Source organism: Thalassobaculum litoreum DSM 18839 (assembly GCF_900102465.1).
In the GTDB taxonomy this organism is placed as follows: domain Bacteria; phylum Pseudomonadota; class Alphaproteobacteria; order Thalassobaculales; family Thalassobaculaceae; genus Thalassobaculum; species Thalassobaculum litoreum.
Genome location: NZ_FNBW01000005.1, coordinates 1 through 226261 on the forward strand (window position 1 = coordinate 1; position 226261 = coordinate 226261).

The 226261-nt window shown below is 67.2% G+C and carries 204 protein-coding genes, 2 tRNA genes and 2 pseudogenes (1 of these 208 cut by a window edge); 131 read left to right on the plus strand and 77 right to left on the minus strand.

Annotated elements, in window-relative coordinates:
* Positions 1-555 precede the first annotated feature (555 nt).
* Entirely contained in the window at positions 556-1227 is a 672-nt protein-coding gene (locus BLS34_RS25325) for a hypothetical protein (RefSeq protein ID WP_139189178.1), read from the minus strand.
* 212 nt (positions 1228-1439) lie between these two features.
* Between BLS34_RS25325 and BLS34_RS08850 the strand changes: the two genes are divergently transcribed.
* Complete coding sequence (locus tag BLS34_RS08850; protein WP_093150102.1) at positions 1440-1988, plus strand: recombinase family protein; 549 nt, start codon at positions 1440-1442, stop codon at positions 1986-1988.
* Positions 1989-2051: 63 nt separating this feature from the next.
* Here the strand turns inward: BLS34_RS08850 and BLS34_RS08855 are convergent, their stop codons facing one another.
* Positions 2052-2603 (minus strand): hypothetical protein, encoded by a 552-nt coding sequence (locus tag BLS34_RS08855; protein ID WP_093149705.1) that lies wholly within the window; start codon positions 2601-2603, stop codon positions 2052-2054.
* Positions 2604-2867: 264 nt separating this feature from the next.
* On the opposite strand from BLS34_RS08855, the gene BLS34_RS08860 reads away from it, so the two are divergent.
* The 8 genes and pseudogenes from BLS34_RS08860 to BLS34_RS26445 form a co-directional block, all read left to right on the plus strand.
* Complete coding sequence (locus BLS34_RS08860) at positions 2868-4229, plus strand: hypothetical protein (protein ID WP_093149706.1); 1362 nt, start codon at positions 2868-2870, stop codon at positions 4227-4229.
* Positions 4226-5122, plus strand: a complete 897-nt coding sequence (locus BLS34_RS08865) for a hypothetical protein (RefSeq protein WP_139189180.1) — start codon at positions 4226-4228, stop codon at positions 5120-5122. The genes BLS34_RS08860 and BLS34_RS08865 overlap by 4 nt, the downstream gene beginning before the upstream one ends.
* Positions 5123-5147: 25 nt before the next feature.
* On the plus strand, positions 5148-5465 hold the full coding sequence (locus tag BLS34_RS25330; protein WP_139189182.1) for a hypothetical protein: 318 nt from the start codon (positions 5148-5150) through the stop codon (positions 5463-5465).
* Positions 5462-7054, plus strand: a complete 1593-nt coding sequence (locus BLS34_RS08870; protein ID WP_175474166.1) for a type IV secretory system conjugative DNA transfer family protein — start codon at positions 5462-5464, stop codon at positions 7052-7054. The genes BLS34_RS25330 and BLS34_RS08870 overlap by 4 nt, the downstream gene beginning before the upstream one ends.
* A gap of 3 nt (positions 7055-7057) precedes the next feature.
* Complete coding sequence (locus BLS34_RS08875) at positions 7058-7468, plus strand: hypothetical protein (RefSeq protein ID WP_093149710.1); 411 nt, start codon at positions 7058-7060, stop codon at positions 7466-7468.
* A gap of 21 nt (positions 7469-7489) precedes the next feature.
* Positions 7490-7822, plus strand: a complete 333-nt coding sequence (locus BLS34_RS08880; protein ID WP_215906074.1) for a hypothetical protein — start codon at positions 7490-7492, stop codon at positions 7820-7822.
* Between the two features lie 120 nt (positions 7823-7942).
* Positions 7943-8344, plus strand: coding sequence for a hypothetical protein (locus BLS34_RS08885; RefSeq protein WP_093149712.1), 402 nt, complete (start codon positions 7943-7945; stop codon positions 8342-8344).
* A pseudogene (locus BLS34_RS26445) lies at positions 8341-8817 on the plus strand (recombinase family protein); the annotation flags it as partial. The gene BLS34_RS08885 and the pseudogene BLS34_RS26445, both read left to right, overlap by 4 nt.
* A 147-nt stretch (positions 8818-8964) precedes the next feature.
* Here BLS34_RS26445 and BLS34_RS26450 read toward each other — a convergent pair.
* Entirely contained in the window at positions 8965-9264 is a 300-nt protein-coding gene (locus BLS34_RS26450; RefSeq protein WP_245701946.1) for a hypothetical protein, read from the minus strand.
* A gap of 3 nt (positions 9265-9267) precedes the next feature.
* On the opposite strand from BLS34_RS26450, the pseudogene BLS34_RS26455 reads away from it, so the two are divergent.
* A pseudogene (locus BLS34_RS26455) lies at positions 9268-9327 on the plus strand (hypothetical protein); the annotation flags it as partial.
* Between the two features lie 93 nt (positions 9328-9420).
* Here the strand turns inward: BLS34_RS26455 and BLS34_RS26460 are convergent.
* From BLS34_RS26460 to gph, 3 genes are all read right to left on the minus strand, one after another.
* Positions 9421-9651 (minus strand): hypothetical protein, encoded by a 231-nt coding sequence (locus BLS34_RS26460; RefSeq protein ID WP_245701947.1) that lies wholly within the window; start codon positions 9649-9651, stop codon positions 9421-9423.
* A gap of 226 nt (positions 9652-9877) precedes the next feature.
* A tRNA-Val gene (locus BLS34_RS08895) sits at positions 9878-9952 on the minus strand.
* Positions 9953-10053: 101 nt separating this feature from the next.
* A complete protein-coding gene (gph, locus tag BLS34_RS08900) occupies positions 10054-10737 on the minus strand; it encodes a phosphoglycolate phosphatase (RefSeq protein ID WP_093149713.1) in 684 nt (227 codons plus the stop codon).
* 224 nt (positions 10738-10961) lie between these two features.
* Here gph and glmU point away from each other — a divergent pair, with 224 nt between their 5' ends.
* From glmU to BLS34_RS08925, 5 genes are all read left to right on the plus strand, one after another.
* A complete protein-coding gene (gene glmU, locus BLS34_RS08905) occupies positions 10962-12323 on the plus strand; it encodes a bifunctional UDP-N-acetylglucosamine diphosphorylase/glucosamine-1-phosphate N-acetyltransferase GlmU (RefSeq protein WP_093149714.1) in 1362 nt (453 codons plus the stop codon).
* 3 nt (positions 12324-12326) lie between these two features.
* Positions 12327-14150, plus strand: coding sequence for a glutamine--fructose-6-phosphate transaminase (isomerizing) (glmS, locus tag BLS34_RS08910; protein WP_093149716.1), 1824 nt, complete (start codon positions 12327-12329; stop codon positions 14148-14150).
* Positions 14147-15004, plus strand: a complete 858-nt coding sequence (locus tag BLS34_RS08915) for an alpha/beta hydrolase (RefSeq protein ID WP_093149717.1) — start codon at positions 14147-14149, stop codon at positions 15002-15004. Before glmS ends, BLS34_RS08915 begins: the two co-directional genes overlap by 4 nt.
* 60 nt (positions 15005-15064) lie before the next feature.
* Positions 15065-15397, plus strand: a complete 333-nt coding sequence (locus BLS34_RS08920; RefSeq protein ID WP_093149719.1) for a hypothetical protein — start codon at positions 15065-15067, stop codon at positions 15395-15397.
* Positions 15398-15562: 165 nt separating this feature from the next.
* On the plus strand, positions 15563-17041 hold the full coding sequence (locus BLS34_RS08925) for an NAD-dependent succinate-semialdehyde dehydrogenase (protein ID WP_028792839.1): 1479 nt from the start codon (positions 15563-15565) through the stop codon (positions 17039-17041).
* 41 nt (positions 17042-17082) lie between these two features.
* On the opposite strand, the gene BLS34_RS08930 is transcribed toward BLS34_RS08925, so the two are convergent.
* Positions 17083-18111, minus strand: a complete 1029-nt coding sequence (locus BLS34_RS08930) for a hypothetical protein (protein WP_139189184.1) — start codon at positions 18109-18111, stop codon at positions 17083-17085.
* A gap of 229 nt (positions 18112-18340) precedes the next feature.
* Between BLS34_RS08930 and gor the strand changes: the two genes are divergently transcribed.
* Positions 18341-19720: a glutathione-disulfide reductase gene (gor, locus tag BLS34_RS08935; protein ID WP_028792837.1), complete on the plus strand. Its 1380-nt coding sequence runs from the start codon at positions 18341-18343 to the stop codon at positions 19718-19720.
* Between the two features lie 11 nt (positions 19721-19731).
* Here gor and BLS34_RS08940 read toward each other — a convergent pair whose 3' ends face one another.
* From BLS34_RS08940 to BLS34_RS08950, 3 genes are read right to left on the minus strand one after another with little or no spacing between them, the layout of a single operon-like run.
* Positions 19732-22998 carry a chemotaxis protein CheA gene (locus BLS34_RS08940; protein WP_093149723.1) on the minus strand — a complete coding sequence of 1089 codons (3267 nt, stop codon included), beginning with the start codon at positions 22996-22998 and terminating at the stop codon, positions 19732-19734.
* Positions 22995-23936, minus strand: coding sequence for a chemotaxis protein CheW (locus tag BLS34_RS08945; RefSeq protein WP_028792836.1), 942 nt, complete (start codon positions 23934-23936; stop codon positions 22995-22997). The genes BLS34_RS08940 and BLS34_RS08945 overlap by 4 nt, the downstream gene beginning before the upstream one ends.
* The gene (locus BLS34_RS08950) at positions 23933-24352 is read right to left on the minus strand and encodes a response regulator (protein ID WP_028792835.1); all 420 of its coding nucleotides are present in this window, start codon (positions 24350-24352) and stop codon (positions 23933-23935) included. Before BLS34_RS08950 ends, BLS34_RS08945 begins: the two co-directional genes overlap by 4 nt.
* Positions 24353-24542: 190 nt before the next feature.
* On the opposite strand from BLS34_RS08950, the gene BLS34_RS08955 reads away from it, so the two are divergent.
* A complete protein-coding gene (locus BLS34_RS08955; protein WP_139189186.1) occupies positions 24543-25208 on the plus strand; it encodes a DUF7666 domain-containing protein in 666 nt (221 codons plus the stop codon).
* A gap of 103 nt (positions 25209-25311) precedes the next feature.
* Here the strand turns inward: BLS34_RS08955 and BLS34_RS08960 are convergent, their stop codons facing one another.
* Complete coding sequence (locus tag BLS34_RS08960) at positions 25312-27054, minus strand: hypothetical protein (RefSeq protein ID WP_093149727.1); 1743 nt, start codon at positions 27052-27054, stop codon at positions 25312-25314.
* Positions 27055-27254: 200 nt separating this feature from the next.
* On the opposite strand from BLS34_RS08960, the gene BLS34_RS08965 reads away from it, so the two are divergent.
* Complete coding sequence (locus BLS34_RS08965; protein ID WP_028792832.1) at positions 27255-28025, plus strand: SDR family oxidoreductase; 771 nt, start codon at positions 27255-27257, stop codon at positions 28023-28025.
* A 70-nt stretch (positions 28026-28095) separates the two neighbouring features.
* Complete coding sequence (locus BLS34_RS08970) at positions 28096-29058, plus strand: NAD(P)-dependent oxidoreductase (RefSeq protein ID WP_281241206.1); 963 nt, start codon at positions 28096-28098, stop codon at positions 29056-29058.
* A gap of 77 nt (positions 29059-29135) precedes the next feature.
* Here the strand turns inward: BLS34_RS08970 and BLS34_RS08975 are convergent, their stop codons facing one another.
* Both BLS34_RS08975 and BLS34_RS08980 read right to left on the minus strand, forming a co-directional pair.
* Entirely contained in the window at positions 29136-29327 is a 192-nt protein-coding gene (locus BLS34_RS08975) for a hypothetical protein (protein ID WP_028792830.1), read from the minus strand.
* A 45-nt stretch (positions 29328-29372) separates the two neighbouring features.
* Positions 29373-30320: a DMT family transporter gene (locus BLS34_RS08980; RefSeq protein ID WP_093149732.1), complete on the minus strand. Its 948-nt coding sequence runs from the start codon at positions 30318-30320 to the stop codon at positions 29373-29375.
* 185 nt (positions 30321-30505) lie between these two features.
* Here BLS34_RS08980 and ald point away from each other — a divergent pair, with 185 nt between their 5' ends.
* The gene (gene ald, locus BLS34_RS08985) at positions 30506-31624 is read left to right on the plus strand and encodes an alanine dehydrogenase (RefSeq protein ID WP_028792828.1); all 1119 of its coding nucleotides are present in this window, start codon (positions 30506-30508) and stop codon (positions 31622-31624) included.
* Between the two features lie 46 nt (positions 31625-31670).
* On the opposite strand, the gene BLS34_RS08990 is transcribed toward ald, so the two are convergent.
* Together BLS34_RS08990 and BLS34_RS08995 are read right to left on the minus strand one after the other, a co-directional pair.
* Positions 31671-32930, minus strand: coding sequence for an NAD(P)/FAD-dependent oxidoreductase (locus tag BLS34_RS08990; protein ID WP_093149735.1), 1260 nt, complete (start codon positions 32928-32930; stop codon positions 31671-31673).
* A 16-nt stretch (positions 32931-32946) separates the two neighbouring features.
* Entirely contained in the window at positions 32947-34314 is a 1368-nt protein-coding gene (locus tag BLS34_RS08995; RefSeq protein WP_245701948.1) for a glutamine synthetase family protein, read from the minus strand.
* 149 nt (positions 34315-34463) lie between these two features.
* Between BLS34_RS08995 and BLS34_RS09000 the strand changes: the two genes are divergently transcribed.
* From BLS34_RS09000 to BLS34_RS09010, 3 genes are all read left to right on the plus strand, one after another.
* Positions 34464-35339, plus strand: a complete 876-nt coding sequence (locus BLS34_RS09000) for an MBL fold metallo-hydrolase (protein ID WP_093149739.1) — start codon at positions 34464-34466, stop codon at positions 35337-35339.
* A 172-nt stretch (positions 35340-35511) separates the two neighbouring features.
* Positions 35512-36669, plus strand: a complete 1158-nt coding sequence (locus tag BLS34_RS25840; protein WP_175474167.1) for a hypothetical protein — start codon at positions 35512-35514, stop codon at positions 36667-36669.
* Between the two features lie 68 nt (positions 36670-36737).
* Positions 36738-38081 (plus strand): glutamine synthetase family protein, encoded by a 1344-nt coding sequence (locus tag BLS34_RS09010; protein WP_028792823.1) that lies wholly within the window; start codon positions 36738-36740, stop codon positions 38079-38081.
* Positions 38082-38147: 66 nt separating this feature from the next.
* Here the strand turns inward: BLS34_RS09010 and BLS34_RS09015 are convergent, their stop codons facing one another.
* The gene (locus BLS34_RS09015; protein ID WP_028792822.1) at positions 38148-38342 is read right to left on the minus strand and encodes a hypothetical protein; all 195 of its coding nucleotides are present in this window, start codon (positions 38340-38342) and stop codon (positions 38148-38150) included.
* A gap of 156 nt (positions 38343-38498) precedes the next feature.
* Between BLS34_RS09015 and BLS34_RS09020 the strand changes: the two genes are divergently transcribed.
* Complete coding sequence (locus BLS34_RS09020; protein WP_051243620.1) at positions 38499-39869, plus strand: aspartate aminotransferase family protein; 1371 nt, start codon at positions 38499-38501, stop codon at positions 39867-39869.
* 119 nt (positions 39870-39988) lie between these two features.
* Complete coding sequence (locus BLS34_RS09025; protein WP_093149742.1) at positions 39989-40390, plus strand: hypothetical protein; 402 nt, start codon at positions 39989-39991, stop codon at positions 40388-40390.
* A gap of 33 nt (positions 40391-40423) precedes the next feature.
* On the opposite strand, the gene BLS34_RS09030 is transcribed toward BLS34_RS09025, so the two are convergent.
* Both BLS34_RS09030 and BLS34_RS09035 read right to left on the minus strand, forming a co-directional pair.
* Entirely contained in the window at positions 40424-40909 is a 486-nt protein-coding gene (locus BLS34_RS09030) for a response regulator (protein WP_028792819.1), read from the minus strand.
* 5 nt (positions 40910-40914) lie between these two features.
* Positions 40915-43059, minus strand: coding sequence for a response regulator (locus BLS34_RS09035; RefSeq protein WP_093149744.1), 2145 nt, complete (start codon positions 43057-43059; stop codon positions 40915-40917).
* A gap of 201 nt (positions 43060-43260) precedes the next feature.
* On the opposite strand from BLS34_RS09035, the gene BLS34_RS09040 reads away from it, so the two are divergent.
* From BLS34_RS09040 to BLS34_RS09060, 5 genes are all read left to right on the plus strand, one after another.
* Positions 43261-44349 (plus strand): ABC transporter substrate-binding protein, encoded by a 1089-nt coding sequence (locus BLS34_RS09040; RefSeq protein ID WP_038013044.1) that lies wholly within the window; start codon positions 43261-43263, stop codon positions 44347-44349.
* 29 nt (positions 44350-44378) lie between these two features.
* Entirely contained in the window at positions 44379-45290 is a 912-nt protein-coding gene (locus tag BLS34_RS09045) for an ABC transporter permease (protein WP_093149747.1), read from the plus strand.
* 2 nt (positions 45291-45292) lie between these two features.
* Positions 45293-46123, plus strand: a complete 831-nt coding sequence (locus BLS34_RS09050; protein WP_093149749.1) for an ABC transporter permease — start codon at positions 45293-45295, stop codon at positions 46121-46123.
* Positions 46120-47250: an ABC transporter ATP-binding protein gene (locus BLS34_RS09055; RefSeq protein WP_093149751.1), complete on the plus strand. Its 1131-nt coding sequence runs from the start codon at positions 46120-46122 to the stop codon at positions 47248-47250. The genes BLS34_RS09050 and BLS34_RS09055 overlap by 4 nt, the downstream gene beginning before the upstream one ends.
* Before the next feature lie 62 nt (positions 47251-47312).
* Positions 47313-48203, plus strand: a complete 891-nt coding sequence (locus BLS34_RS09060) for an alpha/beta fold hydrolase (RefSeq protein ID WP_051243614.1) — start codon at positions 47313-47315, stop codon at positions 48201-48203.
* A gap of 8 nt (positions 48204-48211) precedes the next feature.
* On the opposite strand, the gene BLS34_RS09065 is transcribed toward BLS34_RS09060, so the two are convergent.
* A complete protein-coding gene (locus BLS34_RS09065; protein WP_093149754.1) occupies positions 48212-48700 on the minus strand; it encodes a GNAT family N-acetyltransferase in 489 nt (162 codons plus the stop codon).
* A gap of 92 nt (positions 48701-48792) precedes the next feature.
* On the opposite strand from BLS34_RS09065, the gene BLS34_RS09070 reads away from it, so the two are divergent.
* The 3 genes from BLS34_RS09070 to BLS34_RS09080 all read left to right on the plus strand — a co-directional run bounded on the left by BLS34_RS09070 (position 48793) and on the right by BLS34_RS09080 (position 50878).
* On the plus strand, positions 48793-48972 hold the full coding sequence (locus BLS34_RS09070) for a hypothetical protein (RefSeq protein WP_028792813.1): 180 nt from the start codon (positions 48793-48795) through the stop codon (positions 48970-48972).
* Between the two features lies 1 nt (position 48973).
* A complete protein-coding gene (gene aguB, locus BLS34_RS09075; RefSeq protein WP_093149756.1) occupies positions 48974-49849 on the plus strand; it encodes an N-carbamoylputrescine amidase in 876 nt (291 codons plus the stop codon).
* A gap of 69 nt (positions 49850-49918) precedes the next feature.
* Positions 49919-50878: a phosphoribosylaminoimidazolesuccinocarboxamide synthase gene (locus BLS34_RS09080; RefSeq protein ID WP_093149759.1), complete on the plus strand. Its 960-nt coding sequence runs from the start codon at positions 49919-49921 to the stop codon at positions 50876-50878.
* On the opposite strand, the gene phnX is transcribed toward BLS34_RS09080, so the two are convergent.
* From phnX to BLS34_RS09110, 6 genes are all read right to left on the minus strand, one after another.
* Positions 50863-51654, minus strand: a complete 792-nt coding sequence (phnX, locus tag BLS34_RS09085; RefSeq protein WP_093149761.1) for a phosphonoacetaldehyde hydrolase — start codon at positions 51652-51654, stop codon at positions 50863-50865. The two genes, BLS34_RS09080 and phnX, sit on opposite strands and share 16 nt — an antisense overlap.
* Positions 51651-52781 carry a TIGR03364 family FAD-dependent oxidoreductase gene (locus BLS34_RS09090; protein WP_093149764.1) on the minus strand — a complete coding sequence of 377 codons (1131 nt, stop codon included), beginning with the start codon at positions 52779-52781 and terminating at the stop codon, positions 51651-51653. Before BLS34_RS09090 ends, phnX begins: the two co-directional genes overlap by 4 nt.
* Positions 52782-52870: 89 nt before the next feature.
* Positions 52871-54040: an NAD(P)/FAD-dependent oxidoreductase gene (locus tag BLS34_RS09095; RefSeq protein ID WP_093149766.1), complete on the minus strand. Its 1170-nt coding sequence runs from the start codon at positions 54038-54040 to the stop codon at positions 52871-52873.
* 11 nt (positions 54041-54051) lie between these two features.
* Positions 54052-54888, minus strand: coding sequence for a GNAT family N-acetyltransferase (locus tag BLS34_RS09100; RefSeq protein WP_051243605.1), 837 nt, complete (start codon positions 54886-54888; stop codon positions 54052-54054).
* Positions 54885-55604: a GntR family transcriptional regulator gene (locus tag BLS34_RS09105; RefSeq protein WP_093149768.1), complete on the minus strand. Its 720-nt coding sequence runs from the start codon at positions 55602-55604 to the stop codon at positions 54885-54887. The genes BLS34_RS09100 and BLS34_RS09105 overlap by 4 nt, the downstream gene beginning before the upstream one ends.
* Positions 55605-55608: 4 nt before the next feature.
* A complete protein-coding gene (locus tag BLS34_RS09110) occupies positions 55609-56277 on the minus strand; it encodes a haloacid dehalogenase type II (protein WP_093149770.1) in 669 nt (222 codons plus the stop codon).
* 181 nt (positions 56278-56458) lie between these two features.
* Here BLS34_RS09110 and BLS34_RS09115 point away from each other — a divergent pair, with 181 nt between their 5' ends.
* The 9 genes from BLS34_RS09115 (at position 56459) to BLS34_RS09155 (ending at position 64260) form a co-directional block, all read left to right on the plus strand.
* Positions 56459-57856 (plus strand): L-serine ammonia-lyase, encoded by a 1398-nt coding sequence (locus tag BLS34_RS09115; RefSeq protein WP_093149772.1) that lies wholly within the window; start codon positions 56459-56461, stop codon positions 57854-57856.
* A gap of 218 nt (positions 57857-58074) precedes the next feature.
* Positions 58075-58356: a DUF3185 family protein gene (locus BLS34_RS09120; protein ID WP_093149774.1), complete on the plus strand. Its 282-nt coding sequence runs from the start codon at positions 58075-58077 to the stop codon at positions 58354-58356.
* A 60-nt stretch (positions 58357-58416) separates the two neighbouring features.
* Positions 58417-59361, plus strand: coding sequence for an OmpA family protein (locus BLS34_RS09125; protein WP_038013034.1), 945 nt, complete (start codon positions 58417-58419; stop codon positions 59359-59361).
* Positions 59362-59541: 180 nt separating this feature from the next.
* Positions 59542-59790, plus strand: a complete 249-nt coding sequence (locus BLS34_RS09130) for a hypothetical protein (protein ID WP_093149776.1) — start codon at positions 59542-59544, stop codon at positions 59788-59790.
* A 129-nt stretch (positions 59791-59919) separates the two neighbouring features.
* Positions 59920-60459, plus strand: a complete 540-nt coding sequence (locus BLS34_RS09135) for a hypothetical protein (RefSeq protein WP_093149778.1) — start codon at positions 59920-59922, stop codon at positions 60457-60459.
* Positions 60420-61214, plus strand: coding sequence for a response regulator transcription factor (locus BLS34_RS09140; protein WP_245701949.1), 795 nt, complete (start codon positions 60420-60422; stop codon positions 61212-61214). The genes BLS34_RS09135 and BLS34_RS09140 overlap by 40 nt, the downstream gene beginning before the upstream one ends.
* A gap of 7 nt (positions 61215-61221) precedes the next feature.
* Positions 61222-62736, plus strand: a complete 1515-nt coding sequence (locus BLS34_RS09145) for a sensor histidine kinase (protein ID WP_051243595.1) — start codon at positions 61222-61224, stop codon at positions 62734-62736.
* A gap of 427 nt (positions 62737-63163) precedes the next feature.
* Entirely contained in the window at positions 63164-63676 is a 513-nt protein-coding gene (locus BLS34_RS09150; RefSeq protein WP_028792800.1) for an RNA polymerase sigma factor, read from the plus strand.
* 206 nt (positions 63677-63882) lie between these two features.
* On the plus strand, positions 63883-64260 hold the full coding sequence (locus tag BLS34_RS09155; protein ID WP_038013027.1) for a PRC-barrel domain-containing protein: 378 nt from the start codon (positions 63883-63885) through the stop codon (positions 64258-64260).
* Positions 64261-64376: 116 nt separating this feature from the next.
* Here the strand turns inward: BLS34_RS09155 and BLS34_RS09160 are convergent, their stop codons facing one another.
* Entirely contained in the window at positions 64377-67952 is a 3576-nt protein-coding gene (locus BLS34_RS09160; protein ID WP_093149784.1) for an ABC transporter ATP-binding protein, read from the minus strand.
* 177 nt (positions 67953-68129) lie between these two features.
* Between BLS34_RS09160 and BLS34_RS09165 the strand changes: the two genes are divergently transcribed.
* The gene (locus tag BLS34_RS09165) at positions 68130-69062 is read left to right on the plus strand and encodes a LysR family transcriptional regulator (RefSeq protein ID WP_093149786.1); all 933 of its coding nucleotides are present in this window, start codon (positions 68130-68132) and stop codon (positions 69060-69062) included.
* On the opposite strand, the gene BLS34_RS09170 is transcribed toward BLS34_RS09165, so the two are convergent.
* Positions 69059-69814 (minus strand): aspartate/glutamate racemase family protein, encoded by a 756-nt coding sequence (locus BLS34_RS09170; protein WP_093149787.1) that lies wholly within the window; start codon positions 69812-69814, stop codon positions 69059-69061. The genes BLS34_RS09165 and BLS34_RS09170 overlap by 4 nt on opposite strands.
* A 74-nt stretch (positions 69815-69888) precedes the next feature.
* Here BLS34_RS09170 and BLS34_RS09175 point away from each other — a divergent pair, with 74 nt between their 5' ends.
* Complete coding sequence (locus BLS34_RS09175; RefSeq protein ID WP_093149790.1) at positions 69889-70458, plus strand: helix-turn-helix domain-containing protein; 570 nt, start codon at positions 69889-69891, stop codon at positions 70456-70458.
* Between the two features lie 15 nt (positions 70459-70473).
* On the opposite strand, the gene BLS34_RS09180 is transcribed toward BLS34_RS09175, so the two are convergent.
* Both BLS34_RS09180 and BLS34_RS09185 read right to left on the minus strand, forming a co-directional pair.
* On the minus strand, positions 70474-70902 hold the full coding sequence (locus tag BLS34_RS09180; protein WP_028792796.1) for a PAS domain-containing protein: 429 nt from the start codon (positions 70900-70902) through the stop codon (positions 70474-70476).
* Positions 70903-71314: 412 nt separating this feature from the next.
* Positions 71315-73957 carry a cation-translocating P-type ATPase gene (locus BLS34_RS09185; RefSeq protein WP_093149793.1) on the minus strand — a complete coding sequence of 881 codons (2643 nt, stop codon included), beginning with the start codon at positions 73955-73957 and terminating at the stop codon, positions 71315-71317.
* A 210-nt stretch (positions 73958-74167) separates the two neighbouring features.
* Between BLS34_RS09185 and BLS34_RS09190 the strand changes: the two genes are divergently transcribed.
* Positions 74168-74662, plus strand: coding sequence for a hemerythrin domain-containing protein (locus BLS34_RS09190; RefSeq protein WP_175474169.1), 495 nt, complete (start codon positions 74168-74170; stop codon positions 74660-74662).
* 97 nt (positions 74663-74759) lie between these two features.
* Here BLS34_RS09190 and BLS34_RS09195 read toward each other — a convergent pair whose 3' ends face one another.
* Positions 74760-76178 carry an amidase gene (locus BLS34_RS09195; RefSeq protein WP_093149797.1) on the minus strand — a complete coding sequence of 473 codons (1419 nt, stop codon included), beginning with the start codon at positions 76176-76178 and terminating at the stop codon, positions 74760-74762.
* Positions 76175-76393 (minus strand): hypothetical protein, encoded by a 219-nt coding sequence (locus BLS34_RS09200; protein WP_028792792.1) that lies wholly within the window; start codon positions 76391-76393, stop codon positions 76175-76177. Before BLS34_RS09200 ends, BLS34_RS09195 begins: the two co-directional genes overlap by 4 nt.
* A gap of 604 nt (positions 76394-76997) precedes the next feature.
* Here BLS34_RS09200 and BLS34_RS09205 point away from each other — a divergent pair.
* From BLS34_RS09205 to BLS34_RS09240, 8 genes are all read left to right on the plus strand, one after another.
* Positions 76998-78584 carry an ABC transporter substrate-binding protein gene (locus BLS34_RS09205; protein ID WP_028792791.1) on the plus strand — a complete coding sequence of 529 codons (1587 nt, stop codon included), beginning with the start codon at positions 76998-77000 and terminating at the stop codon, positions 78582-78584.
* A gap of 92 nt (positions 78585-78676) precedes the next feature.
* On the plus strand, positions 78677-79633 hold the full coding sequence (locus tag BLS34_RS09210; RefSeq protein WP_028792790.1) for an ABC transporter permease: 957 nt from the start codon (positions 78677-78679) through the stop codon (positions 79631-79633).
* A gap of 20 nt (positions 79634-79653) precedes the next feature.
* Positions 79654-80556, plus strand: a complete 903-nt coding sequence (locus BLS34_RS09215; RefSeq protein ID WP_028792789.1) for an ABC transporter permease — start codon at positions 79654-79656, stop codon at positions 80554-80556.
* A gap of 11 nt (positions 80557-80567) precedes the next feature.
* The gene (locus BLS34_RS09220; protein WP_051243580.1) at positions 80568-81704 is read left to right on the plus strand and encodes an ABC transporter ATP-binding protein; all 1137 of its coding nucleotides are present in this window, start codon (positions 80568-80570) and stop codon (positions 81702-81704) included.
* A gap of 16 nt (positions 81705-81720) precedes the next feature.
* Positions 81721-82737, plus strand: a complete 1017-nt coding sequence (locus tag BLS34_RS09225) for an ABC transporter ATP-binding protein (RefSeq protein WP_028792788.1) — start codon at positions 81721-81723, stop codon at positions 82735-82737.
* Between the two features lie 36 nt (positions 82738-82773).
* On the plus strand, positions 82774-83487 hold the full coding sequence (locus tag BLS34_RS09230) for an isochorismatase family protein (protein ID WP_093149799.1): 714 nt from the start codon (positions 82774-82776) through the stop codon (positions 83485-83487).
* On the plus strand, positions 83484-84482 hold the full coding sequence (locus BLS34_RS09235; protein WP_093149801.1) for an asparaginase: 999 nt from the start codon (positions 83484-83486) through the stop codon (positions 84480-84482). The genes BLS34_RS09230 and BLS34_RS09235 overlap by 4 nt, the downstream gene beginning before the upstream one ends.
* 13 nt (positions 84483-84495) lie before the next feature.
* Positions 84496-85419 (plus strand): DMT family transporter, encoded by a 924-nt coding sequence (locus tag BLS34_RS09240; protein WP_051243575.1) that lies wholly within the window; start codon positions 84496-84498, stop codon positions 85417-85419.
* Between the two features lie 4 nt (positions 85420-85423).
* Here BLS34_RS09240 and BLS34_RS09245 read toward each other — a convergent pair whose 3' ends face one another.
* The 3 genes from BLS34_RS09245 to BLS34_RS09255 all read right to left on the minus strand — a co-directional run bounded on the left by BLS34_RS09245 (position 85424) and on the right by BLS34_RS09255 (position 88274).
* Entirely contained in the window at positions 85424-86845 is a 1422-nt protein-coding gene (locus BLS34_RS09245) for an amidase (protein ID WP_093149803.1), read from the minus strand.
* Positions 86842-87066: a hypothetical protein gene (locus tag BLS34_RS09250; RefSeq protein WP_028792784.1), complete on the minus strand. Its 225-nt coding sequence runs from the start codon at positions 87064-87066 to the stop codon at positions 86842-86844. Before BLS34_RS09250 ends, BLS34_RS09245 begins: the two co-directional genes overlap by 4 nt.
* Before the next feature lie 143 nt (positions 87067-87209).
* Positions 87210-88274 carry a DMT family transporter gene (locus BLS34_RS09255; RefSeq protein ID WP_093149805.1) on the minus strand — a complete coding sequence of 355 codons (1065 nt, stop codon included), beginning with the start codon at positions 88272-88274 and terminating at the stop codon, positions 87210-87212.
* 209 nt (positions 88275-88483) lie between these two features.
* Between BLS34_RS09255 and BLS34_RS09260 the strand changes: the two genes are divergently transcribed.
* Entirely contained in the window at positions 88484-89194 is a 711-nt protein-coding gene (locus BLS34_RS09260; RefSeq protein WP_051243570.1) for a GntR family transcriptional regulator, read from the plus strand.
* Positions 89195-89197: 3 nt separating this feature from the next.
* Here the strand turns inward: BLS34_RS09260 and BLS34_RS09265 are convergent, their stop codons facing one another.
* The gene (locus BLS34_RS09265) at positions 89198-89686 is read right to left on the minus strand and encodes a winged helix-turn-helix transcriptional regulator (RefSeq protein WP_093149807.1); all 489 of its coding nucleotides are present in this window, start codon (positions 89684-89686) and stop codon (positions 89198-89200) included.
* A 92-nt stretch (positions 89687-89778) separates the two neighbouring features.
* On the opposite strand from BLS34_RS09265, the gene BLS34_RS09270 reads away from it, so the two are divergent.
* Positions 89779-90438, plus strand: coding sequence for a glutathione S-transferase family protein (locus tag BLS34_RS09270; protein WP_093149809.1), 660 nt, complete (start codon positions 89779-89781; stop codon positions 90436-90438).
* A 3-nt stretch (positions 90439-90441) separates the two neighbouring features.
* Here BLS34_RS09270 and BLS34_RS09275 read toward each other — a convergent pair whose 3' ends face one another.
* Positions 90442-91407, minus strand: coding sequence for an N-carbamoyl-D-amino-acid hydrolase (locus BLS34_RS09275; RefSeq protein ID WP_093149810.1), 966 nt, complete (start codon positions 91405-91407; stop codon positions 90442-90444).
* An 82-nt stretch (positions 91408-91489) separates the two neighbouring features.
* Positions 91490-92338 carry an amidohydrolase family protein gene (locus BLS34_RS09280; RefSeq protein WP_093149812.1) on the minus strand — a complete coding sequence of 283 codons (849 nt, stop codon included), beginning with the start codon at positions 92336-92338 and terminating at the stop codon, positions 91490-91492.
* Between the two features lie 246 nt (positions 92339-92584).
* Between BLS34_RS09280 and BLS34_RS09285 the strand changes: the two genes are divergently transcribed.
* Positions 92585-93502: a polysaccharide deacetylase family protein gene (locus BLS34_RS09285; protein ID WP_093149814.1), complete on the plus strand. Its 918-nt coding sequence runs from the start codon at positions 92585-92587 to the stop codon at positions 93500-93502.
* A gap of 18 nt (positions 93503-93520) precedes the next feature.
* Here the strand turns inward: BLS34_RS09285 and BLS34_RS09290 are convergent, their stop codons facing one another.
* The 7 genes from BLS34_RS09290 to BLS34_RS09320 all read right to left on the minus strand — a co-directional run bounded on the left by BLS34_RS09290 (position 93521) and on the right by BLS34_RS09320 (position 100856).
* The gene (locus tag BLS34_RS09290; protein ID WP_093149816.1) at positions 93521-94285 is read right to left on the minus strand and encodes an SDR family NAD(P)-dependent oxidoreductase; all 765 of its coding nucleotides are present in this window, start codon (positions 94283-94285) and stop codon (positions 93521-93523) included.
* Complete coding sequence (locus BLS34_RS09295; protein WP_093149818.1) at positions 94282-95292, minus strand: ABC transporter ATP-binding protein; 1011 nt, start codon at positions 95290-95292, stop codon at positions 94282-94284. The genes BLS34_RS09290 and BLS34_RS09295 overlap by 4 nt, the downstream gene beginning before the upstream one ends.
* Positions 95289-96335 carry an ABC transporter ATP-binding protein gene (locus BLS34_RS09300; RefSeq protein WP_093149820.1) on the minus strand — a complete coding sequence of 349 codons (1047 nt, stop codon included), beginning with the start codon at positions 96333-96335 and terminating at the stop codon, positions 95289-95291. The genes BLS34_RS09295 and BLS34_RS09300 overlap by 4 nt, the downstream gene beginning before the upstream one ends.
* Positions 96325-97188, minus strand: a complete 864-nt coding sequence (locus BLS34_RS09305; protein WP_028792781.1) for an ABC transporter permease — start codon at positions 97186-97188, stop codon at positions 96325-96327. Before BLS34_RS09305 ends, BLS34_RS09300 begins: the two co-directional genes overlap by 11 nt.
* Positions 97189-97195: 7 nt before the next feature.
* A complete protein-coding gene (locus BLS34_RS09310; protein WP_028792780.1) occupies positions 97196-98200 on the minus strand; it encodes an ABC transporter permease in 1005 nt (334 codons plus the stop codon).
* Between the two features lie 87 nt (positions 98201-98287).
* Complete coding sequence (locus tag BLS34_RS09315; protein ID WP_093149821.1) at positions 98288-99886, minus strand: ABC transporter substrate-binding protein; 1599 nt, start codon at positions 99884-99886, stop codon at positions 98288-98290.
* Positions 99887-100091: 205 nt separating this feature from the next.
* Positions 100092-100856, minus strand: a complete 765-nt coding sequence (locus BLS34_RS09320; protein ID WP_093149823.1) for an SDR family NAD(P)-dependent oxidoreductase — start codon at positions 100854-100856, stop codon at positions 100092-100094.
* Positions 100857-100986: 130 nt separating this feature from the next.
* On the opposite strand from BLS34_RS09320, the gene BLS34_RS09325 reads away from it, so the two are divergent.
* The 8 genes from BLS34_RS09325 (at position 100987) to BLS34_RS09360 (ending at position 111005) form a co-directional block, all read left to right on the plus strand.
* Positions 100987-101757: an IclR family transcriptional regulator gene (locus BLS34_RS09325; RefSeq protein ID WP_028792777.1), complete on the plus strand. Its 771-nt coding sequence runs from the start codon at positions 100987-100989 to the stop codon at positions 101755-101757.
* A gap of 20 nt (positions 101758-101777) precedes the next feature.
* The gene (locus BLS34_RS09330) at positions 101778-103820 is read left to right on the plus strand and encodes a hydantoinase/oxoprolinase family protein (RefSeq protein ID WP_093149826.1); all 2043 of its coding nucleotides are present in this window, start codon (positions 101778-101780) and stop codon (positions 103818-103820) included.
* Between the two features lie 3 nt (positions 103821-103823).
* A complete protein-coding gene (locus tag BLS34_RS09335) occupies positions 103824-105827 on the plus strand; it encodes a hydantoinase B/oxoprolinase family protein (RefSeq protein WP_093149829.1) in 2004 nt (667 codons plus the stop codon).
* A gap of 3 nt (positions 105828-105830) precedes the next feature.
* Positions 105831-106607, plus strand: coding sequence for an SDR family NAD(P)-dependent oxidoreductase (locus tag BLS34_RS09340; protein WP_028792774.1), 777 nt, complete (start codon positions 105831-105833; stop codon positions 106605-106607).
* A gap of 74 nt (positions 106608-106681) precedes the next feature.
* Positions 106682-107275, plus strand: a complete 594-nt coding sequence (locus tag BLS34_RS09345) for a LysE family translocator (protein WP_093149830.1) — start codon at positions 106682-106684, stop codon at positions 107273-107275.
* A gap of 148 nt (positions 107276-107423) precedes the next feature.
* Complete coding sequence (locus tag BLS34_RS09350) at positions 107424-109127, plus strand: methyl-accepting chemotaxis protein (protein ID WP_093149832.1); 1704 nt, start codon at positions 107424-107426, stop codon at positions 109125-109127.
* Positions 109128-109137: 10 nt separating this feature from the next.
* A complete protein-coding gene (locus tag BLS34_RS09355; RefSeq protein WP_028792772.1) occupies positions 109138-109953 on the plus strand; it encodes a CheR family methyltransferase in 816 nt (271 codons plus the stop codon).
* Entirely contained in the window at positions 109950-111005 is a 1056-nt protein-coding gene (locus BLS34_RS09360; protein ID WP_139189188.1) for a CheB methylesterase domain-containing protein, read from the plus strand. The genes BLS34_RS09355 and BLS34_RS09360 overlap by 4 nt, the downstream gene beginning before the upstream one ends.
* Positions 111006-111040: 35 nt before the next feature.
* Here BLS34_RS09360 and BLS34_RS09365 read toward each other — a convergent pair whose 3' ends face one another.
* The 3 genes from BLS34_RS09365 to BLS34_RS09370 are packed head-to-tail and all read right to left on the minus strand — an operon-like array spanning position 111041 to position 114771.
* Positions 111041-113146, minus strand: a complete 2106-nt coding sequence (locus BLS34_RS09365; protein ID WP_139189190.1) for a tetratricopeptide repeat protein — start codon at positions 113144-113146, stop codon at positions 111041-111043.
* Positions 113115-114449 (minus strand): glycosyltransferase family protein, encoded by a 1335-nt coding sequence (locus BLS34_RS25335; RefSeq protein WP_139189192.1) that lies wholly within the window; start codon positions 114447-114449, stop codon positions 113115-113117. The genes BLS34_RS09365 and BLS34_RS25335 overlap by 32 nt, the downstream gene beginning before the upstream one ends.
* 16 nt (positions 114450-114465) lie before the next feature.
* Complete coding sequence (locus BLS34_RS09370) at positions 114466-114771, minus strand: cupin domain-containing protein (RefSeq protein ID WP_028792769.1); 306 nt, start codon at positions 114769-114771, stop codon at positions 114466-114468.
* A 182-nt stretch (positions 114772-114953) separates the two neighbouring features.
* On the opposite strand from BLS34_RS09370, the gene BLS34_RS09375 reads away from it, so the two are divergent.
* The 5 genes from BLS34_RS09375 (at position 114954) to BLS34_RS09395 (ending at position 119779) form a co-directional block, all read left to right on the plus strand.
* Positions 114954-116345 (plus strand): class II 3-deoxy-7-phosphoheptulonate synthase, encoded by a 1392-nt coding sequence (locus BLS34_RS09375; RefSeq protein WP_093149839.1) that lies wholly within the window; start codon positions 114954-114956, stop codon positions 116343-116345.
* Positions 116346-116445: 100 nt separating this feature from the next.
* Positions 116446-117642, plus strand: a complete 1197-nt coding sequence (locus BLS34_RS09380; protein ID WP_038013016.1) for a beta/alpha barrel domain-containing protein — start codon at positions 116446-116448, stop codon at positions 117640-117642.
* A complete protein-coding gene (locus BLS34_RS09385) occupies positions 117639-118373 on the plus strand; it encodes a glutamine amidotransferase-related protein (protein ID WP_093149842.1) in 735 nt (244 codons plus the stop codon). The genes BLS34_RS09380 and BLS34_RS09385 overlap by 4 nt, the downstream gene beginning before the upstream one ends.
* Positions 118374-118423: 50 nt before the next feature.
* The gene (locus tag BLS34_RS09390) at positions 118424-119380 is read left to right on the plus strand and encodes a glycosyltransferase family 9 protein (RefSeq protein ID WP_093149843.1); all 957 of its coding nucleotides are present in this window, start codon (positions 118424-118426) and stop codon (positions 119378-119380) included.
* Positions 119381-119404: 24 nt separating this feature from the next.
* Positions 119405-119779, plus strand: coding sequence for a RidA family protein (locus BLS34_RS09395; protein WP_215906075.1), 375 nt, complete (start codon positions 119405-119407; stop codon positions 119777-119779).
* A 260-nt stretch (positions 119780-120039) separates the two neighbouring features.
* Here the strand turns inward: BLS34_RS09395 and BLS34_RS09400 are convergent, their stop codons facing one another.
* Complete coding sequence (locus BLS34_RS09400) at positions 120040-120993, minus strand: glycosyltransferase family 9 protein (RefSeq protein WP_139189194.1); 954 nt, start codon at positions 120991-120993, stop codon at positions 120040-120042.
* A gap of 95 nt (positions 120994-121088) precedes the next feature.
* Here BLS34_RS09400 and BLS34_RS09405 point away from each other — a divergent pair, with 95 nt between their 5' ends.
* From BLS34_RS09405 to BLS34_RS09510, 22 genes are all read left to right on the plus strand, one after another.
* Positions 121089-121610, plus strand: a complete 522-nt coding sequence (locus BLS34_RS09405) for a dihydrofolate reductase family protein (RefSeq protein ID WP_093149847.1) — start codon at positions 121089-121091, stop codon at positions 121608-121610.
* A 49-nt stretch (positions 121611-121659) separates the two neighbouring features.
* A complete protein-coding gene (gene aptA, locus BLS34_RS09410; RefSeq protein WP_028792763.1) occupies positions 121660-122991 on the plus strand; it encodes an omega-aminotransferase AptA in 1332 nt (443 codons plus the stop codon).
* Between the two features lie 118 nt (positions 122992-123109).
* The gene (locus tag BLS34_RS09415) at positions 123110-123409 is read left to right on the plus strand and encodes a hypothetical protein (RefSeq protein WP_139189196.1); all 300 of its coding nucleotides are present in this window, start codon (positions 123110-123112) and stop codon (positions 123407-123409) included.
* A gap of 40 nt (positions 123410-123449) precedes the next feature.
* On the plus strand, positions 123450-124208 hold the full coding sequence (locus tag BLS34_RS09420) for a tetratricopeptide repeat protein (RefSeq protein WP_051243551.1): 759 nt from the start codon (positions 123450-123452) through the stop codon (positions 124206-124208).
* Between the two features lie 137 nt (positions 124209-124345).
* The gene (locus BLS34_RS09425; protein ID WP_093149851.1) at positions 124346-125770 is read left to right on the plus strand and encodes a UbiA family prenyltransferase; all 1425 of its coding nucleotides are present in this window, start codon (positions 124346-124348) and stop codon (positions 125768-125770) included.
* On the plus strand, positions 125767-127095 hold the full coding sequence (locus BLS34_RS09430) for an FAD-binding oxidoreductase (RefSeq protein WP_093149853.1): 1329 nt from the start codon (positions 125767-125769) through the stop codon (positions 127093-127095). The genes BLS34_RS09425 and BLS34_RS09430 overlap by 4 nt, the downstream gene beginning before the upstream one ends.
* Positions 127096-127101: 6 nt before the next feature.
* Positions 127102-127854 (plus strand): SDR family oxidoreductase, encoded by a 753-nt coding sequence (locus BLS34_RS09435; RefSeq protein WP_093149855.1) that lies wholly within the window; start codon positions 127102-127104, stop codon positions 127852-127854.
* 4 nt (positions 127855-127858) lie between these two features.
* On the plus strand, positions 127859-128788 hold the full coding sequence (locus BLS34_RS09440) for an NAD-dependent epimerase/dehydratase family protein (protein WP_093149856.1): 930 nt from the start codon (positions 127859-127861) through the stop codon (positions 128786-128788).
* A gap of 10 nt (positions 128789-128798) precedes the next feature.
* Positions 128799-130094 (plus strand): NAD(P)/FAD-dependent oxidoreductase, encoded by a 1296-nt coding sequence (locus BLS34_RS09445; protein ID WP_093149859.1) that lies wholly within the window; start codon positions 128799-128801, stop codon positions 130092-130094.
* A gap of 10 nt (positions 130095-130104) precedes the next feature.
* The gene (locus tag BLS34_RS09450; RefSeq protein WP_245701950.1) at positions 130105-130554 is read left to right on the plus strand and encodes a GtrA family protein; all 450 of its coding nucleotides are present in this window, start codon (positions 130105-130107) and stop codon (positions 130552-130554) included.
* Positions 130551-132674 carry a hypothetical protein gene (locus BLS34_RS09455; protein WP_093149862.1) on the plus strand — a complete coding sequence of 708 codons (2124 nt, stop codon included), beginning with the start codon at positions 130551-130553 and terminating at the stop codon, positions 132672-132674. The genes BLS34_RS09450 and BLS34_RS09455 overlap by 4 nt, the downstream gene beginning before the upstream one ends.
* Positions 132671-133588, plus strand: coding sequence for a heme-dependent oxidative N-demethylase family protein (locus tag BLS34_RS09460; protein WP_093149863.1), 918 nt, complete (start codon positions 132671-132673; stop codon positions 133586-133588). Before BLS34_RS09455 ends, BLS34_RS09460 begins: the two co-directional genes overlap by 4 nt.
* 353 nt (positions 133589-133941) lie before the next feature.
* Positions 133942-135552, plus strand: coding sequence for an ABC transporter substrate-binding protein (locus BLS34_RS09465; protein ID WP_028792755.1), 1611 nt, complete (start codon positions 133942-133944; stop codon positions 135550-135552).
* A 217-nt stretch (positions 135553-135769) separates the two neighbouring features.
* Positions 135770-136729, plus strand: coding sequence for an ABC transporter permease (locus tag BLS34_RS09470; protein WP_028792754.1), 960 nt, complete (start codon positions 135770-135772; stop codon positions 136727-136729).
* 10 nt (positions 136730-136739) lie between these two features.
* Positions 136740-137801 (plus strand): ABC transporter permease, encoded by a 1062-nt coding sequence (locus BLS34_RS09475; protein ID WP_093149866.1) that lies wholly within the window; start codon positions 136740-136742, stop codon positions 137799-137801.
* Between the two features lie 4 nt (positions 137802-137805).
* Positions 137806-139458, plus strand: a complete 1653-nt coding sequence (locus BLS34_RS09480; RefSeq protein ID WP_028792752.1) for an ABC transporter ATP-binding protein — start codon at positions 137806-137808, stop codon at positions 139456-139458.
* Between the two features lie 76 nt (positions 139459-139534).
* Positions 139535-140545 (plus strand): hydroxyectoine utilization dehydratase EutB, encoded by a 1011-nt coding sequence (gene eutB / locus BLS34_RS09485; RefSeq protein ID WP_093149869.1) that lies wholly within the window; start codon positions 139535-139537, stop codon positions 140543-140545.
* Complete coding sequence (locus tag BLS34_RS09490; protein ID WP_211228831.1) at positions 140538-141527, plus strand: cyclodeaminase; 990 nt, start codon at positions 140538-140540, stop codon at positions 141525-141527. Before eutB ends, BLS34_RS09490 begins: the two co-directional genes overlap by 8 nt.
* A gap of 95 nt (positions 141528-141622) precedes the next feature.
* A complete protein-coding gene (locus BLS34_RS09495) occupies positions 141623-142999 on the plus strand; it encodes an aspartate aminotransferase family protein (protein WP_093149872.1) in 1377 nt (458 codons plus the stop codon).
* A 116-nt stretch (positions 143000-143115) separates the two neighbouring features.
* Complete coding sequence (locus BLS34_RS09500; protein ID WP_139189198.1) at positions 143116-146244, plus strand: hybrid sensor histidine kinase/response regulator; 3129 nt, start codon at positions 143116-143118, stop codon at positions 146242-146244.
* Between the two features lie 70 nt (positions 146245-146314).
* A complete protein-coding gene (locus BLS34_RS09505) occupies positions 146315-146731 on the plus strand; it encodes a response regulator (RefSeq protein WP_051243541.1) in 417 nt (138 codons plus the stop codon).
* Positions 146732-146815: 84 nt separating this feature from the next.
* A complete protein-coding gene (locus tag BLS34_RS09510) occupies positions 146816-147226 on the plus strand; it encodes a cupin domain-containing protein (protein WP_028792748.1) in 411 nt (136 codons plus the stop codon).
* 55 nt (positions 147227-147281) lie between these two features.
* On the opposite strand, the gene BLS34_RS09515 is transcribed toward BLS34_RS09510, so the two are convergent.
* From BLS34_RS09515 to BLS34_RS09530, 4 genes are all read right to left on the minus strand, one after another.
* Positions 147282-148316: a TRAP transporter substrate-binding protein gene (locus BLS34_RS09515; protein WP_028792747.1), complete on the minus strand. Its 1035-nt coding sequence runs from the start codon at positions 148314-148316 to the stop codon at positions 147282-147284.
* A gap of 63 nt (positions 148317-148379) precedes the next feature.
* Positions 148380-149705, minus strand: a complete 1326-nt coding sequence (locus tag BLS34_RS09520) for a TRAP transporter large permease (RefSeq protein ID WP_093149878.1) — start codon at positions 149703-149705, stop codon at positions 148380-148382.
* Positions 149705-150319 (minus strand): TRAP transporter small permease subunit, encoded by a 615-nt coding sequence (locus BLS34_RS09525; RefSeq protein WP_093149880.1) that lies wholly within the window; start codon positions 150317-150319, stop codon positions 149705-149707. The genes BLS34_RS09520 and BLS34_RS09525 overlap by 1 nt, the downstream gene beginning before the upstream one ends.
* 150 nt (positions 150320-150469) lie before the next feature.
* On the minus strand, positions 150470-150970 hold the full coding sequence (locus BLS34_RS09530) for a GNAT family N-acetyltransferase (protein ID WP_093149883.1): 501 nt from the start codon (positions 150968-150970) through the stop codon (positions 150470-150472).
* Positions 150971-151037: 67 nt separating this feature from the next.
* Here BLS34_RS09530 and BLS34_RS09535 point away from each other — a divergent pair, with 67 nt between their 5' ends.
* Positions 151038-151478, plus strand: coding sequence for a cupin domain-containing protein (locus tag BLS34_RS09535; RefSeq protein ID WP_093149884.1), 441 nt, complete (start codon positions 151038-151040; stop codon positions 151476-151478).
* 23 nt (positions 151479-151501) lie between these two features.
* On the opposite strand, the gene BLS34_RS09540 is transcribed toward BLS34_RS09535, so the two are convergent.
* Positions 151502-151960, minus strand: coding sequence for a PAS domain-containing protein (locus BLS34_RS09540; protein WP_139189200.1), 459 nt, complete (start codon positions 151958-151960; stop codon positions 151502-151504).
* A gap of 331 nt (positions 151961-152291) precedes the next feature.
* On the opposite strand from BLS34_RS09540, the gene BLS34_RS09545 reads away from it, so the two are divergent.
* On the plus strand, positions 152292-152807 hold the full coding sequence (locus BLS34_RS09545; RefSeq protein ID WP_093149889.1) for a PAS domain-containing protein: 516 nt from the start codon (positions 152292-152294) through the stop codon (positions 152805-152807).
* 14 nt (positions 152808-152821) lie between these two features.
* Here the strand turns inward: BLS34_RS09545 and BLS34_RS09550 are convergent, their stop codons facing one another.
* Positions 152822-154078: a flavin-dependent oxidoreductase gene (locus BLS34_RS09550; RefSeq protein WP_093149891.1), complete on the minus strand. Its 1257-nt coding sequence runs from the start codon at positions 154076-154078 to the stop codon at positions 152822-152824.
* A gap of 322 nt (positions 154079-154400) precedes the next feature.
* Between BLS34_RS09550 and BLS34_RS09555 the strand changes: the two genes are divergently transcribed.
* The 3 genes from BLS34_RS09555 (at position 154401) to BLS34_RS09565 (ending at position 156622) form a co-directional block, all read left to right on the plus strand.
* On the plus strand, positions 154401-155012 hold the full coding sequence (locus BLS34_RS09555) for an RNA polymerase sigma factor (protein ID WP_175474171.1): 612 nt from the start codon (positions 154401-154403) through the stop codon (positions 155010-155012).
* The gene (locus BLS34_RS09560) at positions 155009-155335 is read left to right on the plus strand and encodes an anti-sigma factor family protein (protein WP_093149895.1); all 327 of its coding nucleotides are present in this window, start codon (positions 155009-155011) and stop codon (positions 155333-155335) included. Before BLS34_RS09555 ends, BLS34_RS09560 begins: the two co-directional genes overlap by 4 nt.
* A 117-nt stretch (positions 155336-155452) precedes the next feature.
* A complete protein-coding gene (locus BLS34_RS09565; protein ID WP_028792738.1) occupies positions 155453-156622 on the plus strand; it encodes an MFS transporter in 1170 nt (389 codons plus the stop codon).
* A 28-nt stretch (positions 156623-156650) separates the two neighbouring features.
* On the opposite strand, the gene BLS34_RS09570 is transcribed toward BLS34_RS09565, so the two are convergent.
* Positions 156651-156959, minus strand: a complete 309-nt coding sequence (locus tag BLS34_RS09570; RefSeq protein ID WP_028792737.1) for a hypothetical protein — start codon at positions 156957-156959, stop codon at positions 156651-156653.
* Between the two features lie 333 nt (positions 156960-157292).
* On the opposite strand from BLS34_RS09570, the gene BLS34_RS09575 reads away from it, so the two are divergent.
* The gene (locus BLS34_RS09575; protein WP_139189202.1) at positions 157293-157631 is read left to right on the plus strand and encodes a hypothetical protein; all 339 of its coding nucleotides are present in this window, start codon (positions 157293-157295) and stop codon (positions 157629-157631) included.
* A gap of 1 nt (position 157632) precedes the next feature.
* Here the strand turns inward: BLS34_RS09575 and gcvA are convergent, their stop codons facing one another.
* Entirely contained in the window at positions 157633-158535 is a 903-nt protein-coding gene (gene gcvA / locus BLS34_RS09580; protein ID WP_093149896.1) for a transcriptional regulator GcvA, read from the minus strand.
* 133 nt (positions 158536-158668) lie between these two features.
* On the opposite strand from gcvA, the gene BLS34_RS09585 reads away from it, so the two are divergent.
* The 5 genes from BLS34_RS09585 to BLS34_RS09600 all read left to right on the plus strand — a co-directional run bounded on the left by BLS34_RS09585 (position 158669) and on the right by BLS34_RS09600 (position 161245).
* Positions 158669-159511 carry a phytanoyl-CoA dioxygenase family protein gene (locus tag BLS34_RS09585; RefSeq protein ID WP_093149899.1) on the plus strand — a complete coding sequence of 281 codons (843 nt, stop codon included), beginning with the start codon at positions 158669-158671 and terminating at the stop codon, positions 159509-159511.
* A gap of 136 nt (positions 159512-159647) precedes the next feature.
* A complete protein-coding gene (locus BLS34_RS09590; RefSeq protein WP_028792733.1) occupies positions 159648-160190 on the plus strand; it encodes a cupin domain-containing protein in 543 nt (180 codons plus the stop codon).
* 46 nt (positions 160191-160236) lie between these two features.
* Positions 160237-160659 (plus strand): Fur family transcriptional regulator, encoded by a 423-nt coding sequence (locus tag BLS34_RS09595; protein WP_028792732.1) that lies wholly within the window; start codon positions 160237-160239, stop codon positions 160657-160659.
* Between the two features lie 13 nt (positions 160660-160672).
* The gene (locus BLS34_RS25340) at positions 160673-160873 is read left to right on the plus strand and encodes a hypothetical protein (protein ID WP_139189204.1); all 201 of its coding nucleotides are present in this window, start codon (positions 160673-160675) and stop codon (positions 160871-160873) included.
* Positions 160874-161056: 183 nt separating this feature from the next.
* On the plus strand, positions 161057-161245 hold the full coding sequence (locus BLS34_RS09600) for a hypothetical protein (protein WP_051243535.1): 189 nt from the start codon (positions 161057-161059) through the stop codon (positions 161243-161245).
* 87 nt (positions 161246-161332) lie between these two features.
* Here the strand turns inward: BLS34_RS09600 and BLS34_RS09605 are convergent, their stop codons facing one another.
* The 3 genes from BLS34_RS09605 to BLS34_RS09615 form a co-directional block, all read right to left on the minus strand.
* A complete protein-coding gene (locus BLS34_RS09605; protein ID WP_093149900.1) occupies positions 161333-162121 on the minus strand; it encodes an SDR family NAD(P)-dependent oxidoreductase in 789 nt (262 codons plus the stop codon).
* A complete protein-coding gene (gene hisD, locus BLS34_RS09610; protein WP_028792729.1) occupies positions 162114-163400 on the minus strand; it encodes a histidinol dehydrogenase in 1287 nt (428 codons plus the stop codon). Before hisD ends, BLS34_RS09605 begins: the two co-directional genes overlap by 8 nt.
* Before the next feature lie 173 nt (positions 163401-163573).
* Positions 163574-164491, minus strand: a complete 918-nt coding sequence (locus BLS34_RS09615) for a LysR family transcriptional regulator (protein ID WP_245565535.1) — start codon at positions 164489-164491, stop codon at positions 163574-163576.
* Between the two features lie 171 nt (positions 164492-164662).
* On the opposite strand from BLS34_RS09615, the gene BLS34_RS09620 reads away from it, so the two are divergent.
* Positions 164663-164935 carry a hypothetical protein gene (locus BLS34_RS09620; RefSeq protein ID WP_093149901.1) on the plus strand — a complete coding sequence of 91 codons (273 nt, stop codon included), beginning with the start codon at positions 164663-164665 and terminating at the stop codon, positions 164933-164935.
* Between the two features lie 140 nt (positions 164936-165075).
* On the opposite strand, the gene BLS34_RS09625 is transcribed toward BLS34_RS09620, so the two are convergent.
* Positions 165076-165654, minus strand: a complete 579-nt coding sequence (locus tag BLS34_RS09625; protein WP_093149904.1) for a helix-turn-helix domain-containing protein — start codon at positions 165652-165654, stop codon at positions 165076-165078.
* A gap of 52 nt (positions 165655-165706) precedes the next feature.
* Between BLS34_RS09625 and BLS34_RS09630 the strand changes: the two genes are divergently transcribed.
* From BLS34_RS09630 to BLS34_RS09650, 5 genes are all read left to right on the plus strand, one after another.
* Entirely contained in the window at positions 165707-166399 is a 693-nt protein-coding gene (locus BLS34_RS09630) for a hypothetical protein (RefSeq protein WP_093149907.1), read from the plus strand.
* A gap of 10 nt (positions 166400-166409) precedes the next feature.
* A complete protein-coding gene (locus BLS34_RS09635; protein WP_093149909.1) occupies positions 166410-167555 on the plus strand; it encodes a trans-sulfuration enzyme family protein in 1146 nt (381 codons plus the stop codon).
* A gap of 151 nt (positions 167556-167706) precedes the next feature.
* A tRNA-Ser gene (locus tag BLS34_RS09640) sits at positions 167707-167799 on the plus strand.
* A gap of 211 nt (positions 167800-168010) precedes the next feature.
* Entirely contained in the window at positions 168011-168994 is a 984-nt protein-coding gene (locus BLS34_RS09645; protein ID WP_245701951.1) for a calcium/sodium antiporter, read from the plus strand.
* Between the two features lie 302 nt (positions 168995-169296).
* A complete protein-coding gene (locus BLS34_RS09650) occupies positions 169297-170619 on the plus strand; it encodes an NAD(P)/FAD-dependent oxidoreductase (protein WP_093149915.1) in 1323 nt (440 codons plus the stop codon).
* 21 nt (positions 170620-170640) lie between these two features.
* Here BLS34_RS09650 and BLS34_RS09655 read toward each other — a convergent pair whose 3' ends face one another.
* Complete coding sequence (locus tag BLS34_RS09655; RefSeq protein WP_093149916.1) at positions 170641-171291, minus strand: polysaccharide deacetylase family protein; 651 nt, start codon at positions 171289-171291, stop codon at positions 170641-170643.
* A gap of 268 nt (positions 171292-171559) precedes the next feature.
* On the opposite strand from BLS34_RS09655, the gene BLS34_RS09660 reads away from it, so the two are divergent.
* Positions 171560-173428, plus strand: a complete 1869-nt coding sequence (locus BLS34_RS09660; protein ID WP_215906076.1) for a dihydroxy-acid dehydratase domain-containing protein — start codon at positions 171560-171562, stop codon at positions 173426-173428.
* Between the two features lie 77 nt (positions 173429-173505).
* Here the strand turns inward: BLS34_RS09660 and BLS34_RS09665 are convergent, their stop codons facing one another.
* The 3 genes from BLS34_RS09665 to BLS34_RS09675 all read right to left on the minus strand — a co-directional run bounded on the left by BLS34_RS09665 (position 173506) and on the right by BLS34_RS09675 (position 178930).
* Positions 173506-174375, minus strand: coding sequence for a dioxygenase family protein (locus tag BLS34_RS09665; protein ID WP_093149920.1), 870 nt, complete (start codon positions 174373-174375; stop codon positions 173506-173508).
* A gap of 124 nt (positions 174376-174499) precedes the next feature.
* On the minus strand, positions 174500-177841 hold the full coding sequence (locus BLS34_RS09670) for an ATP-binding protein (RefSeq protein WP_139189206.1): 3342 nt from the start codon (positions 177839-177841) through the stop codon (positions 174500-174502).
* A gap of 156 nt (positions 177842-177997) precedes the next feature.
* Positions 177998-178930, minus strand: coding sequence for an aminotransferase class IV (locus BLS34_RS09675; protein ID WP_093149923.1), 933 nt, complete (start codon positions 178928-178930; stop codon positions 177998-178000).
* An 86-nt stretch (positions 178931-179016) separates the two neighbouring features.
* Here BLS34_RS09675 and BLS34_RS09680 point away from each other — a divergent pair, with 86 nt between their 5' ends.
* Positions 179017-179541: a nuclear transport factor 2 family protein gene (locus BLS34_RS09680; RefSeq protein WP_215906077.1), complete on the plus strand. Its 525-nt coding sequence runs from the start codon at positions 179017-179019 to the stop codon at positions 179539-179541.
* Positions 179542-179556: 15 nt separating this feature from the next.
* Here BLS34_RS09680 and BLS34_RS09685 read toward each other — a convergent pair whose 3' ends face one another.
* From BLS34_RS09685 to BLS34_RS09710, 6 genes are all read right to left on the minus strand, one after another.
* Positions 179557-181155: a sensor histidine kinase gene (locus BLS34_RS09685; RefSeq protein WP_139189208.1), complete on the minus strand. Its 1599-nt coding sequence runs from the start codon at positions 181153-181155 to the stop codon at positions 179557-179559.
* A 2-nt stretch (positions 181156-181157) separates the two neighbouring features.
* A complete protein-coding gene (locus tag BLS34_RS09690; RefSeq protein ID WP_028792714.1) occupies positions 181158-181556 on the minus strand; it encodes a hypothetical protein in 399 nt (132 codons plus the stop codon).
* Between the two features lie 104 nt (positions 181557-181660).
* Positions 181661-183013, minus strand: coding sequence for a histidine--tRNA ligase (hisS, locus tag BLS34_RS09695; protein WP_093149927.1), 1353 nt, complete (start codon positions 183011-183013; stop codon positions 181661-181663).
* Between the two features lie 395 nt (positions 183014-183408).
* Complete coding sequence (locus BLS34_RS09700; protein ID WP_093149929.1) at positions 183409-185175, minus strand: hydantoinase B/oxoprolinase family protein; 1767 nt, start codon at positions 185173-185175, stop codon at positions 183409-183411.
* A complete protein-coding gene (locus BLS34_RS09705) occupies positions 185175-187250 on the minus strand; it encodes a hydantoinase/oxoprolinase family protein (protein WP_093149930.1) in 2076 nt (691 codons plus the stop codon). Before BLS34_RS09705 ends, BLS34_RS09700 begins: the two co-directional genes overlap by 1 nt.
* 47 nt (positions 187251-187297) lie before the next feature.
* Positions 187298-188053, minus strand: coding sequence for an aspartate/glutamate racemase family protein (locus BLS34_RS09710; protein ID WP_093149933.1), 756 nt, complete (start codon positions 188051-188053; stop codon positions 187298-187300).
* 459 nt (positions 188054-188512) lie between these two features.
* Between BLS34_RS09710 and BLS34_RS09715 the strand changes: the two genes are divergently transcribed.
* The 5 genes from BLS34_RS09715 to BLS34_RS09735 all read left to right on the plus strand — a co-directional run bounded on the left by BLS34_RS09715 (position 188513) and on the right by BLS34_RS09735 (position 193461).
* On the plus strand, positions 188513-189334 hold the full coding sequence (locus BLS34_RS09715; RefSeq protein WP_028792711.1) for an NAD-dependent epimerase/dehydratase family protein: 822 nt from the start codon (positions 188513-188515) through the stop codon (positions 189332-189334).
* 51 nt (positions 189335-189385) lie between these two features.
* Positions 189386-190315 (plus strand): 5-dehydro-4-deoxyglucarate dehydratase, encoded by a 930-nt coding sequence (gene kdgD, locus BLS34_RS09720; protein WP_342664888.1) that lies wholly within the window; start codon positions 189386-189388, stop codon positions 190313-190315.
* 167 nt (positions 190316-190482) lie between these two features.
* Positions 190483-191469, plus strand: coding sequence for a TRAP transporter substrate-binding protein (locus BLS34_RS09725; protein WP_028792709.1), 987 nt, complete (start codon positions 190483-190485; stop codon positions 191467-191469).
* A 108-nt stretch (positions 191470-191577) separates the two neighbouring features.
* The gene (locus BLS34_RS09730; protein WP_093149934.1) at positions 191578-192165 is read left to right on the plus strand and encodes a TRAP transporter small permease; all 588 of its coding nucleotides are present in this window, start codon (positions 191578-191580) and stop codon (positions 192163-192165) included.
* 12 nt (positions 192166-192177) lie between these two features.
* Entirely contained in the window at positions 192178-193461 is a 1284-nt protein-coding gene (locus BLS34_RS09735; protein WP_028792708.1) for a TRAP transporter large permease, read from the plus strand.
* A 1-nt stretch (position 193462) separates the two neighbouring features.
* Here BLS34_RS09735 and BLS34_RS09740 read toward each other — a convergent pair whose 3' ends face one another.
* Both BLS34_RS09740 and BLS34_RS09745 read right to left on the minus strand, forming a co-directional pair.
* Positions 193463-194368 carry an SMP-30/gluconolactonase/LRE family protein gene (locus tag BLS34_RS09740; RefSeq protein WP_093149936.1) on the minus strand — a complete coding sequence of 302 codons (906 nt, stop codon included), beginning with the start codon at positions 194366-194368 and terminating at the stop codon, positions 193463-193465.
* A 15-nt stretch (positions 194369-194383) separates the two neighbouring features.
* The gene (locus tag BLS34_RS09745) at positions 194384-195079 is read right to left on the minus strand and encodes a FadR/GntR family transcriptional regulator (protein ID WP_028792706.1); all 696 of its coding nucleotides are present in this window, start codon (positions 195077-195079) and stop codon (positions 194384-194386) included.
* Positions 195080-195343: 264 nt separating this feature from the next.
* Between BLS34_RS09745 and BLS34_RS09750 the strand changes: the two genes are divergently transcribed.
* From BLS34_RS09750 to BLS34_RS09780, 7 genes are all read left to right on the plus strand, one after another.
* Entirely contained in the window at positions 195344-199252 is a 3909-nt protein-coding gene (locus BLS34_RS09750; protein WP_139189210.1) for a response regulator, read from the plus strand.
* A 13-nt stretch (positions 199253-199265) separates the two neighbouring features.
* A complete protein-coding gene (locus BLS34_RS26655; RefSeq protein ID WP_028792705.1) occupies positions 199266-200195 on the plus strand; it encodes a GGDEF domain-containing response regulator in 930 nt (309 codons plus the stop codon).
* A gap of 169 nt (positions 200196-200364) precedes the next feature.
* Entirely contained in the window at positions 200365-201396 is a 1032-nt protein-coding gene (locus BLS34_RS09760) for a BMP family protein (protein WP_093149941.1), read from the plus strand.
* Complete coding sequence (locus BLS34_RS09765; protein ID WP_093149944.1) at positions 201396-202940, plus strand: ABC transporter ATP-binding protein; 1545 nt, start codon at positions 201396-201398, stop codon at positions 202938-202940. Before BLS34_RS09760 ends, BLS34_RS09765 begins: the two co-directional genes overlap by 1 nt.
* The gene (locus BLS34_RS09770) at positions 202930-203979 is read left to right on the plus strand and encodes an ABC transporter permease (RefSeq protein WP_093149948.1); all 1050 of its coding nucleotides are present in this window, start codon (positions 202930-202932) and stop codon (positions 203977-203979) included. Before BLS34_RS09765 ends, BLS34_RS09770 begins: the two co-directional genes overlap by 11 nt.
* A gap of 3 nt (positions 203980-203982) precedes the next feature.
* Positions 203983-204927 carry an ABC transporter permease gene (locus tag BLS34_RS09775; RefSeq protein ID WP_093149950.1) on the plus strand — a complete coding sequence of 315 codons (945 nt, stop codon included), beginning with the start codon at positions 203983-203985 and terminating at the stop codon, positions 204925-204927.
* 1 nt (position 204928) lies between these two features.
* Positions 204929-206218 carry an amidohydrolase family protein gene (locus BLS34_RS09780; protein WP_093149952.1) on the plus strand — a complete coding sequence of 430 codons (1290 nt, stop codon included), beginning with the start codon at positions 204929-204931 and terminating at the stop codon, positions 206216-206218.
* Positions 206219-206342: 124 nt separating this feature from the next.
* Here the strand turns inward: BLS34_RS09780 and BLS34_RS09785 are convergent, their stop codons facing one another.
* The 4 genes from BLS34_RS09785 to BLS34_RS09800 are packed head-to-tail and all read right to left on the minus strand — an operon-like array spanning position 206343 to position 213626.
* The gene (locus BLS34_RS09785; RefSeq protein WP_093149954.1) at positions 206343-206960 is read right to left on the minus strand and encodes a glutathione S-transferase family protein; all 618 of its coding nucleotides are present in this window, start codon (positions 206958-206960) and stop codon (positions 206343-206345) included.
* Between the two features lie 20 nt (positions 206961-206980).
* Positions 206981-207862 (minus strand): transglutaminase family protein, encoded by an 882-nt coding sequence (locus BLS34_RS09790; protein WP_093149956.1) that lies wholly within the window; start codon positions 207860-207862, stop codon positions 206981-206983.
* Between the two features lie 8 nt (positions 207863-207870).
* Positions 207871-210273 (minus strand): circularly permuted type 2 ATP-grasp protein, encoded by a 2403-nt coding sequence (locus BLS34_RS09795; RefSeq protein ID WP_093149958.1) that lies wholly within the window; start codon positions 210271-210273, stop codon positions 207871-207873.
* A 2-nt stretch (positions 210274-210275) separates the two neighbouring features.
* Entirely contained in the window at positions 210276-213626 is a 3351-nt protein-coding gene (locus BLS34_RS09800) for a transglutaminase family protein (RefSeq protein WP_093149960.1), read from the minus strand.
* Between the two features lie 188 nt (positions 213627-213814).
* Here BLS34_RS09800 and BLS34_RS09805 point away from each other — a divergent pair, with 188 nt between their 5' ends.
* The 5 genes from BLS34_RS09805 to BLS34_RS09825 all read left to right on the plus strand — a co-directional run bounded on the left by BLS34_RS09805 (position 213815) and on the right by BLS34_RS09825 (position 218866).
* Positions 213815-214999 (plus strand): ABC transporter substrate-binding protein, encoded by a 1185-nt coding sequence (locus tag BLS34_RS09805; protein WP_093149962.1) that lies wholly within the window; start codon positions 213815-213817, stop codon positions 214997-214999.
* A 74-nt stretch (positions 215000-215073) separates the two neighbouring features.
* Positions 215074-215856, plus strand: coding sequence for an ABC transporter ATP-binding protein (locus BLS34_RS09810; RefSeq protein ID WP_093149965.1), 783 nt, complete (start codon positions 215074-215076; stop codon positions 215854-215856).
* Entirely contained in the window at positions 215853-216557 is a 705-nt protein-coding gene (locus tag BLS34_RS09815; RefSeq protein ID WP_028792694.1) for an ABC transporter ATP-binding protein, read from the plus strand. Before BLS34_RS09810 ends, BLS34_RS09815 begins: the two co-directional genes overlap by 4 nt.
* Positions 216558-216560: 3 nt before the next feature.
* Entirely contained in the window at positions 216561-217571 is a 1011-nt protein-coding gene (locus BLS34_RS09820; RefSeq protein WP_093149968.1) for a branched-chain amino acid ABC transporter permease, read from the plus strand.
* The gene (locus BLS34_RS09825; protein ID WP_093149971.1) at positions 217568-218866 is read left to right on the plus strand and encodes a branched-chain amino acid ABC transporter permease; all 1299 of its coding nucleotides are present in this window, start codon (positions 217568-217570) and stop codon (positions 218864-218866) included. Before BLS34_RS09820 ends, BLS34_RS09825 begins: the two co-directional genes overlap by 4 nt.
* Here the strand turns inward: BLS34_RS09825 and BLS34_RS09830 are convergent.
* Positions 218850-219506, minus strand: a complete 657-nt coding sequence (locus BLS34_RS09830; RefSeq protein WP_175474172.1) for a TetR/AcrR family transcriptional regulator — start codon at positions 219504-219506, stop codon at positions 218850-218852. The two genes, BLS34_RS09825 and BLS34_RS09830, sit on opposite strands and share 17 nt — an antisense overlap.
* Positions 219507-219660: 154 nt before the next feature.
* Here BLS34_RS09830 and BLS34_RS09835 point away from each other — a divergent pair, with 154 nt between their 5' ends.
* The 4 genes from BLS34_RS09835 to BLS34_RS09850 form a co-directional block, all read left to right on the plus strand.
* Positions 219661-220842 carry an efflux RND transporter periplasmic adaptor subunit gene (locus BLS34_RS09835; protein ID WP_245565534.1) on the plus strand — a complete coding sequence of 394 codons (1182 nt, stop codon included), beginning with the start codon at positions 219661-219663 and terminating at the stop codon, positions 220840-220842.
* 22 nt (positions 220843-220864) lie between these two features.
* Positions 220865-224032, plus strand: a complete 3168-nt coding sequence (locus tag BLS34_RS09840) for an efflux RND transporter permease subunit (RefSeq protein ID WP_093149974.1) — start codon at positions 220865-220867, stop codon at positions 224030-224032.
* A 137-nt stretch (positions 224033-224169) separates the two neighbouring features.
* Positions 224170-225213 (plus strand): siderophore-interacting protein, encoded by a 1044-nt coding sequence (locus BLS34_RS09845; protein ID WP_093149976.1) that lies wholly within the window; start codon positions 224170-224172, stop codon positions 225211-225213.
* Between the two features lie 84 nt (positions 225214-225297).
* Positions 225298-226261, plus strand: partial view of a methyl-accepting chemotaxis protein gene (locus BLS34_RS09850; protein WP_093149977.1) — the 5' portion only. Its footprint extends 365 nt past the window's final position; only the first 964 of its 1329 coding nucleotides appear in the window; its start codon is at positions 225298-225300; the stop codon falls past the right edge of the window.

Here is a 226261-nt window from a genome sequence, read left to right on the forward strand (position 1 = left end):
GTGAAGCCTCCAGCAGCACTATCCGCTATAATTCTATAAAAACATAGAACTGTCAGAAATAAATAAAATACAAAATGACCTAAAACTACCACGGAATCGAGCAATTTCCCCATTGCACGCCGCCACCCGGTTGACTTCTATCCTTACAAATTACGCTTCCCGTCTGGGTGTCCATTCTAAGACATGTAATATTATTGTAATACACTCCATAGTTTGTGCACATCAATTGATAGCGCCCGTTGACGCCCCCCGCTGCGACGGCGGTGTCGACGTAGTCTTTGGAGGCAAGGCTATCGCCAGTGATGCTGCCCTTCATGCTCCACCATTTGCTCCCGTCACAGAACTGCATGGTTTTGTAGGTGGTGTTGTAGGTTATCTCGCCTTCATTTCCCTCCGGGTCCGCACAGGCGGCGTGCGCGTCCTGCGAAGTCACCATCCCCAAAAAGAATAGAAGAGCAGCGCTTAATATTCTTAGATGTAAAAACATTCTCATATTTCCTTTTATCCAATGTTTTATTTTTATTCAGATTAATAATAAAAATACAATACAACTAATTACTTAACGCAAAAACTAGGAAGCGAACTATTACAGCTTTCACTATTCACGCTGACTTGGTCGCTTCTTAGTATGCCGCCATAAACGCCGTTTGTTGCGGACGTCCATCCAAAACAATTCTTTGTATAATTATTGCCTCCCGCCATGCTCACAAATCCATTCGATCCTGCATAAATTGTTGAATATACTTGGCTCGTTGTGCCTGTCGCCAATGGAATTTCCGGTTGCGGGATAACAGTCATCCAAACATGTGCGCTGGCCGGCGCTGGAAATACACCGTTGAGATGAAAGAAGTACAGATCGCGAGAGCTTCCGATCCGCCATCCACCACCATCGGCGGTCTCGTTGTCACAATTATCATTCGCGGTGTTGCCCCTTCCGATTGTGGAAGTGAACATGAACTGTGTCGGCGGGGTATAACCGCTTCCGCCTGCTGCGACGGCGGCATCGACATAGTCCTTTGAGGCGACATCCTCACCGGAGGCGGCTCCGCCTTTCATCGAGTGCCAATCTGTACCATCGCAGAATTTATAAACGCCATCGGAGGTGAAATAATCCATGGTTCCCGCCTTTCCCGCCGGATCGGAGCAATCGGCATAGGCGGCGGGTGAGGCGATAAAAGTCAAAACTAAAAACGAGAAAATAAATAAAAATCGGTTAGATACGGTCATTGAAAACGGGTCCTTTTTGCAATACAATATTGTAACATTGTATCAACTTTAATTGTCTCAGTGAATACTTAATTTACGCTTAATTTTTCGAAGACGATCCCTTACGCGCTCCGCATTGCAAAAGGGACCGCTTTTGCCGGAACCGGACGCGTGAATCCAAGTCACTGATCTATCGAAATTTTATGCCTACAGAGCACGCGGGGGTGTCTTGCATGAATATTGGATATGCTCGTGTCAGCACGGAGGAGCAAAATCTCGACCTCCAGCTTCACGCTCTCAAAGGTGCTGGGTGCGGCGTTATCCATGAGGATTTCGGTGTCTCCGGCGCGTCGGTGAAACGGCCCGGATTGCGCAAGGCCCTGAGACGGGTTCAGGCGGGGGACGTGCTGGTGGTGTGGAAGCTCGACCGGCTGGGCCGTTCGCTCCCGCATCTGGTGGAAACCATCAATGCCTTGCGCGAACGCGGTGTGGGGTTTCGCTCGTTGCAGGAACAGATCGACACAACCTGCGCCGGGGGACGGTTCTATTTCCACATGCTGGCGGCGCTGGCGGAGTTTGAACGGGAATTGATATCGGAGCGCACGCGCGCCGGAATGGCCTCGGCGAAACGGCGCGGCGTCCATGTCGGGCGGCCCGGCAAGATTACGCCGGAGATGCTTCAGCAGGCCCGGCGGATGATCGCCACGCGCCAGAGAACGCACGGAGAAATCGCGGCGCTTCTCGGCGTTCATGCCTCCACCCTCTACCGCGCGCTGAAGTGATGGGTTGGCCTGACACGATTCAATGCGTCCGGATGACGATCACTGCGACGATTTCTACGACAGCTACCGGGATGCAACGCCGCGTTCGATCCGTTTGCTTGCCGAGCGGTAGGCACGCCAAAGGTCGGCCTTTTGCTGTTCGGCGCGTTCAATCCTGCCGGTCAACGCTTCGTCGGGCGTAGGGACGGCGCGCAACCGACTGAGAATAAGCTCCGTTCGGGCGTACCGAACATAGATGCCGAGGCGGGATGCCTGATCGTCATTCAGCTCAGGCTCGGCATGGAGCGGTCCGGTCAACTCGACGATCTTGCGGATATGTCTGGAGACGAGCTTCGGCGGCCATTCCTCGGCCCATTCGATGAGTTCGGCGGCATGCGGAAAGATTTCTTCCGTGCGGACGCCCCGGCGGGATCGCAATTCCTCCTGGATTTGGGGTGACAGGCCTTCTTCATCGAGAGACAAAGCGCCGTCCTGATAATAACCGGCGAAGACCAGGCGGTCCCGGAAGCGTCCGTAATGCGCGTAGACCGTATTCAGGCTGACGCCGGAGCGCTTTGCAGCCTCTTGTGGCAGCAACCGCCGGGCATAGCAGTCGAGGAGCTTGCCATTGACCATGCGGAGATCCTTGACCTGCGGTGCCTCTCGCTCTCTCTGCCCGCCTGGGGACGGCCCCATGACTGCGACAGAATATATCTATCATTCACAATAAGATAAGTGTGATTTCGGCGTCTCCGGCCTTGTTATATCAGGGGCCTGAAGGCTGCCACGGCGCTTGCCCGGCGTTGACGCTGCCGCCACCCTCTTAAGCATCCTCCCAAAACAAAACCTTCTGAGCGCGATTTTGAAAGGCGCAGTGCGCCCGCGATCAGGAGGAATGCGATGTCGTTTTGGGACCGGGTCAAATCCCTCATCGGCGGCTTTGGGCGGCGCAAACGCGCCGCGCCGGTCATTGACGGGGAGATCGTCTCCCGCGCGCGTGATGGGGAGCCGATAGACAATATTGCGGGGGCCGTGCGCGACACTGCGATAGCCGACCTTGCCGATAGCCGCGCCGCCCTCCGGGAAGACCAGATCGACATCGAGACCCGCGATGCGGAAGCCTGCGCATTCTCAATCGAGGGCGTTAAGGCCACCGCATCGTCGGCTGCTGATCAGATCATCGCCATTGCCATCGGCGCATCGGATGAAATGAAAGCGATCAATGCGGAGCTGGCCGAAGGAAAGGTCGGGCTCAAGGCCTTTGTGCATGAGCACGGGCTCGCGCCGGGGCATCTGCTGCCGGTCCGCCCGCTGCCGATGATCCTGATCTTCGTCTTCATGGTGTGTGAGGGACTGCTCACCGGCTCGGTCTTCTTCCAGTCCGGTGTCGTACCAACCATCGCCGCCGGGGTAACGCTGGGGGTGATGGCGAGTGGCGCGGCGGTCCTGCTCGCGGCGTTTCTCGGCGGCCACCTCATCGGACGGCACTTCAATCTGGGTGTCGGCGCGCCGGTCTCGAACGGACCCGTCCTGCAAAAACGCTGGGCGGCGCGCCTATGCTCAGTGCCACTTATCGCGGCAATCATCCTGCTGCACGGCAGCCTCGCAACGGCGCGGGCCGAAGGCACGCTGGACGACGCGCTGCTGTCCTTCACCAGCAACCCGATTGCAGCGTTCGGAACACTAAGCAGTGCCTTGCTGCTGATCTTCGGCCTCGGCGGCTCGGTGCTGGCCTGGGTGGAAGGCATGAGCGCCTTCGGTGATCCCGATCCGGGGCGTGACCGCGCGCATGCGCGCAGCGTCACGGCGAGCGAAGCCGCGCGTAAGGGTGCTCATGACCGAGCCCTCGATGAGATCAATGACGTTGCCGAGGACCATCTCGGCCTGATCGATGATGAAGCGGAGACGGTGCTTTCGGCCATGGAAGGCCGGGCGGAGCGGATCGCGCAGTTCGAAGCCGACAAGGCCGCGCTCGCCGATGATGTCGAAGACGCCATCACGTCCATCGATGCCGCGCACGATCACCTCATCGCTCTCTACCGGTCAATCGCGGGCAAAAACCCGCCCGCGATCCGGCGCATCGATGCGGACGCCGTCCGCGCCCGGTTCCGGGTGGAGTGGAGCCCGCCGGAAGACCCGGCGCGCGATATCCGCGCGGATATCGAGGCCTGCCGCACGGTGATCGTCACGGCGGCTGCGGAGGCCCGTGCGCTCGTCACATCCAGCCTGCACGACAAACCCAATACGGAGGATCTGTCATGAATCGCCGCGCAAAATCCCGTTCATCCCGTCCGCGCCGCCGCACCCCTGCCACGGGAAGCAAGTGGGCCGTACCCATGGCCGTGGGCGCGATTGCCCTGACCGCGCTTGGCGGCGTGGGCTACGCCGTCGTCTCGGGCGCGGACACTGTCCGTCCCGATGATCTGGGTTGCTACGAGAGCGCCGCGCCGCAGGGCAGCACGACCATCTGGTGGGACGCCTCGATGAGCTGGTCGCCATCCCAAGAGCGCGATATCCGCGCGGCGGTGGCGCAGGCCTGGGAGACGCTGCCCTTCAATGATCGCTTCTCGGTCATCACGACCGAAGCCGATACGGTCGGCGATCTGGCCCCGCGCCGGGTAGAGCTTTGCGGCCCGGCCCGCTCTGAAAGCGACTATGCCCGCCACGGCATCGAGAAGACAGCATCCTCCGGCTTCCTCAGCAATGAGGCGGACAAGCGCTTCCACGAGGCTGTCCAGCCTGTGGTCGACAGCGTGTTTTCCGAGACCAAGGCGCAGCAAAAGGTGCTGGCGATCGACAGCCCTCTGCTGGAGCAATTCCAGGCGATCTCGCGTGGTTCCGGCTTCCGGGATGCAGGCGGGCGCAAGCGGCTGCTGGTGATTAGCGACGGCATCCAGAACACGGAAATCGCCCGGTTCTGCGATGTGAAGGGCGATCTGCCGCCCTTCGAGCGCTTCAAGGACAAGCCGGAATACGCCCGCGTGGCACCCGCCGCGATGAGCGGCGTGGAGGTCTCCTTCTACCTGGTGCTGCACGCCGACTACGGCCCGCACTGCACCGAAGACGAACTAGCCGCGTTCTGGAGCGCCTACTTCGAGGAAGCGGGCGCGAGCCGCGTCGCTGTCTACCGCCTTCGCCCGTCCGGCAAGGACTGAACCCCGACCCCGAAAGGAGTGTGTGATGACTCAGTCCAATGCGCCGCAGGGCGGCAATCGTGGCGGTGAAAGCCAGGGCGTTCGCGTGCTGGCGACCGTAGGCTCGGGAGTGACCGCGTTCTTCGGGACGGGGCCGCTGCAAGGGTCCACCATCGCCTTCGTCCAGGCCTTCGCCCGCGATCACTACGGCTACGGCTTCGACGATATCGTGAACGTGGCGTGGTGGGGCGTATGCGCCGTCGGCGTCTATGGCGCGGCGCGGATGGTGTCCGGCGTGATCCTGCGCATCCTGGAGGGGCGCGGGCTCCTCAGCGGCTTCCGGATCGGCGGGGGCTTCCGGTGAGTAACGCCGAAAGCCCGTTCGGCTCTGCCCGGTTCAGCAATCTCGATGAGATCAAGCGGGCGGGGATGATCCGGCAGAAGCCGGACTCCCTGTTCCTTGGCTTTTATGACGGTCACCCCCTCTTCAGCGATGCGGAGGGCGGCTGGCTGCAAGCCGCCGGGGCGCGGGGCGGCAAGCTCCGCGATGTGCTCGGCTATAATATCTGCTCCGGCATCTATGCGGGCTCGATGCTCATCCTCGACATGAAGGGTGAGCTGGCGATGGTCAGCCTGGATCAGACGCCGGACGGCAAGTTCTGTTTCTACTGGAACCCGGACGGCCTGCACGGGGTGATCTCGCACCGGGTCAATCCGGTGGACCCGATCCGCAAGGACAGCCGCTCGCTGGTCTCCGACGTCAAGGTGCTGGCCGAGAACATGATCCCGCTCTCGGGCAGTCCGGCGGGGGAGTATTTCGAGCGGCGGGGACGGGAGTATTTCGAGGCGCTGGCGCTTGCCGTCACCGAGCGCGACGGCGTTCTGACACTTCCCGCGCTCTACACCGTCATCAATCTTGTGGTGGCGGCGGGGGAGGCCTGGCTCAACTTCGCCTTCGAGATGCACGAATCCGGGCATGAGAATGTCCGCCGGATCGAAAAGGAAATCGCCGAAGGGCGGGACAACCCGACAGGCGGGTTCCAGGGCATCTTGGGCGAGCTGATGAAGTCGGTCGCCTGCCTCTCCGATCCGCAGTTGATGGCGTCGGTCTCGCCGCCGTTCGATTTCTCGCTCGAAGATCTGATCCGCAGCGATCAGGCCTACCAAATCTACCTCATGGTGCCGCCGCAATATGTGGAAGCCTGGGCACCGGTCCTGAGGGCCCTGTTCACATCGGGGCTCATCTATAAATCCCGCAGCCCCGCAGCGCCGCGTCAGACCTGGGTGATTGATGAGTGCGCGCAGCTGGGCGCGTTCCCGCTCGTCCCGAAGCTGTTCACCTATGGCGCGGGCATCGGCATTCGGCCCTGGGCGGTCTTCCAGAGCATCAAGCAGATGAAGGCTCTGGGCCCGGACGCCGACACCATCATCCTGTCGTCGGCGGCGGTGCAGCAATACTTCGCCGTGCGGGACCTGGAGACCGGGGCCACCCTGTCTCGCATGCTCGGCATGGAAACGCTGTCCTACGAAGACGAGCGGCAGTCCGAAGAGGCGCGGCACGCGCGTGAGAAGGCCATGCGCGCCATCATGGACGGCGGCGATCCGCTGGACGCTGCCCTCAGCTACGAGCATGCGGCGCGGCGCGAAGCACTGCCCGCCAAGCGGGCTCGTTCGCTCATGACCCCCGATGAGATTCTGAACATGCCCGGCGATAAGCAAATCCTGTTCGCCGATGGTTTGGCGCACCCGATCTACGCCGATCGCAGGCCGTATTACGAGCAGCGCTTCATGGCCGGGCGATACCACCCGAACCCGTATCACCCGCCCGCCGACCGGGTCCGCGTCAAAACCCTGTTTGGGCATGGTTGGAAGAAGGTGGTGCGCGAACCCGTGCCGGACGAGTTCGCCCACTATCCGCAGTACCGCGACGGCACCTGGTCGAAGGTGAGGTGAGCGATGAGCGATCCCAAGAGCCGGGGCTCGTTTGCCCGCCTGCACGCAAGCAACCTGCCGGGCCAGCCAACCAAGCTGGAGCGCACGCCATCGGTGCGCGGGGCTTTTGACCCTGCGAGCGACGAGTTGCGGGCCAAGGAACGGGCCGCGCAAAGCCAGAGCGAAGCACAGCGCCGCGAGTCCTTCATGGTGAGGCGCAGCAAGCCGGAGCCGACGCTCAAGCCCACCCGCGCGCTGTCGCTCGGCCCTGACCGGGCAGCGTTCCAGGAACGATGGGCGCAGGAACAGCGCGCGGCGGCTCCTGCCGCCACGCCCTCCCGAGAAGACCGCAAAGCCGCGTTCATGAAGGCGCGGGGGCAACCCGCGCCGGACCGCATACGGGAGCGAACAAAAGACCGCTCCCGTGACCGCTAACCCAAGAGAGGAGATCAGAAAATGACCGACCGTAAGAACGACCGCCAGGAAGACCGCACCACCGATCAGAGCCGCCAGCCCGCCGATGTAATCCGCGATGGTTCCCTCAAGGCCACCATCTGGCGCAATGAGGGCGAAGACGGGCCGTTCTACTCCACCAGCCTCGCCCGCACGTTTGAGGACCGCGAGGGCAATCTGCGTGATGCGCACAGCTTCTCCGGCTCCGACCTGCTGAAGGTCTCGGAGCTCGCCCGTAAGGCCTATGACCGAACGAACGATCTGCGCCGTGAAGAGTTCAAGCAGGAGCGGCAGGAAAGCCGGGAGGTCTCGAAGACGCGAGAGCGCACACGATAGAAACCAGCGCCCAAAATACTTGCGTATTCAAAACGTATGTTCTAGTTTTGTTCTCTTTTATCCGATGGCGCGGGAGGAACATCGGACAGAGCGGAACAAAAACAAGAAAGGAGAACCGCCATGACCCAATACAAGCCGCCCTCCGATGCGAAGAACTTCCTGCCGCGCCTGGATACCAGCGGCAGCGGCCCGCCGTCTGTCAGCGTCGATCTGGAGGAGTTCGCGCACTTCCTGGATGACACCGGATGGAGTGACGACCAGAAGGCCGACTATCTCCAGACCCTCTGGGGTGTGATGGTCGAGTTCGCGATGCTGGGCTTCGGGTTCCATCCGGTCCAGCAGGCCGGGAACGCCCGCAACGCCGGGAGCGGGAATCGAGATGCCTGTGGAAAACTCCCGGAAAGTGCGGCTCCGCGCCCCGATACGGGCGCGGATGCGGTAAAATATGAACAGTCCGAATTGAACAAACCATTTGAGAAGGCCGCCGCGCATCGCGCGGTGGCGGGAAGGATTCTAAAATGACACTGCCTTTGCCAAACCCCGAGCCCGATGGCCGGAAGGCCCTGATCTATTGCCGTGTGTCCAGCAAACGGCAAAGCCTTGAAGGCTCTGGCCTGGATAGTCAGGAGCATCGTTGCCGCCAATATGCCGCCGCCAAGGGCTACACCGTCGAGGCGGTGTTTCCCGATGACGTGTCGGGCGGCGGGGATTTCATAAACCGCCCCGGCATGGTGGCGCTGCTGGCCTATATGGACGCCAAGCCGAACGAACAATTCGTCGTCATCTTCGACGATCTGAAGCGCTATGCCCGCGACACGGAATTCCACTTGCGTCTGCGCCGGATCATGGCGGAGCGGGGCGCGACCCGCGAATGCCTGAACTTCAATTTTGAGGACAGCCCGGAAGGGCGTTTCTTCGAGACCATCGCCGCCGCGCAAGGCGAGCTGGAGCGGGAACAGAACGGGCGGCAAGTCACTCAGAAAATGCGCGCCCGCGTCGAGAACGGGTTCTGGTGCTTTGGCAAGATCATCGGCTACCGCTACGACAAACACTCAAGCGGCGGGAAGGTCATGGTCCCTGAAGAGCCGCAGGCGTCCGTGATACGGGAAGCCTTCGAAGGGCTGGCGTCTGGCCGGTTCCAGTCAGCGGCGGAAGTGACCCGCTTCTTCGACACCTATCAGGAGTTCCGTACCAAGCAGCTGGGCCGCGCCAACTGGCAGCGGACCTTCAATCTGCTGCGTAATCCGCTCTATGCCGGGCTCATTCACGCGCCGCGTCTCGGCATTCACATGAAGCGCGGACAGCATGAATCGCTCGTCAGCGTCGCGATCTGGCAAAAGGCGCAGGACCGGCTGGATGGCCGCGCGCTTACCCCGGCCCGCGAGGATATCCGCGACGATTTCGTGCTGCGCGGCTTCGTGTGTTGCGATGCTTGCGGCCATCCGATGACTGCCGCTTGGTCGAAAGGCCGTAGCGCGCTTTACGGCTACTACAAATGCTTCAAGAAAGGCTGCGACCTGTGGGGAAAGTCGATCCGCAAGGAGCAGATCGAAGATGACTTCGACAAGCTCCTGAAGGCGATGAAGCCCGGACCGGCTTTAGTCGATCTCTTCAAGGCCATGTTCGCTAAGGCCTGGGATCAGCAAGGGCAGGCTGCCGGTCAACGCGCAGCGGACGCCAAGCGGTCTCTGCGTGCGATTGAGGACAAAACGGCCAAGCTCGTCGAGCGGATCATGCAGACCGATCAACCGGCAATCATCGCGGCCTACGAGCGCGAGGTCGAAAAGCTGGAGCTTCAGAAGGCGGGGCTTGCCGAAATGGCCGCTCAAAAGGGCCGTCCCGTCGTCAGCTTCGACGAAGGATTTCGAACCGCCCTGGCGTTCCTCTCAAACCCTTGGAAACTCTGGGCTTCCGAGCGGGCAGACTACCGCCGCCTCGTGCTCCGCATGGCGTTTTTGGAGCCTGTCCGATACTGCCGAAAAGAGGGGTTTCGAACCGCCGCTATCGCAGAGCCACTGCGGGTTTTAGGGATGATTGCGGGGGGTAAGTCTAGAATGGTGGGCGCGGCTGGGATTGAACCAGCGACCCCTGCCGTGTGAAGGCAGTGCTCTCCCGCTGAGCTACGCGCCCGGTCCGTGTCGGGACGCCGGTATCTACGGGGAGCGGCCGGGCTTGTCAATCACTCAACGCCCCATCTGGCGCAATCTGCAGTCCGACATCGCCGGCGACCCTCACAGCCCGAGCAGACCGGGCAAGTCGGTCAGGCTGTCGATGCGGGCGTCGGCCTCGATTTCCTCCAGCGGCAGGCGGGCATAGCCGTAGCTGACCAGAACCGCGCCGGTCCCGGCGCCATGGGCCACGGCCATGTCGTGCTCGTTGTCGCCGACCATGACCGCTGCCTCGGATGACGTCCCCAGTAGCGCCAGCGTGTCCAGCAGATGGCGCGGATCGGGCTTGCGATGGGCGAAGCGGTCGCCGCCGGCCACCGCGTCCACATAGGGCGCGAAGCCGAGCGCCTCCAGCACCAGTTCGGCCGGGCGCTGCGGCTTGTTGGTGCAGACCGCCACGGCGATACCCCCCGCCTTGAGCGCCGCGACGGTGTCGACCGCGCCCGCATAGGCGCGGGTGTGGCCAGCCACGTCGCTCTGGTACTCGGCGATGAAGCGGGCGACAAGGGCGTCGAGACCCTGGCTCCCGCCCGAGCCGTCCGCCGGCGTGCCGGTGGCTGCCCAGGCCCGGTCGACGAAGACCCGGCTGCCGTCGCCGATGAAGCGCCGGACCTCGTGCGGTGTCAGCGGCCGGCGCCCTTCGCTGGCGAGCAGGCGGTTGGCGGCGGCGCCGAGATCGTCGGCACTGTCGATCAGGGTACCGTCGAGATCGAAGACGACCGCGGCGGCTTTCGTCGGGAGGGGCATGGGGACCGTCGATGGAATGTATCTGAAAGGCTTGAGGTTGTTACACTCCGTTGCAAAACGTGTGTTCGTCAATGGTCCCGGCCGATGGCATTTATAGCCCGCCGACATTCCGCGCCCGACCGTGTCGCCGGAGTCGGGCCGGACTGGGAGCGAGCCAGACTGGAACCGGGCCGGATTGGGGCCGGGCCAGACCGGAACAGAGCAAGATAAGGAGCCTGCCGCCGATGAGCGAACGAGTCGCCGCCGTCATCCTGTCCGCCGGCATGGGGACGCGCATGAAGTCGGCCCTGCCCAAGGTGCTGCACCCGGTGGCCGGTAAACCGATGATCGGCTGGGTGCTGGATGCGGTCGCCGGCAGCGGCGCCGATCCGGTGGTTGTCGTCACCGCGCCCGCCCATGACACGGTGCGCGAGGCGGTCAGCGGTCGGGCCGCGGTGGCGGTGCAGGACCCGCCGCTCGGTACCGGCCACGCGGTGCTGGCCTCCGCCGAGGCGCTGGAGACGTGGTGCCGCGGCGGCGGTACGGTTCTCGTCTGCTTCGGCGACACGCCGATGATCACCCCGCAGACCCTGTCCCGTCTGGTGGCGGCCAGACAGGCGGCGGACGATCCCGCCGTCGTCGTCCTGGGGTTCGAGCCGGAGGATCCTGGCCAGTACGGCCGTCTCGTGCTGGGGCCGGACATGGTCCTGGAGCGGATCATCGAGGCCCGCGACGCCACGCCCGAGGTGCTGTCGATCAGGCTGTGCAACGGCGGGGTGATGGCGATCGACGCGTCGATCCTGTTCGACATGCTGCGGCGGATCGGCAACGACAACGCCAAGGGCGAATTCTACCTGACGGATCTAGTGGGGATCGCCCATCGCGACGGCCGGCGCTGCCATGTGGTGACCTGCGATCCGCTGGAGACCCAGGGGGTGGATTCCCGGGCCGGCCTCGCCCGGGCGGAAGCGGCGATGCAGGACCGGCTGCGCGCGGCGGCCCTGGAGGGCGGGGTGACGATGACCGCGCCGGAAACGGTGTTCCTGACCCATGACACGCGCCTCGCCCAGGACGTGACGGTCGGCCCGCACGTGGTGTTCGGCCCCAAGGTCGCGGTCGAGGAGGGAGCGGAGATCCGCGCCTTCAGCCATCTGGAGGGCGCGCATGTCGGACCCGGCGCGCTGGTCGGACCCTATGCCCGCCTGCGTCCTGGCGCCCGGATCGGCGCGCAGGCCCATATCGGCAATTTCGTGGAAGTGAAGAACGCCGAGATCGAGGCCGGCGCCAAGGCCAACCACCTGAGCTATATCGGCGACGCCCGGATCGGCAGCGGCGCCAATATCGGGGCCGGGACCATCACCTGCAACTACGACGGCACCAACAAGCACCACACCGATATCGGCGCGCGGTCCTTCATCGGCTCGAACACAGCCCTGGTGGCGCCGGTCAAGGTCGGCGACGGCGCGATCATCGGCGCGGGCTCGACCGTGACCCGGGACGTGGCCGGCGACGACCTGGTGGTGGTGCGCGGCGAGACCAAGACCATTCCCGGCGGGGGCGAGCGCCTGCGCCAGCGCAATCTTGCGAAGAAGAAGACGAAAGGCTGAACCATGTGCGGGATCGTAGGCGTGCTGTCGGGCCAACCGGCGGCTCCGTTGATGATGGATGCGTTGCGGCGCCTGGAATACAGGGGCTACGACTCCGCCGGCCTTGCGACTGTGTCGGAGGGGGGGCTCACTCGGCGGCGCGCGGCGGGCAAGCTGTCGGCCCTGCAGGAGGTGCTTGAGCGCGAGCCGCTGAAGGGAGTGTCCGGGATCGGCCACACCCGCTGGGCGACCCACGGTCCGCCCACCCTGGAGAACGCCCACCCGCACGTGGCCGGCCGGGTCGCCGTGGTCCATAACGGCATAATCGAGAACCACGCCGCCCTGCGTGCCGAACTGTCGGCTGCCGGCTCGACCTTCGAAAGCGCCACCGACACCGAGGTGGTCGCCCATCTGCTGGAGCGCGAGCTCGCCGACGGCGCCTCCCCGCAGGAGGCCATGGCCCGGGTCATGCCCCGGCTGACCGGCGCCTTCGCCTTCGTCGTGCTGATCGCTGGCGAGGAGGACCTGCTGCTCGCCGCCCGCCGGGCCTCGCCGCTGGCGATCGGCATCGGCGACGGGGCGGCCTATGTCGGCTCCGACGCGGTGGCGTTGGCGCCGCTGACCCGCCGCATCATCTATCTCGACGACGGCGACTGGGCGGTGCTGCGCCGGTCCGGCGTGTCCGTGTTCACCGGCGACGGCACGCCCGTCCAGCGCCCGGAGCACGTCTCCACCGTCTCCGCCGCGATGATCGGCAAGGGCAACTTCCGCCACTTCATGGAGAAGGAGATCTACGACCAGCCGGAGGCCATCGCCCATACCCTGCACACGGTGATCGACCCCGGCACCGGGGTCGCGACCCTGCCGTATCCGCTGGAAGACGCGGAGTCGGTGTCGAAGATCACCATCCTGGCGGCGGGCACCAGCTTCTATTCAGGGCTGACCGCGCGCTACTGGCTGGAGAGCATCGGCGGCGTGGCCTGCGAGGTCGATCTCGCCTCCGAGTTCCGCGACCGCAAGGCGGTGCTGCCGAAGGGCGGGGTGGTCATCGCCGTCTCCCAGTCGGGCGAGAGCCTGGACACGCTGATGGCGCTGCGCCACGGCAAGAGCCTGGGGCAGAAAGTGCTGGCCCTGGTCAACGTGCCGGAGAGCACCATCGCCCGGGAGTCCGACGGCGTGCTGCTGACCCGCGCCGGGCCGGAATTCGGCGTCGCCTCGACCAAGGCCTTTACCGCCCAGCTCACCGCCTTCCTCGGCCTCGCCATCGCGCTCGGCCAGGCGCGCGGCCATATCGACAAGGATGAGGTGCTGCGCCTTGTCACCGCCCTGGAGGGCGTGCCGGGCCGTGTCGCCGAGGCGCTGAAGGACACCAGCGCCTATCACGCCATCGCCCATGAGCTGTCGCGGGCCAAGGACGTGCTCTATCTCGGGCGCGGCCTGTCCTATCCGATCGCCCTGGAAGGCGCGTTGAAGCTCAAGGAGATCACCTACGTGCACGCCGAGGGCTATGCCGCCGGCGAGATGAAGCACGGCCCGATCGCCCTGATCGACGAGCATGTCCCGGTGGTCATCGTCGCCCCCAGCGACGGCTGGTTCGACAAGACCGCCTCCAACATGGCCGAGGTGCGGGCGCGCGGCGGCCGGGTGATTCTGCTGACCGATGCCCATGGCGCGAAGGAACTCGGCGGGTCGGCGGACCATCTGGTCGTGCTGCCCGACGTGGCGCCGGAGGTGGCGCCGATCCTATACTCGATCCCGGTGCAGCTCCTGGCCTATCTGGCGGCGGTGGAGAAGGGAACCGACGCCGACCAGCCCCGCAACCTGGCGAAGAGCGTGACGGTCGAGTGACCCAGCCGGACGCAGAGGCGCTGTTCGAGCGCTGGTGCACCCCGGGCGCGCCGGACACCCGGCCGGGGGATACGGCACTCGGCGATAAGGCCACCCGCGGCTCGCTGGTCATCTCCGGCGTGCAGGACGGAATGGTCGACGATATCCGCACCTATCTCTGGGAGCCGGCCGAACCTGCGGCCGGCAACCCCTGCGTGGTGCTTGTCCATGGCTGGGGCTCGCGCTCGACCCATTTCGCAGCAATCATCCGCGCCCTGACCCAGGCCGGGGTCCGCTGTGCCGCCTTCGACGCGCCCGGCCATGGGGAGAGCGGCGGAACGACGGCAAGCCTGCCACGCATCGCCACCGGGCTCCGTCTGCTCTGCGCCGACCTGGCCCAGGCGGGGACACCCGTGACGGCGGTGGTCGGCTATTCCTTCGGTGGTCTGGCGGCTGGGCTTGCCTGCGTGCGCGATGTGATCGCAGGTAGGCCGCTGGCGGTGCCCTCGCTCGCTCTGATCTCCACGCCAGTGCATCTCGCCTCGGCGACGCGGCGCTGGCTGGAGATGGCGGGCGAGCCGCAGTCGCGCAGCGTCGATCTGATGGCCGAGCTGACCCGTCGTGGCTTCGACGGAGCGCGGTTCGACCTGCTGAAAGTGGCAAACCACCTGCCGGAGCGGCTTCTGCTGCTGCACGACCGGAGCGACGACGAGGTGCCGGCGAGCGACGCGGAGGCTCTGGCGGCCCTGCGACCGGACGCGAAACTGCTGCTGACCGAGCGGTTCGGCCATGCCCGAATGCTGCTGGCCCGCCCGGTGGTCCAGGAGATCACGGATTTCGCGCGCGCCCGGCACGACGATCTCCCGCCTTCGTGACTTAATCCGACCGCACCGGCCGCCCATCTCTTGCCGAGCGTGTCAGCGACGGAGATGGAAATGCTCAAGCGTCTGGTTGGTTCTTCGGCGGCGGTTCTGATGCTGACCGCGGTCTTGGCCGGTCCGGCGGAGGCCCGGCGGATCGACGAGGTTCGGGCCAAGGTTCAGGCGGTGATCGACGAGATCGGCATCGACCGGTCCCGGATCCGCGAGGTCTTCGTGGCGCCGGACGATCAGGGCGGCGAGGCGCCGGGCTCCCTGTCCTACAGCGCCTGGATCGCGTTCTCGGACTGTACCGGCAATCTGGCGATGCATCTGTCCGGCACGACCGCCGTGCGGACGATCTACACCACTGGCGACTGCGCCGTTCCGGGGGTGTCCAAGAGCGGCTGATCGGCCGGGGGATTTCGGTCGCCGCGTGTTTCGCTCCCTTCAAATCGCGGCGGCGCTGCCTATAGTACGGACAACGCGATAAACGTCATCCGCCATAACGGCATGGGCCTCTGGGCCCGTGCCAGCGGACCGACGCCACCAAGGCACATGAGGGAGCACACCAAAATGGATCTCGCCAGCCGTCTGAAGGATCCGGAGCTTTTCAAGCAGCAGGGCTATATCAACGGCCAGTGGGTCGGCGCCGATGGCGGCGGTACCGTGGATGTCGATGACCCGGCGACCGGGAAGAAGATCGGCACGATCCCCGACATGGGCGAGGCCGAGACCCGCCGCGCGATCGAGGCCGCCAACGCCGCCTGGAAAGGCTGGCGCGAGAAGACCGGCAAGGAGCGCGCCCAGATCCTGCGCAAGTGGTTCGAGCTGATGATGGCCGCCCAGGACGACCTGGGCGCGATCATGACCGCCGAGCAGGGCAAGCCGCTGGCCGAGGCCAAGGGCGAGATCGCCTACGGGGCGTCCTTCGTGGAGTGGTTCTCCGAGGAGGCCAAACGCAACTACGGCGACGTGATCCCGAACCACGCGCCGGGCAAGCGCATCGTGGTCATCAAGCAGCCGGTCGGTGTCGTCGGCGCCATCACGCCGTGGAATTTCCCCAACTCGATGATCACCCGCAAATGCGCGCCGGCCCTGGCGGTCGGCTGTCCGGTGGTGATCAAGCCGGCGAAGATGACGCCGTACTCGGCCCTCGCCCTGGCCGTGCTGGCCGAACGGGCGGGCATGCCGGCGGGCGTCTTCAACATCGTCGTCGGCAAGAGCGCGTCGGCCATCGGCAACGAGCTCGCCACCAACCCGATCGTACGCAAGATCGGCTTCACCGGCTCCACGCCGATCGGCAAGCAGATCATGGCCATGGCCGCCGGCACGGTGAAGAAGGTCAGCCTGGAGCTCGGCGGCAACGCGCCGATGATCATCTTCGACGACGCCGATATCGACGCGGCGGTGGAAGGCACGATCCTGTCCAAGTTCCGCAACACCGGCCAGACCTGCGTCTGCGCCAACCGGATCTTCGTGCAGGACGGCATCTACGACAAATTCTCCGAAGCGCTGGCCGCAGCGGTGAACAAGATGAAGCAGGGCAACGGCTTCGACGACGGCGTCGTGCTCGGCCCGCTGATCGAGGGCTCGGCCGTCGACAAGGTCGAAGAGCATGTGATGGACGCGGTCGGCAAGGGGGCCAAGGTCGCCACCGGCGGTTCGCGGATGAAGGACATGGGCGCCAACTTCTTCGCGCCCACGGTGCTGACCGGGGCGACCCCGGACATGCAGATCTTCCGCGAGGAGACCTTCGGCCCGGTGGCACCGCTGTTCCGATTCAAGACCGAGGAAGAGGTCATCCGACAGGCCAACGACACCGAGTACGGCCTGGCGAGCTACTTCTACGCCCGCGACCTGGGCCGCGTGTGGCGGGTCGCCGAGGCGCTGGAATACGGCATGGTCGGTGTCAACGAAGGTGGCATCTCCACCGAGGTGGCACCGTTCGGCGGCATGAAGGAAAGCGGTCTCGGCCGCGAGGGCTCCAAGTACGGCACCGACGAGTTCACCGAGATCAAGTACATCCTGATGGGCGGCCTCGGCGCGCCGTAAGCCGCACCGTCAGATGGGGACGACCGCGGGCCGGGCAGGGATTACTGTCCGGCCCGTGCCTTGTTGTATTCGTCCATGCTGATCTCGCCGGAGAGGAAGCGGCGCTGGAGTTCTGACTTGGGCAAGGCGCTCAGGCGGTTCCTGTCGAGCCCCGGTTCGGCGGCCACGGGTTCGGCGGTCCCCGGTTCAGCTGCCATGGGGAAGGGAGGGGGTACCTGGCCGCTCGGCTGCGGATTCATGGAGGGCGCGCGGGCCAGCTTCCGCCGGTTCTGATCCGCCGACGAGAAATCCTTCACCAGGAACCGGGCGTCATCGAAGGCCGCCAGGCGTTGACCGACGACCTGACCTGCTCCGAGCCCGCGGCGGCCCGCGTACCAAGCGATCCCCTCGGGATGAAACTGATAATCGAGGATCACGCGCATATCGGACACGGTGCGGGTCTCGTTGAGCTCGGGGTCATTGAAGCTGCGCGACGTGGTCACCTGGGTGACCTGCTCTTCGCCCTGGAACGAGAAGTCGCCGATATAGGTCGCCTGACCTCCCGTCACAGTGAATCGGGGCGCGTCGGGAGTGAGGTAGCCCTCGTTCGAAAAGGCGATCTGCTCGTGCGTGATTTCCGCGGCTGCGGCACTGGCGGCGGCGACGACCAGGGTGGCCGCCAGACCGATAATCGGATTGCCGCCGATGAACTGGACACTGTTGTAGGTCTTCGTGATCTCCACGCTTTCGATGGCGTAGTGCCCGGGCGGAACGACATAGGTCCAGTATCGATCGTTCCGGCCGAGCTGTGCCTGCGTCGCGTATTTGATCTCGATGACATTCGGGTCGTCCCCGTCGTCATCGCCCCCTGGCGACGCTTCCAGGAAAGCATTCGTCGCGGGGTCGTAGCGTCGGATCGTCATCGTCAGAGGCGTCTGCAACAGGAGCGGGTCCCGTTGCAGGACGAACAGGACCGCACCCTGGTTCCGGCCCAGGGTCAACGGCCCGTTCTCGACAATGGGAGCCGATTTGTTCGCGCATCCTGCCAGCGCGACGGCAGCAACGAGACCGGCAAATATGGTGGTGTGCATCGGGCGGTTCCCCTCGGTCTTTGCCTGGAATGTGCAGCCACGCCAGCCAGCCGACATGTTGTCGGCTGCTATGGATGATAGAAATTTTGGATATACGATTCTGGTAATCCTGCCAACCTGCCCATTCCAAGCTGGAAAATCTCCGTGCCGGAACGGCGGGGGTAACCTTCCGCGCTGCGGCGCACTATGTTGCGGTGAAGCGATTTCGGACTGAGGCGGGAGAACGGCGATGGCCGGCTACGATTACGACCTGATCACCATCGGCGGCGGCTCCGGCGGGGTGCGCGCCTCGCGCATGGCCGGGCGCTACGGCGCCAAGGTCGCCGTCGTCGAGGAACTGCGCGTCGGCGGTACCTGCGTGCTGCGCGGCTGCGTGCCCAAGAAGCTGCTGGTCTACGGCTCGCACCTGCCGCATGAGATCGAGGACATGCGCGGCTACGGCTGGTCCGTGGAGGGCGTGAGCCATGACTGGTCGGCGCTGATCGCCACCAAGGAGAAGGAGCTCGACCGGCTCCACGGCATCTACCTGAAGCTGCTCAGCGGTGCGGGCAACGACGTGCTCGACGGCAAGGGCAAGATCGTCGATCCCCACACGGTGGAGGTCGCCGGCAAGCGCTACACCGCCGAACGCATTCTCATCGCCACCGGCGGCTGGCCGAGCCTGCCGGACGTGCCGGGCATCGAGCACGCCATCACCTCCAACGAGGCGCTGGAACTGCCGCAGCGGCCGGAGCGGATCGCCATCGTCGGCAGCGGTTTCATCGCCGTCGAGTTCGCCGGCATCTTCCACGGCTACGGCAGCGACACCCATCTGATCTACCGCGCGCCCAAGGTGCTGCGCGGCTTCGACGAGGATGTCCGCACCGCCCTGGACGAGGAGATGGCGAAGAAGGGCATCCACCTGCATTGCGAGACCCTGCCGTCGCGGATCGAGAAGGCCGGGGACAGCTATCTCGTTCATCTGACCGATGGCGAGACCCTGGAGGTCGACGCGGTGATGTACGCCACCGGCCGCCATCCGAACACCAAGGGCATCGGCCTGGAGGAGGTCGGTGTCGAGATGGACAGGAACGGCGCGGTGAAGGTGGACGAATACTCCCGCACCAACATCCCCTCCATCTGGGCGATCGGCGACGTGACCGACCGGATCAACCTGACCCCGGTGGCGCTGGCCGAGGGGACCTGTTTCGCGGAGACCGAGTTCAACGACAACCCGATGTCGCCGGACCACGAGAACGTGGCCAGCGCGGTGTTCAGCCAGCCGCCGATCGGCACCGTCGGTCTGACCGAGGAGGCGGCGCGCGAGAAGTACGGCGCGCTGGACATCTACGTGTCCGGTTTCCGGCCGATGAAATACACGCTGACCGAGAACACCGAACGCGGCCTGATGAAGCTGGTGGTCGACCGGGCCAGCCAGAAGGTGGTCGGCGCCCACATGGTCGGGCTCGACAGTCCGGAGATCATCCAGGGCGTGGCGATCGCGGTGAAGATGGGCGCGACCAAGAAGGACTTCGACCGCACCATCGGCATCCACCCGACCGCGGCCGAGGAATTCGTCACCATGCGCGAAAAGCGCCCGGACCCCGAGGAGCGTCAGGCGGCGGAGTAAGACGCCGCCTCCTACCCCCCGGCGATGGCGATCAGCGTCTCCGGGTCGAGCACCAGCAGCGGCTGGCCTTCGCCCATCACCGTCGCCCCGGCCAGCACGTCGACCGAGTTCAGGGCCGGGTGCAGCTCCTTCATGAACACTTCCTGGCGCCGCTTCACCCGGTGCACCGCCACGCCGATGCGGCGCTGGGGCGTGCCGATGATGACGACCGGGAAGGCCTGCTGGTCGACCGCCACCTCCGGCGTTTCCCAGCCCAGCATGGTCTCGATCGCCCGCACGGTGAGGAAGCCGTCGCGGTGCTGGATGCCGGCGCGCTCGCCCACGGTCTGGATCTGCTTCCGGTCGACCTCGATGACCTCGATGATGGCGCGTTCCGGCAGGCCGAGGTCGCGGGTGCCGTCGCTGACCACGACGATGCGCTGCAGGGCGGCGGAGACCGGGAAGCTGAGATAGAAGCGGGTGCCTTCGCCGTCCTCGCTGTCGATGTCGATGGCGCCGCCGAGCCGCCGCAGGGTGGTCAGCACCACGTCCATGCCCACACCCCGACCCGAGGTCTCGGTCACCGCTGCGGCCGTGGAGAAGCCTGGAGCAAAAATCTGCCGGTGGATCTCCCGCTCGGTCATCCGGGCGGCGTCCTGCTCGGTGATCAGGCCTTTTTCCAGCGCCTTGTTGCGGATGCGGTTGGTGTTCAGGCCGCGCCCGTCCTCGGCGATCATGATCTGGGCGACATTGCCGTGCTGAGTGGCCCGCAGGGTGAGCGTCGCCTTCTCCGGCTTGCCGGCGTCCAGCCGCTCCTGCGGGCCCTCGATCCCATGATCCATGGCGTTGCGGATCATGTGGACCATGGGCTCCATCAGGGCATCGACCATGGACTTGTCGATCTGGATGTCGCCGTCGTCGATCTCCAGCGTCACCTGCTTGCCGAGCGAACGGGCGAGGTCGCGCACCAGGCGCGGCATGCGGCCGAACACGATGCTGATCGGCACCACCCGCAGGTCGAGGGTGACCGAATGCAGCATGCGCAGGGTGACTTCGGCCCGGGCGATCTGGTTGGCGAAGACCTTGCCGGCATCGTCGATCCGGGCGGCGGCGGCGTAGAGCCGCTCGGCCTTGCGGTCGTCGATCTGGCCCGCCAGCGAACGCAGCTCGGCCGCCGTGGCGCCGAACCCGGCCTCCGACGCGCCCTGGTCCAGCCGGGACAGGCTGAGCCGCAACTCGGCCACCGTGTCGAGGTAGCTGTCGATCAGCGCGGAGGAGACCCGCAGGGAGCTGCCCCCGGCACTGCCGGGAACGCCGGCGCCCGTGCTGCGGGACGGTGAAGCCTCGCCGCGTTCGGCCGGGACGCTGCCATCGGCGGCAGTGGCCGGCGGTTCGGCGGGTCTTTCGGCGGGTCTCGCCGGTGGCGCTGCGGGGGCGGTGTCGGGGGCCCGAGACGAAGCGGATGGCGGCGGATCGGATTGTGGCGGGGTCGCGGCGTGGGGCTGCGCCGGGGCGGGCTTCGGGGCCGGCTGTGGCGGGGAGGCCGGGCTGTCGCCGAACGGCGCTGCGAAACCCTCCTGCTGCTCCGGCGACCAGCCGGACTGCAGGGCCGAGTCCCAGGAGCTGTCGTCGACGAACAGCACATGGCCGTCGGTCTCGGCGGCCGGCGGTGTCGGCGCTTCGGCGGCGGGCGGCGGTGCCGCAGGAGCCGCCGGCGCGGAGGCGGTGGCCGCCTTGTCGCCGATCACCAGCACCGTCCAGGCGCGCAGCACGTCGCCGCTGGTGTCGAGGGTGCGCACCGAGGCTTCCACCGGCGCGTCGTCGCCGGTCACGCCGATCAGGAACTGGTAGAGGTCCGGGTCGATATCGACCAGCACGCGGTTGGAGATCACCTGCTGGCGATAGAGCAGACCGAGAATCTCGCCGCTGGCCGGGGCGCCGTCCGGGACCATGACCTGGACCTGCACGAGACGGGCGCCCGGCTGCTCCAGGAACTCCACCGCCTCGTTGCGGGCGGCGGGGGACATGCTGTCGAACAGGTCGTCGCCCAACACCTTGCGCAGCTCGGCGACGGCGGCACCCGCGCCGGTGAGCAGCAGGGCCAGCTCGTCGCGCAGCCGGTCATAGGTCTCGCGCGGCATGTCGAGGGAGGAGACGGTCAGTCCCTCGATGCCGATCACCTCGCTCTCGCGGCGGATCTCGTCGGCCACCTCCAGGGCGCCGGAACGCTCGGTCCAGGCCTCCATCAGTGTCAGTTCGCTGGCCAGGCGGGCCAGGGCCGAGATCCGGAACACGCCGAGCGCGCGGGCGAGGATACCGACCAGTTCCCAGTCGGCAGACGCGCCTCCGCGGATCGACAGCCTGTCGACCACCGCGCGGGCCTCGCGCGAGATGTGCGGCGCCATGGAATCGTCCACGTCGTCCATGGCGATGCCGGCATCCGCCAGTTCCGACAGCACCCGCAGACGGTGGATGAAGATGCACAGGGCGCGGATCAGGGCGGTGCGGTCGCCCGACTGGTCGCCCTCCAGAACGCCGAGGATGTCGCCCAGCACGCCGGCGATGCCGAGATACCCGACATCGTTCGCCGCCTCGCGGATCGCCAGCATGGAAGACACGATGGCCTGGCTGTCCAGGGAGTCCATCGCCGGGTTTTCCAGCGCCTCGGCCAACTGGCCGAGCTCGGCGGTGACCACCGCGTTGAACGGCTGCACGGTGCCGGGCTGGAACTCCGCCTCGTCGTCGTTCGCCGGCTTCTGCGAGACCTGGATCGCCATGCGGCTCTGCGTAGCGGCGGCGGTCTCTTCCTCCGGTTCCGGTTCGGGCTCCGGCGGGTCGTAGGCGGGCGGGGCTTCGGCGACGGCCGGATCCGGCTGGGCCGCGGCGGTCACCTCGCCCCCGCTCTTCAGTTGCGCCTTGGCCTGTTTCAGCGCGGCGATCAGGCCGGCATCCCCGGCGACGTCGCTGCGGCTCTCCAGGCAGGCCTCGCGCAGATCGACCAGGGCGTCGGCCGACTGCAGCAGCAGCTCGCGCGACGCCTCGTTCGGCCGGGCCTCGCCGTTGCGGAACATGTCGAGCAGGTCTTCGGCCGCGTGGGCGACCGTCTCCATCCCGGTCAGGCCGAGCGACGCCGACACCCCCTTCAGAGAATGGATGGCGCGGAACAGCGCGCCCATGATGTCCGGGTTCTCCAGATCGGCGGTCGAGCCGGACAGGTTGGCCTCGAGCTGGGCGAGGTAGTCCTCGCTCTCCTGCTCGAACAGCTCCCACATCTCCGAATTGTCGTCGAACCCGCTCATGTGAGGGCCACGCTGCGGTCGCCGCCCCGGTGGAACTCCGGCACATGGGAGGCGATCAGTCCGGTCAGGTCGACCACCTCGTGGAAGGTGCCCTTATGGGTGATCACCCGGGCCTGTCCTTCCTCGTCGGCCGGGCCGGGCGGGCTCTCGTCGTCGACGATGCCGAGCACGCCCTCGGTGGCGATCGCCCATTTCTGGTCGAAATGGCTGACGATGATGTGGATCGACTGGTTCTCGAACCCGTCCTCGGTCAGGCGCAGCACCGGCAGGATGTTGCCGCTGACCTCGATGACGGAGTCGATCTTCACGCCCGGCCGCCGGGGCAGAGGGGCGGTGTCGATATCGTCGATGGCCCGCTCCACGATGCTGCTGTCGATGGCGAAGAGCTGGCCGCCGACCGTGATCGCCATGTATTTCGGCCGCTGGCGGACCCGGATCTCGTCCGGATCGGCGCGCTCGGCGACGGCGCGCTGGTCGGCGAGCAGGGGCAGGGCGCTCTGGGCGTTGAACCAGCGATCCGCATCGACCGCCTGCACCAGCTCGCCCTTCTCGTCGAGGAAGGCGTGCTGCACCTCGTTGCCGGCGACCAGCCCGTGCATCGGCTTGGCCGGGCCGAAATCGCGGATGCCCAGGATGCGCTCGACCGCCAGCCCGATCACCGCGCTGCCGCGCTGCAGGACGATGCACATGGCGAGGTCGAGTTCCTCCTCGCGCGGATGCAGCCGCATCACCACCAGGGGAATCGGCTCGTCGCGCAGAACCATGACGCCGATGTAATCCTCGGAGTCGCCTTCGATCGGCTCCATCCGCTCGATCTCGACGACCTCGCGCACCCGGGCCAGCGGGATGCCGAAGCGACGGCCGTCGGACATGAAGAGCAGGACCGGGATGCGTTCTTGGCTGCCGCCCGGCTTGCCGCCGCCCACCACCGCGTTCATGGCGCCGCTCCCGCTGGGACGGGGGTCAGCAGCCGGTTGATGGTGTCGACCAGCAGGCCGCCGCCGGACGCGTCCACGTCCTTGCTGACCGAGCCGGACGGCTTGCCGATCACCGCGTCGGCGCCGACCAGCCGGGCCTCCACCGCTTTCGGCGAGGCCGGATGGGTGAGGGAGGACAGCACGATGACCTTGGCCGGCGACAGGATCTTCAGCCGCCGCAGGCACTCGATCCCGTCCATGACGGGCATCTCGATATCCAGGGTGACCACGTCCGGCGACAGCTCGCGGGCCATGTCCACGCCCTCGCGGCCGTTCTCCGCCTCGCCGACGACCTCGAACCCCTCGGCACGCGCCAGGATGTTCTTGATCGTGAGCCGAACAAGCTTCGAGTCATCGACGATCAGTACTTTGGGCATCCGCCGGCCGTCTTCCCGAGTTCAACCAAGGCCTTGAAATCTAAGTGCTCAATCGTTCCATATCGGCGATGGTTTGCCTACCCGTTTGTGGTCCGGTTTCGGACTCGCCCTGCGGAATCGGCTTCTGCGGAGGGCGTGGGCCATTGTACCATCGCGGGAACAGTCACTGGAGACCACGACGGGGGCCCGCGTGTTGGCTTGGCATTTTGTCGACGAGACCCTGAAGGACGGCCGTCCGGTGCCGGCCGACGGCGAGCGGCTGACCCATGACGGGCCGGTCAGCCTGTGCGAGGGCGGGCTGCATGCGTCGGAACGGGTGCTAGACGCGCTGAAATTCGCGCCGGGCAACACCATCTGCCGGGTCGAGTGCGACGAGGTCGGCGAGCGGCAGTCGGACAAGTTCGTCTGCGGCGCGCGGACCATCGTGTGGCGCCTCGACGGCGATGAGGTGCTGCGCGCCTTCGCCCGCAAGGTGGCGCTCGACGTGGCCGGGTTCTGGGACATGCCCGACGAGGTCCGCCGTTTCCTGGAGACCGGCAACGACAACCTGCGGGTGGCCGCCCGCGGCGCCGCGCGGCAGGCGTCGCGCGAGGCGGTTCTCTCGGACGAGCCGCAGGCGGCGGCGGCCGGCGAGGCGGCGCGCGCGGCGGCGGCCCGGACCCATGCGGCCCGATCCACCGGCCTCGCCGCCGCCTGGGCCGCGTCCAAGGCGACCCGCCGGGCGGAGGCCTGGGACGAGTTCGACCGGCTGCTGGAGGCGATGATCGAGGAAGCGCGTGCGACGGCCCCGACCCAGGTGACCGACGAGGACGAATGGGGCGACTTCGCCGACGAGATCGAGGCGGAGTTCACGTAAGCCACGCGCACCGGGGTATCACGCACCACCCCCGTCATCCTGAATAGCGCGCCAGCGCTATTCAGGATGACGGGAGTTTGGCGACGACCGCCTCAGCCGACCCTCACCCGAAGAACCCGCAGCGGTGCAGCTGCTCGTGGAACTTCCGCAGGGTCTTGGCCTTCTCGCTCGGATCGGGGATGCCGGCGACCAGTTCGTCCTCGAAATTCGGCCGGCGCAGGTGCCCCACGATGATGTTGCGCGCCAGGTTCGACGCCTTGCCCTTCGGCAGCATCTCCGGCTGCACCATGCTGACCAGCATGAAGGCGCGCACATGCAGCGGCTTTTCCGGATTGTCGAGCTTGTCGAGGATCTTGCCCTCGGTAATGTAGGACACCAGCAGCTCGTCCAGCCGGTCGGTCAGCGCCGCCTTGCGCTGCTCCGGCAGGTTGGATTTCTGGATGTGGTGATAGATCGAGGTGACCTTCGCCATCTTCTTGTTCGGCGGCAGCTTGTCGCGGATCAGATGGTTGATGGTCTGGGAATGGACCAGCAGCTTGTCGAGCAGGGTCTCCAGGTCGTTGCGCAGCACGGTCTGGCCGATCTCGCTGTCCATCATCGCCAGCAGATAGCCGGTCGCCCGTCCCGGGTCGCCCAGCGCCGGCAGCATGGTCTCCGCCGCCTCGCGCATGCCCTTGTTGCCGCCCTTGTTGATGATGGTCGACTGGCGCGTGGTCATGGCCTGGGCCATGGAGGGGCCGCCGATGATGTCGATATCGGGGATCAGCTTGTCCAACAGGCCGACGAACACCTCGCGCTCCTCCTCGCGGTCGCCGCGGGTCAGCGGGCTGAGACCCTCGAGCTGGCGGCGCACCCGGTCGACGAGCACCTGCTTGCTCTCCGGCAGCTTGCCGGCGGCGATCAGGCGGATGAAGGTGCTGTTCGAGAAGTCCTGATGCTCCGGCGTCAGCTCGACCGGCTCCTCGTCCTCCTCCTCCTCGACCAGCGGACGCCCTTCGGCGACGCAGAGCAGGGTGACCAGCGCGGTGCCGAGCTCGCGCGGATTGCCGATCATGTCGCGCAGCACGTCCGTATTATAGAGCGTGTCTGACACGAATATGTCGATGGCCTCCATCGCCTGGGGCGTCTGCGCCTTCCAGCCCCATTCCATGAGCTGGCCGAACTTGCCGAGGAAGCTGCGGTTCTCGATCAGTTCCACCGACATGACGTATCGGATCAGGTAGGAGACATGCTCCTTCGGGGCGTTGGCGATGATGCCGTCCAGCACCTCGTTGAACCCGTCCACCCGGATGCGCGGCAGGCGCTGCTCGGCGGCGTTGTTTGCCCGGGCCTGGATCTTGCTGATGAAATCGAACAACACGTCCCGCCGCTGGTTGACGGTCGCGTCCTCCATCTTGCGGACCTGGAAGGTGGAGACCTTGCCGACCGCCGAGAACAGCAGCGTGCCCTCGTCGAGCAGACGCTTCAACTCGCGGGGTGCGTGCATCACCTCAGTGGCGGTGAGGTTGTTCTTGTCGAGGTAATTGCGGAACAGCCGGTTGATGGTCGCCCGGGCCTCGCCGACGAACAGGTCGCTCGGCGCGTGGCAGAGCGGGGCGTCGTCCACGTCCTGAATGAAGACCTTTTCCTCGGTCTTCGGCTTCATCTTTTCAAACAGGATGTCTTCCGGCTTAAGCCGGTCGATCGAGCCCTTGGCTTCCTTGATGACCCGGACACCCAGGATTCCGGCGCGGCTCAGTATCTTAGCCGCCTCCGCCTGAGCCACCTCCTGGTGCTTGGCCGTGGCCTCAATTATCCAACGGCCCTCGCGTAGTGCGAGGATCTCGAAGGTTGTTCCGCCGAACATTTCTATGCTCGCATCTGATGTTTCGGCGGAGCGATTCTTGCTCCCCCAACTCCCGAAGACGGATAGTAAACAAATCTTAGCCTTAAATCATGTCATGAATTGCATATGCCTGCATGAGATGACAGGAATTGCCCGCACCCGGAGAAAATTTTGCATTCAATAGTACCCTCGATCCGTTCGGGGGCGAGGGAGGACGGAGCATGGATCTCAAGCTGGCGGGCAAGGTTGCCCTCGTCACCGGAGCGAGTGCCGGTATCGGTGCCGGTATCGCGCGGGTGTTGGCGGCGGAAGGGGCGACCCTGGCCCTGACCGCCCGGCGGCGGGACCGGCTGGAGGACCTCGCGGCCGAACTCGCCGCTGTCGGCGCCGCATCTGGTGCGCCGGCGCCGACCGTGATCGAGGCCGACCTCATGGCGGATGACGGGCCGGCGGCGGTGCGCGCGGCGGTGCTGAAGGCGCATGGGCGCCTGGACATTCTGATCAACAACGCCGGCTCCTCGCGCACCGTGCCGGTGGACGCGCCGGACAGCGCCTGGGACGAGGCGATGATGCTCAAGTTCACCATGGGCCGGCGCCTGACCACCGCGTTCCTGCCCGAGCTGCGGGCCCATGGCTGGGGACGGATCATCCACGTCACCGGCATTCTGGAGCCGACCACCACCAATGCCGGGCTCGCCGGTTGTGCCGCGACCCATGCCTGGGCCAAGGGCATGTCGCGCGACCTCGCACCGGAGGGCATCACCGTGAACTGCCTGCCGCCGGGGCGGATCGTGAGCGAGCAGATCATGAACCGGCTGCACCCGACCGAGGAAAGCCGCAAGGCCTTCATCGACGCCAACATCCCGGCCGGCCGGTTCGGCGAGCCGGAGGAGTTCGGCAATCTGGTCGCCTTCCTGTGCTCGCCGCTGGCCGACTACATCACCGGCTGCGTCATTCCCGTCGATGGCGGCATGCACCGTTTCATCCAGTGAGGCAATGAGCGCACTCCGCGGCTCCCGCCCGGCTCCGCGCTGCTCTACGCTCCCCGTCGGCCAATAAAAAATCGAATCCCGAGGGAGCGAGGAAACAGAGATGAAAGTCGGATTTATCGGTCTCGGCCTGATGGGCGGACATTTCGCCACCAACCTGATCAAGGCGCAGTTCAAGGTGGTGGTCTGCGACATGCGGCGCGAGGCGGCGGAGAGCCAACTGGCGGCCGGCGCCGAATGGGCCGACACGCCCAAGGCGGTGGCCGAGGCGGCGGATGTGATCCTGACCTCGCTGCCGGGCCCGCCCGAGGTGGAGGCGGTGGCGCTCGATCCGGAGACGGGGATCGCGGCGGGCATGAAGCCAGGCGGCGTGGTCTTCGACCTGTCGACCAATGCGCCGACATCGGTGCGCAAGGTGCACGCCGCCCTGGCGGAGAAGGGGATCAGCTTCCTCGACGCCCCGGTCAGCGGCGGGCCCAAGGGGGCGGCCTCCGGCAAGCTGGCGATCTGGGTCGGCGGCGAGAAGGCGACGTTCGACGCCCACCGCCGGGTGCTCGACGCGCTGGGCGACCAGGTGGCCTATATCGGCGAGGTCGGTGCGGGGTCGACGGCGAAGCTGGTGCATAACAGCGTCGGCTATGCGGTCCAGGTGGCCCTGGTGGAGGCCTTCACCGCCGGGGTGAAGGCCGGCGTCGAGCCGCTGGCCCTGTGGAGCGCGATCCGTCAGGGTGCGCGGGGCCGTCAGCGGACCTTCGACAGTCTGGGCGAGCAGTTCCTGCTGAACACCTACGACCCGCCGTCCTTCGCCTTGAAGCTGGCGCATAAGGACGTGTCCCTGGCCTGTCAGATGGGCCGGGACAACGCGGTGCCGATGCGGCTGATCAATCTGGTGCTGGAGGAGATGACCGAGGCCCGCAACCGCGGCTGGGACGCGTTGGATTCCCGCGCGGTGCTGCAGCTTCAGACCGAGCGGGCCGGCGTGCATATCGAGGAGAGCCGCGAGGGCGTGCAGGCGATTCTCGACGGCAAGCGTTGACGCCGCCGCGGCTATGTCAACCGAAGAACCCGGGAGCCCCAGTCAGGCTCCCGGGCAGAGGGACAGTCTGGCGGCCGTCAGACCCGCTCAGGCTGGGCGACCGCGCCCTGGCGAACCGTATCTTCGCCGTTCAACTGGGCGAGACGCCGTTTGAGGTTCTCCGACCCCTTCACGACGGATATGAGCGCGCCGGTCCGGGTGTCGCTGATGCGCCACGTGTCCGCATCTCCAAACGGTGCGGCCTTGTAGCGGTCATGTAACTGGGCCATGGCGTCCTCCTTCTTTTGGTTGGTGGTCGCTGTTGCCAGTCCCTTTCACCTGGGCATGATCGGCCGGTCATCAACCCCGGACCGCCTGCCTGTCCGGCAGAATGCGAGCAGCCGTCCGTCGATGACCGCAAGGCCGAGGGCGATCATCGCCATGCCGCCGATCTGCCGCGCCTCAACGGTCTCGCCCAGCACCACCGCCCCCAGGGCGATGGCGCTGACCGGGATGAGCAGGGTGACCAGGGCGACATTGGTCGCCCCGGCGCTGGCGAGCACACGGAAGTACAGGATATAGGCTAGGGCCGTGCTGATCAGGGCGATGCCCAGTACCGCGCCCAGCGCCGCCGGGCTCGGGGTCGGCAGCAGCCACGGCGCGTCGACGATCAGGGCCAGGGGCAGGACCAGCAGCGTGCTTGCCGAAAGCTGGCCGGTGGCCGTCACCAGCGGCGCCTGGCCGGCGAAGCGCCGACCGAAGACGCTGGCCGCTCCGTAGGAGATCGTCGCCCCGACCACGGCGATCTGGGCGATCAGCGGCGCGTCCAACCCGTCCAGCGCGGCAGGACCGACGGTGACGGCCAGTCCGGCGAAACCCAGGATCACGCCGACCGTCTTGCGCAGCGCCAGCCGCTCCACGCCCGACGCTCGAGCGATCAACGCCGACCAGAACGGGGTCATGCCGTTGATCACGGCGGCGAGACCGGCGCCGATCTCGAGCTGGCCGAAGAAGATCAGACCGAACGGCACCAGATTGTTCAGCAGACCCATCACCGCGTAGTCGCGCCAGCGCCCGGCCTCCGGCGCGAAGCGGATGCCGATGACGCGCAAAACAAGATGCAGCGCGATGGAGGCGACCCCGACACGGGCGAGGACCAGGGTGAGCGGCGGCACCTCCGCCACGGCGACCCGGCCGAACAGGAACGAGCAGCCCCAGAGCAGGGACAGGGCGATCAGCAGCAGCCAGTCGAGGCTGGTCATGCGGGTATCGGCGGGGGGCATACGGGGTCTCCGAAGGTCAGGCGGAGCGCACCCTAGGTCGGCACCGGCCGCAAGGCTTCCCGGTTCTTGCCGTCAGGATCGGGCGCCGGCGCGGCCAGCGGCCGCACGCACACACAGGGACGCCGACATTGAAGCGCCGGCGGTAGAGGCATACCGTCGCTGTCTCGCCAGTTCAGGAGGCACCCATGCGCATCGGCGTTCCGAAAGAAATCAAGAATCACGAATACCGGGTGGGCCTCGTGCCTTCCAGCGTCCGCGAACTCGTCGCCCATGGTCACGAGGTGGTCGTCGAGACCCATGCCGGTTACGGCATCGGCCTGGACGACGACCGTTACGAGGCGGCCGGCGCCACCATCCTGTCGACGCCGGAGGAGGTGTTCGCCACCGCCGACATGATCGTGAAGGTCAAGGAACCCCAGCCGGTGGAGATCGCCCGGCTGCGCCCGGGTCAGATCCTGTTCACTTATCTTCACCTTGCCCCGGATCTGGAGCAGACCAAGGGGCTGATCGACAGCGGTTGCATCGCCATCGCCTACGAGACGGTGACCGATGCCCATGGCCGCCTGCCGCTGCTGGCGCCGATGAGCGAGGTGGCAGGCCGGATGTCGATCCAGGCCGGCGCCCATTGCCTGGAGAAGGCGCAGGGCGGCAACGGCATGCTGCTCGGCGGGGTGCCGGGCGTGGCGGCCGCCAACGTGGTCATCCTCGGCGGCGGCGTGGTCGGCACCAACGCGGCGCGCATGGCCATGGGGCTTGAGGCCAAGGTCACGATCTTCGACATGTCGCTGCATCGGCTCTACGAACTCGACATGCAGTTCGGCGCCACCCTGAACACCATCTTTTCGACCCGCGACGCGGTGGAAGAGTATGTGATGCAGGCCGATCTGGTGATCGGCGCGGTGCTGGTGCCGGGTGCGGCCGCGCCGAAGCTGATCTCCCGCGACATGGTCTCGCGGATGAAGCGCGGCTCGGTCCTCGTCGATGTGGCGATCGACCAGGGCGGCTGTTTCGAGACCTCGAAGCCGACCACCCATGCGGAGCCGACCTATATCGTCGACGAGGTGGTGCATTACTGCGTCGCCAACATGCCCGGCGGCGTGGCGCGCACCTCCACCTTCGCGCTGAACAACGCGACCCTGCCGTTCACCCTGTCGCTTGCCGACAAGGGCTGGCGCCAGGCGCTGTACGACAACGCGTATCTGAAGGAGGGGCTGAACGTCCACGAGGGCCGCGTGACCTACAAGGCGGTCGCCGACGCCCACGGCCTGCCGTTCACCCCGGCCGAAGAGGCACTGCGGCTGTAGCAGCTCCCGGGCTTGATCCGGCGGCGTGTCGAAGGGCCGCGATCTGTTAGACCCCGATCCAATCCCGCAGCTTCGCCCATGTCATCCCGGCCACCAGGGCCGGCGTCTTCAGCGGGCCGCCGGGGAAGGGCAGGTGACGGATCTTCTCGAACAGCTTAAGACGGCTGTCGTCGCCGGTGATCGCCTCGGCGATGATCTTGCCGGCGAGGCCAGTGAGCACCACGCCTTGTCCGGAAAAGCCCTGGGCATGGAATACGTCTGGAGCCGTCCGCCCGATATCGGGGACCCGGTTGAGGGTGATGCCGATCAACCCGCCCCACAGATGGTCGATCCGCACATCGGACAGGTCGGGAAACACGCGGCCGATCTTGCCCCGCATCCAGCGCTCCAACCCCGGTGGGGTGATCGCGGAATAGCTAGCCCCGGCGCCGAACAGCAGACGGCGATCGTCGGTCAGGCGGAAGTAGTCGAGCGCCACGTTGCAGTCGGCCACCGCCACGTCCTGCGGGAAGAGCTTGGCCGCCAGATCCTCGCTCAGCGGCTCGGTCACGGCGATGAAGGAGGCGACCGGCATGATCTTGGAGCGCAGCTTGGGCTGCAGCGGCCCGAGATAGGCATTCCCGCAATAGACGACATGCTTGGCGGTGACGGCACCGCCGGCCGTGCGGACCACCGTTCCTTCGACATCGCGCACGAGGCTGTGCTCGAACAGCGTGGCCCCGGCCGTCTCCGCCGCGCGGGCGAGGCCGTACAGGTAGCGCAGCGGATGGATCTGCCCGCTCTCCGGGTCGACCATCGCACCCGTGTAGCGGTCGCTACCGATCCATTCCCGAACGTCGGAGCCCTGGATGATCTTCGGACCGGTATAACCCCAGGCGTGCCACGCCTCGCAGACCCCGCGCATCTCCTCCAACTGCCGCTCGTTAAGGGTGGCGTGCAGGTAGCCGAAGCGCAGATCCGCGTCGGGCGCGTGGCGAGCGACCCGGTCCTTCATGTCGTCGACCGCTTCGCGCGCCATGTTGAAGAAGGTGCGGGCCCCGTCCTTGCCGACCTGGCGCTCGACCACCGAGACATCGGCGCTGAGGCTCTGGAGCACCTGTCCGCCGTTGCGGCCCGACGCGCCATAGCCGATGGTCTCGGCCTCCAGCAGCATCGTATCGAGGCCGCGCTCGGTGCAGTGCAGGGCTGTGGAGACACCGGCGAGACCGCCGCCGATGACGCAGACATCGCAGGTCCTGTCACCGATCAGACGCGGCCGTTCCGGGGCTGTGGCGGTCGCGTGATACCAGGTGAGGGGCTCGGTCATCGCCACATAGCCAGCATCACACGGTCTTCAGGTACCAGGCCCATTCCAGCGGCGTGACCTCGGATTCGAAATCCCGGCGCTCACTCTCCTTCACCGCGTGGAAGACCCGCTGGAAGCCCTCGCCCAGCCACTCGGCGATGAAGTCGCTCTTCTCGAACAGTTCGAGCGATTCCGCCCAGGTCTTGGGCACCGACGGCTCCTGGGATTCGTAGGCGTTGCCATCGACCGGCGGCGGCGCTTCGGCCTCGGTCTCTATGCCGTGCAGGATGGCGGCCAGGATGGCGGCGCCGGCGAGGTAGGGGTTGGCGTCGGCCCCGGCCACCCGATGCTCGATCCGCACCCCGTCGGGCGAGGAGGCGGGCACCCGGAAGGCGCAGGTCCGGTTGTTGTAGCCCCAGCAGGCCGACAGCGGCACATAGGCGTTCGGCCGGATCCGGCGGTAGGCGTTGGCGGTCGGCGCGAACAGGGCCATGCAGTCGTTCATCGTCTGGCACAGCCCGCCGACCGCGTGCCGCAGCAGGGGAGAGCCGTGTTCCGGATCGTCCTCGCTGGCGAAGATGTTGTTGCCGTCCTTGTCCAGCACGCTGACATGCATGTGCAGGCCGTTGCCGGTCTCGTCGCCGAACGGCTTGGCCATGAAGGTCGCGTTCATGCCGTGGGCGCGGGCCACACCCTTGACCACCCGCTTCAGCATCACGGCGTGGTCGGCCGCCTGCACCGGGTCGTCCACATGGGTCAGGTTGATCTCGAACTGGCCCGGCGCGTATTCGGCCGAGGCCGCCATCGCCGGAATGCCCTGGAGCTGGCAGGCATTGGCCACGTCGTCCAGCACCGCCTCGAAATCGTCGAGTTCGTCCAGCCCGTAGACCTGGGTGGTGGACTGGCGCGAGCCGGTCACCGGGCTGATCGCCGGGCTCGGCGGCAGGTGCGCCTCGCGGGTCTTGTCGATCAGGTAGAATTCCAGCTCCAGAGCCACGACCGGCCGCCAGCCCTTGTCGGCATAACGCTGGGCGACCCGCTGCAGCACGACGCGCGGATCGGCGTAGAACGGCGTGCCGTCCGGCTCCGCCATGGTGAGCATGACCTGGGCCGAGGGGCGCGCGGTCCAGGGGACCTGAACCAGCGACCCCGCCACCGGCCAGCACGGATAGTCGGCGTCGCCGAGCTCCCAGACCAGGCCGCTGGAATCCACGCTGTCGCCGGTAACGTCGGTGCCGAAAACCGAAGCAGGGAAGGCCGCGCCCTCTTTGAACGTGCCCTCGAGCTGATCGCGGCCGATGCGCTTGCCGCGCACAACCCCGGACAGGTCGGGCAGCAGGACGTCGATTGTGGCCACTTCGGGATGGGCCTCGAGGAATTCGGTCGCGATCTTGGGCGAAGGCACGGAGGTCGGTCGGGAAGAGGACATGATTATTAGACACTCAAAAGGTTTACCGCTCATACCATGGCGCGAAGGTCCTGTGGAATGCGATCTTGCGCCATCCGCTCCGCCCGGCCGACACTGCCGCTGACCAACCGATGCGGGAGGACCCCATGACGCTCAGCTTCGCCGTCGGCGACCTTCGGGTCGACCGGATCCTCGAACAGGAACTGCCGGGCTTCGATCCCTTCACCTTCCTGCCGACCCTGACGCCCGAGATCCTGGAGGCCAACCGGTCGTGGCTTGAGCCGGTGAGCCTGGATCCGGCCACCGGTCTGTTCATCTTCCCGATGCAGTCCTACGTGATCCGCACCGGCAAGCACACTATTCTGGTCGATACCTGCGTCGGCAATCACAAGGACCGGCCGACCCGGCCGAACTGGCACCAGAAGACCGACACGACGTATGTCGACGCGTTGGCCAAAGCCGGGCTGAGCGTGGAGGATATCGACTACGTCATGTGCACCCACCTGCACCCCGATCACGTAGGCTGGAACACCCGGCTTCTCGACGGCCGCTGGGTTCCGACCTTCCCGAACGCGAAGTACGTGTTCTCGGCCAAGGAGCTGGCGCACTGGACCGCGCGCAACGCCGAGACCCCGCTGCCGCATATCGTCGACAGCGTCCTGCCGGTGGTGGAAGCCGGGCGCGTGGTCGAGGTGACCAGCGACCATGCCTTCGACGACTTTCTGCACCTGGAGCCGACGCCCGGGCATTCGCCGGACCATTTCGCGGTCCATCTGACCTCCAACGGGGCCGACGCGCTGCTGATCGGCGACATGATCCATTCGCCGCTGCAATGCCGTCATCCCGATCTCGTGGCGGCTCCGGACTTCGACCGCGAGCAGGCCAAGGCCACGCGGGTGGCCACCATGGACAAGTATTGCGAGACCGACACGCTGATCTGTTCCGCGCATTTCCGCTCGCCCTCGATCGGCCATTTCGTGCGCCACGGCGACGCCTTCGACTTCTCATTTCGGGGCGCCTGAAAACCCGCTCTCCCGACGGCCGTTTGTGAGGAAACTCGCATTTCCACGGTGGGGAGGGAGCTACCATCATGGCGCTAGCGGAGTGCGGGGGAGGGCGCGCCATGAGGGTTTTCAGAAGTCTTGGCCGGTCTGACGGTCCCATGGGTCTGCCCCGTTGCGGAGGGAGCCGGATATGACCTCCGCAGCCGTTGACGGCACCGTTCCGGCCGGACGCCCGCGCCATCTGGTCGGCGCCAGCCTGATTTCTGCCGCGGGGTCGCTGCCCACCCACCTGCTGCCGGTGACCATCACCGCGGTGGTCGCCGGTACCTCGGCCTCGCCGGAGACGGCGGGTCTGATCGCCTCGGCCATGCTGATCGGCCAGTTGGCGTCCTCCATCGGCCTTCCGCTGCTGAAGGTAACCGCCATATCGCGTCTGTGGGCCGGCGCGATCTCCCTGGCCCTGCTGGCGGGGCTCGTCCTGTCGGGCTCGGACGGGTTCTTCGCGCTTCTCGGCGGCTGGTTCGCCGTCGGCCTGTGCTGCGGCACGCTGCTGTTTCTGGGAACCGTTTCCGCCGCCCATTTCGCCACACCGTCGCTCGCCTTTACCCTGCGGCTCGGCGTGGTCCTGGTCCTCGCCGGCGCCAGTACCGGGCTGATCCAGATCAGCGGCGCGGCCGGATCCTACGACACCTATCTCGTCTGGTTCGGCATCTCCATCGCCGCCGTCCTGGCCGTCGGCAACCTCCTCTACGCCCCGATTCCGCCGGTCGAGCACACAACCGACGCCGCCGCCGCCGGCGGCTTCACCGCGAAGATGGCGGCCGGGCTGGTCGCCGCCTATGTGCTGTTCGTCGGCCAGACCGGACTGGTCGCCTATGTCCTGTTCTCGGCGGTCGAGCGGGGGATGGATCTGTCCTCGGCCGCCTGGGCCTTCGCGGCCTGCAAGGTCGGCTCCGGTCTCTGGCTGGTCTCCGCCTCGCGGATCGCCCGGCCGGGCTCCTCGGTGTTCCGGATGTCGGTGCTCGGCGTGCTGGTCGCGGTCGGCGGCTTCGGCATGTCGAAGGCGGCGGAGATCCAGTACCTGTTCGGCTTCCTGATCCTGTTCCAGATCGCGTTCAACTCCCTGTCGGCGCAGATGCAGGGCAGCATCGCCGCGACCGGGGCGAAGGTCACCGGCCGCTGGATCGCCGGCACGCTGCTGCTCGGTGCCGCCTCCGGCCCGCCGCTGCATGGCTGGGCGATCGGGGCAGGGCTGGAGGCCGAATTCGTGATCTTCGCGGTGGCGACGGCGCTGCTGCCGGTGGTCTGGCGCGTGCTCTGCCGCATCGACCGGCCCGGCAAAGGGTAGACGGGCCGGCGTTGCCGCCGGTCGGACAGTGTTGTATTCACTGGGAAGTCCAATCCGCGAGGCTCCCCATGACAGTCGATCTCGAAGCCTGGATCCGCGAGCGTCGGATCACGGAGGTGGAGTGTCTCGTCTCCGACCTCTCCGGCATCGCCCGCGGCAAGATCCTGCCGGCCCAGAAGTTCCTGCGCGCCACCCGGGATCAGGGTCTGCGCCTGCCGGAATCGATCTTCGGCCAGACGGTGACCGGCGAGTATATCGACGAGATCGACCTCGACCCGCGGGCCAGCGACGTGTTCCTGCGCCCGGTCGCCGAGACCATCCGCATGGTGCCCTGGTACGCGGAGCCGACCGCCCAGGTGATCCATGACGCGTTCTACTTCGACGGCACCCCGGTGGATATCGCCGCCCGCCACGTCCTGCGCCGGGTACTGGACCTGTATGCCGAGAAGGGCTGGACGCCGATCGTCGCGCCGGAGCTGGAATTCTTCCTGGTCAAGGTGAACGAGGATCCCGACTACCCGCTGGAGCCGCCGGTCGGCCGCTCTGGGCGGCCGGAGACCGCGCGCCAGGCCTACGGCATCGACGCGGTGAACGAGTTCGACCCGCTGTTCGAGGATATCTACGACTATTGCGAGGCGCAGGAGATCGACGTCGATACGCTGATCCATGAGAGCGGCGCGGCGCAGATGGAGATCAACTTCAACCACGGCGAGGCGATGTCGCTCGCCGACCAGACCTTCCTGTTCAAGCGCACGGTGCGCCAGGCGGCCCTGGACCATAAGATCTACGCGACCTTCATGGCCAAGCCGATGCAGTACGAGCCCGGCAGCTCCATGCACATGCACATCTCGGTGGTGGACAGCGAGACGGGCGAGAACCTGTTCGCCGGCAAGGACGGGAAGAACTCGGACTTCTTCCTGAACTTCATCGGCGGCCTGCAGAAATACGTGCCGCCCTCGATGGCGCTGTTCGCGCCGTATGTGAACTCGTATCGCCGTCTGGTGCCGGATTCCGACGCGCCGGTGAACGTGCATTGGGGGGTCGACAACCGCACCACCGGGTTCCGGGTGCCCGTATCGCGGCCGGAAAGCCGGCGGGTGGAGAACCGGGTGCCGGGGGCCGACGCCAATCCGTATCTGGCCTTCGCCGCGTCGCTCGCCTGCGGCTATCTGGGCCTGGTGGAGCAGTTGGACCCGTCCAAGCCTGTGGAGGGCAGCGCCTATAATCTGGCGGCCAACCTGCCGCGGCATCTCGAGGACGCGCTGTTGCGCCTGAACCGCTCGAAGCCCCTGCGCGACATCCTCGGCCAGCGCTTCATCAACGTGCTGACCCAGGTCAAGGAGCAGGAATCGAAGGCTTATCTCCAGGTCATCAGCGCCTGGGAGCGGCAATATCTGCTGCTGAACGTGTAGGCAGAAAAAGAAAAGGGCACGACCGGTTCATTCTAAACCGATCGTGCCCCAGGAATATCTTCCGGATCAGGCGGCGTCGCGGATCTGCTCGGCTTCGATCTCGGCGACCATGCGGGCGGTTTCCGCCGCAACCTCGCGGACCATGGCGAGCGCCTCGCCGTACATCTGAGTCCGGCCGGAATCCAGAGCCGCGGCCCGCAGGGCCTCGATCGCCCGCGCGTTGGTCGTGTCCATCTGCTCCTGCCCGTCCTCATACGTCATCGCTGATCCCCTGCGCCCCACGTCATGCCCGGAACGCACCATGACGGGGGAACGTGAACAAACCGTTAAGCGCCTCATTTTCTTTTCAGAATGCTGCCGTTTTCCGCCGCGCGCCGGTATAGTCGTGGGATCGTTCTCCATGCCGGACCGCACAAGATGAGCACCGCCGCCCCTGCTATTGACACCGATCGCATCCGCAGCCTCGACGCCGCCCACCACTGGCACCCGTTCACCGACACCAAGGCGCTGAACGCCGAGGGGACCCGGGTGATCGTGAAGGCCGAAGGCAGCCTGCTCTGGGACTCCAAGGGCAACGAGATCCTGGACGGGATGGCCGGCCTGTGGTGCGTGAATGTCGGCTACGGCCGCAAGGAGTTGGCCGAGGCGGCGTCGCGGCAAATGATGGCGCTGCCGTATTACAACACCTTCTTCAAGACCACGAACGTGCCGGCGACCGAGCTGGCGGCCAAGCTGGCGGAGCTGACGCCCGACGGGCTGAACTATGCCTTCTTCGCCAATTCCGGCTCCGAGGCGAACGACACGATCGTGCGCATGGTCCGGCATTTCTGGCAGCTCCGCGGCAAGCCGAACAAGAAGACCCTCATCAGCCGGGAATTCGCCTATCACGGCTCGACCATGATCGCGACCAGCCTGGGCGGCATGACCGCGATGCATGCCCAGGTCGACATGCCGCTTCCCGGGTTCTCCCACATCCGCCCGCCCTATTTCGTGCGCGACGGCGGCAACATGACCGAGGAGGAGTTCGGCATCGCCGCCGCCCAGGCGCTGGAGGACCGCATCCAGGAGCTGGGGGCCGACACCATCGCCGCGTTCATCGCCGAGCCGATCCAGGGGGCGGGCGGCGTGATCATCCCGCCGGCGAGCTATTTCCCGGAAATCCAGCGGATCTGCCGCAACCACGACATCCTGTTCATCGTCGACGAGGTCATCACCGGCTTCGGGCGCACCGGCAACTGGTTCGCCAGCCAGACCTTCGACCTGCAGCCCGACATGATGACCCTGGCCAAGGGCCTGTCCTCCGGCTACGCGCCGATCTCGGCCGTCATGGTCGGCGAGCGGGTGGCCAAGACCCTGATCGAGGAGGGCGGCGAGTTCTATCACGGCTTCACCTATTCGGGGCACCCGGTGGCCTGTGCGGTAGCGCTGGAGAACCTGCGGATCATCGAGGCGGAGGGCCTTGTCGAGCGCGCCCGCAGCGACACCGGACCGTATCTTCAGGACGGTTTGCGGTCGCTGGCCGATCATCCGCTGGTCGGCGAGGTGCGCGGCGTCGGCATGATCGGCGCCCTGGAACTGGTGAAGGACAAGGACGGGCCGGTCTTCTTCGACCCGATCGGCCGGGTCGGCACCATCTGCCGCGATCACTGTTTCGCCAACAATCTGGTGATGCGGGCGGTGCGCGACGCCATGGTCTGTTCGCCGCCGCTGGTGATCACCCGACCCGAGATCGACCGGCTGGTGTCGACGCTGAAGCTCTGTCTGGACAGAACGTACGCCGATATCTGATTTCCGGCGCCGGTATCTGAATTCTAGCGACGAAAAGTTGAATAGAATGCAGTTAAAACTGGCTTGATTAACGTTTCCTTAACCATCATCCTAAGGGTGGGAGAGGGAGTACGTTAATCATGATCCAATCTACATTTGCGTCGTTGACCCCGGTCGGGGCGGCGACACCGCAAAGGGCCGAGGGGCTTCCCTTCGGCGCGCGCGGATCGATTGCGCTCGGCAGTGGGTTGCGCTCCGGCGTTGCGCTGGTCGATGTCGCCGGTCGGGCGACGGAGGAGCTTCACGAGGTCCGCAAGGCCCTGTCCGAGGCCCGGCGGGAAGAGATTCGCACCGAGGCTAGACGCCAGTTCGCCGACGAGGTCCGTGCCCGCTCCGAGCCGGAGCCCGAGCAAGCGGTGGGCGGCACGTCCGATGGCGGGGCGGTCGAGGACGAGGCGTCGCAGGCAATCGTTGCGGCACAGATCGCGGCGGTCACCGGCGATACCACCGGGCGCGGATCCTTCGTCAACCTGGCGGTGTGAGGTCGGGCGCGGTCGGCCGGTGACTCTCGCGGGTCATTCCGGCAGGTCGAGCTTGTTCTTCTGGGCATTCTCCAGGAACTTGAGGATTCGCGCGCGCTTTGCGTCGAGCTGGTGCTCCTGGATCGGCAGTTCGCTGATCCAAATCCGGATCCGATCTATCACCTTGTTGAGGCCTTCGTCCTTGAGGACGTAATCGTCCGCACCGGCGCGGAAGCTGGCGATCAGGCTCTCCGGCTTGCGGCCGCTGGTGGCGACGATGATCGGTGTGGTCCTGCTCACGTCTCTTCGCACCTGGGTTATGAACCGGTTGCCGCCTTCCTCATGAAACACGCCCGGATGGGTGAAGATCCCGAGATCGACCACGCAGAGGTCGATCCGGGATCGCTGCATGATCGTGAAGGCATCCGACACATCGGTGAAGTTCATCACGGCTCCCAGAACGCCGTCGACCGCCGCGCGGAACAGCATCGTCTGGATCAAGTCGTCTTCCAGAAGCAGGATCTGTCGTTCGATAGGCATGCGGATCAGACTGACTCCGGACCCTTTGACTGGAGTTCGGCGAGCTTCGCCAAGGACGGTTCGATGACCGTCGCGACCTCCCTGGCATTCTCCTCTACGAAGGGCGTCCCCGCGCGGATGGTTTCCTGGTACCGCCGGCTCAAACCGCTGAGGCGGAGCAGGCCGATATTGCCGGCGATCGAGACCAGCTTGTGCAGCGCCTGGCGTTTTTCCTCCTGGTCGGCGGACGGCTCGCCCACCTTCGCACCCAGAACGGTGATTTCTGACGCCGCCTGCTGCAGCACCATCGCCAGGGTTTCCCCGGGGATCAACTTCGTCAGGGAGTCAAAGCGTTCCTGGCTGAAGATCGGCTCGCCGCTCGGGCGGTTGTCCGCCGCCGGCGTTGCATCCTGTGCCGCCTGGACCTGCAGGACACCCACTCGGGCGAGGGCATCGTAGAGCGCCTCCTTATCGACCGGCTTGGCCAGATAGCCGTTCATGCCGGCATCCAGGCAGGCGCTCATATCGTCCCGCGACACATAGGCGGTCAGCGCGATGATCGGAATCGAGCGTGCGGGCTCGGGGGTGTCCGGAGCGCGCAGGCGCCGCGTCGCCTCGAGGCCGTCCATCACCGGCATCTCGATATCCATGAGCACGGCGTCGAAGCCGCCGGCGCGGACGGCCGCCATTGCGTCGGCCCCGTTGGCCGCCGTGGCCGTCTCGCAGCCGATCGTCTCCAGAAGCGCGCAGGCGACGTCGCTGTTGATCTCGATATCGTCGACAACAAGGATCCGCGGCGCTGTCTTTCTGAGCGTGTAGTCCTTCGGCGTCCCGACCGGGAGGGCGGGGCTCTCCGCGGGGCCGTGGGTCGTGGTCGGGATCTCCAGCGTCACGGTGGTGCCGGCACCCGGCGCGGATGTGATGTGCACCGTCCCGCCCATGACCTCCACGCCCGCATGGACGATCGCCATGCCCAAGCCATTGCCCGATATGGACGTGGTGCCGATCCGCTCGAAAGGCTCGAAGATCACGGCGAGGCGATCCTCGTCCATGCCGGTGCCGGTATCGGTCACCGTGAGCCGCAGCACCTCGCCCTGGGCGGCGGCGTCGATCACGGCCGCGACCGTCACATGTCCCTGCTCGGTGAACTTCACCGAGTTCGACAGGATATTGACCAGACATCGCTGCAGGCGCGGTCCGTCGACCGTGACGATCAAATTGGCAATGCCGTCGCCGGCAACCTTCAGATCGATACCCTTCAGCGCGGCCTCGGTCCGGAACTCGCCCATGGCGTCGTCGATGAGCTTGGGCAGAGAGCATGGCGCGACGACCGCTTCCTCCTTTACGCCCTGGATCTGGGAAGCGTGGAGAATGTCGTCGATCATGCGCAGCAGGGTCTTGGCGGCCACACTGAGCCGGTCCACCTGTTCGGCTCGGCTCTGGACGGATGCGTCGCTGCGCAGGAGCTGGGCGAAGCCGAGAATGGCATTCAGCGGGGTGCGCACTTCATGGCTCATCATCGCGATGAAGCGGTTGCGCACTTGCAGGGCTTCCTGCGCGGCGGTCTCGCTCTCCTTCAGCGACGCGACGATCTCGCGACGGCGGTTTTCGACGGAGATCAGCAGGCCGAAGATGGCGACGCCCGCGGCATTCGCGAAGAGCAGGACCGGACCGAACGTGGTCATGATCGTCAGCGCCAGATCCAGGCTGGGGAGCAGCAGCATGGTCGGCAGACAGACCAGCGTGCTCACCACCGCGTAGGCCAGCAGCGCCAGCATTGGACGGTCGAACCGCCGGCGCTGCATCACATACCAGGCGATCGTGCTGCACAGGGCATAGACCACCATGGCGATGACCCCCGTGGGGGCGCCGACACCGCCGATCCAGGCGCGCAGCGCCATGGGCGGGATCGCCGCGATCAAAGCGGTCACGGGGCCGCCCAGAATGCCGGAAAGAAGGATGGGGCTGGCGCGCGCGTCGAAGATCATGCCCGGCGCGAATTCGATCGGGAACAGCATCACAAGGGCCGAGGCGGCGCCAAGGGCGATCCCGAGGATCAGCGAGCGGGTGAGGGGATTGATGCCGTCGCTCAGTCCCCGTGTGGCGGAGTAGACCAGGGCCGCAAGGGCCAGCAGCCCGATATTGGTAATCAGCGGCTGAAGAAGTTCCATGTAGACGACCCTGGCTCATCCCCAATTCGGCGCTCACTATTCAGACGATTGGTAAAAAGGAAACCGAAAATCGAGATTTTCCGCTGGTACGCAATCTCCAGCTTCGGCGTTCAGCGCCATTGACACTCCCCGGCAGGCGCCGTTGAATCTGATCTAATGTTGTGCACCGCACAAGGTGCCATATCAAAACAGGGGGCTTTGATGACCAAGCGCAACCTAACCCGGCAGATCCCGTCCGGCGTCTCCCGCCGCTCGTTTCTCGCGGGAACCGGCGCGGTGGCGGCCGGTCTGACATTCTCCGGCAAGGGCTTCGCCGCCGAGGAGAAGGTCCTCAACTTCTACAACTGGGACACCTATATCGGCGAGACGACGCTCGACGATTTCAGCGACGCGACGGGCGTGTCGGTGAACATGGATCTGTTCGCCGACAATGACGAGCTGTTCGCCAAGCTGAAGGCCGGCAATCCGGGCTACGACGTCATCGTGCCGACCAACGACTATGTCGAGCGCATGATCTCTGCCGACATGCTGGTCAAGCTGGACCATTCCAAGATCCCGAACATCAAGAACGTCGATCCGGCCTTCCTGAACCCGGCCTTCGATCCGGGCCGGACCTATTCGCTGCCCTACATGTGGGGCTCGATCGGCATCGGCTACCGCAAGAGCCGCGTGGACGCGGTGCCGGATAGCTGGAAGGTGCTGTACGACAGCGACAAATACGCCGGCAAGATCGCTCTGCTGGCGGCGCCGAGCACGGTGCTTCAGGTCGGCTGCAAGTATCTCGGCTACCCACTGAACGAGAGCGATCCGGCGGTGCTCGAGAAGGTCGCCGACATGCTCATCAAGCAGAAGCCGAACATCAAGGTCTTCGCCGAGGATAACGGGCAGGACCTGCTGCTGTCGGGCGAGGTCGACCTGACCATGGAGTGGAACGGCGACATCCTGCAGGTGATGGCCGAGGACGACGACATCTCCTACGTCGTGCCGAAGGAAGGCGGGCTGCTGTGGGAGGACACGCTGTGCATCCCCACCGGCGCGCCGCATCCGGAGAACGCTCACGCCTTCATCAACTTCCTGCTCGACGCCAAGGCGGGGGCGGCGATCGCCGACTTCATCCAGTACGCCACGCCGAACGCGGCGGCCAAGGCGCTGATGTCGGACGAGTACAGGAACAATCCGGCGATCTTCCCGACCGACGAGGTCATCCGCAATTCGGAGACCGCGATCTACCAGGGGACGGACTACACCCAGCTCGTCGACCGTCTCTGGACCAAGATCGGCGCGGCCTGAGTCGACAGTAGGCAGGCGCGGGGGACGCGGTGGAGAACTGGCGGCGGGGCCGATCCGCATTCTGGCTGATCGGCCTCGGGCCGACCGTCTGGCTTGTTCTCTTCTTCCTAGTGCCTCTGGCGATCGTCTGGCTGTACAGCTTCGCCGAGCTGCGCGGCCTGGTCGACATGGAGGTGACGGGCACTCTCGACAACTATGCCCGCGCCCTCGACCCGCTCTATCTAGGGGTCTTCGGCAAGTCGGTGGTGTTCGCCGGATTGACGATGGTGGTGTCGCTCATCGTCGGCTTTCCGGTGGCGCTGGCGATCGTCTTCGCCCCGCCGCGCTGGCGGCCGGTTCTGCTGCTGCTGGTGATCCTGCCGTTCTGGACCAACCTGCTGATCCGCACCTACGCCCTGATCGCCGTGCTGCGAGTGCGGGGCTTCGCCAACTTCACCCTGGAATGGTTCTGGGACCAGTCGAACACCCTGCTGTCGCTGCTCGGGCTCGGGTCGTACCAGCTCCTGGGCGAGCGGTTCGAGCCGCTGGAGCTGCTGTACAACAACACCGCCGTGATCATCGGGCTGGTCTATGTCCACCTGCCCTTCATGGTGCTGCCGCTCTACGCCGCCCTTGAGAAACTCGACCGGTCGCTGATCGAGGCGGCGCTCGACCTGGGCGCCTCCCAGTGGCGGGCGTTCCTGACGGTGGTCGTGCCGCTGTCGATGCCGGGCATCGTCTCCGGCGCGATCCTGGTGTTCATTCCGGCGCTGGGCTCGTTCCTGACCCCGGACCTGCTGGGCGGCACCGACAGCCAGATGATCGCCAACGTGATCGAGCGCCAGTTCAAGAGTGCCAATGACTGGCCGTTCGGCGCGGCGCTGTCGTTCCTGCTGATGTACCTGACCTTCGCCGCCCTGGCCCTGAGGGCGGTGGTGTCGCGCGGCCGGGGAGGGATCTGACCATGGCGCGCACACCGGTCGGCCCGCTGGAATACACGCGACGCACCTGGATGCGTCTGACCCTGCTGGCGACCTTCATCTTCCTCTACGCGCCGATCGTCACCCTGGTGGCGTTCAGCTTCAACGACAGCCGCCGCAACATCGTGTGGCGCGGCTTCACCCTGAAATACTATGAGAAGGCCCTGGGCAATTCGGAGCTGATCGAGGCTTTCGTCAACTCGCTGGCGATCGCCCTGCTGTCGACGGTGATCGCGACGGTCCTGGGCGCGCTGACCGCGCTGCTGCTCTGGCGGTTCCGCTTCCCGTTCAAGGCGGGGTACGAGGGGGCGATGGCCCTGCCGATCGTCATCCCGGAGATCTGCATGGGCGTGGCGATGCTGGCGTTCTTCGCCAAGGTCGGCTGGCCGAGCGGGCTGCCCTGGCCGTTCTCCCTGTCGGCCATCATCATCGCCCATGTGTCGTTCAGCTTCCCCTTCGTCGCCGTGGTGGTGCGCGCCCGACTGGCCGGCTTCAACCAGGAGCTGGCCGAGGCGGCCCAGGATCTGGGGGCCAGTGAGTGGCGGGTGTTCTGGGACGTGATGGTGCCGTTCATGCGCCCGGGCCTGGTGGCCGGCGCGCTGCTGGCCTTCACCCTGTCGCTGGACGATTTCGTCATCACCTTCTTCACCTCCGGCCCGGACACGGTAACCTTCCCGGTCAAGGTCTACTCGATGGTGCGGTTCTCGGTGACGCCGGAGGTGAATGCCGCCTCGACCGTTCTGATCTTACTGACCGTGGTGTTGACGGGCATCGCCCTGTGGATGCAGTTCCGACAGGAGAAGGACAAGTCATGAGCACCAGCGGAGCCGCCCCTATCGCGGGGAACGATGCGCCGATCATCGAGATCTCCGGCCTGTGCAAGCGGTTCGGATCCTTCTCCGCCGTCGAGGATGTCGACCTGAAGATCGGCCGGGGCGAGTTCTTCGCGCTCCTGGGACCGTCCGGCTGCGGCAAGACCACGCTGCTGCGCATGCTGGCCGGGTTGGAACTGCCGAGCGAAGGCACGATCCGGATCGACGGCCAGGACATGTCCCTGGTCCCGGCCAACAAGCGCCCGGTCAACATGGTGTTCCAGTCCTATGCCGTGTTCCCGCACATGTCGGTGCTGGACAATGTGGGCTACGGGCTGCGGATCGACGGCGTGCCCCGCGACGAGATCCGGCGGCGGGCCGAGGAGGCCCTGGCGCTGGTCAAGCTCGACGGCTTCGCCGCGCGCCGGCCGGACCAGCTTTCCGGCGGCCAGCGCCAGCGCGTGGCCCTGGCCCGGGCGCTGGTGAAGCGGCCGAAGGTGCTGCTGCTGGACGAGCCGCTCTCCGCACTGGACGCCAAGCTGCGCGAGGCGATGCGCCTGGAGCTGGTCAACCTGCAGGAGACCGTCGGAATCACCTTCGTCATCGTTACCCACGACCAGTCCGAGGCACTGTCCATGGCCGGCCGGATCGCGGTGATGAACCAGGGCCAGGTGCAGCAGATCGCCCCGCCGGCGGAGCTCTACGAATTTCCCTCCAGCCGCTTCGTCGCCGATTTCATCGGCTCGGTGAACATGATCGAGGGCCGGATCGAGAGCGCGTCGAACGGCCGGGTGCGGCTGGCCTGCCCCGGCATTGCCACGCCGATCGAGATGGAGCACGAAGCCGCACCGCCGGTCGGCAGCACCGCATGGGTCGCGCTGCGGCCGGAAAAGATCGACATCACCAAGGAACCGACCGGCGAGGCAGACGCTAATACCGTGTCTGGAATGGTCGAAGAAGTTACCTATCTAGGCGAGACCTCGGTCTATCATGTCCGGATTTCCCCGGACCTGCCGCTGATGAAGGTTTCCAGCGCGAACCTGGACCGGGTCACGCGACGCGCCTTTACCTGGGAGGATCCTGTATACCTCTCCTGGACGGCAACATGTGGAGTGGTTCTGGAAAGGTGAGCATACCGGATACGATCGAAGAGGCAGGCGGCGAGACCAGATGGCTGGATAGACCCGACGGAATGCACCTCAGATACGCCGTGTTCGGCCCGGCCGGGCCGGCCGGCTGGTGCGTGTTCCTGCCCGGCTATACCGAATTCATCGAGAAGCACCTGGAAACGGCGGCCGACCTGCGGGCGCGCGGCTTCGGCGTGCTGTGCCTGGACTGGCGCGGCCAGGGCCTGTCGGCACGCTACCTGCCCGACCGCTCCAAGGGACATGTGGACAGTTTCGACACCCATCTGGCCGATCTCGACGCGGTGATCGCCGATGCAGGCCTCGACGATGTCGGTCCGCTGACGGTCGTCGGGCATTCCATGGGTGGCCATCTGGCCATCTGGTACTGCCGGCGTCATCCCGAGCGGGTGAAGCGGGGCGTGGCGATCGCACCGATGATCGGGGTGGCTGCGCTGAAGCCGTCCATCGGCAGCCTCCTGGCGGTGTTCTGCACGGTGGGCATGTCCGGACGCTACGTTTTCGGCGGCAGTCCCTACGGTCCCCGCCGCCGCCAGTTCGAAGGCAACAAGCTGACCACCGACCCGGTTCGCTTCGACCGGGCCCACCGGCTGATCGCGGAGAATCCGGATCTGGCGGTGGCCGATCCGACCTTCGGCTGGGCCCGGGCGGCGTGGCGATCGATTCAGCTCACCCACCGGCCCGGCTGGTTCGAGTCGATCCGCGCGCCGATCCTCGTCGTCCTGGCCGGCCGCGACCGGATCGTCGACAACGTGGCGACCAAGCGGGCGATCCAACGCCTGCCGCATGGAGTCGGACTCCGAATCCCCGAGGCCGAGCATGAGATCCTGGGCGAGATCGACCCGATCCGCGACCAGCTCTGGGAGGCGTTCGACCGGTTCTGCGGGCTGAAGGAGACGCGCGCGAAAGTGAAGGAGCCGGAGACGGCCGAGCTCTGAGCGAAGTGTTACGGCGTCCAGAAATACTGGATGTCGATCGGGTCGCGTTCGGTCTCCACGAAGCCGAGGCGCTGATAGAACCGGTTGGCCGGGCTGCCGTTCAGCACGGTGAGCCGGATCGGCTTGCCCAATGCGCGGGCCTCGTCCATCAGCACGCCCATGATCCGGCTGCCGAGCCCGCTGCCGTGGCACGCCGGCGTCAGGTACAGGTGCTCGATCTCCACATGCGCGCCGTGGTCGGTGACGGTCACGCAGCCGGCGAAGCGACCGTCCAGGTCGATCAGCCGCGTGCGTTCGGGGCTGAACCGCGCGACGAACTTCTCGCGCGCCCGCTCCGGCGTGTAGCGGCCCAGACGCTCCAGCTCGCCGCGCATCACCGCCACCTTGAGGTCGACCAGACGGTCGATATCCTCGGCGCCGGCGGGAATGAAAACGATCGGAGGAAGGTCTGTGGATGGTAGGCCTGCGGGTTTGGACCGAACGGTTTCGAGCGTCATGGGACCAGAAATGTACAGGGGTTCAGCTTGGCGTTGTGCGGCGCACAGCTTACCATGTTGGCCGTTGCTGTCACTGGCCCAGGGAGGGTCGCGTGCTCCTTATCGAGAAGATCATGGCGGCCTTCGCCAGCCTCATCGCAATCGACTTGATGAAGCTCGACAGCGAGGATGTGGCCCGCGCGCGCCGCGCGCATCTCGGCCAGAAACCGGTTGTGAACGGCCCGGTCCCGCGTGGCGGCGACCGCCAGGTTGTCGTGCGCTACGGACGCTGAGATGACCCGGTCCGTTACCGTCGCGGCGACGCAGATGTCCTGTGGCGCCGATGCCGCGAGCAACCTCGACCGGGCCGAGGCGCTGGTGCGCCGCGCCGCCGGCGAGGGGGCGCAGGTCATCCTGCTGCAGGAACTGTTCGAGACCCCGTATTTCTGCAAGGACCAGGACGCGGCCTTCTTCGGCCTCGCCCGTCCGGTGGAGGGCAATCCGGTGATCGCCCGCTTCGCCGATCTGGCCCGTGAGCTGTCGGTGGTGCTGCCCTTCAGTTTCTTCGAGGCGGCGCACAACGCCCACTTCAACAGCCTGGTGATGATCGATGCCGACGGCGGGGTGCTGGACCTGTACCGCAAGGCGCATATCCCCGACGGGCCGGGCTATCAGGAGAAGTTCTACTTCACGCCCGGCGATACCGGCTTCCGGGTCTGGGACACCGCCTATGGCAGGCTCGGTTGCGCGATCTGCTGGGATCAGTGGTTCCCGGAATCCGCCCGGGCCATGGCGCTGCAGGGCGCCGAGCTCCTGTTCTATCCGACCGCCATCGGCAGCGAGCCGCCACCGGCCCCGCCGCTCGACAGCTCGGCCCATTGGCGCCGGGTGATGCAGGGCCATGCCGGGGCCAACCTGACGCCGCTGATCGCCAGCAACCGGGTCGGCCGCGAGATCGGTCAGACCTCGGAGATCACCTTCTACGGCACCTCCTTCATCGCCGACGAGACCGGGGCGGTGGTTGCCGATGCGCAAGGGGCCGACGATGCGGTGATCACCGCCAGTTTCGACCTGGACGCGGTGCGCGCCCGCCGGCTCGGCTGGGGCGTGTTCCGCGACCGAAGGCCGGAGCTTTACGGGGCGATCGCCACGGCGGACGGCAAGCGGTAGCGCGACATCCGGCTCCGACTGTGTTAGCCGGTCTGGCAAACACGTGCGTTCACCCTGGGACCTCCGTCGATGACCCTTCCCGATCGCGTGCTCGACCACGCCCGCATTCCCGAGCTCAGCAATCCGTATTTCGGCAAGGTGCGAGACTGCTACGACCTGCCCGACGGCCGGCGTATCCTCATCGCCTCGGACCGGATCTCCGCCTTCGACAGGATCCTCGCCGCGATTCCGTTCAAGGGGCAGGTGCTGACCCAGATGGCGCGCTACTGGTTCGAGCACACGGCGGATATCTGCCGCAACCACGTGCTTGAATACCCCGACCCCAATGTGGTGATCGCCCAGAAGGTTCGGATCCTTCCGGTCGAGATCGTGGTGCGCGGGTATCTGGCCGGCACGACCAGCACGTCCATCCTGACCCGCTACAAGAAGGGCGAGCGGGCGATCTACGGGCACAGCTTCCCCGACGGCCTGCGCGACAACGCCAGGCTGCCGACCCCGATCATCACCCCGACGACCAAGGCGTTCGACGGGGGCCACGACGCCCCGCTGACGGCCGAGGAGATCCTCTCCCAGGGCCTGCTGACCGAAGCCCAGTGGGAAAGCGTGTCGTCCATCGCCCTGGCCCTGTTCGCGCGAGGACAGGAAATGGCCGCAGCCCGCGGGCTGATTCTGGCGGATACGAAGTACGAGTTCGGCACCGACGCGGACGGGGCGATCGTGCTGGCGGACGAGATCCACACGCCGGACAGCTCCCGCTTCTGGCTGGCCGAGGGATACGAGACGGCGTTCGCGGAAGGGAGCCGGCCGCCGTCCTTCGACAAGGATGTCATCCGCGCCTGGGTCGACGCCCGCTGCGATCCCTACAACGATGACATTCCGGAGATCCCGAAGGAGCTGGTCGACCGCACGGCCAACGTCTATGTGGAGGCCTTCGAGGCGATCACCGGGCAGAGCTTCGTGCCGGACGTTTCCGGCGTCACGCCGCTGGACCGCATCCGCGCCAACCTCGCGGGCTATTTCTCCGCCTGAGCCTCCAGCCGCTCGATCAGGGCGGGGAGGTCGGCGATGGTGTCGATGACATGGTCGGCGCCGGCCGCGGCGAGCAGCTCGGTCGCCTTGGCGCGTAACGGGGCGGTCTCCGCCTCAGACATCGCGGCCAGGTCCTCCGGCGTCTTGCCCACCGCGTTTCCGGACAGGGTCACGCCGACGGTCACGCAGCCGGCGGCGACGCCCTCGGCGATGCCCGGTTCGGTGTCGTCCACCTTGATGACCGCGCTGGGCGGGTAGACCACCAGGTCGACGAAGCATTTGTACATCATGAGAGGCCCCGGCCGGCCCTCCGGCAGGTCGTCGGCGCAGACCAGGTTGTCCGGCGCATAGCCCTGCTCGGCGGCGAGCGGCAGGACCCGTTCCATGATCGAGCGGGTATAGCCGGTGGTCGAACCGATCTTCATGCCCCGGTCGCGCAGCCAGTCCACGACATCTTTGGTGCCCGGCACCAGCGTGGCGTAGTCGGCCACCACCTCCTCGTTCATCGGCACGAAGACAGCGTAGACCTCGTCCACGTCGGTCTTCTGCGGCGCGCGACCGTATTTGGCGGTCCATTGGTCGACCACGGCGGGCAGCTTCATCATGGCGTCGATATGGTGCCATTTCGGCGCGCCCATGGGGCCGCGGGCGTCCTCGATGCTGGTCTCGATGCCGAACCGCTCGAACGCCGCCACGAAGACGCCCATCGGCGCGAAGGAGCCGAAATCGATCGTCGTTCCGGCCCAGTCGAAGACCACCGCCTTGAACTTGCTCATTCCGTCACGCTCCCGAACAGGGTGTCGATGGTTTCCTCGCCGATGCCGAGGGCGGTGGACGCGCCGCAGCCGGCCGTGACCACCACCACCCGGGTGGCGTCGTCCGGCGCGTCGGTGAAGCGCCAGCGATCGCCGGCGCTGGCATAGGTGCCGATCCAGGTCTCGCTCACCCGCCGCGCGCCGAGGTCGAGCACGCTGTCCAACTCGTCCAGGACAAGGGCGTTGAGCTCGTCGGAGATGAAGGGGTCGAGCGTCTCGCCGTATTCGTGGGTGTCGCCGACGACCAGCGAGCCGTCCTCAGACTGCACGACGATCAGGTGGACGCCGTGTTGCCGCTTGGCCGGCTGCTCGCGGTCCAGCCGCGCCTTCAGGGGCCCGGCGGCGGGCAGATCGGCGTAGCCATGGTAGCGGGCGAGGCCGTGGTCCGACATCACCGCCGATCCCAGCGCCACCGGTCGTTCCGGCACCACCCGCATCATCTGCAGCTTGCACCGGGTCGGGGCATAGGCGGCGATGCGGTCGGCGAACAGGCCCTGGAAGTTGTCGCCCGGGCAGACGACCACGGTCTCCGCCTCGACCCGGCCCCGGCTGGTATCGAGCACGGGCGTCTCGACCGAATGGACCAGGGTCGACCACAGGAAATCCACCCCATGCGCCTCGGCCAGCCAGCCGGCCAGGGCGGCGATGGCGGTGCGGGATTCGACCCGCAGCTCGTGCGGTGAGTACAGCGCGGCGGTGACCCCGTCGGGGCGCAGGGCGGGGCAGCGGGCGCGGGCCTCCTCTCGGGACAGGCGCCGGCACTCGGCCCCCATATCCGTTTCCAGAAAGGCGTCGATCACCGCCTCGGCCTCGGGATGGCGGGCGGTGACGATCAGGCCCTCGTGCAGCACCGGGATCCTGGCCGCCGCCGCGACCTCGGCCCAGACGTCGCGGGAGCGGCGGGCCAATGTCCAGCAGTCGCCGGCTTCCTGGCCGGTCACGGTGACGAAGCCGAAATTGCGGATGGAGGCGCCGGTGGCGAAGGCATCGCGCTCGATCACCACCACGCGCTTGCCGCGGCGGGCGGCGGCCAGCGCATGGGCGAGGCCGAGGATGCCGGCACCGACAATGGCGATATCATAACTCATTCCGCGGCCCCGCAGTCGCATAAGCCGCGCATGTAATCGCCTCGCGGGCGACGCGGCAAGGCCGGTTTCGTGAAGCTTCTGTGTCGCTCTCAGCCTTTGGCGGGCAGGCGGAGTTTGTCGCGGGAGACCGGGTGATCCCAATTCTCGCCGGCGACCAGCCGGGCGGCGAGCCAGCCCCAGTCGTCGGCGGATTTCGCGCCCTTGCCGTTGCCGCCCACGGCGACCGCGACGCGGCCGTCCTCGACCCAGTCGATATGCGGATAGCCGGTGGCGGTCCAGGCGACGGCGCAGGTATCCGTGTGCCAGTGGCTGGCGCGGGCGAGACCGGGGATCAGGGTGGTGAGAAAGTCTTGGAAGTCCCGACGGTTGTCGGCCGACCCGCTGCTCTTGAACCAGCGGGCGAAGTCGTCGCGGTTGCGCAGGTCGGCGTCGTCGGTGCTGCCGATGCCGATCTTCAGGTACAGGTGCCCGTCGGGATAGCGGATCGGCGGCAGGATATAGGCGCCGCTCTCCGCGTGTCCCATGGTCGGCATGTCGGCGAGCTCCCCGACGAGATCACCCTCGATCCGGGCCAGGGTGACGGTGCGGCCGAAGACCCGGAGCTTCAGGTCGACCGGGCTCAGGCCCCAGGCACCGGTGAAGGCGCCGGCGGCGACCAGCACCCGCTCGGCCCTGTGGACCGCGCCGGCAGCCGTCTCGACCTCGACCCCGCCGGGCACCGGCCGGATGGCGGCGGCCTCGTCTGCGATGATCGTGGCGCCGCGCTTCTGGGCGGCGGTGCATTGCGCGGCGACCATGGCGCGCGGGCTCAGATGACCGGCCTTGCCGCCCTCATGCAGGCCGCGCGTGTCATCGGCGACGCTGAGGAACGGGAAGCGCCGGCGGATCGCGTCGGCGTCGAGCCATCCGGTCTGCGCGCCCAACGGCCGGCCGGCGGCCTCCGAGCGGTCGAGATAGTCGGAACCGGGACCGCTGATCCCGAGATAGCCCGACGGGGTGAAGAAGCGGATGCCGCTTTCCGCCTCGATCTCCTCGTAACGGTCGATGGAACGTTTGGCGGTCACCGCCCAGACCGGGTCCGGATCGACGGTCCGGGTCATCCGCCCCTCGTCGTAGTGGCTGGCGAAGACGCCGGTATGGGTGGCGCGGTCCTTGGGCTCGTCCGGGCCGAGCAGGGCGGCGCCGTCGGTCAGACCGGCCAGATGCCGCCCCGCGGCGCTGCCGATCAATCCGCGGCCGACAACGATGACCTTATGCATGGGCGGGCTCCTCAACCGAGCGCGTGACTGGACAGGGCGAAGAGCCGGGCCTGGCCCGCCGGCTCGGGCCAGGAGCCGCGGACCATGACCGGCGAGTCGGCGCCGACGGCCGCGAGGCCCTGGTCTTCGATGAACCGGGCGAACCCGTCGCATCCGACGGGCGCATCGACCCGCACGAAGCCGGGCAGGGCGAGGGCGCGGAACAGCCGGATCGCGTCCGTCTCCGATCCGGCGACGATCGGGCCGACCACGGTGCCGCGCCCGAAGTTGCGTTCGATCGCATAACCGGCGATGCCCGAGCCTGGGTCGATCACCGCGACGCGCCCGATCTCGCTCAGCGCCTGCAGGGCGTCGGCGCGTCCGGCACCGAAGGCGGTCCGGTCGAGGGACAGGATGGCCGGCATGTCGTCCGGCGTCGCCGGGCGGATCTGCGGATCGGGGGCAGGACGTCCTTCGCAGGTCCCCTGATACTGACGACAGGCGCCGACCGTCTCGAAGCCCAGCTTGTCGTAGAGCGGCTTCCCCGCCTCGGTGGCGAGCAGCATCATCGAGCGGTCGGCCGCATCGTCCAGCACCTGCTGTACCAGCCGGCGGCCGATACCGCGACCCTGGCTGTCGGGATTGACCATCACCAGTCCCAATCGGGCGGCGGCGGGCTCGAACGCCCACCACAGGGCCACGCCCTGCAGGCTGCCGGCCTCGTCCTTGGCGGCATGCCCGGCGCCCAGGCGCATGAACAGGTCTATATCCTCGCGTCGATGCGGCCACCGCAGCAGCTTCACAAGCTCGGTGACGGCATCGAGGTCGTCCGGTTGAACGGTGCCGTAGTGAAGCGGGGAGGCGGTCATCGATCCTGTCTCTGCTCGGCGTCGGGGGCTGCGTCGGGGGCGTCCTGGCGCAGGCGACGCAGGATCGCGGCGGGGTCGCCGAAATGGCGATGAAGTTCCGGCAGGATGACCTCCACCGGCGCGGAGCCGATAAGCTCCGCCAGGCGGAAATGCTCCACGGCGAGATCGTCGCGGCTGCGATAGCCCCCCATCAGCCGGTGCAGGCACAGCCGGGTCTCGGCCTGCACCGTGGCGTAGGTGCGCGACAGCCGCAGGCTGCCGGCGGCATCAACCAGGGTGCGGTGATATTCCAGGTCGAGATCGCCGCCGCGGGCGTGGTCGCCGCCGCGCATCGCCCGGTCCATGCGCTCGGAAATGACGGTCAGCCGCCGGGCGGTGGCGGCCCGGTCGCCGCCGCCCCCGTCGTCGCCGCCGACCAGGCGCCGGATCGCGGCCTCCTCCAGGCTGGCGCGCACGAAGAAGACGTCGAGCATGTCGTCCTCGCTCAGGTCGACCACGAAGACGCCGCGATGGGGAATGCTCTTCAGCAGCCCCTCCTGCACCAGCCGCTGCATCGCCTCGCGCAGGGGGCCGCGGCTGATCCCGAGGCTCAGGGCCAGTTCCACCTCGTGGAGTTGCTCGCCCGGGCCATGGGTGCCGGCAAGGATGTCGCCGCGCAGACGTTCCGCCACCTGGACGGAGAGGGTGAGCTTCTCGATCGGTCTGGGTGCGCCCATGGACTCAGAGCCCCAGGAGGCCGGGCAGGCCGCCGATATCGCGGATCGCCTGGTAGCCATAGGCCGGATTGCCCGGCCCATGGCCGCGCTCCACGAACACCCGCCGGGCGATGTGCAGGTCATGGGCGGTCATCAGGTCGTAGCGCAGGCTGGAGGAGACATGCATCACATGCTCCGGCCCGCAGCCGAGCGTGTCGAACATATACTCGAAGGCCCGGAAGCGCGGCTTGTAGGCCTGCGCCTGTTCGGCGGTCAGGACTGCGTGGAACGGGGCGCCGAGCTTGTCCACGTTCGACTGGATCTGACTGTCGGAGGCGTTCGACAGCGCCACCAGCGGCAGCTTCTCCGCCGCGCGGGCGAGGCCGGCCGGAACATCCGCATGCGGTCCCCAGCTCGGGATCGCCTCGACGATGGCCTGGGCGTCCTCGGCCCGGAAGGCTACGCTCCAGCGTTTGCAGGTGCGCTCCAGCGAGCGGTGCAGCACCTCCGGATACGGCTTCCACGCCCCCAGCACCTCGTCGAACCGGTAGGCGCTGAAATCGGCCAGGAAGGCCTCTATGGCGCCGGCATCGATCCGGTCGGCGAGCCGTTCCCGGGTAACGTCGCCGACCCGGAAGTTTGTCAGCGTGCCGTAGCAGTCGAAGGTGATGTAGCGGATCTGGGACAGGGACATGGCGCCGCCTCGATGTTGATCGGGGCCACCTTCCATTCAGATTGTAAGATTGTCAACAATCAGTCTCACGGCGAAAGCCGCGATGACGGAAACAGGCGGCGATCCGACGAAAACGCCCCAACGCGTCGGGCAAGTCGGCCTATGCTTGAGGGGCGCAACGGGCGGTGCGGGCGGAGGGGTGATGTTCCTGTCGGTTTTCGACATCTTCAAGATCGGCGTCGGCCCGTCCTCCTCCCACACCATGGGGCCGATGCTGGCCGCCGCCCGGTTTCTCTCCGTCCTGAGGCAGGCCGGCGGATGCGCCCCGACTGGCCTGCGGGTGACCCTGTACGGTTCGCTGGCCTTCACCGGCAAGGGGCACGCGACCGACCGGGCGGTGATCCTGGGTTTGATCGGCATGCGGCCCGAGACCCTGAATCCCGACCTGGCCGACGCCCTGGTCGCCGAGGTGCACGCGCGTGGACGGCTCGAGGTCGAGGGGATCGGACCGCTCGCCTTCGCGCCCGAGACCGATCTCGTCTTCGACTACGGCGACCCGTTGCCCGGTCACGCCAACGGACTGGTGATCGATGCCCTGAACGCGGCCGGCGAGCGCGTTCTGTCGGAGACGTACTATTCCGTCGGCGGCGGCTTCGTGGTGACCGCCGCGGAGTTGTCCGAACAGCAGGCCGGCGACCCGGAGGGTCTCGGGGCGGAGAAGGAGAACCTGGGTTATCCCTATCCCTTCGGCTCGGCGGCGGAGATGCTGGCCATGGGTGCGCGGGCGGGGCTCAGCATCGCCGAGATGAAGCGCGCCAACGAGACCGTCGCCTATGGGATCGGGCTGGACGCGGCGCTCGACCGCGTGCTGGACGCGATGGACGACTGCATCGATCGCGGCCTGTCCGGTACCGGCATCCTGCCCGGCGGACTGAAGGTCCGGCGTCGGGCCAAGGCGATCCACGACGCGCTGCTGGCCGAGCGCGGCCTGAACCAGGTTCAGCCGCATGCGGTGAACGACTGGATGAGCGTCTACGCCATGGCGGTGAACGAGGAGAACGCCGCCGGCGGTCGGGTCGTCACCTCGCCCACCAACGGCGCGGCCGGCGTGGTCCCGGCGGTGCTGCGCTACTACCGCGACCATTGCATCGGAGCGAGCCGGGACGGGCAGCGCGACATTCTGCTGGTGGCGGCGGCCATCGGCGGGTTGATCAAGCACAACGCCTCGATTTCCGGCGCCGAGGTCGGCTGCCAGGGGGAGGTGGGGTCGGCCTCCGCCATGGCGGCGGGCGGCCTGTGCGCGGCGCTCGGCGGCACCAACGCCCAGGTGGAGAACGCCGCCGAGATCGCTCTCGAGCATCATCTCGGCATGACCTGCGATCCGGCCGGCGGCCTGGTCCAGGTCCCCTGCATCGAGCGCAATGCCCTGGGCGCGATCAAGGCGGTGTCGTCCGCCAGCCTGGCGCTGCGCGGGGACGGTCAGCACTTCATGCCGCTCGACAACTGCGTCCGGGTGATGCTGGAGACCGGCCGCGACATGAGCCTGAAGTACAAGGAAACCTCCACCGGCGGCATCGCGGTGAACCTGCCGGAGTGCTGACCGACCCGCCGACGCGGACGTCGCCGGTCGGACAGTCGGCGGGGAAATCGCCGCGACCCGTTGGATTTCCGCCGATTTCGATCGGCGTCGAAGGTTTCCGCCGCGTACTACGCAAAAAATTGGAACCGTTCGCCTTGTCTTGCGTTTCATTGACGCGGCGGGGATCTGAATAACGCGATCCGACAGAACTCGAAAAACGTTCACGGAATAATCGGATCATGTTTTCCGTCCTGCCTATGTCGAAACCAAGTGGCGAGGGGTTGTCCGGTCGCCAGATCGATTGGGAGAAGTGGATGTTTTCGACACGTGTTGGTGGACTTGCCGTTGCCGTGGTCGGTGGCGTGTTTCTGGCTCTCGGCGTGAGCGCGGCTGATGCCCCGCTTGCCGAGCTGAGGCACGGGCTCACGGGGCAGTATTCGGACCGGACGATGCTGCAGATCGTCGGTGGCTCCGCCGCACTGGTCATTGGGTCCCTGGTGGCGCTTCGGGCGCGCTCGTGACCTGAGTACCCGCAATCGAAACTTCTACCCGTGATTCAGAAAGAACGAAGGAGAACCATAATGCGTAAATCCGTGATGTATGCCGTGCCGATCGCTCTGGTGACGCTGATGTCCGTCGGCTCCACTGCTGCCCAGGCCAATGACGGTGTTCTGTTCCCGAACGTCCATGCCATGCGCATGGCGCAGCCGACCGGCGGCAACTTCAACCAGGAGCTGGTCAAGGAGTACAAGGAGATCGCCCTCTTCGAGGCCGACGAGATGTACGACTGGTTCGATGCCGAGAACCACGCGACCAAGGGCGTGATGGCCCAGGGCGGCAAGACTCCGATGCCGTACGACCCGGAGAACTGGGGTATCGAGAACGGCGCGAAGATGGCCGAGCTGAAGTCGGCCCGCACCGAGCTGGTCGGCCTGCTGGATGCCGGCGGCCGCGAGATGGCTCCGTCCGAGGCCGCCATCGCCCAGGCAAAGTACGACTGCTGGGTCGAGCAGCAGGAAGAGGGTCACCAGCCGACCCACATCGCGGCGTGCCGTGACACCTTCCTCGCCGCTCTGCAGAACCTGAAGTCCGCGATGGAGCCGAAGGTCGCGACCACCGATGTGACCCAGACCTACGCCGAGGTTGCCCGCGAGATCGTCTACTTCGATTTCGACAAGGACAACATCAACCCGGACGCGCAGGCCAAGATCGACGCCTTCGTGATGGAGATGCGGAAGCTGAAGGGCATCACGCTGTTCATCACCGGTCACACCGACACCTCCGGCTCGAATGCCTACAACAAGGACCTGTCCGCCCGCCGCGCCGCGAACGTGCGTGCCGAGCTGGACCGCCAGGGCATGGCCACCGGTGATATCGACGACCTTGAGATCGCCGCCGACGGTGAGGAGAACCTGGCCGTGCAGACCGGCGACGGTGTCCGCGAGCAGCTGAACCGCCGCGTCGAGATCATCGCCCAGGGCGCGGTGACCGAGACCTCCAGGGTCACGACCGTCACCACCAACTAAGACAGTCTTTCCAGACTATCGACTTGGGACCCCAGCCTCGCGGCTGGGGTCCTTTTTTGCGTTCCAACAATCGTTCTTCGTGTCCTTTCTGTGGCAACCTGTGACAACGCTGTGCATCGCTTGAAAGCGCCTGTTTTCTGAAATAGATCAGCTACATCGTCGAAATTCGGAGTAGCTGAAATGTCCCCGAAGAACGTTGTCAAATCTATATCCGCATTCCTCGTCGCCGGTGTTCTTCTTGGCGGCTGTTCCAATCTCAATAATCGCGAACAGAGAACTCTTTCCGGCGGCGCGCTCGGCGCCGGCGTCGGTGTCGCCGCGGGCGCTCTGACCGGCGGCAGCTGGTTCGCCGGCGGCCTGATCGGCGGGGCCGCCGGTGCGGCGATCGGCGCCTTTACCAGCGAGGACGAGGTCAAGGTCAATCCGTGACCCTCACCCACCCCGGTCCGGGACCGTCGGTCCCCGACACCGGCCGGGTCCTCCCGCGAATCTCCGGATGATTGAGAGTGACATGCTGAGAGGATTGACAGAAACGGGCGGTGAGGCGATGTCTCATCGATGCGCCTGTTCATCGCTACCGCTTGTGTCCTATCGCTGGCTGCCTGCGCCGGAACGTCCGGCCGTCAGGAAGCGGCGATCGGCGTTCAGCCGAATGCCAAGCCGGCCGAGGGAACCGGCGTGCGGGCGCCCGTGCCCGAACCGCGCCCCCCTGTGCCCCGGCGATCGCCCGACTCCGGCAAAAGCCCCGGCTCCGGCAAGAACAGCGCCGCCGCGCCGAGCGGCCAGGACCAGTCCGGTTCCGGCATCCCGGCCGCATCGGTCACAACTCGTCCGCCCGTCGATATGGACACGCTCGCCGGCGCGGACCGGCCGCGGCTCCAGTCCGTTCTCGGGCCGGCCGACGAGGTCCGCGACCAGCCTCCGGGCGAGGTCTGGATCTACCGCGAAGGCGGATGCTCGGTTGAGCTCTATCTCTTCCCGCAGATCTCCGCGTCGCAATACGCCGTCCTCGGGCATAAGTTCCTGCCCTCTTCCCTCGGCGAAGAGGAGCGCACGGCATGCTTAACGAAGTTAGCTTCGAGGACACGTGCTTCGTAATGCCACCCGGTCCCCCCGCACGCGTCCTTATCGTCGATGACGACGCTCTTATTCTCGAGACCCTGGCGATCAATCTCGAGGATAACGGCATCGAGACCGAGACGGCGGAGTCCGGCGAGGCGGCCATGCGCCGGCTGTCGGAGGACGCGAATTTCGACCTGGTGATCCTGGACTGGAAGATGCCGGGCATGTCCGGGCTGGATACGCTGAAGGCTATGAACGCGGCCGGACTCGACCTGCCGGCGATCATCCTGACCAGTTTGACCGACCAGATCTTCGAGGAGTCGGCACTGGCGACCGGGGCGGTGGACTTCGTGGACAAGTCCCGCAGCTTCTCCATCGTGCTGCGCCGGGTGCAGATCATCCTGTCCGGCGTGCGCGGCCGGAACAGTTCGGGCGAGGACGAGGGATCCGGGGGCGTCGGCGAGGCGGGCCGCATCGTCGTCGGCGCGCTCACCCTGGACCGCAAGGCCGGACGGGCGTTCTGGAACGACGCGCAGGTGCCGCTCACCCTGACCGAGTACCAGCTTGTCGACGAACTGGCCTCCAAGCCGGGACGCGATATCAAGTATCGCGACCTGTACAACCTGGTGCATGGCGAGAACTTTTTCGTCGGCACCGGCGGCGACGGCTACCGCGCGAATGTCCGCAGCTTCGTGAAGCGAATACGACAGAAGTTCAAGGACATGGACGAGAGCTTCGAGCAGATAGAGAACTATCCGGGTTTCGGCTATCGCTGGCGCGAGCCGGAATAGGCGATCGGTGAACCAGGGGCCCCCCGCATCGGTATTCTCACGATATAGCCGCTCGATCGCCGCCAAGCTGCTGATCGTCCTGATCCTGTTCCTTGTGGTGCCGGCGGTGCTCTACGGCCGGTTCCAGATGGCCGATCAGGAGCGTCGGGCCTTCATGCTGGAGAGCGTGCGCAGCCATGGTGCCGCCATCGCCCAGGCCTTGGCCGACGACGTGGGACGGCCCGAGGCCGACGTCTTCGCCGACGTGCCCGAGCGGCTGCACCTGTTCGAGACGCCGGGCATGCGCCTGCGCCTGCTGTTCAGCCCCGCCGGTGACGATAACGTCGCCGACTTCTTCTACGTCGCCACCACCCCGCCCTCCAGCGCCGAGCAGCTCGAGGTGGAGCGCCGGCTGTTCCGCGAGACCGGGCTGCTGAGCGATGTCTGGTCGTCCTGCTCCGGCATGCTGGAACTCAGTCGCGTCACCCCGGTACCCGATGGCGGACGCGAACTGTTGGTGTCCATCACCCCGATCCGCACCGCCCAGGGGTGCTGGGCGCTGATCGCCTCGCTGGCCCTGGAGGACGAGGTCGCCGCCTCGCTGATCGAACCGTACTGGCAGCGCCCGGAGGTGATCGCCGCCGTGGTGATCTATATGGCGATGGCCTCCATTCTCATCGTCGTCCTGCTGGACGTGCGCGGGGCCCTGCGACGATTCGAGCGGCACGCGCAGCGCATCGCCAGCGCGGGCGGTGCCGGGCGGTCGTTCCGCCGGCTGAACCGGGTGCCGGAGCTCGACGGTGTGGCCGGCGAGTTCGACGCCATGGTCCAGCGCCTGCACGACGTGGCGGTCGATATCCGCGCCTCGGCGGAGGAGCAGGTGCATGCCCTGAAGACCCCGATCGGCACCATCGCCCAGTCCATCGAGGCCCTGCGCCGCGCCGTGCCATCGGACAATGCGCGTGCCCATCGCATGCTCGGCATCATCGACCAGTCGCGCCAGCGGCTCAGCAGCCTGATCGTCGCCGGTCAGCGTACCACCGAGGCGGCGGCTCTGCTGGCCTCGCCGCCGCGCGACCCGGTTCGCATCGACGTTCTCCTGCGCGGCCTCTGCGCCGATTTCGAGGGACCGTGCGAGGCGCGGGGCATTCATCTCCATGCCGAGATCGCCGCCGAGGCGGTCGTCCTCGGCAGCGACGAGATGCTGGAGGCGGTCTTCGAGAACGTCATCGAGAACGCGGTCGGCTTCTCGCCGAAGGGGGCGACCGTTTCCGTCCGGCTCGGTCGGGTCGCGGGAGACGTGCGCATCGTGGTGCGCGATGTCGGACCCGGCGCCTCGAACGAGGTTCTTGGCCAGCTCTTCGACAAGGGCTTCACCAAGCGCCCGGCCGCGGCCGTGGACGAGGGGGGCGGCGGGCATTTCGGTCTCGGGATGTGGATCGTCAGCCGCAACGTCGAAGCCCTGAACGGATCGGTCTCCGCCCGCAACGCCGAGCCCGGCCTGGAAGTGACCATCTCCCTGCCCATCGCGGAAAAACCCTGACCCGCGGAATAACATCGCTCCGGCTAGGGTCATGATGTCAGCGGCCAACAAAATTGCCGCGTCATTGCCCCACTCCCCTGCAGGGCTCGCTTCGGCGGGCCCTGCACCTGGGGGCCCGATCCTCCGCCGCACGGCGGGTCGCCAAGCCGGCGCCGTCACGACGTAACACCGAGAAGTCCCGGTTTTCCTAGGGTCTCGGCACCCGCCATGACGAGGGGCGGAAGATTGCTTCCCGTGGGATGGCAATAAAACGTAAGCGTGCCGCGTTCTTGCCGGAACCTCCCCGATCCCGCGACGTTCACAGCTTGGGGCCGGCATGGCACACACTTGTCACAGCTCTGGCCCAGCAACATCACAGCGGCCCCGCTAAGTCTTATTCAGACGACGGCGAACAGCCGAACACTTTGAAGGTTGTGGGAGCAGAGCAATGACCATCACCGAAATGCAGGCCAAAGAGCATTACAGCAGCGTGCAGCGCACGGCCCGGCGGCTTGTCGGCAACCGTGCCGACGCCGACGACATAGCTCAGGAGGCGCTGCTGCGGGCCATCGTCTATGTGCGCGACGGTCGCAAGGTGGAGAACTGGCGCGGCTATCTGAACCGCATCGTGCGCAACGTCATCGCCGACGACTATGCACGCAAAAAGCGTCAGGGTCCGGTCGTCGATCTCGACGACGTACAGGGCAGCCTCGGTGTGCTGCCGAACCAGTATCAGCGTCATCGGATTCACGAAATGCAGGACGCCATCAATGCGCTGCCGGAGCAGCAGCACGACGTCGTCCAGATGATCGCGGTGGACGGCATGTCCTACCGCGCCGCCGCCGAGCGCCTGGGGGTGCCGGTGGGGACCGTGATGTCCCGCCTGTTTCGCGGTCGCGAGACCCTGAAGGTTCGGATGGACGAGGGGCAGGCGCCCGAGGCCGCGGCCGTCGCCGCCTGATCAAGGGTCACACGGAATTCGGATCGGCCGGGGGCTCTCCCCATCGTCCCCGCCGATCCGCCTTGGGCCCGCCGGCGCCGTTTCCCCCACCCCCACCCGCGGCGCCGGCGGGATCCCATGCAGACGGACCGGGTCCGTTTCAGTCGCGACCGAGGGAGGTAGCATTGAGAGCGAGGCTGATTACTACCGTCTTGAGTGCCGCATTCATGGCGGGAGCCGCCCAGATCGTCGCCGTTGCGGAGCCCGCGAATTCGCAGGTCACGGTGCCCGAGACCTCGAGGGTGCCCGCCGTGGAGGTGAACCCGGTGGGCCGGCCGCAGGTCGACGAGGCGACCTCCATCCGTGAAAAGCGGCTGGTCGGAGCCACGGTGATCTCGATCGACGAGAAGGAGGCCGGCGAGGTCCGGAAGATCGTTGACGACGGCGGGTCGCCCAAGGCGGTCGTCGAATACGAAGGGATCCTCGGCGTCGGCGACAAACGGGTCGCCATCCCGATCGCCGATTTCACCCTGATCTCCGAGGGTCGTGCCCGGGTCAGCCTCCGCGCGGCCGAGATCAAGGACCTGCCGAACTACGAGGGCTGATCGCCCGAACCGAACGCGTCGGGGCCTGGCGTTATTCCCCCGAGCTCCCCCCGAAGCGCCACAGCGCTCCGACGTCGGACCCCGCGGCTCAGGCCGCGGGGTCTTCTCTTACATGCCTATTGCGCCGCCCAGGCCGAGGCGAGCTGGCGCGAGACAAGCTGGGCATACAGCCCGCCCTTGGCCAGCAGCACCTCGTGGCTGCCTTCCTCGACCAGCCGTCCTTCCTCCAGCACCACGATCTTGTCGGCGTCGCGGATCGTGGACAGGCGATGGGCGATCACGATGGTGGTGCGGTCGGCCTTCAGCTTGTCGAGCGCCCCGCGCACCGCCTGTTCGTTGACCGCGTCCAGGTGGGAGGTCGCCTCGTCCAGGATCAGGATCGGCGCGTCCTTCAGGAAGGCGCGGGCGATCGCCACCCGCTGCCGCTGGCCGCCGGAGAGCGACGTGCCGCGCTCGCCGACCGGCGTGTCGATGCCTTCGGGGAGGGTGTCCACCAGTTCCTGCAACGAGGCGTGGCGCACCGCCGCCTGAAGATCCTCCTCGGAGGCGTCGGGCCGGGCGACCAGGATGTTGGCCCGCAGGGTGTCGTTGAACAGGTAGGTGTCCTGGGCCACCAGGGCGATCCGGCCGCGCAGGTCGTCCAGCCCGTACTCCTTCAGGTCCACCCCGTTCATGGTGACCCGTCCGGCATCGGGGTCCCAGAACCGCATGAGCAGCTGCGCGGTCGTGGTCTTGCCGGCGCCCGAGGTGCCGACCATGGCGACCGTGGACCCCGCCGGGATCTCCAGGCTGACCGCGTTCAGGGCGTAGCGGTGCTGGCCGGGATAGGTGAAGGAGACGCCGTCCAACGCCATGGAGGCCGGACCCTCGGCGGCCGGTACACCGGGGCCGTCGGTCACCGGCACCGGCTCGTTCTCCAGCCCGTAATAGCGCCGGGTCGCCCCCAGGGTGTCGGCGAGCTGCCGGCCGATCTGGGCGATCTCGGACACCGGCAGGAACGCCGCCATCGCCAGCAACGTGAGCAGCGGCAAGAGGCCCGGATCGATCACGCCGTTGGACGCCATCACCGCCCCGGTCACCACCACCGCCAGGCCGCCGAGACCGGTGAAGATCTCCATCAGGCTCTGCTGCAGGGTCAGTTCCTCGAAGAACGGCAGGCGCAGGTCGATGTGACGCTGGGTCAGCTTCTCGATGAGCTGACCGCGCCGGTCCTCCTGCTGGAAGGCGACGATCTCGCCGAGGCCCTGGACCGAGTCCACGGCGACGGCGCCGAGCTCGCCTGCCGCCTCCCGCGCTTCGGAGCCGAGCTGGTCGACCTTGCCGCGCATCAGGAACGGCGCCAGCGCCACCGCCGCCAGGAACGGCACCAGGGCCACCGCCACCCAGACGCTCTGGCTCGCCAGCACCGCCACCACGGCGGCCGGTACCAGGACGGCGACGAAGGCCGGGGCGACAGTATGGGCGAAGAAATACTCGATCAGCTCGATGTCATGGGTGGCGAGCGACATCAGGTCGCCGGTGCGCCGGCGCACCAGATAGGCCGGCGACAGGGCGTCGAGCTTGCGGAAGGCGGCGATCCGCATTTCGGCCAGCAGGCGGAACGCCATGTCGTGGGCGAGCCAGGATTCCAGCCAGTGCAGCAGGCCCGACAGCGGCGCGATCACGGCCAGCGCGATCAGCCACTGGTCGTAGGAGGTTCCGTTCTTCAGCGCCAGGATCGTCAGCGCGCTGAACACGCCGACACCGATGAAGGCGAGCACCCGTAGGACGCCGAAGGCGAAGGTCAGGGTCAGCCGGCCCCACCAGGGCAGGGCGGTGGCCATCAGCGCCTTCACCACCTGGAACCAGCCCAGGCCCTCGGCCTTGATGATGCCTTCGGTCGGTGCCTGCTTGGCCCCGCCCGGCACCGACGACAGGGTCTCCGCCGCCGGCTTGGGGTCGATCACGGCATCGCCCTCGGCACGCTGGGATTCCCGCGCCTGCTCGGCCATCAGCCGGGCGTAGACGCCGCCCTTGGCCATCAGCGCATCGTGGGCGCCTTCCTCAACCACCTGGCCCTTGTCGAGCACCAGGATACGGTCGCAGTCGATGACGCTGGACAGACGGTGGGCGAGCACAAGGGTGGTGCGGCCCTTCATCAGCCGGTTCAGGGCGTCCTGGATCACCGCCTCGTTCTCGGCATCGACCGCGCTCAACGCCTCGTCCAGCACCAGGATCGGGGTGTCGCGCAGCAAAGCGCGGGCGATCGCCACGCGCTGGCGCTGGCCGCCGGACAGCTTGATGCCCTTCTCGCCCACCACCGTCTGATAGCCTTCGGGCAAACCGGCGATGAAGCCGTGGATATTGGCGGCCTGGGCGGCGGCGATGACATCCTCGTCCGATGCCTCGGGCCAGCCCATGCGGATGTTGTCGCCGATGGTGCCGTGGAACAGGAACGTGTCCTGATTGACGACGGAGATGCGCGAGCGGATCTGCTCGAAGGACATCTCGCGCAGGTCGACGCCGCCGATGCTCACGCGGCCCTGCTCCGGATCGAAGAAGCGCAGCAGCAGGCGCACCACCGAGGATTTGCCGCAGCCGCTGGGTCCGACCAGGCCGACCCGCTCGCCGGCGGCGACATGGAAGTCGAGCCCGTCATGGACCATGCGGCGGGCACCCGGATAGCGGAAACCGACGCCCTCGAACGAGACCGACGGGGTCAGGCTCTCTGCCGCCGGGTTGTGCGCACCGTCGACCACCGCCGGAACGCCGTCCAGCAGGTGATAGACGCCCTTGGCCGCCGACATGCCGACCATGCCCTGGTGCAGCACGTTGCGCAGTTCGCGCATGGGCCGGAAGATCTCCACGCCGAGCATCATGATGATCAGCAGCTCGGTCAGCTCCATCGCGCCGGAATCCACCCGCCAGGCGCCGACGGCCAGCGCCGCCGCCGCCCCGCAGGCGATGGCGGTGTCGGTGATGCCGCGGGCCAGCGAGTTGGTCGCCAGCACCCACATGGTGCGCTTGAACAGGTCCCGCGCCTTGGCGGCCAGCGTGTCGGCCCGCTGGGTGCCCTGGCCGAAGGCCTTCAGGGTCGGCAGGCCCTGGATGCTGTCCAGGAACTCGGCGGCGAAGGCGGAATAGGCCTTCTGCCGGCGCAGGGAATTGCGCTGGTCGAGGCTGTGCCAGATCGCCGGCGCGAACAGCGAGATCAGCGCGAAGACCAGCAGCACGCCCGCCACCGGCAGGTCGAGGAAGGCGGCGAAGGCGAAGATCAGGACCGGCGTCAGGAGCGAGACCAGCCCCTGGGGCAGATACTGGCCGAAATAGGTTTCCAACTGCTCCACCCCGTCGACCAGGGTGAGGGTGATCCCGCCGGAGCGCTCGCGCCCGACATAGGCCGGGCCGAGTTCGGCCAGCTTGTCGAACAGCTTGCGCCGCAGCTTCTTCTGCACGATGGCGGCGGTGCGGTGCGCGACCGTGTTGCGCCAGTGCTCGAAGGCGCCGCGCAGAACCATGACGGCGGCGATCGCCGCGATCGGCCACATGAGCTGCTCCACCGTGTCGCCGGCGAAGATGCGGCCGATCAGCCAGCCGAGCAGGGCGAGCCGGGCCACGCCCAGCGCCACCGCCGCCAGTCCGACCACGACCGCCAGCGCGATACGCCAGCGAACGCCCTGCGTGAATGCCCAAAGCCGCGTCTCGAAATGCATGGGGGTCATCCCTCAGAATCGATGTCATGTTCATCCTAGTTGAGAATGACTCCGAACTAGATGGACGATTGCGAAGACCGCGTGTACGAATTTGAACATTGATGCGGCGCGGCATGAACGCACAGTATCGAACGAAGAGATCAGGCTGGGCGGCTTCTGCCGTGATCGGAGGATGCGATGATCAGCGACTGGGACAATCTCCGGGTGTTTCTCGCCCTGGCCGAGGAAGGCAGCCTGACGGCCGCCGCCCGCAAGCTGAAGGTCAGCCATCCGACCGTCGCGCGCCGGGTTAAGGCGCTGGAGGACGAACTCGGCTCGCGGCTGTTCGAACGGCTGCCCGACCGCTTCGTGCCGACCCTGGCGGCGACCCATCTGCTGGACGAGGTCCGGGCGATGGAGCAGGCGGCCCAGGCGCTGGCCCGGCGCAGCGCCGGCCTGACCGATACCCATCTCGGCACCGTGCGGATCTCGGTCGACGAGACCATGGCGGAGTTCATCTCCCGCCACCTGATGCGCCTGCGCGAGAACCACCGCTGCATCGAGTTCGAGATCGCCGTCGCCCATACCTCGGCCAACCTGTCGCGGCGCGAGGCCGACCTGCTGATCCGCAACACCTTCCCCGACAGCGCCCATCTGGTGGGCCGCAAGCTCGGCCGCTTCGCCTATGCGGTCTATGGCGTCCGCGAGTTCGCGGCCGGGTCCGACGGCAGTCCGGCCGCCCTGCGCGCGCTGCCGTGGATCGGCTTCGACGACGACCATGTCTACATGCCGGGCCAGCAATGGCAGGTGGATCTGCTCCAGGGAACCGCGCCGGAGGTGCGCACCAATAACGGGGTGGTGCTGTACCACGCGATCCATAACGGCCACGGGGTGGGCGTGCTGCCCTGTTTCCTCGGCGACAAGGATCCGGCCCTTGTCCGGCTGACTCCGATCCTTAGCGAGGTGGTGGTCGACGAATGGATGCTGGTGCACCGCGACATGCGGTCGCTGCCGCGCATCCGCGTGGTCATGGACGCTCTGGTTCGGCTGTTCCAAGACACCCGGGCGGAAATGGAAGGGCGGGTCGCCGTCCCCACTCCGGTCAACGATCTCGCGGCGGTGGGCAGCTAAGACTTCGTTGCCCCGCCGATCGCGTGCCGAAGGGCCGCATCGGCGAGCAGGCGGGTGGAATCCAGGGTCGGCAGGGCCGAGTTCCCGTCCGACAGGACCAGCGGCAGTTCGGTGCAGCCCAGGATGACGGCGTCGCAGCCGCGGTCCCGCATCCGCGCGATCAGCCCCTGCAGATAGGCGGTCGAGCTCTCGGCCTGAATGTCGTTCACCAACTCGTCCATGATGATGCGGGCGACGGCGTCCTTCTCGTCCTCCTCCGGCCTCAGGAATCCGATGCCCTGGTCGGCCAGCGCGTCGGGATAGACCGAGCTGTCGACCAGCCAGCGGGTGCCGAGCAGGGCCGCCCGCCGCACGCCGCGGCGTCGGGCCTCGTCGGTCACGGCCTCGGCGATATGCAGCCATGGCAGGGGCGAGCGCGGTCGCACATGGTCCATGGCGGCGTGGATCGTGTTGTCCGGACAGATCAGGAACTCCGCTCCCGCTGCCGCCAGCTTCTGCGCCGACCTCAGCATGATCGCCCCAACTTCCGCCAGGTCGCCGGCATCGAGGGCCGCGACATACGCGGCCAGCGAGGTGCCGTGTAGCGCGATCTCCGGGTGGGCGTGCGGCCCCAGCAGGGCGGGTGCCCGGGCGCACAGCGTCCGGTAACACAGGGCGGCACCCTCCGACGAGCAGGCGACGATGCCGATGGTCTTCGGCGTCCGCGCGGCGGGTTTCTGGGTGACGGTGGGGTCGGGATCGGGATAAGTCATGGCGGTCTCTCATTCGATCGTTCGTTCAATATATGGAACGAACGTCGCTACCGTCAAACTCGGAGTGCCGCGCCATGACCAATGAGGACCGGGACGATGCCGCCCGCCGCCGCGCCTTCGCCCAGATGCTGCAGGCCAGACGCAAACAGACAGGCATGTCCCTCAGCGAGGTGGCAAGGGCAGCGGGGATCGCCAAGTCGAACCTGTCGCGGCTGGAGTCCGGTGAGGGGAACCCGAGCCTGGAGACCCTCTGGGCCCTGAGCGGCGCCCTGAACGTCAGCGTGAGCGACCTGATCGACCAGCCGGGCGGCCAGGCCCGGCTGGTCCGGCGGGGCGAGGCGAGCGACCTGCGCGCGGATGCGGCGGATTACGGGGTGACGCTTCTGTCGCGCTGCCCCGCGGGTGCGACGCGCGATCTCTACCGGGTGGCCTTCCAGCCGGGCGCGCGCAAGGTGTCGGCCCCGCATGCCACGGCGCGAGTCGAGCATATCGTGCTGCTGTCGGGGCGGGCGCGGGTCGGGCCTGTCGGCGCCGAGGAGGATCTGCTGCCCGGCGACTACCTCACCTTCCCGGCGGCCCGGGAGCATGTCTACGAGGCGCTGGAACCGGATACCGAAGCGCTGGTCGTGATCGAGAGCGGCTGAACCGGCCCGCAACTTTCAGCGACGCGAGTCCACCAGGTCGATGGTCACCAGCAGGTGCGAGACCTCGCCGTTCTCGCCGGTCAGCGGCATGATCAGGTGATCGCGCAGGGTGACTTCCTTGAAGGGCCCCGCATAGGGCACCGGCGCATGCACCGGCGCGCGGGTCGCCACCGCCTTGCGCAGGGCGGTCATCAGTGGCCCGTCGTCGGTGATATGGGGCAGTGAGCCCACCAACTGGCCGGTATAGTTGCCGCGGGAGGCCGAGCGTACGGCGTCACCGATCACCCGGAAGCGGAAGTCGCCGCCGCGGTCCAGGACGTCGAGAAACACCACATTAGGCAGCAATCCCGGGATGTCCGCGGGATCGAAGTCGATCCGCTGCGGAGTCGGCCGATCGCCTCGGATCGACTGCCAGTAGTCCAGACTTTGCTCAATCTTCGACATTCTTGACCTGTCACGTCTTCGAGTTCGAGGGGCGCCTGACCGGAGACTGCGGAAACGAGATGACCTACCTCAAGCGGCCATGCCGCAAGAGCTGGTACGGGTATCCGGCGAACCCTCGAGCGGATGTCCACCATCTGTCACGTGTCATGATAGGCAGGAGGCGTTAAGCATTCGTATAATCAGATGCTTAATAAAACCTCCAGAGAGTGCCTCTCACAGATTGGTGAAAGGCGGCCCGTGGCGATCAGCCCGCGCTTGCGCAGCGCGTCCTGGCCGACGGCGACGGGCTACGCCGGGTCTACCGCGAGCGGGCCGACGGCACCGAGGCGGCGCTGCCTGGCAAGACCAACCTGCGCATCGCCTGGGGCGACCGGGTCATCGCCGACTCCTCCGGCGGCGGATACGGGGTGGCTTAGCCCGTCCGCCGGTGCCAGGCCTTGTGCGCTTCCTCCAGGGCCAGCAGCACCAGGGCCACCGCCAGCATCGAGGCCCATTCGTGCCAGCCGATCGGCTGGATCGCCAGCACGTCGCTGAGTCCCGGCACGTACATCGAGCCGATATGGACGAGCTGTGCGATCGGGACCGCCAGCATCAGGAACGGGTTGGCCAGCAGCGGGATGCGGAAGATCGAGCGGGTCTCCGACCGGCTGCACAGGGCGTGGATATTGCCGAACAACACCATCAGCATCAGCGTCAGGTTGCGCGCCATGTCGAGGTCGTAGCCCATCGCCAGCAGGGCCTCGAACGTGGCGTAGGCCAGCACGCCCATCGCGCCGCCGATGATCAGCACATGCTCGACGATGCGCCGCTCGAAGATCGGCTCGCCCGGCCGGCGCGGTCGCTTCGACAGCTCGCCGCCCTCCTTCGGCTCGAAAGCCAGGGCGACATCCTGCAGCCCGTTGGCGACCAGGTTGAGCCAGAGCAGTTGGACCGCGGTCAGCGGCATCGGCAGGCCGGTCAGCACGCACAGGAAGAACAGCAGGATGGCGGAGAAGCCGGTGGCGATCAGCAGGCCGACCACCTTGCGGATGTTGTTGTAGACCACCCGGCCCTGCTCGACTCCATCGACGATGGAGGAGAATTTGTCGTCGGTGATGATCAGGTCGGCCGCCTCCTTGGCGACATCGGTGCCGCGTTTGCCCATGGCGATGCCGACATTGGCCCGGTGCATGGCCGGGGCGTCGTTCACCCCGTCGCCGGTGACCGCCACGAAATGCCCGGCCCGCATCAGGGATTCCACGATCTGCTGTTTCTGCAGCGGCTCGATCCGGGCAAAGACCCGGGCATCGCGGACCAGGGCGTCGATATGCTCCAGGCCCTTCGCCTCGGCCGCCTTCAGGTCGCTGCCGGTGACCACCGGATCGTCAGGTCCGGCGATGTCCAGATCCCGGGCGATGGCATGGGCGGTGGCCGGGTGGTCGCCGGTGATCATCGCGACCTCGATCCCGCCGGCGCGACAGCGGTCGACGGCCTCGCGCGCCTCCGGGCGGATCGGGTCGATCATCGCGACCATGCCCAGCAGGGTCATCTCCTCCATCGCCCGCAGCGCCGGCCCGCGCTCCGGCAGCTCGCGGCGGGCCAATGCGATCACCCGATAACCGTCGCTGGCCAGACCTTCGAACTGAGCGGTGACGGCGGCATGGTCGATCGGCACCCGACCGGCGGCGGTCTGCATATGCGTGGACATCGCCAGCAGCTTTTCCGGGCTGCCCTTCACATGCAGGAAATGCCGCTCCGACCAGCGGGTGAGACTGCCCGACAGCGCCCGTTCGGACTCGTAGGGCACCAGTTCCACCCGGTCCTGCTCGGCATGCAGACCGCTGATCGACAGGCCTAGCTTCTTGGCCAGCACCAGGAACGCCACGTCGACGATGTCGCCGTCGAAGTCCCAGGTCTCGCGGCCGGCATAGTCCAGGTGGCTCTCGTTCGCCAGGGTGCCGGTGGTGCACAGCGCCCGCAGGCGGTCCAGATGCGGGCCGACCGGCACGGAGGCGCCATTGCCGGTGTCGTGCTCCTCGACCGTGCCGGGACCGATGCCGGCGCCGGTGACCGCGAAGCTGATTCCGTCGGGCAGGACGATCCGGCTGGCCGTCATCTCGTTGACCGTCAGGGTGCCGGTCTTGTCGGAGCAAATGAAGGTGCAGGAACCCAGCGCCTCCACGGCGATCAGCTTGCGGATGATGACGTTGTGCCTGGCCATGCGGTCCATGCCGATGGCGAGCGCCACGGTCAGGGCGGCGGGAAGGCCCTCGGGGATGGTCGACACCGCGAGACCGATCGCCATCAGCGCCATTTCCGAGGTGCTGTAGCCGCCGACCGCCAGCATCAGGGCGACCAGGGCGGCGATGGCGACCGCGATGCCGGCGGCGACCTGATAGGTGAAGCGGCGCACCCGGATCATCAGCGGCGGCTCGGACACCCGACGGGCGGAGACCTCCCCGGCGATGGAGCCCAGCTCGGTGGCAAGGCCGGTGGCGATGACCTCGCCCTCCGCCCGACCATGGGTGACGACAGTGCCGGCGAAGCAGGTGTCCCGGCGCTCGGCGAGGGGGGCGTCGGCCGGAACGGCCACCGCCACGCTCTTGCTGACGGCAACGGACTCCCCGGTCAGCATGGACTCGTCGACCGCCAGATTCTGGGCGTCGCGCAGTTTCACATCTGACGGAACCTTGTCGCCCGAGGCGAGCAGCAGCAGGTCGCCGGGCACGACCGCCTCGCTGTCGATCGTGTGGGGCCGGCCGTCGCGGATCACCCGGGCGGAGCCGCGTACCATCTTGCGCAGGGCCGAGGCCGATTTCTGGGCGGCATGCTCCTGCACCGTGCCGATCAGCGCGTTGATCAGCAGCACGGCGACGATGAAGGCGCCGCTCGGCACCTGGCCGATGGCGAAGGAGACCGCCGCCGCGATCATCAGGATGTAGATGAACGGGCTGAGGAACTGGCGGATAAAAAGGACGGCGAGCCCGGGCGCCTTCGGTTCCGGCAGCCGGTTGGGGCCGTATTGCCGCAGGCGGTTCTCCGCTTCTTCCTGTGTCAGGCCGGTCGGGAAAGCCATGGGGTCGCATCCGCAGCGTATCTATGTCGCCCCGGTATGAAGCATTCGATGTTGCGGTGCAATGCGACCAGTCGCCGATGCCGCGGGACCGCAGGTCGACGGTTTGGAACCGTTCGACTTGTAGGTCGTTCCCTTCATCACATCAGCATCATGACGAGCGGACACGCCGACCGGCGGAACGTACGCTCACCACCATGTCAGGAGAGTGAAATGGCGACGAACACCATGGAGCGCCAATCCGCCAGCGGGAAGAAGTCGGACACCATCGTCGACGTGATCGCTGCCGAGCATAACCGGCTGCGCGCGCTGTTCGATCGCCTCCACGCCGAGAAGGACGCCGACAAGAAGGCCCGAAACGACCTGTGGGCCAAGGCCAAGCAGGAACTCCTGGCCCATCACGAGGCGGAGGAAGAGAGCCTGTTCAACGCTCTGGTCCAGACCTCCAAGGACGCCCGCCACGAGAGCCTGCATGCCATCTCCGAGCATGGCGAGCACAAGAAGGTGATCGAGCAGATGGAGGCCATGTCCCCGGACGACGAGGACTGGGACGAGAAATTCGAGGAACTCCGCCACGACGTCTTCCATCACCTGGAGGAGGAAGAGGAGGACGTGCTGCCGCTGGTCTCCGACGTGCTGTCCGACGACAAGGCGCGCGAGCTCGGCGCCAAGTACCGCGAGATCCACAAGGAAGAGACGGGCGACTGATCGCCTATCTTTAGTGTAGAAGTCCGGCTCTATTGTAGAAGACCGGCCGGCCGCGCTTCCGATAGGAGGCGCGGCCGGTTGCCGTTCGGCCTGACGGTCAGGCGGCTTCCACCAGGGCCGGCTCCGGCCATTTCAGGTGCCATTGGGTCGCAGCCTCGTAGGCTTGGCCGACCCGGAACACCGTCGCCTCGTCGAAATAGCCGCCGACGATCTGCATCGACAGCGGCAGGCCGCTGTCGCTGAAGCCGATCGGGATCGACATCGCCGGGTTGCCGGTGACATTGAACGGCATGGTCTGCATCGGCCAGGCGAGGGGGAATCCCTTCTGCGGCGCATCGATCCGCGGGGCCGGGGTCATCGAAGACGGGGCCAGCAGGACGTCGTACTGCTTCAGGAAGATGCTGTTCACCTCCTGGCTCAGCTCGCGGCGCAGGCGCTGGGCCTGGACCAGATCGGCGGCCGAGATATAGGCGCCCAGCATGATCCGCTCCATGGTGAGCTGGCCGAAGTCGAGCGGCCGGGTCTTCAGATCCTCCTCATGAATCGCATAGGCCTCGGCCAGCAGGATCACCCGGCCGCAGGAATTGTACTGGGTGAAGGGCGAGGCGCCCTGGACGTCCTCGACCTCGGCGCCGAGGCTGCGCAGGGTCTCCGCCGCTGCGTCGATGGCCGCACTGCTCTCCGGCGCCATGCCCTCGGCGTCGGCGTAGAACGACCGTAGTAGGCCGATCTTCATGCCCTTCACGCCGGCATTCAGCGACGCGCGGAAATCCGGCACCGGCATGTCGGCGCAGGCCGGGTCGATGGCGTCGTAGCCCGCCACCGCCTGCAAGGTGATCGCCGCGTCCTCCACCGTCTTCGACAGCGGGCCGCAATGGTCCATGGTGTAGGACAGCGGGAACACGCCGCGCCGGCTGACCAAGCCGTAGGTCGGCTTGATGCCGATGACGCCGCAATAGGCTGCCGGACCGCGGATCGAGCCGCCGGTGTCGGAGCCCATGGCCGTGCGCATCATGCCCATGGCGACCGCCGCCCCCGAGCCGCTGGACGAGCCGCCCGGGCCGTGGTCGCGATTCCAAGGATTGCGCGCCGGCGGGAAGGGCAGGTCGAAGGACGGGCCGCCGAAGGCGAACTCATGGGTCGACAGCTTGCCGAGCAGCACGCCGCCGGCCTGCGCCAGCTTCTCGGCGCAGACACTGTCGGTCGCCGGGATCACGTCCTCGCGCAGTTTGGAATGGCACGTCGTGCGGATGCCGGCGGTGTCGTAGATGTCCTTCAGGCCATAGGGGATGCCATGCATCGGGCCGCGGTCGGTGCCGTCGGCCAGTTCCCTGTCGGCCTTGGCGGCGTCCTGCATGGCGCGGTCGCCGGTCACCGTGATGAAGGCGTTCAGCGCCGGATCCAGCTCGGCGATGCGGCTGAGGCAGTGTTCGGTGATCTTGGCCGACGTGAGGGACCCGTTGCGCAGCCCGGTGCCGAGGTCGGCGATGGAGAGGGTTTCCAAAGGTTCGGTCATGGTGCGGCACTCCGGATGATGGTGTCAGGAACGAAGATGCCGGCCGGCTCGGCGGCCGCCGTGCGCGGACGGCGCAGATCGGCGGTCATCGCCTGCAGGCCGACGAAGCCCTCGTAGATCGTCTCCACCCGCTCGGGCGGGAGGGTGAGACCGTTGAGGGCGGTCATGGCCTCGAAGGCATGGCGCATGGACGCGGTTCGATCGTCGGTGGACATCGCGGAACTCCTCGGGAAATGGCCGGTCGACACGCGGATGGCATCACGCGCGCAGGTAAATTGTATCCAAAATTAGCCCCGCTTCGTCGAGTCCTTTTGCGCTGCACAATTAAGCGGCGGGATCAGATTCGCATATATCAGTGATTTCAGTTATTTATGTCGGATATACAGATTCTGTATTTCCGAAAGTTACAACTGTGGTCATCAAACGCGCATAAACTGGATTCTAATTGTGCACAATATTGCGATGCAGCATGATGTTGAGGTGGGTTTTATGAACCCGGAAAGCCGGAATTCGATCCTTCCTGCGGCCGCTTAAATTCAACGAGGCTCTGCTATAGCTTTGAATGCGTTCGATTATACGACGCAGGGTCCGGTCCAAAATCGATGCGTCAAAGTGTATTGGATACAATTTGGCCTATTTCGGCACGCCGATTGCAAAACCTTGAAGCCATGTCGCGGAACGTGCGCCCGGCCCCGCTCTCTTCGGAGTGCTGGGACGGGCAGCGCCGAAGGAAGTCCGGCGGATCTCCCAAACGGGGCGGTCCAAGCGGGTTCGGGGCGTTGCGAACAGTGCGGCGGGTACACGCAAGGAGGCTTCACAATGCGTAACTTCAAGACACTGGCATCGGCGATCGCCGTGTCTGCCGGACTGGCGATGGCGGCGCTTCCGGCGTCGGCCGAGTCCGTGCTTCGCGTCGCCATGACGGCAGGCGACATTCCGGTCACGATCGGTCAGCCCGACCAGGGGTTCGAGGGCTACCGGTTCGTCGGCTACAATCTGTACGACACCCTGACGCTCTGGGACCTGTCCCAGGGCGAAACCGCCGCCGACATCAAGCCGGGTCTGGCGACCTCTTGGGACATCGATCCCAACGACCACACCCGTTGGATCGTCAAGCTGCGCGAGGGCGTGAAGTGGCATGACGGCTGCGATTTCGTCGCCGAGGACGTGGCCTGGAACTTCGCCCGCGTCTCGGACGACAAGGCCCCGCAGTTCAACGCCAAGCAGTTCGCCGACATCCGGAACCGCACCGGCATCATCGACAAGGTCGAGGTGATCGACGACCACACGGTCGCCTTCATCACCAAGCAGCCGGACGCGCTGTTCCCCTACCAGCTCTCGTACTGGTTCATGATCAGCCGCTGCAAGCTCACCGAGCTCGGCAACGACTATGAGAAGTATGCCGTCGATCCGTCCGGCACCGGTCCGTACAAGTTCGCCAGCATGGTGGCGCAGGAGCGCCTGGAGCTGGTCAAGAACGCCGACTACTGGGACGAGAAGCGGATCCCGAAGCACGACCGGCTGGTGCTGATCCCGATGCCGGAGGCGACGACCCGGGCCGCCGCCCTGCTGTCGGGCCAGGTCGACTTCATCGAGGCGCCGTCGCCGGATACCATTCCGCGGCTCGAATCCTCGGGCATGACCATCGTGACGGCCCCGTACCCGCACAACTGGTCCTACCAGCTCAACTTCGTCGACGGCGCCTTCAAGGACGTGAAGGTCCGCCGCGCCGCGAACTACGCGCTCAACCGGTCTGAGTTCAAGGCCCTGCTCGGCGGCTACATGATCGAGGGCTACGGCATCGTGCCGCCATCGACGCCGTATTACGGCAAGCCGGAATACGTCTACGAGTACGACCCGGAGAAGGCGACCGCGCTGCTGAAGGAGGCCGGCTGCCACCCGTGCAAGATCACCCTGGCGATCTCCACCTCGGGGTCCGGTCAGATGCAGCCGCTGCCGATGAACGAACTGGTGAAGAGCCAGCTCGATGCGGTCGGCTTCGACACCACCCTGGACGTCATGGACTGGAACGCGCTGCTCGATGTCGGTCGCCCGGGCCGTGAGAAGAACCCGCAGATCGACGGCATCAACATCAGCCGCGCCCTGCAGGATCCGTTCAGCGCCCTGATCCGCCACGTTTATACCCTGCAACATGCGCCGAAGGGGTCGAACTGGGGGCACTACACCAACCCCGAGGTCGATACCGTGATCGACGAGATCTACGCCGCCTTCGACCCGCAGGTGCGCATGGAGAAGCTGACCAAGCTGCACGAGATGATGGTCGATGACGCGACGATGCTCATGGTCGCCCACGACGTAAACCCACGGGCCATCGCGCCGAACGTGAAGGGTTTCGTTCAGGCCCAGAGCTGGTTCCAGGACCTGACCCCCATCGTGGTCGAGTAAGCCCCGACCCACGACGGTCCGGCCGGCCCGCCCACCCGGGGTCGGCCGGACCTCCCTCGCCAGAGCCCTCTCCGAGCCGAAGGGACCTTTCGATGATCGCCTATATTCTGCGCCGCTTGCTGTTCGTGATTCCCATTGCCCTAGGCGTGAGCATCGTCTGCTTCGCTCTGGTGTATATCGCGCCGGGCGATCCGCTGAACACGCTGCTTCCCGAGGATGCCAGCGCCGAGACCATCGCCATGGTCAAGAAGGCCTACGGCTTCGACAAGCCAATCCCGGTTCAGTACTTCATCTGGCTCGGCAAGGTTCTGACCGGCGACTTCGGAAATTCCATCGCCTCCGGCCGCGCCGTCACCGACGATCTCTTCAAGGCGCTCGGCAACACGATCCTGCTCGCCGGGGGCGCCGTCGTCGTCGCCTTCTCTCTGGCCTTCGTCATGGGCCTCGTCGCCGGCTACCACTCCGGTGGTCCGGTAGACCGCGCGGTGACCGGTATCGCGGTGATCGGCGTCAGTATCCCGAACTACTGGCTCGGGATCGTTCTGGTCATCATTTTCGCCGTCGAGCTGAACGTGCTGCCGGCCACCGGTATGGGACCGCGCGGATCCGACACCTTCAATTTCTGGGAGTGGGATCACTTCCGCCATCTGCTGATGCCGATGCTCACCCTGTCGATGATCCCGATCGGCATCATCACCCGCACCACCCGCGCCGCGGTGGCCGAGGTTCTGAACCAGGACTTCGTCGAGACGCTGCGGGCAAAGGGGCTGGGCGAGCGGGAGATTCTGGTTCACGTCATCAAGAATGCCCTGCCGCAGGTGCTGGCCGTGATGGGGCTGCAGTTCGGCTATCTGATGGGCGGGTCGATCCTGGTGGAGACGATCTTCACCTGGCCCGGCACCGGCTTCCTGCTGAACAAGGCGATCCTGACCCGCGACCTTCCGGTCCTGCAGGGCACGATCCTCGTGCTGGCGATGATCTTCGTCGCCACCAACCTGGTCATCGATCTGCTGCAGACGATGGTCGATCCGCGGCTGAAGCGCAGCTGAGGCAGAGGAGGGTATCCCCCATGGCGAACATCACCATGTCCCCGGCCGATGCGGTGGCCGTCCAAGGCGCCCCGGCCGTCCGGGTTCGCAGCTACTGGCAGAATGTCGGTTATCGGCTGCGCTACGACTACCTGACGCTGTTCTTCGGCGCGATGGTGATGCTGATCCTGCTGTCGGCGGTCTTCGCGCCGCTTCTGGCGCCGATGGATCCTTACGAGAGCAGCCTGATCAACCGGCTGAAGCCGATCGGCTATAAGGACTTCATTCTCGGCACCGACGAGCTCGGCCGCGATATCCTGTCGCGCATGCTCTATGGCGGACGGATCTCGCTCACCATGGGCATCATGCCGGTGCTGGTGGCGACCCTGGTCGGCGGCACGCTCGGCATCGTCGCCGGCTTCGTCGGCGGCCGGACCAATATGCTGATCATGCGCGTGGTCGACGTGTTCTACGCCTTCCCCTCGATCCTGCTGGCGGTCGCCATCTCCGGCGCCATGGGGGGCGGCGTCGTCAACGGTATGCTGTCCCTGACCCTGGTGTTCATTCCGCCGCTCTGTCGGGTGGCGGAGACCGCGACATCCCAGGTCCGCAATCTCGACTTCGTCGAGGCGGCCCGGGCCACGGGTGCGAAGACGTTCAGCATCATCCGGGTCCATATCCTCGGCAATGTGCTGGGCCCGATCCTCGTCTACTCCTCGAGCATGGTGAGCGTCAGCATCCTGCTGGCCTCCGGTCTGTCCTTTCTCGGTCTCGGCGTGACCCCGCCGGAGCCGGATTGGGGGCTGATGCTGAACACCCTGCGCCAGGCCATCTACATCAACCCGGTGGTCTGCGCGATCCCGGGGGTGGCCATCCTGATCACCTCGATCTGCTTCAACCTGGTCAGCGACGGACTGCGCTCGGCCATGGATGTCCGATTGTAAGGAGCGAGCCGATGACCGTGACCGAGGATACCCGTAAGGCGCCGGCGTTGAGTGCCGTCGATCGCAAGGACCTCCGCGACCGAGGCGGCGAGCGCCAGCCGATGCTGATCGCCCGCGAGCTGAAGAAGCATTTCCCGATCACCGGCGGCGTGTTCAACCGGGCGGTCGGCCATGTCCGCGCGGTGGACGGCGTGAGCTTCACGGTGATGAAGGGCGAGACCCTGGGCGTGGTCGGCGAGTCCGGCTGCGGCAAGTCCACGCTCGCCCGGCTGCTGATGCATTTGATCGAGCCGGACAGCGGCGAGCTGATCTTCGACGGCGACGCGGTCGGCGAGAAGGACGGGCTGCTGGTGCGCGACATGCGCCGGCTGATGCAGATGGTGTTCCAGGACAGCTACTCGTCCCTGAACCCGCGCATGCCGGTCGAGGACTCGATCGCCTACGGCAAGAAGGTGCACGGGGCGAGCGAGGCGGAGGCCAAGGCGGCGGCGCGCGAGCTGCTGACCAAGGTCGGGCTCGATCCGAACCTGTTCGGCCCGCGCTATCCGCACGAGCTGTCCGGCGGCCAGAAGCAGCGGGTGAACATCGCCCGTGCTCTGGTGTTGGAGCCGCGCGTGGTGATCCTGGACGAGGCGGTCTCCGCCCTGGACAAGTCGGTCGAGGCCCAGGTGCTGAACCTGCTGCGCTACCTCAAGCAACATTTCAACCTGACCTATGTCTTCATCTCCCACGACCTGAACGTGGTCCAATACGTCAGCGACCGCGTGCTGGTGATGTATCTGGGCGAGGTGGTCGAGATCGGTCCGGTGGACGAGATCTACGAGAACCCCAAGCACCCCTATACCCAGGCCCTGCTGGCCTCGCGCCTGTCCATGGACCCGGACGACCGGATCGAGGAGCCGCCGCTGGTCGGCGATCCGCCGAACCCGATCAATCCGCCCTCTGGCTGCCGCTTCCGCACCCGCTGCAAGCACGCGGAGAAGATCTGCGAGATCGATCGGCCGATCCTCGGCGAGTGGCTGTCGGCGGAGGCCCATGTCACCGCCTGCCATATGTTCGTGCCGAATTCCGGCCACTCGGTCGCCGCCGGTGCGCCGGTACCGCCGACCCCGAAACGTACCGAGGCCGCCATGGCCGGCGGCGATTGAGAAGGAGGGCAGCGCGATGACTGATACCGGCACCCCCCCGCTGGTCCGCCTCCAGGACCTCAACGTCAAGTTCGTCACCCGCGAGAGCACGGTCAGCGCGGTGAACGACGTGAACCTCACCCTCAAGGCCGGCGAGGTGCTCTGCATCATCGGCGAGTCCGGCTCCGGCAAGAGCGTGAGCATGCGCGCCCTGATGCGCCTGCTGCCGGAGCGCCGGGCCCGGATCACCGGCACCGTCGAGGTCGATGGCAAGGACGTGCTGTCGCTCAAGGGGAAGGAGCTGTCCGACCTGCGCGGCGGCCTGGTCTCCATGATTTTCCAGGAGCCGATGACGGCCCTGGACCCGGTCTACACCGTCGGTCACCAGATCGCCGAAACCGTGCGCCGGCACGAGGGCTGCACCTACGATCAGGGCATGGAGCGGGCGCTGGAGCTGCTGGAACTGGTCAAGGTCCCGTCGGCCGAACGGCGGCTGAGGGCGTTCCCGCACGAACTGTCCGGCGGCCTGCGCCAGCGCGCGATGATCGCCATGGCGCTGTCCTGCCGACCGAAGCTGCTGCTGGCCGACGAGCCGACCACGGCGCTGGACGCCACGGTGCAGATCCAGGTGCTGATCCTGCTGCGCAAGATCCAGGCGGAGATGGGCATGGGGGTGATCTTCGTCACCCACGATCTGGGCGTGGCGGCGGAGATCGCCGACCGGGTCGCGGTCATGTATGCCGGCCGGATCGTCGAAACCGGGACTGTGCAGGAGGTGCTCGGCAACCCCAAGCACCCCTACACCCAGGGCATGCTGTCCTCCACCGTGCACGGCAACATGCGCGGCAAGGATATCGAGGCGATCCCCGGCAGCCCGCCCGACCTGCGCGCCATGCCGCCGGGCTGTGCCTTCGCCCCGCGCTGCAAGTATGCCGAGGCCGCCTGCACCACGGCCCTGCCGCCGGAGGTGATCTTCGATGCCGGGCGCATGGCCCGCTGCATCAAGGTGGCGCCGGATTCCGTGCGTCAGAAGGAACTCGTTCCCGCCGAATGATCCCCAACAGGAAACGCTGTCGCCAGGGAGGCTGACATGATGAACAAGACCGACATTTCCCAGCGCGTGATCGACTTCGTGACCGCCCGACTGGGCACGCCCCATCCCCATGCCGGCCTCGATCCCTCGAAGACCGCACTGATCGTCATCGACCTGCAGAACGGCTTCATGATGGACGACGTGGCCCACGCGCTCTGTGTCCAGGCCCGAGACATCGTTCCCAATGTGAACCGGCTGGCGGAGGCGGTGCGCGCCACCGGCGGGCAGGTCTACTGGATCCAGAACACCCACGACGAGAACTGTCTGGAGAGCTGGTCGAACCTGCACGCCATGACCCCGCCCGCCAAGGTCGCCAAGCGCATCGAGTCCATGTCGCCGGGCGGCCTCGGCCACCAGCTCTGGGCCGAGCTCGACGTGAAGGACGGCGACCGCAAGGTCCTGAAGAACCGCTACTCGGCGTTCGTCGAGGGCTCCTCCGACCTGCACGAGATCCTGAAGGCCGAGGGCATCGACACGCTGCTGATCACCGGTACGCTGACCAATGTGTGCTGCGAGTCCTCGGCGCGCGACGCGATGATGCTGAACTACAAGGTCGTGATGGTGACCGACGGCAACGCCGCGATCACCGATATCGAGCACAACTCGGCCCTGACCAACTTCTACCTGACCTTCGGTGACATCTACAGCACCGACGAACTGGTCGAGATCCTGCACAAGAACGCCGATAGCGCTCAGGTGGCCGCCGAATGAGCAAGCCCAAGGTCGCAGTGATCGGCACCGGTGGCACCATCGCCTCGATCGGCAAGGGACCCCTCGACATCCTCGACTACGGGGCCAACAATTCCATGCTCGAAGTCGACAAGATCGTCGAGCTGTTCCCCGAAGTGCACGAGGTGGCCGACGTCCTCGTCGTGCCGTTCCGCGCCATCCCCAGCCCGTCCATGGGCTTCGCCGAATGGAAGGAGCTGGTGCTCAAGATCGACGAGGTGGCGGCGGCCAATCCGGACCTCGCCGGCTTCGTGGTCACCCACGGCACCGCCTCGCTGGAGGAGACCGCCTATGTCCTCCACCTGACGGTCAAGACCGAGCTTCCGGTGGTGGTCATCGGCTCCCAGCGGCCGTCCAGCGCGCTGTCGACCGATGCCGGGTTCAACCTGGTCAACGGCATCCGCACGGCGGCGAGCCCGCAGGCCCGGGGAATGGGGGTGATGACCCTGCTCAACGACGAGATCCAGTCGGCTCGCGAGGTCACCAAGACCTCCACCTACCGGATGCAGACCTTCCGCAGCCCGGATTTCGGCTGCCTCGGCCATGCCGACGGCGACGCGGTGGCGTTCTACCGCAAGCCGCTGCGCCGCCACGCCCCGGATACCGAGTTCGACATCCGCACCATGGACAGCCTGCCCCGGGTCGACATCGTCTATGCCTATTGCGGTTCCGACGGCACGGCCGCCCGCGCCTTCATCGAGGCCGGGGCCAAGGGCATCGTGTCGGCCGGCTTCGCGCCGGGCTTCTGCGGCCCGGGCGACGAGGGGCCGCTGAAGGAGGCGGTGGAGACGGGGATCACCGTCGTCCAGTCCAGCCGGGCCGGCAGCGGGCGGACCTTCAAGAGCACCAAGCTCAAGGAGAACGGCTTCCTCATCGCCGACAACCTCAACCCGCAGAAGGCCCGCATCCTGCTGGCCTTCGCCCTGTCGGTGACCAGCGACCCGGCGGAGATCGAGCGGATCTTCGCCACCTACTGACGGAGATCACTCCATGGCGACCGCCGATCCCGCCAATGCGGCGGATCCGGTCCTGCCGGCTCCCACGCAGCCGGACGGCCGGCGCGGCATTCTCCTGATGCTGGTCGGCCTTCTGCTGTTCTCGATCCTGAACGGCGTGGTCAAGGCGCAGACCGAGCTGTTCCCGGTCGTACAGATCATGTTCTTCCGCAACGCCTTCGCCATGATCCCACTGGCGATGGTGATCATGTGGTTCGGCGGCTGGCGGCGGCTGCGGACGCGTATGCCGGCGTGGCATCTGCTGCATGCCGCGCTCATGTCCGCCGCGATCGGGCTGATCTTCGCCGGCTACGAGCGCCTCCCGCTGGCCGATGCGACGGCGATCAATTTCGCGGCACCGCTGATCGTGACCGCCCTGTCGGCGCCGCTGCTGCGGGAGGCCGTGGGGTGGGTGAAATGGGTGGCTGTCGGCGTCGGCTTCGCCGGGGTGATGTTCATGGTCCAGCCGGGCGGGGACGTGATCCGTCCGGGGGCGCTCTACAGCCTCGCCGGCACGGTGCTGTCGGCCGGTGCGGTGCTGATCACCCGCCATCTCAGCAAGCACGATTCCACCATGACCATCGTGTTCGCGTTCATGGGGCTGTCCTCTGCCATGGTCATCCCGCTGCTGCCGGCGGTGTGGGTGACCCCGACGCCGTGGCAGCTCGCCGGGCTGATCGCCATGGGGCTGGCCTCGGGCGGGGCGCAGTACATGACCACGCGGGCGCTGTTCCACGCGCCTGCGGCGACCATCGCGCCGATGAACTACACCAAGATGATCTGGGCGCTGCTGATCGGCTTTTTCGCCTTCGGCGACTGGCCGGGGCCGGTGGTGCTGGCGGGCTCCGCGCTGGTGCTCGCCAGCACCTGGGTCGTCTACCGCAGCGAGGGGCGCGCGCGGCGGGCCCCCAGGCTGTGACCGGTCACTCCGCGGCGGCGGCCTGGGCGGCGAGCTTCGAGGGGCGGTGCTTGCGCCATTCCGTGGCGGCCTCGTAGGCGGCGCCGACCTGGAACACCGCCGCCTCGTCGAACGCCTTGCCGACGATCTGCATCGACAGCGGCAGGCCGTTGCTGTGGTAGCCGGCGCAGACCGACATGGCCGGGTTGCCGGTGACGTTGAACGGCTGGGTCATCATGCCGGACAGCTTCATCGGGTCGTCGCCCAGGGCGTCGAACCGGCCGGCGGTCACCACCGAGCACGGCGCGATCAGGGCGTCGTATTGGCCCAGGATCACGTTGTTCACCTCGATCGCCAGCTCGCGCCGAACCCGCAGGGCCTCCACATAGTCGGAGCCGCGCACGAAGGCGCCGGCCATCAGCCGCTCCCGGGTCGGCCGGCCGTAGAGTTCCGGCCGCTCGATCAGGTCGTGCTCGTGGATCGCGTAGCATTCCGGCAGCACCAGCAGGCGGGCGCAGGCCTGATAGAGGTCGTAGGGCGAGAGCTGCACGGTCTCCACCGTCGCCCCTTCGGAGCGCAGCATGTCGAGGGCGGTGTGGATCGCCTTGACCGCTTCCGGGTCGGCGGTGCCTTCCTCCTCGATCCAGTGCTCGACAAAGGCGATCTTCATGCCGGCCACGCCCCTGCCGAGGGCGGCGGTGTAGTCCGGCACCGGGACATCGGCGCAGGCCGGGTCGAGCGGATCGAAGCCGGCCATCACCGACAGCGAGATCGCCGCGTCCTCAACGCTCCAGCTCAGCGGGCCGCAATGGTCCATGGTGTAGGACAGCGGAAACACGCCGCGCCGGCTCACCCGTCCGTAGGTCGGCTTCATGCCCACCGTGCCGCACAGGGCGGCCGGGCCGCGGATCGAGCCGCCGGTGTCGGAGCCGAGCGCCATGCGCGTGATGCCCACGGCGACCGCCGCTCCGGAGCCGGAGGAGGAGCCGCCCGGGATGTGGTCGAGGTTCCACGGATTGCGCGCCGGCGGGAAGAAGGTTTCATCGTTCGGCGCGCCGGTGGCGAACTCGATGGTCGCGCACTTGCCGAGCATCACCGCGCCGCCGTCGAGCAGGAGCTGCACCGAATGGGCATTGGCGTCGGGCACGAACTCGGAGCGCAGGTGCGACTGGCAGGAGGTGAGCACGCCTTCGGTGTTGTAGATGTCCTTCACCCCGAACGGCACGCCATGCATTGGGCCGAGGTCGGTGCCGCTCGCCAGTTCCTTTTCGGCCGCCGCCGCGCGGGCCAGCGCCAGATCGGCCGTCACGGTGTTGAAGCTGTGCAGCGTGTCGTTGGTGGCCTCGATCCGCTCCAGCGCGGCTTCGGTGACGGCGACCGGGGAGACCGAGCCGTCGCGGTAGCCGCGGCCGAGCTCGGCGATGGAGAGATCCAGCAGCTCGCTCATGGCGCACCTCCCTTGCCGCCCTCGGCGAGCCGGCTGACGGTCTCGTAGGCGAACACGTTGGCGGGCTCCAGCGCAGCCGATTTGCGGCTGCGCACCACGTCGGTCCAGGCCTGGACCTGCTTGAAGGCGTTGAACATGGTCTGCTCGCGGTCCTGCGGGATGCGCAGGCCCGCACGCTCGATCAGGCCGTCGTACTGACGGCGGAGGGCGTCGTCGTCCATGGTATGTCTCCCTGAAGGCCGACGCGGGCGTGTCCCGGGCCGGTGGTCCCTGTCAGAGGAAACCGTAGACTCGGCTCCAATTGGATACAATTCGGAAAATTAGCAGAATTTTGTGTCCCGCATCCCGCTTTTTGTGGGAGAGGCTACTCCTTGTCGGCCGCCGCCCGCCGGATCCGCGCGGCCCGCTGTTCGGCCCGCACGGTGTAGAACGAGGTGGCGCAGATCAGGGCCGCGCCCACCAGCGTCGTAACATCGGGAAGTTCCAGGAAGATGACAAAGCCGATGATCGTGGCGAAGACCAGCCGGGAATAGTCCATTGGCGCCACGGCGGAGGCTTCGCCCTCCTTGAAGCCCTGGATGTTGCAGAGCTGGCCGACCACCGACAGCAGGCCGATGGCGAACATGATCCCCCATTCCTTCAGGGTCGGCGTTACCCAGTAATACGCCGTCGGCACGATCATGATGATGCCGACCATGATCGCCTGGTAGCTCAGGATCGTGACCGGCCTGTCGTACTGCGACACCTTGCGGATGATGACCATGACCGTGGCGGCGGCCGCCGCACCGGCCACGGCGAGCAGGGAATACATGTTGAAGCCGTTGGCGTCCGGCTTGACCATCACCAGCACGCCGACGAAGCCGAGCAGGACCGCAAACCAGCGTCGCGGGCCGGCGACCTCATGCAGGAAGACCAGGGCGAGCAGGGTGACGAACAGGCTCTTGGCGAAGCTGAGCGCCGTCGCCTCCGCCAGCGGCAGGTGGACGAAGGCGGTGAAGCCGCAGGTCATGGCGATCACCGCCATGCACACCCGCGCGAGATGCAGCGTCACATGGTTGGTCTTCAGAATGCCCGGATATCCGGAGATCAACACCGGCAGGACGGTGCAGGTCATGGTGATCTGACGGAACATCAGGATCTGCACCACGGGGATTGTATCACCGATCTCCTTGATCAGCGCCGTCATGAGCGTGAAGAAGAACCCGGCGACGATCACCCAGACCGCGCCGCGCGCATTGGGGGTCAGGGCAGCGAATGCGGTTCTTCCGGGGGCGGAAATACGCTCGATACTGGTTCTGAAGACATTGAAAAAATGAAAGAAACGGGAGGACGAACTGGGGTCCAGCGGCGTGTTCGCCTGGGGGTCGCTTGACACGTAATCGGGCTTTCTGGCGAGTGGGCCGGACCTGCGGCCAAGTTCCCTATCCATGCACCCGATGGATATTGGATGCAATACGCCTTGACGGAATGAGTGTGAACGCTACCTAACGCGGATCGGGAGTGATATAAAGTTGGGTACCGGCACAAGAACCGGTGCGTGGGGCATGGACGGGTTTCCACCGGAACCGCCGCCACGGGTAAGTAGGAAAAATGGGGCCGCCGGTAGCGGACGGCCCATGGTTGGGGATGAGACAGTCAATGGCAACACGCGGACAATCCGTCGCCCGCACCCTGCGGGACGGCGTGCTCGACGGGACCTACAAGCCCGGCGCGCGGATGAACGAGGTCGACATCTCCAATGCGCTCGGCGTGTCGCGGACGCCGGTGCGCGGCGCCCTGGGCGTGCTGGCGGCCGAGGGCCTGCTGGATTACGTACCCAACAGCGGCTACGTGGTGCGGCGGTATACAGTTCAGGATGTGGAGGACGTCTACGCCGCCCGCTCGGTTCTGGAGGGGCTTGCGGCCCGGACCGTGGCCGAGCGCGGGCTGTCCGACCATCATCGCGGCATGTTGCACAAGGTACTGTCGGAGACCCAGGCGTTGTGCGACGCCCAGGAATGGAGCGAGGAGGTCCGCGACGCCTGGTCCCGGCTGAACGAGGCGTTTCACGAGGCGATCTTCGAGGCCGCGGAGAACCGTCACCTGCGCGAGCTGATCGGCAAGTCGCGTTCGATCCCGCAGCTTCAGGCGGTGAAGTTCCGCTGGCACGACCTGGACACCCTGGCGGAGTCGTATTCGGACCATCTCGAGATCTTCGAGGCGATCGCCGACCGGCAGGGTGCGCGGGCCGAGTATCTGGCGCGCGAGCATGTCTATCGCTCGGGTCGGCGCCTGATCGCCAACTGGCGCCGCTTCGAGACGCCGGCCCCGGTGAGGCGTCCCACCCGTCGGGTGCCGCGCGCGGCCTGATCCTCAGGAGACCTTGGCCGCCGCGGCATACGCAGCCCGAACCTCCTCGAACACCGAGCGTTCCGGCCTCGGCGCGCCGAGATGCAGGTACCGCAATTCCTGCATGAGCGCCTCCCACATGTCCGGCCCTCCCGCGACCAGCAGCGTCGCGCGCACCGACAGCAGCGGGCTTGGGTGGGTATGGGCCAGGCCCCAGGCGCACATCTGGGCGAGAAGGGGAACAAGCTGGATGCCGGCCTCGGTCAGACTGTAGATGCTCTTCTGCCGGTGGCTCGGATCGGGGCTGCGGGTCATCAGCCCCGATGCCACCAACCGCTTCAGGCGATCTGCCAGAATATTGGAGGCGATGCCCTCCTCGTTGTTCGCGAGCAGGTCGCCATAGCTGCGCCGGTTCCCGAACATCACGTCACGGATGACGATCAGGCTCCAACGGTCGCCGAGCTGTTCGAGCGTGAGATTGATCGGGCATCCTGATCGCCTCTCCTGGGCCACGTGCTCTCCTTCTCGAACCGCTTGCAGAGTGCAATTGGTATTGTTACGGTCATCCAGTTGCAAAATACAAGCGGTTCAAGGGAAGGCAAGTCATGCCCCTCGTCGTCTACGGTCACCGGTTCTCGTCCTACACGCAGAAGGTCCTCCTCGCGCTGTACGAGAACGACACGCCCTTCGAGTTCCGCGGCGTCGGCCCGGACCAGCCGGAGAACACCACCGACTGGCTGGACCTCTGGCCGATCCGGAAGTTTCCGGTGCTGGTCGACGGCGATCGCACGGTGGCCGAAACCAGCATCATCATCGAGTATCTGGACCGGCATCACCCGGGGCCGGTGCGCTTCCTGCCGGATGATCCGACATCGGCGCTGGAGGTGCGGTTCCTCGACCGGTTCTTCGACCTGCATGTGATGGATGCGGCCCAGCACGCGGTGAACGGGGCGCTTACCGGCATGGAGGACCGGGCCCGCGACGGCCAGGCGCTGGCGGAGGAGAAGCTGGAGCGCTCGTATGCCTGGCTGGAGAACGAACTGGCTGGGCGCGTTTGGGCGGCCGGTGACACTTTCACCCTGGCGGATTGTGCCGCCTCGCCGTCGCTGTTCTACGCCGACTGGATCCACCGGATTTCAGAGAACTATCCGGTGCTGCGGGCCTATCGCGCGAAACTGCTGGCCCGTCCGGCGTATGCCCGGGCGGTGGAGGAGGCGAGGCCGTATCGGAACCTGTTCCCGCTGGGGGCTCCGGACCGGGACTGACCGTCAGTCGTCGGGGCGGGCGAGGGCCGGGTCGATCCGTCTGGCTTCGTCCGGGGCGACCGGTCCCTTGGTGCCGATGATCAGGGCATAGGCCCCGGGCTCCCGGTGTCGTTCGAAGGCGAAGACGCTGTCCCGGTAGGATCTGCACAGGTCGAGGTCGCAGGTGGCGACGACCAGCTCGTCCGCCTCGGTCACCGCCTGGGCGACGGTCTCGCCGGTGGGGGCGACGATCAGGCTGCCGCCCATCTGGTGCACGCCTTCCTCCACCCCGGCCTTGGCGACGCCGACCACGAAGGTGGCGTTCTGATACGCGCCGGCCTGCATCACCAGCTCGTTGTGGTGCCAGGACAGCCGGTCGTGCTCGGGGGCGGGCGGGTTGTGGATCGGCGTGTTGTAGCCGATCAGCACCATCTCCGCGCCCTGCAGGCCGAGCACCCGGTAGGTCTCCGACCAGCGGCGGTCGTTGCAGATCGCCATGCCGATGCGCCCGCCGAAGGCGTCGAACACACGGAACCCCAGATTGCCCGCCGCGAAATAGCGCTTCTCCAGATGCTGGAACGCCCGCCAGGGCTCGTGCTCGCCATGGCCGGGCAGGTGGATCTTGCGGTACTTGCCGACGATGGACCCGGACCGGTCCACCAGGATGGCGGTGTTGAACCGGGTGCCGTCGGCCGTCAGTTCCGCATAGCCGAGATGGAAGCCGATCCCGAGATCGCGGGCGGCATCGAACAGGGGCCTGGTCTCCGGCCCGGGCATCTCGCGCTCGTAGAACCGGTCGAGCTCGGCCTCGTCCTCGAAATACCAGCGCGGGAAGAAGGTGGTCAGCGCCAACTCGGGATAGACGATCAGGTCCGCCCCCCGGGCCTTGGCCGCCTCCATCAGGCCGACGAGCCTGCTCACGGTCGCGCTGCGCGACGTCTCCAGGGCGATGGGACCGAGCTGGGCGGCGGCGACGGTGAGGGGGCGCATGGGCGGTCATCCCGGGTCAGGAGCGGCGATCCGGAATGATGGAATGTTGCAGGTGCGAAGGGAAGATGCGAACCGCGTCCCATCAAGTCGACCAGCCGTAGAGCCGGGCGGGGTTGTCCTGCAGGATCTGCTGGCGGACGTCCGCGTCGGGGAACCAATCGGCCACCGCGTGATAGAGCCCGGCGGTGTCGAGCGACTGGTATTGCAGCACCGTGTCGCGGTTCGTCGTGGCGCCGGAATGCTTGGGCGTGTGCGGCCAGTCGCTCGCCCAGACCATATGGTCCGGTGCCATGTCGCGGATCGTGCGGGCGAGGTCGGCCACGCCCGCGCCGTCGGGGCCGGTGGAGATCCGGTAGGAGCCCGACAGTTTCACCCAGGCCCCGCCCTCCACCAGCCGGCGCATGTCGGCCACGTGCCGGTCGGGGCCGAGCGGGTCGATCGCGCCGAAATGGTCGAGCACCAGCGGCACGCGGAGTTTCGGCTGGATCGCGACGAGATCGGCCAGAACGCCGGGATCGCAGAACACCTGAATGTGCCAGTCGCTGCCGCAGAGCAGCCGGTCGAGCTTGGGCAGGACGGCGTCGACCGGGGCCGCCGCCGCCCGCACCGAGCGCAGGTTCACCCGAACCCCGCGCACCCGACGGGCATGCAGGGCGGCGAGTTCCGTATCGCCGATGCTGTCCGGATCGAGCACCGCCACGCCGCGCGCCGCGTCCCCGAAAGCGTCGAGCGCATCCAGGGTGCAGCGGTTGTCGGTGGCGTAGGCGCTGGGCTGAACCACCACCACCCGAGCTATGTCGGTACCGGCCACCGCCTTCCAGTAGGCATCGACTCCGGCGGGCGGCACCGTGTAGCTGCGCGGCTCCGCGAACGGATACGCCGTCTGATCGCCGAAAATATGCATGTGGCAGTCGACCGCCCGGAGCGTCATCGCATCGCCTCCCTCGTGGTTCTTGTCGGCGCCTTGGCGCCTGTTGGCGGCATCAACCGTAGGACGACGCAGGCCGGAAGTGAAATGCAGGCGCCAGTCGGGTTTAAGGCGCTGATCGCAGGAGTAAAATTCCGCACCGCACTGGCCCCCGCGCTGGACAAGTCGTCACGATCCTCCCGATACTGCTGGGATAGCCGGGCGGGTGATTTTCGCCCGCGTGATTCCGCTTCAATAGGGGAGACAGCGATGTCGCCGACGGCTAAGCCCGACACCAAGGAACTCGAGCCCTGGCAGTGGCCGGACGAACGCTGGCAGGCGATCGTCGACAAGGTCCGCGCCGGGCGCAGCCTGAAGCCGGAGAGCTGGAAGGGCGGGGCGAAATGCGCCGTCGCCATCTCCTTCGACAGCGACCACGAGACCAGCACCCTGCGCTGGGGTCATACCTCGCCGGGCAAGCTTTCCCAGGGTCAATACGGCGGCCGGGTGGCGATCCCGCGCATCCGCAAGCTGTTGGCCAAGTACGACGTGAAGGCCTCGTTCTTCGTGCCCGCCGTGGTCGCCAAGATCCACCCGGACGAACAGCGCGGTCTGGTGGACGAAGGTCACGAGATCGGCATCCACGGCTGGATCCACGAACTGAACAGCCAGCTGCCGCCGGCCGACGAGCGCGACCTGATGATGCGCGCCGCCGACGTGCTGGAGAAGATCAGCGGCAAGCGGCCGGTCGGCGTGCGCACCGCCTCCTGGGATTTCTCCGACCACACCCTGGCGATCGCCCGCGAGATGGGCCTGCTCTACGACAGTTCCCTGATGGCCGATGACGAGCCCTACGAGCTGCTGGAGGAGGGCAAGCCGACCGGCATGGTCGAGTTGCCGGTGGAGTGGATCCGCGACGACGCGGTCTATTTCAACATGGACCGGTTCTCCGCCCTGCGGCCCTACACCCCGCCATCCGGCGTGCTGGAGGTCTTCAAGGCCGAGTTCGACGGCGCCTATGCCGAGGGCGGGCTGTTCCTGCTGACCATGCACCCGCACATGATCGGCCACCGCTCGCGCATCGCCCTGCTCGAAAGGCTGATCGAATATATCCAGGGCCATGACGGGGTGTGGATCGCCACCCATGCCGAGGTGGCGCAGTACTGCAAGGACAGCGCCGGGCTTTAGGTTGTTCCGACGGCGGTCTCAGTAGCTGGGAATGCCCAGGGTGAGGCCGCCGTCGACGAACAGAATGCTGCCGGTCACGTAGCTCGCCCGCTCGGACAGCAGATAGGCGACGAGGTCGACCAGCTCCTCCGGCCGGCCCTCGCGGCCGAGCGGAATGCGCGCGACCTTGGCCGCGTGTTCGGCCCGCCCGACGCCCTGGGCATGCTCCATCACCCTGTCGGTGCCGATCAGGCCGGGGGCGACCGCGTTGACCCGGATGCCATGCGGCGCCAGTTCGATCGCCAGATTGCGGGTGAGCTGGGAGAAGCCGGCCTTGGACGACCCGTAATGGGCGATACCGGGGCGCGCCAGGGTCGAGGCGCTGGAGCCGATATTGACCACCGCTCCGCCGATTCCGGCCGCCGCCATGCGTCGGCCCAGGGCCTGCACCATCAGGAACGGGGCCCGCAGGTTCAGGTTCAGCACAGCGTCCCATTCCGCCACGGCCATGTCGAACAGCGGGGTGACGGGGTAGATCCCGGCGGCGTTCACCAGCCCCGCGACCGGGCCGACCGCGTCCCAGGCAGCCCCAACCAGCCGCTCGGGGATCTCCGGATCGCACAGATCGCCGGCGAAGGGGTGAAAGCGATCGCCCAATGCTTCCCGCGTTTCGGAGAGTCCGTCGGCATCGATGTCGATGCCGGCGACGGTCACGCCCTGGGCGAGCAGGTGACGGGCGATGGCGTGGCCGATGCCGGAGGCCGCACCGGTAACGATCACCGTGTCCGGCAGATCGCTGCTCATTGCGCGAAGTGGCAGGCGGCTTCCTGGCCGGGCCAGTCGGCGCGCAGTTCCGGCTCGACCTCCGCGCAGGTCTGCTGGGCCATGGGGCAGCGGTTGCGGAACCGGCAGCCGGACGGCAGGTTGCCCGGGTTCGGCGGCTCGCCCTCCAGCGAGAAGGTGTCGATCACCCGCGCGCCGCCGATGGTCGGGATCGCCGACAGCAGCGAGCGGGTATAGGGGTGGCACGGCGTCTCGAACACCGCTTCGGTCTCGCCGAACTCGACCACCTTGCCGAGATACATCACCGCGATCCGATTGCAGATCATCCGCACCACCGACAGGTCGTGGGAGATGAACAGGTAGGTCAGGTCGAACTGTTTGCGCAGATCCATCAGCAGGTTGAGGATCGTCGCCTGCACCGACACGTCGAGGCCGGAGGTCGGCTCGTCCAGCACCACCAGGCTCGGCTGCAGGGTCAGGATGCGGGCCAGGCCGACGCGCCGCTGCTGGCCGCCGCTGATCTCGTGCGGATACAAATCCAGATGGCCGACAGGCAGACCGACCGCCTGGAGGATGGCACGCACCCGCTCCTCGCGTTCGTCGTAGTTCAAGCCGCTGTGATGGATCACCAGGGGCTCGTGCAGGGAGCGGCGGATCTTCCAGCGCGGATCGAGCGAGGCGCCCGGGTCCTGATAGGAATACTGCAGGTGCCGGCGCCGCTCGCGCGCGGCACTCGGTGCTGCGCCGGCGATGTCGTTGCCCTCGAAGATCAGGCTGCCGTCGGTGGGTTGGTGGATGCCCATGATGGTCTTGCCGAGTGTGGACTTGCCGCAGCCGCTCTCGCCGACGATGCCGAGGATCTCGCCCTTGTCGACGGTGAAGGACACGTCGTCCAGCGCACGCAGCACGCCGGTCTGCCAACCGAAGGCGTTGCGGATCGGGAAATGCTTCGTCAGGCCGCGGGCGTCGAGGATCGTGCGCTCGTTGACCTGGGTGCGCCGGGTCGGGGCGGGTGCGTCCACGTTCATGCCAGTGCGTGCCTCTTTTCCTCGGCGACCGGATGGTAGCAGCGCACGTCGTGTCCGGGTCCGGCCGACGTGACCTCGGGCCGGGTCTGCCGGCAGATATCGGTGGCGAACTCGCAGCGCGGGTTGAAGCGGCAACCGGTCGGCGGATCGACCAGCGCCGGGATGCTGCCGGGGATGCCGCTGAGACTCCCCCCTCGGCTGGGCAGGCTCTTCAGCAGGCGGTTGGTGTAGGGATGGCTCGGTCGCTTGAAGAAGCCCTCGCTGGAGGCGGCCTCCATCTCCTGGCCGGCATACATCACGGTGATGCTGTCGCAGATCTCCCACGCCGTGCCCAGGTCGTGGGTGGTGAACAGCACCGAGATGCCGTGGTCGGTCGCCAGATCGCGCAGCAGCTTCAGGATCTGCGCCTGGATGGTCACGTCGAGCGCGGTGGTCGGCTCGTCGGCGATGATCAGCTTCGGCTCCGGCAGCAGCGCCATGGCGATCATCAGCCGCTGGCGCTGGCCGCCGCTCACCTCGTGCGGGTACTTTTTCAGAACGCCCTCGGGGTCGGGAAGCTGCACCTGGCGCAGCAGGTCGAGCACCCGCTCCCGGTCCGCCTTGTAGCGCCGCGATCCGTGCAGGCGCGGCAGCCAACCGGAACGGCCGGCATCGGCGTCGTCCAGCTCCGGGGACTTCCATTTCATCAGGTCCATGATCTGGGCGCCGATGGTGAAGACCGGATTGAACGAGCTGAACGGATCCTGCGGGATGAACGAGATCCGCCGGCCGCGCACGGTGGCGGCCAGCCGGTTCGGGTCGACCCTCAGCAGGTCGACGCCGTCGAACTCGATGGTGCCGGCCTCCAGCCGGGCCGAGTTCTTCGGCAGCACGCCGAGGATCGAGCGGGCGAGCGTGGTCTTTCCACAACCGCTTTCGCCGACCAGCCCGACGATCTGGCCGCGGCCGATGGTCAGGTTCACATGGTCGAGCACCTGGGCCGTCCCGCCGTCGGTGGCGAAGCTGACCTTCAGGTCGCGCACCCGCAGCAGGTCACTTGTCATGGCGGCTGCTCCGTCGGATACGGGGGTCGAGGATGTCGCGCAGCCCGTCGCCGAGCAGGTTGAACCCCATCACCACGAGGAAGATCGCGATGCCCGGCGCGGTGGCGTACCACCAGGCATCCGGCAGGAACTCGCGGGATTCCGAGATCATCCGGCCCCATTCCGGCGACGGGGCCGGGGCGCCGAGGCCGAGGAAGCCCAGGGCGGCGGCGGTCAGGATCGTGCCGCCCATGCCGATGGTCGTGCGCACGATGATCGAGGACATGATGTTCGGCAGGATGTGCAGCACCATCACCCGGAACGGCGACGCGCCCAGCGCGATGCTGGCCTCGATGAACACTTCCTTCTGTACCGAGCGGGTCTCGGCATAGACCAGCCGCGCCCAGAACGGCCAATAGGTCACCGACAGCGCCAGGATCACGTTCTCGATCGACGGCCCCAGGGTCTGGGCGATGGCGATTGCCAGCACGATCTGCGGCACCGCAAGGAAGATGTCGGAGACCCGCATCAACGCGTCGCTGACCCAGGAGTGGTAATAGCCGGCCAACAGGCCGATCGGCACCCCGATCAGCACCGAGGCACCGATGGCGATGACCGCGATGGAGATGGTGATCCGGGCGCCGAACAGGATGCGGCTGTAGATGTCGCTCCCCATCCGGTCGGTGCCGAAGAAGTGGTCGGCGCCCGGTCCCTGCAGGCGCTCCGAGGGATGGAACTCGAAGACGTCCTCGGGATGGGTGGCGAGGATCGGCGCGAAGACCGCCGTCAGGATCAGCAGCAGGATGATCACCGCGCCGATCAGGGCGACGCGGTCCTCCACCAGCTTGCGGAACACGAAGGAGAGGGTTTCCATCGGGCGCCTACCGGCTTTCGCGGGGATCGATGAAGCCGTGGACGACATCCACGGTCAGGTTCACGACGATGAAGATCACGCCGGAGACGACGGTGAAGCCCATGATCGCGTTGTAGTCGGACTGCAGGATCGACTGCACCGCATAGGAGCCGAGGCCGGGCCAGTCGAACACCGCCTCCACCACCACCGCGCCGGCGATCAGGATGCCGAAGATCAGACCGATCTGGGTCACCGTGCCGATCAGCGCGTTGCGCAGCACGTATTTCCACACGATGACGCGGCGCGGCATGCCCATGGCCTCCTCGTACATCACGTAGTTCGAGTTGATCGCCTCCAGCACGCCGGCGCGGGTGAAGCGCACGATGGTGGCCAGTGCCGGGAAGGCCAGGGTCATGACCGGCAGGATCATGTGGCTGACCACGTCCCAGAAGGTCTCCAGGTCCCCCATGATGAGCGAGTCGATCAGGAAGAAACCGGTGATCACGTCCGGCCCCCAGCCGGCGACGCGGCCCTGCAACGGCGTCCAGCCGAGCTCCATGGCGAACAGGAGCTGAAACAGGATGGCGAGCCAGAAGCTGGCGATGGCGAGGCCGGAGACGGTGATGATCCGCAGCACATGATCGAGCAGGGAGTTCCGCTTCAGGGCGGAGACCACACCGAGCGGAATGCCGATCAGGGCGGAGACGAAGACCGACACGAAGGTCAGCTCAAGGGTGGCGGGCAGGCGGGAGGCCAGGTCTTCGGAGATCGGGCGCAGGGTGTAGAGGCTGACGCCGAAATCGCCCTCCAGAACGGCGACGATGTACCGCCAGAGCTGGATGTGCATCGGCTGGTCGAGGCCGAGTTGCCGGCGCAGTTCCTCGATCTGTTCGGCGGTCGCGTTGTCGCCGGCGACGAAGGCGACCGGGTCGGCGGGGATGATATGGCTGATGGTGAAGGTGATCACGATCAGCCCGAGCACCGTCGGCACGAACCAGAACAGTCGGTTCAGGATGAGGACGAGAAGTTTCACCGGCGTATCCGTGGACCCAGAAGGCGTGACGGGCGGGCGCCGGCCGTCCGCAGCGCTGTGCGGCCGGCGCCCGTCGACTGTCGGGGGTTACTTGAAGTGCACCCAGCGCATCTCCTGACCGTTGCCGATCGGGCAGAAGCGGAAGCCGGTGGCCTTCTTGTTGATCGGGCCGAACCACTTGGTGTTGTAGATGAACACGCCGGCGGCATCGTTCGCCACGATGGTGGCCGCCTTGGAGTAGTTCGCCTCGCGCACCGCCTGATCGGTGGTCGTCTGCGCCTCGTGCAGGAGCTTGTCGACCTCCGGGTTCTGGTACCAGCTGTTGTTGCGGGTACCGATCTTGGCGCCGTCATACATCTCGCCCACCCAGTTGTTCGGATCGGCGTAGTAGGTGCTCTTCCACAGGAACAGCATGTCGTACATCTGCTGCTCGTCGCGCATCTTGCCCGACACCACCGGCCACGGCTCGGAGACGATCTCGCTTTCGATACCGGCCTTGGCCAGGCCGTTCTGCATCAGGGCGGCCGCCTGCTCGGTCTGGCCGTAACCGGCGAGCGCGCCGATGGTGATCTTGCGCAGCGGCTCCTTCACCTTGGCCAGGTATTCCTTCGCCTTGTCGATGTCGTAGGTGTAGCCCTCGAGATCCTGCGGCGCGCCCCAGATGTTGTTCGGCAGCGGTGCCGGATTGCGGGCGACGGAACCGCTGAGGATGTCGTTGATGAAGCCGTCATAGTCGAAGGAATGGGCCAGCGCCTTGCGGAAGTTGATGTCGTTCATCGGCGGCCGGCCGTTGTGGATGGCACCGTAGAAGATGCGCATCGACTCCGCTTCCATCACCTCGATGTTCTCGGCTTCCTTGAGGCGGATGATCTGGTCCTGCGGCATGTAGCCGTCGGAACCGTGGAAATCGCCCTTCATCAGGCCGAGCACGCGGCTGTTGATCTCAACCACCGTGCGGAACTCGATGGCGTCGAGATACTTCTCGCCCCAGCCCATGAAATGGTCGGGGAACCGGTCCGCCTGGAAGCCCTTGGCCGGATCGAAGCGCTTCAGCACGAAGGAGCCGGACCCGGCGTCGTTGCTCGACAGCCAGGCCGAACCCCAGTCGCCGTCCTTCTCGTTCGCCTTCACAAGGTCGGCGTTCACGACATGGATCTCCGGCACGGTGGCCATGAAGATCGCCGAGGGGGCGTTCAGGTTGAACTCGACCGTGTGCTTGTCGACGGCCTTGGTGGACCCGGGAGCGATGCTGTCCTGAAACAGCGCCGACGCCCCCTTCTTCAGGGCCAGGATCCGCTCAATCGAGTAGACGACGTCGGACGCCTCGATCTCGCTGCCGTCGTGGAACTTCGCGCCCTCGCGCAGCTTGAAGGAGTACTTCAGGCCGTCGTCGGAGATGTCGTAGCTCTCGGCGAGCCAGAGCTTCAGTTCCGGCGGATTGTCCTCCCAGCGCATCAGCCCGTCATACAGGTTGATGCGGTAGGCCACGCGGCCGACATCGAAGACCGCATGGGGGTCCATGGTGTCGTAGGCGCTGGAATTGGCGAAGATGAACGTGTTCTTCGCTTCGGCGACGCTCGGCAGGGCCGAGGACGCGGTGGCGAGGGCCAGACCGGTCAGGCCGATGACCGCCGCCCGGCGCAGGCTGCGCAGAGCGGCCGACGGGCCGTATCTCATGGTGGACATTTCAATCACCTCCTCTGTTCAAGGGTACGCCCCCTTGCCCGGAAGGCCGGGTTGGCGGCGCTGTCGTCCGGCGCACTTGTGGCGGGCACCGTGGCGGGATGCGGTGACAGAAGCTTCCAGGGAGTCTGGCGCCGGATTTCGCGCCCGCGCAATACCGCAACCGGCGTTCGCCAGGCTACCGCACGCGGCGGGGGAAATCGGTCGCTCAGAGCTTCCATTGGAAACCGTCGATGATGAAATCCTGGCCGGTGATGAACATCGGCTCCGAGGTCGCCAGGAACTTCACCACCTGGGCGATGTCCTGCGGGGTGCCGCAGCGGTTCAGCACGATGCCGGTGACCAGCTCCTCCTCGCGGGCGCGGATCACCGCGTTCGGCGTCTCGGTCTTGATCAGGCCGGGGCAGAGCGCGTTGACGGTGATCTGCGGCCCCAGTTCCTTGGCCAGCGAGCGGGTGAGGCCGAGGATGCCGGCCTTGGCCGCGGCATAGGAGAATTTGCTGACCGCGCTGGTGACGCCGCCGGAATGGGCGTTGATCGACGACATGTTGATGATGCGGCCGGCCCCCTGGGCCTGCATGGTCGGGACCACGGCGCGGCACCAGTTGAAGCAGCTCTTCAGGTTGATTTCGATCGTCCGGTCGAACTCCTCCTCGGAGATGTCCAGCAGTCCCTTCGGGTTCGCCTTGCCGGCGTTGTTGAACAGGACGTCGATGCGGCCCCATTGGTTGGCGATGTCGGCGCCGATTTTTTGTGCGGCTGCGAAATTGGCCACATCGGCGTGGAAAGTCAGGCAGCGGCGGCCGAGCGCCTCGATCTCACTTTTGGTGCGGGCCAGTTCGTCGTCGAGCAGATCGACCAGGGCGATGTCCATGCCGCAGGCGGCCAGCTCGAGGGCACAGCCCCGGCCAATGCCTTTCGCGCCTCCGGTGACGATCGCCACCCGTGGTTGTGAGTCGTTCACGACTTTCATGTCCCCCGGTTTCCCTGGCTTACCGCCTTTTGATGAATGTTGACGGCGCTCGCATGGCGGGTCAACAATTCATTCACACATCTGAAGCGTGTTCACATATATGAATACAGTCGTAAAATCTGCGGAGAGGGTGCTCGACATCCTCGAAGTCTTCGCCATGTTCCGCGCCCCTCTCGCGTTGCGCGATATCGCGGGCCAGCTCGGCATTCCGAAAAGTAGCGCGCTCATGCTGCTGCGCACACTGGAGGGTCGCGGCTATCTGGTGCGCGACGGCGACCGCTATGTGCTGGACCCGGTCTGGCAGAGCGACGAGGAGGGCGGCGGCTGCTTCATCGGCGGCCATACCATGCGCCTGATCCGCATTGCCGAGCCGGTGATGCGCGACTTGGTCGACCGGCTGGAGGAGACCGTCGTGCTCGGCGTGCCGACGCTGGAGGGCGATGTCCGGGTGGTGGCCAACCGGCTGTCGCCGCTGACTGTGCGCTACGACCAGAGCCGTATATCCGTCATTCCCGCCTATTGCACCGCGCTCGGGCAGGCCATGCTGGCGTTTCAGAGCCAGGAGGCGATCGACGCCTATATCGCGCGCTGCCCGTTCGAGCCGCTGACCGACCGCACCATCACCGACCCGCAGGCGTTCCGCGCCAGGCTGGCGGAGAACCGGCAGCGCGGCTGGGCGCTGAACCAGGAGGAGCGGTTCCTCGGCGCCGTCGGCCTCGCGGCCCCGATCCTGGGGCAGGGCGGCACCGTTCTGGGGGCGCTCAACATCGGCACCGTTCCGGTGCGCTACCGCCGCCGGCGCACCACGCTGGTGGCGGCCCTGCAGCGCGCGGTCGCCACCGTGGCCGAGCAACTCGACACGCGTATCCCGCAGCGTTCCGGCGCTGCGGTCCACCAGTAGGTCTGAAGGGGAAGACGGGCATGGGTTATCGCGTCGGCGTCGATATCGGCGGAACGTTCACTGATTTCTGCGCCTTCGACGAGGACAGCGGTGCGCTGCACACGCTCAAGGTCTTCTCCACGCCGCAGACCCCCGGTCAGGAAGTGATCGCCGGCATCACCGGCCTCGCCGAGCGCTACGGTGTGACGCCGCAGCAGGTCACCTACTTCACCCATGGCACCACCGTCGGCGTGAACACGGTGATCCAGCGCCGGGGCATCACCCTGTGCCTGTTCACCACCCGTGGCTTCGAGGACGTGCTGGAGGTCGCGCGCCTCAAGATGCCGGACCCCTACGACCTGTTTTCCGGCCGCCCGGAGCCGCTGGTGACCCGCGACCGGGTGTTCTCCATCGACGAACGCATGCTGTTCGACGGGTCGGTCGACACACCGCTGGACGAGGCGAGCGTCGACGCCGCCATCGAAGGGGTGAGGGCCGTCGGCGGCGAGGGCGTGGTGGTCGCCCTGCTGCACGCCTACCGCAACCCGACGCATGAACAGCGGGTTGCCGAGATCATCAAGGCTAAGGCGCCGGAGCTGACCGTGACCTGCGCCAGCGAGGTCTGGCCGGTGATCCGCGAATACGAGCGCACGGTGACCGCCGTGGTCGCCGGCTATGTCCAGGGCCGGGTCGCCCATTACCTGGACTCGCTCCAGAAGGCGCTGGCCTCGGCCGGCGTGCCGGCGGAACCGATGATCACCAAGTCCAACGGCGGGGTGATGACGGCGGAGATCGGTAAGCAGGAATGCGCCCAGATGCTGCTGTCCGGCACCGCGTCCGGCGTGATCGGCGCGGCCAGCGTCGCCATGGAGACCGGGGCCAGGGCGGCGATGAGCCTGGATATCGGCGGCACCAGCGCCGACGTGGCGATCATCCGCGACGGCACCCCGCAATACGGCATCGGCGAGGTGATCGGCGAGTTCCCGATCTACATCCCGACCGTCTCGGTCACCTCGATCGGCGAGGGCGGCGGCTCCATCGCCTGGGTCGATCCGCATGGGGTGCTGAAGGTCGGCCCGGAGAGTGCCGGCTCCACCCCGGGCCCGGCCTGCTACGACCGGGGCGGCGAGCGGCCGGCGATCACCGACGCCTTCGTGGTCTGCGGTTTCCTCGGCCAGGCGGCGCTCGGCTACAGCGCGGTGTCGATGCGCACCGACCTGTCGGAAACGGCCATGGCCACGGTCGCCGAGAAGATCGGTAAGAGCGTGCAGGACACGGCGGAAGCGGTGATCCGGGTCGCCACCTCCGGCATGTATCTGGAGGTGTCGAAGCTGGTGTCGCGCCACGGCATCGATCCGCGCGAGCTGTCGCTGATCGCCTTCGGCGGGGCCGGCCCGATGATGGCCTGCTTCCTCGCCCGCGAACTGGGGATGCGCGAGGTCGTCATCCCCCGGGTGCCGGGCGTGCTGAGCGCCTTCGGCGGCCTGATCGCCGACATCAAGAACGACTTCATCCGCACCGTGTATCTCGACCTGGAGACCGGCTCGCTGGAGGAGATGCGCGCCGTCTATGCCGACCTGCGCGAGGCCGCCATTGCCTGGATCCGCGACGAGCACGGCTATGAGGGCGCGGTGACGCTGTTGCACTCGGCCGACATGCGCTACCGCGGCCAGTCCTACGAGATCGAGACGCCGCTGGACGCGGAGTGGATCGACAGCGGCGACCTGAATGCCATGGCGGGCGCCTTCCATGCGGCCCACGAGCGGATCTACGAGCATGCCGACGCCGACGCGCCGGTGCAGATCATCAACCTGCGCCTGGTCGTCGTGGGTACCCCGCCGAAGCCGAAATTCGCCCCGGTCGAGACCTCCGACGCGGCGCCGGTGGCGACCGCCTCGGTGCCGGTCTTCTACGACGGTGCCACCCACACGGCCGCGGTATATGCGCGCGGCGATCTCTACGCCGGCCAGAGTTTCCCGGGGCCCGCCATCGTGACCCAGGACGACTGCACCACCTGTGTGCTCGGCGGCTTCACCGCGACGGTGGACCCGAGCGGTAACCTGATCCTGAGCCGGGAGGGCTGAGCCATGGCGATCGACAAAGTCACGCTGGAGATCCTGAAGAATCACTGCCGGGCCGCCGCCGAGAGCATGGCCTTCACCCTCTACCGCACGGCGCACTCGACCTTCGTGAAGGAGACCGAGGACTTCACCACCGGCCTTACCACGCCGGAGGGTGAGACCTTCGCCACGCCGGTCGAGTTGGGCGCCACATGGTTCGTCGGCCTGAACTACGGCACCGTCATCCGGATGATCGACCATTACGACGAGGGCGACATCTGCATGACGAACGACCCCTATAGCGGTCACGTCTGCACCCACTCGCCGGACATGCATATCTGGAAGCCGGTGTTCCACGAGGGCGAGATCGTCTGCTTCGTGGTCGGCCATATCCACAACACCGATGTCGGCGGCGCCGTCCCGGCCAGCATCTCGCGCACCCTGTCCGAAGTGCATCAGGAAGGCATCCGCATCCCGCCGGCCAAGGTGGTGAAGAAGGGGGCGTTCAACCACGAGCTCATCGACGTGATGCTCGCCAATGTCCGCATGCCGGAGCAGAACTGGGGCGACCTGAAGGCCCAGATCGCCGCCATGAACACCGGCGAGCGCCGGGTCCACGAGATGATCGCCAAGTTCGGCGTTGAGACCTTCAAAGCCGGCGTCGCCGGGCTGCTGGACTATGCCGAACAGCAGGCCCGCTCGATCATGGCGACCCTGCCGGACGGGGATTATTTCTTCGACGACTACCTGGACGAGGATGCCGCGGGCGGCTTCCCCTGCCGCATCGCGCTCACCCTGAAGATCCGCGGCGAGACCTGCGTGCTCGACTTCACCGGCAGCGACCCGCAGATCGAGTCCTCGGTCAACATGCCGACGGGCGGCCAGCCCCGTCATGCGCTGCTGATGGTCGGCTTCGTCTACATCCTTTACTCGCTCGACCCGACCCTGTTCCTGAATTCCGGCGTCTGCCGGGTGGCGGAGTCGATCCTGCCCGAGGGCACCATCGTGAACCCGGTCTTCCCGGCCGCGGTCGGCCTGCGCACCCTGTCGGTGCAGCGTCTGCAAGGCGTGATCTTCGGCGCCTTCGCCCAGGCGGCGCCGGATCGTCTGCCGTCGAGCCCGGCCTCGGGCGGACCGATCATGAACGTGAACACCATCGACAACCGCACCGGCCGGCGCGTCATGGCGGCGATCGGCGCGATCTCCGGCGGGGCCGGCGGCAGTCCGCGCGGCGACGGCACGGAAGGCTCGGGCGCCAACGCCTCGTTCCTGAAGAACACGCCGGTGGAGATCAACGAGGCCGAGGTGCCGTTCAAGATCCTGCGCTACGGCCTGTGTCAGGATTCCGGCGGGGCCGGCAAGTATCGCGGCGGCAACGCGCTGGAGATGATCTTCCAGGCGCACGCGCCGAACACCCGCGTCACCGCCCGCAACCGCGACCGCACCCGGTTCTCCTCCTGGGGAATCCTCGGCGGCAAGGCGGGCAGCCATTCCAAGTTCGTGCTGAACCCGGGGAGCAACCGCGAGGAGAACCTGGGCAATGTGGACATCCTGACCATCGGCCCGGGGGACGTGGTGCATATCGCGTCCGGCGGCTCCGGCGGCTGGGGCGATCCGCTGGAGCGCGATCCGGCGGCCGTGCTGTGGGACGTGCGGCGCGGCTTCGTGTCGACCAAGGCGGCGGAGCAAAGCTACGGCGTGGTGCTGACGCCGGGCGGGGTGGACGAGGCGGCGACGGCCCGGCTGCGCGCCGACCTGGCCCGCGAACGGCCGAAGCAGGAGGGGTTCTTCGATTACGGGGCCAACCGGCTCGCCTACGAGAAGATCTGGACCCGGGCGAATTACGACGCCCTGACCGAGCTGCTGGCGGCCACGCCGGTGCATTGGCGGTTTTTCGTGAAGCATCGGGTCTTCGAGGCGATCGACGCGTTGGATCCGGTAACGCTGGCCGGCGACGGCTCCGACGTGCGCGCAGCCTTCGACGGGGTGGTGGAGCGCTTCCCGCAGCTCCGCGCCGCCCTGGCGGCCTGAGCCATGGAGATCGGCTTCGAGGGCAGGACCGTCGTCGTCACCGGCGCCGTGCGCGGCATCGGCCAGGGCATCGCCCATGCCTTCGCCGCGCTCGGAGCGACGGTGCATGCCTGGGACATTCTCGCCGACGGTCTGCAGGAGACCCGCAGGACGGCGTCGCCCGAACGTGGGGGGACCATCCACCCCCACGTGGTCGACGTCACCGATTTCGACGCGGTGAAGGCGGCGGTCGAGGCGGCAGAGGCGGAGAGTGCGTCGGGCGCAGTGGACGTGGCGGTGCATGTGGCCGGCGGCGTGAAGGGCCAGTCGAAGCGCCCGATCGAGGAGGTGACTCTGGAGGATTGGCGGGCGATCCAGGCGGTCAATCTGGACGGCGCCTTCCACCTGGCCAAGGCGGTGGCGCCCGGCATGAAGCAGGCCGGCACCGGCCGCATCGTGGTGATCTCCAGCGGGGCGGCGTTCAATGTCAGCCTGACCGGCATCCACAGCTACGGCACGGCGAAGAGCGCCCAGGTCGGCTTCGTACGGCAGCTCTCCGCCGAACTCGGCCCGTTCGGCATCACCGTGAACTCGGTCGCCCCGGGCTTCATGCCGACCAGCCCCGATTATGTCCGGCAGTGGGAGTCCTACGGGGAGGAGGGGCAGACCGCCATGGTCAAGCGCATCCCCATGGGCCGGATCGGCACGCCGAAGGACATCGCCAACGCCGTGCTGTTCTTCGCCTCCGACCATGCCGAGTGGGTGACCGGCCAGACCCTGCGGGTGAGCGGGGGGATGTGATCCGCCCGTCTGGGGTGCTGTCGGCCGCGGCTGCCGTGCTAGGCTGATCGTCCTGCCCGCCCGCGGACCCGCCCATGCTCACCTTCGCCGTCGCCCTGTTCTTCCTGATCATCACGCCTGGGATCGGGGTGCTGACGACCGCCGGCATCGGCGCCGGCTTCGGCGCGGGATCGGGCATCCGGTTTCTGGTCGGCCTGTTCATCGGCACCAATCTGGCGGCGCTCCTGGTGGTGACCGGGATCGCGGCCGTGGTCCTGGCCCATCCGATCATCGGCCCGACCCTGCTCTACGCCTCGCTCGCCTATCTGCTGTATCTCGCCTTCCGCATCGGTTGGGCCGGATCGCGGGTCGCCTTCATCGAGCGCAAGAGCGCGCCGGGCATCCCCGGCGGCATCGGGCTTCAGCTCATCAATCCGAAATCCTACGCGGTGAACACGACCCTGTTCTCCGGCTTTCACTTCATGGCCGAGAACCCGACGCTGGAGATCGCGATCAAGTTCGCGATCATCAACGTGATCTGGATCCCGGTGCACCTGACCTGGCTGTGGGCCGGGGTGTCGCTCAAGCGGCTCGACCTGTCGCCGCGCACCCAGTCGGTCATCAACAAGCTGATGGCGCTGTCGATGGTGATCGTCGTCGTGCTGGCCGCCCTGCCCGCCGCGCGGTGATTCGCCTGTCCGTCAGGCGGCCGCGCCGCGGCGAGACGCGGGTGGCCCTCGCCAAGCCTCGGATTCAAAACACTAATTGCGCTTTTCCAGCCAACGGTCAGAATAGGGCCATGGAATCGGGCCTGGCCGGTCGATCGGGGGATGACAGATGCTGAGCAATATTTCCACAAAGCTCATCGCGCTTGTGGTGTTCATGACGGCGGCGCTGTTCGCGTTCGCCGGTTACACGGTCCTGTCATTGTCCCAGGTGGCAAAGCAGGTCGACCATATCGCGACGACCGAAACCCCGATCTCCCAGAGCGCCTTCAAGGTGGTTGAAGCCCAGCTCCAGCAGGAGTTGGCGCTGCATGTGGCGATCTCCGTTTCCGGCCAGGGGCGCAGCGATCTCGGCGAAGGCTACATCGCCAAATACGAGGAATACTCGGCACAGGTCGCGGCCGAGCTGAACACGATCGAAGCGGTGATCGACGCCGCCATGGAGATCCCGGATGAGCGCGAGGCGCTCTATCAGGATCTTAAGGGCAACCTGCGGGAAATCCGCCAGCTGCGCGATCAGGTCACGACGATCGCCGGCCGCGTGATCACCCAGTACCGGGCTCTGGTCAAGGCCGCCGGCGCCCGCATTCCGCGCCTGTCGACCCTGGGCTCGAAGATGGAGGAAATCGAGAAGCTTCAGATCCAGCTGATGGTCTCGATCGACGACTTCGTCCACAAGGTCAACAAACTGACCGAAGACTCGGTCGCCGAGATCCAGGCCGCCGAATACACGGTGATCCAGCATCTGATCATCGCCGCCGTGATCATCGGCGCCATCTCGCTGCTCGTCGGCATCACCCTGGCCATGCGCATTCGCAGCCGCCTGGCCAACGCGGTCGCCACCGTCGACCGCTTCGCCATGGGTGACATGACCGTGCCGATCAGCAAGGTCAACGCCAAGGACGAGATCGGCAGGGTGCTGACCGCGCTGGCGCACATGCAGGAGAACCTGATCGGCATCCTCGGAACGATCAGCTCCGTGGGGAACGGCATCACCACCGGCAGCAACGAGTTGCGCCAGACCGCGCGCCAGGTCTCCGACGGGGTGAACGACCAGGCCTCCAGCATCCAGGAGACCTCCGCGGCGATGGAGGAAATGACCGCCGGTATCCGTCAGAACGCGAAGAACTCCGAGGAGACCGAGAAGGTTTCTGAGCGGATGGCGCAGGAGGCCGGGCGCTGCGCCGACGCCATGACCCAGACCGCGGCGGCGATGAAGGACATCTCCGCCAAGATCCTGGTTGTGGAGGAGATCACCCGGAAGATCGAGCTGCTGGCCCTGAACGCCTCGGTCGAGGCGGCGCGCGCCGGCGAGCATGGCCGCGGTTTCGCCGTGGTCGCCTCGGAAGTGTCGCGCCTGGCGGAAATCTCCAAGCAGGCGGCCAGCGAGATCCAGGACGCCTCGGCCGACGGCCGCGAGGCGGCGGAGAACACCAACCGTCTGCTGAGCGACCTGCTGCCGGAGATCACCCGGGTGAAGGACCTGGTCCAGGGCATCAGCGCCGCCAGCGACGAGCAGTCGGTCGGGGCTGACGAGATCAATGTCGCCATTCACCGCCTGAACTCGGTGGTCCAGCAGAACGCCGCCGCCGCCCAGCAGATGGCCGCCACCTCGGCGTCCATCGCCGGTCAGGGCACCGATCTGCAGAAGTCGATGGCCCAGTTCAAGCTCGACACCGCCGGCGGCGGCAACGCCGATGACGCCCATCCGCCCCGCAAGAAGTCGAAGGCGCCGGCCAAGGTGGCGGAGGACGAGGCGGAGGACGACCGGGACACCGACGACGCCATCACGTCCGGCAATTTCGGGAAGTATTGAGGCTTCGACAGTGGAGCTTCAGAGTTTCCGCCGGCTCGCCCATTCGCGGTTCGGGATCGTTCTGCCCGACAATGCGGAGAGCTTTCTGCAGTCGCGCCTGCGCACCCTGATGGACCGGACCGGCCATCGGGACCTGGAGGCGCTGCTGCAGGCCGCCGAGGCGGAGAGCAACGGCGACCTGTTCATCGACATCGTCGAACAGCTCTCCACCAACCACAGCTATTTCTACCGCGAGCCGGCGCATTTCGAGTTCCTGTCCTCGGTCGCCCTGCCGGAGATCACCGAGCGGCTGCGCCGCCAGCGGTCGCGCGACCTGCGGATCTGGAGCGCGGCAGCCGCGGCCGGCGAGGAGGCCTATTCCATCGCCATGGCGATGCGCACCTTCTACGGCGCGCACTACCAGGATATGGATGCCGGAGTGCTGGCCACCGACATTGCCAAGCGCTCGCTGCAAAGGGGTGCTGAGGGCGTGTACCGGTCGGAGACCTTCCGTCACATCCCCCAGGCCTGGCGCGATTCCTTCCTGGAGCCGGCGGGCGAGGACAGCTTACGGGTGATCAGGGCGGTGCGCGACGACGTCATGTTCCGGTGGCTCAATCTGGTCGGGTCGATGAGCGCTCTGCGCGGCGGCTTCCACGTTATCTTCTGCCGCAACGTGATGATCTATTTCGACGCTCCGACCCGTGAGCGGCTGGTCCAGTCGCTGACCCATCTGCTGGCGCCGGGCGGCTATCTGTTCATCGGCCACACGGACGACGCCGAGTTCGCGCGGAAATATCTCGACCAGCAGCGTCCGGCGATCTTTCGCAAGAGGGCCGGGTCGTGAGCAGTCTGCGGGTTGTGGTGGTAGCGGCCGACCCGCTGCTGCGCAAGGCGGTATCGGAATCCCTGAACGATCTGAAGACACTGGGCGAGGTGACCGCGGTTACCCCGACCCGGGCGACACCGGACCGGATGACCGCGACCGACGCGGTGCTGATCGTCGGGACCGACGCCGACGCCCGCACCCTCAAGCCGGCGGTGGCCGCCGCCATCGGTGCCGGCCGCCCGATTGTGTTCGTCACCGTGGGCGAGGGCGGAGCTCCGGCCCTGCTGGCCCTCGGCACGCCGGGCACCTTCTCGGTGAAGGTGGCGGACCTCGACATCCGCGCCCAGCTCGCCTCGGCGGCGCCGAAGATCGCCGACCTTCTACGCCGGGCCGAAGCGGCGCAGGTTCCCGCGGCCGACCCCGCCTCCGCCACCGCCACGGCCCCCACCCGCGCTCCGGCGGTGCCGCGACCGGTGGCGCCGGGCGCGCCCTATCTCGGCGTCGTCATCTGCATCGGCGCGTCGACCGGCGGCACGGACGCGCTGCTGGCGATCCTGTCCAAGACCCCGCGCACCAGCCCGCCCATCGTCATCGTCCAGCACATGCCGGAGGCCTATGTCGGCGATTTCGCCGCCCGGCTCGACCGCTCCTCGCCGCTGGACGTGTCCCTGGCCCAGGACGACCTGCCGCTGCGCATGGGGCTCGCGGTGGTGGCGCCGGGCGGCCGCCAGCTCCGGCTGCGCAAGGATGCGAAAGGGATCTGGACCCGCTCGGGTGAGACAGACCGCTTCGGTGGCCACTGTCCGGCGGTGGACGTGCTGATGAATTCCGCCGCAGAGCAACTCGGCAAGCGGGCGATCGGCGTGGTGCTGACCGGCATGGGCCGGGACGGGGCCGACGGGCTGCTGGCCATGCGTGAGGCCGGCGCCCGCACCGTGGCCCAGGACGAGGCGACCTCCATCGTCTACGGCATGCCCAAGGCGGCGTTCGAGAATGGCGGCGCCGACACGGTGCTGCCCCTGGGCAAGGTGGCGGATTTCGTCTCCGGCCTGGTGATGTCTTTCCGATAAGCGGCCGTCGCATTCGCAATGCCCGTCTTCCCGGATCAGGTCTGGGAAGACGAGGGGGCGCGTGCGGATTGTCCCTCCACCCACTCGCCGAGCGCCGCCGCCACCCGCACCATCACCGGCTCCCAGTCGCCGTCGCGCTGCTGTCGGAACACCCTGGTCTGCGGATACCAGAGCGAGTCGTCGCGGGTCAGCCCCCAGCGCCAGTCCGGCCGCGTCGGCAGGAGGGTCCAGCACGGCTTGGCCAGCGCACCGGCGAAATGCACCGTGTTGTTGGCTGGCGCGACGACCAGATCGACCGCCGCCACCAGGGCGGCCAGTCCGTCCAGGTCGACCAGCGGCTCGATCCCGTGGGCATGGTCGATCGGCTGGCCGGTCTGCGCGGCGAAGGCGGCGTAATCCTCCGGTGCCGCGCCGTATTGCAGGGAGACCAGCGCCACCTCCGGCATCGCCGCGACTGCGCGCCAGAGGTCGATCGGGATGCTGCGCCGCGCCCCGGTCTTCGGCGCGATCGAGCGCCAGGTGATTCCGACCAGCCGCTTGCCCCGGTGACGTGCCAGCAGCCCGACGCGCAGGGCCATCGCCCGCTCCGGGTCGGGCACGATCCACGGCTCCGGCCGCACCTCCCCGCCGCAGAACAGCGCCAGCCGGTGCGGCAGGTCGCCCAGGGCGATCTGAAGGTCGCAGCCGTGATGGTCTTCCCATCCACCGGTGGGGGTGGCGACCTCGGGCACGGCGATGCCGGGGAAGCTGCGGCGCAGGATCGGGCGCAGGCGCGGCTCGGTGAGGACAGTCAGCGCCGCCCCGCGGCGGAGCAGCGCGGGTGCGAGGGTGAGGAACTGGATCTCGTCGCCGATCCCCTGTTCGCCCCAGACCAGCAGCCGCGCCCCGGCGAGATCCTGTCCGGTCCACTCCGGAATGGCGAAGCGCCGAAGGAAGGGGGCGGCTTCGGGCGAGTCGAGCCGGCGGCGATGCTCCTCCCAGCCCTCGGCGAACCGCTCCTGCACCAGCAGGGCCAGGGCGGTGTTCAGATGGGCGAGCGCATGGCCGTCATCTATCTGGGTGGCCCGGCGGCAATAGCGTACGGCGGTGGCCGCGTCGCCGCTGCGGCCACGCTCGACCCCGATATTGTACCAGACATCCGCGGTCTCGGGCCGTATGCAGGCGCCCTGGCGCAGCCGCCACAGCACGTCGGTGCGTGCCGGGTCCCGCGTGGCGAGCAGGGCCAGCCGGTTATACGGCTCCGCCGCGAACGGATTGATTGCCAGCGCCCGACGTGCCCAGCTTTCCGCCTCCATCAGCCCGGCGATCTCGCAACAGGCAGGGACAGCCGCCGGGTCGCTCAGCAGCCCGCGCCGATAGGCCTGCACAGCGGCGTTCGGCCGCTCGCGCTTCTGCAGGGTGCGGGCGAGATTGCCGTTGGCGGCGGCATGGTCCGGCGCGTGGGCGAGAGCCTGGCGGAAACAGGCTTCCCCCGCCGGCCAACTCCCGCCGCTGAAGAACAGCAGTCCGCGGTTGTTCAGGATGTCTGCGGATCCGGGGGCGATCGACAGATCGCGCCGATAGCACAGATCGGCGCCGTCGATTTCGCCGGTATCGCGCAGCGCATTGCCGTGGTTGTAGGCCCCGGCCGGAGAGGCGGGAGCCAGTAGCTGGACCCGACGGAACGCCATAGCGGCCAGGCCGTTCGCCCCGTCGGCCGCCAGCTCGTTGCCGAACTCGATGTGGGCGTCCACGTCCAGCGGCCAGAGCGCCAGCCGCCGGCGCAGCGTGGTCCTGCGGTGCCGTCCGCCCGAGAGACCGGTCAGGCCGGCGAGCCCGTCCGCTCTGTTCGGCGCCAGCAGCACGGCGCGGCGGTAGCAGGCGAGCGCCGCGTCCGGTCGGGTGATATGGCGGGCCACGCCGCCCAGATTGGCCCAGGCGGTGGCGTTGCCGGGGCTGTTTCGGACCGCCTGGCCGATGAGCCGGGCGGCGTCCTGCATCCGCCCCTCCTCGAACAGCACGGTGCCAAGCAGGTTCAGCGCATCGGCGTGATACGGGTCGTCTTGGGGCACCTGGGTGTAGAGGCTGGCGGCAAGAGCGCGGAACCCGGCCTTCTGCCGGCGGATACCTTCATTCAGGAGATCGAGGGACTTCCGGCTCACGGGAATGGCGCAGATCCTGAACGACGCTGTCGACGACCGGTGCCCAATCGCCGATGCGTCTTTGGCGATGACAATACAATCTATCGTACCATCTAAGGTAGTTGTCGTCTTCTCCCCATCGCCAGTCCGGGTCGACCGGCAGCATGACGTGACAGGGTACGCCCAGGGCGCCGGCGAAATGCACCGTGTTGTTCGGCGGCGAGACCACCACGTCCATCGCCGCGACCAGCGCGGCAAGCCCGTCGAGATCGTCGGCCGGCTCGATCCCGTGATCGATGTCCAGCAGGTCGCCGAACGCCGCCAGGTCGGCCCGGCGCGCGCTGTACTGCAGCGAGACGAGGGCCACGTCCCCCAGCGTCGCGATCGGCCGCCAGAGGGCCGGCGCCACGGTCCGTCGCCAGCCGTCCTCCGCCCGGCTGGTCCAGGTGATGCCGACCAGCCGCTTGCCGGGATGCCGCCGTTGAAGCTCCGCCCGCAGGCGCTGCCGACGGCGGGGATCGGGCTTGAGATATGTGGACGGGCGGACGGCGCCGGACGGGGCGAGGCCGAGAGCGGCGGGCAGATCGCCGGCGCAGATCCAGGCCTCGGCCGGCGGCAGCGGTCGCACCGGGCGGTCGATGTCGGGGGCGACGACGTGGAGATCGGGGAAGCTGCGCTGCACCAGTGCCCGCAGCCGCGCGGTCACCAGCAGGGTGAGCGATCCGACCCGGTCCCGCAGGGCGTCCACCAGGGTCAGGAATATGATCGCGTCGCCGATACCCTGCTCGGTGACCAGCCGCAGCCGGCCGCCCATCGGCGTCCCGTCCCATTCCGGCAGCGCCGGCCAGATCGTCGCCGGGTCGGCACCGAGCGTCCTGTGGCGGGCGCGGTAGAGCGGCCAGCCCCGAGCGAAATCGCCGCGGCGCAGGAGCAGGACCGCCGCATTCATGTCGGCCATATGGGCCGGCGCGCCGGCGGCCCGCGCCCAGCCGCAGAGCTTGAGCGCCAGCGGATCCTCGCCCAGGCGCTTCTTCACATTGCTGAAATTGATCCAGGCAGGGCCGTCGCCGGGGCCGAGCAGCAGGCCGCGCCTTGCGGCGGCATCGGCGTCGCGCGGTCGGCCCAGACTCCACAGCGCCAGGGCCTCGCGATGCCGGGGCGGCGGCGCGAACGGATCGGCGATCCGCGCGCGCCGCGACCAGGTCAGCCCCTCCAGAGGCGCCTCCGCCATCCGCTGCCCGGCCCAGGCAAACAGAACCCTGGGATCACTGGCGCGGGTGACGGCGAGGCGCCGGATGTGCTCTGGCGGGAGCGTGTCGGTCATCGGGCCATCGCGGGCGTTAGGCCGAAGCGGGTTCCTTCAGCTCGATCTCCATGAACACGACCTTCGCCGGGCCGTCGTTGATCACGTTGTGCTCGACTCCGGCGGGGCGGATGTAGGGCTTGCCGACTACCATCTCCGCCGCGACGTCGCCGTCCGGGGTGGCGATGCGCAGGGGGCCGCCGCTGGTCGGGACGATGACATAGGCCATCTCGTGCTTGTGCCAGCCGGTCGCCGAGCCAGCCTCCAGGGTCCATTCGGTCACCCGGACCTTCTCGTCGTCGATATGCATGGCGGAAGTCGCGGGCGGGTAGGTGTCGGTCATGAATGCCTCACAAGGTTTGATTGGGAGCACGATGCCCCCTCCCAAGGCACCGCGCAACGCGACGAGATGCGCATGAGGCCGGATTTCCGCGCGAATCGGCTTCCAGTGCAGGCATCGCGCTGTTAGAAACCGGCAAAACAAACGTACGCTTTCGAGATCCCAATCCCCCGAGGGAGGGCGCTATGACGACCGAGTGGACCCCGACGACCTGGCGCGACCGGCCGATCCGGCAGGTGCCCGAGTATCCCGACCGGGAGAAGCTGGACGGTGTGCTGTCGACCTTGCGCACCTTCCCGCCGCTGGTCTTCGCCGGCGAAACCCAGCGCCTGCGCGCGTCCCTGGCCGATGTGGCGGCCGGCAAGGCGTTCCTGCTGCAGGGCGGCGACTGCGCGGAGAGCTTCGCGGAGTTCTCCGCCGACAACATCCGCGACACCGTGAAGGTGCTGCTGCAGATGGCGGTGGTGCTGACCTTCGGCGCCGCCCTGCCGGTGGTGAAGATCGGCCGTCTCGCGGGCCAGTTCGCCAAGCCGCGCTCCGCGCCGACCGAGGTGATCGACGGTGTCGAGCTGCCGAGCTACCGCGGCGACATCATCAACGGCATGGATTTCGACCCGGCGTCGCGCATCCCCGATCCGAAGCGGCTGCTGCGGGTCTACAACCAGTCGGCGGCGACGCTGAACCTGGTCCGCGCCTTCGCCACCGGCGGTCTGGCCAATCTGGAAGACGTGCATCGCTGGACGCTCAGCTTCGTGGAGAAGAGCCCCGAGGGCGAGAAGTTCGAGCAGATCGCCGGCCGTATCGAGGAATGCCTGGCCTTCATGCGCGCCTGCGGCGTGACGCCGGAGAGCGTCGCCCAGCTGCGCGAGACCGACGTCTACACCAGCCACGAGGCGCTGCTGCTCGACTACGAGGAGACGCTGACCCGGCGCGACACGATCACCGACGACCGGGGCTGGTACAACACCGCCGCCCATATGGTCTGGATCGGCGACCGCACCCGGAACCTCGACGGCGCCCATGTGGAATACTTCAAGGGCATCCACAACCCGATCGGCCTGAAGTGCGGCCCGAGCCTGGATCCGGACGAGCTGCTCAAGCTGATCGACGCGCTGAACCCGGAGAACGACCCGGGCCGCCTGACCCTGATCGCGCGCTTCGGCTCCGACAAGGTCCGCGACGGCCTCCCGCCGCTGGTGCGCGCCGTCGAGCGCGAGGGCCGTCACGTTGTGTGGTCCTGCGACCCGATGCACGGCAACACGGTGAAGTCCTCCACCGGCTACAAGACCCGGCCGTTCGACCGGATTCTGGCCGAGGTGCGCTCGTTCTTCGAGGTGCACGAGGAGGAGGGGACCTATGCCGGCGGCGTGCATTTCGAGATGACCGGCCGCGACGTCACCGAGTGCATCGGCGGCGCCACCGGGGTGACCGAGGCCGCGCTGTCGGACCGCTACCACACCCATTGCGATCCGCGCCTCAACGCCGCCCAGTCGCTCGAGCTTGCGTTCCTGGTGGGCGAGATGCTGGTGCGTCGTCGCGGCGGCGTCGGTGCCCAGCCTCTGAAGGCGGCGAGCTGAGCTCGTAGCGGGGGAGGAGGGGTGCCGTTCCGCATCGCCTCTTTTCCCGGCCGCGTCTCAAGCGCTACTCTCTAAGGCCTTGAGATTAGCGGAACGTCCCATGAGCGCGATCGAACGGGATGACGATCACCGGTTGGATCCGGCCGGCAACGGCTGGCCGACCACCCTTCGTCACCCCACCCCGGATACCCTGTCGGGGTATGTCGACAAGTATTTCACCCGCACCAAGGACTGCGTCGCTGCCTTCGGCGACAAGCGGGTGACCTATGCCGTCTTCATGCGCCGCCCCGTCACCTGCGCCACGAAGCTCTCCGTCGAGTGGCTTAAGTGGATGATGGCCGAGCGCGGCGCGGAGGTCGATATCCAGGTCCTCCATAAGGAAGGGGCCTGGGTCGGCGCGGGCGAGCCGATGCTCTACATCACCGGCTCGTTCTATCATCTGGTCGACCTGGAGACCCAGTATCTGCAGAAGCTGGGGGCCGCCTGCGTCGCCGCGTACAACGCCTACACCATGTGCGTGGAACTGCCGAAGACGGCGTTCCTGGCCATGGACGCCCGGCATTGCGCCGGCACCGAGATGGCGGAGATCATGGCCTACGGCGCAAGCGTCGGCTCGGCCAAGGCGAAGAAGAAGGTCGGCGCCATCGGCTTCGTCGGCAATGCCACCGACGCGACGGCCAGCTACTTCGACCAGAACCGCGGTTTCGGCACCATGCCGCACGCCCTGATCGGCTATGCCGGCTCCACCGTGCGCGCCGCCGAGATGTTCCACGAGACCCACCCGGCCGAGAACCTGACCGTGCTGGTCGACTATTTCGGCCAGGAGATCACCGACGCGCTCGCCGTCGCCCGCCGCTTCCCGGAGCTGGCGGCCGAAGGCAGGCTTGCGGTGCGGCTCGACACCCATGGCGGCCGCTATATCGAGGGGCTGGACACCGCCGAGGCCTATGCGGTGCTGGACCGCAAGGCGCCGGAGGCGATCCGCGGGTACCGTACGGAGGCCGAGCTGCGCTCGCTGATCGGCACCGGCGTGTCGGCGGCGGCGATCTGGTCGATGCGCGAGCGGCTGGACGCGGCCGGCTTCCCCAAGGTGCGCATCGTCGCCTCCTCCGGCTTCGGGCCGGAGAAGTGCCGGGTGATGGCTTTGGCCAAGGCGCCGGTGGACGTTGTGGGTACCGGATCCTATCTCCCTGACAAGTGGAGCGAGACCTACGCAACCGCCGACATCATCGATTACGATGGCGAGCCGCGTGTTAAGGTCGGCCGCGAGTTCCTGCTGCGCAAAGGAGAGTCATGAGTTCCGACCGGTTTCTCATCGTCGTTCACCAGAAGACCTCCACCCCCGGCCGCGTCGGCCAACTGTTGGAGGAGCGGGGTTACCGGCTCGACAGGCGCTGCCCCTGTATCGGCGACGACCTGCCGGAGAACCTGAAGGACTATGCGGGGATTGCTGTGTTTGGCGGCCCGATGAGCGCCAACGACTGCCAGCGCCTGGACGGCATCCGATACGAGATCGACTTCACCAAGCGCGCCCTGGACGCGGATGTGCCGTATCTCGGCCTGTGCCTCGGCGCCCAGATCCTGTCCCGCGCGCTCGGCAGTACCGTCTCGCCGCATCCCGAAAAGCATGCCGAAATCGGCTATACCGAGGTCGTCCCCACCGAGCTCGCCGAGCGCGAGGGGCTGTTCGAGCACTCGACTCATTTCTACCAGTGGCACCGCGAAGGCTTCGAGGTCCCGGCGGGCGCCGAGCTGCTGGCGACGGGCACGAACTCCTTCCCGAACCAGGCCTTCCGCTACGGCGACAAGGCCTATGGGCTGCAGTTCCACCCCGAGATCACCATCGACATGATTCACCGCTGGAACATGGGCGGCGGCCATCGTCTGGGGGTGCCGGGCGGCCAGCCGAAGCGCGCCCAGATCAAGGGCTGGGAGCTGTTCCACGACGGGGTGCGCAAGTGGACCCTGTCCCTGTTCGACCGGCTCGGTCTGCATCCCGTGCGCGCGATGCAGTCCGCGGCGGAATAGCGAACACCGAATAGGCTCGCGCGGCGGCGCCGGGCGCGCTATCCGGGGGCATGCGCACGCTCTTCATCACATCGAACCGTCTCGGCGACGCCGTGCTGTCCACGGCGGTTTTGGCGCGCCTGCTCGACGGGCATCCGGAGGCAAGGGTGACGGTGGCCTGCGGTCCGGTGGCGGCATCCCTGTTCGAGGGTGTGCCCCAGGTGGAGCGCGTCATCGCCTGGCGCAAGCAGAAGAGCGGCCGTCACTGGTGGATGCTCTGGCGACAGGTGGCCGGCACATGGTGGGACCGGGTGATCGACATGCGCGGCTCGGCCCTGGCCTGGACGCTGCTGGCGGGCCGGCGGTCGATCTACCGCACCCAGCGCGGCGATGCGCACCGTCTGGCGCAGATGGCGGCGGCGCTGGGTCTGTCGACGCCGTTGATGCCGAGGCTTTGGCTGACCGAGGCGGACCGGACGGCGGCGGCGAAGATCCTGGGCGCGGACGACCGCCCACTGGTGGCGGTGGCGCCGACGGCGAACTGGCCGCCGAAGGCCTGGCCGGCGGAGCGCTTCGCCGAGCTGATCGGGCGGCTGACGGGCGTGGGCGCGCCGCTGGAAGGCGCGCGGGTACTGGTCGCCGGCGGACCGGGGGAACGGGAGCTGGCGGCACCCGTGCTGGCGGCGGTGCCGGCAGAGCGGCTGGTGGATCTGGTCGACCGGGCGCCGCTGATGACGCTGGCGGCCGCCTTCGCGCGCTGCCGGCTGGTGGTGGCGAACGACAGCGGGTTGATGCACCTGGCAGCGGCGTCCGGGGCACCGACCCTGGGCCTGTTCGGACCGAGCAAGGACACCCACTACGCCCCGGCGGGCCCGGTGACCGCCTGGGTGCGCGCGCCGGAGAGTGCGGAGGCGCTGCTCGCACGGTCGCAGGAGGTGGGCCGGGCGCCGGGGGCGCTGATGGCGGGGCTCTGCGTTGACACAGTCGAGGCGGCGGCGCGAGATCTGTTAGGCAGCAGAAAGTTTTAAGGGAATGTCATGGGGCGGACGGCAGTGGTTCCGGCGGAACTTAAGGGCTACTACGACGATTGGAAGATGTCGCCCGGCCTGATCTCAGGTGACCACGTTTTCCTGACCGGCTTTAGCGGAACGGGTCCGAATGGCACATGCTCTGCCGATCCTGAAACCCAGTTCAGAACCGCCTTCGCCCAAGTTGAGATGGTGCTCCGGGAAGCGGGACTCGATTTCAGCGCAGTGGTGGAGATGACCACTTTCCATATCGGGCTGCGCGACCATCTGGAGCTATTCCGAGCGGTGCGGGCCGAGTTCGTGCGCGAGCCGTATCCGGCCTGGACCGCAATCGAGGTCTCCGGTTTCGCCAGCGCCGACACGATCATCGAAATTCGGGTCATCGCCTCTACGGGGTGACGCACGACCCTTTCTGCACTCCCCACGTCGTGCCGGAACCAACTCGGTCGATTGAATGATAGGGTGGACGCGTGGATCCCGGCACAAGACCGGGAAGTGTAAATGGGGGGTGGTTCCTTCTTCCCTCACTTCGTCTTCCCGGGCCTGACCCGGGATCCAGAGCGGGGTCGCTGGAGCGATAGAAGCGTGTTTTCCGGCGCTCCGGCTGCGCGGATCCCAGATCCCGGCGCGGGGCCGGGAAGACGGCGGGGAGGCGCGGGCTACCCCAGCGCCCGGCTGAGCGCGTTCATCGTCGCTTCCACCTCGATCTCGGCCATGCGGTCGATCCGATATTCGGCCCCGCCCTCCGGCTGAAGCGCGTCGAGATTCGGATACAGGGTGAGCGGCGGGGACCCGCCGAACAGGCCGATGGTCGGCGCCCCCGTCGCCGCGGCCAGGTTCAGCATCCCGCTGTCATTGCCGAGAAACGCGTCCGCCGTCGCCGCCAGGGCCGCCGCCTGGCCGATCGGCCGGTTGATCGCCAGCACCACCTCGCCCCGGGCGTTCTGCAGGATGCGCTCCGCACTCTCCTTCTCCGCCTCGCCGCCGACCAGGATCACGCTGCCGCCGGTGCGGTCGGTGAAGGCGCGGGCCAGCGCCGAGAAATTCGCCTCCGGCCAGCGCTTGAACGGCTCCGACGCGCCGATCCCCAGCAGCAGCCAGGGCCGGGGCAGCTCCCCATAGAGCCGCTGGATCTCCGCCTTGGCGGATGCCGACGGGGCGAGACGCGGGGTCGGGTCGACCGTCAGACCGCGAGCGCGTAGCAGGGCGGTCGCCTTGTCCGCCTGGTGCAGGTCCCGGCCGTCGTTCGGCAGCTCGCGGTAGCTGATCCGGTTCGGGATGCCGGCCATCCGGGTCGCGGTCAGGTAGCGCCAGGAGCGGTGCAGGATCCACACCGTCTCGGCCTCGAACGCCTTCAGGTCGGAACCCAGACGCATGGCCCCGAGCGGGCCGTCATGGCGCCCGGCCTTCTCCTTGCCCTGGGCGCGGTCGAGCCAGCCGATCTGCGAGATCCACGGCGCGCCCTCCAGCATCTGGTCGGCGGCCGACCGACGCTTGGTCACCAGCGCGATCTTGCCGTCCGGCGCGTTCTCGGCGATCGCCTTCAGGTGCGGCAGGTGCCACACCATGTCGCCGATACCCGGCAGGGGCTGGATGACCAGCGTCTTCCCCACGATCTGCTCCCCTCGCATCCTTGCGTTCCGCCCGGACAAATGCCTACACCACCCGGCCCGCGCCGTCAGTGCGCCAAAGACCGAAGGATTGTCAAATGGCCGAGGCCACGTTCCGTCTCTACATGGCCACCAGCCTCGACGGCTATGTCGCCGATGCCGAGGGGGGGATCGACTGGCTGAACGACTACGAGACCGGCGTCGATTACGGCACCGAGGCGTTCATGGCCGAGATCGACACCCTGATCATGGGGCGAGCGACCTACGATCAGGTGATCGGGTTCGGCGCGTGGCCCTATGCCGGCAAGCGGGTCTTCGTGCTGACGTCGCGGCCGATCGACGACGCGCCGCAAGGCGTGGAGGGTACGTCCGACCTCGCCGGGCTGATCGTCGAACTGCGCGAGGACGGCGCCCAGGTCTGGATCGTCGGCGGTCCGGCCGCGGTGGAGGGGTGCCGGGCGATGGGCGCGCTGGACACGGTGGAGCTGTTCGTCATGCCGGTGCTGCTCGGCGCCGGCATTCCGCTGTTCGCCGGCGAAGCGGAGGCGCTCGGCCTGCATCTGGTCTCGGTCGATGCCTACGAGACCGGCGCCGTTTCTCTCAAGTACGAGGTGGAGTGAGCGCCCAATCGCTCCTAGTATCGACCGACCATCTTCAATGGAGCTTGCCATGCCCCTCGCGGCCAATGAGTCGACCAAACCGAACGATCTTGAATCGTTCTGGATGCCGTTCACGTCCAATCGCGACTTCAAGCAGAACCCGCGGCTGTTCGTCGAGGCCGAGGGCATGCACTACATCACCGCCGACGGCCGCCGGGTGCTGGACGGCACCTCGGGCCTGTGGTGCTCCAACGCCGGGCACCGGCGCAAGCCGATCGTCGACGCCATCAAGAAGCAGGCCGAGGTGCTCGACTTCGCGCCGGCGTTCCAGATGGGCCATCCGCTCTCCTTCGAGTTCGCCTCGCGGCTGACCCAGATGATCGAGGGCTTCGACCACGTGTTCTTCACCAACTCGGGCTCCGAGTCGGTGGATACCGCCCTGAAGATCGCGCTCGCCTATCAGCGCGCCCGGGGCCAGGGGACGCGGACCCGGCTGATCGGCCGCGAGCGCGGCTATCACGGGGTCGGTTTCGGCGGGATCTCGGTCGGCGGCATCGTCGGCAACCGCAAGCAGTTCGGCACCCTGCTGAACGGCGTCGACCACATGCGCCACACCCACGACATGGAGCACAACGCCTATACCAAGGGCGAGCCGGACTGGGGCGCGCATCTGGCCGACGACCTGGAGCGGATCGTCGCCCTGCACGACGCCTCGACCATCGCCGCCGTCATCGTCGAGCCGGTGGCCGGCTCCACCGGCGTGCTGATCCCGCCGAAGGGCTATCTGCAGCGCCTGCGCGACATCTGCGACAAGCACGGCATCCTGCTGATCTTCGACGAGGTCATCACCGGCTTCGGCCGCCTCGGCACGCCGTTCGGCAGCGATTATTTCGGCGTGAAGCCCGACATCTTCACCACGGCCAAGGGCATCACCAACGCCACCGTGCCGATGGGGGCGGTGTTCTGCCGCGACGGCATCTACGACGCGTTCATGGACGCGCCGGAAGGCGCCATCGAGCTGTTCCACGGCTACACCTATTCCGGCCACCCGCTGGCCTGCGCCGCCGGTCTGGCGACCATCGACCTGTACCGCGACGAGGGCCTGTTCGAGCGCGCGGCCGAGCTGGCGCCGTATTGGGAGGACGCCATGCACTCCCTGAAGGGCAGCAACCACGTCATCGACATCCGCAATCTCGGCATGGTCGGCGCCATCGAGCTGGAAGGTATCGCCGGCAAGCCGACGGCCCGGGCGATGGACGCGTTCAAGCAGTGCTACGACAAGGGCCTGCTGGTCCGCACCACCGGCGACATCATCGCCCTGTCGCCGCCGCTGATCGTCGAGAAGGGGCAGATCGACTTCATCGCCGACACGATCGGTGACGTGCTGCGCACCCTCCATTAACCAACGAGGAGAGTGTAGCGACGGGGTTTCGCTACACTCTTCAATAACTTGGCCGATTACTCTACACTCCCCGACTGACAGCGGGGGGCCGCTGATGTTTGGACGGGGGTGAAGAGCGATGAGGACACTGGGACAAGGTCCGCTTCGGGCCGTTCTGGTGGTCGCTTGTGTCGGGCTGCTGGCCGGCTGCGCGGAAGTGGGGGCTTCCATGCGATCGGCCGTCAACGGCGTGACGACGGCCTTCGATCCACCGAAAGAACAACCGACGCCGGCGATCGAGCCGCGCTACTGCTACCGGACGCTCGGCAAGGTGAACTGCTATCCGCAGCCCCTGCCGGCGAGCGAGGCGAACCGGTTGGTCGGCTATCAGGGGCCGGCACCGCGGGCGCATAGCGGCACAGGACCTCTCAGCCCGTGACGTCAGACATACGCTCGGCGCCATCGGGTCGGATCCTCCGGTGACTACGCGCCTTCCCAGCCTGTTCGTTCTGGTCAGCCTCTGCGCCATCCCCCTCGCGGCGCAGACGGTCTTGGCTCCCGCCGCGACGGCGCAATCGGCCAATTCCGAATCCGCCGATGCCGAGGTGCCGGTCCCCCGGACCTATGGCGAGGCGATGAACTGGTATCGCGAAGCGGCCGATGCCGGCGATCCCAAGGCGATGTTCTATCTCGGGCTCACCCTTGAGCAGGGGCTGCGGGCCGGCGGCGATCCAAAGGACGCGATCGCCTGGTACCGCAAGTCGGCCGACAAGGGCTTCGCGCTCGCCCAGTTCAAGCTCGGCCAGCTCTACCAGTTCGGCCAGCTCGTGGCGCAGGATTCCGCGATGGCGCGCGACTGGTACGGCAAGGCGGCGGACCAGGGGCTCGCCGATGCCCAATACAATCTCGCCGTCATGCTGGAGACCGGCGAGGGTGGCGACGTCGATGCCGAGCGCGCCGTGACGCTGTACCGCGACGCTGCGGCCGGCGGCATTCCGGAGGCCTTCCTGAACCTCGCCGGGCTGATGGCCCAGGGGGAAGTGGTGGACCAGGATCTGGTCGCCGCGCTGCAGTGGCTGATTCTCGCCGACCGGGCGGGCCTCGATCAGGGGGACTCGATGTCCGCGGCGGTCCGCCAGTTGCTGGGCCCGACCGAGATCGCGGACGCCGAATCCCGGGCCGATCGGTGGCAGACGGCCCATGGGGACCGCAATCGGGATACCGGCCTGCCGCAGTGACAGCGCGCTTGCCGGGCGTGCCCGTCGCGGCGGCCGATTGATCTATTTGTTTCAATTTGATCCGACGGTGCTCTAGAACGTCGACGTAGCCAGCGCCGACACTTGGGGGCGGACCGGTCTGCCGGGCCGCGAAGGGGATGAAGCCGCCGATCTGCGTCGATCTCGATGGCACCTTGTTGCGCACGGACCTGCTGTACGAGTCGCTTCTCGTCGCCCTGCGCCGGCGGCCTTGGATCCTCTTTCTCCTGCCGTTCTGGGTGCTCGCGGGCCGCTCCGTCCTGAAACGCCGCCTGGCGCTGATCGCCACCGAGCCGCTGGAGGTCGAGACCTTGCCGGCGACCGAGGATCTGGTGGCCTATCTGCGCGCGGAAAAGGCGGCCGGGCGGCGGATCGAACTGGTCTCCGCCTCCGATCAGCTTCTGGTCGCCAAGGTGGCGGCACGGTTCGGCGATCTGTTCGACCATGTCGAGGGCAGCAACGGCACCGTCAACCTGAAGGGCGCGGCCAAGGCGTCGGCGCTCGCTGCCCGGCATCCCGAAGGCTTCGTCTATGCCGGCGACAGCACCGTGGATTCCGACGTCTGGAAGGTGGCGAGCGCTGCGGTGCCGGTGAATGCGGCCCTGGCCCGTCGTGCCTCGATCGAGCGCGTGACGCCGGTGGAGGCGGCCTTCGGCAAGCCCCTGAACACCTTCAGGGCCCTGCGCTCGGGCATGCGCCTGCACCAATGGGCCAAGAACGTCCTGATCTTCCTGCCGCTGCTGCTGACCAGCACCTATACGCAGCCCGCGATCGTGCTGGCGGCCCTGGCGGCGTTCTTCGGCTTCTCCCTGGCTGCGAGCGGGACGTACCTGCTGAACGACCTGCTGGATCTGGCCGCCGACCGCAGTCATCCTCGCAAGAGCCGTCGGGCGTTGGCCTCGGGGCGGCTGCCGCTGGTGGTCGGCATGGCCGCGGCACCCGCGCTGATCCTCATCGGCCTGGTTCTGGCGGGCCTGGCCGGGTGGGGCGTACTCGCCATCCTCGTGGCCTATCTGGTGCTGACCCTGTCCTATTCTTTCGGCGTGAAGTCCATGGCGGTGGTGGATGTGGTGGTGCTCGGCGCCCTGTTCACCCTGCGCCTCTATGCGGGACACACGCTGGTGGATGACGGCACGCCGGTCTGGCTGCTCGGCTTCTCCATGTTCCTGTTCACCAGTCTCGCTCTGGTGAAGCGGCTGGTGGAGGTGCGCGGTCTCGAGGCGCGCGGCCTGGCGGAGATTCCGGGGCGGGGATACCGCGCGGGGGACAGCGGGTTCATCGAGATGTTCGGCATCACCTCGAGCGTCGCCTCGGTGCTGATCTTCATGATCTATCTGGCGATCGAGCCGGCCCATGCGGTGCGGCTGGAAAATCCGGGATGGCTTTGGGTGGTGCCGGCGGCGATCGGCTTCTGGCTGCCGCGGGTCTGGCTGCTGGCCCGCCGCGGCGAGGTGCACGACGATCCGGTTGTCTTCGCCCTGAAGGATCCGCCGAGCCTGCTGCTCGGGGTGATCGCGCTGCTCGCCATTCTGGGGGCGGCATGAGCGTGCGCGACGACTCTGGGGTTCTGGCGTGGGGGCGGGTGCATCGCGGCCGCCACCAGGTGGCCGAGCCGGCGACGCGGGGCGAGGTCGGGGCAGCCGTGCGCGAGACGGCGGCGGCCGGGGGCACCACCCTGGGTCATGGCCTGGGCCGGTCCTATGGCGACAGCGGTCTGAACCTCGGCGGCGGGCTGGTGCGCACGACCGGGCTCGACCGGCTGATCGCCTTCGACCGGGAGACCGGCCTGCTGCGCGCCGATGCCGGCGTGTCGCTGGACGCGGTGCTGCGGGTGGCGGTGCCGACCGGCTGGTTCGTGCCGGTGACGCCCGGGACCAAGTTCGTCACCCTCGGCGGCGCCGTCGCCAACGACGTCCACGGCAAGAACCATCACCTGGCCGGCAGCTTCGGCTGCCATGTCTCCCGTTTCGGTCTGTGGCGCAGCGACCGGGGCGAGATCCAATGCTCGGTTGAGGATAATGCCGACCTGTTCGCGCTGACCATTGGCGGTCTCGGCCTGACCGGCGTGATCACCTGGGTCGAACTGCGGCTGGAGCGGATCGCCTCGGCGATGCTGGATGTCGAGAACCTGCCCTTCGACGATCTCGATGGCTTCTTCTCCCTGGCGGAGCGTTCGGAGAGCTGGCCGTTCACCGTCGCCTGGGTCGACACCCTGGCGCGCGGCGCGGGGCTGGGGCGCGGCATCTTCTCGCGCGGGCGCTGGGCGCAGACCGGCGGTCTGGAGCCGCACCGTCCGGGCGGGCCCCGCCTGCCGGTGACGCCCCCGGGCGGGTTGCTGAACAGCGTGACGGTCGGCGCCTTCAACCGGCTTTACCGGGCGCGGCCCGGCGCGCGATTCCATGGCCGCCAGCATTACGATCCGTTCTTCTATCCGCTGGATCGGCTGCGCGACTGGAACCGGATGTACGGCCCGCGCGGCTTCTACCAGTGGCAATGCGCGGTGCCGGTGGCGACCATGCGCGAGGCGACGCGCACGTTGCTGGACACGGTGGCGGCCAGCGGCGACGCCTCGTTTCTGGCGGTTCTGAAGACCTTCGGCGACGTGCCGTCGCCGGGCGTGCTGTCCTTCCCGATGCCCGGCGCGACCCTGGCGCTCGACTTCGCCAACCGGGGCCAGGACACGCTGTCGCTGCTGGCCCGGCTCGACCGGGTTGTGGCCGAGGCGGGCGGGCGTCTATACCCGGCCAAGGACGGACGCCTGCCGCAGGCGATGTTCCGGGCGGGCTTCCCGCGCTGGACGGAGCTCGAGGCCGCGCGCGATCCGCTCCTGATGTCGAGTTTCTGGCGCCGCATGACCGAGGAGGCCTGATCCGCAATGGCCACGAAACGCCGTATCCTGGTCCTGGGGGCCACCTCCGCCATCGCCGAGCGCTGGTGCCGCCTGCGCGCCGCCGCCGGCGACACGCTGCTGCTGGTGGCGCGCGACGGCGAGAAGCTCACCGCCATCGCCGACGACCTGAAGGCGCGGGGCGCCGGCGAGGTTCACACCGCGACCGAGGATCTGGCGGACACCGACGGTGCCGACGGTCGCTTCTCCGGCTGGGTCCAGACACTGGGCGGGGTCGATATCGTGTTCCTGGCCTATGGCATCCTCGGTGACCAGGCGGAGGCGCAGCGCGATACCGACGCGCTGCTCCGCGGCGTGCAGGCCAACTTCACCAGTGCGATTGTCTGGTGCGAACTCGCCGCACGGGCCTTCGATCTGGCGGGGGCGGGCACGCTGGTCGGTATCTCCTCCGTCGCGGGCGACCGCGGACGGCGCACCAACTACGCCTATGGTGCGGCCAAAGCCGGGCTGTCGACCTATCTGGAGGGCATGGCCCATCGCTTCGCCGGAACGGAGATCACCGTGGTCTGCGTGAAGCCGGGCTTCGTCGCCACGCCGATGACGGCCCATATCGACGGCCGCGACGGCCCACTCTGGGCCACACCGGAACAGGTGGCCGAGGACATCGAGAAGGCGGTGGAGAAGAAGAAGCCGGAAATCTACACCCGCTGGTTCTGGCGCTTCGTGATGCTGATCATCCGCCATCTGCCGCGCCCCATCTTCAACAAGATGAAGATCTGATCCCATGGCGCGTATCGTCATCACCGGCGCCGCCGGTCTGGTCGGCCAGAATCTCATCGCCGGGATCGCTGATCGCGGCGACCTGCAGATCGTCGCCATCGACAAGCATCCGTCCAACACGGCGGTGCTGGCGCGGCTGCATCCCGGCATCGAGGTGATCGCGGCGGATCTCGCCCAGCCCGGCGTCTGGACCGGCGCGTTCAAGGGCGCCGATGCGGTCATCCAGCTTCATGCCCAGATCGGCGGGCTCGACGCCGAGGAGTTCGAGGCCAACAACGTGCGCGCCACCCGACTGGTGCTCGACGCGATGAAGGCCGAGAGCGTGCCGTATCTCGTGCACGTCTCCTCCTCGGTGGTGAATTCCAAGGCCGTCGATTTCTACACAGAGAGCAAGAAGGCCCAGGAAAAGCTGGTGGTGGAGAGCGGCATCGCCCATGCCACCCTGCGCCCGACGCTGATGTACGGCTGGTTCGACCGCAAGCATCTGGGCTGGCTCGCCCGCTTCATGAAGAAGGCGCCGGTCTTCCCGATCCCGGGCAGCGGCCGCTATATGCGCCAGCCGCTCTATGGCGGCGACTTCTCCGACATCGTCCTGGCCTGCCTGGACGGGCGGCGCGAGGGCGCCTGGAACATCTCCGGCCAGGAGAAGATCGACTATGTCGACCTGATCAAGGCGGTGCGCAAGGCGAGCGGGGCGAAGACGCCGATCGTCCATATCCCCTACAGCCTGTTCTGGATGCTGTTGCGGGTCTATGCGGTGTTCGACCGGGATCCGCCCTTCACCACCAAGCAATTGGAAGCGCTGGTGACGCCGGACAGCTTCGAGGTGATCGACTGGCCGTCGATCTTCGGCGTGCGCGCCACCCCGCTGGACGAGGCGCTCGCCATCACCTTCAACGACCCGAAATACTCGGGCGTCGTTCTGGATTTCTGAGGAGGCCGCGATGGCCAAGGTCGCGATCATCGGCGCCGGCGCGATGGGCCTCGCCGCCGCCTATCACGCGCTGGAGGCGGGGCACGAGGTGACCGTCTACGAGGCGGATTCCGTGGCCGGCGGCATGGCGGCGCATCTCGACCTCGACGGCCTGTCGATCGAGCGGTTCTACCACTTCGTCTGCAAGGCGGATAAGCCGACCTTCAAGCTGTTGGAGCGGCTGGGCATCGGCGACAAGATGCGCTGGACCGGCACCTCCATGGGCTATTTCGTCGACGGCAAAATGTATCGCTGGGGCGATCCGATCGCGCTGCTGACCTTCCCGAAGATCGATTGGATCTCCAAGTTCCGCTACGGCCTGCAGATGTTCCTGTCGACCAAGCGCAGCGACTGGTCCGACCTAGAGACCGTCTCCGCCAAGGACTGGATCGAGAAGGGATCGGGCAAGCGGGCCTATGACGTGCTGTGGCGCCGGCTGTTCGACCTGAAGTTCTTCGAATATGCCGACAACGTCTCGGCCGCCTGGATCTGGACCCGGATCAAGCGGGTCGGCACCTCGCGGCGGTCGCTGATGCAGGAGGAGCTCGGCTATATCGAGGGCGGGTCGGAGACCCTGGTCACCGCGCTGGTGCAGGCCATCGAGACGCGCGGCGGGGTGATCAAGCTCGCCACCCCGGCCCGCGAGGTGGTGGTCGAGGACGGCAAGGTGACGGGTGTGCGCACCGATGCGGGCGTGGAGCCGGCCGAGGCGGCGATCTCGACCATGCCGACGCCCTTTGTCTCCTCCCTGGTGCCGTCGCTGCCGGCCGACTGGAAGGCGAAGTACGACGCCATCGTGAACATTGGGGTGGTCTGTGTGTTGCTGCGGCTGAAGAAGTCGGTGACCGAACATTTCTGGGTCAACATCAACGACAAGGACGTGGAGATCCCCGGTATCATCCAGTTCTCCAACCTCCGGCCGGTCGAGGACACGGTGGTCTATGTGCCGTTCTACATGCCGACGACCCACCCGAAATTCGGCCGCGACGACCAGGCCTTCATCGACGAGAGCATGGCCTGCCTGAAGCACCTGAACCCGGACATCGCCGACGGCGACCTGAAGGCCTGGACCGTCGGCCGCCTGCGCTACGCCCAGCCGGTCTGCGAGCCGGGCTTCCTCGCCAAGATCCCGCCGATCCAGACGCCGATCCGCGGCCTGCAGATCGCCGACACCTCGTTCTACTACCCCGAGGACCGAGGCATCAGCGAGAGCGCGCGGGTCGCCGAGGAGATGGCGGCGGCGATCCCCGCGTCGATCGCCGGCTAGGGGAGGGGACGTGGCGCGTGCCCTGGTCATCGGCGAGTTCGGACGGTTCCTGATCACCGGCGGCATCGCAGCCGGTGCCAATGTGCTGTCGCGCTGGCTGTTCAATCTCGTCATGCCGTTCGAGGCGGCCGTGGCGGTCGCCTATCTCGTCGGCATGACCACGGCCTATGTGCTCGCCAAGCTGTTCGTGTTCGAGACGTCGGGGCGCACGGCGCGTGACGAGTTCTTCCGCTTCGCCATCGTCAACGTGGTGGCGCTGGCCCAGGTCTGGCTGGTGAGCGTGGGCCTGGCCCGCTACCTGTTCCCGGCGCTCGGCTTCACCTGGTATGCGGACGACGTGGCCCATCTGATCGGCGTGGTGATCCCGGCGGTGACCAGCTATCTCGGCCATCGCCACTTCTCCTTCGCCGCCCGCCGCGCTTCCGTCGAGGACGTCGGATCGGAGCGCGACGGGATATGAGAACGGCGGTCGCGTTCTCCCTGGCCCTGGCCCTGGTGACCGCAGCCTCCGGCATCGCCTATCAGATCTTTCTATCCACGCCGGTCCCGTCCGGCGACATCGTCGATTTCTACGACCGGTTCTTCGCGGCGGGCGGCTTCGCCGGCTACGGGCTCGCCGATCTTTACCAGTGGCACAACGAGCACCGTCTGTTCCTGCCGAAGCTCTGGTTCCTCGCCGATATCGCCGTGGCCGACGCGCGGCAGACCCTGCTGCTGACGGTGATCGCCGTCTCGGCGGTCCTGCATGCCGGGGTGCTGGCGGTCCTGTTCGGCGGGCTGGGGCATTCCCGGACGGCCGCCGCCGTCGCCTTCGCCATCGCCGCCGCCGCCCTGCTGTCGCCGGTGCAGTACGAGAACCTGCTGAACGGCTTCCAGGTGCAGTTCGTCCAGGTCTGGCTCTTCGCCAGCCTGGCCTTCGCCCTGATCGCCTGGGCGCCGGTGGGGCAGGGGCGGCCGGTCGGCCTCGCCCTGTGTGTGATCGGCGCGACGGTCGCAGGCCTGTGCTCCAGCTACAGCATGTTCAACGGGCTGGCGGTCTGGCCGATTCTCGTGGTCCTGGCGCTGTGGCGGCGGCTGCCTCCGGCCTGGTCGGCCTGCCTCGTCGCCGTGGGGGGCGCGGTCCTGGCGGCGGAGTGCCTCGGATTCCTGAACCGGCCGGAAGGCGGCGGTGCCCTTGGTTTCGGGTCTGGGGCGTGGACCATCCTGCGGTTCACCCTCCGCTACCTGACGTCGGGCATCGGCGATATCGGCACGCTCGGCCAGGAGATCGTCGGCATCCTCCTCGTGGTCGCCGTGACGGCTGCGGGCCTGCGGGGGCTGGCCCGTGTCGAGCGGCCTGCACCGGCCCGCATGGCGCTGTACGCCGTCTGCGCCTTCGTCATGGCTGGCGCCGTCGCGACCGCGCTCGGCCGTCTGCATATCGGCCTCGGCATCGCCAATACCTCGCGCTACACCACGCCCTCCATGGTGTTCCTGGTGGCCGCCGGGTTGCTGGGTTTCGACTACCTGCTGCGGCATCGTCCCCGGACGCTTGGCTGGGCGCTTCCCCTCGGTGTCGTGCTTCTGTTGGTTCCGGGCGACGTGCATGCGGTGCGGGATCTGAAGGACCGGCTTGCGGCCCGGGACCTCGCCGATCTGGCGATTGTCAGCCATCTGGCGGGCGGATACCGTCCGGAGATGCTCGAGCCGATCTATCCTCCCCTGCCGTCGCGTGCCGCCCGGGTGCTGGAGGCGATGCAGGCTGCCGGCCTCGGCCCGTTCTCGGTGGTCGGGCGCTACCGACCGCCCGACGGCGCGCTTGCCGATGGACCGGTGGCCGACGACCCGCACTGCACCGGCAGCGTCGGCCGCCTGCGTTTCGATCCGGTGACCGGCGTCACCCTGTCCGCCACGCTCGCCAGCGTTCGGAGCGGCCGGCGACCGCCCTGGATGGTCGTGCGGTCGCCGGAGGGTCGGGTTCTCGCCTGGGGCGCGGCGCTGGAGCCGAGGAGCGATCGGGCGCCGATCCCTCAGTCGGGGATCCTGGCCCGCGGCCTGCGGGCCTTCGGGGAGGCATCGGACGGCACCGCCGAGTTTGTGACGGTCGAAGGCGTGTTCGGTGACGGCAGCCGCTGCCGCCTGACGGGCACGGTCGCGGCATCGGAGCCAACCTATCTCGCCGAGCTGCCGCCCGGCGCACGGCCGGCGGGCACGGGCGGCTGGACCTTCGCTGCCAATGCGCCCACAGGCGGCATCGGCAACGCGGCGGTTCCGCCCGAGGCGCTGCCGGTTCACGGCAATTTCGGCCTGGCCAGGCGCCGCTTCACCGCCGTGCTCACCCTGGGACAGCCGGGAGAGGCGCGCGGTGTTCTGGTGCCGCTCCACACAGGTCGCCATCCCGCCGGTGCCGATGTCACGCTCCTAGATTCAGGTGGCACGGTACTGGACACGGTGGCATTGGACCGGGCGGTCGCGCCCGGCTGGTTCTGGCTGGCCCTGCGGCCGGCCCGGCTCGAGCCCGGCATGCGGGTGGAGATCCGTACCGGGGTGACCCGCCCGTCCGACGAGGTGGCGTTCGGCGCGCCGCGGTGGCTGCCATGACGGCGACCCCGGCGCCGCACCTGCGCTTCGCTCCGTACGAGAAGGGGCGGTTCCAGCTCACCCTCGGCATCAAGGAGATCGCGGCCGCCGACTGGATCGACGTGGACGCCCAGTATGCCGAGCATATGGCCGAGAAGAGGCGGCTGCTCGACGCGCGTCATGGCGAGGTCTTCGCCGGTCTGCACGACAGCCTGCCGGCTCAGCGGGACTGCCTGGAGGCGGTGCTGGCGCATATGACGGCGTTCCATCCGGACCTGATCGCCGCCGATGGGAGCGGGGTCCATACCGCCTGGGACGGCGCGACGCTGAACCCGTCGGATTTCGAATCGGCGCCGCTGGATCTCGCCGGCCGGCTGGTACAGGAGGATCTGTGCCTGATGCAGCCGTCGGACGAAGGACACAAGCTGATCGCCGCCTCGCTCTGCTTTCCGGCACGGTGGCGTCTGGCCGACAAGATCGGCCGGCCGATGAGCGCGATCCACGACCCGGTTCCGGGCTTCAACGACAGGCTGAACCGGCCGGTGGAGCGGTTCTTCGCCGGCATCGCCGCGGGCCAGACCTACATGCGGCTGAACTGGTCGGTGCTGGACGACCCGGCGCTGTTTCAGCCCACCGGGCACGGGCGCAGGGACCTGGACCCGACCATCACGCCGCGCAACATCACCGAGCGGCTACACATCCGTATCGAGCGCCAGACCTTCCGCCGTCTGCCGCGCACAGGGGTATTGGTGTTCGGAATCAAGACCCTGATCGACCCGATCGCCGCCATCGCCGGACGCCCGGACCTGGCCGCGGCGATGCTGGGCTCGCTGCGGACCATGCCGGCCGACATGCGCGGCTACAAGAGCATGGCGCCCTTCGCTGATGCGCTGGAAGGCTGGTTGCAGGAGCGGGCCGAGGCCTCTGCCGGCTGACGCCGCGGACGATTCGGCCGGCCGACGACCTGCCCCAACGCCGTGTTTGGTACCGGACCGACGGTCGCGCGTTCACGGTTTCTACTCCTGGGGACGCAGCGGGGCGATGTCGGTTTTGGAACATTATTTCCCTGGGGAACAACCCGCGGGCGACTGCATTTCCAACACGGTCGCAGGACCGGGACAATTCGCGAAAATCCAAGAAAATCGGCCGCCGGGGACGACAGTCTGTTTCTGCAGTGTTACGGTACCCATCTCGGATGGGAACGATAGGGTCCTATAAACATCCAACAACCAAACACGCAGCGACCCGCGAAAATCGCTCGCATAGGACTAATCGGAAGGGAGCTACCATGTCTGACAAATACCGCGACGACTTGATCGATCGCATGGCCGTCGAGGCAAAGCGAGGCCGACTCTCTCGGCGCGACTTCATGCACTATGCCATGGCCGCCGGCGTTACTGCATCGGCCGCTGGAGGTCTTTGGACGTCCAAGGCGGCACTTGCCGCCCCCAAGCGCGGCGGAACGTTCCGTCTTGGCACCCATGACGGGAACACCTCGGATACGCACGATCCGGGCACCTATCTCAGTTTCTCCATTATCCAGCTCGCGCATACCTATCGCAGCTACCTGACCCAGATCACGCCGACCAACGAACTCGGTCCGGATGCGGCGGCTTCCTGGAGCGCGACGGACGACGCCACGGAGTGGACGTTCAAGCTGCAGAAGGGCGCGTCGTTCCACAGCGGCAAGCCGTTCACGGCCGATGACGCGATCGCCTCGCTGAACCATCACCGCGGCGAGAAGAGCACGTCGGCAGCCAAGGCGCTGCTCAAGGACGTCACCGACATCGTCAAGGACGACGAGCACACGATCACCGTCAAGCTCGCGACCGGCAACGCCGACCTGCCGTGGCTGATGACCGACTATCACCTGGCCATGTGCCCGGCGAACAGCGACGGCACGATCGACTGGCAGTCCGGCGACGGCACCGGCCCGTACAAGATCGTCCATAACGAGTTCGGCGTCGGCACGAAGCTGGAGCGTCACGACGGCTGGCACGGCGAGGGCGCGTATTTCGACGCCGTCGAGATGACCGTGCTCAACGACCCGAACGCCCGGCAGACCGCGCTGGTCACCGGCGAGGTCGACGGCATCACCCAGCTCGAGCTGAAGACCCTGTCGCTGCTCCAGCGCAACCCGAACATCCTGGTGGACAACGTGCCGTCCGGTGCGGCGATCACCATGCCGATGTTCTGCGACGTGGCGCCGTTCGACAACGTGGACGTCCGCATGGCCCTCAAGCTGGCGATCGACCGCGAGGACATCATCAAGAAGATCACCTTCGACACGGCGATCCCGGGCAACGACTTCCACATTTCTCCGAACATGCCGTACTGGCCGGATCTGCCGCAGCGCACCTACGATCCGGACAAGGCCAAGTTCCACCTGAAGAAGGCCGGCCAGGAGAACCTGACGGTCGATCTCTCCACCGCCGACAGCGTGTATTCCGGCGCGGTCGACATGTGCGTGCTCTATGCCGAGCATGCCAAGGCCGCCGGCATCAACATCAACGTGAACCGCGAGCCGAACGACGGCTACTACTCCGAGGTCTGGCTGAAGAAGCCGTTCTGTATGGTGCAGTGGGGCGCGCGTCCGACGCCGGACGTCATGCTCAGCCTGGCCTACAAGGACGACGCCGCCTGGAACGAGAGCCACTGGCAGAACGAGCGGTTCAACGAGCTGCTGCTGCAGGCCAAGGCCGAACTCGACCAGGAGAAGCGGGCCGAGATGTACCGCGAGATGGCTCAGCTCGCCCGTGACGACGGTGGGACCATCATTCCGATGTTCACCAACTTCGTCTACGCGCGCGCCAAGAACGTCGCCCATGGTGAGAACCTGGCGGCCAGCTGGCAGATGGATGGCGCGCGGGCCTGCAGCCGCTGGTGGTTCGACTCTTAAATCGACATTGATCGGTGACGGGTTCGGGCCAGAACCCGTCACCGATCGTTCGATACTGGTGGACCTTCCGGCCCGTGCCGGGAGGTCTGCTGGTTCAGCTTATCGATAATAACAGTAGCCGGGGGGCTGTCGCTGGACTGCACTGTACGCCGGGGGACATCGGCGCAGGCGCACTTGGCAGCAAGCCAACTAGAAGCGATTGCAGAGGAGGCGGATGATGAGCGACGTATTGAGCATCGTGCTCAAACGGCTCGGCCTTGGATTGATCACGCTGCTGGTGATCTCCATCCTGATTTTCTTCGCAGTGGAACTCCTGCCGGGCGATATCGCCCAAGCCGTTCTTGGGCAGGGCGCCACCGAAGAAAACCTGAAAGCGTTGCGCGAGCAGCTCGGACTGAACCAGCCCGCGATCTTCCGCTACCTGGAGTGGCTCGGGGGAGCGGTGCAGGGCGACTTCGGCGTGTCGCTGATTTCCGGTCGCTCGGTGGCCGAGACCATCGGCCCGCGCTTCGCGGCGACGCTGTTCCTGGCGAGCTACGCGGCGGTGATCGCCGTGCCGATCGCCATTCTTCTCGGCATCATCGTGGCGCTGCTGCGCGACAGCATCTTCGATCGTGTCGCCAACGTGCTGACCCTGACCTCGATCTCTTCGCCGGAGTTCTTCCTCGGCTACGTCCTGATCCTGTATCTGGCGGTGAAGAACCCCTGGTTCCCCGCCCTGGCGAACGTCAACTTCCAGGATATCGGCACCGTCGAACTGTACTACCGGACCTTCCTGCCGGCGCTGACGATGGTGCTCGTCGTGGTCGCGCACATGATGCGGATGACCCGGGCCTCGATCATCAACCTGCTGGCCTCGCCCTATATCGAGATGGCGCGCCTGAAGGGCACCCCCGCCTGGAAGGTGATCGTCAAGCACGCGCTGCCCAACGCCTGGGCGCCGATCATCAACGTCGTGGCGCTCAACCTCGCCTACCTGATCACCGGCGTGGTGCTGGTCGAGGTGGTGTTCGTCTATCCGGGTATCGGCCAGCTTCTGGTCGACAGCGTGACCAAGCGCGACTTCCCAGTGGTTCAGGCCTGCTGCCTGATCTTCGCGGCGACGTTCATCCTGTTGAACCTCGCGGCAGATGTGGGGGCGATTCTGACGAACCCCCGCCTGCGTCATCCGAAGTGAGGGAAGCGTCATGAATTACTTTGTCATCGGATACTACGCTCTCCTCATCGGAGCCTCCTGCCTCGCGGCCTACTACTCGGTTCGCTCGGCCTTCCTGCTGCTGTTCTCGCTGACGCTGGTCTCCTTCATCGTCGGCATCGTCGGCGGCGAGTCCGCCCTGTGGACCATCACCATCTGCGCCGGCATCCTCGCCCTGTGCATCGGGACCGCCTACGCGTTCCGGGAATTCCTGGTGATCGTCCTGTGGGGCGAGGGCTCGAAGGCGATCAAGACCGCGCCGCTGACGGCGACCTTCGGTCTGTTCGTCATCATGACCTATGCGATCGCCGGCATCTTCGCGCCGATCATCGCGCCGTACGGCGAGGCCGAGGTCATCGCCGGCGCCTTCGCTCCGGCCGACGAGAACATGCTGCTGGGGGCCGACCAGCTCGGCCGCGACCTGTTCAGCCGTCTGGTCTTCGGTGCGCGGAACACGGTCGGCATCGCCCTGCTGGCGACGACCTTCGCGTTCGTCCTGGGCGCGCTGGCCGGGTTGATCGCGGCGACCCTGGGCGGGTTCTTCGACAACCTCATGAGCCGGGTCGTGGACGTCATCATGTCGGTGCCGTCGCTGATCTTCGCTCTGCTGCTGCTGTCGATCATGGGCACCAACGCCTTCGTCCTGATCTTCATCATCGCGATCATCTACGCGCCGCGCGTCTTCCGCCTCACCCGGGCGGTCGCCGGCAATGTGGTGGTGATGGACTATATCGAGGCGGCCCGGCTGCGCGGCGAGGGGCTCTGGTACCTGATCCGCCGGGAGATCCTGCCGAACTCCACCGCACCGCTCATCGCGGAATTCGGCCTGGAGTTCTGCTTCGTCTTCCTGCTGGTGGCGGGCCTGTCGTTCCTGGGCCTTGGCATCCAGCCGCCGACCGCGGATTGGGGGTCGATGGTGCGTGAGAACGCGACCCTGATCTCGTTCGGCGAGATCACGCCGCTGTTCCCGGCCGGCGCCATCGCGCTGCTGACCGTGGCGGTGAACTTCGTCGTCGACTGGATGCTGTTCCGGTCCTCCGGACTGAAGGGGTAAGGATATGGCTGATACGAAAAAGGACCTTCTGCTCAAGATTCGCGACCTGCGGATCGAGGGCTATTCCGACGAGAAGTGGCTCGAGATCGTCCATGGCATCGACCTCACCCTGCACAAGGGCGAGGTCATGGGCCTGATCGGCGAGTCCGGGGCCGGCAAGTCGACCATCGGCCTCGCGGCCATGGGCTTCGCCCGCGACGGATGCCGAATCTCCGGCGGCTCGATCGAGTTCGACGGCATGGAGCTGACGACCACCTCGGAGAGCGACCGCCGGGCCCTGCGTGGCTCGCGCATCGCCTATGTGGCGCAGTCGGCGGCGGCATCGTTCAATCCGGCGCACAAGATCATCGACCAGCACACCGAGGCGCCGATCCACTACCGCATCCGCAAGCGGTTGGAGGCGCAGGAGGACGCGATGGAGCTCTACGAGCGCCTGCGTCTTCCCAACCCGCAGGAGATCGGCTTCCGCTATCCGCACCAGGTGTCCGGCGGCCAGCTCCAGCGCGCGATGACCGCCATGGCGATGGCCTGCCGTCCCGACCTGATCATCTTCGACGAGCCGACCACCGCACTCGACGTGACCACGCAGATCGAGGTGCTGGCCGCAATCCGAGACATCGTCGAGCAGTTCAACACCGCGGCGATCTACATCACCCACGACCTCGCGGTGGTGGCGCAGATGGCCGACACCATCAAGGTGCTGCTCAAGGGCAACGAGGTCGAGGAAGCCGATACCGAGACCATGCTGAGCAACCCGAAGGAGGACTATACCAAGTCGCTCTGGGCGGTGCGCAGCTTCAAGCGCGAGCAGAAGGAGCGACCCGGCGGTGGTGCGGTGCCAGTCGTCTCGGTGCAGAACGTGGATGCCTCCTACGGCGACACGCCGGTCCTGCACGACGTGTCGTTCGACATCTATGCCGGCATGACCGTGGCGGTGGTGGGCGAGTCCGGATCGGGCAAATCGACCACCGCGCGCTGCATCACCGGTCTGCTGCCGCCGAGCAGCGGCAAGATCGTGATGAACGGCGTCGAGATGCCGCCGGGCTACAAGCAGCGCTCCAAGGAGCAACTTCGTCAGGCCCAGATGATCTATCAGATGGCCGATACCGCGCTGAATCCGAAGGTGCGGATCTGCGACATCATCGGCCGGCCGGCGCAATTCTACATGGGTCTGAAGGGCGGTGCCCTGAAGAGCCGGGTGGACGAACTGCTCGACCTGATCGAGTTGGAGCCGTCGAAATACTATAGCCGCTACCCAACCGAGCTGTCGGGCGGCCAGAAGCAGCGGATCGGCATCGCCCGGGCGCTGGCGGCGGAGCCCAATTTCATCATCTGCGACGAGGTCACCAGCGCGCTGGACCAGCTCGTGGCCGAGGGCATCCTGAAGCTGCTCGACCGGCTGCAGAAGGAACTGAACCTCGCCTACATGTTCATCACCCACGATCTCGCCACCGTGCGCTCGATCGCCGACGAGGTGGTGGTCATGAAGCAGGGCGAGGTGGTCGATTCCGGCCCGAAGAACGAGATGTTCACCCCGCCGCACCATCCCTATACCGACCTGCTGCTGTCCTCGGTGCCGGAGATGGATCCGAACTGGCTGACCACGGTGCTCGAGGAGCGCGGGGTCGACAATATCGGCGAGGCGGCCACCGTCTGATCGCCGGTCATGCCCGGCGGGAAGGCGGGCGGCGCCTGCCTTCCCGTTGCCGTGTCAGCGTCGGCGCGAGGAGGCGATGGCATCCGTAGCCCTCAGCGAGATCGAGGCCGCCCGGCGGATCATCGCCGAGACCGCCGTGGCGACGCCTTTGGTGCCGTCGCCACACCTCTCGTCCCTGGCCGGACGGGAGTTCCTTCTCAAGCTCGAGATCGTCCAGCCGATGGGGGCTTTCAAGCTGCGCGGGGCCGCCAACGCGGTCATGCGCCTGCCGGAAGGCACGGCGGGCGTGACCTGCTGCTCCACCGGCAATCACGGCCGCGGCGTCGCTTACGCCGCCCGGCGGCGCGGCCTGCGCGCGGTGATCTGCATGTCGTCGCTGGTGCCGCAGACCAAGATCGACGGCATCAGGGCGCTGGGGGCGGAGGTGCAGATCGTCGGACGCTCCCAGGACGAGGCGATGGCCCATAGCCGGCGTCTGGTCGTCGACGAGGGGCTGGTTGAGATCTCTCCGTTCGACGACCCGGCCGTCATCGCCGGCCAGGGCACGATCGGCCTGGAACTGCTGGAGCAGTGCCCGGACCTGGCGACCGTGCTGGTGCCGCTGTCCGGCGGCGGGCTGGCCGGCGGGATCGCCGCGGCGATCAAGGCGGTGAAGCCGTCGGTCCGCATCATCGGCATCTCCATGGACCGGGGGGCTGCGATGCACGCGTCCATCGCCGCCGGCCGGCCGGTCGAGGTGGAGGAGGTGGCCAGCCTCGCGGATTCCCTGGGCGGCGGCATCGGCCTTGACAACCGCTTCTCCTTCGAGCTCTGCCGCATCCTGCTGGACGACGTGGTGCTGGTCGGCGAGGCGGAGATCTATCGGGCGCTGCAGACCGTCTATTACGAGGACCGGCTGGTCTGCGAGGGCGCCTGCGTCGTCGGTGTCGCCGCGCTGCAGGCCGGCAAGCTGGCCCCATCCCCGGGCCCGATCGCGACGATCATCACCGGGCGCAATCTCGACATGAAGATCCATGCCGACATCATGCAGGGCCGCGACGTGGTGCTCGGCGACCTCACCATCAACGGACAGCCGTATCATGCATGACATCTCCATCCTGACCGAAGCCGACCTGCGCGAGCTGGTGCCGCTGGACGCGGCGGCGGTCGACGTGGTCGAGCGTGCCTTCACCGCCCTGGCCGGCGAGGGGGTGGTGATGCCGCCGATCCTGTCGATGGAGCTTCCCGTCGCAAATGCCGAGGTCGACGTGAAGACCGCCTATCTGCCCGGCTTCGACGGTTTCGCCATCAAGGTCAGCCCCGGCTTCTTCGACAACCCGAAGATCGGCCTGCCGAGCCTGAACGGCCTGATGGTGCTGTTCTCCGCCAGGACCGGCCTGGTGGAGGCGCTGCTGCTGGACAACGGGTATCTGACCGATGTGCGCACCGCCGCCGCCGGTGCCGTCGCCGCCCGCCATCTGGCGCCGGAGGTGCGCACCGCCGGCGTGCTCGGCACAGGGGTGCAGGCGCGGCTGCAGATCGAGGCGGCGCGGCTAGTGCGGCCGTTCGAACGGGTGCTGGTCTGGGGGCGCGACCCGGTGAAGGCGGAGATCTGCGCCTATGACCTGGCCGAGCGGCTCGGCATCGAGGTCGTGGTCGAGGCCGATCCGGCCCGGGTGGTGGGCGAAAGCCAGCTCGTCGTCACCACCACCCCGGCGCGCGATCCGGTGCTGCGGGCCGAGTGGCTGCATCCGGGCCTGCACATCACCGCGATGGGCTCCGACCAGCCGGGCAAGAACGAGATCGATCCGGCCGTCTTCGACCGTCTGTCGGTCTATGTCCCGGATCGGGAGAGCCAATGCCGGACCCAGGGGGAGCTGCGCAGCGCGCTGGCCGCCGGCGCGGTGCCGGAGGAGCGGACCTATGCCGAGCTCGGCATGGTGGTCTCAGAGCCGGCGTTGGGCCGCAAGTCCCTGGACGACATCACCCTGGTCGACCTCACCGGCACTGGCGCCCAGGACACCGCCATCGCCAGTTTCGCCATGACCCGTGCGAAGGACCGCGCGGCCGGTACGGTGATCCGCGCCTGAGCGGAACCAATCCGGCCACTAGGGTTGCAGCGGCGGGCGATTTGCGCGATGTCCGGGGCATAATCGGCATTTCTGACAGCGCGAGGACGGCGGCCATGCTGACCAACGACCAGCTCGACAAGTGGGACCGGGAGTCCTTCTTCCATCCCTCCACCCATCTGGCGCAGCACGCCCGCGGCGAAAGCCCGAACCGGATCGTCACCGGCGGGTCCGGTGTCTATATCGAGGACCGCGACGGCAACCGGCTGCTCGACGGCTTCGCCGGCCTGTACTGCGTGAATGTCGGCTACGGCCGCCCCGAGATCGCCGAGGCGATCGCCGCCCAGGCGAAGGAACTGGCCTATTACCATGCCTATGTCGGCCACGGCACCGAGGCCTCCATCACGCTCGCGCAGATGGTCACGGACCGCGCGCCGGCTGGCATGTCGAAGGTGTATTTCGGCCTCGGCGGCTCCGACGCCAACGAGACCAACATCAAGCTGGTCTGGTACTACAACAACATCCTGGGCCGGCCGGAGAAGAAGAAGATCATCTCGCGCTGGCGGGGCTATCACGGCTCGGGCCTGGTCACCGGCTCGCTCACCGGTCTGGAGCTGTTCCACAAGAAGTTCGACCTGCCGCTCGACCGCATCCTGCACACCACGGCGCCGGTCTATTACCGCCGAGAGAACCTGGCCAGCAGCGAGGCCGAGTTCGTCGCCGAGTGCGTCGCCGACCTGGAGGCGCTGATCGAGCGCGAGGGGGCCGACACCATCGCCGCCTTCATCGGCGAGCCCGCACTCGGCACCGGTGGTCTGGTGCCGCCGCCGGCGGGCTACTGGCCGGCGATCCAGGCGGTGCTGGACAAGCACGACATCCTGATGATCGCCGACGAGGTGGTCACCGGCTTCGGCCGTCTGGGCTCGATGTTCGGCTCCGACCATTACGGCATCCGCCCGGACTTCATCACCATCGCCAAGGGGCTGACCTCGGCCTATGCGCCGCTCTCCGGCTCCATCGTGTCCGACCGGGTCTGGAAAGTGCTGGAGCAGGGCACCGACGAGTTCGGGGCGATCGGCCATGGCTGGACCTACTCCGCCCATCCGATCGGGGCGGCGGCCGGTGTCGCCAACCTGAAGCTGATCGACAGCCTGGGGCTGGTGGAGAATGCCGGGAGCGTCGGCGCCTATCTGAAGCAGGCGCTCACCGACGCCGTCGGCGACCACCCGAATGTGGGCGAGGTCCGCGGCGAGGGGCTGCTCTGCGCCGTCGAATTCGTCGCCGACAAGACGGACCGGACCTATTTCGATCCGGCCCAGAAGGTCGGCGGGCGGATCGTCGGCAAGCTGTTGGAAGAGGGTGTCATCGGCCGGGCCATGCCCCAGGGCGACATTCTCGGCCTCGCCCCGCCGCTCTGCCTGACCCGCGCGGAGGCCGACAAGATCGTCGCCGCGACGCAGACGGCGCTGAAGACGGTCGCGGCCGAGCTCTAGGCGGCCGGCCTGAGCCGGAGCCGGACGAACGCGGTTTGCGGAACGCGGACCGGGGGATACAGTTCTCCCGGTCCTGATCCGCGGAGGGTCGTCACGAGTTGCGGGGGAAGCGGAACGTGCTCACGCGCCGCTGGGTTATGTTCTGCGTCCTGGCCCTGGCCGTGCTGTGCGGCAGTGGGGGGATCTCCTACTGGGTCTATCATGCCCAGCGCGACGAGCTGGTCTCCGACGCGGGCCATGAACTGACCGACGCCACGGTCGCCTTCACCCAGGCCCTGAACAGCGTGTTCGAGCCGGCGCTGACCCTGGGCGGCACGGTCGCGGATTCCGGCATCCGCCATGCGCCGCCCAACCAGTGGCCGACGCTGTTCTTCGCCATCGCCACCGGCCCGGTGCGCCAGTTCGAGCAGATGAACGGCGCCTTTCTGGGCTTTCCCGACGGCCGTTTCCTGCATGTCCAGGACCTGGAGGTTGCCGGCCCGAAACGCGCGACCGGCGGGGACCGGACCAGCCGAGGGATCTACCGGCGGATCATAGACACCCCTGCGATCAATCCGCGCGGACGATGGCAGGTCTACGATCCGCAGACCGGACGCGCGAAGATGTCGCCACGCGTGACCCAGGCCTACGACCCGCGCACCCGGAACTGGTACCGGCAGGTGGCGGCGGACGGTCGGGCTCATTGGACCGACGTGTATCAGTTCGCCTCCAGTCGACGGCTCGGCGTCACCTATGCCCAGCCGATCTTTAATCCGGATGGGTCGCTGTGGGCGGTGCTCGGGGTCGACCTGTCGCTCGGCTCGCTGTCGCAGACCCTGCTGACCACCTCGTCGGCTCTGGCCCAGGCGGCAGATATCGTGTTTGCCACCGATCTGGCGGATTCCGTGCTCGGTCATCCGGAGCTGGCGAGCGACACGACGGAGATCCGGTCGAGCACCTCGGAGTTCCTGGAGCGCTACCGCGACCCGACGTCGTTCGAGAGCCTGGCTCCGCGGCAGCTCAAGGAGGGCCCGCCGCTGCAGATGGTCGAGGCTGAGGGCCGCAGCTATCTGACCACCAAGGCGGATCTGGATCCCGCGCGAGCCATGCCGATGCAGATCTACCTGGCGCGCGATCTGGAGCAGGTGCTCGCCGCGGCCCGGGCCGTGGTCTATCGCAACGTGTTGTTCGCGTTCGTGGCGGTCGTGGTGTTCGGGGTCGTCGCGTCCTACGCGGTGAAGCTGCAGGTCGAGATGGCTCTGCGCCGCCAGGCCGAGGCGGAACTGATCGAGGCGCGCGACATCGCCGAGGCGGCAACCCAGGCGAAATCCACCTTCCTCGCCACCATGAGCCACGAGATCCGCACGCCGATGAACGGGGTGATGTCGATGGCGGAACTGCTCGGTCTGACCCGGCTCGACGGCGAGCAGCGGCGCATGGCGCGGATCATCATCGACTCGGCCACGGCCCTTCTGACCATCATCAACGACATCCTCGACTTCTCGAAGATCGAAGCCGGCAAGCTGGAGATCGAGGCGGTCGAGTTCTCGCTGATGTCCGTGGTCGGCGGATCGGCGGAGCTGCTCGCCCCCCGGGCCGAGGCCAAGGGCCTGGACCTGGTTGTCCATAACGACCCGTCCCTGATCGACCTGCGCCTGGGCGACCCGACCCGGCTGCGGCAGATCCTGCTGAACCTGGGCGGCAATGCGGTGAAGTTCACCGACGAGGGCCGGATCGACATCCGTGTGCGCAGGATCGAGGACGTACCCGAGGCGACCGATAGCGCCGAGCGGCTGCGGTTCGAGGTGACCGATACCGGCATCGGCCTCAACGAGGAACAGCGCGCGCGCCTGTTCCAGGCGTTCGTGCAGGCCGACAGTTCGACCTCGCGTAAATACGGCGGCACCGGGCTCGGCCTGTCGATCTGCCAGCGGCTGACCGAGCTGATGGGCGGATCCATCGGAGTGGACAGCGAGCCGGGCGCGGGCTCGACCTTCTGGTTCGAACTGCCGCTGGCCGCCGTCGGCGATGCGCCGCCGCGCTACCCGGACGACCTGTCCGCCGCCTCGGTCGCCCTGGTGGGGCTGTCCGACCGGGTGGCGGAGGTCGCCGAACTCTACCTGCGGGCCACCGGGATCGAGCGGATCGACCGCTTCGCCGCGGCTGGGGAGGCTGCGGGGGAACGCACCCTGTGGATCCTGCGCTGCGGTGCCGGGAGGCTGGCGCCGGAGGATCTGGGCGGGATCGAGGGGCGCATCGCGTTTCTGGGCTATCGCGGCGAGCTGGCCGACCTGTCGCCGGACCTGAAGTCCAGGGCCAGCGCGCTGCTGACCGTGCCGGTGTCGCGCAACGGATTGTGGCGGGCGGTGGCGATCGGGCTCGGTCTACGACCGGCCGAGGAGATCGAGGTCCAGCAGCGCGACGACATGGCCTTCGCGCCGCCGCCGGTGGAAGAGGCGCGGGCCGCCGGCGCCCTTGTCCTGGTGGCCGAGGACAACGAGACCAACCAGGTGGTCGTACGACAGATGCTCGGCCGCATGGGGTTCGCCTGCGAGATCGCGGAGAACGGCGCGGTCGCGCTCGAGCGGCTGTCCGAAGCGTCCGGTTACGGATTGCTGCTGACCGACGTGAACATGCCGGTGATGGACGGCTTCGAACTGGCTCGGGCGGTGCGCGCCCGCGAGGGCGAAGACGCTGATCGGCTGCCCATCGTGGCGCTGACCGCCGACGCGCTCGCCGGTACCGAGGAGCGCTGTGCGGAAGCCGGCATGGACGGCTATCTGACCAAGCCGATCGACAGCCGCAAGCTGGGCGCGCTGCTGGCCGGTCATCTGCCCCAGGGTCTTGCCCTACGCCGGCAGGTCGAGCAGGCGGCGGCGGTGGACGAGGAGGCTGCGGCCGAGGCGGCTCCGGCCATCGACTGGGACCCGGAGATCTTCGATCCGGCCACGCTGACCGAGACGTTCGGTGCGCTGGACGAAGAGGCGAAGGAACTGATCCGCGGAGCCTCGGCCGCCTGGCCCGGACGCATTTTCGAGATCGAGGCCGGGCTGGCCGCTGGCGACGTCAAGCGGGCGCGGGATGCCGCCCATTCCCTGAAAGGGGCGGCCCTGTCCGTGGGCGCCAAGAGGCTCGGCCGGATCGCGGCCGACCTGCAGGACTATCTCGACGATGGCGATCTGGACATGGCGGGGATCATGGCCGAGCTGCTGCCGTCTACCCTGGAGGAATTCCAGGAGCTTTTACCTAAAATTATGGCGTTGTGATCGCCAAGCGATTTGGGGGAATATTTTCCTTCAGTTCCAGCATGACGGGCAGCGACGAGGGGGCAGAACGGTGGTCGATTTCAATCAGGCGAACCCCTACGAGAACATCCGCATCCTGGTGCTCGAGGACGAGAGCCATATCCGCCAGATCATCGTGCGGCTGCTGCGGCAGATCGGCTTCCGGCTGATCCACGAAGCCGCCAATGGCGCCGACGGGTTCAAGGAACTGCTGCGGGTCAATCCCCAGGTGATCCTGTGCGACATCCATATGGAGCCGATCGACGGGCTCAACTTCCTGCGCAAGCTGCGCTCCCTGGGCAAGCCGGAATTCACCCGGGTGCCGGTGATCTTCCTGACTGCCGATGCCGAGCGTGGCACGGTCGTGGAAGCCAAGGATCTGCGGGTCGATGGCTACCTGGTGAAGCCGGTCTCGCCCAAGCAGCTCAAGCAGCGGCTTGATGCCGTGCTGTTCCCGGCGCCGAACTGACGCCATCCGACCCGTTGGCGCGCCGCGCCGCCCGCGTTATCGTTTCCCCAACAACAAGAACAGCCGACGAGGAGAGAGGACGCGATGGGTAAGGAAACCTGGAAGTTCAGCCATAACGAAGCGGCGAACGCCGTCTTCACCGAGGGCATGCGCAAGATCTTCGAATACCGGGATCTGGGCGTGAAGGACGCGACCAACGGCGACTACGTGGCCCATATCGTCAAGGCGAACGGCCGCAAGGACACCGACGAGGTGCAGCACTGGCACGTGCACGACTGCGACTTCCAGATGGTCTACGTGCTCAAGGGCTGGGCCAAGTTCGAGTATGCGGGCGAGGGCGTGCACACCATCCGCGCCGGTGACTGCATCAACCAGCGGCCGCTGATCCCGCATCGCGAGATCGAGTGCTCGCCGGACATGGAGCTGCTGGAGATCGTCTCGCCGGCGAACTTCGAGACCCGGATCGTCGACGCCCCTGCCGAAGCGGCCGAGTAAGGTGTTGTCCGACGGAGCGGCGGGTCCGCCGCCGCTCCGGGACTGATCGACGGGGTCAGGTGTAGCGGTAGGGCCGCCCGGCCTTCTCCATGTCCTCGTTGTACTGCTTGAAGATGCCGACGACCTTCGCCTTGAGCGGGGATTCCTTGGCGATCTCGTCCCAGAACACCCGGGCGGCCGCCTCGACCGTCGCCCATTCGGCATCGGGAATGGTGGTGAGCTCCATCTTGGTGCCGTTCACCCGCAGGCTGGCCTCGCCGCCCCAGTACCAGTACTGCCGGTAATAGTGCGACTGGTCGCAGCACACCCGGAACAGGGTCTGCAGATCCTCCGGCAGCTCCTCCCAGCGGCCCATATTGGCGAAGAACGAGCCGCACCAGGCGCCGGAGATGTTGTTGGTCAGGAAGTAGTTGGTCACGTCGGCCCAGCCGACCGTGTAGTCCTCGGTGATGCCCGACCAGGCGATGCCGTCGAGCTCGCCGGTCTGCACCGCGACCTCGATGTCTTCCCAGGGCAGGGTGACCGGCACGACGCCGAACTGGGTCAGGAAACGGCCGGCGGTCGGGAAGGTGAAGACCCGCTTGCCCTCCAGATCCTTCAGCGAGTTGATCGGATCCTTGGTGGCGAAATGGCAGGGGTCCCAGGCGCCGGCGGAGATGTGCTTCACCCCGACCTTGGCGTATTCCTCCTCCCAGATCTGGGCGAGGCCGTACTGGTTGAACAGCACCGGCACGTCCAACGAGTAACGCGAGGCGAAGGGGAAATAGCCGCCGAACACGGTCACTTCGGTCGGCGAGGCCATGCTGTCGTCGTCCGACTGCACCGCGTCGATGGTGCCGCGCTGCAGGGCGCGGAACAGCTCGCCCGTGGGCACGAGCTGGTCGGCGAAGAACAGCTCGATCTGCATGCGGTCGCCGGCGATCTTGTTGAACATGTCGATGGCCGGTTTGACCACGTGCTCGGCCAGCGCCGGGCCGGCATAGGTCTGCATACGCCATTTGATGGTGGACTGCGCGATCGCCGGTGTCGCCAGCGCCGCGGCGGGGGCGGCCGCGGCGGCACCCTTAAGGAATGTGCGTCTCGTGGTCATGAAGCCCTCCTAAACTTTTTGTTGAGGGCGATATGATGACCGTATTTTGCGGTGCGGCGAAAATTATTTTCCGTACACCAGTTCCGGCAGCCACAGGGCGATCTGCGGGAACGCCATGACCAGGGCGAGCGCCATCACCATGACCACCGCGAAGGGCAGGATCGAACGGTAGATGTCGCGCAGGCTGATCTCCGGCGGCGCCATGGCCCGCATCAGGAACAGGTTGTAGCCGAAGGGCGGGGTCATGTAGGCGATCTGGGTGGTGATCGTGTAGAGCACGCCGTACCAGATCAGGTCGAACCCCATCGCGCCGACCAGCGGCACGTAGAGCGGGGCGACGATCACCAGCATGGCGGTGTCGTCCAGGAACGTGCCCATGATGATGAAGCTGAGCTGCATCAGGATCAGGATCGTCCAGGGGCTGAGGCCCAGCTTTTCGGTGAACAGGTCCTCGATCGCCTTGACCGCGCCCAGCCCGTCGAAGATCGCGCCGAAGCCGAGCGCCGCCAGGATGATCCACATGAACATGCAGGAGATGGCAAGCGTGTTGCGGGTCGTGTTCTCGAAAACCTGCCGCGTCATCCGGCCCTTCAGCACGGCGGCGAGGAAGGCGGCGAGGGCACCGATTGCGGAACTCTCCACCAGCGAGGTCCAGCCGTTGACGAAGGGCACCATCATCGAAGCGAAGATCGCCAGCGGCAGCAGTCCGGCGCGCAGCAGCCGAAGTTTCTCCGCCATGTCGATCTGCTCGCGCTCCGCCTTGTCGAGCGGCGGGCCGAGATGGGGCTGCAACTGGCAGCGCACATAGATGTAGACGATGAACAGGGCGGCCATCATCAGTCCCGGCATCACCCCGGCGAGCCAGAGCTGGCCGACCGGCTGGCGGGCGATCATGGCGTAGAGCACCAGCACGACCGAGGGCGGCACCAGGATGCCCAGCGACGAGCCGGCCTGGATTACCCCGGTGACCATGATCTTGTCGTAGCCCCGGCGCAGCAGCTCGGGCAGGGCGATGGTGGCGCCGATCGCCATGCCCGCGACCGACAGCCCGTTCATTGCGGAGATCAGCACCATCAGCCCGATCGTGCCGATGGCAAGCCCGCCGCGCACGGGGCCCATCCACACGTGGAACATCCGGTAGAGATCGTCGGCGATCCGGCTCTCCGACAGCACGTAGCCCATGAAGATGAACATCGGCAGGGTGAGCAGCGGATACCACTTCATGAGCTTCATGGCGGCGGCGAACGGGATCTCCACCCCGCCCACACCCCAGAGCAGCACGCCGGCGGCGGCACCGACGAAGCCGATGGCGCCGAACACCCGCTGGCCGGTCATCAGCATCAGCATCATCGACGAGAACATCAGCAGGGCGATCAGCTCGTAGGACATCACGCCTCTCCGCGCTGCGTCGTTTCGCCGGAGGCGAGGCGGTCGATGTCCTTGAACAGCTCCGCCAGCGCCTGCAGCAGCATCAGCAGCACGCCGAGGCACAGGGTCACCTTCACCGGCCAGATCAGCGGCCGCCAGGCGGTCGAGCTGCGCTCCAGGTAGCCCATCGTCTCCGCCGCCGCGTCGGGGCCGCCGGTGACGAAGGCCCAGAGCAGCTCACCGAAGAAGGCGAAGGGCTCCATGCCGAAATAGCCCAGCGAATAGGCGGTGGAGCTGACCGCGCCGTAGAACAGGACGCCCAGATAGAACATCAGGAACAGCACCGAGAAGCTGTCGACCCAGGCCTTGGTGCGCAGCGACCAGTCGCCGTAGAACAGGTCCATGCGCACGTTGGAACCGAGCTGGATCGAGTAGGGGCCGCCGAGAATATAGTAGGCGACCATCACGAACTGCGCGGTCTCGAGGGTCCACAGCGACGGATCGAAGAAGGTCTTCGACGCCGAGGACCAGAGCAGCACGCCCATCAGCACGAACACCAAGTACATCGCGCAGCGCCCGATGGCCCGGTTCATGGCTTCCACGGCGCGCACATAGCCGCGCATGATCCCCAGCATCGGCCCCCTTTGTCGCCGTTCCCGGCGATCAGCCCGTGCGCCGCGTCCCGGAGCGGTACCGCGACGCAGCGATGTCGTCCCGCGACTATTCCAGCGGACCGGGGCGGGGTCCAGTCCGTTTGGGTCAGCAGGGGTGACCGTTCGGTGCGATCAGCCGGTGGCCCGCTGCATGACGACCACGTCGATCCACTGGCCGAACTTGAAGCCGATCTTCTCCATGTGCCCCACCTTGCGGAAGCCGAAGGCGGCGTGCATCGCCTCCGAACCGGAGGCCGGATCGCTGATCACCGCCATCATCTGCTTCCAGGGTCCGGCCTCGGCGATCCGCACGAGTTCGGCCATCAAGGCCCGGCCGATGCCTTGCCGGATGGCATCGTGGGCGATGTAGATCGAGTTCTCCACGGTGAAGCGGTAGGCCGAGCGGGGACGGTACTTGCTGAGATAGGCGTAGCCGACCACCGCCCCGTCGCGCTCGGCGACGATGTAGGGGAAGCCCGCCTCCAGGATCCCGGCGCGGCGTTCCGCCATCTCCGGCTCGCCCGGCGCCTCCTCCTCGAAGGACGCTGTGCCGTGCCGGACGTGATGGGCGTAGATTTCGGTGATGACGGTGATGTCGGAGGGCTCCGACGGGCGGATGGTCACAGCGGTCATCGCGGGCTTCCGGAAGCGGGACTTCGATGGTTCAATCCTGCCACCGAACGAAACGGGAGGACAGATCATGACGGTGATGGAAGCGGGGATCACGCCCGCCGGTGAAGGGGTGGACGGCGTCGTCTGGTCGATCCTCGGGCAGACCTACAAGCCGAAGCAGGAAAGCGAGAGCTGCTTCACCTTCGAGACGCTGTTCCCGCACGGCACCTTCGTGCCGACGCACATTCATGCCGCCCAGGACGAGTTCATCTACATGCTGGAGGGTACCTTCGATCTGGTTCTGGATGGCCGGAAGGCACAGGCGGTGACAGGCGACCTGATCCACATGCCGATGGGCATCCCGCACGGCATCTTCAACAATTCCGGCAAGGACGTGAAGGCGCTGTTCTGGGTGTCGCCGGCGCGCTCCCTGCGTCAGCTTTTCGAGAAGATCCACAACGTCGCCGATCCGGCCGAGGTGGTGCGTCTGGCGGCCCAGTACGAGGTGGAGTTCCTGCCGCCGCCGTGACCAGTCGGGACGGCGTCCAGGCCTCAGGTGCCGATGCGCCGGCCGAAGGTCTCGGGGTCGTAGATCAGGCAGTAGCGGTCGCGCTTCACGCCGTCGCTGCTCAGCGGTAGGATCAACCGCACGAACGACCAGACACGATCCCTGGTGTCGTAGAACTCATGCTGGCCGAGATCCGGCTCGCCCCGCTGCATAATCTCATTGAGCCGGGCATGCACCTTGGCCAGATCCTCCGGCACGAAAGCCTCCGAAAAGGTCGTGCCCCGCATCGATCGCCCGTGGGACTCGTCGATCAGCGTTGAGGAGAGCCGCAGGACCCAGTCGCCGTGCTCATCGCTCCACTCGACCAGACTGATGGCCTTGATGGCAGCCGGCGGCATGTCGAGCGGATCGATGGACTGCGGAAATCCATTCGCCGCTGTCGGGCGCCACGCCTCAAGACACGCAGCCAGGACCGGATAGTCGTTGATTTTCCCGATGGGCATCGGGATATGCACACTAGGCAGCCTAAAGAAGTTGCTGTCTTCGTTTTCTGGCTTCGGCCACATTTCCAATAAGTACTTTCGCAAGTATAGGACGTGCGTGCATTTAAGAGTATGGCTGAATACCCGTTAATAATCCATTAACCGGTCTATCGTTTTGGGCGAACGCCGCATACCCCCTGGTCTTTTTCTGGCTATATCGGGCTAATCCGAGCGTCGCTGGCCGCCGTATTGAAATCCGAAAGCGGTACAGGGTAATCCGCTTGCGATAGCGGATGTACAGATGCAACTCTACTTTCAGAACGGTGCGTCTCAACGGTACGGGACCTCGCTTATGCCATTGCACAACCTGAACGAACGCCTGCTGACGATGCCGAGGCTCCATGTGCCCGTGGCTCTGGAGGACATCGACGGCTACCCGACCCTCGCCCGTTGCCTTGCGGTGTGGCGCAAGCACTCGGCCGACCGGCTTCCGGCCACCATCGATCCGGTGGAGATGCCGGTGGAGGCGATCAAGGGGATCAGCCTGGTCGATTGGGACCCCAAGATAGAGGACTGGGTGATCCGGCTGTCCGCCACCCTCATGGACCAGGGGCATGGCCGTTCGATGACCGGTACCCGGATGCTGGATATCTACCGTGACGAGGAATATGCGGGCGTGAGGGAGCGGCTGCAGACGACCCTGGAGGCGGGAGAGCCGAGCCTTGCCCGTCACGAGTTCGTCGGCTCGCGCAACCGGCGCTGGGCCTACATGCGCCTGATCCTGCCGCTCAGCAGCGACGGGACAAAACGCGACAGGTACTGCCTGATCTACGATCCGGCCAGTTTCGGCCAACGCGTCGGGACCTGACGCGGGCCGCCGACCTATCCCCGGGCGCGGTTAACGTCCGATTGGCTGAACTTGGCGAGCGTGGCATAGCCGCGCACGATCGCTTCCAGTTCCTCCCGGCTGGCGACCTGGTCCAGCGCGGTGAACCCGTCCGGTGCCCGTTCCTCGACCAGGTCGATCACCCCCTCCGGACCGCCGCCTCGGTTGGTGCGCACGATCTCCGCCGTCGTTGGCAGGCGTTCGGCCTCGTAGGTCTTCAGCGCGCCCTCCACGTCGCCGCCGCACGTCGCCAGCAGCGGCGCGAGACAGCGGGCATCCAGGATCGCCTGGCTGGCCCCGTTGGAGCCGACCGGGTACATCGGATGGGCCGCGTCGCCGAGCAGGGTGACCCGGCCGAACGACCAGCGGTCGACCGGGTCGCGGTCGCACATCGGGAACTCGTAGAAATCGACGGTCTTGGTGATCAGGTCCACCGGATCGATCAGATCCAACTCGAACACGCCGTCCACATACTGCATCACGTCGGCCCGATCGCCGAGCCGGCTCCAGTTCTCGCGTCTCGGCGGCGGACGGGTGCCGTCGCCCAGCCGTGCGACCACGGCCCAGTTGATCAGGGTTTTGTCCGGCGTGTCCGGGTCGTTATAGATCGGATAGCAGACGAACTTGGCGTTCATGCCGCCGGCGATGATCATCGACTTTCCGGTCAGGAACGGCTCGCCCTCCACGGCCCCGCGCCACAGCATCAGCCCGTTCCAGCTCGGCGGTCCCTCGTCGGGATAGAACGTCTCGCGCACCTTGGAATGGATGCCGTCGCAGCCGATCAGCACGTCGCCGGTCACCGTCACCTTCGTGGCGGTGTCGCGCCGCTCGAAACGCGCGGTCACGGTGCCGCCGTCATCCTCGAAGCCGGTGATCTGGTGTCCGGTATGCACATGGTCGTCGCCCAGCCGCTCGCGCACGGCCTCCAGCAGGACGGCCTGCAGCTTGCCGCGATGGATCGAGAACTGCGGGAAGTCGTAGCCGGCATCGGTGCCGCGCAGGTCGCGCCAGATCTCCTGGCCGAAGCGGTTCTGGTAGATCAGCTCGTAGGTGCGGATGCCGATGGCGTCGAGCCTGTCGAGCAGGCCCAATGCGGCGAGCTCCTTGATCGCGTGGGGCAGGGTGTTGATGCCCACGCCGAGCTCGCGGATCGTCATCGACTGCTCGTAGACATGGGCGTCGATGCCCTGTTCGTGGAGGCTGAGCGCGGTGGCGAGGCCGCCGATGCCGCCGCCGATGATGATTGCCTTCATGCGCGCACTCCCTTGCTTTGCCTCCCGCCCGGCGGCGGAGCCGACAGTCTTGCCGAGCCCATGGCCCCCTGTCACGGTCTCGATGTTGCCGACTCCGCGCCCCTCGACCTCCGCGACGGAGGCGGGGAGCCGAGCCTCCTGCGTTCCGTCCACCCTTGCGCGAAACTCTAGGAACGCCGTGGCGGATCGGCCTTGATGTGGATCAAATCCAGATGATCGGCCGCCATGGATGATCGATGGGCTGGCGCGCGCCATGCTAGAAGGCGATCGGAACGGGGATGGCCCGGCTAAGGGCGGCGACCGGCGCCGGGAGATCAGGGGCATGGAGAGCACGGGCGGCGACCCGACAGACGAGAGGGCGTTCGTCGCCGCACTGCAGGCAGGAGAGCGCGTCGCCTTCGAACGGCTGGTGCGCGAGCACGGTGCGCGGATGCTCGCCGTCGCCCGGCGCATGGTGCGCGACGAGGCCACCGCCCAGGACTGTCTGCAGGACGCTTTTCTGTCGGTGCACCGGGCGATCGGTCGGTTCGAGCCGACCGGGTCGCTCGGCGGCTGGCTGCATCGGATCACGGTCAATGCCTGCCTGATGCGGCTGCGCGCCAACAAACGGCTGGCGGAAACCTCGATCGACGAGCTTCTGCCGGCCTTCGATCCCGACGGGATCCGGCTCGGCGAGCCGCGCACCGAGATCCGCAATCCGGAGGATGCCCTGGAGGCGGCCCGGATCCGGGTGTATATGCGGCAGAAAATCGACGAACTGCCCGACGGCTACCGTATCGTTCTGCTCCTTCGCGACATTGAGGGATACAGCACCCGGGAAGCGGCCGAGATGGTGGGGGTCGCGGAGGGAGCGTTGAAGGTTCGGCTGCACCGTGCCCGCGCGGCGCTGAAGACGCTGGTCGAACCCCTGTGGGACGAGTTGGGGACGGCATGATCACGCGTCGCAAGCTCAGATGGCGCATCCAGCACTGGCTGGAGGCCCGGCTGCCGGGGCTGCTGACCTGTGCCCAGTTCGAGGCGCTGGTGGACGCCTATATCGACGGCGAGCTGGGACCGGTGGCGCGGGCGACGGTCGATTTCCACATGCGCACCTGTCCGGTCTGCCTGCGGTATGTCGCCGCCTACCGCAAGGTGCGGGACATGGCGGCCGACACGCTGACCCGGCCCGAGGCCGAGGCGCTGGACGCGATTCCGGAGGATCTGGTCGCCGCCATCCTGGCCGCCCGGGACGCCGAGGCAGGTCGCAAGACACCCTAGCATTTTCATGCGGTTTCGGCGGTGTAAGGGGATGCGCGCGGCGCCGTTGCGTTTGATACTGGAACCTTAACAGGGCCGGTTCACCGCAGGGCATAGGTTTTGGAAATCCGCTTCCCCATGTGGCTTCGGGTTGTCGACCGACCCGGTGCGACGGTCTTCGCCACATTGTCCGCGACCGAGGCCTTCTCGCGGGCCCTGGTCGCCGGCGTGATTCCGCTGGAGGCCTACCGGCTTCTGGAATCCGCCAGGGACGTCAGCATCGCCTACACGGTGATCGGGGTGGTGGCCCTGCTGGCGAGCTTCGCGGTGCCGGTGGTGATCCGGGTGATCCGCCGCAAGTGGATCTTCAGCGCCGGCTGCGTCTTCATGTTCATGGCGCCGCTGCTGATGCTGGCGGAGACTGTCGTTCCCTTCGTCGGCGCGCTGCAGTTCCGTGCGCTGGCCGTGGTCTGCGTCAACATCTCCCTCAACCTCTATATCCTCGACTACATCGCCCGGAAGGATTTCGTCACCGCCGAACCGCGGCGTCTCGCCTTCATGGGCGTGGCCTGGTTCACCGGGCCGGGGCTCGGGATCTATCTGTACAAGACCTTCGGGCTGGAGGCGGTCTGCCTGCCCAGCGCCGTCTTCGCGGTGATCGCGCTGGCCTATTTCTGGGTGCTGCGGATGCGTGAGGACCCGCGGGTGGCGCCGGCCAAGCGGCGGCCGCCCACCCCCTGGGCCAACATCCGCCGCTACCTGGCGCAGCCGCGCCTGCGGCTGGCCTGGGCGATTCCCTTCGCGCGCAGTTCCTACTGGGCGGCGTTCTTCGTCTATCCGCCGCTCTATATCGCCAAATACGGCGGCGACGAGATGCTGTCGGCGATGATGCTGTCGGCCGGGCAGGGGATGCTGTTCGCCGCCCCGCTGGCGGGCAGGCTGGCGCGGGAACTGGGAATGCGGCGGGTGATCATCCTCGCCTTCATCTTCACCGGGGCGATCTGCCTGATCGCCGGGGCGATCCGGCCCTCGCCGGCGATTGTGGCGCTGCTGTTCTTCGTCGGATCCGCCGGGGCGATGACCCTGGACGCGCTGGGCAACATCCCGTTCCTGCGCTCGGTCCATGCCTATGAGCGCTCCGAGATGACCTCGGTCTTCCGCACCTATATCGAGGTGTCGCAGCTTCTGCCGGCGGCGGTCTATGCGCTGCTGCTGCTGTATTTTCCGCTGTCGTCGGTGTTCATCGCCCTGGGCGTGCTGCTGCTGGCGACGGCCTGGCTGTCGACCTACCTGCCGCGCCGGTTCTGAACCGGCGCCGGCTTCGGTCGGCGCCGGATCAGCGCGTGCCGCCGGCCGCCTTGAGGTGCGGCTGGTCGTTGGCGACGTCGGCGAACATCTCCGGAGCGACCGGCTCCAGTTCGACCACGTCGACGGCGACGACGACATTCTCGGCCACCGGGTTGCTGACCTGCTGGTCGGCGAGGGCGGCGCGCTTGGCCTCCCGGTCGTCGCGCATGCTCGACAGGATGGCGGCGGCGATCGGCACCACGGCGCCGATGACGAAAATCACGCATACGATCGCCAGCAGAAACGGGTCGACGTTTCCGGCCCCGGCGACGTGCAGGCTCTCGGCTCCCTGCGGCATGATCTGCGTCCTTATCTTCAGGGGCCCAATCCCGGCCCAAAAAACACGAAAGCCGGCCCCCGTTTCCAAGGGCCGACATCATCATATAAGCGCTTCGTTACCAAACGGTTAGCTCATCCGCGACGCCGATGCTCCAAGCGCGACATGGGACGTCGGATTTATAGTTTTTTCTGTCGTGATTTTCCGCTACATGACCCTCGTCGCCAAGGCTGGGTCGGCACGGGTCGGTCTTTGCGGCTTACGTACATTTTCGGGATGCGTCGCCTCTGGCTCTCTGCCGGTCGAGCGGCGCTTTTTCGTCCGACGCGCCTGTTGTGGGGGAGGCACGGGGTTATGGCTATTCGTTTGGCGACATTGCCGGTCGACGAGGTGAAGGCGCTGGCCGGGATCGCGGGTTTCCCGCGCTGGGCCGGGGATGTGACGGTCGATGACGCCCTGATCGACCATCATCTGGCCAATGACGATCTGATCGAGCCGGATGACGGCCGCGATCCGAACGCGCCGGTGCCGGCGGCCGAACATGCCGGACGGGTCGCCTGGCTGGTCCGCAACGTCGCCCGCGACGGCTGCTCGCTGACCCTGCGCGACGGCCGCATCCAGGACGGCAACCACCGCTTCGCCGCCGCCCTGTATCGCGGCGATTCGCTGATCCGCGTCTGTTTCATGGATTAAGTCAGGGCCGGGGTGGGGTTTCAGCCTCCGCCTCCAGCCATGCGACCAGCGCCCGGACCTTCGGCATCGCCATGCGGTCCGGCGGCGCCACCAGGTGATAGGCCACCCCTTCGTCCACCGGTGCCAGGTCGGCGAAGGGTTCCACCAGCGCGCCCGACGCCAGCGCGTCCTGGGCCATGATCCGGTTCTCCAGCACCACCCCCAGCCCCTGGACCGCGGCCCGCAGCGAGTGTGCAGACTGCGAGAAGCGCAGGTTGCGGGACCCGCGCAGGCCGACGAGCTTGTGCCGGCGCAGCCAGGCCGTCCATCCGGTCAGCCGCTGGTCGGAATGGATCAGGGTCTGGCGCGCGAGGTCGGCCGGGGTGCGGATCCGATCGCGCCCGTGCACCAGCGCCGGCGCGCAGAGCGCCACCAGCCGTTCCGAGACCAGCCGTCGGCTCTCGAGTCCCGGCCAGGGGCCCATGCCGTAGCGGATGCTGGCATCGACCGCCTCGCGCCCGTAGTCGATCGGCCGCGACGTCGCCTCGATCCGCAGATCCACCTCCGGGTGTTCCGCCAGGAAGCGCGGCAGGCGGGGCAGCAGCCAGATCTCGGCGAAGCTGGCGGGGGCGGTGACCACCAGCGTATCGGCTTGGCCGCGCTCGGCGATCTCGGCGGTGGCCGCGCGCAGGGTCTCGAAGGCCGGGGCGATCTTGGAGAAATACACCTGCCCCGCGTCGGTCAGCAGCAGCCGCCGGTTCAGCCGATGGAACAGCTTCAGGCCGAGCGCCTCCTCCAGGACGCGGAGCTGGTGCGACAGCGCCGAGGGGGTGATCGACAGCGCCTCGGCCGCTGCCTTCACGCTCAGCCGCGTGGCCACCGCTTCGAAGGCGCGCAGCGCGGTCAGGGGAGGGAGGGTATCCATATCAGGTCAAAATTCCTCAGTCGACTGCTGTAATAGTATCATTTGTCGCCGCGAAATCCGATCCGCATACTGGGCTGAAAGATGAACGCTGCTCAGGCGAGGCGGCGAGAGACATGCGACAAGGGAGAAGGCCATGGGCAAGATGCTCGATCAGGCGGCGATCGACCGCTACCACAGCGACGGCTACGCCTTTCCTATCCGGGTGATGGACTCGGCGGACGCGGCGTCCTTCCGCCGGCGCTTCGAGGCCTACGAGACCGCCAATGGCGGCTGGTACGAGCTGTCCAAGGGCCAGAAGCTCTATCTTTTGCAGACCTGGGTCTCCGACCTGGTCCAGCACCCGAAGGTGCTCGACGCGGTGGAGGACGTGCTCGGACCCGACATCCTGTGCTGGGGCACCTCGCTGTTCGTGAAGGACGCGCAGAACCCGAGCTTCGTGTCCTGGCACCAGGACGCCACCTATTGGGGGCTGGACCGACCGGACGTGGTCACCGCCTGGATCGCCCTGTCGCCGGCGACGTTGGAAAGCGGCTGCATGAAGGTGATCCCCGGCAGCCAGAAGTGGCAGCAGATCGAGCACCGCGACACTCTCGCCAAGGAGAACCTGCTGACCCGCGGCCAGGAGATGGCGGTCGAGGTGAACGAGGAGGAGGCGGTGGCCATGCCGCTGGCGCCGGGCGAGATGTCCCTGCACCACGTGCTGGTCGCCCATGCCAGCAAGCCGAACGAGAGCGACGACCGGCGCATCGGCGTCGCCATCCGCTATGTCGCCCCGCATGTGCGTCAGATCAACGGCGACAAGGATGCCGCCCTGCTGTGCCGGGGCAGCGACACCCATGGCAACTTCATCCACGAGACCCCGCCGGCCGCCGACATGGACGCCGCCGCCCGGGCCGAGCATGCCCGGATCATGGCCTTCCGCCAGGGCGTTCTCTACAAGGGCGTGGCCGGAAAACCGGCGCATACCGCGGTTTAGGAGCGCCGGGGAACCGGCCGTCTCGGCGACCCATAGGGATCCGCTATCGCACCCATTGCCTCAACTCTGTTGAGGCATGGCGCCGGTTGGCGTAGGGTTTGGGAAGCGATGCGGTTTTCCCTTCCAGGACGCTGAGATGGCCTATTCCTTTGAACAGTTCTGCCAGGACGCTCACGATGCGCTGTCGGCCGATTCCGGCCCGGCCGGCAGGGAGCGGATCCGCGCGCAGCTCGAGAAGCTGCTGCAGAACAAAGAATTCGTCGAGCAGACCTGCGGCCCCCAGGCCGAAATCGGAGTGCACCAGATCTATCGCGATCCGGACTTCGATTTCGTCGTGCTGGCCCATATCAACGACGCGCCGCGCCAGTCGCCGCCGCATGATCACGGCTCTTCCTGGGCGATCTACGGTCAGGCGACCAAGTACACCGACATGAGCGAGTACCGCCGTGTCGATGGCGGCGCGGGTGCCGGCGAGGCCTCGATCGAAAAAGTGAAGACCTACCGCCTGACGCCGGGCCATGCCGGCCTATATGACGTGGGCGCGATCCATGCGATCGACTATCCGGAGGGCGCGCGCTTCGTGCGCGTCACCGGCACCGACCTCGGCACCGTCGACCGGTTGAAGTTCGACATGAAGGCCGGCAAGGCCGAGGTTATCCAGAGTGTTGGGGCAGGCTGAGGACGGGCCAGTGGCGGTTCAGATTCCGGTAAAGGACACAGACGCCGTGGAAACGCGGATCGAGGATCTGTGTGCCAAGCGCGGGCTGCGCATGACCGAGCCACGCCGGGTGATCGCCCGCGTGCTGTCGGCGGCGGAGGATCATCCCGATGCCGAAGCGCTGTACGATCGGGTCAAGGAGGTCGATCCGACGATCTCCATGGCGACGATTTACCGCACGATGAAGCTGTTCGAGGAGATGGATATCGTCTCCAAGCGGGATTTCGGCGACGGCCGGGCCCGCTACGAGCCGCAATCCGGCCCGGAAGACCACCATCATCATATGATTGATGTTGAGACCGGCGAGGTTCTGGAGTTTTATAATCAGGAACTCGAAGACCTGAAGAAGCGGATCGCCCGCGACCTCGGCTTCGATCTTGTGGATCATCATCTGGAGCTGTTCGGCACCCGCCGGAAAAAGCAGCACTGAGTCGGAAGCCATCATGACGGACGTACGAGAGATCGTCGCCTGTAGCCCCAGTGCCGCCTGTCACCAGGCGGTTACACGTACCTACGCGCAGATGCGCGAGAACGGCGCCGATGAGCGCGTGGCCTTCGAGGCGGCGCAGAAGGTCTATACCTGGCATCATCCCGAGGTGCCGCGCGACCGCGTTCCCTACGTCATCGCCGACTGGTTGCCCTGAGCGGGGTTCCGTCCCGTCATCTTTGAATTATTAACCGAGCCGGCCGAAAGCCGGCTTTTCGGCGTTCAATGATGCGGGCACAGCAATGCTGCATTGCGGCATCTGCGCTGGAAGCGCGCCCGGACCCGACGCATCTTCCTGGGTAACACCCTCAAAGGTAACACCCCAGCGATGGAGATACCGGTGGCCACCTATCAGAGCTACTACAAGGTCAAGTATCACGACGAGTTCCAGGTCCGCTGGTCCGTCGAGCAGCAGCAGGCCGCCAGCGAGATGGCCGGCCGTCCGACCCATGCCGTGTCCGGCACCGTCGGTGCCGTCTATGGCGGTGTCATCGCCGGCACCGACGCGGACGCCGACCGCCGGGGCTGAGGCGGCAGTTAAGCCCGGGCGGTCTAACCGATGATACCCGTCATCCCGGCGTACGCCGGGGCGACGATATGCTGCTGGAGAATTGGGTCACCGCGCCGTCCAGCCGCCGTCGACCATCACCGACGACCCGGTCACGGACCCCGATGCCGGCGAGATCAGGTAGAGCGTCGCCGCCGCAACGTCCTCCAGCTGCCCCAATTCTCCCAGCGCGAGCCGCGACAGGGTGTCGGCCTTGAACGCCGGATCCTCGAAGAACGGCCGTGTCAGCGGCGTCTCCACGAAGGTCGGGCAGACCGTGTTCACCCGGATTCCGTGGCCGCCCAGGTCCCAGGCCATCGCCTTGGTCAAGCCCTCCACCGCGTGCTTGCCGGCGCAGTAGACCGTGCGGTTCGGCGCACCCACATGGCCCATCTGGGACGACATGTTGACGATCGTCCCCTTGATGCCGGCGTCGATCATCCCCGTCACCACCGCCTGGGCGACGAAGAAGCAGGCGCGCACGTTCACGCCGAACAGCCGGTCATAGGTCTCCACCGAGACCTGGGTGAACGGCTCCGGCTGGTTCGAGCCGGCGTTGTTCACCAGCCCGTCCACCGGCCCGAGCGCGGCGATTGCGGCCTGGGTTCCGGCGATGTCGGTGACGTCCTGCACCACCGTGTCGGCCGAGCCGCCCTGCGCCTCGATTTTCGCCTTCACCCGTTCCAGCGGTTCGGAGGAGCGGCTCAGCAGGATCACATGCGCCCCGGCCTCGGCGATCGCCTCGGCGCAGGCCGCCCCCAGCCCCTTGCCGGCGCCGGTGACCAGCACCCGCTTGCCGTCCAGGCGGAAGCGGTGGGCGACCCGGATCGGCCTGTCGTCGCCCGTCTGCTCAGGCATTCCTGCCTCCATAGCGGCGCACGCGGATATCGGCCTGCTCTTTGTGCCCGGCGAAGCCCTCCAGGGCGCAGAGCCGCGAGCAGACCTCGCCGACCTTGACGCTGGCCTCGTCCGTCAGCACCCGCTGGTAGGTGCAGGTCTTCATGAACTTGCCGACCCAAAGGCCGCCGGTGTAGCGCGCCGCCTTCATGGTCGGCAGCGTGTGGTTGGTGCCGATCACCTTGTCGCCATAGGAGACGTTGGTGCGCGGGCCGAGGAACAGGGCGCCGTAATTGGTCATGGTGTTCAGGAAATAGTCGTCGTCGGCGGTCATGATCTGCACGTGCTCGCTGGCGATCTCGTCGGCCACCTTGGCCATCTCGGCCAGATCCTCGCAGACGATCACCTGGCCGTAGTCGCGCCAGGCCTGGGCGGCGATCTCCGCCGTGGCGAGGGTCTTAAGCTGGCGCTCCACCTCGGCCATGGTATCGCGGGCCAGCTTCTCAGAATTGGTCACCAGGATCGCCGGAGAGGTCGGGCCGTGCTCGGCCTGTCCCAACAGGTCGACCGCGCAGATCTCGCCGTCCACCGTCTCGTCGGCGACGATCAGGGTCTCGGTCGGCCCGGCGAACAGGTCGATGCCGACCCGGCCGAAGAGCTGGCGCTTGGCCTCGGCGACGAAGGCGTTGCCCGGCCCGACCAGCATGTCGACGCCGCCGATGGTCTCGGTGCCGAGCGCCATCGCGCCCACCGCCTGGATGCCGCCGATGCAGTAGATCTCGTCGGCCCCGCCGAGATGCTGGGCGGCGACGATCGCCGGGTTCGGGCGGCCCTGATAGGGCGGGGCGCAGGTGATGATGCGCTTCACGCCGGCGACCTTGGCGGTCACCACGCTCATATGGGCCGACGCGACCAGCGGGTACTTGCCGCCGGGCACGTAGCAGCCGACCGCATTCACCGGGATGTTCTTATGGCCGAGCATGACGCCCGGCATGGTCTCCACCTCGATGTCCTGCAGGGCGGCCTTCTGGTGTTCGGCGAAGGTGCGGATCTGGGTCTGGGCGAAGCGGATGTCGTCGAGATCGGACGGATCGAGCTCGGCCAGGGCCTGCTCGATCTGCGCCTCGCTCAGCTTGAAGCTGTCGGGCGACCACTTGTCGAACTTCTCCGACAGCGCGCGTACGGCGGCGTCGCCGCGCTTGGCGATATCCGCCAGCGTCGCCTCGACGACGGCGCGCACCTTGGCGTCGTCCTCCTGGCGTTCCTCATCAGAGCGGGCGGTCTTCAGCCAGCGGGCCATCGTCGTCGTCCTCCACGGGTCTCGTTATGTCGTGGAGGACGGTGCCCCTGCAGCGCGGGGATTTCAACCGGCCATCTTGGCGGACGGAGGCGGCGTCTCTTTACCCTTTTTCCCTTCCGTCACGTCCCGGCCTTGTGCCGGGCTGTGCGTTTGGAGAGGGTGTTCCCGAAACCTTACTCGGCGGCGTCCCGGCCGCGGGTGGCGGTGCGGTCGAGCCAGTAGGGGCGGGGGCCGTACATCTCCACCAGATAGTCGACGAAGGCGCGGACCTTGGGCGACAGGTGCCGGTTCGACGGGTAGACGGCGTAGATCGGCACGTCCTCGCTGACCAGGTCGTCGAGTACCGAGACCAGCCGGCCGTCCTGCACGTATTCGCCCGCCACATGGGCGGCGAGCATGGTCAGGCCGGCGCCGGACAGGGCCAGGGCCAGAATCGAATCCCCGTGATTGGTGGCGATGGTGCCGCGGGCGCGCACGATCTTCTCCTCGCCGTCGACGCGGAAGTGCCAGTCGTTGATCGGGCTGCCCGGCTGCAGGGTGATGAGCGCGTGGTCCGACAGGTCCTCCGGTTTGGCCGGCACACCCCACTTCTCCAGATAGGTCGGCGAGGCGACCAGCTTGCGGTGGTTCGGGGCGAGCTTGCGCGCGATCAGCGAGCTGTCCTTGAGCTGGGCGATGCGGATGGCGAGATCGACACCTTCCTCCACCAGATCGACCAGGCGGTCGGCCACCAGCAGCTGCACCTGCACCTCGGGGAAGCGGTCGAGGAAGCCGGGCAGGTGCGGGGCGACGTGGCGGTGCGCAAAGGTCGAGGGGGCCGTGATCTTCAGCAGCCCGCGCGGCGAGCTATGTGCCGTGGTCACCGCCGCCTCGGCCTCATCCACATCGGCGAGGATCCGCTTGCATCGGTCGTAATAGGCGGAGCCGACCTCGGTCAGGCTCACCCGCCGCGTCGTGCGGTTCAGCAGCCGCACGCCGAGCCGGTCCTCCAGAGCGGAAAGCTGCTTGGAGACGACCGACGGCGACAGGTTCATGTGCCGTGCCGCCCCCGCCAGGCTGTTGTTCTCCACAACGGCCGCGAAAATCGACATTCCGGTCAGTACGTCCATAGCGGAACCATCCCCTTAACCGTCCAGAATTAATTCATCCGGAGCATGAATTCGGTGCCATCTTACTTGATTAAATACCCCCTGAAAAGTTTTACATCTCGGTCTCACACGGCGCCGAGAGCATTTCCAGGCACCGTATTCACGGAGGTAGAGATGACCAGCATCGACTTGACGCATGTCCAGAGCGGCGCGGCAGCGGCCGGTGTGACCGAGGCTGCCGGGACCGACCGCTGGAGCACCGCCGCTATCCCGCCGAAGGTTATCGACCGGGCCGTCAGCCATGGCCGCCTGCTGCGGTCCCAGGCGATCGCAGCGATGACCCTGGGAGCCGGCCGCTGGCTCTATGCCACGGCCCGGTCGGCGCTCGGCCGCCGCGCCTCCACCAAGCTCGGCTGCGGCGACTGCGGCGACATGATGCGGGCCTGAGCGGCCCCGACGGGGCACCGGGCCCCAACGAACGATCGCGCGGCGTCATCCCTCGATGGCGCCGCTGCCGTTTCTGCCGTCGCCGGTTTCTGCCGTCGCCGGTTTCGCCATCACCGGTTTCGCCATCACCGATTTTGCTATCACCGCGGCCGCCGGACCATCATCGCCAGGACATACCGGCAGGGCGCCTCGCCGTCGTTGCGGTAACCGTGGCGGCAGGCGCCGTCGTAATAGATCGAGTCGCCGGCCCCCAGCCGGTGGGTTTCCGCGTCCAGGGTAAGGGTCAGCGTCCCGGCCTCCACCATCAGATACTCGTGCGAGCCGGCCGGATGCGGGCCATAGGTACCGGTATCGACCCCGGGTGGAATCGTGGTCTGCATCATCTCGAACTCGACGCCGGGAATGACCGGTGAGAGGATCCGCCGGGTCCAGTCGCCGGGTCCAGGGACCACGACCTGATCGCTCCGGCGCAGCACCACGGCGCGGGCCGGGCTTTCGTCCTCCACCAGCCGGGCGATGGAGGTGCCGAGGCCCGTGGCGATGCGGTGCAGCACCAGGACGGTCGCCGCCTTCTCGCCGCGTTCGACCGAAGACAGCATGCTGAGGCTGATCTCGGCCCGTCCGGCGAGCTCCGCCAGGGTCAGGGACTGGACCTTGCGCATGGCCCGGATCCGCAGACCCAGGGCCGCCAGGTCGAGCGCCGGATCGTCTCTTGTCATTGATTCCTCATTAGTGGAATATATCATCACTATCGTGGAAATCGAGAGACGAATGCGCGGGCGCAAACCGAAATTCAGGCATGTGCGAGGGCGCGACACGGCGTTCCAGTCGCTGCTCGGCCACAATGGCGGCCCGCCGCTGCCGTCGCCGGCGAGCTGGAACGCGTTCTGCTGGCGCAAGGCGGCCGCGAAGTCCCGCACGGCGCCGTCGCGCGAGGTGCTGGCGATCCGCCTGCGCCGCGCCGCCGAGCTGGGTCTCGACTATCCTACCTATGCCGCCGTGCTGGCCCATGCCGGGGCCACGCCCCGGACGTTGGTCGTGGTCCTGTCGCGCGCCGTGATCGCCTATGGCGCCTTCGGCCCGAGGATCGCCGCCGAGGGGAGCCTGGCGCTGCGGGAAGAGGTGGCGGAGAAGCTCGCCGGGCTGTCCCGCCCGGAGATCGTCCTGGTCGCCCCGGCCCCGACGGGCGGCCCGGCCCGCGGGGCGGTGGCCGACGCGCTGGCGGCCACTGTCCGGTCGGCCGGCTGGCGCACGGCGGCGTCCGGGATCCTTCCGGCCGGTGGGGGGCGGGAGACGGCGGAGGCGCTGGCCGCCCTGCTGGCCGATGCCGGCCTGCCGCCCGGCACCGCCCTGCTGATCGCCGATCCCGACGCGCATCAGGAAACCGTGACCCGCGCCCGTCTGGCGGGCCTTCTGTCGCCGCAGCGCTATTTCGCGCTGCCGCCCACGCCATCCACGCCTTGAGGATTGTTCCATGAAGACCAACCGGCCGCTCGCCCCCGAGACCCTCGCCGCCCAGGCGCTCGGGTTCATCGACCCGGAGAACGGCGCCCTGGTGCCGCCGATCCACAGCGCCACCACCTTCGAGCGCCCGCCCGGCGGCATCGTCGGCCCCGGCTACAACTACACCCGCACCGACAACCCGACCTACGCCCAGGTCGAGGCGCTGCTGGCCCGGCTGGAGGGCGGGGAGGAGGCGCTGGTCCTAGCCTCCGGCATGTCGGCGGTGACGGCCCCCTTCCTGGCGCTGGGACCGGGCGACCATGTGGTGGTGCAGGACGTGCTGTACTGGGGCGTGCGCGCCTGGCTGAACGACTTCGCCACCCATTGGGGGTTGAAGGTCCAGTACGTGTCGGCCGGCGATCTGGACGCCCTGCGCGCCGCCATGCGGCCAGGCGAGACCAAGCTGGTCTGGGTCGAGACCCCGGCTAACCCGCTGTGGAACGTGGTCGACATCGCCGCGGCGGCGGAGATCGCCCATGCGGCCGGCGCCCGGCTGGCGGTGGATTCCACGGTCGCCACCCCGGTGCTGACCCGGCCGCTGGAGCATGGCGCCGACCTGGTCATGCATTCGGCCACCAAGTTCCTGAACGGCCATAGCGACGTGCTTGCCGGCGCGCTGATCACCGCCCGCGACGACGACTTCTGGCAGCGCATCCGCATGGTGCGCAAGGATCTGGGCATGGTGATCGGTCCGCAGGAGGCCTGGCTGCTGCTGCGCGGCATGCGCACCCTGCACATCCGCGTGCGCAAGGCCTGCGAGAACGCCCTGGCGATCGCCCAGGCGATGCAGGCCCATCCCAAGGTCACCCATGTGCTCTATCCGGGCCTGCCGGACCATCCGGGCCACGCGGTGGCGGCCCGGCAGATGCAGGGCGGGTTCAGCGGCATGCTGTCGATCCGGGTGGCCGGCGGCAAGGAGGCGGCCTTGGAGACCATGCGCCGGATGGCGGTGTTCACCAGCGCCACCTCGCTGGGCGGCACCGAGAGCCTGGCGGAGCACCGGCGCTCCACCGAGGGTCCGGACTCGCCGGTGCCGGACGACCTGATCCGTCTGGCGGTGGGCATCGAGGCGACGGAGGATCTGATCGAGGATCTGACCCAGGCGCTCGACTTCTGAGCGGCGGGCGAGGCGGCGGGAGGCGGGCTTCCGGCGCCCGTCCCTGTCCGGCCGATGCAGGACGCTTGACGGCGGCGGCCGGCGGCCCGTAGAAGGGGCGCGCATACGCCGTGCGGGGGTCGGGAAACCGTCCCCCGAACGCCCTCCCGGCGGAGGGGTGGCCGAGTGGCTGAAGGCGGCGGTTTGCTAAACCGTTGAAGGGGTAATGCCCCTTCCGTGGGTTCGAATCCCATCCCCTCCGCCAATTCTCACACCACCCCCAACAGCCCGCTCTCTCTTTTGCCCGCCGTGCTCCCGATCGCGGAGGGTTCCGCCGCCGTGCGCCGCCGGGGCTCTGTGCATAAAAGCGGATCGACGGTCGCGCCGTCCCATTCTCTGCCGGCGGGCGGCTCCCCATATGCGGGGCATCGACGCTCGGCGGAGGCCGGGTGCGGATGTCGGGGGATTGATTCATCGTGCTTGAAATCTGGATGCCGCTGTTCGGCGGCCTAGTGCTGCTGATCGTTGGCGGCGAGCTGCTGGTGCGCGGAGCCGTTCAGGTCGCCACCCGCCTGGGCGTCTCGCCGCTCGTCATCGGCCTGACGCTGGTCGGGTTCGGAACCTCCACGCCGGAGCTGGTCACCTCGCTGCAGGCCGGGCTCGCCGGAGCGCCCGGGATCGCCTACGGCAATATCGTCGGCTCCAACATCTCCAACATCCTGCTGATCGTCGGCATCGCCGCCCTGGTCTGCCCGATCGCGGTGCAGTCGGGCGCCCTGAAGCGGGACGGCGGCGTGATGGTGGCCGTGGTCGCGGTCTTCGCCGGGCTGTCCGCGCTGATGCCGATGGGGACGGGGATCGGAGCGGCCTTCCTGGCGGCCCTGGCCGGCTATATCTACCTCGCCTTCCGCCAGGAACGGGTCGCCGTGCCGGACGGACATGGCGCCGTCTACGACAAGAGCGCGGCCCTGCAGGACGCCGATCCCGGCGCGTCGCCCGGGGCCGGGCCGGGCGGATCGCTGGTGCTGTCGCTGGCGACCGCCGGCCTCGGCCTGGGGCTGGTGGTGCTGGGCGGCCATTTCCTGGTCGACGGCGCGGTGTCCCTCGCGCGCGACCTTGAGATCTCGGAGACGGTGATCGGGCTGACCATCGTGGCGATCGGGACGTCGATGCCGGAACTCGTCACCTCCGTCATGGCCGGCATCCGGCGGCAGAGCGACGTGGCGTTCGGCAATATCGTCGGCTCGAACATCTACAACATTCTCGGGATCGGCGGCATGACCGCCCTGGTCGCACCCGGCACGGTGCCGGCCGAGATCGTCGGCTTCGACAACCTGGTGATGGTCGGCGTGTCCGTGCTGATGATGGTCTTCGCCTATACCGGACTGCGGATCGGTCGCCGGGAGGGCGGGTTGCTGCTGGCGGGATACGGGGGCTATCTCTACGCGATCTGGCCGTAGGAGGGACCGGCCTGAGCGGGGTGCCCCGGCGGGGCGATGCTCCGGCGTTGTGCGGTGCGAAAACCAGGTGAGAAGTCGCGGCCGTCCCGCTAGAGCAGATCGTGCGGTGACGGGATCACTCCGTGATCGCGTCAACGTGCGTGAATCTGCTCTATCTGATTGTTTCAGAGACAAATTCACCGACCATATTGAATCATGAAATGATTCAATATGGTCGGATTTGGCTCTAGCCTGACGTGCTGCGGACCGGTTCCGCAGTCCCGCCTCCCGCGCTCCGCCGCCCGCCACCCACGGAGATCCGCATGCCCGCGCCGCTCGTTCGCATCGAGACGTCCGATATCCTGCCGCAGGAGGCCGATGTCGTCGTCATCGGCGGCGGCATCATCGGCGCCTGCACCGCCTATTACTTGGCCCGGCGCGGCGTGTCGGTGGTGCTGCTGGAGAAGGGGCAGATCGGCGCCGAGCAGTCGAGCCGGAACTGGGGCTGGTGCCGGCAGCAGAACCGCGACGCCCGCGAGCTGCCGCTGGCCACCCGCAGTCTGGCGCTGTGGGACGCGCTGCCCGGGGAGATCGGCGAGGATGTGGGTTTCCGCCGCTGCGGGCTGACCTATCTGACCGATGATGAGGAGCAACTCGCCACCTGGAGCGCTTGGTGCGATTTCGCCAGGGGGCAGGGGGTTGAGACACACGTGTTGTCCGGTGCCGCACTGGCGCAGCGCGGCGGCGTCACCGGCAAGACCTGGCGCGGAGGGGTGTGGTCGCCCGGCGACGGCACCGCCGACCCGTCGCGGGCGGCCCCGATGTTCGCCAAAGGGGTTGAGAAGTTCGGCGGCACGGTGGTCCAGACCTGTGCCGCGCGCGGGCTGGAGGCTCATGCCGGCCGGGTCGGCGCCGTGATCACCGAGAAGGGGGTGATCCGCACACCGCAGGTCGTCATGGCCGGTGGCGCCTGGGCCTCGTCCTTCTGCCGCCAGCACGGCATCCGCTTCCCGCAGGCGACCGTCCGTTCGACCGTGGTGTCGGTCGCCGGGGCGACGGACATTCCCGATGCGGTCTTCACCCCGGACAGCGCGATCACCCGCCGCGGCGACGGCACCGTTACCCTGGCGATCGGCGGTCGGGGCGAGCTCGATCCGACCCTGCAGACCCTGCGCTTCGCCGGTCCCTTCATGCCGATGTGGCTGAAGCGCCGGAAGTCGGTTTCGCCGGGCAGTCTCCAAGGCATGTGCTGGGGCCACGAGACCATGGTGCGCTGGGTGATGGACCAGCCGACGCCGATGGAGAAGGCGCGCATCCTCGACCCGAAGCCTTCGAGTCGGGTGACGAACGAGACCCTGGCGCGGGCCCGCAGGGTGATGCCGGGGCTGCGCGACGCCACCATCGCCCAGAGCTGGGCCGGCTATATCGACAGCACGCCCGACGGGGTGCCGGTGATCGGCGAGGTGCCGGGCCTGCCGGGCTGCCTCCTGGCGGCCGGGTTCAGCGGCCACGGCTTCGGCATCGGCCCGGGCACCGGCTACATGATCGCCGACATGGTCACCGGGACGCCGAGCTACGTGGACACCGACCAGTACCGGCTGTCGCGCTTCGACACGGGGGCGTGGGGCAAGGTGGCGGAGTTCTGATCGGCTCGTAACTCGGGCCGATCAGGCCGCGTCCGACATGTAGGGTTCCACCGGGGCGGCGATCCGGCCGTCGCGGATCGGTACGCAGGCATCCGGGAAGTCCTGGCGGAACCGGGCGCCGAGCGCCGTGGCCTTGTCCAGGAACTCCTCCAGCCGGTCCATCGCCCCGGTGGGCAGGTCGTGCAGCACGATCAGTGTCCAGGGCTGCGCCTTGCACTGGGCCAGCGCGGTCTCCACCCAGCCCTCCGGATCGGCCCAGTCGCGCGGGATCGCGTTCCACAGCACGCAGGAATAGCCCTCGCCGGTCAGGTGGTCGACGACCGAGCGCCGCAGCAGACGCCCGTCCAGATTGCCGCCACCGCCGAACGGCCGGAACAGCCGGGTCTCGGCCCCGGCGTCGCGCAGCGCGCGGTCGGTGGTGGCGATCTCCGCCTCGACCACGTCGGGATCCAGGTTCTCGCCGAGCGGAATGGTGTGGGTATAGGTGTGGTTGCCGATCCGGTGTCCGTCGGCGAGCGCGGCGCGGACCAGGCCGGGCCCGTCCGGATGCTCCAGCTTTCGGCCGACCACGAAGAAGGTCGCCTTCAGGCCGCGCGCCCGCAGGATGTCGAGGACGCGGGGCGTGACCTCCGGATCCGGGCCGTTGTCGAAGGTGAGGGTGAGATCGAACATGGGGCATCCGTTTGTGGCGGCTGTCCCCTTACTTTCCCGCCGACCGCCGCACGGCACAACACCCCGATCGGCAAAACGGCCGCGCGCCGATGGACGCCGGCGCAAAGGCGTCCCGCGCCGACCTCATATTGACAACGCTTTCCAGGGGTTCCACTCCTTGGCCGGATACCGCGCCATGCACTACCATCCGGGCCGGATCGGGGGCGGCGCCGCCAAGGGGCCGCAAACCGGAAAACCGACCGTCTCGTGCCGACCAGAGGGAACGCCTGTGAAAAACTCAAGAACCGTCCTGATCGACCGTCACCCGGGCCGCTCGGCCCAGACCATCGGGCTCGCCCGCGAGCTCGGCACCGACCCGGAGCTGATCCACGAGCCGTCCGTCGGCGTGGTCGGGACCAAGGGCGACAGCCAGTGCTATCTTGGCGTCCAGGCGAAGGTCGAGGCGATTCACCAGACCCTGAAGAGCCATGTCGGCTCCGAGGCCGACAAGCTGCGCCTGCGCCTCGTGCAGCCGGAATACACCATCGCCACCTCCGACGGCATCCGCAACGGCACCCGCGAGATGCGCTACTCGCTGATCGGCCGCGAAGTCACCCATGACGCGCTGTGCGAGCATCTGGAGGCCACGGGCCTGGCCGGCACCATCGCCGTCGTCGCCTGCGACAAGCCGCCGGTCGGCACGCTCGCGGCGATCCTGGAGCACAACCAGCCGGCCATCATCATGTCCGACGGGCCGATCCGTCCCGGCCACGATCCGAACACCGGCGAGGCGCTGGACATCGTCAGCGCCTACCAGGTCGCCGGCAATCCGGATGCCGAGTTCCGCCACCACATCTCCTGCCACGCCTGCCCGGGCTTCGGCAGCTGCGGCGGCATGTTCACCTACAACACGATGCAGACCTTCATCGGCGTGGTCGGCCTGCAGCCGCTGGAGATGGTCGCCCCGCCGTCGGACGATGCGCGCCGCCTGACCGAGTTCCCCGAGGTGCTGGTCAAGCACTTGGCGAACATGATCGAGAAGGACCTGAAGCCGCGCGACATCGTGGTGCGCGACAGCCTGCGCAACGCCATGATCGTGTCCATGGCGATTGGCGGCTCGACCAACGTCACCCTGCACGCGCCGGAGATCGCGCGGGCGGCCGGCTATGGCGATTTCTGGAAGGAGATCATCACGCCGGAGGAGTTCAACCACCTGTCCCAGCACGTGGTGCCGGTGCTGACCGACGCCCGCCCCTACGGCAAGTATTCGATGGTCGATATCGACGCGGTCGGCGGCGTGCAGGTGATCGTGCGCGAGCTGCTGGAGGCCGGGCTGCTGAACGGCGACGTGCTGACCTGCACCGGTGAGACCCTGGCCGAGCAGGTCGAGCGCCTGGAAACCAAGAAGGTGGACGGCAAGGTCATCTACCCGGTCGAAAATCCGTACAAGCCGACCGGTGGGCTGCGGGTGCTGGGCGGCAACCTGTCCCCGGACTTCTCCGCCATCCTGAAGCTCGCCGGCGTCGAGGTCGGGCTGGAGAACAACAAGTTCGTCGGCAAGGCGCGGGTGTTCGAGGGCGAGGCCGGCCTGCTCAAGGCGCTGGACGAGACCCCGGACAGCTTCGAGAACAACGACATGATCATCGTGCGTTACGAGGGTCCGAGCGGCGCGCCGGGCATGCCGGAGATGCTGGACCCGACCTCGCGCATCACCACACTGTGCCGCGAGCGGGGCATCGCGGTCGGCCTGATGACCGACGCCCGATTCTCCGGCGGCTCGGTGGGGCTGGTGATCGGCCATGTCGGTCCGGAAGCCGCGCTCGGCGGTCCGATCGCGCTGATCGAGGACGGGGACGAGATCGTCGCCGACCTCAACACCAACGAGCTGTCCTGCACCGCGCTGGACGATACGGCGACGCGGGAGGCCCGTCAGGCGAAATGGGACAAGGAGGTCGCCGACAATGGCGGCATCCACCCGAACTGCGGCATCGCCGATACCCGCCTGCTGCACCGCGCCCGCCATACGGCGGTGCCGGCGACCCGCGGCGGCGGCCTGCACCCGAACCGGGAGGTCTGGGTGCGCGACCCGCGCAATGCCGACCGCTCCGGCTTCTCGCCGAAGAACAGGTACCGGCCGCAAACCGACAAGACGTTCTGACCGACAGGACGTTCGGACCGACAGGGCACTCCCGCCCACAGGACGTTCTGGCCGGTCCGAGGCCCGACGACCGCCCCTCAACGCTTCAACCGCGTGGGGGGCGGCAGCGCGCCGCTCGCCTCCCCCGGCCGCGGGCCGGCCGCAGAGTGGCGGTCGGCGTTGAGATCGACCGGTATGGTCAGCGTTCCGGTGTACCCGTCCTCGGGGTCTCCCGACATCGACAGGGTCTGCTGCGCCAGTTGCTGCGGGGTGTTGTCGCGAAAGACGGTGTCCCTGGGTATGCCGACCCGGCGCAGGTTGCGCAGGGCGTCGCCATACGGGCCGCCGGTCCTGTAGACCTCGGCGGCTGCCATCTCCGGCAGGGCGATCTGCGACGTCAGCAGCGAGCGGGCACCGGCGACCGCCGCGTCGGCGCTTTCGAAGATCTCGAAATGGATATGCGGCCACCGTCCGGCATAGCAGCCGGGGACGATTGTGGTGACGCCGACCTCGCCGTCGGAATCGGTCACGCCGACCCCGCGCAGATAATTCGCGTCGGGCAGATCGTAGAGCGAATATCGACCGGCCGCGTCGCAGTGCCAGAGGTAGATCGCGTGGTCCTCCAGCGGCGTGCAGCCATCGGCATTGACCAGCGTCAGCTCCAGTTCCAGGGCGACCCCGTCGGCGACCGGCATCATCGGGCCGAAGGAGGAACGCAGGTCGTCGCGGACCACGCCGGCCCGGGGCAGCAGGTTGAGCGCCCGTCCGCCGCGTCCGTTCGAGCCGTCGGCGGGGAACGGGCCTTCGGTTTCCCAGGGAAGGGCGAAGCAGCGGGCCGCCTGGGCCGGCAGGCCGCCCGCTGCCGCGAGGCCGACACCTCCCAGGAGGGAGAGGGCCCGGCGCCGCCCGATCAGCCGCGGCAGATCGTGTTGGAAGCCGAGGTCGTGGTCCTCGATCGGTTGGCTCATGTGATGGTCCTCGATGTCCCGAGATGGGTGCCTACAGATATAGGACGCTCCGGCGACGGATATCCGTCCGTGCGGCAAATCGGCATCGGATACGTGGCAGGCGCGCCCAGCGGCGCAACGCCGGTCAGGCGGCGCTGACGGCCTTCGGCGGCAGGGTGTCCAGGTAGCGCGTGAGGCTGGCCACCGTCTCGGCACCGGCCGCCCTGAACTCCGCCGCGGCCTGTTCCAGAGCCGCCCGGTCGCCGGCGCGGGCCTGTTCCTCAAGCGTTCCGGCGAGGCAGCCGAGGTCCGACGCGCCGATATTCAGGCACAGGCCGCGGAGCGTGTGCAGGTTCTGGACAAGGACCGTCAGATCCTGCTCGGCGGCGGCCTTGAGGAAGTCCTCGGTGCGTTGATCGATCTCGGCGCAGGCCTCGCGGACCAGGTCGATGAAGGTGTCGCGCGGGGTCAGGGTGCGCAGGGTGGACAGGCGGGCGCGGTCGATCTGCCGGCTGACGCTCGCCTGATCGCGCACCGGGTCCGTTCCGCTCCGCTCCGCCTGAACCGGTTCCGGGACCTGATCGCCGGCCGATAGCGCAGCCGTCACGGTGCTCCGAAACGCGTCGAAGTCCATCGGCTTGGTCAGATAGCTGAAGAAGCCCTTGGCCATCCCCTTGGTGACCTCCTGCGGCATCGCCGCGGCGGTCAGGGCGATGACCGGGATGTCCCGGGTATCCGGATTGGCCAGGAGACGGGAGTGCACCTCGTGGCCGTGCAGATCCGGCAGATTCAGGTCGAGCACGATCACGTCGGGCAGCAGACTGGTGGCGCGCTCGATGCCTTCCAGGCCGGTTTCCGCCTGCACGAACGTGACGTCGGCCAGGGCGCTGACCGCGTGCTCGACGATGCGCATGTTGATCGGGTTGTCCTCGATGCACAGCAGGGTGAACCCGCCGACATCGGCAACGTCGGGATCGGCGAGGGCCGGGGTGGGAGCAGTGGCGGCAACGGAGGCGGGAGCAGCGGCGGTGGCGGAACCCGGCTCGGCGTCGATCTCGATCTCATGGCAGCGCGGCAGGCTCAGCCAGAACGTGCTGCCCGCCGGCTCGGCCGGCAGGTAGCCGATCTGGCCGGACATGGCGGTTACCAGTTTCTTGCTGAGCGCGAGGCCGATGCCGGTACCCTCGATATTGCCGAACTCGGCCCCCAGCCGTTCGAAGGGCGCGAACAGGCGGGCCGCCTTGTGGGCGGAGATGCCGGGGCCGGAATCGGTGACCAGGATGGTGGTCTGGTCGTCGTCCTGCTCCACATGAACCTGCACGAACCCGTTCGGTTTGTTGTACTTGATGGCGTTGGACAGCAGGTTCAGCAGGACCTGGACGGAGCGCTGGCTGTCGGCCCGCACGTTGCCGACATGCGGGGGGATCTCCACCTGCAGTTCGATCGAGCGATGGTCGGCCAGGGGCCGGACGCTCTCCACGGCGCGCTCGATCATCTGGCGCACGTCGAGGCTCTCCAGGCTCACCTTCATGCGGCCGGCTTCGACGCTGGAGAGGTCGAGCACGTCGTTGACGAGACCCAACAGGAGTTGGCCGCTGGAGACGATGTAGCCGCTGTATTCGGTCACCTGTTCGCTGGAGAGCGCGCGGGCCTTGGCGCGCTGCAGGATCTCGCCGAAGCCGATGATCGCGTTCAGCGGTGTCCGCAACTCGTGGCTCATGCTCGCCAGGAAGTCCGACTTGGCCTTGTTGGCGGCGTCGGCGGCGTCGCGGGCCTGGCGGATCTCCTCATAGGCCATCTCGCGGTCGGTCACGTCGAAGCGCAGAAGCACCCGGCCGCCGTCCGACGTCATGCGCTCGACCATTTCGATGGCACGGCCGTTGATATGGACCTGGGTCGTGGAGTTCGCCGCCATGTGGCGATTCATCCGCCAACGGATCCAGCCCTCCGGATCCTCGCGCGCCTCCTCGATGAACCCCCGCTCCACGACGCGGCGCACGATGGTCTCGAAAGTGTCGCCCAGACGTTCAACGAAGCCGTGGCCGGTGGGCTGCTGCGACGGGGCGTTCTGGTAGATCAGTTCATCGGCTTCGTTGAACAGCATGAAGCCGCCGGGGATCGCGTCCGTGGCATCCCTCAGACGTTCCTTGGCGTCGACGAAGTCGGTGATGTCGCGGGCACTGCCGCGATACCCGGTAAAGGTGCCGTCGGCGTCGAAGATCGGCACGCCGCTGGTCCGGATCCAGCGGATGCCGCTGGGCGAGCGCCGGGGATACTCGAAATCGGAGAACGGCAGATGCTGCTCCAGGGTTTTCTGATGCTCCTGGACGCTGTTCGGGTCCGACATGAGCTCCCGTGCGCACATGTCGATACGCCGCTTGCCCATATGCCATTGGGCCGAGGCGTGGGAGGTATGTTCGACCGCCCGCGACATCCACACCATCCGGTGCTCGGCGTCGGTTTCCCAGAACCAGTCGCTCGAGGCCTCGGCGTAATCGCGGAAACGCGCTTCGCTATATCTCAGCCGATTGGCCACCGCTTCTCGACGGTCGATCTGGATGTAAAGCGCAATGGCGACCGCCACGAGCAGAATGATCACCAGCAGCAGCCGCCAGAGACCGCCGGCCGCCACGTCGTAGAAGTCGGCCAGGGCGTCCGGTCGTTGGACAGAGGTGGTCAGAACGAAGCGCCGATCCGCCGTCGTCGCATAGCCGACGATCGGGGAGGCATCGCCCTGCAATTGCTCGGAAGCGAGAATGCCTGAGCCGGTCGCCTCGATGGCTCCGGCTCTGAAGACGGGCTGTGACGACTCGGCACCCGGGCCTGCCGGATGCCGGGCAAGCACCGAGCCGTTGAGCCGCGACAGAGTCACCACGGCATCGAGACCCAGATCGGCTGCCGAGAATACCTGAGTGAAGTAGAGGGGATCGACCGTTCCGTAGACCAGGCCCGCGAAGGCGCCATTCTGATCGGCCATGCTGCGGCCGGCGAAGAAAATGTCGGCGTCGAGGACGGCCGAATAGAACTGTTCGGATATAAAGGGGGGCGCGTCGGGATTGTTGACGCTGCGCAGGATACGGAAGCCGGTCGTGTTGGCGATATTCAGCGGACTCGGGCTCGCCGAATCCGACGTGGCGAGCCGGGTGCCATCGCCGTCGACCCAGCCCACCGACCGCAGTACCGGCGTGCCGCCATGGACCGCCAGGAGCATCCGGTGGATGGACTGCGCGCTCAACTGGCCGGCCTCAGCCTCCTGGCGGATTCTGGTGATTTCCCGCAGGGCCGCGTCGATGCCGTCGAACACGCGCTCGGTGTGCTTGACCAGCAGCTCCGAGGTGCGGCGCGCGCTGTCCTGCGTCCGGGCCATCTCATCATGATAGAGATTCCACTTGTCCCAGGCGAAGGAGGCGACGAGCGCGATCAAGCCGATCGCCGCGCCGATCAGAACCTGATGCTTCGGTCTCACGCTCTGCCAGGAAACGCTCAATATTAAGCTCCATCGAACAGTATTCGACAGAGTTTTGATGCATTTCGATTAGCAATCCCTTAACGGCGGGACGATTTCAGGCAGGTCCAGGCCAGGGCACAGAGCCGTTTGTCGGCGCGCTCCCGGTTCTCACCAGTCCTTGTGGGACGCAGGCGGTCAGCCGTAATCGACCGGGGTTGCGTCGCGGCCCTCGCGGTGCCACTGCCAGTAGGTATCCTTCAGCCGGGCAGAGATAGGGCCGGGTCGGTCGTTGGACAGGATCGTGCCGTCGATGCGGGAGGCCGGCATCACCCCGCCGGCGGTGGTCGAGGTGAAGATCTCGTCGGCTTCGCGCAGCTCGTCGGCGGTGATCGCCCGGATCTCCCAGGGGATGCCGAGGTCGTCGCACAGGTCGAACACCGTCTGCCGGGTGATCCCCTCCAGCGCGCCGCGGTCCGGAGAGACGACGGCGCCAGCCTTGACCATGAACACGTTGAAGCCCGGGCCCTCGGTCACCAGGCCGTCGGAATCGAGCAGAACGGCGTTGTCGGCGCCGGCATCCTCGGCCTCGAACATGGCGCGGACCAGATCGCCCCAATGGAAGTTCTTGATGGTGGGGTCGACGCTTTCCGGCGCGATGCGCGGGGTTTTGGCGACAATGAGGTGGGCGCCGCGCTCCTGCACGTCGGCCGGGATCACGTCGATCCACGGGATGGCATAGGCGTAGAAGCGGTTCTGCATCGCGCTGGGCCGGCGCGGCATGCCGGGCAGGGGCACACCCCGCGTCGCGATCATCGCCACATAGGCTTCGCGCAGGCCTGACAGGCGCACGCATTGGGTCAGGATTTCGGCGATCTCGCCGCGGTCATGGGGCAGCGACATGCGCAGCCCGGCCACGGATCTCTCGAACCGTGCCAGGTGGTGGTCCAGGCGGAAGAACGCCCCGCCCCACACATGTACAACGTCATAGGTGACGTCGGACTTGCCGAAGCCCCAGTCCATGATCGAAATCGACGCCTCGCCGGCGGGCACATAGCGGCCGTTGCAGAAGGCGGCGCCCTTCGAGAAGTCGGCGTCGGTCTGATGAGCGGGTGCGGTCAGATCGTTCATGGCGGATCCCCTTCATGCGTTCCCACATAGAGTGCGCCTGCGCTAGGACTCAGGAAAATAGCGAAAATGCCGAAGGGAGAGCCCGCATGCCCCAGGACCACATCACCGCAGAGACCCTGGTCGACCGCGAGAAGATCAAGACGCTGAAGGCCCAGTACTGCCGGTTCCTCGACACCAAGCAGTGGGTGCGGCTGCGCGGCCTGTTCCTGGAGGAGGCGACGTTCGAGGGATTCGGCTCGGCGCCCACCGGCTCCACCGCCGCCCAGTTCGTCGCCGGCGCCAGCGGGCGGCTGCAGGAGGCCCTGACCGTGCATCACTGCCATATGGCGGAGATCGCCTTCGACGGCCCGGACCGGGCGCGGGCGGTCTGGGCCATGGTCGATGTTGTGCAGTTCCTCGACGGGCGCGAGCCGATCGAGGCGCCGGGCCATACCGGCTTCACCGGCTACGGACACTACGAGGATTCCTACCGAAGGATAGACGGGGTCTGGTACTTCGCCACCAAGCGGCTGTCGCGCATCCGCATCGATCCGATACCGCGTGACAATCCGGCGGCACTGACCAACCGGCTGAAGGCATATGCCGACTGGGTCGGGTTCGCGGAAGGCTGACGGGGGCGTGGCCGGTCAGGCGTCGGTACCGGTCCGACCGACGGGCAGGTCGGCCATGTGCCGGTCGGTGATGTGCCCGTCGGTGATTTGCCGGTTGGCGGGCAGGTAGACGGTGACCCGGGTGCCGACCCCCACCTCGCTGTGCAGGACAAGCTCGCCGCCATGCAGCTCGGCCATCTTACGGGCCAGCGGCAGGCCGAGCCCCGTCCCCTTCTGCAGATGGGGCGACACGCCCTCCGCCCGGCCGAACGGCTCCATCACCTGGTCCAGGAACTCGGCGGGGATGCCGGGACCGGTATCTTCGACGACGAAGGCGACGCGCCCGTCGGGGGCGATGCGGGCCTCGATCGACACCGTGCCGTCGGCCGGCGTGTGCTTCACCGCGTTGCCCAGCAGGTTGATCAGGATCTGCCGCATCTTCACCGGATCGATCCGCAGCGTCATGCTGTTGCGGTCCATCCGGCTCTCGAGCCGCACGCCGCCGTCATGGGCGAGGGGGGCGATGACCCGCAGGGTTTCGGCCAGCAGCGCCGCGATGTCGGTGGGCTCGTCCACCAGCGTCTCGCGGCCGACCTCGATCCGGGCGATGTCCAGCAGGTCGTTGATCACCTTGAGCAGGTGCTGGCCGCTGTAGTGGATATCGTCGGCGAAACTCTTGTAACGGACGGGCGTGATCCGGCCGAAGAGTTCCCGGGACATGATCTCGGAGAAGCCGAGGATGGCGTTGAGCGGGGTTCTGAGTTCGTGGCTCATGGACCACAGGAACTGGGTTTTGGAGTCGTTGGCGCGGTCCGCCTCGCGCTTGGCGATCTCCAGTTCCAGGGTCCGCTCCTGCACCCTCTGTTCCAGTTCCTGGTTCAGGGTGGCCAGCGCGCTTTCCGACGCCTGGATCCGCTCGACGGAGTCCTGCAGTTGCCGCTCGCGTTCGGTTTCCGACAGCACGAGGTTGTTATAGGCGCCGACCACCAGACCCATCTCGTCGCGGCTGTTCCACGGGATGACGCTGCGCGACCCGGATCTGGCCGAGTGCAGGATGCCGTCTGTCAGGCGGTTGAGCGGACGCCAGATGAGGAAGCGGTAGGACACCCCGCCGGCGACCAGCACGGCGAAGAAGGCGACGGAAATCGCCGCCAGGCCGAGCAGCATCTCCAGGTTCCGGAGCTTGACCAGCTCCGCGTCGGTGAAGCCGGCGCGCAGGATCCAGGTGCCCTTGTCGTCGACCGGGATTTCGAAATAGTGCCCTTCCTGTCCCGCGACGCAGCCCTGGCTGGCGGGCAGGGCGGCGACGACGGAGGTCCCGTTTCTCAGCTCGGCGCACAGAAAGGCCCGATCGGCGGCGAGGGGCGCCATCAGGTCGCCGGCCAGAGCCGGATCGACATAGGCGCCGTGCCGTTCGATCGCGCCGGCGGCCCGGGCGGACAGGTTGCCGACACGGGCGGTCAGCATGGCGTCGTCCGCCTGGTGCATCAGGCTGAAGATCAGCCAGGCGCACGGCACGATGATCAGCAGAAAGGCGAAACTGACGATGGCAAGGAACCGGATATGCAGCCGCTGCGGCCATGGCGGCCGCGACGGGATATTCCGGTCCTGCATTGCCTGGCCAGCTCGGGTCACGGCTACCTCGTAACCTTCCCGGCGGCCATCAGGTCCTGGAGCAGGGCGCGATCGGCCACGGCGGTGTGGAACACCGTGTAGCTGCCGCCCTGGCGGGCCATGTAGTAGTCGATCGGAACGTTGTTGCCGGCGTCGTCGCGGAAGTCGAAGCACAGCACGAAGTGCTCGCCGTAGATCAGGATCATCGGATGGGCTGTAACCGGGTGCAGCCGCTGCACCTCGCCGCTGGCACGGTCGAGATGGAGGATCGCGCCGTCGACCAGGGTACGGTCGATATGACGCTGCATCGCCGCCTGGAGTGCCGCCTTCTCCGTCAGGGACGGCGAGGTCTCGGCGGAGGCAGGACCGGCTCCCAGCCCAAGCAGGGCCGCGACCAGAAGGATCGTGCGTATCGCATTCATCGGGAGTCACTCATCACCGTTGCACTGCAACGCAAAATGCATGCGGTGACTTAAGAAACGATGAAGTCGACTGGCGAGGGCCCGACGCGGAGCCGCGGCTGGCTCTAAGGGGCGAGCATGCCTTTGAGGGTCTCCACCAGCCTGGTCTCCTCGACGACGACCTGTTCGCCTGTAGCCAGGGTCTTCACCTGCCAGGTGCCGGCGGCGAATTCGTCCTCACCTGCTACGAGAGCCAGTTTGAAGCCCTTGCGGTCGGCGTATTTGAACTGCTGGCCGACCTTGCGCTGCTCGGTCGCCACCTCCGCGCCGATGCCCGCCTTGCGCAGGAGGCCGGCCACGGTGAGGTAGCGGTCGAGCTTGCCCTGATCGAGCACGGTGACCAGTACCGGCGCGGTGGTCGCCTGCTCCACCGGCAGCAGTCCGGCTTCCATCAGGCGGGTGACCAGACGGGTCAGGCCGATGGAGATCCCCACGCCCGGCAGCTTGCGGCTGGTGTAGAGCCCGGCCAGGTTCTCGTAGCGCCCGCCGGAGCAGATGCTGCCGATGGACGGGTGGTCGACCAGGGTCGTCTCATAAACCGTGCCGGTGTAGTAGCTGAGGCCGCGGGCGACGGAGAGATCGAGAATGAAGGTCTCCGGGGTCAGGCCAAGGCTGGCGGCGGCGCGGGCGACGGTGGTGAGTTCCTCGACCCCGCCCTTGTAGGTCTCGTTCAGGCTGTCGGCCGGCGCCAGGGAGAGCAGCTTCTCGATCACCTCCTCGGCCGGGCCGCGCAGGGAGACGTAGGCCATGATCTGGTCGAGCTGCCTGTCCTCGAGCGTGTAGGTCTCGGCCAGTTCCTTGCGGATCTCGTCGGGGCCGACCTTGTCGATCTTGTCGATCACCCGCATGGCGTCGGAGATCGACTCCGACGGGATGCCGGTGCCCGACAGGAAACCCTCCAGCAGCTTGCGGTTGCTCATGCGGATCTGGAACGGCCCGATATTCATTTCCTTGAAGATGCCGTCGATGATCGCCGGGATCTCCGCATCGGTGATCAGGCTGAGCGTCTGGTCGCCGACCACGTCGATGTCGCACTGGATGAATTCGCGGTAGCGCCCGGCCTGCGCCCGCTCGCCGCGCCACACGGGTTGGATCTGGTAGCGGCGGAACGGGAAGACGAGCTCGCCCGCATGCTGGGCGACGAAGCGGGCCATCGGCACGGTCAGATCGAAGCGCAGGGCGAAGTCGGTGTCCTCGCCGCCATCGGCCAGCCGGTGCACGCCATAGACCTGTCGGTCGACGCTGTCGCCGCCTTCCTTGGCCAGCAGCACCTCGCGCAGCTCGAAGGCGGGCGTGCTCAGCGGCACCGCACCGGCCAGCTCGAAATGCTTGCGCACGATCTCGACGCAGCGGTTGAAGGTGATCTGCTCGGCGGGCAGGAACTCCCGCAGGCCGCTGATGGAACGGGGGCGAATCATGATCTGCCGCTTCCCTTGTCGATGTGCGTTTCGGCGCTCGGTGTCGCGAGGACCCTTGAACTAGAAGTTTGGACGGGCGGGGGCAATAGGAGAGTGGGGGGCAGCCTTTGTCCTGGGTTATCCTGAACTCGCTTCAGGACCTCCATGGTCAGCCCGATCGAGGCCTAGCATCGGGGCAGTGCCGGCGGCGGGAGATCCTGAACCGAGTTCAGGATGACGGGAAAGGGAAGAGTTTCACCCCCATCTAGCTCACCCCAAGCTACGTCATCCCGGACAGGCCCGGACGTGATCCGGGGCTGGGCCGGGACCCAGAGCAGCCGCGTGCGCCAGGTCCCGGCCGACCCCCGGATCACGTCCGGCGGCCGCCGGGATGACGGTAAGGGAGAGAGTGGCGGCTACCCCCGCTTCGCCGCCGTCGCCGCCGCGTCCACGTTGCCATCCTCGGCGATAACCACGCCGAAAGCCTCTTCCGCCGTTTTCACCGAGATCAACCCGTCGAGCACGTCGTCGGCCACCGCCTGCGGGTCGCGGGTCATCGGGTCGCCGTAGCCGCCGCCGGCCGGGCCGAGGCAGCGGAAGCGGTCGCCCTTGGCGATGCGCATATGCGGGACCTTCGACGGTAGCTCGCGCACGTTCCCGGAGGGCGTGTGCAGCCGCAGCTCCGCCTGTTTGCCGCTGGCCCCGCCGTCGAAACCCCATGGGGCGAAGCCGTGGCCCTCGCCCTCGACCGACGCGCCGCCATCGGCCAGATACTCGAACTCGCGCACCGAGCCGAGGCCGCCGCGCCATTTGCCGGCGCCGACCGCATCCTCGCGCAGCTCGTAGCGCGAGACCCGCAGGGGCAGGTGAGTCTCGATATCCTCGATCGGGTTGTTGCGGGTATTGGCGTAGAGCGTGTCCACCGCGTCCATGCCGTCGCTGCCGTGGCGGCCGCCATAGCTGCCCTCGAAGATCTCCATATGGACCCAGTGCTTGCCGGCGTTGAGCCCGGAGAAGGCGATGACCTTCAGGTTGCCGATCCCGGCCGACACGTTGTGCGGCATCGCCTGGGCGAGCGCCTTCATCACCGTGTCGGCGAGCTGGTTGCCGGGGCAGAAGCGGGCGATGGTCGGGGCCGGGAAGATCGGGTTGGCGAGGCACCCATACGGCGCCTTGATCTTGATCGGCCGGGTCAGCCCGTCGTTGACCGGAATATGCCCGTGCACGGCGGTGTCCAGCAGCACCGAGCGGATGGTCAGCCAGATGGCGATGTCGGCGGTGCCGACCAGCGGCATGTTGATCGGCGCGTCGTCCACCTGATCGGCCGTGCCCTCCAGATCCACCTCGATCTCGTCGCCGCGCACCCGCAGGGTGACGCAGATCGGCAGCTCCTTCTTCTTCGGGTCGTCGGAATCCAGGAACCCGTCGATATAGGTGGTGGCCGAATAGTCGCCGTCCGGCAGCTTGGCGATGGCGCCGCGCATCAGCCGCTCGGCATGGTCCATCGCCCCCTCGCAGGCGGCCTCCAGGGTCTCCACCCCGTAGCGCGTCATCAGCTCCTCGAAGCGCTTGGCGCCGATGCGGGCGGCGGCGATCTGTGCCTCCATGTCCCCGACCACCATGTCGGAGACGCGGATGTTGTCGCGCAGGATGTGCCAGACCGGCTCGACCTTCACCCCCTGGTCGTAGACCTTGATCGCCTTGAACTGCAGGCCTTCGGCATAGGCGTCGATGGCGTCGACGATGCCGCAGCTTCCCGGGGTCAGCGCGCCAATATCCAGGTGGTGGGCGGTGGTGCCGGCCCAGGCGATCAGCCGCTCGCCGTGGAAGATCGGCACCATGAAGGCGACGTCGGGGCCGTGGCTGGCGCCGGAATACGCGTCGTTATGCATGATCACGTCGCCCGGCCGAACGATTTCGCCGCGCTCGGACAGGATCTTGTTGATGCCATGGATATAGCCGGGGATCGGGCCGGACTGCAGCGGGGTGGACTGCGCACTTTCGGCGAGGCCGCGGCCGCTCGCGTCGACCAGGCCGGCGCCGAAATCCTCCGACTCCCGGATGATCGAGGAGTAGGACATCCGCATCAGCCGATAGCCCATTTCCACCGCGATGTTCTCCAGCGCGCCCTGGACGACGGCGATGGTGACCGGATCGACGCCCGGTTTGCTCTGGATGGACATCACGCGTCTCCCTTGGTCAGCAGCAGGTTGCCGGCGGCATCGGCGCGGGCGGTCCAGCCGGGCGGGACCACGGTCGTCGTGTCGGTCTGCAGGATCACCGCCGGGCCGCGCACGTCGGTGTCCAGCGGCAGCTTGAAGCGGTCGAGGAAGGCGGTGGGCAGGGGGGTCACGCCTTCGGGTGTGGCGAAGACGGCCTCGCCCTGGTGCACGGTGGCGGCTTCGACGCTGTCGCCGCCGGGGAAGCTCGGCGGGGCGATCTTCGCGGCCTCGCCATTGGCGGTGACGCGGATGTTGACGATCTCCACCGGGCTGCCGGGGAAGGCGTGGCCGTACTCCGCCTCGTGCGCGGCGGCAAAGGCGGCGAGCACCTGTTTGACCACGGACTCGGTGACCACGCCGCCGGGGAAGGCGACCCGCAGTTCGTAGCCCTGGCCGACATAGCGCAGATCGCCGGCGCGTTTGTAGCCGACGCTGGCCGGATCGACCTTGTCGGCGGCGAGCTGGGCGCCGAGATCGGCCTCCATCGCCGCGAAATCGGCGTTCAGCCGGGTCAGGTCGATATCGGTTGAGACCTGGAACTCGGTCTTCACCGCGTCGTATTTCAGGTCGGTGGTCAGCAGCCCGACCGCCGAGGTGATGCCCGGCCAGGCGGGGACCAGCACGGTGGGGATGTCCAGCAGGTCGGCCACGTCCGCGGCATGCAGCGGCCCGGCGCCGCCGAAGGCCACCAGGGCGAAATCGCGGGGATCGAGCCCCTTCTGCACCGTGCGCGAGCGGATGGCGTTGGCCATGTTGGCGTTGACGATGGTCAGGATGCCGGCCGCCGTCTCATGCACGCCGAGCCCGACCTTGTCGGCGAAACCGGAGATGACCTTCCGGGAGGCGTCCACGTCGAGGGACATCTCGCCGCCCAGGAAGTTCTTCGGGTCGAGCCGGCCGAGCACCACATGGGCGTCGGTCACGGTCGGCTGGTCGCCGCCATGGCCGTAGGCGGCCGGGCCGGGCCGCGCGCCGGCGCTGCGCGGACCGACCCGCATCGCACCACCGGCGTCCACGTGGGCGATCGAGCCGCCGCCGGCGCCGATGGTGTGGATGTCGATCATCGGCGCCAGCACCGGATAGCCGCCGATCCAGGTGTCGCGGGCCGTCGCCTCGGCGAAGGCCCCGTCCACGGTAATGCCGATATCCGCCGAGGTGCCGCCGATATCCAGGGTGATCAGGGATTCGTGGCCGGAGAGAGCGCCGCTCCATGCGCCGCCGAGCACACCGGCCGCCGGACCGGAGAGCAGGGTTAGGATCGGCTTCTCCGCCACCATCTTCGCCGTCGCCGCCCCACCGTTCGAGCCCATCACATGCAGGTCGCAGCCGAGCCCGCTGTCGCGCATGGCGCTTTCCAGGTGGCTGACATAGTCGCGCACCTTGGGGCCGATGAAGGCGTTCATCGCCGCCGTGGTGAAGCGCTCGAACTCGCGGAACTGCGGGGCGACCAAAGCCGAGGTGGTCACGAAGGCGTCCGGATGCTCCTCGATGACGATCTCGCGCGCCCGCTCCTCGTGCGCCGGGTTGAGGTAGGAGAACAGGAAGCCGATGGCGATGGCTTTCACCCCCGCTTCCCTCAACTCGCGGGCGGCCCGGCGCACCGCGTCCTCGTCCAGCGGCATCAGCACCTCGCCGCGCGGCGGCGCCAGGCGCTCGGTCACGGTCTTGCGGTGGCGGCGCTTGACCAGTGGGCGGTCCTGCCAGGGGATCTCCTGCATGATGGAGTAGTGCTGCGGGCGCTGATGGCGGCCGATATGCAGGATGTCGCGGTAGCCCTCGGTGGTGATCAGCCCGGCCTCCACCCCGTCATATTCCAGCACCGCGTTGGTCGCGATGGTGGTGCCGTGCATCAGGTGATCGATGCTGGCCGGATCGACACCGACCCGCCGGCAGAGCTCCACCGCGCCCTCGACCACGCCGCGCGACGGGTCGTCGGGAGTGGTCGGCGTCTTGTGGATCACCGTCTCGCCCCTGTCGGTGTCCGTATAGACCAGATCGGTGAACGTCCCGCCGACATCGACGCCAATCAGTTTCATGCCTGTCTCCGCGCCCGGACGGGCGGCTTTGGGTGGGAGCGTTCCGGTTACTCGGCTGCTTTGAGGGGGGGCTGCGGTGCATGGCGGGCGAGGGCGCCGGAATAGGATTTCACCCGGGGCGGGGCATAGGCGCCGCGCTTACAGGTCTTCAGACCGAGCCCGACCAGCGCCTCGGCGAACTTCACCGCCGCGGCCACCCCGTCGATCACCGGCACGCCCGTCTCCCGGGTCAGCGCGTCGGCCAGATCCGTCATGCCGGCGCAGCCCAGCAGCACCGCCTCGGCTCGGTCCTCCTCGATGGCGGCGAGCACCTGTTCGCGGACCTTCGCGGCCGCAGCCCCGCCTTCCTCCTCCAGCGCCAGGACCGGAATGGAGGCGGCGCGGACCCGGCGGCAGTGGCGCTCGAAGCCGTATTTCAGGGCCAGCGCCTCGATGATCGGGATCGCGCGGTCCAGGGTGCTGACCACCGAGAAACCGTGGCCGACCATGGAGGCGGCCGCCATCGCCGCCTCGCAGATGCCGACCACCGGCACGTCGACAATCTCGCGGCAGGCCTCCAGGCCCGGGTCGTCGAAACAGGCGATCACCACCGCATCGGCGCCGGCGGCCACACCCTTCCGCGTTTCCTCCAGCAGGCCCGGCAGGCAGAACGCCTCGTCGTAATGTCCCTCGATGCTGACCGGTCCGTCGGCCGGGTTCAGAGCGACGATCTCCGTACCGGGTGCCGCGACCGCCACCGCGGTCTCCCGGATCTTGTCGGTCATGGAGGCGGTGGTGTTGGGGTTGATGACGAGGATGCGCATGATCAGACCAGTTCTCCTCGGTTCTCCCTCGGCCGTTCTCCGGGTCGTTCCCCGGGCCGTTCCCAGGGCGTCGACGGCGCGGATCGCGAAAAGGACGACATCGAACAGCAGTGTATTCAGCGATCCGCCCGCCTGGGAAGGGCGCGCGATCCCTCCCGGAATCGGCCGAAGCCCTCCGCCGTCGGATCGCGAAGCAGGTTCCGTGCCATGGGCTGAGGCCCGGTTTCCCGCCATTTCCAGTCTGCAAATCAACGGCTTCGCCCAATATTTGGGCAGGTGGTGGGCGGATTGCGGCCAATCGGCCGGTGCCGTGTCCAAACGCGCTCTATACGTGCGGACCGTTCGGTAGCCAGGCGGGTAAGGCCACCAATCGATCCCCTGAAATCGGAAAACGGCTGGACGCATTGGTCATATGTAGTTAGATCAATAAGGCATATTAATCATATGGATGTGTCCGCTATGAAACGAGTGCTTCTGACCGGCGCCGGTGGCGGGATCGGCAAGCGCATGCGCCGCGAGTTGAGCGGCGCCTATCCGATCCTGCGGGTGTCCGACCTGACCGACCTCGGTCCGGCCGCCGACGGCGAGGAGATCGTCGTCGGCGATATCTGCGATCCCGGCGACCGCGCCCGCATGGTCGACGGTGTCGACGGCATCATCCATCTGGGCGGTCTGTCGGTCGAAAACCCTTGGGAGGACATCCTGCGGGTCAATATCGACGGCACCTACCGGCTGTACGAGGCCGCCTTCGAGGCCGGGGTGAAGCGGATCGTCTTCGCCAGCTCGAACCATGCGGTCGGCTTCTACCCGCGCGGCCACATGCTCGACGGCACCGAGCGGCCGCGTCCGGACTGCCGCTACGGCCTGAGCAAGGTGTTCGGTGAGGGCCTGTCCCAGTATTTCGCCGACAATTACGGCATCGGCATCCTGTCGGTGCGTATCGGCTGGTGCTTCGCCAAGCCGGAGACCCAGCGCCAGCTCGGCTGCTGGGTGAGCATCGGCGACCTGACCCGCCTGTGCCGCCTCGGTCTCGAGATCCCCGAGTTGCACCACGAGATCGTCTACGGCGTCTCCGACAATTCGCGCACCTGGTGGGACAACAGCACCGCCAGGCGCCTGGGCTTCACGCCGCAGGACACGGCCGATGTCTGGATCCCGGAGGTCGACGCTTCCGATGTGCCCGAACCCGGCAACGAGGTCGCCCTCGGCGTGCAGGGCGGTCCCTTCGCCAGCACCGAATATCAGGGCGATCCCGGCCGCGTCGTGCCGGCCAAACGCTGATCCACAACCGGTCCGATCCTACCGACCCATCCGACCCAGGGGGAATCCTTCATGCCCATGTCGCCACAGGAACTGAAAGCCAAGATGGGGTCGGGGCTGCTGTCCTTCCCGGTCACCCATTTCGACGCCAATCTGGAATTCGCCGAAGGGCCGTATCGCGAGCATGTCGCCTGGCTGTCCTCCTACGACGCCGCGACCTTGTTCGCCGCCGGCGGCACCGGGGAGTACTTCTCCCTCGGACAGGACGAGTTCCCCTGGATCATCGCCGCCGCCGTGGGCGCGGCCGAGGGGCGCTGCCCGGTGGTCGCCGGCTGTGGGGTGAACACGCGGCGCGCCATCGCCGACGCCAAGGCGGCCGAGGCGGCGGGGGCCGACGGCGTGCTGTTGCTGCCGACCTATCTGATGGGCGGCACCCAGGAGGGCCAGTACGCCCATGTGAAGGCGGTCTGCGACGCGGTGTCCATCGGCGTGGTGGTCTATAACCGGGCCAGCTCGGTGCTGAAGGCCGAGACCGTCGCCCGGCTGGCCGAGGCCTGTCCGAACCTGATCGGCTTCAAGGACGGGGTGGGGGAGATCGATCTGGTGACCCGCATCCGCGCCACCCTGGGCGACCGGCTGGTCTATGTCGGCGGTATGCCAACCCACGAGCTGTTCGCCTCGGCCTATGACGCGGCCGGCTTCTCCACCTATTCCTCGGCTGTGTTCAATTTCGTGCCGGAGCTGGCGCTGTCGTTCTACGCCGCGCTGCGGGCCGGCGACCACGCCACCATGGACCGGATCCTGCACAGCTTCTTCTATCCGTTCGCCGATATCCGCGACCGGGTGCCGGGCTATCCAGTCGCGTTGATCAAGGGCGGCCTGAAGGCGGTTGGGCGCGATCCCGGATCGGTGCGCCCGCCGCTGGTGAACCCGACCGAAAAGGACGTCGCCGATCTGGCGGCGGTGATCCGCGATGCGGCCCCACTCAGCTCCGCAGCCTAAAACATACGATCAATGGACAGATAGATTGACCAATTCCCGAAAGGGGGCATACTTCTCTCCAAAATAGAATTCCGCCCGAGGACCGAACCGGACAACCGGCGGGCGGATGCTCGCCAAAGCGCGACTCAAAAAGCCCGGGCAAATCGGGCAACCATAGGGAGGACGAGATGAAACTGATCGACAGGATTGGTGCGACCGCCGCTGCGGTCGTCGTGGCGGCCGGACTTTCCGGCGCTGTCCAGGCGGCCGAGTGGAAGGGCTGGAACATCCACGTTCCGGACTATCCGAACACGGTCGCCATGGACAAGTTCGCCGAGCTGCTGGACAAGAACAGCGACGGGCGGATCACCCTGAAGATGTTCCATGGCGGTGTGCTGGGCAGCCAGCCGGACGCCATCGAGCAACTGCGGATCGGCGCGATCGAGATCGCCAACTTCAACCTCGGTCCGATCGGTCCGGTGGCGCCGGAGGCGAACGTCGTCTCGCTGCCGTTCATCTTCAAGGACCAGGATCACATGCACCGCGCCATGGATGGCGCGCCCGGAGAGCAGATCAGTGCCGGCATGGAGAAGATCGGGATCGTCGCACTCGCCTGGTACGATTCCGGCGCGCGGTCCTTCTACAACACCAAGAAGCCGATCAATAAGCCCGACGACGTCGCCGGCATGAAGGTGCGGGTCATGAACAACGACCTGTATTCCGGCATGATCTCGGCCATGGGCGGCAATCCCTCGCCGATGGCCTTCTCCGAGGTCTACCAGTCGCTGAAGACCGGCGTGGTCGACGGGGCGGAGAACAACTGGCCGTCCTACGAGTCCACCGGGCATTTCGAGGTCGCCGGCTTCTACTCCATGTCCGAGCACCTGATCATCCCGGAATGCGTCTGCATCAACGCCGATGTCTACAACGCCCTGTCGGACGCCGATAAGGAACTGGTGCGCAACGCGGCCCGCGAATCCTCCGTCCTGCAGCGCGAACTCTGGGCCAAGCGGGCCGAGGCGAGCCGCGAGAAGGTCATCAAGGCCGGTGTGAAGTTCAACGACATCGCCGACAAGAAGGCCTTCCAGGACGCGATGAAGCCGGTCTACGCCAAGTTCCTGGAATCCAACCCCGACCTGAAGCCCCTGGTGGAAGCCATCCAGGCCACGCAGTAAGGGCTTCCTGCAAGGCCGCCGGAACGGTCAGTCCCACGACCTCCGGCGGCCCTTTTTCTTTTCCGCGGCCCGGGTGCCGCACCGGATCTTCAGGGGTTGTGCGCCGCGATGCATACGCCGAGTTCGCAGACCGACGCCGGCCGCAGGGGGCCGCTGCATGCAGCCCTCCAGCCGTTCTACCGGCTCCTCGACGCCGTCTGCCAGGTCAGCCTCGTCGTGTCGGGGGGCGCCATGGTGACCCTGACCGTGATCTTCGGCTGGCTGGTCTTCGGCCGCTACGTGCTGAACGCCACCCCGACATGGGTGGAGCAGGTGGCGCTGCTGCTGGTCGCGCTGATCGGCTTCCTCGGCGCTTCGACCGGCGTGCATGAGCGCTCGCATCTGGGCGTGTCGTATTTCCGCGATATCGCGCCGCGGCCGATGCGCCTGGCGATGGAGCTGCTCACCTACCTGATCATGGCGGTGTTCGGCGCCGTGATGATGGTCAACAGCTACAAGCTGGTCCTGTTCAAGTGGAGTGCGGAGATCCCGCTGATCCATCTGCCCGAAGGACTGCGCGCCGTGCCCCTGACGCTCTGCGGCGCCTTCACCCTGGCCTATTCGATCGGCCACCTGATCCGCTTCTTCACCGGCGAGCGCCTGGACGACCGGATACTCGAGACGCCGCCCGCCGGCCTCCCGCCTTCCGCCGAGTAGGGAGACCTCACCATGGGCCTGCTGATCCTTCTCGGGGTGTTCGCGCTGTGCGTGGTGATCGGGGTGCCGGTCGCCTTCGCCCTTGGCGTTGCCGCCGTCGCCGCCTTCTTCTACGAGGGCCTGCCGATGGTGATCGCGTTCCAGCGCATCATTTCCGGCATCAACGTCTTTTCGCTGATGGCGATTCCGTTCTTCATCTTCGCCGGTGAGCTCATGTTCCACGGCGGCATCGCCATCCGGCTGGTGCGCTTCGCCTCGGCGGCGGTGGGTGCGGTGCGCGGCGGGCTCGGCGTGGTGAACGTGTTCTCCTCGATGCTGTTCGGTGGCATCTCCGGCTCGGCCGTGGCCGACATCTCGGCGCTGGGCTCGATCCTGATCCCGGTGATGAAGGAGAAGGGCTACGATGACGACTACGCGGTCAACGTCACCGTCACCTCGTCGATCGCCGGCATCCTGGTGCCGCCCAGCCACAACATGATCCTGTATGCGATCGCCGCCGGCGGCGGGATTTCCATCTCCTCGCTGTTCCTGGCCGGCGTCGTGCCGGGGATGCTGATGTGCATCTGCCTGGCCGTCGCCGCCTATCTGATCGCGGTGAAGCGCGGCTACAAGGCGGAGACGTTTCCGGGGATGAGTGCCCTGCTGCTGACCTTCGTGGCGGCGATTCCCGGGCTGTTCACCGCCGTGATCATCGTGGGCGGCGTGCTGTCCGGGGTGTTCACGGTGACCGAGTCCGGCGCCTTCGGCACGCTCTACGCCTTCGCGGTGACGCTGATCGTGTACCGCTCGATGACCTGGCGGGCGTTCAGCACGGCGGTGATCAACTCGGTGCGCACGACCTCGATGGTGCTGATCCTGGTCGCCTCGGCCACGGCCTTCGCCTACATGCTGACCTTCTATCAGGTGCCCAACAAGATGATCGAGTTCATGACCGGGGTCTCGGAGAACCCGATCATGATCCTGCTGATGATCAACCTCATGCTGCTGGTGCTGGGGATGATCATGGACATGGCGGCGCTGATCCTGATCTGCACGCCGATCTTCCTGCCGGTGGTGGTGGCCTTCGGCATGGACCCGGTGCAGTTCGGCATGATCCTGATGATGAACCTGGGCCTGGGCCTGTGCACGCCGCCGGTGGGCGCCTGCCTGTTCCTGGGCTGCGCCGTCGGCAAGGTGCCGATCGAGCGGGCGGTGCGCACGATCTGGCCGTTCTACGCGGCGATCCTGGTGGCGCTGGTCCTGACCACATTCATCCCGGCGATCTCGCTGACCCTGCCGAACTGGCTGGCCGGGTAGGTCAGGCCGCGCAGGGCGGGGGCGCGTAGCCGGGAACGCCGGGGTTCAGGGCAAAGAGGCCGCCGGCCCTGGGCTGGCGCGCCTCGCTGCCGGGGGTTATCAGGCCGGGGCCCATGCAGGTCAGATAGAGGGTGTCGAGCCGCGGACCGCCGAAGGCGAGGCAGGTCGGCTTCTCCACCGGCACCTCGATGATGCGGTCGATGCCGCCGGCCGGGGTGATGCGGACCACCTGCCAGCCTTCGATTCCGGCCATCCAATAGCAGCCCTCGGCGTCCATGGCGGCGCCGTCCGGCCGTCCGGCGACCTGGCGGGTGTCGAAGAAGACCCGGCGGTTGGTCGGCGTGCCGCTCTCCAGATGGAAGTCGAAGGCCCAGATGGTGCGCACCGCCGGGTGGCTGTCGGACAGGTACATGACCGACCCGTCCGGCGAGAAGGCGAGTCCGTTCTGGGTGTACAGCCCGTCCAGGATCCGCGGAGAGGTGCCATCGGCATCGAGCCGGAACAACAGCCCGTTTCCGGGCTCTCCCGCGGCCGCGTTCGCCGGGCCGGCCTTCGGCATGGTGCCTGCCCAGAAGCGCCCGGCCGGATCGACGCAGCCGTCGTTGAACCGCATGCCCGATGCACCCGGCGCCTCGGCGTTGAGTATCTCGACCGCGCCGGTCGCCGGATCGAAGGCACACCAGCCGTCCTCAAGTCCGACCACGGCCCCGCCGTCTGCCCGCGGTGCGACGCAGCCGATCGCCGACGGCATCGCCCAGGTCTCGTTCTTGCCGGCCGCGGGGTCGAACCGGTGCAGGGCAGGGGCGGCGATATCCACCCACCAAAGTCGCTGGGCTGACGCGTCCCAGACGATACCCTCGCCCAGGGTGGCGCCGGCATCCAGCACGCAGTCGACGGTGGAGGTCATCGGCAACCGCTCCTCTCAGAGCGAGGCGCGGTAGCGGGCGATGCTGCCGCTCAGATGCGCCCGCATGGCATCGCGCGCCCGGTCGGCATCCCCGGCGCTGATGGCGTCGGCGATGGCCAGATGCTCCTGATGCACCCGCTGCAGATAGTCGTGGCTGATCAACCGCGCCCGCTGCTCGGCCGACAGGGAGCTGCGGGGGATCGCGTTGCGGCCGAGGGATTCCAGGAAGCCGGGGAACAGGGCGTTGTTGGTCCCTTGGGCGATCGCGTCATGGAACGCGATGTCGAGTTCGACGGTCTTCGCGCCGGTCTCCAGCGCGCGGCCGAAATCGGCCATATGCTCGCGGATGCGCGCGTCCTGGGAGAGGGTGCGCCGGGTCGCGGCGAGGCCGGCGGCCTCGACCTCCACTGCCATGCGCAGCTCCAGCAGATCCAGCGCCTGGTACATCTGCCCCGGCAGAAAGGACGGCATGCCGCGCGGACGGGACAGCACCGGGTCGAGCACGAAGATGCCGGCCCCGCGCCGCGGTTCGACCAGGCCCTCGGCCTTCAGCACCGCCACGGCTTCGCGGATCACGGTGCGGCTGACCCCGAACTCGGCCTCCAGTTCCTTTTCCGTGGGCAGACGGTCCCCGGGTTTCATGGGACCTTCTGCGATCTTGGCGCGCAGCGCCTCGGTGGTCTGCTGGGTAAGACTGATGCTGCCCGTCATTGGCGCCGGCCGATCTCCCGGGTATTCTTGGTGTGTCGGACCAAGATGCCGTTCATGTACGACTTTTGGTTATCTTCGTCAGATATATTTAACCCGTAATCTGAAGTGATGGAATGCCCGTACGCAGGGGCAGGGCCGTTCGCGGGGGTTGGGTCATTAACGTTTCGCTTACCGCCCATGCGTTACCAAGGTTTTGGAGCGCCGCGTCACTGTGTGGAGCAGATTGTGTCGCAGTGACTGGTTTAGTCGAATGGAGGCGCCGGCGTGCGCTTTTCACTGCGGACATTGACGATCGGCCTGGTTGGCCTGCTTTTCCTGGCGGGAGCCTTCGGAATCGGCGCGACGGTCTGGGTCAACCATCGGGTGGCGGAGACCCAGGAGAGCTGGAACGCGTATCGCGACGCCAGCGCCGTGCGGGCCCGGTCCCTGGTCGAGATCACTGACTATCTGGGCTATGGCGGTGCGATCCATCACCTGCTGAACTTCGTCCTGCGCGGCGACTACGACTATATCGACTCGCTTCATGCCGACCTCGGTACGGTGCGCTCGGCGGTCGAACGCTACCGCACGGTCGACATCACGCCCAAGGAAAGGGCCGCGCTCCGCGAGATCGAGGACCTGGTCAACGTCCTCTACGACCGGTCAGAACTCGCGCAGGTCATGCGGGCCTATGGCAACACCCCGAAGGAAACGGCGCGCGCCATGGCGCTGTGGTCGCCGGGGGTGCTGTTCGCCCTGGATGACCTCCACCAGGCCGAGTCGGCACGGCGTGCCGTTCATTCAGACAAACCGACCAAACTTGAGCTGCTGCGTGAATTCCGGCGGGATATCGGCTTTGGCGGCATGATCGACTTCTTCAAGAAGCTCGTGTTGCTGGGCGACACCGCCTTCGCGCCAATGGCCCGACGGGGTGTCGAACTCGGGAGGGCCACGATCGAACGCTATCGCGCCCTCCCGCTGACCGAGCAGGAATCCAAGGCGCTGGAGGACATCGACACCACCCTCTACTTCTACGATCTCAACATCGACATCGCGCTCAGCATGGTCCAGGGCGGCGCGCCCGCGTCGGCGGTCGATGCGGCGATCAGGGTCGATGATGGCTCGGCCCTAAAGGCACTTGTCGTCCTCGAGAAGGCCATCGCCGAGGAGGCGAACCAGCTCACCCAGACGATCCATGGCAACCTCACCGCGGTCTCACGTCTGACCAATATGCTGGTGGTGATCTTCTCCATCGGTGCGCTCGTGATCGGCACGGTGATCGCCAGCATCGTCCTCAACGCCGTCCAGCGCCCCCTGTCCCATATCACCGACGCCATGGTTCGGATCCCGACCGGAGACCTCTCCCCCGTGGAGAGCGTGGAGAGCCGGGTGCGTGAGGTGGCCGACTTGGCGGGATCGTTGGAGGTGTTCCGGCGCTACGCCTCCGAGCTCGACATGACGGCGGCGATCCTTCACCAGTTCCAGGAGCTGTCGACCGACGTCACGCTGACGACGGAAGAGCGTATCCGGCGCATTCTGCAGCTTGGCGTCGACCATTTCGGTACGGAACTTGGTACCGCCAGCCGCACGGCGGACGGCCGCTACATCGTCGAGCATTCCGTCGGAACCGGTCCGATCCGGGTGCCTGGAACCACCTTCGATCTGGAGACCACATACTGCCGGCACACCCTGGCCCATGAGCGCGCGCTTGCCTTCCATGACGTGGCAGAGAGTACGCTCGCGGATGCCGAGTGCTTCCGGATCTTCGGGCGGCGGACCTATATCGGCGCGCCGGTGATCGTCGAGGGTGCGGTCTATGGCACGATAAACTTCTCCTCCATCGAGCCGCGGGATCGGCCGTTCTCCAAGAGCGACCTGGTTCTCGTCGAGATGATGGGCCGCTGGCTCGGGATGGAGCTGGAGCAGGACCGGACGATGAAACGCCTGTCCGAGGCCCGCGACGCGGCCGAGGAGGGAACCCGGGCCAAGTCGTCCTTCCTGGCGAATATGAGCCACGAGATCCGCACGCCGCTGAACGGCATCATCGGCCTGAGCCGGCTGCTGGCCCAGACCAGCCTCAATCCCAAGCAGCTCGATTACGCCCAGAAGGTCCTGTTCTCGTCCGAGAACCTGCTCGGCATCATCAACGACATTCTGGACTTCTCGAAGATCGAGGCCGGCCAGATCTCGATTGAGAAGACCGAGTTCCGCCTGATGAAGGTTATTGAGAACGTCACCGCGATGGTGGCGCCGCGGGCGGCCGAAAAGGAGCTGGAGTTTCTGATCAGCGTCGATCCGGATACGCCACAGGAACTGGTCGGCGATCCGCTCAGGCTCGGTCAGATTCTCACCAATCTCTGCTCCAACGCCATCAAGTTCACCTCGGAGGGCGAGATCATCGTGTCCGTGCGGCCGACCGAGATGATCGACGGTCGAGTCGAGCTTCTCGTTTCGGTGCGCGACAGCGGGGTCGGGATGACGCCGGAGCAGCTCGGTCAGATCTTCCGGCCCTTCACCCAGGCGGACGTGTCGACCACGCGGAAATTCGGCGGCACCGGGCTCGGGCTCACGATCTCCAAGGAGCTGGCCGAGCGGATGGACGGGCGCATCTGGGTCGAGTCGGAGCCCGGCGTCGGGTCGACCTTCCACTTCACCGCCCGCCTCGAGCTGGGGACCACCAGGGCGAAGCCGCAGGCGGTGCTCCCGGCCGATCTGCGCAGCCTTCGGGTCCTGGTGGTCGACGACAACCAGATGGCTCGTCTGGTGATCGGCGACACCCTGCGGGCCATGGGCTTCGAGGTCGATGTGGCGGTGGACGGGCCGTCGGCCCTGCGGCGGATCGGCGTCGACCGGGGCGAACTCACCTACAACATCGTGCTGATGGACTGGATGATGCCGGAGATGGACGGCATCGAGACGGCGCGACGGATCCGCGAGAACTGCGGCGACGGCCCGCATCCCGCGACCATCCTGGTCTCGGCCTATATGCCGGACGAGGCCGTTCTGGCCGCGGCCGAGTCGGGGCTGGCCGGCTATGTGGCCAAGCCGGTCAACCAGTCAACGCTCTTCGACGCGATCGCCACGGCGGTGGGCAGGCGCACGGGCCAGCGCTATGCGCGCAACGCGGCGTCCCGCCGCCCGCCGATTACGGTTCTGCCCGGTCTGCGCGTGCTGCTGGCCGAAGACAATGAGATCAATCAGGAGGTCGCCGTCGCCGTGCTGCAGCAGCAGGGTGTCAGGGTCGACGTGGTCGACAACGGCCAGGACGCGGTCGAGCGCGTGTTCGAGGCCGGACCGGGGTATTACAACGCGGTCCTGATGGATGTGCAGATGCCGATCATGGATGGCTTTGAGGCGACCCGACGCATCCAGCACGACGACCGCTTCAGAACGCTCCCGATCATTGCCATGACGGCGCATGCCCTGGAGGAGGAGCGCCAGAAGTGCTTCGCCGCCGGCATGTGCGACCACGTGGCCAAACCCCTGGGCGAGGAAAGGCTGTTCGAGGCCCTGGCCCGGCACTGTGAGGCGGCCGAGAGCCGTCCGGCCGCGCAGCCGGAGCCCGCCAAGACCACGCCATCCGACCCGGAGACGCCGATGATCATCAACGTGGACAGCCTGACGACGATCGATACGGACGAACTTCGCCGCGCCCTGCCTGACGATCTGATCTCGCGGCTTCTGCTGAAGTTCCGTGAAGGTCAGGCCGACACCGGGCAGGCGCTTCGAGGGGCCATTGCGGAGGGGGATCGCGATCAGGCGCGCCGGATCGCCCATCAGATTCGGGGCGTGGCGGGCAACCTGCGGGCGCTGGCGGTTTTCGAGGCTTCCAAGGCGCTGGAATTAAAGATCGATGCCGACGGTCTGGTTGATGCGGCGGCGATAGGCGAACTGGCGCAGGACCTCGCCGATGCGCTGGCCGACGTGATGGCCGATATCGATGCGGCTACCGCTCAGGAGACGGCGGGAGCCAATCTGGTGCCGTTTCCGACCAAGGCGGGTCCGGCCGATATCCGCGCTCTGGTCGAGCAGCTGCGGTCCGGCGATATGGAAGCGGAGGACACCTGGCGGGCGCTGGAGCCGGCCCTGCGGGCGCGCGACGGCGCCGTCGCGGAGGATGTCGCAACGGCGATCGACGACCTGAACTACGGCGCGGCCGCCAGCAAGCTCAGCGCCTTGCTGAACACGGGATGAGGGCGGTCAGGCGATGAACACCGATCTCGATATCTCCGGTTCCCGCATTCTCATCGTCGACGATGCGCGCGAGAACGTGCGGATTCTGGCGACGATCCTGAAGGATGTTGCCGCCGTGTCGTTCTCGCTCGGCGGTATGGATGCTCTGACCAAGGCCAAGGCGACCCTGCCGGACCTGATCCTGCTCGATATCGAGATGCCGGACATGAACGGCCACGAGGTCATCATCCGGCTCAAGAGTGATCCGCGCACCGCGCTCATTCCGGTGATCTTCGTCACCAGCCATGCCGACGTGGAGGATGAGGAAGCGGGCCTGCGCCTCGGCGCGATCGACTACATCACCAAGCCGTTCAATCCTGCCATCGTCCGGGCGCGGGTCAGCAACCAGCTCATGCTGCGCGCCTATGCCAAGCAGCTCGAGGACCTGAACGTCGAACTGGAGCGGTTGGCGACCACCGATTCCCTGACCGGCCTCGCCAACCGCCGCGCCTTCCGCGAGCGGATGACCCAGGAACTCCGGCGGCTCGACCGGTACGGCGGCGAAGCCTGTGTGATGATGATGGACCTCGATCACTTCAAGTCGGTGAACGATTCCTACGGCCACGACGCAGGGGATGCGGTCCTGCGTGAGGTGGCCGAACGGGTCGCCGGTCAGTTGAGGGAGACCGACACGTTCGGCCGGCTGGGCGGGGAGGAGTTCGCCATCCTGGCCGCCGGCACGCCGGTCGATCAGGGTGCGCTCGTGGCCGATCGGGTGCTGCGCTCGGTCCGGGAGGAGCCGGTGGTCTGGAACGGGCTCGAGATTACCGTGACCACGAGCGTAGGCATGACGCCGTTGCGGGCCGGCGACGGCTCGATTGACGCCGCCCTGGCCCGGGCGGACCAGGCGCTGTACGCGAGCAAGAACGCCGGCCGGGACCGCCTGGAGGTCCAGGCCGCCTAAGGTTTTTGCTGCGGTGCGGTGCCGGCGGCGGCCGCCGCGCCATCCCTAAGAATTTCAACGATATCCCGTCTTTATTGCGCCCGCTAAAGGACTGCGGCAGCATGGGCTTGTCACGGTGCACAAACCGTCGTGAGCCGATTTCCGCAATGACAGGGACAGGGGTGGTGTCATGAAAAAGAATTTCCCGATGAGTCGGGCCGGCTGGACCCGGCGCGGTGTGCTGGGCGCGTCCGGTGCCGCCATGGCCGCCGGCCTGCTGACCAAGCCGTCGACGCTGTTCGCGGCCGAGCCGATCAAGACCGCCGGCATCTACACCGTCCCGGTCGAGCAGCAGTGGGTGAGCCGCATCCACAAGGCCGCCGAGGCCGCCCAGGCGAAGGGCGAGGTGACCTACACCTTCTCCGAGAACACCGCCAATACCGACTATCCCCGGGTCATGCGGGAATATGCCGAGCAGGGCGTGAAGCTGATCGTGGGCGAGATCTTCGGCGTCGAGCAGGAGGCCCGCGAGGTCACCCTGGAATACCCGGACGTGGCCTTCCTGATGGGCTCCAGCTTCCTGGAAGATCCGGCCTATCCGAACCTGGCCGTGTTCGATAACTATATCCAGGACGCCTCGTATCTCTCTGGCATCATTGCCGGATCGATGACGAAGTCGGGCAATATCGGCATGGTCGGCGGCTTCCCGATCCCCGAGGTGAACCGGCTGATGCACGCCTTCATGGCCGGGGCGAAGGAGATGAACCCGGACATCACCTTCCAGGTGAGCTTCATCGGTTCCTGGTTCGACCCGCCGAAGGCCAAGGAGACCGCCTTCGCCATGATCGAGAACGGCGCGGACGTGCTCTATGCCGAGCGGTTCGGCGTGTCGGACGCGGCGCAGGAGAAGGGCATCCTGGCCATCGGCAACGTGATCGACACCCAGCCGGACTATCCGGAGACGGTGGTCGCCTCGGCGCTCTGGCATTTCGAGCCGACCTTCAACGCCGCGCTGGCGAAGGTGCAGGACGGCACGTTCGAGGCCGACAACTACGGCAAGTATTCCTTCATGAAGGAGGGCGGCTGCTCGCTCGCCCCGCTCGGCACCTTCGAGGGCAAGGTTCCGGCCGAGGCCATGGCCCTGGTCGAGAAGCGCGAGGCGGCGATCAAAGCCGGCGAGTACACCGTCGAGATCAACGACGAAGAACCGAAGTCGAGCTGATGCCGACCGATCCGGGGGCGCGGGCTGTCCTGCGCCTCCGCAACATCACCAAGCGGTTCGGCCCGCTGACCGCCAACGACGCGATCACCTTCGACCTGCACGAGGGCGAGGTGATCGCGTTGCTCGGCGAGAACGGGGCCGGCAAGACCACCCTGATGAACATCCTGTTCGGCCATTACATGGCCGACGCGGGCGACATCGAGGTTTTCGGCCACGCCCTGCCGCCGGGCAACCCGCGCGCGGCCCTGGAAGCGGGTGTGGGCATGGTGCACCAGCACTTCACTCTCGCCGACAACCTCTCCGTCCTGGACAATATCATCCTGGGCACAGAGCCGCTGTGGCGTCTGGGGACCGGGCGGGCGGCGGCGTGGGCGCGGATCGAGCAGCTCAGCCGCGACTTCGGTCTGGCGGTGCACCCAGAGGCCAAGGCGGGTGCGCTCAGCGTCGGCGAGCGCCAGCGGGTGGAGATCCTGAAGGCGCTGTACCGCGACGCCCGCATTCTCATTCTGGACGAGCCGACGGCCGTGCTGACGCCGCAGGAGACGGACGACCTGTTCGCCACCCTGCGCAAGGCGGTGGCGCGCGGGCTGTCGATCATCTTCATCTCCCACAAGATGCACGAGGTGCTGGCGATCTCGTCCCGGGTGCTCGTGCTGCGCCACGGCAAGCTGGTGGGCGAGGCGGCGACGGCCGACACCGACCGGCACCAGCTCGCGCACCTGATGGTGGGCTCGGAGATCGTAGCGCCCGAGGTCGGCGGGGCGGCACCCGGCGCGGTGCTGCTGCGGATGCGCGAGGTCTCCACCACGCCGGTCGGCAACGCGGTCGGGCTGCGCGCCCTGTCGCTGGACCTGCGGGCGGGGCAGATCACCGGGCTGGCGGGCGTGTCGGGCAACGGGCAGGCGGCGCTGGCCGACCTGATCGCCGGCGAGACCGTGCCGGACTCGGGCGTCTTCGAGGTGGCCGGCGAGGGCGTGGGGGCCTGGACCCCTCGCGCCGCCCTGGACGCCAGGATCGGCCGCATCCCCGAAGACCGGCACCGCACAGGCACGATCTCTGATTTTACGCTGTCCGAGAACGCAGTCCTGGAAGCCTATGAAAAAGAACCCTTTTCCAGGCGCGGATGGTTCGACTGGACGGCGGTCGACCGGCACACGCGGGCGATCATCGAGCGCTACGACGTCCGTTGCCCCGGACCCGATGCGCGCATCCGACTGCTGTCCGGCGGTAACATGCAGAAGCTGATCCTGGGCCGCGCGCTTGAGGCCGAGCCGAAGATCATTCTCGCCGTCCAGCCGGTGCGGGGCCTCGATATCGGCGCTGTCACCTATGTGCAGAACCGGCTGATCGAGGCGCGGGATGCCGGGGCGGCGGTGCTGCTGATTTCGGAGGACCTGGACGAGATCCTGACCCTGGCCGATGTGATCCATGTGATCTCCGAGGGCCGCCTGTCGCCCGCCTTTGCCCGGGGCACGAAGACCCCGGCGGAACTGGGCGTATGGATGGCGGGCCAGGGTTTCGGGGAGTACAGCCATGCGGCTTGAGCCGGTCGCCAATCCGGGCTGGCCGCGCACGCTCGGACTGCCGGCCCTGGCGCTGGGCGGCACGGTGGCGATCGCCATGGCCCTGTCCCTGGTCGCCGGCTCGAACCCGCTCGCCGTGCTCGGGCTGATCGTCAAGGGCGCCGTGGGCTCCAAATTCGCGCTGCTGGAGACCCTGAACCGGGCCACACCGCTGATCTTCACCGGCCTTGCCGTCGCCGTCGCCTTCCGCGCCAAGCTCTGGAACATCGGGGCGGAGGCGCAGCTCTACATGGGCGCGCTGCTGGCGGTGGTCCTGGGCACCGGCCTGCTGCCGCTGCCCGCGGTCCTGCTGCTGCCGATCCTGATGCTGGCCGCCATCGCCGGCGGGGCGCTGATGCTGCTCGGCCCGGCCTTCCTGAAGACCCGGCTCGGGGTGGACGAGGTGGTGACCACGCTGCTGCTGAACTTCGTGATGATCCTGTTCGTGTCCATGCTGCTGGAGGGACCGCTGAAGGACCCCATGGGCATGGGCTGGCCGAAATCGGAGCGGCTGGTCGCCGAGGCGCGGCTGCCGCGCATCGTCGACGGGCTGCGGCTGCACTGGGGCTTCGGCCTGGCACTGATCTGCGCGCTCTTGGTCTGGGTGATGCAGACCCGCACGACGCTCGGCTACGAGATCCGCGCGGTCGGCCTGAACCAGCGCGCCGCCGCCTTCGCCGGCATCCCGGTGACCAAGGTGGTGATCAAGACCGCGCTGATTTCCGGCGGCCTCGCCGGTCTCGCCGGCTTCTCCGAGGTGGCCGGGCTGAAGGGCAGCCTGACCTTGGACCTCAGCCCGGGCTTCGGCTACACCGGCATCATCGTCGCCATGCTGGCCCTGCTGAACCCGCTGGGCGTGGTCGTCTCTGCCCTGTTCGTGGCGGGTGTCTTCGTCGGGGCCGACAGCATGAGCCGGGCGGCGGCCGTGCCCACCTATATCGCCGACATCCTGCTCGCCACTGCCCTGCTGCTGATGGTGCTGGCGATCATGCTGACGCGCTTTCGCGTGGTGAGGGGGTAGGCGGTGGAGATCCTCGACATCCTGATCTCGGCCAGCTTCTGGGCGGCGGCCGTGCGCATCGCCAGCCCGCTGATCTTCGCCACCCTGGGCGAGCTGATCTGCGAGCGCGCCGGTGTGCTGAACCTCGGCATCGAGGGCATCATGGTGGTCGGCGCCTTCGCCGGCTGGATGGCGGTCTATTCCGGCGCCGATCTCTGGGTCGGGGTCGGCATGGCCATGGCGGCGGGGATGCTGTTCGGGCTGCTGCACGCGATCCTGTCGGTGCCGTTCGGGCTCAGCCAGCACGTGGTCGGCCTCGGCATCACCCTTTTGGCGACGGCCTCAACCTATTTCGCCTACCGGGTGGCTCTGCCGCAGGTCACCAACCCGCCGCGCATCGAGGCGTTCAAGGAACTGCCGATCCCGGTGCTGTCGGACATCCCGATCGTCGGGCAGGCCCTGTTCGCGCAGACACCGCTGACCTATCTCGCCTTCGTCACCGCCGCCGTCGTCGCCTTCGTGCTGTACCGCACGCCGCTGGGCCTGGCGGTGCGGGCGGTCGGCGAGAACCCGCATTCGGTGGAGGCCCAGGGCCTCTCGGTGACGGCCCTGCGCATGGGCGCGGTGGTGGTCGGCTCCGGATTGATGGGCGTTGGCGGGGCGTTCCTGACCATGTCCGCCTTCAACTCGTTCTTCTTCGAGATGGTCAACGGACGCGGCTGGATCTGCATCGCCCTGGTGGTGTTCGGCGCCTGGAAGCCGGGCAAGGCGCTGCTCGGCGCGCTGCTATTCGCCGCCTTCGACGCGCTGCAGATCCGGCTGCAGCAGACCTCGCTGGGGGCCGATATTCCCTACCAGATCTTCCTGATGATGCCGTATCTGCTGTCGATCCTGGCGCTCGTGGTGATGTCGCGCCGGGCGGAAGTACCGGCGGCGCTGATGGTGCCGTTCAACAGGGGAGAGCGCTGAGATGTTCGACATCGTCGTGAAGGGCGGCACCCTGCCGGACGGGCGGGTCGCCGATATCGGCATCCGCGATGGCCGCATCGCCGCGGTGGAGCGGCTGGACGACGCGGTCGAGGCCGGAGAGGTGATCGACGCGACGGGCGATCTGGTCAGCCCGCCCTTCGTCGATCCGCATTTTCACATGGACGCCACGCTCAGCTACGGCCTGCCGCGGATCAACGCGTCCGGCACTCTGCTGGAGGGCATCGCGCTGTGGGGCGAGCTGAAGCAGGTGATGACCGTGGACGAGGTCAAGGAACGGGCGCTGGCCTATTGCGACTGGGCGGCGAGCCTCGGCCTGCTGGCGATCCGTAGCCATGTGGACACCTGCGACGACCGGCTGCTCGGGGTGCAGGCGCTGCTCGACGTGCGCGAGGCGGTGAAGGGCTATATCGATCTCCAACTCGTCGCCTTCCCCCAGGATGGGCTGTACTGCGACCCCACCGCCTATGAGAACACGGTGCGGGCGCTGGACATGGGCGTGGACGTGGTCGGGGGCATCCCGCATTTCGAGCGAACCATGGCCTATGGGGTCGCCTCGGTGACGGCGCTCTGCGAGATCGCCGCCGAGCGTGGGCTGCTGGTCGACCTGCATTGCGACGAGACCGACGATCCGATGTCCCGCCACATCGAGACCCTGGCCTATGAGACCCAGCGGCTCGGTCTCCAGGGGCGGGTGACCGGGTCGCACCTGACCTCCATGCATTCCATGGACAACTACTACGTCTCCAAGCTGCTGCCGCTGATGGCCGAGGCGCAGGTGGCCGCGATCCCGAATCCGCTGATCAACATCATGCTCCAGGGCCGCCACGACACCTTCCCCAAGCGTCGGGGCCTGACCCGGGTGAAGGAGATGCAGGCGCTCGGCATCACCGTCGGCTGGGGCCAGGACTGCGTGCGCGACCCGTGGTACTCGCTGGGCACCGGCGACATGCTCGATGTCGCCTTCATGGGGCTGCACGTGGCGCAGATGAGCGCGCCGGAAGAGATGGCCCGCTGCTTCGACATGGTCACCGCAGAGAGTGCGAAGATCATGCATCTGGACGGCTACGGGCTGGAGGTCGGCTGCACGGCGTCGCTGGTGGTGCTGGATGCCGGCGACAAGATCGAGGCGGTGCGGCTGCGGCCGGACCGGCTCTGCGTGATCGCCAAGGGCAAGGTGATCTCCCGGCAGGCGCGCAACGACGCCCGGCTGTCCATCCCCGGCCGCCCGGAAAGCGTGCGGCGCCGGCACCAGCCGATGGGGTCGGGGTAGGGGTAGCGTGTGCGGGGCTGATCGACCCCCCTCCCGTCGTCCCGAACTTGATTCAGGACCAAGCCGACTGCGCGGGATGCTTGATCCTGACGTGCGTCAGGATGACGGGGGCGGGTAAGGGGGATCACTGCGGAAAGGCCGTGGCCACCGCCGAGGGCCGAGCCCGCAGCCCCTGCCACCAGGCGTGGACGGCCGGATGGGCCTCGATCATCTCCCGCCCCACCGCGGTGCGGGCGAACAGGTCGAGCGCCGGCAGGAAATGCGTATCGGCCAGGGTCAGGGCATCGCCGGCCAGATACGGAGTCTCCGCCAGCCACCGCTCCAGCTCGCCCAGCACTTTGCGCGATACCTCCAGCGCCTTTTCGCGGGGCATCCAGCCTTCCTCCAGGTCCCGCGCCTCGCAGACGAAGATGCTCCAGACCATGGCCGGATAGGCGTAGTTGTCCATCATCCGCATCGCCTGTGCCGCGCGCGCCAGGGCAACGGGCGCGCCCGGCAGCAGCGGCGGCTCGGGATAGCACGCCTCCAGATAGCGCTGGATCGCGTCGCTCTCGTAGAGCCGGACGTCGCCGTCTTCGAAAGCCGGGATCTTTCCGAACGGGTGTAACTCGGCATACCAGTCCGGCAGGCCGGCCTGGTCGAACGGGTCGACGGGGATCAGCTCATACGCCAACCCCTTCTCCTCCAGGCAGAGCCGGACGGTACGGACATAGAGGCTGAACGGGCGGCCGTAGAGTTTCATCCTGCGCTCCACCGAATGGCTCACGACCGGACGGCGACCATATCGACCGATTGCGAGGTATCCTGGGAGCCGGCGGTGCGAAACATGCCCTTCACCGGTGCCACGTCGAAATAGTCCCGGCCGATCGCCACCACCACATGATCCTCGCCGGCCATCATGTTGTTGGTCGGATCGAACTCCACCCAGCCCATCTCCAGCCCGCACCAGGCCCGCACCCAGGCATGCATGGCGTCGGCACCCTCGAGCCGGGCGGCGCCCTTGGGCGGGATGGTGCGCAGGAAGCCGCTCACATAGCCGGCCGGCACGCCGATGCTGCGCAGGGCCGAGATCGCGATATGGGTGAAGTCCTGGCACACGCCGTGGCGGGCACGGAAGGCCTCCTCCAGCGGCGTGTCGACAGCGGTCGCCTCCGGATCGAAGGCCATCTCGCGGTGCAGGGCGGTGCAGACCGCGGTCACCGCCTCCAGCGTGCTCTGACTGTCGGCGGTCAGCCGGCCAGCCCAGGTCGCGATCTCCGCGACCGGCGGCACCCTGGGCGAGCGACCACGGAAGTGATGCGGCGCCTCCGACGCGACCGAGTTGAGGGTGTCGAGTTCCTTGGCCAGCCGGCGCAGGTCGGGAGACACGTCGAATAGCGGTTCCAGCGCGGCGCGGTCGACCCGGGCCTGCATCAGGAAGGCGGTCTCCTCCACCGCCTCGTCATAGGAGATGCTGATGCAGCGGTTGTCGAAGAAGTCGAAGGCGAAGCCCTGCTCGGTCGGGGTCGGGCTCACGTCGAGATTGGAGGCGATGACCCGCTGGCGGCCCGGCAGGGTGGCCGGGGTCAGCCGCAGGATGTGCCGGCCCGCATCGGCCAGGCTGTCATAGGCGTATTCGATCTTCAAAGTGATGTCGTACAGCATGGCCGGCGCTACCGCAGATAGGTGTCGGCCAGCAGGCCGGACAGGGTGGCGGTGTCGCCCGAGAGCTGCTCCAGTTTGTCCGGGCTGACTTCGCCCGGAGCGGCGGTGGTCAGGGCCGTCTTGATCTCCAGCACCTTGCGCTGGAACGGGGTCATCCGCACCTCCTCGACCGTCACCGGCAGGTAGGACGCGTGGTCGTCGATCGAGACGAGCTGGTTCAGGACCGAGCGCGGGTTCATGTCGTCGAGCAGAAGCAGGTCGATCACCGTGTCGCGGCTGGTTCCGGCGGCGTAGCGGCGGCGGTGGGTCATGATCGAATCCCCGACCTCGATGGCGAGATCCAGCGCGCCCTCCGGCGCGTCGGCATCGGTGAAGACCCGCAGGAAGTTCATCATAAGCCCGGCGCGCTCCAGCGCCCGGCCGATCCCGAGGAAGCGCCAGCCGGTGAACCGGTACATGTTCTCGTGCACCAGTCCGGCGAAGCCGGCGATCTTGCGCAGCAGCACGCTGAAGGCCCGCGCGGCGTCGTCGCCCGGTTGGATGCGGGTGGCGAACATCTCGGTGGTGCGCGACAGGTCGACCAGGGCGTTCCAGGCGTCGGTGGAGAACCGGTCGCGGATCTGCCCCGAACTGCGCAGGGCCGCCCGCATGTCGTCCAGCACGTTGTCCGGGATCGTCGCCGCGACATCGGCGCCGAGGAACTCCAGGTACTCGGACAGCATCACCGCCAGCGGGTAGTCGCCATCGCCGGTTTCCGCCAGACGGATGTGGTAGGCGCGCAGCAGACGCAGCTTGAAATCCGTGCGCTCGACGTAGCGGCCGAGCCAGAACAGATTGTCGGCCGCCGTGCTCGGCAGGGTCGCGTCCAGCGTCCGCTTGGCCGTGCCGCCGCCGGTCTCCAGCAGGGTATCCGCCGGGCCGGCGTCATCGGACACTACCCAGACGTCGGACACGGCACCGCCGCGTTGCATCGAGATGTCGGCGCTTTCCGCCGAATGGCCGATCCGCGCGAAGCCGCCGGGCATGACCACCCAGCCGCTGCCCGAGCGGGCCACGAAGACCCGCAGGCTCATCGGCCGGGCCTCCAGCTTGCCGTCGACCAGGGCCGGGGCGGTGGACAGGGAGACGATCTCCTGTCCGGCCAGAAGCGGGCCCTGCGCGTCGATCCAGGCCGGATCGACCGGCGTGCCGTCCGGCTTCTTGCCGGCGATCACCACGTTGGGGCCGTGGTCGAAGGGCAGGCGCGTCGACATGGCGCTGTCGATGGTCATGCGCTCCAGGTTCGCCTTGACGTAGTCGCACTCGCCCGCGCCGCCGCACCACCAGGTGGCGATGTTCGGCATGGCGAGCGGCTGGCCGGTCAGGTGCTCGCTCATGCGCGGCATGAAGGCCATGAGCGCGCGGGCCTCCAGCGCGCCGGAGCCGAGCGCGTTGACCATGGTGAAGGAGCCGGAGCGCAGGGCACCGATCATGCCCGGCGTGCCGAGCCGCGAGCTCTCGTTGAGTTCCAGCGGGTCGGTCCATTCCGCGTCCAGGCGGCGCCAGAGCACGGAGATCGGCTGCAGTCCCCCGACGGTGCGGACCATCAGCCGGTTGTCCTTCACCGCCAGGTCGGCGCCCTGCACCAGCATCAGGCCGAGATAGCGGGCGATATAGGAATGCTCGAAATAGGTGTCGTTCAGGGGGCCCGGCGTCAGGATCGCCACCCGGCTGCCGTCGCCGTTGCGCATCCCCAGCAGGGTGTCGCGGAACCGGCGGAAGAAGCCGGCCAGCCGCATCACGTTGGTGCTGCTCATCAGCGAGGAGAAGCTGCGCGAGGTCGCCATGCGGGTTTCCAGCGCGAAGCCGGCGCCGGACGGCGCCTGGGTCCGGTCGCCCAGCACCCACCACTTGCCGTCGGGGCCGCGGCCGATATCGAAGGCGATGAAATGCAGGTAATGGCCGTGTCGGGGCTCGATGCCGACCATCGGCCGCAGCCATTCCGGATTGGACGCCAGCAGGCGGGCCGGCACGACGCCGTCGGCGACCAGCCGGTTCGGCCCGTAGAAATCGGCCATCGCCGCTTCCAGCACGTCGGCACGCTGCATCAGGGCGGTGGCGATGTTCTGCCATTCCCCGGCCTCGATCAGCATCGGCAGATGGCTCAACGGCCAGTCGCGCTCGGTCGAATCGGTCGGGCCGTACTGGCGGAAGAACACGCCGGCATCGCGCAGATACTGGTCGCCCCGGGCCAGCGCATGGTCGAGGGCGTCTGCGTCCAGGGCGGCGAGGTCGCGCAGAAACGGCTGCCAGACCGGGCGCACCCGCCCGGCGCTGTCGAACAGCTCGTCGGCCACGCCCGGCAGAGTGCGGTAGGCATCCAGAAGGGTGCCCCAGTCGGATCGGTCGGCAGCCTGCAGCGGCTTGCTCATTATCAGGTTCCGGCGGCGCGTCTCAGGTCGAGGGTCAAGGGGAACTCGGGGTGAGTCATCTCAGGTGCCGGAACATAGCCCCCCGGCGTATGACCATGATACTCGAACCTTGCGAGCCTGCGCGCATCCGCTTCGTTGGCATTGACCGGGAAGGTCTCGTAGTTGCGCCCGCCCGGATGCGCCACGTGGTACACGCAACCGCCCAGTGCCCGCCCCGACCAGGTGTCGTAGATGTCGAAGGTGAGGGGGGCGTGGACCGGGATCACCGGGTGCATGGCCATGGCCGGCTTCCAGGCCTTGAACCGGACGCCGCCGACCGCGACTCCGCTGCTCTCGGTGCCGTGCAGCGGCATGCGCCGCTGGTTGCAGGTCACCACATAGCGCCCGGGGTCCAGCGCCGTCAGCTTCACCTGCAGGCGCTCGGTCGAGCTGTCGGTGTAGCGGGCGGTGCCGCCGATCGCGCCGGTCTCGCCCAACACGTGCCAGGGCTCCAGCGCCTGCCGCAGTTCCAGGTGCACGCCCTCGTATTCGACCTCGCCGCAGAACGGGAATCGGAATTCGGCCTGCGCCTCGTACCACTCGGAGCGGAAGTCGAAGCCGTTCAGACGCAGGTCCTGCAGAACGTCCATGAAGTCCGACCACACGAAGTGGGGCAGCATGAACCGGTCGAGCAGGGTGGTGCCCCAGCGGGTGAAGGTGCCGCCGATCGGCGATTTCCAGAACCGGGCGATCAGGGCGCGCAGGAGAAGCTGCTGGGCCAGGCTCATGCGCGGATCCGGCGGCATCTCGAAGCCGCGGAATTCCACCAGCCCCAGCCGGCCGGTGGGGCCGTCCGGCGAGTACATCTTGTCGATGCAGATCTCCGAACGGTGGGTGTTGCCGGTGACGTCGGTCAGCATGTTGCGCAGCAGCCGGTCGACCAGCCACGGCGCCGGCGGCGTGCCGCTGTCCGGATGCGGGATCTGGCCGAGCGCGATCTCCAACTCGTAGAGCGTGTCGTGGCGGGCGTCGTCGATGCGCGGCGCCTGGCTGGTCGGGCCGATGAACAGGCCCGAGAACAGGTAGGACAGGCTCGGATGGCGCTGCCAGTGCAGGATCAGCGAGCGCAGCAGGTCCGGCCGCCGCAGGAACGGGCTGTCCTCCGGGTTGGCGCCGCCGACCACCACGTGGTTGCCGCCGCCGGTGCCGGTATGCTTGCCGTCGATCATGAACTTGTCGGCGCCGAGGCGGGATTGGCGCGCCTCCTCGTAGACGCCTTGGGTGATCGCCACGCACTCCTTCCAACTCGCGGCCGGATGGACGTTGACCTCGATCACGCCGGGGTCCGGGGCGACGCGGATCACGTTCAGGCGCGGGTCGGTCGGCGGCGCGTAGCCCTCGATATGGACCTTCACGCCGACCTGGGCGGCGGCGCGCTCCACCGCGTCGAGCAGGTCGAGATAGTCGTCGGCCCGTTCGACCGGCGGCATGAACACGCACAGCCGGCCGTCGCGCGGCTCCACCGCGATGGCGGTACGCACCGCCCCGCCGATCTCCCCGACCTTCTGCTCGATCACGTTCTGGACGTGGCTGCCGGGGGTGAAGGAGGCGCGGGCCTGATGCGGCGCCGCCTCCTCGGCGGCGGCTTCGCCCGGTCCGCGCTCCGCGTCGAAATCGGGCAGCGGACCCTTGGTCTCCCAGGGGTCGGCGATGTTGACGTAAGGGTACTGCGACGGCGGCACATAGGGCAGGGCGCCGAGCGGCAGGCGGAACCCGACCGGGCTGTCGCCGGGTACCAGGAACACATGCCCGCGGCGGGGCTTCCAGAGTTCCGACTGCCAGCGCCGCGTCTCGCGTGACCGGGACTGCCAGCTCTGCACCGGCAGGACGTAGCCGGCCGGCTCTGTCAGGCCGCGGCTGAACACCCGGGCGATGCGGTGGCGTTCCTCGGCGTCGCGCAGTTTGGAGTTCTCCGGTGTCACGTTCTCCGGAAGATTGGCCTCCTTCAGCACCCATTCCGCCGGGTCCTCGAAGGCGGGGACGACATAGTCGCGCTCGATGGTGAGGTTCTCGGCGATCGCCTTCAGCAGCGCCTCGGCTTCCTTCGGGCCGGCATCCAGCGTCTCGGTCTCGCCGGCGATCAGGTCGGGATCGCGCCAGATCGGCCGCTCGTCGCGCCGCCAGTACAGGGAGAAGGTCCAGCGCGGCAGGGTCTCGCCCGGATACCACTTGCCCTGGCCGTAATGCAGGAAACCCCCCGGCGCGAACCGCTGGCGCAGCCGGCGGATCAGCACGTCGGCCAGGCCGCGCTTCATCGGGCCGACGGCGGCGGTGTTCCATTCCTCGGACTCGAACTCGTCGATCGACACGAAGGTCGGCTCGCCGCCCATGGTCAGGCGCACGTCGCCCTCGCTCAGGTCGCGGTCGACCTTCTCGCCCAGAGTGTCGAGGGCCTCCCAGGCCTCTTCGGAGAACGGCTTGGTGATGCGGGGATGCTCGGCCACCCGCCGCACCGACATGTCGAAGGCGAAATCCACATTGGCGGCACTCGCCATGCCGGAGATCGGCGCCGCGTTGCGGTAGTGCGGGCAGGCGGCGAGCGGAATGTGGCTCTCGCCGGTCAGCAGGCCTGAGGTCGGGTCCAAGCCGATCCAGCCCGCGCCCGGCAGATACACCTCGGCCCAGGCGTGCAGGTCGGTGAAGTCGTGATCGGTCCCCGCCGGGCCGTCCAGGGCTACCAGATCCGGCTTGAGCTGGATCAGATACCCGGACACGAAGCGGGCGGCGAAGCCCAGATGACGCAGTATCTGGACCAGCAGCCAGCTGGAATCCCGGCACGACCCGCTCGCCAGCTCCAGAGTCTCCTCCGGCGTCTGCACGCCCGGCTCCATGCGGATCAGGTATTTCACCGCCTCCGACACCTGCCGGTTCAGGTCGACGACGAAGTCCACGGTGCCCGTCTGCGACCGGTCGAGGCGTTTCAGGAACGCCTCGACCCGCGGGCCGATCGGCTCGGGGCGCAGATAGATCGACAGATCGTCGCTCAGCTCCTCGGGATAGGCGAAAGGCCATTCCGAGGCGCTCTCCTCCACGAAGAAGTCGAACGGGTTGTAGACCGTCATGTCGGCGACGAGATCGACCTCGATCTTCAGTTCGCGGACCGGCTCGGGAAACACGAAGCGGGACAGCCAGTTGCCGTAGGGATCCTGCTGGTGGTTCACGAAGTGCGTATCCGGCGTGACCTTGAGCGAATGCGAGATCACCCGGGTCCGGCTGTACGGGGCCGGGCGCAGGCGGATGATCTGCGGGCCCAGGCTGACCGGGCGGTCGTAGCGGTAATGGGTGAGGTGGTGGATCGCGGCCTTGATCGACATGACTACCCAGATGGTTGCAGCGTCCGACGGTACCTTAGGAGGTTATATCGCAATGGCGAAACGTATTACGAGGCCCCTCTCCCCGACGCCGCGGCGTCGGGTGTGTATGTCGCTTCGATTGCTGTCGCAGCCCACAAATGTATAGTGGGGCAGACCAGAAACCTGGCATTCAACAAGGGGAAACGACCATGAAACGTTTGCTACCGTTGCTGTGTGCGGCGGTGTTCTCCACCGCAGCGCACGCTCAGGAAGAAGTCAAAGTCGGTATGCTTCAGGGCTTCACCGGTCCGACGGAGTCGCTGGTCAAGCCGATGGCGCTTGGCGGAGAGGCGGCGATCCAGGAGATTTCCGACAGCGGCCTGTTCCTGGGCGGCAAGAAGGTCGTCTCGGTGCGCGGTGACAGCACCTGCATCGACGCGTCGGCCGCCACGGCCGCGGCCGACCGGCTGATCACGTCGGAAGGTGTCGTCGGCATCGTCGGCGCGACTTGCTCGGGCGCGACCACCGCGGTCCTGAACAACATCGTGCGTCCGAACGGCATCGTCATGATCTCGCCGTCCGCGACCTCGCCGGCGCTGAGCACGATCGAGGATGACGGCCTGTTCTTCCGCACCGCCCCGTCCGACGCCCGCCAGGGCGAAATCATCGGCAAGATCCTGTCGTCCAAGGGGATCAAGTCGGCGGCGCTGACCTACACCAACAACGACTACGGCAAGGGTCTCGCCGACGCCATTCAGGCGGCCTTCGAGAAGACCGGCGGCCAGATCACCGCCGTCGCCGCTCACGAGGACGGCAAGGCCGACTACTCGGCCGAAGTCGCCACCCTGGCCTCGGCCGGCGGTGAACTCCTGATCGTGGCCGGCTACCTCGACCAGGGCGGCAAGGGCATGATCCAGGCCGCGCTGGACACCGGCGCGTTCGAAACGTTCCTGCTGCCGGACGGCATGGTCGGCGAGTCGCTGACCGAGAATTTCGGGGACGCCATCGACGGCTCGATCGGCACCAACCCGGGCACCGACAGCCCGGGCGCGAAGATGCTGGCCGAACTCGGCGGCAAGAAGGGCTTCAAGGGCGACGACCCGTACGTCCCGGAGGCCTATGACGCCGCCGCCGTCCTGCTGCTCGCCATGCAGTCCGCCGGCAGCACCGACAGCGCGGTCTACAAGGACCATGTCGAGAAGGTCGCCAACGCCCCGGGCGAGAAGATCTATCCGGGCGAGCTGGCCAAGGCCCTGAAGATCCTCGCCGATGGCGGTGACATCGACTATGTCGGCGGCACCGCGCTGGAGCTGATCGGCCCGGGCGAGTCCGCCGGCAGCTTCCGCGAGACCATCATCGAGGGCGGCGCCTGGAAGACGGTGTCTTACCACTGACCGCCTGGCGGTCGGCAACGACAAGGGGACGGTCGGGCTTCGGTCCGACCGTTCTCCGATTTCGGATTTGCTGAATGATCAGAGTTGAGAACGTCACCAAGAACTTTGGTGGCATCCGCGCGGTCGACGGGGTCTCGCTGGAGATCGCGCAGGGGTCGATTACCGGCCTGATCGGTCCGAACGGGGCCGGCAAGACCACGCTGTTCAACATCATCGCAGGGCATTTCCCGCCCTCGTCGGGGACGATCTTCCTCGACGGTGAGGACGTGACCGCGCTGGAGCCGCACGAGCTGTTCCACAAGGGCCTGCTGCGCACCTTCCAGATCGCCCACGAATTCTCCAGCCTGACCGTGCTGGAGAACCTGATGGTGGTGCCGGGCGAACAGCCGGGCGAGGAGTTGCGCCATACCTGGTTCAACTTCGCCAAGGTGCGCGTGGTCGAGAACCGGGTGCGCGAGCGCGCCCGCGAGGTGATCGAGTTCCTGGAGATCCCGCATCTGGAAAACGAACTGGCCGGCAACCTGTCCGGCGGCCAGAAGAAGCTGCTCGAACTCGGCCGCACCATGATGGTCGACGCCAAGATCGTGTTCCTGGACGAGGTCGGCGCTGGCGTGAACCGCACGCTGCTGCAGACGATCGCGCGCTCGATCCAGCGCCTGAACCAGGAGCGCGGCTACACCTTCTGTCTGATCGAGCATGACATGGATTTCATCGCCCGGCTCTGCGATCCGGTCATCGTCATGGCCGAGGGCCGGCTGCTGACCCAGGGGACGACCGACGAGGTCATGAACAACGAGGACGTCATCGAGGCCTATCTGGGCACCGGGCGCAAGCACAAGCGGGTGTCGGAGGCATGAGTTTCCTGGCTGCAACCGGCATGACCGGCGGATATGGCGGCGCCGATATCATCACCGACTGCGAGCTGCGGGTGGAACGCGGCGAGATCGCCGTGGTCGTCGGCCCGAACGGTGCTGGCAAGTCGACCGCGATGAAGGCGGTGTTCGGCATGCTGAACCTGCGCGAGGGCAGCGTGGTGTTCGACGGCACCGACATCACCGGCCTCGCACCCCAGGAGCGGGTGCGGGTCGGCATGGGCTTCGTGCCGCAGAACCGTAACGTCTTCGTCTCGCTGAGCGTGGAAGAGAACCTGGAGATGGGCGCGTTCATCCGCGACGACGACATCTCCCAATCCAAGGAGCAGGTGTTCGAGCTGTTCCCGATCCTCGCCGAGAAACGCAACCAACCGGCCGGCGAGCTGTCCGGCGGCCAGCGTCAGCAGGTCGCCGTCGGCCGGGCGCTGATGACCCAGCCGCGGCTGCTGATGCTGGACGAGCCGACCGCCGGCGTGTCGCCGATCGTCATGGACGAGCTGTTCGACCGCATCGTCGAGATCGCCAAGACCGGCATCGCCATCCTGATGGTCGAGCAGAACGCCCGGCAGGCGCTGGAGATCGCCGATCACGGCTTCGTCCTGGTCCAGGGCACCAACCGCTTCACCGATACCGGCGAGGCGCTACTGGCGAACGAGGAAGTCCGCCGCTCGTTCCTGGGGGGCTGAGAGATGGAGATCGCCAACGCCTTCGCGCTGCTCGCGAACTTCGTCATCGTCCCGGCCACCGCCTATGGCGCGCAGCTCGCGCTCGGCGCGCTCGGGGTGACGATCATCTTCGGCATCCTGCGCTTCGCCAACTTCTCCCACGGCGAGCTGATGTCCTTCGGCGCCATGGTGACCATCCTGGTGACCTGGCTGCTGCAGATGAACGGGATCGGCCTCGGCCCGCTGCCGACGGCGCTGCTGGCGTTGCCGGTGGGTATCCTGGCGACCGTCGCCATGGCGGTGCTGACCGACCGGTTCGTCTTCCGCTTCTACCGAAAGAAACGGGCGAACCCGATCGTCTTCGCCATCGTCTCGGTGGGCGTGATGTTCATGATGGCCGGCATCATCCGCATCGTGATCGGCCCCGACGACCACAGTTTCGCCGATGGCGAACGGTTCCTGATCAGTTACGGCGACTTCAAGAAACTGACCGGCTGGGACCAGGGGATCGCCATCAAGCAGACCCAGGTGGTGACCGTCGTCGTCACCCTGATCGTCGTCGCCTTCCTGTTCTGGTTCCTGCAGAAGACCCGCTCGGGCAAGGCGATGCGCGCCTATTCCGACGACGAGGATCTGGCCCTGCTGTCCGGCATCAACCCGGAGCGGGTGGTGCTGATCGCCTGGATCATCGCCGGGTCGCTGGCCTGCATCGCTGGCACGCTCTACGGCCTCGACAAGACCTACAAGCCGTTCATCTTCCTACAGATCCTGCTGCCGATCTTCGCCGCCACCATCCTCGGCGGCATCGGCCAGCCGGTGGGCGCGGTGCTCGGCGGCTTCATCGTCGCGTTCTCGGAAGTCACGGTGACCTATGCCTTCAAGCGGTTCCTGGCCTATCTCGGCCCGGACGGCTGGGCGCCGGACGGTTTGGTCCAGCTGTTGTCGACCGATTACAAGTTCGCGGTCTCCTTCGTCATCCTGGTGGTCGTGCTGCTGGTGCGACCGACCGGCATCATCCGGGGGAAAGTCATATGACCCGGCGCGTGGTCTTCCTGTACGGCCTCATGCTGCTGGTGCTGATCGGCGTCGGCTTTTTCCAGAGCTGGAACGTCGCCTTCGGCATCTTCAATCTGTGCCTGATCTCCGCCGTGATGGCGCTCGGCGTGAACATGCAGTGGGGCTATGCCGGGCTGTTCAATGTCGGGATCATGGGCTTCACCGCGCTCGGCGCGCTGACCGCCGTGCTGGTGTCCATGCCGCCGGTGCAGGAGGCCTGGGCCGTGGCCGGCGGCGATCTGGCGCTGTCGTTCCTGTGTCTCGTCGCCACGGTTGTCGCCATCGTCCTGGCCCGACGGATGGTGCCGCCGGCCTTCCGGATGCTGGTTACCGCGATCCTGGTGGTCGCCGGCTATTTCCTGATCGGTGTGTTCTTCCTGCCGGCGACCGATCGGATCGAGTCGATCGACCCGGCCCTGTCCGGCTATCTCGGCGGTCTCGGCATGCCGGTGCTGCTGGCCTGGCCGCTGGGCGGCGTGGTCGCGGCCGGGGCGGGGTGGCTGATCGGCAAGATCGCGCTGGGGCTGCGGGCCGATTATCTGGCCATCGCGACCCTCGGCATCTCCGAGATCATCATCGCCATCATCAAGTACGAGGAGTGGCTGTCGCGCGGCGTGAAGAACGTCACCGGCATCCCGCGCCCGGTGCCCTATGAGGTCGACTTGGTCGATACCCAGTGGTTCGTCGATCTCGCGACGTCCCTGGGGGCGACGGACATCAACGAGGCCTCCAGCCTGTTCGTCAAGTTCTGCTACGGGCTGCTGTTCATCGTCGTGCTCGCCATCGTCATGTGGCTGGCGGAGCGGGCGCTGAAATCGCCCTGGGGCCGGATGATGCGGGCGATCCGCGACAACCGCGACGCCGCCGAGGCCATGGGCAAGGACGTGAAGGCCCGCCATCTCCAGGTGTTCGTCCTGGGCTGCGCCACCTGCGGCATCGCCGGTGCCATGCTGGCGACCCTGGACGGCCAGCTCACCCCGACCAGCTACATCCCGCTGCGCTTCACCTTCCTGATCTGGGTGATGGTGATCCTGGGCGGCTCCGGCAACAACTGGGGCGCCGTGCTCGGCGGCTTCGTGATCTGGTTCCTGTGGGTCGAGGCCGAGCCGCTCGGTAACTGGTTCATGGCGACGGTCACCGCCCCGCTGCCGGACGATTCCGCCATCGGGGCGCACCTGATGATGGGGGCGGCCTATACCCGCTACCTGCTGATGGGGGCGATCCTGCTGCTGGTGATGCGGTTCGCGCCGAAGGGGCTTATCCCGGAGCGGTGAGGGGAACGGCGTCGATCGGCAGGTTCAGGGTCCGGGCGACGACGTAGCGGATCCACCGCCTGGTCTCGGGCGTGTCCGGATCGCGGGGCGGTCGGCCGCCGAGGGAGCCGATCAGCCAGTCGCCGTGAAGGGTGTCGAGGAACAGCTTCGCCGCGGCTTCCGGATCCTCGACCGGCGCCTCACTGCGGGCGGGCGACTCGGCGAGGTACCGGGCGAGGCGACGGTGCAGACGGTCCGGTCCGTTCTGCAGGAAGGCATCGATAACCTGGGGAAACCGGTCGCCCTCGGTCAGGAAGCTGCCGAAGATCCGGGTCGCCTCTGGCGTCCAGATATGGCCGACCAGATTAGACGCCAGGCGGGTCAGACTGACGGCCGGCTCCTCGCAGTCGTCGAGCATCTCCATCATCTGTTCGGCGAAGGCCGAGCAGTTTTCCCCGACCGCAGCCTTGATCAGCCCGTTCTTGTCGCCGAACGCGGAATAGATGGTGGCCCGGGAACCGCCGGCGCGGGCGATGATCTCGTCGAGGGTGATCGCCTCGATCCCGCTCTCCTTGACCAGCGACCAGGCGGCATCCACGAGGGCGCGCCGACGGATTTCTCCGCGCGTGGGCTTCTTGCCATCTTCCTTGGAGCAGGACATCGACGGGGGATCCTCCTTCGTGCGGTGCCGGCCGCACATCTTTCTTGTTGTGCAATACAATATGTACTAGATAGTACACAAATGACCCGTGGCGCAATCCCGCATGCCGGGACCGCCGCCTACGGATGCGATTTCACGCACAAGGATTTCGACTGTGCCGAAGGTTTTCCTGACACGTCTCTGTGCCGTCCTGCTGGCGGCAGTCGCTCTCGTCGCCTGCGAGGAGGAGCAGCAGTCTTCCTCCGCGCCCGCGGCCCGTCCGCCGGCCCAGGTCGGCTTCACCACGGTGAAGGCCGAAACGGTCGATCTCACGGCCCGGTTGCCCGGCCGTGTCGTCGCCTTCCGCATGGCCGAGGTGCGGCCCCAGGTCGATGGGATCGTGACCAAGCGCCTGTTCGCGGAGGGGTCGACCGTCGAGGCCGGCCAACCGCTGTATCAGATCGATGCAGCCGTCTATGAGGCCGAGGTCAAGATGGCCGAGGCCGAGCTGGCGCGGGCGTCGGCGACCCTGAACTCGACCCGCACGAAGCTGCGTCGTTACGAGAGCCTGGTGAAGACCAACGCGGTCAGCCGCCAGGCCTATGACGACGTGGTCGCCGAGGAGCAGGAGAACCGGGCCAGCGTCGCTGCCGCGCAGGCGGCGCTCGACGCCGCCAAGATCAGTCTCGGCTACACCGAGGTGCTGGCACCGATCGGCGGCCAGATCGGCCGGTCCTCGATCACCGAGGGCGCGCTGGTCACAGCCGGGCAGGCGGAGCCGCTCGCCACCATCACCCAGCTCGACCCGATCAACGTGGACTTCACCCAGTCGAGTGCGGCGCTGCTGCGCCTGCGCCAGATGTTCCGGACCGGCGAGCGGGTGCTGGGCAGCAAGGAAGAGCTGCCGGTAACCCTGATCCTCGATGCCGTGGACCTGGAGTACGAGCAGCAGGGGACCATGCAGTTCTCAGAAGTGACCGTGGACGAGACCACGGGATCGGTGCGGCTGCGGGCCGTGTTCCCCAACCCGGACCGCGAGCTGCTGCCCGGCATGTTCGTCCACGGCATGGTCAACCAGGGTGTGGTCGAGCGCGGCTTCCTGGTGCCCCAGGCAGCCGTCAGCTTCAACGAAATGGGCGATCCCTACGTCTATGTCATCGGTGAGGACAGCACGGTCACCCAGGCCAAGGTCCATATCGTCGACGCCGCCGGCAAGGACTGGCTGATCGACAAGGGGCTGAACGACGGCCAGCGGGTCGTGGTCGACGGGCTGCAGCGCATCCGCCCCGGCGCCCAGGTCACTCCGGTGGAGGTTCAGAAGCCCACGCCGGCCGCCCAGAGCAAGGCGCAGAGCTGAACGCCGAACCGAGAGTCTTCAAATGGCTAGCTTCTTCATCGACCGCCCGGTCTTCGCCTGGGTCATCGCCATCGTGATCATGCTCGCGGGCGGGCTCTCGATCCTGCAATTGCCGATCGAGCAGTACCCGTCCGTCGCCCCTCCGACGGTGACGATCACGGCGACCTATCCCGGCGCCTCGGCGAGCACGCTCGAGAACTCGGTGACGCAGATCATCGAGCAGCAGATGACCGGTCTCGATCACCTGCGCTACATCAAGTCGACCAGCGACAGCAGCGGCACGGCGACGATCACGCTGACCTTCAATCCGGAAGCCGATCCGGACATCGCCCAGGTGCAGACCCAGAACAAGCTGCAGCTCGCCACCTCTCTCCTCCCGGAGAGCGTTGTCGAGCAGGGCATTCAGGTTGCGAAGAGCAGCGGCAGCTTCCTGATGGTGCTCGGCTTCGTCTCCGACCTCGACATGCCGCAGAGCGACATCGCGAACTACATCGCCGACAACGTCCGCGATCCGATCAGCCGCGTCGAAGGCGTGGGCTCCGTGCGCCTGTTCGGTTCCGAGCATGCCATGCGGATCTGGCTCGACCCGGCCAAGCTGCAGAGCTACGGCATCACCATTTCCGAGGTGCGCAGCGCCATCACCGCCCAGAACGCCGAGATCTCCGCCGGTCAGATCGGCGGCGCGCCGGCCGTTCCGGGACAGCAGATCAACGCCACCCTGATCGCCCAGACGCGGCTGGAGACACCGGAGGAATTCGGCAACATCCTGGTTCGGGTCAACACCGACGGCGCCCAGGTGCGCCTGAAGGATCTCGCCCGGGTGGAGATCGGTGCCGCCTCCTACGACACGGTCGCGCGCTATAACGGCCGGGCGGCGGTCGGCATGGGCCTCAACCTGGCCTCGGGTGCGAACGCCCTCGACACCGCCGATGGGGTGCGTGCCAAGATCCGCGAGCTGCAGCCGTTCTTCCCGGCCGGGCTCGAGGTCGTCTACCCCTACGACACCACGCCGTTCGTCCAGATCTCGATCGAGGAGGTGGTCTACACCCTGTTCGAGGCGATCGGGCTGGTCTTCGTGGTGATGTTCCTGTTCCTGCAGAACATCCGCGCCACCCTGATCCCGACGATCGCCGTGCCGGTCATTCTGCTCGGCACCTTCGGCGTGCTGGCGGCCTTCGGCTTCACCATCAACACCCTGACCATGTTCGGCATGGTGCTGGCCATCGGCCTGCTGGTGGACGATGCCATCGTCGTGGTGGAGAACGTCGAGCGCGTGATGCACGAGGACGGGCTCGGCCCGCGCGAGGCGACGAAGAAATCGATGTCGCAGATCACCGGCGCGCTGGTCGGCATCGCCATGGTGCTCTCGGCGGTGTTCGTGCCGATGGCGTTCTTCGGGGGCTCGACCGGCGCGATCTATCGCCAGTTCTCCATCACCATCGTGTCGTCGATGGTGCTGTCGGTGATCGTCGCCATCGTGCTGACGCCGGCCCTCTGCGCCTCGATGCTGCGGGCCAAGGACGGTCACGGCAGCAAGACCGGCCCGTTCGGCTGGTTCAACCGCGGCTTCGACTGGACCAACCGGTTCTACCAGAACAGCGTCGGCCATGTGGTCGGCCGCAAGTGGCGCTACGGACTGGTCTATCTGCTGATCGTCGGCGGGCTCGCCTTGCTGTTCCTGCGCCTGCCGACCTCGTTCCTGCCGAACGAGGACCAGGGCATCATGTTCTCGATGATCTCGCTGCCGGACAACGCCAGCCAGGAGCGGACCATCGAGGTGCTGGAAAAGGTCGAGAAGCACTTCCTGGAGGACGAGAAGCGCAACGTGAACGGCCTGTTCACCGTCGCCGGCTTCAGTTTCAGCGGGCGTGGCCAGAATGCGGGTATCGCCTTCATCAATCTGAAGCACTGGGACGAGCGTCCGGACCCGGTTGCCGACATCGTCGGCCGGGCCTATGGCGCCCTGTCCCAGGTGCGCGAGGCGCAGATCTTCGCCTTCACGCCGCCGGCCATCATCGAGCTGGGCAATGCCACCGGTTTCGAGTTCCAACTCGTCGACCGCGGCGGTGTCGGCCATGACGTGATGATGCAGGCCCGCGGAAAGCTCCTGGGCATGGCGGCACAGGAAGACACCGTCACCCAGGTGCGGCCGAACGGCTTCTCCGACACACCGCAGTTCCGGGTGGATGTCGACCACGAGAAGGCCAGCGCGCTCGGGCTGGCCATCGCCGACATCAACACCACGCTCTCGACCGCCTGGGGTGCCTCCTATGTGAACGACTACATGGAGGACGGTCGGGTCAAGAAGGTCTACCTGCAGGCCGACGCGCCCTTCCGTATGATGCCGGACGACCTGGACCGCTGGTATGTCCGCAACAGCTTCGGCGAGATGGTGCCGTTCTCGGCCTTTGCGACCTCGGAATGGACTTACGGCTCGCCCCGGCTCGAGCGTTTCAACGGCGCGTCCTCGGTCGAGATCCAGGGCCAGGCAGCGCCGGGTGTCAGCTCCGGCGTGGCCATGCAGACGATGCAGGAGATCGCTCAGAACCTGCCCGACGGTGTCGGATACGAGTGGTCCGGCCTGTCCTACGAGGAGCGGATGTCGGGCGATCAGGCGCCGATGCTCTACGCGATTTCTCTGCTCGTGGTGTTCCTCTGCCTGGCCGCCCTGTACGAGAGCTGGAGCATTCCGGTCTCGGTGATGCTGGTGGTGCCGCTTGGCGTGTTCGGTGCGGTGGCGGCGGCCCATCTCCGGGTGCTGCCGAACGACGTGTATTTCCAGGTCGGCCTGCTGACCACGGTGGGTCTGTCGGCGAAGAACGCCATCCTGATCGTGGAGTTCGCCCGCGAGCTGTACGACGATGGCATGGACCTGCTGGATGCGACGGTGGAGGCCGCGCGCCAGCGCTTCCGGCCGATCATCATGACCTCCATGGCCTTCACCCTCGGCGTGCTGCCACTGGCGATCAGCACGGGTGCGGGTGCCGCGAGCCGTCAGGCCATCGGCACCAGCGTCATGGGTGGGATGATCTCGGCCACCGTGCTGGCGATCTTCTTCGTGCCGCTGTTCTTCGTGCTGGTCATGCGGCTGTTCTCCAGACGCCGTTCCGAGCCGCCGCAGTCGGACAGGCCGGACGAGACGCCGGGCGACAGACCGGGCGAAACACCCCAGCCGACACCGGCCGGCTGAGGCGGAGACCAAGACGGAAGGGCGCTCACCAGCCGGTGGCGCCCTTTTTGTTTGGGCTCGGTTGACTTCGTATTTATTAATGCGAATGAGTTGCATTATAGGTAGATCCGATCCAACCGACCCTCGGGAGCCGCGCCGTGACCGACCGCCTGCAAGCCGAACTGACCCTGTCCCTCGACGGGGCAGGGGCCTGGCTGGACAGCCAGGTGGCGCACCTGGCCCAGCACGATCTCCTGCCGGTCCTGCGCACGGCCGAGGCGGTGGAGTTCCGCAGCCCCTACGGCTCCTTCCACATCCGCGCCCGCGGCAAGGATCTGCGCGTCCGGGTCGAAAGCGGGGATGTCGGCGGGCTGGAGGTGCTGCAGGAGACCGTCTCCCACTATCTGACCGCCCATGATCCGGAACTGGCCGAGCGCATGGTCTGGCGCGGCCACGACCGCGAGGAGACGCTGCCGGCCAATTTCCGGGAGATGCAGGTGGTCGAGCGCCGGCCGGTCAGCCCCTGGATGATCCGCCTGACCCTGCGGGGCCGGGACATGGCCGCCTTCGCCAAGCGCGGACTGCATATCCGGCTTCTGGTGCCGCCGCGCGGCCGGGCGCCGATCTGGCCGCGGCGTGCGCGGTCCGGGTCGGTGGCCCTTCCCGAGGGCGAGGATGCGCTCACCGTCCGGGTCTACACCATCCGGGCGATCCGGCTCGAAAGCGGCGAGATCGATGTGGACGTCGTCCGCCACGCCGGCGGAGCCGTCGCCGACTGGGCGGAAGACGTCGAGCCTGGTGCGCGGGTCGGCGTGATCGGCCCGGGCGGCGGCTATTTCCCAGAGAGCGACTGGCTGCTGATCGGCGGCGACGAGACCGCCCTGCCGGCCATCGCCCGCATCCTGGAGAACCGGCCGCAAGGGGCGCGGGGGCGCGCCGTGATCGGGCTGCGCCATGCCGACGCCCGTATGGACATCGCTAGTCCCGACGGCGTGGCCGTCGAGTGGGTGGTGGGTGACGAGGCGGCGCTGTGCGCGGCGATGGCGGCGGTCAAGCTGCCGGTGTCGGGTGCGGCATCCGTCTGGTTCGCCGGCGAGGCGGAGGCGGCGCGTCGGCTGCGGACCATGTTCCGGGAGGAGCGAGGGCTGGCGGCCGGCCAAGTCTCCTGCGCGGGCTATTGGCGGCGCGGCGGTCCCGATTGACCCCATCGTCCTTAATGAATTTTAAACCGCTCTGCGCCAAGGTCGAAGCAGTCGTCTGATCCCAGGAAATTCGGAGCCCGGATTATGAGCGTTGCGGAAGCCAACGAGTCCCTGTCGACCGAGGATCTGATCGACGCAATGCTCGCCGGCAACCGGGACCTGGTGGCGCAACGGGGCGGGGAGATCGGCCAGAAGATTCTGCGGCTCGCCGGCTCCGACACCGAGGCCGAAGGCCGGCTGGAGCGCTGGGTCGACATGTCGATCGCCGCCAGCGACGGCGTGCGCAAGACGTCGGAAATGATGAGCTCGCTGCGCGAGGTCGACAACCGCTCCCAGTCGATCGCCTCGGCGGTGGAGGAGCTGACGGTGACCGTGCAGACCATCAGCCACACCACCCAGAGCGCGACGGACGAGGCGACCGAGGCGACCTCGGTGTCCGACAGCGGTCGGGTCGCGGCGGGCCAGGCGGTCGATGCCATGGAGAGCGTGTTCGAGGTGGTTCAGTCCGCCGTGCAGAAGGTCGATGCGCTGGCCGAGGCCTCGGTCGCCATCGGCGACATCGTCTCCACCATCGAAAGCATCGCCAAGCAGACCAACCTGCTGGCCCTGAACGCCACCATCGAGGCGGCGCGGGCCGGCGACGCGGGAAAGGGCTTCGCCGTTGTGGCCAGCGAGGTGAAGACGCTCGCCAACCAGACCGCCAGCGCCACCATCGACATCCGCGAGCGGATCTCCGGAATCCGCAGCGACATGGAGGAGATCGTCGGTGTGATGCGCTCCGGCGCGGAGCGGGTCGAGGAGGGGCGCGGCACGATCCAGACCGTGGGTCAGGAGATGGAGAACCTGGCCGAGCGCATCGGCTCTGTCACCCGCAGCATGGGCGAGGTCTCCCAGATCCTCGGCGAACAGCAGACCGCGACGGAGGAGATCTCCGAGGGGGTCACCGTCATCGCCGATATGAGCGCCCGCAACGTCTATATGATCGACAACACGATCGGCCTGCTCGAGAGAACCGGGCCGACCATTGCCCAGGCGATCGACGGCTTCG

What these genes read in the sequence shown, in the direction of transcription:
- BLS34_RS25325 (WP_139189178.1), bottom strand. Translation starts at nt 1,227, where the DNA reads ATGACCGTATCTAACCGATTTTTATTTATTTTCTCGTTTTTAGTTTTG.
- BLS34_RS08850 (WP_093150102.1), top strand. Translation starts at nt 1,440, where the DNA reads ATGAATATTGGATATGCTCGTGTCAGCACGGAGGAGCAAAATCTCGAC.
- BLS34_RS08855 (WP_093149705.1), bottom strand. Translation starts at nt 2,603, where the DNA reads ATGGTCAATGGCAAGCTCCTCGACTGCTATGCCCGGCGGTTGCTGCCA.
- BLS34_RS08860 (WP_093149706.1), top strand. Translation starts at nt 2,868, where the DNA reads ATGTCGTTTTGGGACCGGGTCAAATCCCTCATCGGCGGCTTTGGGCGG.
- BLS34_RS08865 (WP_139189180.1), top strand. Translation starts at nt 4,226, where the DNA reads ATGAATCGCCGCGCAAAATCCCGTTCATCCCGTCCGCGCCGCCGCACC.
- BLS34_RS25330 (WP_139189182.1), top strand. Translation starts at nt 5,148, where the DNA reads ATGACTCAGTCCAATGCGCCGCAGGGCGGCAATCGTGGCGGTGAAAGC.
- BLS34_RS08875 (WP_093149710.1), top strand. Translation starts at nt 7,058, where the DNA reads ATGAGCGATCCCAAGAGCCGGGGCTCGTTTGCCCGCCTGCACGCAAGC.
- BLS34_RS08880 (WP_215906074.1), top strand. Translation starts at nt 7,490, where the DNA reads ATGACCGACCGTAAGAACGACCGCCAGGAAGACCGCACCACCGATCAG.
- BLS34_RS08885 (WP_093149712.1), top strand. Translation starts at nt 7,943, where the DNA reads ATGACCCAATACAAGCCGCCCTCCGATGCGAAGAACTTCCTGCCGCGC.
- BLS34_RS26450 (WP_245701946.1), bottom strand. Translation starts at nt 9,264, where the DNA reads ATGGCCGCAAGCATCGCAACACACGAAGCCGCGCAGCACGAAATCGTC.
- gph (WP_093149713.1), bottom strand. Translation starts at nt 10,737, where the DNA reads ATGCCCCTCCCGACGAAAGCCGCCGCGGTCGTCTTCGATCTCGACGGT.
- glmU (WP_093149714.1), top strand. Translation starts at nt 10,962, where the DNA reads ATGAGCGAACGAGTCGCCGCCGTCATCCTGTCCGCCGGCATGGGGACG.
- glmS (WP_093149716.1), top strand. Translation starts at nt 12,327, where the DNA reads ATGTGCGGGATCGTAGGCGTGCTGTCGGGCCAACCGGCGGCTCCGTTG.
- BLS34_RS08920 (WP_093149719.1), top strand. Translation starts at nt 15,065, where the DNA reads ATGCTCAAGCGTCTGGTTGGTTCTTCGGCGGCGGTTCTGATGCTGACC.
- BLS34_RS08925 (WP_028792839.1), top strand. Translation starts at nt 15,563, where the DNA reads ATGGATCTCGCCAGCCGTCTGAAGGATCCGGAGCTTTTCAAGCAGCAG.
- BLS34_RS08930 (WP_139189184.1), bottom strand. Translation starts at nt 18,111, where the DNA reads ATGCACACCACCATATTTGCCGGTCTCGTTGCTGCCGTCGCGCTGGCA.
- gor (WP_028792837.1), top strand. Translation starts at nt 18,341, where the DNA reads ATGGCCGGCTACGATTACGACCTGATCACCATCGGCGGCGGCTCCGGC.
- BLS34_RS08940 (WP_093149723.1), bottom strand. Translation starts at nt 22,998, where the DNA reads ATGAGCGGGTTCGACGACAATTCGGAGATGTGGGAGCTGTTCGAGCAG.
- BLS34_RS08945 (WP_028792836.1), bottom strand. Translation starts at nt 23,936, where the DNA reads ATGAACGCGGTGGTGGGCGGCGGCAAGCCGGGCGGCAGCCAAGAACGC.
- BLS34_RS08950 (WP_028792835.1), bottom strand. Translation starts at nt 24,352, where the DNA reads ATGCCCAAAGTACTGATCGTCGATGACTCGAAGCTTGTTCGGCTCACG.
- BLS34_RS08960 (WP_093149727.1), bottom strand. Translation starts at nt 27,054, where the DNA reads ATGTTCGGCGGAACAACCTTCGAGATCCTCGCACTACGCGAGGGCCGT.
- BLS34_RS08965 (WP_028792832.1), top strand. Translation starts at nt 27,255, where the DNA reads ATGGATCTCAAGCTGGCGGGCAAGGTTGCCCTCGTCACCGGAGCGAGT.
- BLS34_RS08975 (WP_028792830.1), bottom strand. Translation starts at nt 29,327, where the DNA reads ATGGCCCAGTTACATGACCGCTACAAGGCCGCACCGTTTGGAGATGCG.
- BLS34_RS08980 (WP_093149732.1), bottom strand. Translation starts at nt 30,320, where the DNA reads ATGCCCCCCGCCGATACCCGCATGACCAGCCTCGACTGGCTGCTGCTG.
- ald (WP_028792828.1), top strand. Translation starts at nt 30,506, where the DNA reads ATGCGCATCGGCGTTCCGAAAGAAATCAAGAATCACGAATACCGGGTG.
- BLS34_RS08990 (WP_093149735.1), bottom strand. Translation starts at nt 32,930, where the DNA reads ATGACCGAGCCCCTCACCTGGTATCACGCGACCGCCACAGCCCCGGAA.
- BLS34_RS09000 (WP_093149739.1), top strand. Translation starts at nt 34,464, where the DNA reads ATGACGCTCAGCTTCGCCGTCGGCGACCTTCGGGTCGACCGGATCCTC.
- BLS34_RS25840 (WP_175474167.1), top strand. Translation starts at nt 35,512, where the DNA reads ATGACCTCCGCAGCCGTTGACGGCACCGTTCCGGCCGGACGCCCGCGC.
- BLS34_RS09010 (WP_028792823.1), top strand. Translation starts at nt 36,738, where the DNA reads ATGACAGTCGATCTCGAAGCCTGGATCCGCGAGCGTCGGATCACGGAG.
- BLS34_RS09015 (WP_028792822.1), bottom strand. Translation starts at nt 38,342, where the DNA reads ATGACGTATGAGGACGGGCAGGAGCAGATGGACACGACCAACGCGCGG.
- BLS34_RS09020 (WP_051243620.1), top strand. Translation starts at nt 38,499, where the DNA reads ATGAGCACCGCCGCCCCTGCTATTGACACCGATCGCATCCGCAGCCTC.
- BLS34_RS09025 (WP_093149742.1), top strand. Translation starts at nt 39,989, where the DNA reads ATGATCCAATCTACATTTGCGTCGTTGACCCCGGTCGGGGCGGCGACA.
- BLS34_RS09030 (WP_028792819.1), bottom strand. Translation starts at nt 40,909, where the DNA reads ATGCCTATCGAACGACAGATCCTGCTTCTGGAAGACGACTTGATCCAG.
- BLS34_RS09035 (WP_093149744.1), bottom strand. Translation starts at nt 43,059, where the DNA reads ATGGAACTTCTTCAGCCGCTGATTACCAATATCGGGCTGCTGGCCCTT.
- BLS34_RS09040 (WP_038013044.1), top strand. Translation starts at nt 43,261, where the DNA reads ATGACCAAGCGCAACCTAACCCGGCAGATCCCGTCCGGCGTCTCCCGC.
- BLS34_RS09050 (WP_093149749.1), top strand. Translation starts at nt 45,293, where the DNA reads ATGGCGCGCACACCGGTCGGCCCGCTGGAATACACGCGACGCACCTGG.
- BLS34_RS09055 (WP_093149751.1), top strand. Translation starts at nt 46,120, where the DNA reads ATGAGCACCAGCGGAGCCGCCCCTATCGCGGGGAACGATGCGCCGATC.
- BLS34_RS09060 (WP_051243614.1), top strand. Translation starts at nt 47,313, where the DNA reads ATGCACCTCAGATACGCCGTGTTCGGCCCGGCCGGGCCGGCCGGCTGG.
- BLS34_RS09065 (WP_093149754.1), bottom strand. Translation starts at nt 48,700, where the DNA reads ATGACGCTCGAAACCGTTCGGTCCAAACCCGCAGGCCTACCATCCACA.
- aguB (WP_093149756.1), top strand. Translation starts at nt 48,974, where the DNA reads ATGACCCGGTCCGTTACCGTCGCGGCGACGCAGATGTCCTGTGGCGCC.
- BLS34_RS09080 (WP_093149759.1), top strand. Translation starts at nt 49,919, where the DNA reads ATGACCCTTCCCGATCGCGTGCTCGACCACGCCCGCATTCCCGAGCTC.
- phnX (WP_093149761.1), bottom strand. Translation starts at nt 51,654, where the DNA reads ATGAGCAAGTTCAAGGCGGTGGTCTTCGACTGGGCCGGAACGACGATC.
- BLS34_RS09090 (WP_093149764.1), bottom strand. Translation starts at nt 52,781, where the DNA reads ATGAGTTATGATATCGCCATTGTCGGTGCCGGCATCCTCGGCCTCGCC.
- BLS34_RS09095 (WP_093149766.1), bottom strand. Translation starts at nt 54,040, where the DNA reads ATGCATAAGGTCATCGTTGTCGGCCGCGGATTGATCGGCAGCGCCGCG.
- BLS34_RS09100 (WP_051243605.1), bottom strand. Translation starts at nt 54,888, where the DNA reads ATGACCGCCTCCCCGCTTCACTACGGCACCGTTCAACCGGACGACCTC.
- BLS34_RS09105 (WP_093149768.1), bottom strand. Translation starts at nt 55,604, where the DNA reads ATGGGCGCACCCAGACCGATCGAGAAGCTCACCCTCTCCGTCCAGGTG.
- BLS34_RS09110 (WP_093149770.1), bottom strand. Translation starts at nt 56,277, where the DNA reads ATGTCCCTGTCCCAGATCCGCTACATCACCTTCGACTGCTACGGCACG.
- BLS34_RS09115 (WP_093149772.1), top strand. Translation starts at nt 56,459, where the DNA reads ATGTTCCTGTCGGTTTTCGACATCTTCAAGATCGGCGTCGGCCCGTCC.
- BLS34_RS09120 (WP_093149774.1), top strand. Translation starts at nt 58,075, where the DNA reads ATGTTTTCCGTCCTGCCTATGTCGAAACCAAGTGGCGAGGGGTTGTCC.
- BLS34_RS09125 (WP_038013034.1), top strand. Translation starts at nt 58,417, where the DNA reads ATGCGTAAATCCGTGATGTATGCCGTGCCGATCGCTCTGGTGACGCTG.
- BLS34_RS09130 (WP_093149776.1), top strand. Translation starts at nt 59,542, where the DNA reads ATGTCCCCGAAGAACGTTGTCAAATCTATATCCGCATTCCTCGTCGCC.
- BLS34_RS09135 (WP_093149778.1), top strand. Translation starts at nt 59,920, where the DNA reads ATGCGCCTGTTCATCGCTACCGCTTGTGTCCTATCGCTGGCTGCCTGC.
- BLS34_RS09140 (WP_245701949.1), top strand. Translation starts at nt 60,420, where the DNA reads ATGCTTAACGAAGTTAGCTTCGAGGACACGTGCTTCGTAATGCCACCC.
- BLS34_RS09150 (WP_028792800.1), top strand. Translation starts at nt 63,164, where the DNA reads ATGACCATCACCGAAATGCAGGCCAAAGAGCATTACAGCAGCGTGCAG.
- BLS34_RS09155 (WP_038013027.1), top strand. Translation starts at nt 63,883, where the DNA reads ATGGCGGGAGCCGCCCAGATCGTCGCCGTTGCGGAGCCCGCGAATTCG.
- BLS34_RS09160 (WP_093149784.1), bottom strand. Translation starts at nt 67,952, where the DNA reads ATGCATTTCGAGACGCGGCTTTGGGCATTCACGCAGGGCGTTCGCTGG.
- BLS34_RS09165 (WP_093149786.1), top strand. Translation starts at nt 68,130, where the DNA reads ATGATCAGCGACTGGGACAATCTCCGGGTGTTTCTCGCCCTGGCCGAG.
- BLS34_RS09170 (WP_093149787.1), bottom strand. Translation starts at nt 69,814, where the DNA reads ATGACTTATCCCGATCCCGACCCCACCGTCACCCAGAAACCCGCCGCG.
- BLS34_RS09175 (WP_093149790.1), top strand. Translation starts at nt 69,889, where the DNA reads ATGACCAATGAGGACCGGGACGATGCCGCCCGCCGCCGCGCCTTCGCC.
- BLS34_RS09180 (WP_028792796.1), bottom strand. Translation starts at nt 70,902, where the DNA reads ATGTCGAAGATTGAGCAAAGTCTGGACTACTGGCAGTCGATCCGAGGC.
- BLS34_RS09185 (WP_093149793.1), bottom strand. Translation starts at nt 73,957, where the DNA reads ATGGCTTTCCCGACCGGCCTGACACAGGAAGAAGCGGAGAACCGCCTG.
- BLS34_RS09190 (WP_175474169.1), top strand. Translation starts at nt 74,168, where the DNA reads ATGGCGACGAACACCATGGAGCGCCAATCCGCCAGCGGGAAGAAGTCG.
- BLS34_RS09195 (WP_093149797.1), bottom strand. Translation starts at nt 76,178, where the DNA reads ATGACCGAACCTTTGGAAACCCTCTCCATCGCCGACCTCGGCACCGGG.
- BLS34_RS09200 (WP_028792792.1), bottom strand. Translation starts at nt 76,393, where the DNA reads ATGTCCACCGACGATCGAACCGCGTCCATGCGCCATGCCTTCGAGGCC.
- BLS34_RS09205 (WP_028792791.1), top strand. Translation starts at nt 76,998, where the DNA reads ATGCGTAACTTCAAGACACTGGCATCGGCGATCGCCGTGTCTGCCGGA.
- BLS34_RS09210 (WP_028792790.1), top strand. Translation starts at nt 78,677, where the DNA reads ATGATCGCCTATATTCTGCGCCGCTTGCTGTTCGTGATTCCCATTGCC.
- BLS34_RS09215 (WP_028792789.1), top strand. Translation starts at nt 79,654, where the DNA reads ATGGCGAACATCACCATGTCCCCGGCCGATGCGGTGGCCGTCCAAGGC.
- BLS34_RS09220 (WP_051243580.1), top strand. Translation starts at nt 80,568, where the DNA reads ATGACCGTGACCGAGGATACCCGTAAGGCGCCGGCGTTGAGTGCCGTC.
- BLS34_RS09225 (WP_028792788.1), top strand. Translation starts at nt 81,721, where the DNA reads ATGACTGATACCGGCACCCCCCCGCTGGTCCGCCTCCAGGACCTCAAC.
- BLS34_RS09230 (WP_093149799.1), top strand. Translation starts at nt 82,774, where the DNA reads ATGATGAACAAGACCGACATTTCCCAGCGCGTGATCGACTTCGTGACC.
- BLS34_RS09235 (WP_093149801.1), top strand. Translation starts at nt 83,484, where the DNA reads ATGAGCAAGCCCAAGGTCGCAGTGATCGGCACCGGTGGCACCATCGCC.
- BLS34_RS09240 (WP_051243575.1), top strand. Translation starts at nt 84,496, where the DNA reads ATGGCGACCGCCGATCCCGCCAATGCGGCGGATCCGGTCCTGCCGGCT.
- BLS34_RS09245 (WP_093149803.1), bottom strand. Translation starts at nt 86,845, where the DNA reads ATGAGCGAGCTGCTGGATCTCTCCATCGCCGAGCTCGGCCGCGGCTAC.
- BLS34_RS09250 (WP_028792784.1), bottom strand. Translation starts at nt 87,066, where the DNA reads ATGGACGACGACGCCCTCCGCCGTCAGTACGACGGCCTGATCGAGCGT.
- BLS34_RS09255 (WP_093149805.1), bottom strand. Translation starts at nt 88,274, where the DNA reads ATGGATAGGGAACTTGGCCGCAGGTCCGGCCCACTCGCCAGAAAGCCC.
- BLS34_RS09260 (WP_051243570.1), top strand. Translation starts at nt 88,484, where the DNA reads ATGGCAACACGCGGACAATCCGTCGCCCGCACCCTGCGGGACGGCGTG.
- BLS34_RS09270 (WP_093149809.1), top strand. Translation starts at nt 89,779, where the DNA reads ATGCCCCTCGTCGTCTACGGTCACCGGTTCTCGTCCTACACGCAGAAG.
- BLS34_RS09275 (WP_093149810.1), bottom strand. Translation starts at nt 91,407, where the DNA reads ATGCGCCCCCTCACCGTCGCCGCCGCCCAGCTCGGTCCCATCGCCCTG.
- BLS34_RS09280 (WP_093149812.1), bottom strand. Translation starts at nt 92,338, where the DNA reads ATGACGCTCCGGGCGGTCGACTGCCACATGCATATTTTCGGCGATCAG.
- BLS34_RS09285 (WP_093149814.1), top strand. Translation starts at nt 92,585, where the DNA reads ATGTCGCCGACGGCTAAGCCCGACACCAAGGAACTCGAGCCCTGGCAG.
- BLS34_RS09290 (WP_093149816.1), bottom strand. Translation starts at nt 94,285, where the DNA reads ATGAGCAGCGATCTGCCGGACACGGTGATCGTTACCGGTGCGGCCTCC.
- BLS34_RS09295 (WP_093149818.1), bottom strand. Translation starts at nt 95,292, where the DNA reads ATGAACGTGGACGCACCCGCCCCGACCCGGCGCACCCAGGTCAACGAG.
- BLS34_RS09300 (WP_093149820.1), bottom strand. Translation starts at nt 96,335, where the DNA reads ATGACAAGTGACCTGCTGCGGGTGCGCGACCTGAAGGTCAGCTTCGCC.
- BLS34_RS09305 (WP_028792781.1), bottom strand. Translation starts at nt 97,188, where the DNA reads ATGGAAACCCTCTCCTTCGTGTTCCGCAAGCTGGTGGAGGACCGCGTC.
- BLS34_RS09315 (WP_093149821.1), bottom strand. Translation starts at nt 99,886, where the DNA reads ATGTCCACCATGAGATACGGCCCGTCGGCCGCTCTGCGCAGCCTGCGC.
- BLS34_RS09320 (WP_093149823.1), bottom strand. Translation starts at nt 100,856, where the DNA reads ATGAAAGTCGTGAACGACTCACAACCACGGGTGGCGATCGTCACCGGA.
- BLS34_RS09330 (WP_093149826.1), top strand. Translation starts at nt 101,778, where the DNA reads ATGGGTTATCGCGTCGGCGTCGATATCGGCGGAACGTTCACTGATTTC.
- BLS34_RS09335 (WP_093149829.1), top strand. Translation starts at nt 103,824, where the DNA reads ATGGCGATCGACAAAGTCACGCTGGAGATCCTGAAGAATCACTGCCGG.
- BLS34_RS09340 (WP_028792774.1), top strand. Translation starts at nt 105,831, where the DNA reads ATGGAGATCGGCTTCGAGGGCAGGACCGTCGTCGTCACCGGCGCCGTG.
- BLS34_RS09345 (WP_093149830.1), top strand. Translation starts at nt 106,682, where the DNA reads ATGCTCACCTTCGCCGTCGCCCTGTTCTTCCTGATCATCACGCCTGGG.
- BLS34_RS09350 (WP_093149832.1), top strand. Translation starts at nt 107,424, where the DNA reads ATGCTGAGCAATATTTCCACAAAGCTCATCGCGCTTGTGGTGTTCATG.
- BLS34_RS25335 (WP_139189192.1), bottom strand. Translation starts at nt 114,449, where the DNA reads ATGACCGACACGCTCCCGCCAGAGCACATCCGGCGCCTCGCCGTCACC.
- BLS34_RS09370 (WP_028792769.1), bottom strand. Translation starts at nt 114,771, where the DNA reads ATGACCGACACCTACCCGCCCGCGACTTCCGCCATGCATATCGACGAC.
- BLS34_RS09375 (WP_093149839.1), top strand. Translation starts at nt 114,954, where the DNA reads ATGACGACCGAGTGGACCCCGACGACCTGGCGCGACCGGCCGATCCGG.
- BLS34_RS09380 (WP_038013016.1), top strand. Translation starts at nt 116,446, where the DNA reads ATGAGCGCGATCGAACGGGATGACGATCACCGGTTGGATCCGGCCGGC.
- BLS34_RS09385 (WP_093149842.1), top strand. Translation starts at nt 117,639, where the DNA reads ATGAGTTCCGACCGGTTTCTCATCGTCGTTCACCAGAAGACCTCCACC.
- BLS34_RS09390 (WP_093149843.1), top strand. Translation starts at nt 118,424, where the DNA reads ATGCGCACGCTCTTCATCACATCGAACCGTCTCGGCGACGCCGTGCTG.
- BLS34_RS09405 (WP_093149847.1), top strand. Translation starts at nt 121,089, where the DNA reads ATGGCCGAGGCCACGTTCCGTCTCTACATGGCCACCAGCCTCGACGGC.
- aptA (WP_028792763.1), top strand. Translation starts at nt 121,660, where the DNA reads ATGCCCCTCGCGGCCAATGAGTCGACCAAACCGAACGATCTTGAATCG.
- BLS34_RS09415 (WP_139189196.1), top strand. Translation starts at nt 123,110, where the DNA reads ATGAGGACACTGGGACAAGGTCCGCTTCGGGCCGTTCTGGTGGTCGCT.
- BLS34_RS09425 (WP_093149851.1), top strand. Translation starts at nt 124,346, where the DNA reads ATGAAGCCGCCGATCTGCGTCGATCTCGATGGCACCTTGTTGCGCACG.
- BLS34_RS09430 (WP_093149853.1), top strand. Translation starts at nt 125,767, where the DNA reads ATGAGCGTGCGCGACGACTCTGGGGTTCTGGCGTGGGGGCGGGTGCAT.
- BLS34_RS09435 (WP_093149855.1), top strand. Translation starts at nt 127,102, where the DNA reads ATGGCCACGAAACGCCGTATCCTGGTCCTGGGGGCCACCTCCGCCATC.
- BLS34_RS09440 (WP_093149856.1), top strand. Translation starts at nt 127,859, where the DNA reads ATGGCGCGTATCGTCATCACCGGCGCCGCCGGTCTGGTCGGCCAGAAT.
- BLS34_RS09445 (WP_093149859.1), top strand. Translation starts at nt 128,799, where the DNA reads ATGGCCAAGGTCGCGATCATCGGCGCCGGCGCGATGGGCCTCGCCGCC.
- BLS34_RS09455 (WP_093149862.1), top strand. Translation starts at nt 130,551, where the DNA reads ATGAGAACGGCGGTCGCGTTCTCCCTGGCCCTGGCCCTGGTGACCGCA.
- BLS34_RS09460 (WP_093149863.1), top strand. Translation starts at nt 132,671, where the DNA reads ATGACGGCGACCCCGGCGCCGCACCTGCGCTTCGCTCCGTACGAGAAG.
- BLS34_RS09465 (WP_028792755.1), top strand. Translation starts at nt 133,942, where the DNA reads ATGTCTGACAAATACCGCGACGACTTGATCGATCGCATGGCCGTCGAG.
- BLS34_RS09470 (WP_028792754.1), top strand. Translation starts at nt 135,770, where the DNA reads ATGAGCGACGTATTGAGCATCGTGCTCAAACGGCTCGGCCTTGGATTG.
- BLS34_RS09475 (WP_093149866.1), top strand. Translation starts at nt 136,740, where the DNA reads ATGAATTACTTTGTCATCGGATACTACGCTCTCCTCATCGGAGCCTCC.
- BLS34_RS09480 (WP_028792752.1), top strand. Translation starts at nt 137,806, where the DNA reads ATGGCTGATACGAAAAAGGACCTTCTGCTCAAGATTCGCGACCTGCGG.
- eutB (WP_093149869.1), top strand. Translation starts at nt 139,535, where the DNA reads ATGGCATCCGTAGCCCTCAGCGAGATCGAGGCCGCCCGGCGGATCATC.
- BLS34_RS09490 (WP_211228831.1), top strand. Translation starts at nt 140,538, where the DNA reads ATGCATGACATCTCCATCCTGACCGAAGCCGACCTGCGCGAGCTGGTG.
- BLS34_RS09495 (WP_093149872.1), top strand. Translation starts at nt 141,623, where the DNA reads ATGCTGACCAACGACCAGCTCGACAAGTGGGACCGGGAGTCCTTCTTC.
- BLS34_RS09510 (WP_028792748.1), top strand. Translation starts at nt 146,816, where the DNA reads ATGGGTAAGGAAACCTGGAAGTTCAGCCATAACGAAGCGGCGAACGCC.
- BLS34_RS09515 (WP_028792747.1), bottom strand. Translation starts at nt 148,316, where the DNA reads ATGACCACGAGACGCACATTCCTTAAGGGTGCCGCCGCGGCCGCCCCC.
- BLS34_RS09520 (WP_093149878.1), bottom strand. Translation starts at nt 149,705, where the DNA reads ATGTCCTACGAGCTGATCGCCCTGCTGATGTTCTCGTCGATGATGCTG.
- BLS34_RS09525 (WP_093149880.1), bottom strand. Translation starts at nt 150,319, where the DNA reads ATGCTGGGGATCATGCGCGGCTATGTGCGCGCCGTGGAAGCCATGAAC.
- BLS34_RS09530 (WP_093149883.1), bottom strand. Translation starts at nt 150,970, where the DNA reads ATGACCGCTGTGACCATCCGCCCGTCGGAGCCCTCCGACATCACCGTC.
- BLS34_RS09535 (WP_093149884.1), top strand. Translation starts at nt 151,038, where the DNA reads ATGACGGTGATGGAAGCGGGGATCACGCCCGCCGGTGAAGGGGTGGAC.
- BLS34_RS09540 (WP_139189200.1), bottom strand. Translation starts at nt 151,960, where the DNA reads ATGCCCATCGGGAAAATCAACGACTATCCGGTCCTGGCTGCGTGTCTT.
- BLS34_RS09545 (WP_093149889.1), top strand. Translation starts at nt 152,292, where the DNA reads ATGCCATTGCACAACCTGAACGAACGCCTGCTGACGATGCCGAGGCTC.
- BLS34_RS09550 (WP_093149891.1), bottom strand. Translation starts at nt 154,078, where the DNA reads ATGAAGGCAATCATCATCGGCGGCGGCATCGGCGGCCTCGCCACCGCG.
- BLS34_RS09555 (WP_175474171.1), top strand. Translation starts at nt 154,401, where the DNA reads ATGGAGAGCACGGGCGGCGACCCGACAGACGAGAGGGCGTTCGTCGCC.
- BLS34_RS09560 (WP_093149895.1), top strand. Translation starts at nt 155,009, where the DNA reads ATGATCACGCGTCGCAAGCTCAGATGGCGCATCCAGCACTGGCTGGAG.
- BLS34_RS09565 (WP_028792738.1), top strand. Translation starts at nt 155,453, where the DNA reads ATGTGGCTTCGGGTTGTCGACCGACCCGGTGCGACGGTCTTCGCCACA.
- BLS34_RS09570 (WP_028792737.1), bottom strand. Translation starts at nt 156,959, where the DNA reads ATGCCGCAGGGAGCCGAGAGCCTGCACGTCGCCGGGGCCGGAAACGTC.
- BLS34_RS09575 (WP_139189202.1), top strand. Translation starts at nt 157,293, where the DNA reads ATGGCTATTCGTTTGGCGACATTGCCGGTCGACGAGGTGAAGGCGCTG.
- gcvA (WP_093149896.1), bottom strand. Translation starts at nt 158,535, where the DNA reads ATGGATACCCTCCCTCCCCTGACCGCGCTGCGCGCCTTCGAAGCGGTG.
- BLS34_RS09585 (WP_093149899.1), top strand. Translation starts at nt 158,669, where the DNA reads ATGGGCAAGATGCTCGATCAGGCGGCGATCGACCGCTACCACAGCGAC.
- BLS34_RS09590 (WP_028792733.1), top strand. Translation starts at nt 159,648, where the DNA reads ATGGCCTATTCCTTTGAACAGTTCTGCCAGGACGCTCACGATGCGCTG.
- BLS34_RS25340 (WP_139189204.1), top strand. Translation starts at nt 160,673, where the DNA reads ATGACGGACGTACGAGAGATCGTCGCCTGTAGCCCCAGTGCCGCCTGT.
- BLS34_RS09605 (WP_093149900.1), bottom strand. Translation starts at nt 162,121, where the DNA reads ATGCCTGAGCAGACGGGCGACGACAGGCCGATCCGGGTCGCCCACCGC.
- hisD (WP_028792729.1), bottom strand. Translation starts at nt 163,400, where the DNA reads ATGGCCCGCTGGCTGAAGACCGCCCGCTCTGATGAGGAACGCCAGGAG.
- BLS34_RS09615 (WP_245565535.1), bottom strand. Translation starts at nt 164,491, where the DNA reads ATGTCGATTTTCGCGGCCGTTGTGGAGAACAACAGCCTGGCGGGGGCG.
- BLS34_RS09620 (WP_093149901.1), top strand. Translation starts at nt 164,663, where the DNA reads ATGACCAGCATCGACTTGACGCATGTCCAGAGCGGCGCGGCAGCGGCC.
- BLS34_RS09625 (WP_093149904.1), bottom strand. Translation starts at nt 165,654, where the DNA reads ATGACAAGAGACGATCCGGCGCTCGACCTGGCGGCCCTGGGTCTGCGG.
- BLS34_RS09630 (WP_093149907.1), top strand. Translation starts at nt 165,707, where the DNA reads ATGCGCGGGCGCAAACCGAAATTCAGGCATGTGCGAGGGCGCGACACG.
- BLS34_RS09635 (WP_093149909.1), top strand. Translation starts at nt 166,410, where the DNA reads ATGAAGACCAACCGGCCGCTCGCCCCCGAGACCCTCGCCGCCCAGGCG.
- BLS34_RS09650 (WP_093149915.1), top strand. Translation starts at nt 169,297, where the DNA reads ATGCCCGCGCCGCTCGTTCGCATCGAGACGTCCGATATCCTGCCGCAG.
- BLS34_RS09655 (WP_093149916.1), bottom strand. Translation starts at nt 171,291, where the DNA reads ATGTTCGATCTCACCCTCACCTTCGACAACGGCCCGGATCCGGAGGTC.
- BLS34_RS09665 (WP_093149920.1), bottom strand. Translation starts at nt 174,375, where the DNA reads ATGAGCCAACCGATCGAGGACCACGACCTCGGCTTCCAACACGATCTG.
- BLS34_RS09675 (WP_093149923.1), bottom strand. Translation starts at nt 178,930, where the DNA reads ATGAACGATCTGACCGCACCCGCTCATCAGACCGACGCCGACTTCTCG.
- BLS34_RS09680 (WP_215906077.1), top strand. Translation starts at nt 179,017, where the DNA reads ATGCCCCAGGACCACATCACCGCAGAGACCCTGGTCGACCGCGAGAAG.
- BLS34_RS09690 (WP_028792714.1), bottom strand. Translation starts at nt 181,556, where the DNA reads ATGAATGCGATACGCACGATCCTTCTGGTCGCGGCCCTGCTTGGGCTG.
- hisS (WP_093149927.1), bottom strand. Translation starts at nt 183,013, where the DNA reads ATGATTCGCCCCCGTTCCATCAGCGGCCTGCGGGAGTTCCTGCCCGCC.
- BLS34_RS09700 (WP_093149929.1), bottom strand. Translation starts at nt 185,175, where the DNA reads ATGTCCATCCAGAGCAAACCGGGCGTCGATCCGGTCACCATCGCCGTC.
- BLS34_RS09705 (WP_093149930.1), bottom strand. Translation starts at nt 187,250, where the DNA reads ATGAAACTGATTGGCGTCGATGTCGGCGGGACGTTCACCGATCTGGTC.
- BLS34_RS09710 (WP_093149933.1), bottom strand. Translation starts at nt 188,053, where the DNA reads ATGCGCATCCTCGTCATCAACCCCAACACCACCGCCTCCATGACCGAC.
- BLS34_RS09715 (WP_028792711.1), top strand. Translation starts at nt 188,513, where the DNA reads ATGAAACGAGTGCTTCTGACCGGCGCCGGTGGCGGGATCGGCAAGCGC.
- kdgD (WP_342664888.1), top strand. Translation starts at nt 189,386, where the DNA reads ATGCCCATGTCGCCACAGGAACTGAAAGCCAAGATGGGGTCGGGGCTG.
- BLS34_RS09725 (WP_028792709.1), top strand. Translation starts at nt 190,483, where the DNA reads ATGAAACTGATCGACAGGATTGGTGCGACCGCCGCTGCGGTCGTCGTG.
- BLS34_RS09730 (WP_093149934.1), top strand. Translation starts at nt 191,578, where the DNA reads ATGCATACGCCGAGTTCGCAGACCGACGCCGGCCGCAGGGGGCCGCTG.
- BLS34_RS09735 (WP_028792708.1), top strand. Translation starts at nt 192,178, where the DNA reads ATGGGCCTGCTGATCCTTCTCGGGGTGTTCGCGCTGTGCGTGGTGATC.
- BLS34_RS09740 (WP_093149936.1), bottom strand. Translation starts at nt 194,368, where the DNA reads ATGACCTCCACCGTCGACTGCGTGCTGGATGCCGGCGCCACCCTGGGC.
- BLS34_RS09745 (WP_028792706.1), bottom strand. Translation starts at nt 195,079, where the DNA reads ATGACGGGCAGCATCAGTCTTACCCAGCAGACCACCGAGGCGCTGCGC.
- BLS34_RS26655 (WP_028792705.1), top strand. Translation starts at nt 199,266, where the DNA reads ATGAACACCGATCTCGATATCTCCGGTTCCCGCATTCTCATCGTCGAC.
- BLS34_RS09760 (WP_093149941.1), top strand. Translation starts at nt 200,365, where the DNA reads ATGAAAAAGAATTTCCCGATGAGTCGGGCCGGCTGGACCCGGCGCGGT.
- BLS34_RS09765 (WP_093149944.1), top strand. Translation starts at nt 201,396, where the DNA reads ATGCCGACCGATCCGGGGGCGCGGGCTGTCCTGCGCCTCCGCAACATC.
- BLS34_RS09770 (WP_093149948.1), top strand. Translation starts at nt 202,930, where the DNA reads ATGCGGCTTGAGCCGGTCGCCAATCCGGGCTGGCCGCGCACGCTCGGA.
- BLS34_RS09780 (WP_093149952.1), top strand. Translation starts at nt 204,929, where the DNA reads ATGTTCGACATCGTCGTGAAGGGCGGCACCCTGCCGGACGGGCGGGTC.
- BLS34_RS09785 (WP_093149954.1), bottom strand. Translation starts at nt 206,960, where the DNA reads ATGAAACTCTACGGCCGCCCGTTCAGCCTCTATGTCCGTACCGTCCGG.
- BLS34_RS09790 (WP_093149956.1), bottom strand. Translation starts at nt 207,862, where the DNA reads ATGCTGTACGACATCACTTTGAAGATCGAATACGCCTATGACAGCCTG.
- BLS34_RS09795 (WP_093149958.1), bottom strand. Translation starts at nt 210,273, where the DNA reads ATGAGCAAGCCGCTGCAGGCTGCCGACCGATCCGACTGGGGCACCCTT.
- BLS34_RS09800 (WP_093149960.1), bottom strand. Translation starts at nt 213,626, where the DNA reads ATGTCGATCAAGGCCGCGATCCACCACCTCACCCATTACCGCTACGAC.
- BLS34_RS09805 (WP_093149962.1), top strand. Translation starts at nt 213,815, where the DNA reads ATGAAACGTTTGCTACCGTTGCTGTGTGCGGCGGTGTTCTCCACCGCA.
- BLS34_RS09810 (WP_093149965.1), top strand. Translation starts at nt 215,074, where the DNA reads ATGATCAGAGTTGAGAACGTCACCAAGAACTTTGGTGGCATCCGCGCG.
- BLS34_RS09815 (WP_028792694.1), top strand. Translation starts at nt 215,853, where the DNA reads ATGAGTTTCCTGGCTGCAACCGGCATGACCGGCGGATATGGCGGCGCC.
- BLS34_RS09820 (WP_093149968.1), top strand. Translation starts at nt 216,561, where the DNA reads ATGGAGATCGCCAACGCCTTCGCGCTGCTCGCGAACTTCGTCATCGTC.
- BLS34_RS09825 (WP_093149971.1), top strand. Translation starts at nt 217,568, where the DNA reads ATGACCCGGCGCGTGGTCTTCCTGTACGGCCTCATGCTGCTGGTGCTG.
- BLS34_RS09830 (WP_175474172.1), bottom strand. Translation starts at nt 219,506, where the DNA reads ATGTCCTGCTCCAAGGAAGATGGCAAGAAGCCCACGCGCGGAGAAATC.
- BLS34_RS09840 (WP_093149974.1), top strand. Translation starts at nt 220,865, where the DNA reads ATGGCTAGCTTCTTCATCGACCGCCCGGTCTTCGCCTGGGTCATCGCC.